The organism is Spirosoma aureum (assembly GCF_011604685.1).
Lineage (GTDB): Bacteria > Bacteroidota > Bacteroidia > Cytophagales > Spirosomataceae > Spirosoma > Spirosoma aureum.
Genome location: NZ_CP050063.1, coordinates 3,180,049 through 3,410,734, shown reverse-complemented (window position 1 = coordinate 3,410,734; position 230,686 = coordinate 3,180,049). Strand labels below are relative to the sequence as shown.

The 230,686-nt window shown below is 48.5% G+C and carries 162 protein-coding genes, 3 tRNA genes and 1 pseudogene (2 of these 166 running past the window's edge); 78 read left to right on the top strand and 88 right to left on the bottom strand.

Features of this window, described 5'->3' with window-relative positions; all coding sequences use genetic code 11:
* On the bottom strand, window positions 1-465 hold the beginning of the coding sequence (zwf, locus tag G8759_RS13400; protein ID WP_167208737.1) for a glucose-6-phosphate dehydrogenase. The gene continues 1,029 nt to the left of window position 1, outside the view; 465 of the gene's 1,494 nt are visible here — the first part of the coding sequence; it begins with the start codon at window positions 463-465; the stop codon falls past the left edge of the window.
* A gap of 142 nt (window positions 466-607) precedes the next feature.
* Here zwf and rpiB point away from each other — a divergent pair, with 142 nt between their 5' ends.
* The 4 genes from rpiB (at window position 608) to G8759_RS13380 (ending at window position 7,229) form a co-directional block, all read left to right on the top strand.
* Window positions 608-1,039 carry a ribose 5-phosphate isomerase B gene (gene rpiB, locus G8759_RS13395; RefSeq protein WP_167208734.1) on the top strand — a complete coding sequence of 144 codons (432 nt, stop codon included), beginning with the start codon at window positions 608-610 and terminating at the stop codon, window positions 1,037-1,039.
* A gap of 11 nt (window positions 1,040-1,050) precedes the next feature.
* Window positions 1,051-2,811 (top strand): ABC transporter ATP-binding protein, encoded by a 1,761-nt coding sequence (locus tag G8759_RS13390; RefSeq protein WP_167208732.1) that lies wholly within the window; start codon window positions 1,051-1,053, stop codon window positions 2,809-2,811.
* Window positions 2,812-2,839: 28 nt separating this feature from the next.
* Complete coding sequence (locus G8759_RS13385; RefSeq protein ID WP_167208730.1) at window positions 2,840-4,978, top strand: FUSC family protein; 2,139 nt, start codon at window positions 2,840-2,842, stop codon at window positions 4,976-4,978.
* Window positions 4,979-5,255: 277 nt separating this feature from the next.
* Complete coding sequence (locus G8759_RS13380) at window positions 5,256-7,229, top strand: S9 family peptidase (protein ID WP_167208728.1); 1,974 nt, start codon at window positions 5,256-5,258, stop codon at window positions 7,227-7,229.
* Window positions 7,230-7,291: 62 nt separating this feature from the next.
* On the opposite strand, the gene G8759_RS13375 is transcribed toward G8759_RS13380, so the two are convergent.
* The gene (locus G8759_RS13375) at window positions 7,292-8,134 is read right to left on the bottom strand and encodes a CvfB family protein (RefSeq protein WP_167208726.1); all 843 of its coding nucleotides are present in this window, start codon (window positions 8,132-8,134) and stop codon (window positions 7,292-7,294) included.
* A 271-nt stretch (window positions 8,135-8,405) separates the two neighbouring features.
* Between G8759_RS13375 and G8759_RS13370 the strand changes: the two genes are divergently transcribed.
* The gene (locus tag G8759_RS13370; protein ID WP_167208724.1) at window positions 8,406-9,023 is read left to right on the top strand and encodes a 3'-5' exonuclease; all 618 of its coding nucleotides are present in this window, start codon (window positions 8,406-8,408) and stop codon (window positions 9,021-9,023) included.
* Here G8759_RS13370 and G8759_RS13365 read toward each other — a convergent pair.
* The 7 genes from G8759_RS13365 to corA form a co-directional block, all read right to left on the bottom strand.
* Window positions 8,989-11,784 (bottom strand): CHAT domain-containing protein, encoded by a 2,796-nt coding sequence (locus G8759_RS13365; RefSeq protein WP_167208722.1) that lies wholly within the window; start codon window positions 11,782-11,784, stop codon window positions 8,989-8,991. The two genes, G8759_RS13370 and G8759_RS13365, sit on opposite strands and share 35 nt — an antisense overlap.
* Before the next feature lie 86 nt (window positions 11,785-11,870).
* On the bottom strand, window positions 11,871-13,658 hold the full coding sequence (locus tag G8759_RS13360) for a S8 family serine peptidase (RefSeq protein WP_167208720.1): 1,788 nt from the start codon (window positions 13,656-13,658) through the stop codon (window positions 11,871-11,873).
* A gap of 21 nt (window positions 13,659-13,679) precedes the next feature.
* Complete coding sequence (locus G8759_RS13355; protein ID WP_167208717.1) at window positions 13,680-14,423, bottom strand: tetratricopeptide repeat protein; 744 nt, start codon at window positions 14,421-14,423, stop codon at window positions 13,680-13,682.
* Entirely contained in the window at window positions 14,420-15,010 is a 591-nt protein-coding gene (locus tag G8759_RS13350; protein WP_167208715.1) for an RNA polymerase sigma factor, read from the bottom strand. The genes G8759_RS13355 and G8759_RS13350 overlap by 4 nt, the downstream gene beginning before the upstream one ends.
* A 160-nt stretch (window positions 15,011-15,170) precedes the next feature.
* Window positions 15,171-15,749 (bottom strand): pseudouridine synthase, encoded by a 579-nt coding sequence (locus G8759_RS13345; RefSeq protein WP_167208713.1) that lies wholly within the window; start codon window positions 15,747-15,749, stop codon window positions 15,171-15,173.
* A 31-nt stretch (window positions 15,750-15,780) separates the two neighbouring features.
* Window positions 15,781-18,264: a bifunctional UDP-N-acetylmuramoyl-tripeptide:D-alanyl-D-alanine ligase/alanine racemase gene (locus G8759_RS13340; RefSeq protein WP_167208711.1), complete on the bottom strand. Its 2,484-nt coding sequence runs from the start codon at window positions 18,262-18,264 to the stop codon at window positions 15,781-15,783.
* 97 nt (window positions 18,265-18,361) lie between these two features.
* Entirely contained in the window at window positions 18,362-19,444 is a 1,083-nt protein-coding gene (gene corA / locus G8759_RS13335; protein WP_167208709.1) for a magnesium/cobalt transporter CorA, read from the bottom strand.
* A gap of 198 nt (window positions 19,445-19,642) precedes the next feature.
* Between corA and G8759_RS13330 the strand changes: the two genes are divergently transcribed.
* Window positions 19,643-20,809, top strand: a complete 1,167-nt coding sequence (locus tag G8759_RS13330) for a hypothetical protein (protein ID WP_167208707.1) — start codon at window positions 19,643-19,645, stop codon at window positions 20,807-20,809.
* 388 nt (window positions 20,810-21,197) lie between these two features.
* Window positions 21,198-22,292 carry a GntR family transcriptional regulator gene (locus G8759_RS13325; protein WP_167208705.1) on the top strand — a complete coding sequence of 365 codons (1,095 nt, stop codon included), beginning with the start codon at window positions 21,198-21,200 and terminating at the stop codon, window positions 22,290-22,292.
* Between the two features lie 7 nt (window positions 22,293-22,299).
* Here the strand turns inward: G8759_RS13325 and G8759_RS13320 are convergent, their stop codons facing one another.
* From G8759_RS13320 to G8759_RS13310, 3 genes are all read right to left on the bottom strand, one after another.
* A complete protein-coding gene (locus G8759_RS13320) occupies window positions 22,300-23,703 on the bottom strand; it encodes a glycoside hydrolase family 28 protein (protein ID WP_167208703.1) in 1,404 nt (467 codons plus the stop codon).
* Between the two features lie 92 nt (window positions 23,704-23,795).
* On the bottom strand, window positions 23,796-25,295 hold the full coding sequence (locus G8759_RS13315) for a RagB/SusD family nutrient uptake outer membrane protein (protein WP_167208701.1): 1,500 nt from the start codon (window positions 25,293-25,295) through the stop codon (window positions 23,796-23,798).
* 14 nt (window positions 25,296-25,309) lie between these two features.
* Window positions 25,310-28,495, bottom strand: a complete 3,186-nt coding sequence (locus G8759_RS13310) for a SusC/RagA family TonB-linked outer membrane protein (protein ID WP_167208699.1) — start codon at window positions 28,493-28,495, stop codon at window positions 25,310-25,312.
* Window positions 28,496-28,909: 414 nt separating this feature from the next.
* Between G8759_RS13310 and G8759_RS13305 the strand changes: the two genes are divergently transcribed.
* A complete protein-coding gene (locus G8759_RS13305) occupies window positions 28,910-29,053 on the top strand; it encodes a hypothetical protein (protein ID WP_167204105.1) in 144 nt (47 codons plus the stop codon).
* 53 nt (window positions 29,054-29,106) lie between these two features.
* Here G8759_RS13305 and G8759_RS13300 read toward each other — a convergent pair whose 3' ends face one another.
* The 9 genes from G8759_RS13300 to G8759_RS13260 all read right to left on the bottom strand — a co-directional run bounded on the left by G8759_RS13300 (window position 29,107) and on the right by G8759_RS13260 (window position 54,255).
* Window positions 29,107-31,320, bottom strand: a complete 2,214-nt coding sequence (locus tag G8759_RS13300) for a glycoside hydrolase family 31 protein (RefSeq protein WP_167208696.1) — start codon at window positions 31,318-31,320, stop codon at window positions 29,107-29,109.
* A 45-nt stretch (window positions 31,321-31,365) separates the two neighbouring features.
* Window positions 31,366-33,831, bottom strand: coding sequence for a glycosyl hydrolase (locus tag G8759_RS13295; RefSeq protein WP_232074306.1), 2,466 nt, complete (start codon window positions 33,829-33,831; stop codon window positions 31,366-31,368).
* A gap of 171 nt (window positions 33,832-34,002) precedes the next feature.
* Complete coding sequence (locus G8759_RS13290; protein ID WP_197933126.1) at window positions 34,003-35,313, bottom strand: oligogalacturonate lyase family protein; 1,311 nt, start codon at window positions 35,311-35,313, stop codon at window positions 34,003-34,005.
* Between the two features lie 149 nt (window positions 35,314-35,462).
* Window positions 35,463-37,217, bottom strand: a complete 1,755-nt coding sequence (locus G8759_RS13285) for a hypothetical protein (protein WP_167208692.1) — start codon at window positions 37,215-37,217, stop codon at window positions 35,463-35,465.
* A 13-nt stretch (window positions 37,218-37,230) separates the two neighbouring features.
* The gene (locus G8759_RS13280; RefSeq protein ID WP_167208690.1) at window positions 37,231-42,021 is read right to left on the bottom strand and encodes a hypothetical protein; all 4,791 of its coding nucleotides are present in this window, start codon (window positions 42,019-42,021) and stop codon (window positions 37,231-37,233) included.
* Between the two features lie 11 nt (window positions 42,022-42,032).
* On the bottom strand, window positions 42,033-44,939 hold the full coding sequence (locus G8759_RS13275) for a hypothetical protein (protein WP_167208688.1): 2,907 nt from the start codon (window positions 44,937-44,939) through the stop codon (window positions 42,033-42,035).
* A gap of 14 nt (window positions 44,940-44,953) precedes the next feature.
* Window positions 44,954-48,376, bottom strand: a complete 3,423-nt coding sequence (locus tag G8759_RS13270) for a DUF6603 domain-containing protein (protein ID WP_167208686.1) — start codon at window positions 48,374-48,376, stop codon at window positions 44,954-44,956.
* A gap of 7 nt (window positions 48,377-48,383) precedes the next feature.
* Window positions 48,384-51,263 (bottom strand): zinc metalloprotease, encoded by a 2,880-nt coding sequence (locus G8759_RS13265; protein ID WP_167208684.1) that lies wholly within the window; start codon window positions 51,261-51,263, stop codon window positions 48,384-48,386.
* 82 nt (window positions 51,264-51,345) lie between these two features.
* Window positions 51,346-54,255 carry a M64 family metallopeptidase gene (locus G8759_RS13260; RefSeq protein WP_167208682.1) on the bottom strand — a complete coding sequence of 970 codons (2,910 nt, stop codon included), beginning with the start codon at window positions 54,253-54,255 and terminating at the stop codon, window positions 51,346-51,348.
* Between the two features lie 326 nt (window positions 54,256-54,581).
* Here G8759_RS13260 and G8759_RS13255 point away from each other — a divergent pair, with 326 nt between their 5' ends.
* The 4 genes and pseudogenes from G8759_RS13255 to G8759_RS13245 all read left to right on the top strand — a co-directional run bounded on the left by G8759_RS13255 (window position 54,582) and on the right by G8759_RS13245 (window position 61,038).
* Window positions 54,582-55,091 (top strand): hypothetical protein, encoded by a 510-nt coding sequence (locus G8759_RS13255; RefSeq protein ID WP_167208680.1) that lies wholly within the window; start codon window positions 54,582-54,584, stop codon window positions 55,089-55,091.
* A 63-nt stretch (window positions 55,092-55,154) separates the two neighbouring features.
* Window positions 55,155-56,225: a 3-oxoacyl-ACP synthase III family protein gene (locus tag G8759_RS13250; protein WP_167208663.1), complete on the top strand. Its 1,071-nt coding sequence runs from the start codon at window positions 55,155-55,157 to the stop codon at window positions 56,223-56,225.
* A 602-nt stretch (window positions 56,226-56,827) separates the two neighbouring features.
* Window positions 56,828-57,259 (top strand): annotated as a pseudogene (locus G8759_RS36290) (carbohydrate-binding protein); the annotation flags it as partial.
* Between the two features lie 191 nt (window positions 57,260-57,450).
* Window positions 57,451-61,038, top strand: coding sequence for a carbohydrate-binding protein (locus G8759_RS13245; RefSeq protein ID WP_232074242.1), 3,588 nt, complete (start codon window positions 57,451-57,453; stop codon window positions 61,036-61,038).
* 78 nt (window positions 61,039-61,116) lie between these two features.
* Here the strand turns inward: G8759_RS13245 and G8759_RS13240 are convergent, their stop codons facing one another.
* From G8759_RS13240 to G8759_RS13160, 17 genes are all read right to left on the bottom strand, one after another.
* Window positions 61,117-61,896, bottom strand: a complete 780-nt coding sequence (locus G8759_RS13240) for a glycosyltransferase family 2 protein (RefSeq protein ID WP_167208661.1) — start codon at window positions 61,894-61,896, stop codon at window positions 61,117-61,119.
* Between the two features lie 288 nt (window positions 61,897-62,184).
* Complete coding sequence (locus G8759_RS13235; protein WP_167208659.1) at window positions 62,185-63,684, bottom strand: T9SS type B sorting domain-containing protein; 1,500 nt, start codon at window positions 63,682-63,684, stop codon at window positions 62,185-62,187.
* 26 nt (window positions 63,685-63,710) lie between these two features.
* Entirely contained in the window at window positions 63,711-65,681 is a 1,971-nt protein-coding gene (locus tag G8759_RS35875; RefSeq protein WP_232074241.1) for a glycosyltransferase, read from the bottom strand.
* Window positions 65,678-66,805, bottom strand: a complete 1,128-nt coding sequence (locus G8759_RS13220) for a glycosyltransferase family 4 protein (protein ID WP_167208657.1) — start codon at window positions 66,803-66,805, stop codon at window positions 65,678-65,680. The genes G8759_RS35875 and G8759_RS13220 overlap by 4 nt, the downstream gene beginning before the upstream one ends.
* A 38-nt stretch (window positions 66,806-66,843) precedes the next feature.
* On the bottom strand, window positions 66,844-67,719 hold the full coding sequence (locus tag G8759_RS13215; protein WP_167208655.1) for an alpha-1,2-fucosyltransferase: 876 nt from the start codon (window positions 67,717-67,719) through the stop codon (window positions 66,844-66,846).
* Between the two features lie 147 nt (window positions 67,720-67,866).
* The gene (locus G8759_RS13210; protein WP_167208653.1) at window positions 67,867-68,823 is read right to left on the bottom strand and encodes a hypothetical protein; all 957 of its coding nucleotides are present in this window, start codon (window positions 68,821-68,823) and stop codon (window positions 67,867-67,869) included.
* A gap of 12 nt (window positions 68,824-68,835) precedes the next feature.
* Window positions 68,836-70,272: an MOP flippase family protein gene (locus G8759_RS13205; protein ID WP_167208651.1), complete on the bottom strand. Its 1,437-nt coding sequence runs from the start codon at window positions 70,270-70,272 to the stop codon at window positions 68,836-68,838.
* 5 nt (window positions 70,273-70,277) lie between these two features.
* On the bottom strand, window positions 70,278-71,603 hold the full coding sequence (locus tag G8759_RS35695; protein WP_197933125.1) for a GumC domain-containing protein: 1,326 nt from the start codon (window positions 71,601-71,603) through the stop codon (window positions 70,278-70,280).
* On the bottom strand, window positions 71,591-72,502 hold the full coding sequence (locus G8759_RS35690) for a GumC domain-containing protein (RefSeq protein WP_197933124.1): 912 nt from the start codon (window positions 72,500-72,502) through the stop codon (window positions 71,591-71,593). The genes G8759_RS35695 and G8759_RS35690 overlap by 13 nt, the downstream gene beginning before the upstream one ends.
* Window positions 72,503-72,507: 5 nt before the next feature.
* On the bottom strand, window positions 72,508-73,335 hold the full coding sequence (locus tag G8759_RS13195; RefSeq protein WP_232074240.1) for a TolC family protein: 828 nt from the start codon (window positions 73,333-73,335) through the stop codon (window positions 72,508-72,510).
* 95 nt (window positions 73,336-73,430) lie between these two features.
* Window positions 73,431-74,657, bottom strand: a complete 1,227-nt coding sequence (locus G8759_RS13190; RefSeq protein WP_167208649.1) for a glycosyltransferase — start codon at window positions 74,655-74,657, stop codon at window positions 73,431-73,433.
* Window positions 74,644-76,140: an O-antigen ligase family protein gene (locus tag G8759_RS13185; protein ID WP_167208647.1), complete on the bottom strand. Its 1,497-nt coding sequence runs from the start codon at window positions 76,138-76,140 to the stop codon at window positions 74,644-74,646. Before G8759_RS13185 ends, G8759_RS13190 begins: the two co-directional genes overlap by 14 nt.
* A 21-nt stretch (window positions 76,141-76,161) precedes the next feature.
* The gene (locus tag G8759_RS13180; RefSeq protein ID WP_167208645.1) at window positions 76,162-77,352 is read right to left on the bottom strand and encodes a glycosyltransferase family 2 protein; all 1,191 of its coding nucleotides are present in this window, start codon (window positions 77,350-77,352) and stop codon (window positions 76,162-76,164) included.
* Window positions 77,353-77,376: 24 nt separating this feature from the next.
* Window positions 77,377-78,327 carry a glycosyltransferase family 2 protein gene (locus G8759_RS13175; protein WP_167208643.1) on the bottom strand — a complete coding sequence of 317 codons (951 nt, stop codon included), beginning with the start codon at window positions 78,325-78,327 and terminating at the stop codon, window positions 77,377-77,379.
* A complete protein-coding gene (locus tag G8759_RS13170; RefSeq protein ID WP_167208641.1) occupies window positions 78,306-79,475 on the bottom strand; it encodes a sugar transferase in 1,170 nt (389 codons plus the stop codon). Before G8759_RS13170 ends, G8759_RS13175 begins: the two co-directional genes overlap by 22 nt.
* A gap of 41 nt (window positions 79,476-79,516) precedes the next feature.
* On the bottom strand, window positions 79,517-79,918 hold the full coding sequence (locus G8759_RS13165) for a response regulator (protein ID WP_167208639.1): 402 nt from the start codon (window positions 79,916-79,918) through the stop codon (window positions 79,517-79,519).
* A gap of 450 nt (window positions 79,919-80,368) precedes the next feature.
* Complete coding sequence (locus tag G8759_RS13160) at window positions 80,369-81,157, bottom strand: rhamnogalacturonan acetylesterase (RefSeq protein WP_167208637.1); 789 nt, start codon at window positions 81,155-81,157, stop codon at window positions 80,369-80,371.
* Between the two features lie 361 nt (window positions 81,158-81,518).
* Between G8759_RS13160 and G8759_RS13155 the strand changes: the two genes are divergently transcribed.
* From G8759_RS13155 to G8759_RS13130, 6 genes are all read left to right on the top strand, one after another.
* Window positions 81,519-83,813 carry an efflux RND transporter permease subunit gene (locus G8759_RS13155; RefSeq protein WP_167208635.1) on the top strand — a complete coding sequence of 765 codons (2,295 nt, stop codon included), beginning with the start codon at window positions 81,519-81,521 and terminating at the stop codon, window positions 83,811-83,813.
* A 72-nt stretch (window positions 83,814-83,885) separates the two neighbouring features.
* Window positions 83,886-84,584, top strand: coding sequence for a response regulator transcription factor (locus G8759_RS13150; protein ID WP_167208633.1), 699 nt, complete (start codon window positions 83,886-83,888; stop codon window positions 84,582-84,584).
* A gap of 47 nt (window positions 84,585-84,631) precedes the next feature.
* Window positions 84,632-85,999, top strand: a complete 1,368-nt coding sequence (locus G8759_RS13145; protein ID WP_167208631.1) for a sensor histidine kinase — start codon at window positions 84,632-84,634, stop codon at window positions 85,997-85,999.
* 104 nt (window positions 86,000-86,103) lie between these two features.
* Window positions 86,104-87,390, top strand: a complete 1,287-nt coding sequence (locus tag G8759_RS13140; RefSeq protein ID WP_167208629.1) for a TolC family protein — start codon at window positions 86,104-86,106, stop codon at window positions 87,388-87,390.
* Between the two features lies 1 nt (window position 87,391).
* Window positions 87,392-88,480, top strand: a complete 1,089-nt coding sequence (locus G8759_RS13135; RefSeq protein ID WP_167208627.1) for an efflux RND transporter periplasmic adaptor subunit — start codon at window positions 87,392-87,394, stop codon at window positions 88,478-88,480.
* Between the two features lie 74 nt (window positions 88,481-88,554).
* Window positions 88,555-91,707 carry an efflux RND transporter permease subunit gene (locus tag G8759_RS13130; RefSeq protein WP_167208625.1) on the top strand — a complete coding sequence of 1,051 codons (3,153 nt, stop codon included), beginning with the start codon at window positions 88,555-88,557 and terminating at the stop codon, window positions 91,705-91,707.
* A 93-nt stretch (window positions 91,708-91,800) separates the two neighbouring features.
* On the opposite strand, the gene G8759_RS13125 is transcribed toward G8759_RS13130, so the two are convergent.
* Both G8759_RS13125 and G8759_RS13120 read right to left on the bottom strand, forming a co-directional pair.
* Window positions 91,801-93,423: a RagB/SusD family nutrient uptake outer membrane protein gene (locus tag G8759_RS13125; protein WP_167208623.1), complete on the bottom strand. Its 1,623-nt coding sequence runs from the start codon at window positions 93,421-93,423 to the stop codon at window positions 91,801-91,803.
* Between the two features lie 36 nt (window positions 93,424-93,459).
* Entirely contained in the window at window positions 93,460-96,588 is a 3,129-nt protein-coding gene (locus tag G8759_RS13120; RefSeq protein WP_167208621.1) for a SusC/RagA family TonB-linked outer membrane protein, read from the bottom strand.
* Between the two features lie 663 nt (window positions 96,589-97,251).
* Here G8759_RS13120 and G8759_RS13115 point away from each other — a divergent pair.
* Window positions 97,252-97,479, top strand: coding sequence for a hypothetical protein (locus G8759_RS13115; protein ID WP_167208619.1), 228 nt, complete (start codon window positions 97,252-97,254; stop codon window positions 97,477-97,479).
* 283 nt (window positions 97,480-97,762) lie between these two features.
* On the opposite strand, the gene G8759_RS13110 is transcribed toward G8759_RS13115, so the two are convergent.
* Both G8759_RS13110 and G8759_RS13105 read right to left on the bottom strand, forming a co-directional pair.
* Window positions 97,763-98,404 carry an IS630 family transposase gene (locus tag G8759_RS13110; RefSeq protein WP_232073998.1) on the bottom strand — a complete coding sequence of 214 codons (642 nt, stop codon included), beginning with the start codon at window positions 98,402-98,404 and terminating at the stop codon, window positions 97,763-97,765.
* A 20-nt stretch (window positions 98,405-98,424) separates the two neighbouring features.
* Window positions 98,425-98,904 (bottom strand): helix-turn-helix domain-containing protein, encoded by a 480-nt coding sequence (locus G8759_RS13105; protein WP_167207802.1) that lies wholly within the window; start codon window positions 98,902-98,904, stop codon window positions 98,425-98,427.
* 239 nt (window positions 98,905-99,143) lie between these two features.
* Between G8759_RS13105 and G8759_RS13100 the strand changes: the two genes are divergently transcribed.
* The 3 genes from G8759_RS13100 (at window position 99,144) to G8759_RS13090 (ending at window position 106,803) form a co-directional block, all read left to right on the top strand.
* Window positions 99,144-103,196, top strand: coding sequence for a hybrid sensor histidine kinase/response regulator transcription factor (locus tag G8759_RS13100; RefSeq protein WP_232074239.1), 4,053 nt, complete (start codon window positions 99,144-99,146; stop codon window positions 103,194-103,196).
* A 158-nt stretch (window positions 103,197-103,354) separates the two neighbouring features.
* Window positions 103,355-106,345, top strand: a complete 2,991-nt coding sequence (locus G8759_RS35870) for a hypothetical protein (protein ID WP_232074238.1) — start codon at window positions 103,355-103,357, stop codon at window positions 106,343-106,345.
* A 254-nt stretch (window positions 106,346-106,599) separates the two neighbouring features.
* Window positions 106,600-106,803: a hypothetical protein gene (locus tag G8759_RS13090; RefSeq protein WP_167208615.1), complete on the top strand. Its 204-nt coding sequence runs from the start codon at window positions 106,600-106,602 to the stop codon at window positions 106,801-106,803.
* A gap of 101 nt (window positions 106,804-106,904) precedes the next feature.
* Here G8759_RS13090 and G8759_RS13085 read toward each other — a convergent pair whose 3' ends face one another.
* From G8759_RS13085 to G8759_RS13065, 5 genes are all read right to left on the bottom strand, one after another.
* On the bottom strand, window positions 106,905-107,777 hold the full coding sequence (locus G8759_RS13085) for a PE-PGRS family protein (protein WP_167208613.1): 873 nt from the start codon (window positions 107,775-107,777) through the stop codon (window positions 106,905-106,907).
* Window positions 107,778-108,838: 1,061 nt separating this feature from the next.
* Entirely contained in the window at window positions 108,839-111,322 is a 2,484-nt protein-coding gene (locus G8759_RS13080; protein WP_167208611.1) for an alpha/beta hydrolase family protein, read from the bottom strand.
* A gap of 75 nt (window positions 111,323-111,397) precedes the next feature.
* Window positions 111,398-111,880 carry a DUF4843 domain-containing protein gene (locus G8759_RS13075; protein WP_162385486.1) on the bottom strand — a complete coding sequence of 161 codons (483 nt, stop codon included), beginning with the start codon at window positions 111,878-111,880 and terminating at the stop codon, window positions 111,398-111,400.
* Between the two features lie 40 nt (window positions 111,881-111,920).
* The gene (locus G8759_RS13070; protein ID WP_167208609.1) at window positions 111,921-113,372 is read right to left on the bottom strand and encodes a RagB/SusD family nutrient uptake outer membrane protein; all 1,452 of its coding nucleotides are present in this window, start codon (window positions 113,370-113,372) and stop codon (window positions 111,921-111,923) included.
* A gap of 25 nt (window positions 113,373-113,397) precedes the next feature.
* Window positions 113,398-116,517, bottom strand: coding sequence for a SusC/RagA family TonB-linked outer membrane protein (locus G8759_RS13065; protein ID WP_167208607.1), 3,120 nt, complete (start codon window positions 116,515-116,517; stop codon window positions 113,398-113,400).
* Window positions 116,518-117,024: 507 nt separating this feature from the next.
* Between G8759_RS13065 and G8759_RS13060 the strand changes: the two genes are divergently transcribed.
* A complete protein-coding gene (locus tag G8759_RS13060) occupies window positions 117,025-117,216 on the top strand; it encodes a hypothetical protein (RefSeq protein ID WP_167208605.1) in 192 nt (63 codons plus the stop codon).
* 261 nt (window positions 117,217-117,477) lie between these two features.
* Here G8759_RS13060 and G8759_RS13055 read toward each other — a convergent pair whose 3' ends face one another.
* The 3 genes from G8759_RS13055 to G8759_RS35680 form a co-directional block, all read right to left on the bottom strand.
* Window positions 117,478-117,900, bottom strand: a complete 423-nt coding sequence (locus G8759_RS13055) for a DUF1801 domain-containing protein (protein ID WP_167208603.1) — start codon at window positions 117,898-117,900, stop codon at window positions 117,478-117,480.
* Window positions 117,901-118,021: 121 nt separating this feature from the next.
* Window positions 118,022-118,261: a YdeI/OmpD-associated family protein gene (locus G8759_RS36375; RefSeq protein ID WP_394353311.1), complete on the bottom strand. Its 240-nt coding sequence runs from the start codon at window positions 118,259-118,261 to the stop codon at window positions 118,022-118,024.
* Window positions 118,180-118,467, bottom strand: coding sequence for a DUF1905 domain-containing protein (locus tag G8759_RS35680; RefSeq protein ID WP_197933122.1), 288 nt, complete (start codon window positions 118,465-118,467; stop codon window positions 118,180-118,182). Before G8759_RS35680 ends, G8759_RS36375 begins: the two co-directional genes overlap by 82 nt.
* 364 nt (window positions 118,468-118,831) lie before the next feature.
* Here G8759_RS35680 and G8759_RS13045 point away from each other — a divergent pair, with 364 nt between their 5' ends.
* The 11 genes from G8759_RS13045 to G8759_RS12995 all read left to right on the top strand — a co-directional run bounded on the left by G8759_RS13045 (window position 118,832) and on the right by G8759_RS12995 (window position 133,889).
* Window positions 118,832-119,251 carry a response regulator gene (locus G8759_RS13045; RefSeq protein WP_167208601.1) on the top strand — a complete coding sequence of 140 codons (420 nt, stop codon included), beginning with the start codon at window positions 118,832-118,834 and terminating at the stop codon, window positions 119,249-119,251.
* Between the two features lie 120 nt (window positions 119,252-119,371).
* On the top strand, window positions 119,372-119,554 hold the full coding sequence (locus G8759_RS13040) for a hypothetical protein (RefSeq protein ID WP_167208599.1): 183 nt from the start codon (window positions 119,372-119,374) through the stop codon (window positions 119,552-119,554).
* Window positions 119,555-119,947: 393 nt separating this feature from the next.
* Window positions 119,948-120,580, top strand: a complete 633-nt coding sequence (locus tag G8759_RS13035) for an ABC transporter ATP-binding protein (RefSeq protein WP_167208597.1) — start codon at window positions 119,948-119,950, stop codon at window positions 120,578-120,580.
* On the top strand, window positions 120,580-121,710 hold the full coding sequence (locus G8759_RS13030) for a hypothetical protein (protein WP_167208595.1): 1,131 nt from the start codon (window positions 120,580-120,582) through the stop codon (window positions 121,708-121,710). The genes G8759_RS13035 and G8759_RS13030 overlap by 1 nt, the downstream gene beginning before the upstream one ends.
* Before the next feature lie 196 nt (window positions 121,711-121,906).
* Window positions 121,907-122,200 carry a hypothetical protein gene (locus tag G8759_RS13025; RefSeq protein ID WP_167208593.1) on the top strand — a complete coding sequence of 98 codons (294 nt, stop codon included), beginning with the start codon at window positions 121,907-121,909 and terminating at the stop codon, window positions 122,198-122,200.
* 217 nt (window positions 122,201-122,417) lie between these two features.
* Window positions 122,418-125,762, top strand: a complete 3,345-nt coding sequence (locus tag G8759_RS13020) for a SusC/RagA family TonB-linked outer membrane protein (protein WP_232074236.1) — start codon at window positions 122,418-122,420, stop codon at window positions 125,760-125,762.
* A gap of 19 nt (window positions 125,763-125,781) precedes the next feature.
* Entirely contained in the window at window positions 125,782-127,230 is a 1,449-nt protein-coding gene (locus G8759_RS13015; protein ID WP_167208591.1) for a SusD/RagB family nutrient-binding outer membrane lipoprotein, read from the top strand.
* A 222-nt stretch (window positions 127,231-127,452) separates the two neighbouring features.
* On the top strand, window positions 127,453-129,657 hold the full coding sequence (locus G8759_RS13010) for a penicillin acylase family protein (RefSeq protein ID WP_167208589.1): 2,205 nt from the start codon (window positions 127,453-127,455) through the stop codon (window positions 129,655-129,657).
* Between the two features lie 33 nt (window positions 129,658-129,690).
* The gene (locus G8759_RS13005) at window positions 129,691-131,334 is read left to right on the top strand and encodes a TldD/PmbA family protein (protein ID WP_167208587.1); all 1,644 of its coding nucleotides are present in this window, start codon (window positions 129,691-129,693) and stop codon (window positions 131,332-131,334) included.
* 111 nt (window positions 131,335-131,445) lie between these two features.
* The gene (locus G8759_RS13000; protein ID WP_167208585.1) at window positions 131,446-132,762 is read left to right on the top strand and encodes a TldD/PmbA family protein; all 1,317 of its coding nucleotides are present in this window, start codon (window positions 131,446-131,448) and stop codon (window positions 132,760-132,762) included.
* Between the two features lie 35 nt (window positions 132,763-132,797).
* Window positions 132,798-133,889 carry an alpha/beta hydrolase family protein gene (locus G8759_RS12995; protein ID WP_167208583.1) on the top strand — a complete coding sequence of 364 codons (1,092 nt, stop codon included), beginning with the start codon at window positions 132,798-132,800 and terminating at the stop codon, window positions 133,887-133,889.
* A gap of 98 nt (window positions 133,890-133,987) precedes the next feature.
* On the opposite strand, the gene G8759_RS12990 is transcribed toward G8759_RS12995, so the two are convergent.
* Window positions 133,988-134,596, bottom strand: a complete 609-nt coding sequence (locus G8759_RS12990) for an RNA polymerase sigma factor (RefSeq protein ID WP_167208581.1) — start codon at window positions 134,594-134,596, stop codon at window positions 133,988-133,990.
* Between the two features lie 790 nt (window positions 134,597-135,386).
* Between G8759_RS12990 and G8759_RS12985 the strand changes: the two genes are divergently transcribed.
* The 3 genes from G8759_RS12985 to G8759_RS12975 all read left to right on the top strand — a co-directional run bounded on the left by G8759_RS12985 (window position 135,387) and on the right by G8759_RS12975 (window position 136,495).
* Window positions 135,387-135,460, top strand: a tRNA-Cys gene (locus tag G8759_RS12985).
* 90 nt (window positions 135,461-135,550) lie between these two features.
* Window positions 135,551-135,625 (top strand) — tRNA-Gln (locus G8759_RS12980).
* Between the two features lie 387 nt (window positions 135,626-136,012).
* Window positions 136,013-136,495 carry a response regulator gene (locus G8759_RS12975; protein WP_167208579.1) on the top strand — a complete coding sequence of 161 codons (483 nt, stop codon included), beginning with the start codon at window positions 136,013-136,015 and terminating at the stop codon, window positions 136,493-136,495.
* A 219-nt stretch (window positions 136,496-136,714) separates the two neighbouring features.
* On the opposite strand, the gene G8759_RS12970 is transcribed toward G8759_RS12975, so the two are convergent.
* A tRNA-Thr gene (locus G8759_RS12970) sits at window positions 136,715-136,798 on the bottom strand.
* A gap of 136 nt (window positions 136,799-136,934) precedes the next feature.
* Complete coding sequence (locus tag G8759_RS12965) at window positions 136,935-139,310, bottom strand: DUF349 domain-containing protein (RefSeq protein ID WP_167208577.1); 2,376 nt, start codon at window positions 139,308-139,310, stop codon at window positions 136,935-136,937.
* Window positions 139,311-139,405: 95 nt separating this feature from the next.
* Here G8759_RS12965 and pdxH point away from each other — a divergent pair, with 95 nt between their 5' ends.
* From pdxH to acs, 4 genes are all read left to right on the top strand, one after another.
* The gene (gene pdxH, locus G8759_RS12960; protein WP_167208575.1) at window positions 139,406-140,047 is read left to right on the top strand and encodes a pyridoxamine 5'-phosphate oxidase; all 642 of its coding nucleotides are present in this window, start codon (window positions 139,406-139,408) and stop codon (window positions 140,045-140,047) included.
* A 153-nt stretch (window positions 140,048-140,200) separates the two neighbouring features.
* Window positions 140,201-141,772: an MFS transporter gene (locus G8759_RS12955; protein WP_167208573.1), complete on the top strand. Its 1,572-nt coding sequence runs from the start codon at window positions 140,201-140,203 to the stop codon at window positions 141,770-141,772.
* Between the two features lie 95 nt (window positions 141,773-141,867).
* Window positions 141,868-142,083 carry a DUF6814 family protein gene (locus G8759_RS12950; protein ID WP_162385507.1) on the top strand — a complete coding sequence of 72 codons (216 nt, stop codon included), beginning with the start codon at window positions 141,868-141,870 and terminating at the stop codon, window positions 142,081-142,083.
* Between the two features lie 375 nt (window positions 142,084-142,458).
* Window positions 142,459-144,369, top strand: a complete 1,911-nt coding sequence (acs, locus tag G8759_RS12945) for an acetate--CoA ligase (RefSeq protein ID WP_167208570.1) — start codon at window positions 142,459-142,461, stop codon at window positions 144,367-144,369.
* A 119-nt stretch (window positions 144,370-144,488) separates the two neighbouring features.
* On the opposite strand, the gene G8759_RS12940 is transcribed toward acs, so the two are convergent.
* On the bottom strand, window positions 144,489-146,468 hold the full coding sequence (locus G8759_RS12940) for a sialate O-acetylesterase (RefSeq protein ID WP_167208568.1): 1,980 nt from the start codon (window positions 146,466-146,468) through the stop codon (window positions 144,489-144,491).
* A gap of 244 nt (window positions 146,469-146,712) precedes the next feature.
* Between G8759_RS12940 and G8759_RS12935 the strand changes: the two genes are divergently transcribed.
* From G8759_RS12935 to G8759_RS12910, 6 genes are all read left to right on the top strand, one after another.
* Window positions 146,713-147,606 (top strand): SDR family oxidoreductase, encoded by an 894-nt coding sequence (locus G8759_RS12935; protein WP_167208566.1) that lies wholly within the window; start codon window positions 146,713-146,715, stop codon window positions 147,604-147,606.
* 246 nt (window positions 147,607-147,852) lie between these two features.
* Window positions 147,853-149,505: a carboxylesterase/lipase family protein gene (locus tag G8759_RS12930; protein WP_167208564.1), complete on the top strand. Its 1,653-nt coding sequence runs from the start codon at window positions 147,853-147,855 to the stop codon at window positions 149,503-149,505.
* A 95-nt stretch (window positions 149,506-149,600) separates the two neighbouring features.
* Window positions 149,601-150,722: a sensor histidine kinase gene (locus G8759_RS12925; protein WP_167208562.1), complete on the top strand. Its 1,122-nt coding sequence runs from the start codon at window positions 149,601-149,603 to the stop codon at window positions 150,720-150,722.
* Window positions 150,719-151,489: a LytR/AlgR family response regulator transcription factor gene (locus G8759_RS12920; protein ID WP_167208560.1), complete on the top strand. Its 771-nt coding sequence runs from the start codon at window positions 150,719-150,721 to the stop codon at window positions 151,487-151,489. Before G8759_RS12925 ends, G8759_RS12920 begins: the two co-directional genes overlap by 4 nt.
* A gap of 65 nt (window positions 151,490-151,554) precedes the next feature.
* A complete protein-coding gene (locus G8759_RS12915) occupies window positions 151,555-152,541 on the top strand; it encodes an amidohydrolase family protein (RefSeq protein WP_167208558.1) in 987 nt (328 codons plus the stop codon).
* Between the two features lie 189 nt (window positions 152,542-152,730).
* Complete coding sequence (locus tag G8759_RS12910) at window positions 152,731-153,888, top strand: esterase (protein WP_167208555.1); 1,158 nt, start codon at window positions 152,731-152,733, stop codon at window positions 153,886-153,888.
* 131 nt (window positions 153,889-154,019) lie between these two features.
* Here G8759_RS12910 and G8759_RS12905 read toward each other — a convergent pair whose 3' ends face one another.
* From G8759_RS12905 to G8759_RS12850, 12 genes are all read right to left on the bottom strand, one after another.
* Complete coding sequence (locus tag G8759_RS12905) at window positions 154,020-154,838, bottom strand: phytanoyl-CoA dioxygenase family protein (RefSeq protein WP_167208553.1); 819 nt, start codon at window positions 154,836-154,838, stop codon at window positions 154,020-154,022.
* 165 nt (window positions 154,839-155,003) lie between these two features.
* The gene (locus tag G8759_RS12900; RefSeq protein ID WP_167208551.1) at window positions 155,004-156,473 is read right to left on the bottom strand and encodes a phytoene desaturase family protein; all 1,470 of its coding nucleotides are present in this window, start codon (window positions 156,471-156,473) and stop codon (window positions 155,004-155,006) included.
* Between the two features lie 69 nt (window positions 156,474-156,542).
* A complete protein-coding gene (locus G8759_RS12895; RefSeq protein ID WP_167208549.1) occupies window positions 156,543-157,829 on the bottom strand; it encodes an O-acetylhomoserine aminocarboxypropyltransferase/cysteine synthase family protein in 1,287 nt (428 codons plus the stop codon).
* An 82-nt stretch (window positions 157,830-157,911) separates the two neighbouring features.
* On the bottom strand, window positions 157,912-158,799 hold the full coding sequence (locus G8759_RS12890; RefSeq protein ID WP_167208546.1) for a cyanophycinase: 888 nt from the start codon (window positions 158,797-158,799) through the stop codon (window positions 157,912-157,914).
* A gap of 210 nt (window positions 158,800-159,009) precedes the next feature.
* Window positions 159,010-159,282: a hypothetical protein gene (locus tag G8759_RS12885; RefSeq protein WP_167208544.1), complete on the bottom strand. Its 273-nt coding sequence runs from the start codon at window positions 159,280-159,282 to the stop codon at window positions 159,010-159,012.
* A 78-nt stretch (window positions 159,283-159,360) separates the two neighbouring features.
* The gene (locus G8759_RS12880) at window positions 159,361-160,626 is read right to left on the bottom strand and encodes a peroxiredoxin family protein (RefSeq protein ID WP_167208542.1); all 1,266 of its coding nucleotides are present in this window, start codon (window positions 160,624-160,626) and stop codon (window positions 159,361-159,363) included.
* An 11-nt stretch (window positions 160,627-160,637) separates the two neighbouring features.
* Window positions 160,638-161,366 carry a redoxin domain-containing protein gene (locus tag G8759_RS12875; protein WP_167208540.1) on the bottom strand — a complete coding sequence of 243 codons (729 nt, stop codon included), beginning with the start codon at window positions 161,364-161,366 and terminating at the stop codon, window positions 160,638-160,640.
* A gap of 480 nt (window positions 161,367-161,846) precedes the next feature.
* Window positions 161,847-162,755: a hypothetical protein gene (locus G8759_RS12870; RefSeq protein ID WP_167208538.1), complete on the bottom strand. Its 909-nt coding sequence runs from the start codon at window positions 162,753-162,755 to the stop codon at window positions 161,847-161,849.
* A gap of 261 nt (window positions 162,756-163,016) precedes the next feature.
* Window positions 163,017-163,550: a DUF2911 domain-containing protein gene (locus tag G8759_RS12865; protein WP_167208536.1), complete on the bottom strand. Its 534-nt coding sequence runs from the start codon at window positions 163,548-163,550 to the stop codon at window positions 163,017-163,019.
* Between the two features lie 522 nt (window positions 163,551-164,072).
* Window positions 164,073-165,266, bottom strand: a complete 1,194-nt coding sequence (locus G8759_RS12860; RefSeq protein WP_167208534.1) for a DUF2911 domain-containing protein — start codon at window positions 165,264-165,266, stop codon at window positions 164,073-164,075.
* A gap of 155 nt (window positions 165,267-165,421) precedes the next feature.
* Window positions 165,422-166,012 (bottom strand): DinB family protein, encoded by a 591-nt coding sequence (locus G8759_RS12855; protein WP_167208532.1) that lies wholly within the window; start codon window positions 166,010-166,012, stop codon window positions 165,422-165,424.
* 399 nt (window positions 166,013-166,411) lie between these two features.
* The gene (locus tag G8759_RS12850; protein WP_167208530.1) at window positions 166,412-166,789 is read right to left on the bottom strand and encodes a DUF5618 family protein; all 378 of its coding nucleotides are present in this window, start codon (window positions 166,787-166,789) and stop codon (window positions 166,412-166,414) included.
* Window positions 166,790-167,386: 597 nt separating this feature from the next.
* Here G8759_RS12850 and G8759_RS12845 point away from each other — a divergent pair.
* The 6 genes from G8759_RS12845 (at window position 167,387) to G8759_RS12820 (ending at window position 176,751) form a co-directional block, all read left to right on the top strand.
* Complete coding sequence (locus G8759_RS12845; RefSeq protein WP_167208528.1) at window positions 167,387-169,198, top strand: acyl-CoA dehydrogenase; 1,812 nt, start codon at window positions 167,387-167,389, stop codon at window positions 169,196-169,198.
* Between the two features lie 252 nt (window positions 169,199-169,450).
* Window positions 169,451-171,583, top strand: coding sequence for a T9SS type A sorting domain-containing protein (locus tag G8759_RS12840; RefSeq protein WP_167208526.1), 2,133 nt, complete (start codon window positions 169,451-169,453; stop codon window positions 171,581-171,583).
* Between the two features lie 59 nt (window positions 171,584-171,642).
* Window positions 171,643-172,692: a YheT family hydrolase gene (locus G8759_RS12835; RefSeq protein ID WP_167208525.1), complete on the top strand. Its 1,050-nt coding sequence runs from the start codon at window positions 171,643-171,645 to the stop codon at window positions 172,690-172,692.
* Window positions 172,693-172,731: 39 nt separating this feature from the next.
* On the top strand, window positions 172,732-174,636 hold the full coding sequence (serA, locus tag G8759_RS12830; protein WP_167208523.1) for a phosphoglycerate dehydrogenase: 1,905 nt from the start codon (window positions 172,732-172,734) through the stop codon (window positions 174,634-174,636).
* 92 nt (window positions 174,637-174,728) lie between these two features.
* A complete protein-coding gene (locus G8759_RS12825; protein ID WP_167208521.1) occupies window positions 174,729-175,805 on the top strand; it encodes an aminotransferase class V-fold PLP-dependent enzyme in 1,077 nt (358 codons plus the stop codon).
* Between the two features lie 250 nt (window positions 175,806-176,055).
* Window positions 176,056-176,751 carry a hypothetical protein gene (locus G8759_RS12820; protein WP_167208519.1) on the top strand — a complete coding sequence of 232 codons (696 nt, stop codon included), beginning with the start codon at window positions 176,056-176,058 and terminating at the stop codon, window positions 176,749-176,751.
* A 5-nt stretch (window positions 176,752-176,756) separates the two neighbouring features.
* Here G8759_RS12820 and G8759_RS12815 read toward each other — a convergent pair whose 3' ends face one another.
* Together G8759_RS12815 and G8759_RS12810 are read right to left on the bottom strand one after the other, a co-directional pair.
* Window positions 176,757-177,293 (bottom strand): DinB family protein, encoded by a 537-nt coding sequence (locus G8759_RS12815; RefSeq protein WP_232074235.1) that lies wholly within the window; start codon window positions 177,291-177,293, stop codon window positions 176,757-176,759.
* A gap of 238 nt (window positions 177,294-177,531) precedes the next feature.
* Window positions 177,532-179,412: a beta-N-acetylhexosaminidase gene (locus tag G8759_RS12810; RefSeq protein ID WP_167208517.1), complete on the bottom strand. Its 1,881-nt coding sequence runs from the start codon at window positions 179,410-179,412 to the stop codon at window positions 177,532-177,534.
* Window positions 179,413-179,988: 576 nt separating this feature from the next.
* Here G8759_RS12810 and G8759_RS12805 point away from each other — a divergent pair.
* From G8759_RS12805 to G8759_RS12795, 3 genes are all read left to right on the top strand, one after another.
* Window positions 179,989-183,276, top strand: a complete 3,288-nt coding sequence (locus G8759_RS12805) for a SusC/RagA family TonB-linked outer membrane protein (RefSeq protein WP_167208515.1) — start codon at window positions 179,989-179,991, stop codon at window positions 183,274-183,276.
* Window positions 183,277-183,308: 32 nt separating this feature from the next.
* On the top strand, window positions 183,309-184,787 hold the full coding sequence (locus tag G8759_RS12800; RefSeq protein ID WP_232074234.1) for a SusD/RagB family nutrient-binding outer membrane lipoprotein: 1,479 nt from the start codon (window positions 183,309-183,311) through the stop codon (window positions 184,785-184,787).
* Window positions 184,788-184,893: 106 nt separating this feature from the next.
* A complete protein-coding gene (locus G8759_RS12795; RefSeq protein ID WP_167208513.1) occupies window positions 184,894-187,413 on the top strand; it encodes a PIG-L family deacetylase in 2,520 nt (839 codons plus the stop codon).
* A gap of 102 nt (window positions 187,414-187,515) precedes the next feature.
* Here the strand turns inward: G8759_RS12795 and G8759_RS12790 are convergent, their stop codons facing one another.
* Entirely contained in the window at window positions 187,516-187,881 is a 366-nt protein-coding gene (locus G8759_RS12790) for a DUF4406 domain-containing protein (RefSeq protein ID WP_167208511.1), read from the bottom strand.
* Complete coding sequence (gene nudK, locus G8759_RS12785) at window positions 187,878-188,483, bottom strand: GDP-mannose pyrophosphatase NudK (protein ID WP_167208509.1); 606 nt, start codon at window positions 188,481-188,483, stop codon at window positions 187,878-187,880. The genes G8759_RS12790 and nudK overlap by 4 nt, the downstream gene beginning before the upstream one ends.
* 55 nt (window positions 188,484-188,538) lie before the next feature.
* Between nudK and G8759_RS12780 the strand changes: the two genes are divergently transcribed.
* The 4 genes from G8759_RS12780 (at window position 188,539) to G8759_RS12765 (ending at window position 194,931) form a co-directional block, all read left to right on the top strand.
* Window positions 188,539-189,291 carry a DeoR/GlpR family DNA-binding transcription regulator gene (locus G8759_RS12780; protein ID WP_167208507.1) on the top strand — a complete coding sequence of 251 codons (753 nt, stop codon included), beginning with the start codon at window positions 188,539-188,541 and terminating at the stop codon, window positions 189,289-189,291.
* Window positions 189,292-189,294: 3 nt separating this feature from the next.
* Window positions 189,295-193,167, top strand: a complete 3,873-nt coding sequence (locus tag G8759_RS12775) for a hydantoinase B/oxoprolinase family protein (protein WP_167208505.1) — start codon at window positions 189,295-189,297, stop codon at window positions 193,165-193,167.
* Between the two features lie 102 nt (window positions 193,168-193,269).
* Window positions 193,270-194,502: a PQQ-dependent sugar dehydrogenase gene (locus G8759_RS12770; protein ID WP_167208503.1), complete on the top strand. Its 1,233-nt coding sequence runs from the start codon at window positions 193,270-193,272 to the stop codon at window positions 194,500-194,502.
* A gap of 180 nt (window positions 194,503-194,682) precedes the next feature.
* Complete coding sequence (locus G8759_RS12765) at window positions 194,683-194,931, top strand: hypothetical protein (RefSeq protein WP_232074233.1); 249 nt, start codon at window positions 194,683-194,685, stop codon at window positions 194,929-194,931.
* A 31-nt stretch (window positions 194,932-194,962) separates the two neighbouring features.
* Here G8759_RS12765 and G8759_RS12760 read toward each other — a convergent pair whose 3' ends face one another.
* A complete protein-coding gene (locus G8759_RS12760) occupies window positions 194,963-195,571 on the bottom strand; it encodes a Crp/Fnr family transcriptional regulator (protein ID WP_232074232.1) in 609 nt (202 codons plus the stop codon).
* 167 nt (window positions 195,572-195,738) lie between these two features.
* On the opposite strand from G8759_RS12760, the gene G8759_RS12755 reads away from it, so the two are divergent.
* Window positions 195,739-196,155 carry an OsmC family protein gene (locus G8759_RS12755; RefSeq protein WP_162386130.1) on the top strand — a complete coding sequence of 139 codons (417 nt, stop codon included), beginning with the start codon at window positions 195,739-195,741 and terminating at the stop codon, window positions 196,153-196,155.
* 148 nt (window positions 196,156-196,303) lie between these two features.
* Here the strand turns inward: G8759_RS12755 and G8759_RS12750 are convergent, their stop codons facing one another.
* Window positions 196,304-197,341, bottom strand: a complete 1,038-nt coding sequence (locus G8759_RS12750) for an amidohydrolase family protein (protein ID WP_232074231.1) — start codon at window positions 197,339-197,341, stop codon at window positions 196,304-196,306.
* Between the two features lie 319 nt (window positions 197,342-197,660).
* Here G8759_RS12750 and G8759_RS12745 point away from each other — a divergent pair, with 319 nt between their 5' ends.
* The 5 genes from G8759_RS12745 to G8759_RS12725 all read left to right on the top strand — a co-directional run bounded on the left by G8759_RS12745 (window position 197,661) and on the right by G8759_RS12725 (window position 202,188).
* Entirely contained in the window at window positions 197,661-197,816 is a 156-nt protein-coding gene (locus G8759_RS12745; protein WP_167208499.1) for a hypothetical protein, read from the top strand.
* A gap of 73 nt (window positions 197,817-197,889) precedes the next feature.
* Complete coding sequence (locus tag G8759_RS12740) at window positions 197,890-199,113, top strand: dipeptidase (RefSeq protein WP_167208497.1); 1,224 nt, start codon at window positions 197,890-197,892, stop codon at window positions 199,111-199,113.
* Between the two features lie 292 nt (window positions 199,114-199,405).
* Window positions 199,406-200,344: a sugar phosphate isomerase/epimerase family protein gene (locus G8759_RS12735; protein ID WP_167208495.1), complete on the top strand. Its 939-nt coding sequence runs from the start codon at window positions 199,406-199,408 to the stop codon at window positions 200,342-200,344.
* Window positions 200,345-200,437: 93 nt separating this feature from the next.
* Entirely contained in the window at window positions 200,438-200,911 is a 474-nt protein-coding gene (locus G8759_RS12730; protein WP_167208493.1) for a Dps family protein, read from the top strand.
* Between the two features lie 86 nt (window positions 200,912-200,997).
* Entirely contained in the window at window positions 200,998-202,188 is a 1,191-nt protein-coding gene (locus tag G8759_RS12725) for an NRAMP family divalent metal transporter (protein WP_167208491.1), read from the top strand.
* An 84-nt stretch (window positions 202,189-202,272) separates the two neighbouring features.
* Here G8759_RS12725 and G8759_RS12720 read toward each other — a convergent pair whose 3' ends face one another.
* The 6 genes from G8759_RS12720 to G8759_RS12695 all read right to left on the bottom strand — a co-directional run bounded on the left by G8759_RS12720 (window position 202,273) and on the right by G8759_RS12695 (window position 208,047).
* A complete protein-coding gene (locus tag G8759_RS12720; protein WP_167208488.1) occupies window positions 202,273-202,713 on the bottom strand; it encodes a nuclear transport factor 2 family protein in 441 nt (146 codons plus the stop codon).
* A 21-nt stretch (window positions 202,714-202,734) separates the two neighbouring features.
* A complete protein-coding gene (locus G8759_RS12715) occupies window positions 202,735-203,361 on the bottom strand; it encodes a DinB family protein (RefSeq protein ID WP_167208486.1) in 627 nt (208 codons plus the stop codon).
* A gap of 4 nt (window positions 203,362-203,365) precedes the next feature.
* A complete protein-coding gene (locus tag G8759_RS12710; RefSeq protein WP_167208483.1) occupies window positions 203,366-204,184 on the bottom strand; it encodes a hypothetical protein in 819 nt (272 codons plus the stop codon).
* A gap of 782 nt (window positions 204,185-204,966) precedes the next feature.
* Window positions 204,967-205,782 carry a helix-turn-helix domain-containing protein gene (locus G8759_RS12705; RefSeq protein WP_167208481.1) on the bottom strand — a complete coding sequence of 272 codons (816 nt, stop codon included), beginning with the start codon at window positions 205,780-205,782 and terminating at the stop codon, window positions 204,967-204,969.
* Between the two features lie 173 nt (window positions 205,783-205,955).
* Window positions 205,956-206,975 carry a SlyX family protein gene (locus tag G8759_RS12700; protein WP_167208479.1) on the bottom strand — a complete coding sequence of 340 codons (1,020 nt, stop codon included), beginning with the start codon at window positions 206,973-206,975 and terminating at the stop codon, window positions 205,956-205,958.
* A gap of 247 nt (window positions 206,976-207,222) precedes the next feature.
* Window positions 207,223-208,047, bottom strand: coding sequence for a hypothetical protein (locus G8759_RS12695; RefSeq protein ID WP_167208477.1), 825 nt, complete (start codon window positions 208,045-208,047; stop codon window positions 207,223-207,225).
* A gap of 223 nt (window positions 208,048-208,270) precedes the next feature.
* On the opposite strand from G8759_RS12695, the gene G8759_RS12690 reads away from it, so the two are divergent.
* Window positions 208,271-209,074 carry a hypothetical protein gene (locus G8759_RS12690; RefSeq protein WP_167208475.1) on the top strand — a complete coding sequence of 268 codons (804 nt, stop codon included), beginning with the start codon at window positions 208,271-208,273 and terminating at the stop codon, window positions 209,072-209,074.
* Window positions 209,075-209,137: 63 nt separating this feature from the next.
* Here the strand turns inward: G8759_RS12690 and G8759_RS12685 are convergent, their stop codons facing one another.
* Window positions 209,138-209,467 (bottom strand): tetratricopeptide repeat protein, encoded by a 330-nt coding sequence (locus tag G8759_RS12685; RefSeq protein ID WP_167208474.1) that lies wholly within the window; start codon window positions 209,465-209,467, stop codon window positions 209,138-209,140.
* A gap of 201 nt (window positions 209,468-209,668) precedes the next feature.
* On the opposite strand from G8759_RS12685, the gene G8759_RS12680 reads away from it, so the two are divergent.
* From G8759_RS12680 to G8759_RS12670, 3 genes are all read left to right on the top strand, one after another.
* Window positions 209,669-210,406: an electron transfer flavoprotein subunit beta/FixA family protein gene (locus tag G8759_RS12680; protein WP_167208472.1), complete on the top strand. Its 738-nt coding sequence runs from the start codon at window positions 209,669-209,671 to the stop codon at window positions 210,404-210,406.
* Window positions 210,407-210,481: 75 nt separating this feature from the next.
* Complete coding sequence (locus G8759_RS12675; protein ID WP_167208470.1) at window positions 210,482-211,444, top strand: electron transfer flavoprotein subunit alpha/FixB family protein; 963 nt, start codon at window positions 210,482-210,484, stop codon at window positions 211,442-211,444.
* A 93-nt stretch (window positions 211,445-211,537) separates the two neighbouring features.
* Complete coding sequence (locus G8759_RS12670; protein ID WP_167208468.1) at window positions 211,538-212,134, top strand: bifunctional nuclease family protein; 597 nt, start codon at window positions 211,538-211,540, stop codon at window positions 212,132-212,134.
* Between the two features lie 98 nt (window positions 212,135-212,232).
* Here G8759_RS12670 and G8759_RS12665 read toward each other — a convergent pair whose 3' ends face one another.
* The 3 genes from G8759_RS12665 to G8759_RS12655 form a co-directional block, all read right to left on the bottom strand.
* A complete protein-coding gene (locus G8759_RS12665; protein WP_167208466.1) occupies window positions 212,233-212,991 on the bottom strand; it encodes a response regulator in 759 nt (252 codons plus the stop codon).
* A gap of 41 nt (window positions 212,992-213,032) precedes the next feature.
* A complete protein-coding gene (locus G8759_RS12660) occupies window positions 213,033-214,799 on the bottom strand; it encodes a histidine kinase dimerization/phosphoacceptor domain -containing protein (RefSeq protein WP_167208464.1) in 1,767 nt (588 codons plus the stop codon).
* Window positions 214,800-215,424: 625 nt separating this feature from the next.
* Window positions 215,425-215,892, bottom strand: coding sequence for a PPC domain-containing DNA-binding protein (locus tag G8759_RS12655; protein WP_232074230.1), 468 nt, complete (start codon window positions 215,890-215,892; stop codon window positions 215,425-215,427).
* Window positions 215,893-215,964: 72 nt separating this feature from the next.
* Between G8759_RS12655 and G8759_RS12650 the strand changes: the two genes are divergently transcribed.
* The 3 genes from G8759_RS12650 to G8759_RS12640 all read left to right on the top strand — a co-directional run bounded on the left by G8759_RS12650 (window position 215,965) and on the right by G8759_RS12640 (window position 218,456).
* Window positions 215,965-216,984 (top strand): transglutaminase domain-containing protein, encoded by a 1,020-nt coding sequence (locus G8759_RS12650; RefSeq protein WP_167208461.1) that lies wholly within the window; start codon window positions 215,965-215,967, stop codon window positions 216,982-216,984.
* Window positions 216,985-217,129: 145 nt separating this feature from the next.
* Complete coding sequence (locus G8759_RS12645; protein ID WP_167208458.1) at window positions 217,130-217,465, top strand: hypothetical protein; 336 nt, start codon at window positions 217,130-217,132, stop codon at window positions 217,463-217,465.
* Between the two features lie 145 nt (window positions 217,466-217,610).
* Entirely contained in the window at window positions 217,611-218,456 is an 846-nt protein-coding gene (locus G8759_RS12640; RefSeq protein ID WP_167208456.1) for a M23 family metallopeptidase, read from the top strand.
* 113 nt (window positions 218,457-218,569) lie between these two features.
* On the opposite strand, the gene G8759_RS12635 is transcribed toward G8759_RS12640, so the two are convergent.
* Window positions 218,570-219,139, bottom strand: coding sequence for a TlpA family protein disulfide reductase (locus G8759_RS12635; protein WP_167208455.1), 570 nt, complete (start codon window positions 219,137-219,139; stop codon window positions 218,570-218,572).
* A 585-nt stretch (window positions 219,140-219,724) separates the two neighbouring features.
* On the opposite strand from G8759_RS12635, the gene G8759_RS12630 reads away from it, so the two are divergent.
* Window positions 219,725-220,174, top strand: coding sequence for a TonB family protein (locus G8759_RS12630; RefSeq protein ID WP_167208453.1), 450 nt, complete (start codon window positions 219,725-219,727; stop codon window positions 220,172-220,174).
* A 46-nt stretch (window positions 220,175-220,220) separates the two neighbouring features.
* Here the strand turns inward: G8759_RS12630 and mnmE are convergent, their stop codons facing one another.
* The 4 genes from mnmE to G8759_RS12610 all read right to left on the bottom strand — a co-directional run bounded on the left by mnmE (window position 220,221) and on the right by G8759_RS12610 (window position 224,050).
* Window positions 220,221-221,597, bottom strand: coding sequence for a tRNA uridine-5-carboxymethylaminomethyl(34) synthesis GTPase MnmE (gene mnmE, locus G8759_RS12625; protein WP_167208451.1), 1,377 nt, complete (start codon window positions 221,595-221,597; stop codon window positions 220,221-220,223).
* Between the two features lie 74 nt (window positions 221,598-221,671).
* The gene (locus G8759_RS12620) at window positions 221,672-222,703 is read right to left on the bottom strand and encodes an oxygenase MpaB family protein (RefSeq protein ID WP_167208449.1); all 1,032 of its coding nucleotides are present in this window, start codon (window positions 222,701-222,703) and stop codon (window positions 221,672-221,674) included.
* Between the two features lie 96 nt (window positions 222,704-222,799).
* On the bottom strand, window positions 222,800-223,561 hold the full coding sequence (locus G8759_RS12615) for an MBL fold metallo-hydrolase (RefSeq protein WP_167208447.1): 762 nt from the start codon (window positions 223,559-223,561) through the stop codon (window positions 222,800-222,802).
* Window positions 223,562-223,669: 108 nt separating this feature from the next.
* Window positions 223,670-224,050, bottom strand: coding sequence for a response regulator (locus tag G8759_RS12610; RefSeq protein ID WP_162386172.1), 381 nt, complete (start codon window positions 224,048-224,050; stop codon window positions 223,670-223,672).
* A 350-nt stretch (window positions 224,051-224,400) separates the two neighbouring features.
* On the opposite strand from G8759_RS12610, the gene G8759_RS12605 reads away from it, so the two are divergent.
* Window positions 224,401-224,838: a WapI family immunity protein gene (locus G8759_RS12605; protein ID WP_167208445.1), complete on the top strand. Its 438-nt coding sequence runs from the start codon at window positions 224,401-224,403 to the stop codon at window positions 224,836-224,838.
* A gap of 73 nt (window positions 224,839-224,911) precedes the next feature.
* On the opposite strand, the gene G8759_RS12600 is transcribed toward G8759_RS12605, so the two are convergent.
* Window positions 224,912-228,607, bottom strand: coding sequence for a PAS domain S-box protein (locus G8759_RS12600; protein WP_167208443.1), 3,696 nt, complete (start codon window positions 228,605-228,607; stop codon window positions 224,912-224,914).
* Window positions 228,608-228,810: 203 nt separating this feature from the next.
* Between G8759_RS12600 and G8759_RS12595 the strand changes: the two genes are divergently transcribed.
* The 3 genes in view from G8759_RS12595 to G8759_RS35860 are tightly spaced (at most 35 nt apart) and all read left to right on the top strand, a layout consistent with a single transcriptional unit that may run on beyond the window.
* Window positions 228,811-229,146 carry a PKD domain-containing protein gene (locus G8759_RS12595; RefSeq protein WP_167208441.1) on the top strand — a complete coding sequence of 112 codons (336 nt, stop codon included), beginning with the start codon at window positions 228,811-228,813 and terminating at the stop codon, window positions 229,144-229,146.
* Window positions 229,147-229,181: 35 nt separating this feature from the next.
* Window positions 229,182-230,126: a hypothetical protein gene (locus G8759_RS12590; protein ID WP_232074229.1), complete on the top strand. Its 945-nt coding sequence runs from the start codon at window positions 229,182-229,184 to the stop codon at window positions 230,124-230,126.
* Between the two features lie 12 nt (window positions 230,127-230,138).
* Window positions 230,139-230,686 carry the 5' end (the start) of a hypothetical protein gene (locus G8759_RS35860; RefSeq protein WP_232074228.1) on the top strand. 1,165 nt of this gene lie beyond the right edge of the window, so only the first 548 of its 1,713 coding nucleotides appear in the window; its start codon is at window positions 230,139-230,141; its stop codon lies off the right edge, out of view.

Genomic DNA, 230,686 nt, shown 5'->3' with positions numbered 1-230,686 from the left:
TTTTTCAACGACAATTCGAACGTGGGATTTATCACCGCAGAGTTCAAGCTTTGCCAGGTTTGTAGCAATGCCTGGTACTAATTGAGGAGCTACGGCCAAATAGAACAAGACGTTTGGCGATTCGCCCCACTCCTGTTTTTTGGCCTCGACAAAATCCGAAATAGCCGAGTAAGCGGCTGCATCTCCCCCATCCATTTGCAGGTATGAAATACTGGGTGCAAATTCATTCCAGGGTCCGTCTTTACGCCGGGAGAATTCATTTACGCCTTCAAGCAATCGTTCCCGAAAGCTTTCGTCGGTATACTTGCTTCGCCCGATACCAACCACCGAGAAATGTTCAGGCAGGTATTTATCGATAAACAAATTGTAAAGCGCGGGAGTTAGTTTGCGCAAATTGAGGTCTCCACTGCCGCCAAAAATAAAAAGTACGGTAGCAGCGGGCCGCTGGTTAGTAGCTGGGATCATTGGTAAACAGGTTGTTGTCAAACCGAAAGTCGGTGCAAGATACCGGCGTCCGTTCTGTTGAACAAGTTTCGTTCATTAAGGATTCAAGATAGTCTACGATTCTGCTACTTTTGGGCGTTGTTTCTCATTTATACTATACGCTATGAAAATTGCCATTGGCTCCGACCACGCCGGTTTCCGTTATAAAGAAGCCATCAAAACATTTCTAACCGGCCTCGGCCACGAAGTAATTGACAAAGGTACCTATGCCGAGACACCATCCGTCGATTATCCCCGGTTTATTCGGCCTGTTGCCGAGGCTGTTGCAGCGGGGGAGGTCGATCGGGGCGTTGTTTTGGGTGGATCTGGAAACGGAGAAGCCATCACGGCCAACCGAATCAAAGGCGTTCGGTGCGCCCTGTGCTGGAATGAAGAATCCGCACGGCTGGGGCGTCAGCACAACGACGCTAATGTTATCTCCCTCGGCGAACGAATGATGTCGGAAGAAACAGCGCTAAAACTCGTTCAGATCTGGCTCGATACACCGTTTGAAGGCGGGCGGCACCTGGCCCGGATTCAGGAACTGGACGAGTAACCACTGCGCCTATGCCTATTCTCTGGAAATACCTCAAGCCATACCGCTGGCTGGCTGTGCTTGCATTGCTGTTAGCGGGAGTTGCGCAGATTCTCGCACTGGTCGACCCGATTATTTTCGGTAAACTCATCGACGAATACGCCACCAATCCTGGCGCGAAAACCGATTCCGAAAAAATTTCGGGGGTGTTACAACTCCTGGCCCTGGCTGTTGGTGTTGCCATACTGTCCAACATAACCAAGGCATTTCAGGAGTACATGACCCGCCTTGTTGTTCAGAAGTTCGGTACCGATATTTTCAATGACGGGCTTAAACAAACGCTGCGGTTGTCGTATCAGGAATTTGGCGATCAGAGCAGTGGCGCAACACTGTCTATTCTGCAAAAGGTGCGTACCGACACCGAGAAGTTTATCAACTCCTTCGTGAACGTCCTGTTTTCGTCCATTGTGGGTATAGGTTTTCTGATCTGGTATGCCGTAACGAAACATTGGGCGCTTGTGCCTGTGTTTTTGATTGGCGTACTTTTGCTAGGTGGCCTGACGGGTCTGCTAAGCAAGCAGATCAAAACGACGCAGCGATCGATCAACCGTGAAACAGCGCTGCTATCGGGTGTTATTACCGAATCGCTTCGAAATATCGAACTGATCAAAAGTCTGGGCCTGACGTTTCCGGAAATTCGCCGACTGAAAGAGCAAACCAGCCGAATTTTCGAGTTAGAAATGTTTAAAGTAAAGCGGGTTCGACTGTTATCGTTCTGGCAAAGCACAACGCTCAATGTGCTGAAACAGTCGGTGTTATTTACGCTACTCTGGTTGATATTCCGAAATGTGCTCAGCACCGGGGAACTGATCTCCATGCAGTTTATTTCGGTCTCGATATTCAACCCATTGCAGGATCTGGGCAATATCATCCTGGCCTATCGGGAAGCAGAAGCCGGTTTGAACAGTTTCGATCAATTGATGCAGAAACCGATCGAACGAAATCCGGAATCGCCCGTAGAAGTAGGGCCAATCGAACGGTTGCGCTTTGCGGATGTGATCTTTCGACACAAAGGTGCCAATCAAAATGCGATCGATGGTGTTTCGTTTGAGGCCACGCTGGGCGATACCATCGCTTTTGTTGGGCCATCGGGGTCCGGAAAATCGACGATGGTTAAACTGCTGGTAGGGCTTTATCGACCTGTGGGTGGCGAAATTTATTACAACGATATATCGACCAAAGACATACGGTTCAATCCGATGCGTCGCCAGATCGGTTTCGTCACGCAGGATACGCACCTGTTTTCAGGGACAATTCGCGAAAATCTATTATTTGTCAAACCCGATGCCACAGAAGCCGAGTTACTCGACGCGCTGGACAAAGCAGCCTGTGATCATTTACTGGCTCGCTCCGAAAAAGGGCTCGATACCCAGATTGGCGAAGGCGGCCTTAAGATGTCTGGTGGTGAAAAACAACGTCTATCCATTGCCCGGGCGTTGGTTCGCCATCCCCGGTTGTTGATTTTCGATGAAGCAACGTCTGCGCTGGACTCACTGACCGAGGAAGAAATTACGGATACTGTGCGAAGTGTATCGGCCTTAAATGAGCAGATCACCATTTTGATTGCTCACCGACTTTCGACCATTTTGCACGCCAATACGATTTTTGTGCTCGAAAAGGGCAAGATTGTTGAAACAGGAAGCCACGATGAACTCGTTGCCCAGAAGGGCCTTTATTACGCCATGTGGCGGCAACAAATCGGCGAACGAAAAACGGGAAACGTTAGTGCATAATTATTGCGTGAGTTACTAAAGACGTTTCATGAACAGGCGCACCCGACAAGTCAATTACTTTCTGTCTGGCCAGTATTTTTCGAATGGTCTGAGAACGACCCTGTCTATTCTCCTGCCATCGCTGCTGTTGGCGCAGGTCGGGCAGCTTTCGGTAGGCATGGCCATGTCGATGGGTGCCCTGAGTGTGAGCCTGAGCGATGCACCCGGTCCGATTCAGCACCGGCGTAATGGTATGGTTGCTACAGTCCTATCAGGGTTTACAGTCGCACTGGTAACGGGATTTGCCCGGATGAACGACTATACGCTGGGACTGGAAATTCTCCTCTTCGGGTTCCTTTTTTCCATGCTCGCCGTCTATGGTAATCGCGCAACATCTGTCGGAACAGCGGCTCTGCTGATCATGATTCTCACCCTCGACCGGCCACTCGATGCGGTTGGTGTTTTGCGGGAAGGAGGACTAATTCTGGCCGGAGGTATCTGGTATACAACCATAAGCCTGCTCGCGTTACAGCTTCAGCCCTATCGATCATCGCAGCAGGCATTGGGGTTGTGCATTCATGAAATTGCCAAATTCATGGCCCTCAAGGCCGATTTTTACAATACAGAAACCGATTTAGATACTGATTATCGCCGGTTGGTTGCCCAGCAGGTAACCGTTAGTGAAAAGCAGGATGAAGTCCGGGATTTGCTCTTCAAAAATCGGCAGTTTGTAGCCGAATCGACCAATACCAGCCGATTGCTGGTGCTGACATTTGTGGATATTGTGGACCTCTATGAGCAGATCTTATCCATGTACTACGACTATGCAGCCATCCGCGAACGGTTTGGGCAAACGGGTGTTCTCAACACGATTGCCCGGCTTATTCGCCTGTTATCGACCGAACTCGACCATATGGGTTTAGCCGTTCAATCCATTGTACCATCCCGGAAACCGATTGACTTTACGCATGCGCTGAACAAGTTAAAACGTGAAATCGATGAGCTCGGCGACCGCGAAGGCAGCACCCTGGTCCTTAAAAAAATTCTGGTCAGTCTACGAAATATCAGCCAGCGGTTGGCCACGATGCAGGCTCATCTGGCGACGCCCGATACGAGTCCGACTTCGCTGGATGGGCTCGAATACGGTCGCTTTGTATCTCATCAGGAAATTGATCTGAAATCGCTTCTGGATAACCTCAGTCTCGATTCGTCCGTATTCCGGCATTCGGTACGCGTAGCACTGGCCATGCTGGTGGGTTTTGTTGTCACGAAAACACTCGACTACGGCCACCATAGCTACTGGGTGTTGCTGACTATTTCGGTCATTCTGAAACCAGCTTTCAGTTTGACTAAACAACGTAATATTGAACGGATCATCGGTACGTTTGCCGGTGGACTGATCGGGCTGGCCATTCTCATGTTCATTCCAAACAAAACAGTTCATTTTGTGCTGATGGTGTTGTTCATGATTGGTACGTATAGCGCCCAGCGAGTCAACTATATTGTCATGGTCATCTGCCTGACGCCCTTCATACTGATTCTCTTTAACTTTCTGGGTATTAGTTATTTCGGGGCGGCCGAAGAGCGTTTGCTGGATACGATACTTGGCGGAGTTATTGCTTTTGTTGCCAGTTACCTGATTTTTCCCCGATGGGAGTCGGAACAGTTGAGCAAACCCTTACGCGATATTCTGAGCGCGAATGTCCGGTATGTGCAGTTTCTGCTCACCATTCTGTCGGGGAAACCAATCAATGTGGTTGAGTACAAGCTGGCCCGGAAAGACGTTTATGTAACATCAGCCAATCTCGCAGCCGCCTTCGAGCGGATGGTCTCTGAGCCAAAGCATACGCAACGCAATGAGCGGCTCATCTATAAATTCGTGGTACTGAATCACATCCTGTCGTCTAACGTTGCCACGATCATTTCATCCCTGCTCACCAATGAACCCAAAACGCATACATCCTCGATAACCCGACCGGTTAAACGCGCTCTTTTCGCCTTAACCGATAGCCTTCGCCGATTGGACAATACCTCGGCAGCTCTCCCATCCGAAACACTCTCTCCCAGCCTCTCGACTGCTGATGCGCCCGCTACGACTCCCGACGATCGATTATTCATCGAGCAACTGAATTTTATTCAGCAGGTTAGTAGCGACATCAGCAAATTGGTCGAACGGCTCAACGGGTAGTTAAGTTTCGGCAGGAATCAGGGAATTCCTCTCTATGGGGGTTTATTCCCTTGAAAGCTAACTCACTGATAAGTTAGCTCAGGACTTTTGCCTGGGGCCGTACCACCGCAACCGCGGACGGTGGTTACCGATACTGCTCCTGATAACCACCGTCCGCGGTTGCGGTGGCACGGCTCCAGGCAAAAGTCCTGTATCTATTCCCCTGAAAAAAGAAGCTGGCAGTTCTGCCCAAATGGCTTTATATTAGAGAGTTTCTTTCAACCATTCACTTCTCACAATGAAATTAGTGTACTTTCTTCAGGTGCTGGCCTTTCTGGTTAACCTCGATTTTGTATGGGCTCAGGCACCAAGCATTACGCAGTCCATCGACATGAAAAGCGTATCGAACCCACAGCTGTCGCCCGATGGCAAATGGGTCGCTTACACGCTTACAAAAACCAATTGGGACGATAATACCTACGATACTGACATCTGGCTCGCCAGTACGATTACGCCCGAACGGTTTCAACTCACCAATTCCAAAAAATCGAATAGTAGTCCGGCCTGGTCGCCGGATGGAAAATGGCTGGCTTTTCTGTCAACGCGCGACGATAAATCGCAGCTGTACCTGATAAGCCCAACCGGTGGAGAAGCACGACCATTGACCAAATTCGAGACGGGTGTGACGGCTTTTAAATGGTCGCCTACCGGAAAGCAGCTTATCTTTTCGGCTACTGTGCCCGATGGCAAACTCGATAAGGAGCGTAAAGAAAAGTACAGCGATTATGAGGTTGTCCGTGATGATTACAAGATGGTTCATCTCTATCTGCTCGACAGTCTCGCTAATGAAAAGCCCGCGAAGCCTAAAGCGCTGACCAAAGGAGAAGGGTTCTCGGTAGGCAGTTTTGTCGTTTCACCCGATGGCCAGAAAATTGCGTTCGACGCGTCGAAAAACCCCGACCTGATCAATAGCCATACGTCGGATTTATACGTACTGACTCTCGGCGACACCGTAACCCGTAAAATCGTATCGCTTAAAGGTCCCGATCAAAACCCGGTCTGGTCGCCCGATGGGCAGCAGATTGCCTTCACAACGGCGAATGAAAATGAATTTTATTTTTATACCAACCGTCTGATTGCCACTGTCCCGGTGTCCGGAGGTACACCTAAAATGCTGACGAATACTTTCGACGAAAACGCGAATCTTCTGGAATGGACAGCCGATGGTATTTTGTTCAGCGGTTATCAGAAAACGGCAGCACACCTCTTTCGGCTTGACCCCGCCACGCTAAAAACCGAATGTCTGACGAAACCAGATAACCTGATTGCAACCCAATTCACGTTCAGCAAAGATGGTCGACAAATGGCCTTTGTGGGAGCGATGCCGAACCAATATGCCGAAATCCAAACGTCGGGTGTGCGCGAGTTTGTGTCAAAAACGCTCACCGACATGAGTGCCCAGTTAAAGCCTTTTAAGACGGCTACGCGTGAGGTTGTCAGTTGGAAATCGGTCGATGGTAACGTGATCGAAGGCATTTTGATTAAGCCCGCCAATTTCGATCCAGCGCGTAAATACCCGCTTCTGGTCGTTATTCACGGGGGTCCAACGGGTATCGATCTTCCATCGGTTGCCGCCGACCGATACTACCCGGTTGAGCAATTTATAAACAAGGGGGCACTGGTGTTGCGGCCCAACTACCGGGGGTCGGCAGGTTACGGAAGCAAATTCCGCTCATTGAATGTCAAAAATCTGGGTCTGGGCGATTACGACGATGTAATTTCAGGTGTCGATTATCTGATCGGAAAAGGAATGGTCGACAAAGACAAAGTTGGTGCAATGGGCTGGAGCCAGGGAGGATACATATCCGCGTTTATCACGACCTACAGCGATCGGTTCAAGGCAACGTCGGTTGGGGCGGGTATTTCGAACTGGGCAACTTATTATCAGAACACCGATATTACGCCTTTTACGAGGCAATACCTGCAGGGTACGCCCTGGGACAATGCCGACATTTACCAGAAAACGTCGCCGATCAGCTACATCAATCGGGCTAAAACACCGACGCTTATTCAGCATGGCGAATTAGACAAACGCGTACCGATCGCCAATGCATACGAGCTACGGCTGGCTCTGGAAGACAAGGGTGTGCCGGTCAGAATGGTCGTCTACAAGGGCTTTGGTCATGGCATTACGAAGCCTAAACCGATGCGGCAGGTCATGGAAGAGAACTACCGGTGGTTTAGCAAGTACATCTGGGGAGAAAGCCTATAGATATTCGCACTAGCGTATAAATTATATGGGGTGTCAGCTACCTGAAAACTGACACCCCATTTTTATACCAACAAAATACCATCGGTCTGAATCACGATTTTTCGTTCTTTGTAGAGCACGCCAATGGCTTTTTTAAAGGTCTTCTTGCTCATTTCCAACGCCTGATGTATGGCCTGTGGATCGCTATGATCGTTTAAAGGCAGAAAACCCTTATTGGCCTTCAGTTCGTCCAGAATACGCTGGGCATTGGGTTCTATGTTCTGAAAGCCCTCCTGCTGCAAACTAACATCAACCAGCTTATCATCGCGAATATGCTTAATAAAGCCAGGCATCCGATCGCCGGTTTGTATGGGCCGAAAGATTCCGCTATGGTAGAGTAAACCCTGATAGCGGTCGTTGATTATAACGTTATAACCGAGATCCGTTCGTTCGTAAGCCAGCAGATCGACCTCATCGCCTTTGCACAGATCTGACACATCCTCGTCCAGAAACCGGCTCACTTTGCTGGAAGCGACCAGTCGACCGGTATCTTCATCGAGGTACATGTACACCACATACCACTGCCCTGCTACCATCGGATGGCTTTGTTCCCGATAAGGAACGAGCAGATCTTTCTCCAGACCCCAATTCAAAAACGCACCCACATTCGTAACGGATACTACGGGTAAGGGCGCGAATTCGTCGCGCATGATGTGCGGGGTCAATGTAGTCGCAATGGGCCGATCTTCGGAATCGGTATAGATAAATACCTCGATTTCGTCGCCAACCGCCAGCGATGTCGGTACGTATTTATTGGGCAGCAATACATCATCCTGCGGGTTTTCAGAGCCTGGTTCACCCAGGAAAAACCCAACACTGGTTTCGCGCAGGGCGGTAAGCGTATTCATGCGACCGATGTCAATCATAACTTCAGTTTACTGGTATCGTCGGGGCAAAAGTAGCGATAAATCATGGTGCTTTGGCGGATCAATTTTATAGACTTGTTACCAGATTTCGACCAAATCACCCTAACCAGGCAAACAATAGCAAGAATGAACTGTTCGTTATACTTACGGATATTGCACTTCCCAAACGAGCCAAAACGGGTATTTCCTGAAAAACTGGCTTATAATTTTCCACTCTATTTTTCAAAAATAAATCCGTTAACTTTTCGGCGAAATCGTTAACGAATTACGTATGCCTTTTTTAGTACTTGACCTCGAAATGACCGGTCCAGAGCCGGATTACAATGAAATTATTCAGATTGGTGCCGTCCTTTTCGATGACAATTGGGTCGAAAAGGGTCAGTATCTTACCAATGTGTATCCTGAAAATAAAGACGCCTTTTCATCATCTTCTGAAAAGATCCATAATCTGTCATTGGCCGATCTGGAAGACGCGCCGATGATCTATGATGTTTTGCCCGAACTGGAAGAGTGGATTTGTCAGCAGTTGGGCATTCGCGTCCCCAAGGGTCAATTAGACCGGACGCCCTTTCTTCGCGACGTGATTATCTGCGGCCAGAGCGTTATCAATGACATCAATTTTCTGAAGGAAGCCTATCGTTACGAGAAGCTTAAATGGCCGTATTCGCGGGTCTTGCTGGATCTGCATACGCTGGCCTATTTCACCTTCCGAATCCTGAAAGCGAACGGACGCAAAGTGCCGGACCGGCTTAGTTTGACGGCCATTGCCAATTACTTTGGCTTCTCTCGCGAAGATGGCTTTCATAATGCACTGGAAGACTCAGTGCTCACTGCCAGGTGTATGAAGGAAGTGTTTAAGCTGAGCGAGGGAATGAAACTAACGGCCTGACCTGGCGTTTTCGCCAGAACCACCAGGCTGCAAACCCACCCAGTAAAACTAATAATCCGCCCGCAATCCATAACCAGTAATTCGTTCGCGACAACGGTTCTGTATCGCCGATAACGATCAGGCCAGCCCAATAATTAGGCAACTGATTAACACCTTCTGCATTGGTAAGCCATTCCTGTTTGGCTCGTTGAAGCGCAATATCCTTTGACAAGCCCTCATCCAGGTATTTATAAAAGAGACTGGTCAGTTGATAGGTAGCCTCGTTTTGAACGCTCCACAGTGTCGTTAACACGCTTGGTACACCCAGTGCCGAAAAACCCCGTGCCAGACTGAACACGCCTTCGCCCTGCTGATTAGCCCCAATGCCGGTTTTACAAGCTGCCAGCACCACTAGCTGCGCATTGGGCAGGGCTCCATCGCCAAGTTCGGAGAGCCGTAGCGTAGAGTCGGCAAAATAGAGCATCGGCTCCTGACTGCTACTATCAGCTGCAGCATGGGTAAAGAGAAGCACGACAGGATAGGCCGAGACTTGCCGCTGGAATGCTGCTCGTGTAGCTGCTTTGTGGGTTAGTAACATGGGCGAATCGAATCGGCTGGCGATAGCACTCAGGGCGATATCAGATCCTGACAGCATGACCTGACTCAATCGGGGGGCAAAATCGACCGGCGCAACCCCCAGAAAGCCAGCCTTCTGGAAGCTCGGTGCTGTTTTTTGCATAATGCCGTTTTTGAGCAGTAAACTGGCCGAATACGCATAACTGAATGCGTATTCATTGACAGCATAATCGGGGCGGTCAGTTGATCGGCTCAAAGCATCGAATGGAATAAAAAAACCATCCGGCGAAACGATTACCCGCCCTTTAGGTAGCTTCAAGGGAGCCAATAACTGTCGGTACAGGCTATTGCCCAGTGTCAGAAACCGGCTGACATTGGCCTGTTTGTTCATAGCTTCGGAGCTATTCAGTAGTGGGGCAAACTGGCTAAGTGTCTGGTTATAGATTCCGGCAGATTGCTGCTTAAACATAACCGAATCGCCGGTTACACCCATGACGTAAAGTGCACTATCGCCCACAAAATACGTAACAAGCGAACCCGACTGTTTTTTGAGGTAACGCTGCAGTTCAGCGAGAGCTGACGTTGTGTTGTCGTATTTATAACGGAAGTAAGCCGGATTCGTCGCTTCCAGTTGTTTCAGAAACGCTTCTAAGCTATCTTGTTTAACCAGGAGAGCGTCGCGAACAGATGCATAGCTGGCACTATCGGGCGATAATCCGGCAAGTTTATTCTGCTGCTCCCCAACAGTCTGCCTTAACCGTTGTTCATCATCTGCCTGTTGCTTAGAGAGTTGCTGTTGTGCGCCGAGTTCATTCAGTTTGTCGGCTAGCATCACGGCCCGGCTTTTCTCTAAAAAGCGAAATGCCTGCTCAGTATCGCCCAGTAAATAGCATGTTTCGATCGCTCGCTGGTAGATCCCTCGCGTTTTCTGCCGCCAGTAGAGTTTTGACTGCTGACCAGTCTGCTCCCAGCGCATGAAGTCGATAATCTGGTCGGCAACATTGTAGGTATCGAGTGCGAATTGAAGCCGTTGGCGGTTATTATCTGTAGCTTTGGCGAAATCGAGCCAGGTATCCGCTTTGTCCTGAATGATCGTTAGCAGATATTGTTTACGGGCCGCCCGCCGAATAATTTCCAGAGAAGGCGACTTCTCGATTCGCGAATCGGTAAACCCAATTGGCATCGTTCGAAGACCAGTTTGGTAATAACGTAAAGCAGGTATAAACTGCTTCTGTTTCCAATACACGGCCCCAAGGTTATCTAACGACTGCGCTTTGTTGTACGGACTGGTATTGTGGTCAATGCTATATCTAAAATAGGGCGCAGCCTGCTCATACTTCTGCTGTTTGTAATAATGCATTCCCAATGTCACGGCATAATTGGGCGCATAGGGGTCCTTACTATCCCGCGACACCTCAAAAGCCCGGCGTTCGTATTGCAATGCCTCGGCAATTTGCCCCTGCCCTTCGGCAATGCTGCCAAGCAATCGATACCCGGTAGCAACAGCAGCCTGAAGTGACTTATCATTCTGAACCAGATTAATTGATAGTTCAGCCGCTTTACGGGCGGCTACATAATTGGCTAATCGAGTCAGCGCTTTTGCTTTCTCCTGTACTAATTTTGCCAATAGTAGCTTATCGTGTGTCCTCTGAGCGACAATTTCGGCCCGTTCAGCCGTACTTACTGCCTGTTGATAGTCACCGGCCGCATTATAGCCAAAGGCTAAATATAAATACGCATTCCCAACCCATTTGGCAGCTGTTGGTACTTTACTACCCTCTCGGACAGATTGATTCAGCGCTTCCTGAGCTTCTTTAGGCTTCCCCTGAAAGCTTAATATCAATCCTAATCGATAAAGCCCTTTTGCCAATTGATCAGCCGACATGACCGACTGATGGCTTTTGCATAACTGAATGGCCTTTTCGGTATTCTGAATGGCGGTAGCCAATTCATTCTGGTTAAACTGCGCCAGGCCCAATTCTAACAAACCGTTTACATAGGTCGAATCAACAGGATAGCCACAGTGCTCCCACTGTTCTTTCCATTTCTGGAAGGAACTAACCTGCCCGGCCAAATCAGTTTGCGCTGAAATAGTCTGGATTGACTGATAAAATTGGTTTTTCGATGGACATTGTCCGTAAACCGTGTTTGTCAGGCTAATACATAACCCAACACTGACTAGTACGTATAGTCTGAAACAGCTCATAGAACGGTAGTAGCTTACCTATTCCATAAAGTTGAGCATATCTGGTCAATATAAGTAAGAAAACGAATCTTTTATGCTTAACGGAGTTAAGGAAGGAGATAGCGTCCATCATTAACGCCCTCGCTCTTAAGCATTGTATCACGGCTCGTAAGTGCTGCAATCAGTTGCGCCCTGGTAGAGGCCGAATGAGTACGGAGTTCCTCGGCCACTGCAGCCGATACATAGCCACAGGCAAATGAGCTACCATTGAGCAGTCCGCCACCCAATACGGGACTCTTGAAATACCCTTGCACATCGCCAACAACTCCTATATTAACAAAAGTAGTCGAGAAATTTTCAACAGCGATCAGGCCCTCAAAACGAAACCGAATGGCTGGATCATCGATTCCAAACTGTTTCAGGATAGTCCGCCGTTGCCGCTCTTCGTTCAATCCCTGTTCAAGTGGATCATTCGAAGTAGGTGCTTTTGTCCGACTTCCCACAGTCTGGGTCCGATACGTTCGGGCGGCTGTTGTAACTGTAATCACATTGGGGCAAACGGTACTGTAGCAGGCCGGATATAAGGGTACATTATTTAAATTGGGATCGATCGATTGCCCAATGTTACCAGCAGCCGCCACCAGAAACACATCAGCACTCATCAGTTGCTGGACCTTTTGCAATAACAGGGGCTCATCTCTACCCGTAATCCAGCTTGCATTCACCACTCGAATGTTATCGGCTTGTTGCCGATGCAGGATATAGTTAAACGCATTCAGCATATCAAACAGTGTACCGAACCCCTGATTATCAAATGCTTTTACGGGCAAAATACGAACCTCAGCTTTTTGCTGAATAATGGCTGCAATCGATGTACCATGTCGCCCATCCAGCAGTTTACCCGTATTATCCAGAATACGATGATCATCGAACGGGCTGTTACAAATATCTTTTGTCTGGCATGGCAATCCAGCACTAATTTGGTTTGCCGTTGCCTGTAGCAGAAAATCCGATTGTTTATATCGGCAAACCGCGCAATAACCGATATGATTACCAGGCAGGTTGCGGCAGGTCGAGTCCGGTTCTTCCTGAAACGCCACAACAAAATGCCGTGGTTCGCCAGTTTTTGCGTCCCGGTAATAATAGGGTCCATCCAGAGGTTCGACTCCTCCTTTATTTCTAAAATTAAATTTCAACCCTGTATCTAAGACGGCTACAGTTGGCCCGGTATAATCATTAGCCCATCGGCGGTAGTGGTCAATATCTTCAGGAGTCAAGGTCTTGTAATCCGACTCGCCTAGTACCGTGTTTACAGTAGATGCACAGGCATGGGGAGGTACAGGCGGATCTAGTGTATCATCGGGGCTGATAATAAATGAATTATCGCTCTGTGAGTTGGCATCGACAATAATTCTTCCTCTATCATTGAAGAAGCGAAGCTCCGGCGAAATACTCCCATTGACGAAGCCAGTATTTTCTTCCCATTCAAGCAATACGGTATGGATATTCTCCCCTTTGACCAAAGCAGGACAGTCACTAACTGTGTACCGAATCGTTAATGGTTTTGAACTGATTTCTCTTCCTCGTTTACGAACGACCTGCTCAACAGCTAATTTTTCTGATCTGAATTCCTTTAACTGAGCATCAGTCAACAAAACAATTTTCTGATTTTTTACGGCCAGATACCTGACTTTCCGATCCTTAGCGTCTCGTAACTGAACAACGACTGACTTATCTAAATTTTGTAATCGGCTGTATGTTCGTCGATTCCGTAGTTCTGGCTTTATGATCAGGCCAGGCCGTTTACCAGAAACTGGCTCGACAACTACCTGAGCTTTTCCTAATTCAGGAATGGTGATTGTAAATCGGCGGGGTTTAGGGAGATCATAACTCATAGGAGGTGTGTATAATTTAGATTAAAGATTCTCAATCAACTTCTCAGCCTCGCCTTTGCCTTCCAAGTTCTTCTTAATGACTTCCTCAAGCAATTTTTTGGCCCTGCTTTTATCCATCGGTTGTCCGCGCTTGAGCAATGTCAGACTTTCGTAGAATAAACCGGGGTTTGCAAAGAGATCGGTGCGTTCGCTCAGGCGGTGAAACTGGTCGATGGCTTGGTCGTAATTCCCTTGCCGAAGGGCAACAATACCGGCATATTTTAGAGCGGTATCCGTATCAGGATGGCGTGTCAGCACGTCCTGAAAAACTGTAGCTGCCTCGGCCAATTGTCCTCTATTGAATCGATCAATGCCGATTTTCATGCTATCCGTACTGCCATCCATTGTGGTTGGCAGCTGCATAAAGTGGGTTGAAACGTAGCTATCGACCTGTTGGCTGGCAATAAGCGTCGAATCCATTGAAGGCCAGAAAAAATACCAGCCTAAACTTAGTACCAATACAATGCTAGCGGCAGCGGCTACATAGGTTATCCAATTGCTCATCGACCGCTGACCTATACGGGGTTGCTGACGACGTAATTCATCGAATTCGGCAAGACGCTGCTCTCGGGCCTGTACCTTTGCAGCTTGCTTCGACAGGACATAAAAGGCCAAAGCATCGGCCACAGCCGGGTCTGTTTTTAGAGCCGATTCAAACTGCGATCGCTCGTCGGCAGGCAGCTGGCCCGTTAAATAATTTTCAATTGTTTCCAGATCAGTGTTCATAAAATGTCGCGAAAACGTTCACGGAGTTTTTCCAGGCAACGCAATCGGCTGGTTTTGGCCACCGCGGCCGAATTATAGCCAAGTGTCTGCGCAATTTCATCGTCAGAATATCCTTCCCCCCACGACAGAATCATGGCACGGCACTTATCGCCCAACGCCTGCAAGTGTCGATGAAGACGCTCTACATCACTCTGAGCAATAAGATTCTGTACCGCAGACCGGGCCGCGTCGGGCAGTTGGAGCAGCGAGTCATCGAGCGAAAGCGCATCGTGGACGCTACTTCGATTAGTCGTCTTTTTTCGAATTGCGTCAACACATTTGTTCGTAAATATTTGATATAGATACGTTGCTAACTCCGAACGACCCTCAAAACGACCACTGGCAACGTTTTCGATTACAGTCAGTATGGCATCGGAATAGGCGCTGGCACACTCATCTTCACTTAACCGGTGCTTTCGGGTAGCATCAGCAATACGGTAAGCATATTTTTCATACAACTTGTTTTCATAGAGCCGACGTTGCGTTCCACCTGCCTGGATACCGGCCATGATTTCAGCATCAGAAAGTTGTCGGGGAAAAAGCGGCATAGCATGGGAGATAGAACCTGATGTAAGGTACTAAAAATTGGTAAGTAGGGAATTGGGTAATGAGGTAATTACTATCCAGTTACCCCTATTTACCAATATTAATGCCCTTTAATTACCGCTTTGCCAATTCGTTAAACAGTTGTGGGTTGCCTGTCTTCATTTATAAATGCAGTCCGCGCAGAACCTCAGAGCGACTCAGTTCCTTAACCTGACCGGGCATCATGCCGTCGGCCGTCAGATCGACGATAGCCCAGCGCACAAGCCGAAGCGTTGGAAAACCCACAGCAGCTGTCATTCGGCGTACCTGCCGGTTCTTACCCTCGTGAAGTGCTATCGAAAGCCAGGAAGTTGGAATAGTAGCCCGGTAGCGAATGGGCGGTGTTCGTTCGGGCAGATTAGGTTCAGCCAGTGACCGGGCCTCGGCAGGGAGCGTCTGATACGGTTTACCATCGACTGAAATGGTAATCCCTTCCGACAACTGACGACTGGCTTCATTGGTCAGCACACCCTCAACCTGTACATAATAGGTTCGGTTATGGCGGAATTTCGGGTTCAGTAATCGGTGGTTGAGTTGTTTGTCGCTTGTCAGTAACAGCAATCCCTCGCTATCGGCATCGAGTCTTCCCACCGGATAAACATCTTTTGGAAAATCGTAGTCCAGATCAGCCAGCGTGGGTTTACCCCCTTCCTGGCTAAACTGGGAAAGCATCAGGTAGGGTTTATAGATGAGAAAGTACATAGCTAGTCAATAGGGCGACGGGCCCGTAAGGTCAGTTTCCTTCCTTGAAAAATACCCGTTTCACGCGTTCGCTCACGCCCGTAAGAATTTCGTAAGGAATTGTTCCCATCTGCTGGGCTAGTTCAGTGATCCGGATTTCGTTTCCGAAGATGATCACATCATCGCCTTCAGCGGCTGATGCTTTCGTCACATCGATCATGGTCATGTCCATACAGATGCTACCAACCGTTGGACAGCGGGTTCCGTTGACCCACACATGCCCGACCCCATTACCAAGTCGGCGATCGTACCCGTCGGCATACCCGATAGCGAGGGTAGCAATCCGGGCATCGTGATCCAATACACCTCGGCGACTATATCCAACTGACTCACCCGCCGGTACTGTTTTGATCTGACTGATAACCGTGTGCAACGTACCAACTGGCCGAACGGCATCTTTTTCGATCTGGCTTGACTCGACGCCATACAACCCAATGCCCAACCGAACCATATCGAGTCGGTATTCAGAGAATCGCACAATGCCCGCCGAATTCAGAAGATGACGCATTGGTCGATACCCCAGTCCGGCTTCAAGTTCGGCTGTGGCCCGCAAAAATGTTTCGTATTGGTGCTGCGAAAACGAGTTGAACTGCGCTTCATCGGCCCCAACCAGATGGCTAAACACGGTCGCTATCTGCAAATGGGGATAGTTTTTCAGATAGTCGACAACGATTGGTATTTCGCTTTCCAAAAAACCCAGCCGGTGCATACCCGTGTCGATTTTAAGGTGAAAAAGACTGGGTGCAGAGACAGGAGTCTCCGGCTGTGCGCTCCGTGTGACAAAATCGGCCCACTCCCGAAGCATCCGAATACTATAAATCTCCGGCTCCAGGTTATATTCGAGCAGTGTGGTGAAGGTTTCGGGAGCAGGATTCATGACCATAATCGGTAATTCGATTCCATTCTGGCGAAGCGACACGCCTTCATCGGCATAGGCTACCGCCAGGTAATCGACCCGGTGAAACTGCAACAGTTGAGCTACTTCGGCACTGCCACTGCCATAAGCAAATGCCTTCACCATCACCATGATTTTCGTATCGGACCCAACCTTTTCCCGGTAGTAGTTCAGATTATGCGTCAACGCATCGAGGTTGATTTCGAGCAGCGTTCCGTGCACTTTGCGTTGCAGTCGGTTTACAATCCGCTCAAAAGAGAAAGGCCGGGCACCTTTTACCAGAATATCGCTATCCCGTAAGTTATTGACCGGAAATGTCGTCAGGAATTGATCAGTTGTGTCGAAGAAAACACTGTTATCAGCAAAAAAACGACGATTTCGGCTAACTACCGGACCAATTCCGATAAATTGATCGACGCTGTTAGCTCCGATCAAACTGGCAACCTGTTCGTAGAGATCATCTTCCTGTTGACCCGACTGAAGCACATCAGACAGAATTACGGCCCGGTGCTTGCGGGTACTTTGCTGATGGAGAAAGCTGAGCGCGAGTTGCAGACCAGCTACATCGTTGTTATACGAATCGTCGATCAGCACGCAGTTATTAATCCCCTCTTTCAGTTCCAGCCGCATCGAAACGGGCCGTAGCCGATTTAATCGACTTTGCAACGAATCAGCATCCAAAACCCGCAACGTCAGCATGGTCACGATGCAGTGGATCAAATCTTCGACTGAGGCCGGATCAGTAAAAGGCAGTTTCAAGGTAAAGTTGCCTGATGGACCACTGATTGAAAGCTGATCCTGCTGCAAAGTGGCTTGGTAAACAGCACTTTTACCCGTCAATGACCAGGTAATGAACCGCATATGGGCATTAACCGCCTTAAGAAGCATGTTAACCTCTTCATCGATCTGGGTATAATCAGCGCAATAGACCAGCGTACCGGAATGAATGAAAAGTCGAAGTTTCTCGGCAATTTTCTGCTTATGCGTTCGAAATCCTTCGTCATGAGCAGTGCCAATATTGGTAAAAATGCCGATCGTAGGTCGTATGATTGCTTCCAGTGCCTGCATCTCGTGCGATTTCGAGATACCGGCCTCAAAGATTCCCAGCGTATGGCTTTCGTTCAGCTGATGAACCGATAACGGAACGCCTAATTGTGAGTTATAACTTTTAGGGCTTTTGGCAACCACAAAGTCGTCGGCCAGTAACTGCGCCAGCCACTCTTTTACAATCGTTTTTCCATTGCTGCCCGTAATCCCGATAATTGGAATGCGAAATTGCCGCCGATGTTCCGATGCCAGCATCTGCAACATTTGTAGGCTGCTATCGGTCTCAATAAACTGAGCATCAGGATACGCCATGAATTCGACCCGTCGATCGGGTGTCAGAGCCGCTCGTTCGACAACAAAATGCCTGCTTCCTTTCTGATACAATTCACCAATGAAGTCGTGTGCATCGTGGTGTTCACCCTGAATGGCAAAAAAAACGGTATTACCCAACTGAGCCGCAGAAGCCTGTTCGCCAACCTGCCGGGAATCGGTAATCCACTGAAGATTATCTAATTGAAGTTCCTGAGTTGTCATAAATCCTCCCTGTAGACCTTAGCCGTTCCACAAGTGAACAGCCATGAATTAGCGAATAGCCAATGTCTATAGTTGAATGGTTAATTAAATTCGGCCGTTACATCCAGCCACGTCGCCTGAAATAAATTACTTCGGCTATAGCTAAAGCTCCCATACTAAAAAGAACCCAAAAGTAGCCGGTTTTGGTGCGAAGTTCGGGCATATTCTCGAAGTTCATGCCATAAATTCCGGCAATGAATGTGAGGGGAATAAAAATGGCCGACACGATTGTCAGCGTTTTCATGACTGAGTTCATTCGGTTGCTGACAATGGAATAATATACATCCATGAGCCCCGAAATAAGCTCGCGATAGGAATCGAGGGATTCGACAATCTGGTTGACATGGTCGGCCAGATCGCGCAAGTAAGGCAGCGTACTATGCTGAATCAGAGGTGATTCTTCGCGCAGCAGTACACCGATCATATCGCGAAGTGGGTAAACCGTCCGGCGAATAAAGGTTAGCTCGCGTTTCAGGGTATACAGCACTGCCAGTGTCTGCTGATTGGCACGTTCCTTCACAATTTCCTCCTCCAGTTCATCCATTTTTTCGCCAATTCGTTCCGTGATCAGTAAGTAATGGTCTACGATCACATCCATCAGCGCATAGAGCAAATAATCGGCACCGTTGCGCCGGGTCTTCCCCGACGAAGCCTTAATGCGGTCGATCACCGGCTCAAAAACGTCGTTTGTTCGTTCTTCCTGAAACGAAATCAGGTAGTTTTTGCCCAGTATAAGGCTTATGTGCTCAACATCGATCTCCTGCCGCTGGCGGCTGTGATGCAGCATCTTAAGCGTTACGTACACCACCGTATCGTCATAGAGGTCAATTTTTGGTTTCTGCTCGGTGTTCATTACATCCTCGAGCAGTAAGGGGTGCAGATGATAGGACTGGCCAATAGTAGAAACGACCTTCTGCTCGTGAATACCATCGACGTTGAGCCAGTTGACGTAGGGTGATTGAGGATCGGGTAATCGGCATTCGCTTAGTTTTTTGCCATCATTCAGGTGATATTCGGTTGCATTATATTCGATCCGTTTGATTTTGGTTGCGTGTTCGATTTCTGCACCTACATAGGTGAGCGTACCGGGAGAAGTGCCAAGTGTTTTCTCGGCCGAGCGATAGCGTCGGTGTCTCGACATAGATGATCGGTTGAACCTGGTTTATAATGTACGGATAAGATCCACGCAAGCCACCGTTAGCGCCACTATTTGCACTGTCACGAGCCGGATACGGTAAACCGAAAACCGACCTTCTAAACCAGCAGCTTATTTTTTGGGTCAAAGATAAACCAACTACTGCGTGCATTGTCGAATGTTCAGAAAATCGTATTTTAGTTTATGTTTCGCCTTCTTCTACTCTTCGTTACAATAATTACAGTCCTAACCGCCTGTAGCAGTGGCCAAACAGCCTTTAGGCACGGCCATTTCGATCTGGCCGTCAAACAAGCCTCTCAACGGCTCAACGGATGGCGTGGATTAACCAAACGGGGCTATCGTATTGCACCACAGGTGCTGAAACAGGCTTTTGTCCGGGCCTACGATGAACACCAAACGGCCATCCGGAAATTGTCGTCTCCAGCCAACACCGATGCATTCCGTTGGGAAGTTGTTCACACAGAATATGAAAAGCTGCAAACTCTGACCGACAACGCCCGAACCTGCACTGCCTGTACCGACTGGTTGGCGGCTTACCCGGTTTCGTATGCCGATCGTCAACAGGAAATCCGTCAACTGGCTGCTGGCGACCGCTACGAGGTGGCCGAACAGGCTTTTGCCTACCGGGAAGACAATCGACAGGCCGCAAAGGATGCCTATGTCAACTATCAGAAGGCCTTGTCGTGGGTATCGGGCTTTCGGCAGGCCCACGCCAAAGCCGAAGACGCCCTCCCCTTCGCCATTCTGCGCGTTGTTGTTGAGCCTTTATCACCTACTTCTGAAATCAGTTCAGGAGATAATCAGGAATTACAAAATCTGATTTTTCGCCAGATTAACCCGAACGATGCACCGTCCAAATTTGTGCGGCTCTATCACCCTGACGAATCGGCTGGGGATGGTTTTCCGATTCATCAGGCGGTACAGATGCAGGTTTCGAATTATCAACCCTATAGCGATAACACATCATCGTCGTCGACAACGGTATACAGCACTCAAACTTACAAGGTGGGTGAAAAGAAAATCAATGACTCGACAAAGGTCGACATCATGGAAAAAGTGAGCGGCACCCTGACAACCTACCAACGAACAATCAGGGCCGAGCTATCACTTCGCATGCGAGCCATTGACACACAAACCGGACAAACACGCTGGGAAGATACCATCTGGGAAACCCGCGACTGGAAAACGGAGTGGCAAACGTTCAGTGGCGACGACCGTGCCCTGAATGGCCACTCGCTGACCAGTGCCAGTCTATTCGCTCCCTCCCGCTGGTCGCTCTACGATAGTATGCGTGATGAACTGGCCGACGATGTTGTTCGACGATTACGTCAGAAGTACGCCAGCGATTAAGCGAATGCATTACCCGTGGGGGCTAGATAAGGTTAATTATTAGAGAAAATCTTCGACAAAACTGCATTAAAAACGCCTGCTTTACAGGCGTTTTTGAGTTTATACCAATGGACCAATTAGTAGATAAATACAATTTTTGGCTACATTTTTTGCGAAATAAATAGCAGGTCAGATCACGGCTAAATGTAACTACACCTATTTTTTTTACAACAATTTCTACCAGTTATCCTTTTCTGGCAACGTTCCCGGCAACGATTGCATAAAAAAAGTCCGTAATTTCTTTCGTTTTGTCCAGTATTCTTTGGAAGCTTATAGCTGCCTACTGTTTATAGATTATATAGAATAGGCATAATTCATCTTAGAATAATTCACTAAAACCTCAAGGATTATGCTAGCTAAGTTTCCTACTGATACGTACAGTCGGCGTCAGGCTTATGGTTTTATTGATGTTTACGCCAACTCAGCCTCTCCGCTCTATAAGCTTCAGTTTAACCCGAAAGACAAAACACCCAAGTATAAACAGATTGTCCAATCGATTATCACCGATATTGAACGGGGTGTGTTGAAAAATAAGGAGCAACTCCCATCCATCAGCGAACTAAGTGCCGAGTATTACCTGGCTCGGGATACGGTCGAGAAAGCCTATCGGGAGCTACGGGAACAGGGCTACATTACCTCTGTGCAGGGAAAAGGCTACTATGTACAAACGAACACGACTGCCAAGCTGAAAATTCTGCTCATTTTCAACAAGTTAAGTTCGTATAAAAAGATTATTTATTACGCTTTTCTCAAAGCACTCGGCGATAAAGCAACCGTTGACCTTCAGATTCACCATTATAGCGCCTACCACTTTCAGGAAATCATCGAGAAGAACCTGGGCAAATACAATTATTATGTTGTGATGCCGCATTTTACGCAGGATCTCGACAAGGCAGATTACATGCAGGTCCTCGAAACGATTCCTTCTCATGAATTAGTGCTGCTCGATAAGGATGTACTTGAGTTGTCGGGAACTCCGCTGAGTGTCTATCAGAATTTCGATAAGGACATTTGTGGAGCCTTGGAGAATGCCCAGGATCTGCTGCATAAATATAAACGCATGGTGCTTATTCTGCCAAGCGATGGTAACTATCCCGTTGAAATTGCACACGGATTTCGCTCGTTCTGCATCAATTTCAACAAAGAATTCAGCATCAAAGAACACGCTACTGACGAGCACCTTGAAGCGGGTACAGCTTACGTAGTCATTGAAGAAACAGATCTCTCGGAGCTGGTCAAAAAGGTCAGGCGAACCAATTACTCGCTGGGTCGCGAAATCGGTGTTATATCCTTCAATGAAACAACACTGAAAGAATTGCTGAATATTACAGTCGTTACAACCGATTTTGAAGCAATGGGCTTCACCGCGGCCTCCCTACTCCTTGATAACAAACACATTAAAGTTAAAAACCCATTCTACATGATCCGGCGCGGATCGCTCTGAAATACAGTTACAGGCTAACGCCCGAGCTGTTTTTGATGCCCACAGGGCTGCTGTCTTTGACCGTGATGTGCACATTATCGAGCTTCCAGCTTTGAGCATAATTGATTTCACCGGCCGTTGTCGCCGAAATCGACACGTTTCGCAGTGAGAAATTTTCCAGCAATGATTCGGCAAGTCCTGCGGCCATAATGCCTCGTTTCGCATCGGTTACGGTCAGATCAGAAATATTAATTCTCCGAAAGTGGGGTATCCCTTTGCTGGCTGGCTCTACTTTGTGGAGCATCGCTTTCCAGTGAGGAGGTAACGTTGCTTCGGTATAGCCTTCGGGCAGCGTCGAATAACTATAGCTCGGGTTCCAGTTCATCGTTACCTCAACCGGTACGCCTACCCCATCCATCGACATACGTTCCAGATAAATATCCTCTACCGTTCCACCACGGGTCATAGCCGACTTCAGCCGAATGCCTACGCCCGTTCCTTTTGCCTTCAAATTCCGGGCAAGCACATGTCGTATACTACCCGACGTTTCGCTCCCGAACGTAATGAGCCCACCGCCGGCTCCGGATACGCAGTCGCGAATGACCACGTATTCTGTTGGCCGATTGACGCGAAGACCATCCCAGTCGCGGCCTGCTTTGAGGCAAAAATTGTCGTCGTTGCAGTCAATATCGCAGTTTTGAACCAGAATGTAGGTTGATGAGTCGATATCGACGCCATCCGTACTGGGTCCATGACCACCTATGTTGTTGCGAATGACCAGACCATCGGCCGTTACGTGACTGGAGTACAAAATATGCACTGTCCAGAAACCCGCCTGCTGCAACGTAATGCCCTTGAGGGTGATGTTCGATGAGTTTGAAACGAGCACGGTGCGGGGTCGTTTGCAGTCATAGTCAACAATCCAGCGCAACCCTTTTTTCTCGTACTCTTTTCGCATGGCCCAGTAACTATCCCAGAAAACACGCCCCTGCGCATTGACCGTCCCCTCTCCGACAATGGCTACGTTTGTCTGGTCGATAACATTGATCAATGCGGCAGGCCATCGCATTTCAATACCAGCCACACGGGTATCAATTTCCGGATAATCGGCCAGAGACTGGCTTCCCAGTAATTCCACACCCTTATCAAGCCGTAACGTAACATTCTTTTTGAGGAACAGCGAGCCCGTAACATACTGCCCTGATTTAAAGGCGACTACTCCTCCCCCTTTGGCCGCACAGGCATCGATGGTGGCCTGAATTGCTTTCGTTTCGAGCGTTTTCCCATCGCCTGCAACGCCATAGTCTTCGGTTTTAAACACCGTCTTTGGGGTAGGCATCGTTTGCGCTCCAACCTGCTTCACCCAGGGCAATGGTTCCGGTGCAGTCAGCTTGTTCAACAGCAAAATTAATAGCGAAAAGAAGAGCGTCATGAGTCGTAGTTGGTCATTTAACAAATGAAAAATTGGTGACCGGGGAAATATGTCTACTGATGTAGACCTTTACCCAATCACCAACTTCACGCTTAATAGCCCGCGTTCTGCGTATATAAACCTGGTTTTGTGTCCAGCTCAGCCTGTGGGACCGGATAGATGATGTAGTTTTTCTGGAATGGCTGCATCTGTTTCTGGGTATCTTCGGCCGCAATCCAGGCGGTCATGATTGTTTCAATCTGGCCACTTCTGACCAAATCATGCCAGCGAGACCCTTCGCCAACAAACTCCTTCCGACGCTCCTGCAACAGTTGCGACAAGGTCACATTGGTGATGGCAGGCAAACCCGCCCGAACCCGTACCTGATTGACAATGGCATCCACATCGGCCTGTGTGCCGCCCGTCGCTCCCCGTAAAATACACTCGGCCTTTAGCATCAGTATGTCCGTATAACGATAGACAATGAAGTTGATCGGCCAGTCGAGTCGGTTATTGGTCGGCACTTTGGTCAGATCAACGTATTTCTTGACAAACGACCGGGTTTCAGCCACGCCATTGTAGGTATAACCCGATTGAATGGTAAACGCTTTCCGTGTATCGGCAGTCGCGTATGCATTCAGCAAATCGACCGATACCGGGCGGATCGTTAGTCCGCCCTGAGTCGCTTTTCCATTCGACTGAAACCAGGTATCGGGCACCAGAACCCAGGGAAACGTTCCCCCTACTACCGGTGTAAGTCCATTGGCATACTGTACGTCAAAAATAACCTCAGCGTTATTTTCATTCGTGAACGAGAAAATGTTGGTGAAAGACGTAAGGAATGAATATTTCCCACTCGCAATGATTTCATTTAGCACCGTCAACGCCTGTGACCATTCGTTCAGCCCCAGGCCAGGCCCTTCAATATCGTAGGTAGGTCCCGAACGGGTCATATACACCAGTGCCAGAGCCGCTTTGGCGGCATACCTTGTTGCCCGGCCTTTGTCGGCAGCGGCATAGGTCTCGGGCAGATTTGTTGCCGCAAAAGTCAGGTCCGACAGAATTAGCGTGTATACATCTTTTACGGGACTCCGTGGAATTGATAGGGCTTCGTTGGCCGTAACGGGATGGTCGATGATGGGTACCTTACCGAAAAAACGTACCAGATCGAAGTAGAAAAACGCCCGTAAGAATTTAGCTTCGGCCTCCAGTCGGGTTTTCAGGCTAACATCCGTAATCAGCTTTCCATTTTTCTGCAATTGATCCAGCAGTACATTCGCCCGGTAGATTCCATTGAAATTGGTCGACCAGGCTTCGGAGACGTAAACATTACCCGCAATACTTTTCTGAAAGCTATTGATACCTTCCCAATCGCGAACTCCCCCATCCGAAACAGCGTATAAGTTGTCGGAGCGGGTTTCGGAGAGATTCAGTTGCCGATCCGGATAACCTCTCAGATCGCTGTAGATGGCATTACTGGCCTGCAAAAAATCGTTAGGCTGTGAATAAAACGTCGACGTTGTTGCCGATGAGATGGGCACCTGATTCAAATCGCCGGTACAGGAGGCCAGCACGGCCAGAAGCGCTACTATATAAAATGCTGTATTTTTCATGGTTTTAAGGCTGGTTAGAACGTTACATTCAATCCGAAAACAAGGGAGCGAGGAAGCGGCAAACCACCGTAATCGCCCGCTTCAGGGAACGACGAACTTCCGCTCAAATCGGTGTTGCTCGCTTCCGGATTAAAGCCGCCTTTGTATTTATCGAACCCAAAAAAGTTTTCGGCCGTCACGTAGATGCGGGCGCCCTGAAGCTGGGGTAATTTCACGATCGTTTTCAGATCGTAACCCAGTGTGATGTTGCGAACCCGCACATAGTCAGACGAATACAGCCAGTCGGTATTTTTAATCCGGCCAAATGTCGAATAGGCTTTACTAACAATACCCGCTCCTGGATTTTCGGCCGAGCGCCACCGGTCGCGGTAGGTACCAAGCGCGTTGTCGGTAAAACCCTGGCCGGTGCGACCTAATGCCCGACCCAGCAATGAATAGATAGAACCTCCATTCTGGCCCTGTACCAGTACCGTCAGATCGAAGCCTTTGTAACGGAAATTATTCGTAATTCCCCAGACGTAATTGGGATTGGGATGACCCACTATAACCCGGTCATTCGCATCAATTACACCATCGCCATTAGCATCGAAGTATTTCGGATCGCCCGCCGTTTCTGAACCAAACACGGCAGCTTTGCCATCAATGTCCTGCTGCGACAGAATGCCGATCTGTCTCACCACGTAGATGCTATAAAGCGGTTCACCAACGCGCAACAGCGAATGCGACACATCGAACGACGATGGAATCAGAATCTGCTCCTGCCCTCCTGCCAGTGCTTCCACTTTGTTGGCATTATGACTCAGGTTCAACGACGTATTCCATTTAAATTCACCGGTCGTGTTGCGGCTGTTCAGTTCAAATTCCCAGCCCTGATTACGAACGCTACCGGCATTGCTTAAATAGGACGAGAAACCCGTTGCGCCCGGAATCGGGACATTCAGCAATAATCCCTTGTTCAGCTTATTATAGATGTCGAACGAAAAGCTCAGGCGGCTGTTGAGCACCGTCGCATCGAGTCCAAAGTCAACTGTTTCGGAGGTTTCCCAGGTTAAATCGGGGTTTGTCACTCCGCTGGGGGCCTGACCAATGGCATTCGCGCCGTTAAAGGTATAGTTGGCCGTAGCCAGGGTTGGTAATGTGCTGTAATCGCCAATGTTGTAATTACCCGCCGTTCCGAAACTGGCCCGTAACTTCAGGTCGTTGATCGGCGTGATCCCTTTCATGAACGATTCTTCCGAAATCCGCCAGCCCAACGATGCCGATGGGAAAAGACCCCAGCGCGTATTCGATCCGAACCGGGACGATCCATCGCGCCGAATACTGGCGGAGAGCAGATATTTCTCGGAGTAATTGTATTGTACACGGCCAAAATACGATATCAGGACATTTCGTGATTCATTCGTATTGCCTGTTACCCCATTGGCCGCATTGAGCGTGGTAATGACATTGCTGCTGAATCCACCGTTCGAACTGAGCGACACCGATTCCAGTTTGCCGGAGTTGTAGGAGAAACCACCCAGCAGGGAAAGGTTATGCCGATTCTGGAATGTAGTAGCATACGAAAGCGTATTCTCGTTGACAAACGTTCGTTTCCGGTAGCTGCTATATGATCCACTGGTTAACGTCGTGAGTTGAGCCAGTCTGGTAGCCAGTGTACTCGCAATTAAATACGGATTATACGATTTCGAACTGTTGTCGGTATTGTCCAGATTCACCGATGTCCGGAACGACAAGCCTTTAAGAATCTGGTAGTCAGCAAATACTGAACCCAGTGTCCGGAAGCGTTTGGTTTCACCGATCACATTCTGAAGTTTGCCAATTGGGCTATTTGTCGATACGCTCCAGCGGTATTGTCCATTGTTGCCTACGTTGGGATAAATGCCCATCGTATCTTCCTGCACGGGTGTCATACTGACCAACTGGTGTAGAATGTTGTCTTTACCCTCCACTCCAGGATCATTGTTGATCGAATACGTTGGCGACAGATTAAGACCCAGCTTGAGTTTACTGGTGGCATTCACCTCCACATTAGCCCGCGCCGAATAAGCAGTATAGTTGGTGTTGATAATCATGCCCTGCTGATTGGCGTAGTTGCCCGAAACATAATACCGCACCTTGTCGGTACCACCGCTAGCCGAAATCTGGTGATTTTGCACAAATCCTTTCCGGAAAGCCTGATCCTGCCAGTCAATGTAGTTGAGGCCGGGATGTCCTGGTTGTGCCCAGCGATCATCCGTCATGTAGCTGGTATTTACCTGACCCACTGGCAGGCCCAGAATGACCCGACGCTGTTCGTTGGTCTGTGTCGCCGTTCGACCTGTTCCCGACGCAACCCACTGGGCATTAATCATTTCGGTCGACCGGTCGACCCATTCGTCGGCGCTGAGCATGTCTAGTTTGCGGGTCCGCTCCATAAAACCCGCGTAGGTATTGATCGTAATGCTTGCCTTGCCCTGTTTCCCGCGTTTGGTGGTGATCAGCACCACGCCATTAGCCGCTCTTGAGCCATAAATAGCGGCAGAGGCTGCATCTTTCAGCACCTGAATCGACTCAATATCATTGGGATTGATGTTATCCAGCGGGTTTCCGGAACTAAAGTTACCAGCCGAGTTAGGGGCTGCGGTTGCCAGTGGAAAGCCGTCGATCACATAGAGAGGTTCATTGCCCGCCGTAATCGACCCGCTACCACGCACCTGTATACTAAAGCCTTTGCCCAGGCCACCACTCGTTTGCTTGACCTGCACACCCGCCATCTGCCCAACGAGTGCCTGATCGACCCGCAGGATGGGCCGTTGCTCAATGGTTTTCGTATCGAATGAAGCGACAGCACCCGTAACGTCCGCTTTTCGGGCTGTACCGTAACCAATCACAACGACTTCGTTAAGCGATCGGTTATCGGGCTCCAGCTTTACCGATATTACGCCCTGATTGCCCACAACCACCTCCTGGGTGATGTAGCCAATGAACGAAAAAGTCAATGTCGTTGAACCAGCGCTGGATAACCGTAGCGAATATTCTCCTTTGGCATTGGTGACGGCTCCGCTACTCGCCCCTTTCTGTACCACGTTGACACCCGGAATTCCTTCATTTCTGTCGGAAGAGGTAACAACTCCAGTGATAACCTGGGCCATGACGCCCCCGCTCATCAGTAATGTAACGGTTAGCAACAGTAGCCTGGCTAACTGAGTAAATTTCAGCATGAGGTCAGTATTAATTTAGTTAGTGTATCAGTTAGGTTATATGGCTATAGTACTAAGAACTACTCCAATACAAAGTTGCTTGACACTAACCGCCTGACACTCCCGCACCCTCCTGCTTAAACTATTTTTATTTTATATTGTAATTATTGACAGATCTGTTGCCTTTTGCTTCATTTTACCTCTATTCACAGCCGCTGGGTAGGCCCACTTTTATTGAGGCTACCTATTGATCGGCTCTGCGTATTACTCCCCAAAACACGAACCGGAGTCGTAGTGAATTATAACTAATTTTATCACTTACATTTTCTATAGAATTATCCAAATTGCTTTAATAAGGTTAACAATATGATAATATAGCCCAATAAATCAATCCTATACCTTTGTGAGATTTCAATTTTAAGCCTCTTTTCTGCCTTGCGTCACTGGATACTCGAACTGATGAACCTGTTGGCAGGGAATAGTCGTTATGTCAGCTATTCTTCCCGTCAACAGGCTGTATTTGCCCTCATCCTGCTATTCGTTCTGCTGGCACCCGCCCTGTTGTACTGGTTGCTCTGATTCGCAGTCAGTTTTCTTTCGCAACCACAAGCAATCCGCCAGACATTGGCCCCTTATCGGCTGGTCATAAACCGCCAGGTTACCTTACCGATCGTATCAGGCTTTCCTTTTTCCGGTTTCGATACCGAGCCTTTCCACTGCCCATTTTTCTGCCGCTCTACGGTAATTGTTCGCCAGGCATACTGCCCTTTCTCGTAATTAAACGTCTCACCATCGTCGTCGTAAAGCCGTGACTGGGCCGGTTTTTCGCCATAATGCCGAATCTCCAGATCAACCTTTTGGGCTGGCTTTGGCGCATGCAACAGCGGTGGCATCATCGGAATAATACCGCCATCTTTCACATAAACCGGAATCTTGTCCAGTCCTGGCGTAACAGTGATTACTTCGCCATCACCAGCGAAATGGCCCGTATAGAAATCATACCATTTCCCTTTCGGAAGGATAACTTTACGCGATGTCTGCCCAGTAAACAGCGGGGCAACCAGCAGGTATTCACCCGCCATGTACTGATCCTTAATTTCTTTACCGACGGCTTCTGCATAGGGATTTTCTTCCAGACTAGCCGTCAGAACCTCTTTTTTTGCCGCTGCCTGAAAACCGTCTTCCAGATTCATTGCCCGGAACGGCGGGGTGCCTTCGAAATGGTATTTCGCGAATTCGGTATACCAGTATGGCATCATCTTCATCCGCAATTGCGCGATCTCTTTGATCTGTTCTGCCACCTCGGGAAACGACCAGGGTTTGGTACTACTGGCCCAGGCATTGATCATGGCCATCGGCGAAAAACAAACGGTCTGAAATCGGCGCAGCCATTCTTCGCTCGTCTTGGAAGCCCGTACTTCCGGCGTCCAGAGAACACCTGCAAACCCGCTGTTAATCAGAGCTGTAATGAAATCTTCGTGACTATAATAGTCGTTGTAAATTACGTAGGGTAGCGATGAACCACCGGCATTGGATGCCCGAACCAGCCCATAGGTTCGCTGGTTTCGCTGGTGAAACAGATCGGCGCTTTGTTTTTGTACTAGTAGGCCATAGGTCTGCCGCATCTGTTCAGCACTCAATCCCGACGGAAACGTAGCCACATCGGGCCAGAGATAAAAATCATACCCATCGATTTCATCAATCTTGTAGCCACTCACACCAATGTCGACATGGTCGCTGGCAAACTTACCCCAGAAAATTTCCCGTGCCTGTGGCATGGTCAAGTCGGGTACGGCACCTACCCAAACCGTGTGTGAACCCGTGTATGGAGCGATTTTCGGGTAAATGGATGCTTCGGGCGATACATACGGATTTGTCCATAGGTTGATTCGGATGCCCTTATCCAGCATGGTTTTGACAAACAGACCGGGCTGTGGAAAACGGCCTTTGTCCCACTCGAATGTGCAGGGATACGATTTACTCTGCCAACCCGGTTCCAGGCCGATAAAATCAAGCGGATATTGTTTGTCTTCAAACTCCTGAGCTTCCTTCTGCACATCGTCGGCCGAGTAGAGTCGATTTACCCGCTGCGTAAAACCCAGCCCCCAGCGTGGCGGCAAACAGCCTCCTCCATTGAACAGGTTGAACCGACGAACGGCGTCCAGGGGTGTCGGGCCGCCAAATACGTACAGATCCACTCCTTCGGCAGGCACCAGCATCTCAACGGCATCGGAATACGGTCGGGCTTCCCACGTTTTATCCGTATTTCGATCCTGCACTTTCGGCGGGTTTTTGCTATCCTGACGAACGGCGGTACCGGCATAGACGTTGATGTATCGGGCAGAATTCACAAACACGCCGTATCCTTTCGACGACACATAAAACGGAACCGGCGCATGCGTACGACCATTGTCTTTGCTGCCGTAATGGTCCATGTGCAATTGCAGAATTTTGCCCCGCTGGTGAACGGTCTGAAAATTCAGTCCAAAACCAAAAATCTGCTCTCCCCGGTCAAGCGGTAAACGTAGGTAGGTTTTACCACCTTCTACCCGCACCGAAATAGCGTTTTTAGCAATTGGAAAGCCCGTTTTACCCAATTTAGTCAATGCTTCTACATTGGGTTTTGATTCGGCAGCGGTCAGTAAATTATACGCTTCAGGTTTACCAACCGAGAATTTCCAGATGCCGGGAGCCGTCTCAACCCAGTTCTGTGACTGCGCCAAACCGGAGAAACTCCCTGTGAGACACAAAATAACGATATGCAATCGTACTCTGTTCTCGTTGGTATACCATCGGCCAAAGGCGAAAAGAGCACGCGAAAACTTAATCCAGAAAAAAAGATTCATCGGGTTCTGACGGGTTCTGAATCAGAATCCGTCTTGCCTTGAAATCTACTGTCCTGATGCAGCACTGACGGGTGTCAGCGTCACAGGCCCAAGCAGGCCGGAAGGCAACGCGTCCCAGCGGGTAGCGTCGAACGGTTTGTAGCGAATATCCACAATGTTGATGTCATAAAACTTTTTCCAGCCCGGATTCTGGCGGTCATAGAGCCGCATGTAGTTGGCCGACAGGTTTGTAACATCAACTTCCAGTTGATTACCGGTGGGTTTCAGTCGATTGGCTGGTATTGACAGTCGGAACGGAATACACCAGGCGGTTCCGAGCGGCTGACCATTGAGTCGCACTTCAGCTACTTCCCGCACATCGCCCAAATCGAGATGATACGATTGAGAACCCGATTTATCGGCAGGCAAATCGAAGGTCGTGCTGTAGCGGGCTGTACCCGAAAAATAACCGGCTGAATCAGCCAGTGTTGTCCAGGATGCAGGGCTCGGTATCGTTTTCGAGGCTGTCAAAGCCGGACGGCCGCGCAAAAACTGAACCCGCCAGGGGTTTTGCAAGGCAATGGGTTTTCCAGTCGAGCGGTCGGCCACTGTCTTTTGGCTGGTAGCATCAGGTGCCTTACCCGGACTCACATTGACAAAGTACGATTGTCCCGGCTCCAGTTGCAGGAATACCTCATTTTTCCCGCTCTGACCCTTCCTGATGGGCAGCCAATCCGTCTGATTGGTTAACGGGTTATATCGACTCACTCGACCCGATGCCGACAGCGTGATCCAGTTCTGGCGGAAACGATTGTTCAGATTCGTGATAAAATACTGGGTCGTATCGGTCTGCCGCTTCCGGATAAACGCAAGCCCTTCTGCCGCCCAGGGCTCAACGCGAACGCCCAGTTGATTGAGTGTTCCAAACACGTCGGGGCTGACCGTTACAGACTTCAGTTGCCGGACTGTATTTCCAAGCCGTTTTACCTCGGCAGATCGTGCGGTATGATCCTGGAAACCGGGTGCCTGTTCTGGCAATTTCCCATCAAACACAATACGTGCCCCTTGTCGGGCCAGACGCTCCAGTTCCCGAAGTGACTGCTCGGGCAGATACGTGCTTCGAGGCACAAGAATTACTGGGTAGGTTGCCCCGCTGGTACTCCGAATGCTCTGTTTGTTGACAGTCAGACTTTTAAGCAGATTATCCGAGACATAATCGAACGAATAGCCGCGCTGAAGCAGTTGCTCACACAATTGTCCGAACGGTTGCGGCAACAACCACTGCTCCACATGGTGCACTTCCAACTGATGAATACCTCCCGCCGATTTAGCCCGCGTAGCCCACAAATCATGAATGGGAAAATAAACCAGCACGTCATTGTCGGGTTTACTGGCCTGCAACCGTGTCTGACAGCGTTCAATATAGCGGTTCAGCAACGGCAGGTGCGGCCAGAAATGCGACGTAGGGCCATAGTTGGTCGAGGCATAAAACAGCCAGCCGGGCCAGGTTTCGGCAGGTGGCGAATACGGGATACCGTGGTAAAAAACGTGATTGATCCCGGCCGTAAACAACTCATCGACCTGCGGCTTTACCTGCGACAGCGATACCTGAAAATGATTCGCCAGCCACGTTCCCGTTTCTGAACTAACCAAGGGTTTACCGGCCAGATTAGCCGCCGACGACGCAAACTTCATGGCCAGTGGATTCGGTGTGCCGAATCGGTCGACTTCGTAGTTTTCATCGACGCGAAGGCCGGGAATCGGGAACCGGCTGGAGCCAAACGATTCCGTTTCGGGAATATCGGCTTTGGTATAAAGATCGATCAGGTTGCCGGGCGAACCATGCGCCTGATTGCGAACCTGATAACGATGGGTATGTGCCCAATCAGCCCACCCCTTCGTGAATCCATCGTGTAATAATTCAGACAGCGTTTGGTGGTAATCCTGATGAACAAGGATGCTGTTCTCGGTTTGGTTGGTATCCAGAAAGGCCGTTAACTGACTATTGAGATCGTAGCCACGCCGGTTCTTAAATTCTGTCAGAAAGTTAGCTGTCCAGTTCGCGCCGAAGACTTCATACGAATCGTTGTAGACCGCACGCGGTTTCTCGTTTAGATGAGCCAGCGTCGAATCGAACCGCTTTACGTATTGCTCAATGGCCGATTTGCTGAAATAATCGATCACAAGCCCCTGTCCTCCGGGCGCAGGTCGCTTAACCTGCTGTTTGGTCAATACCGTTGTCAGTTTGCCATTGTCAACCTTCCACGCCTTTGCTGCCGTTTCGGTCGAAACCCCTGGCCCACCAAACGGCCAGCCCGTACCCGTGGTCAGGTCAACGCCCATGCCTAATCGCTTTCCTTCCCGAACGGTATGCGCGAAAACAGCCAGCCAGCGTTCACTCAGAAACGGGATAAACTCTTTTTCAGAGCCTTTAACGCCATAGATCGGGATAATATGCACCCCTCCAAGCCCTGCTTTCGAAAACTGTTCGAGCAGCTGGGTTATGTCTTTTTCATTGACGGCATTGCCCATCCACCACCAGTATGTCCAGGGTCTGGCCTGCTGGCGGTTAACCGACAACGTAGGTTGTGCCTGGCTAATCGAGACTCCACCCAATAGAGTCACTATTGCCAGAACGTTTAGTATGTATTTTTTCATTTTCAAGAAATCACCCGTCCTATCACCCTGATCATTCATGTACACTTAAGAATTTGTTCTGGCGATTTCTACCGCATATACCTGACTTTCGCCTTCAAAATTGGCCCGAAAAATAACCCACTTGCCATCCGGCGAAAAATGGACATTGGGTTCCAGCTTGTAGTTGTGGTGTTTCATATTGACCAGTCGCTCGGCCCGGAACCTGTCGCCTTCAGGCCTGAACAGGTAAATCCACGTCCCATCGGTTGCTTTCGCGACCTGCCCCGGATCGCCCCCATCGCCAGCAAACAGCGTCTGATCAGGCGATATATTGAAGTGAATCGACCACTCGTTTCGGGTCATTTCGTATTGCTTCTCCTGGCCTGTATTCAGGTCCATTCCAGCCAGATAAAATGTTACGCTACGGGGTTTCTGCAAGTCGAACCAAATGGTTTTCCCATCACGGCTGAAGAATTCGTGGCCCGCAATCTCGCCCTCCACGGTACGTTTGTGCCTTAATTTGACCGCACCTGTTTTCACATTGATGGTCCAGATGCGGTCTACCAGATGCCACGGGCCTTCGTGACAAAACATCAGTAAATCCGGCTCTGTGGGCGAGAACTGCACGTGACCCAGCCAGGTTTTTTCTTCGTGGATCGTGGTCAGTTTACCAGTTTGTGTGTTTATCGTAAAAAGCGAATGCGGAACCTTAGCTTCGAAGATACGGGGGAAAAAATCTTTCTTTTCGGGGTATTTGCGAAGTATTTCACGAGCTTCCTCACCACTACGGCTCCCGGCCAGCATGGTCTCATCAGCATTGAGGGTGCTGATTGTCGCTTTCATATCGGCCGGAAATACAAAAACCAACCGTGTTTTTTTTGTGTCAATATGGGTAGCAAAAACACTGTCGCGGCTCTGATAGAACACCTCTCGCCGTTTGGGCGCAACGATCTCTCCACCTTTCTGCATGAGCGACTTTGTTAACGGTTCAGCCTGGCCCGTTTTCAGGTTAACCGTATACAATTGGCGGCCACTGGCATCGGCATGGTAAAACACCATTTTGTCGCCTTCGCCTGCTAACTCACGCACAAAAGGGTTATTGTGGAAATAAAAGCTTTCGTTGTTTCCGTCGATTGTGGTCAGCCGCCTGAGTTTATGCCCTGTGTCTTTATCGATCCACATAGCAGGCATTGGAGTCTGACCTCCCGTTTCCAGTTTCGGCTGGGCATGTCCACGCTGGGCGAACAGAAAGGCTGTCAGCAAAACTAACCTGACTATCAGCACAACCCATTTGCCAGGAATTGGTCGGCTTACGACAGGAGGCCAACCCTTAACCATCGAATGGCTAAAGGCCAGCAGGTGCGAAAAACGTTGCATGGCTAAGGTCAGGGAAATTTGCTCACAAAAGAACAACTTAACCCTGGTGAACCTTCCTGTACTCTTCCGTATGCACTGATCCCGATCTTCTCGAAAACCGTATATGGTTTCAGGTGAAGACTTGGTAACTCACAAAGTCACCTTATGATTCAACCCTCCAGATCCATCAATTGGTCGAAGCCCAAGCCGCTGCTTCCCTCTCCTCTGCCAACAGTCACTTTGCGGCCAACCCACAGCGCTACATTTCCCGCTGGTGTTCGGGTTCGCTGGTAGGTCCGGGTAATGAGCTTGCCCGAGCGGGGAACTTCTTCTTCGTGGATGAAATAGGGCGCGGTTTCATCAAGAATTTCGCCTTTAAACAAAGCCGCCGAATCGGGCATGCGAGCCCGCTGGAGTTGAATGTCCCGGTTATTGTTGGGCACCTGAACGGGGATGAACGGGATCCAGTTGTAGGGCACACTGGTCCCGAGTATATACCGGATTTTTGCTGCCGTCGGCAGCAACGTAATGGGTGGCGGCAGGGTGGCATTTTGCGCAGCCAGCGCTGATTCGTAGCCATTTACTCCTCGCCCCAACGGCGACGGAATCACCGACTCAATGGCCCACACCATGTTCGACATCTCATCGCGGATAAAGTTAACTTTTTCAACAGGCTGACTTTCTGCGGGTTTACCCAGAGCGGGGAGCAATAACGACAGATCAACCGATGCATCAGCCTTTGCGTGTTGTCTGAAGAAGCTCCAGCGTGTCCATTCATGATCGATCGTAGACCCGGCGGATCTAATGTTCGTCCGTTGCCCGAACACATCGGTAACCACTAATCCCCGAATGTTACACAGCGACCCTATTTTACGCTCATACGGAAAAACACACCAGTCATTGCTGTAGAGCAGCATGAACTCGGTCATAATCAGCTTAATAACATCGGTGGTATTCACGTCCATCTGCGCAAACTCAATCCGTTCGCTTTCCATTTGCCAGAAACGCGGGTTGGGCATTCCCTGAAACGACACGGGAGCCGGAATAAACGACAGGCACTCATCCAGCGATTTTATCGGTTCAATTGTGCTCCCTTCAGGTGCCTCAAGCTTATTGTCGATATCCACATCAAACGAATACCAATCCAGTTGACCGTTTTCATACTGCTCTGCTTGCAACACAACCTGAGATCCATTGGTATCATCATCGGCGGCACAGGCAAACTGATATTCCAGGTTCGAAGCCGCCCAGGCATTGTCGGCATCTGAAAGTGGTTGCGAACTAAATTGGCCCAGCCAGACCATCAGTTCGTTAGCTGCGTCTTTCTGTTTCGTCCGATAGTCGGTTGAGGGCGTAGTCAAATCCACCCAGTTAGCATATGAGCCATCGCGAATGGCCTTGACCAATAACCCGCCATTGATGATTTTACCGGCTACGGCTTCGCGGGTTTGATCAGTGTCTTTGTCATAAGTTGTGTTGGGCTCATCGGCTCGAATAGAATACTGCGTCAGGTGGGCATTTTTAGTAGAAAACACGCCTTGTTTCCGAAGCAGTTTTTCAAAATATCGTCCAGTACGTACCTGACTGCCCAGATCATCGGGCCAGGCTTCGCGCTCAACGCGGGTTTCGAGCGGAATGTCGATGGGTAGTGGTTGAGCTGGCCCTCCTTTGACGGCATACCGATTCAGGTACGTCTGGTGGGTGAGCATTCGGGCGTCGACGGGCGAACCGGCATCTTCGCCGATAAACTCGCCAAATTGCCACTGCCGCGTAAGCATCCAGAGCGGGTCGCGTACTTCGGCCCGCAGACTACGCTCAAAGTCAGCCTGACGCGGCCGGCCTTCCAGCCGATTCCAGCCTTTTATGGCAGGGCGAAACGGAGGCAACTGAAAAAATAAAGGACGTAAATTATCGATATCGGCCATGGCAATAACGCAGTTAGTTTTTCAGCAACGTACTCCCTTTCGTAAAAATCGTGGACAGGCCACCCGTAGAAAAATCATTCAGCACAGCCGGAAGTATCTGAAAATAGCCGGTGGTCGTCAGCATATCGGGTTCAACCGCCCGGCGTTTGGCCCGTTCGAGCGTATCGTACAGAATGCCAACCAGTTCGTCCCATGTCCATTTACCAGTCAGTACGGGCGGCACCGCCAGTAAAATGGCCTGTGGTGGCGAGGCATTGGGGCGATTGTAATGGAAAGCAATACCGGTCGTTTCCTGGTCCGTCGGGATCAACTCTGTCCATTCGTCCAGTAACCAACCCGCCTGCGGCAGAGTCATGTCGGCCGGGGCCTGGTGTACTACAATCGATATTCGCTCCTGATTTCGTTGGGCTTCGGCGAAGGTTTCGCCGACCCATTTCTCACCCGATACCCAGGGCAATTGCCAGGGAGTAAGCTCGAACGGCAGATCCTGATACAAGTCATGGTGCAGGGCCAGCGTTTCCACATTTTCCATCTCGGGCCGGACACGCGCCACGCTCTGTAGCCAGTTTTCTATAACCAGTTCCGGCTCACCGCTCAGCATCTCTTTACTGTGCTCAAGCGCATCGTCTAGCTGGCTCTGATTCCGGAACTGAAACCGGGGAATCCAGCTGAACGATTGTCCGTATACCCGACGCGCCACATCCCGACAACGATCCAATTGCTGATCCGGATTAAGTGCCTCAAAACCAGCAAAATCAACAGTTGCCAATTGCTTCTGAATAACGCTGACCATGCCTTGTGCCTGAGCGAGTAAGTCGTCGGCAATGGGCAGGGACGTAGCATCGACCGAAATGGGCAAGGCATCGCTCCAACCGTAATCAGCAATTGCCAGCAAAGCCTTCCGAACCGCATGAAGCGTTCCCGAAGCTACACTGGTCAATTGATTCGTCCGGGCCGCTGTTATCTCCGCTTTAAGCTGATCAGCAGCCGTTTTCAGATTCAACGCGCGCGTATTCAGTTCCGCAGTAGCCGCTTCCAGGTCCGTTTTACAGGTAGCTAAATCCTGATAGCCGGATGGATTCGCTACACCTTCGAGATAGGATTGGGTTTGTGGAAAAAAGTCGAGGGCATGAAGCGGACGGGCTTCTGTTATAATCTTTTTCAGGGAACGTAACAGTGGCAACAGAGCCGCAAATGATACACCGTTTGATTCGGCTTTATGAAAATCAAACGTAATGGATTGCCCATCCGAAATGTTGAAATTCTGCCGAATCTGATACGTCAGCCACCGCTCGATTTCCGATGAAAGCGCACCCAGCTCAGACCCAGTCATCAGGACCAGATCAAGCGGTTGCAACGTAAATTGGGCTAATGACAGTATGTCATCTACCGCCCCAGCCTGATACTGAAACTGGATAGACGCGGCCTGGGGAAGCCGCTCCCCAAGCCAATAGTTGACGAACGGATTCACTTTGCTGCGAGGTGAAGCTGGTCCGCTCCAGGCCGGATGCTGATCACCTACCCCATCGGTTTGCAGACAAACCGCTACCCGATGCGTAATGGATGTGCCACTGCGGGGCGTGTCGACAATTTCGGGGGTCGCGGGCATTTTCCCTTCCGAAATGGCCTGCATCATGCCTCCTGCCCGATCGTAGTTGCCATGAACCGCCTGAAACACACTTTCCGACAACGATAGATCAGCGATGGCGTCGAGCGTATCGGTGAGCCGGTTCAATTCGTCCAGAATGGCCTGCTTTTCAGTCGTTCCGTCGGCTGGCAGACTGGCTATTCCCTGAAGAGTCGGATGAGCGCGGGCGTAGTCCAGCAAGTCGTAGCCATTTATGACGTTACGGGCCTCTACTACTTCCTGCGGAGCATTGTCAGGAACAGGCGTTAACTGTTTTGCCGCCAACGGAAACCGATCACGCAGTACGTAAATATATTGGTTCAGCAGCAAGCCCCGATCGTGCAGACCACGCTCAAACTGATACCCCAGCAGAGCCGCCAGTTCCTGCCCATTCCGAATACCATCCAGATAACTCAGAGCCAGCCGAACCCGCTCCGACGACAGATTGACGGCAAACTGTGCGTTATCATCACCGTGGGAGAGATACGCGTTACGAAGCAGGGCAGCCGTTGTCGCATGACGCAACGAGGGGGTCTGGATATGCCCTCCATTGGCGGCATCTTCGTAAATCGTTTTGTTTTTGGAGTCCTGCAGAGGGGCAGGGTATTGATCTTGTGGAAAGCCCGTTTTGGTGGTGTTGGGTCTAAGGTTTTCAACCCATCCGTATGCACCCAGATACGTACCTTTTCGCAGGTATTCGTTCTTTTCGGTGTGCTGAAGATTATAGAGCCGACGCGCAAAAAGTCCGGTTTGCCAGGCATCCAGGCGGTAACTGCACAAATCAAGGTGTTCGGCAAACAGCCGTTCCAGCCGGGCAGTAGGCAACCCGCGAAGCGTGCGTAACGCGTCGATCACGCCCATCAAGGGCAGCATCTCGGTGGGACCGTTGTAGGGCTCGCCCGGTTTGGGAATTAACGCACGGATAAACTCGCCAACGGGCATGGCCGTTTGGGAAAGTCGGAGCTTGGCCGCATCGAGTTGAAAATAATCAGCTTTCGTGATATCCTGCTGACCGTCCATATTCTGTAACTGGCCTTCAACAGGCAGATCCTGAAGGAATCGCTGATCAACGAGCCAGTCAGCAATCCGTTGCCCGAATTCTTCCAGATAGGCTCGGTGAAGAAGTTGATACAAAAGTGCTTTTGGTGGGGCAACGGGCTGGTTATTCGCATCCAGAAACTGACCATTTCTGATCGTCTGCAAATCGCTTTTCAGCAGCCAGTCAATGTAATTATCGGTCCCATTGAATGGCTGAATCAATGCCGTTTCCGACAGTGGGGTTCGCGGATCAGCATCGATAACCGGGCCATTCAACTCATCGGTGGCTGTCTGGAAAATCAACTTTTCGAGTAGAAAGTCTGTAGCCGCATTGAATCCTAAGGCTGTAAACTGCTGTTCTTTAGCCCGTTGTAATCTACCCCAAAGCCCTACGGTCTGGGGTGTTAAGGCCCGGAAGTTAAGGTAATTCCAGACATAGCTATCTGTCACGGCCTTACGGGAATGAAAGACCACCGACGAAGCCTGTAAGCCCAGCATGTTCATCAGGTTTTCGGGATTACTTCCCTCCTTCCCGGCAAAGGCGACCTGCGGACGAAGCGTTTCCCACTGGCTTTGTAACTGCTGTAGAATGGCCAGCAATTTTACCCAGAAATCTTTATCGGTGCCCAGCTCGGCGTCGGTAAACTGCCAACTGTTAAAGTCACTTGTCACCAGCAATCCGTACGGCTGATTACCTACCCGAATGGCAGGCAACCCGCCCCTGCCCGTTACAAATTCGGTAAAAAACTGACGGACCAGGGTCTGGCGCGACCGACTAACCAACGGTTTCAGCAGGTCGTTCAGGAACAGTCCCCAGGTGGCAGGCCAGAGTGCATTATTCATGGCCAATGCCTCCCGAACATCGTTCCAGCCTGCATTGGGCACAAAAGAAACCGACTCATTACTGACACCTAACGCTTCGGCAAACCGCTGACCATCTGACTGCTGGTAGAAGTCGTCAACTGGCGAAAAATAGGGAGTATTTTCTTCTACCTCCTGCTGGCGATTGATTGATGCTGAAGGTCCTGCCGTCGCTTTTTCGGTGTTGTTGGTGGGCGTGCCCTGTGGCAGAATACTGATTCCTTCAGCTGAATAATTGTGGTTCTGAACAAGTTCTTCCAGGAGTTGCTGATTCTGTACAGCATCGGTACTGAACCGGACACCCAGCACCACCAGCCGATCAAATCCTCTTTGAAACCAGGGACTCGGCAATGTCATTTTAATCGCCATCCCAACGGCCAGGGCCTCGTCGAAATCGAACAGCCAGGCCATTTCCTTACTGTATACCAGTTTATTATCGGCATCGCGCCCGAACGATGATTCCATCTGAAGGGGATCAGGTCCCATCACCAGATAGTCGGGAATGGGACTCCCAACCGTTTCCAGCACTTTCCGTACACCCGAAAATGCCATAACGACAAACTGATTCGGCATCAGCCGCGTGTGCGGTGCCTGCGTCCAGGGCTGGGGTTTGGGTGTATTCTGCGGTTTCAGAATCAATTCGGGCAGGGTTCGCCACTGCGCCGACCAGTTAGTCGGCTGCGTTTGCCGGGCTACCCAAGCCGCCCGGTTCTCGCCAAATCGGTTAGCTAACCCATTCCAAAGGGTTGTCCGCAGCTGTTTACCCGCTTCGTCGGTTTCGGTTCGGGTTGCCCAAACCTGTCGCCAGTAGGTTTCGCCCGACTCGATTTCATCCGCCGTAAGGTCTTTTTCGTGCGTAAACGTCGTGATCTCATCCGGATAAACCCGAACCCAAAGCTCATGCGTATCGCCCACCGAATGGAAATGGGTTTCTATTCGAACCGGGAAGAGTACAAACGGCAAGCTGTCGGGCAACTGTTCGATCAGTTTCTGTGGCGTCGCATCAAACATTGCCTGATAATCAGCCAGCTCCCGCACCCGGCCTTCAAGAACGCCCTTCTTCATTTCCACCAGATTCCGTTGGGCGCTGTCGATTTCGGCTAAACGCTGTTTCAGTATCACGGTATCGCTATCCGACAGTTTTCCACGGGCTTTCAACTGCGCCACTTCCTTTTCGAGTGCATTCAGTATGGTAAATTGCTCCACGACCTGCCCATACGCCTTATCCCGCTCAGCGGCCAATTGGGAGGCTTTCTGTTGGATATCTATCAGATTCATAGCGTTAAGGATTAAGGCGCAACAAGGTTTTTCAGCATTTCGCGGGCATGAACGGCCACCATGACAGGTTTCTGGAAAAGAATGTAAGCCAGATCAGCAGACTGCGTATTCCAGTCAACGGCATCCGGGTTCTGGCCCGTCAGCGACTGCACAAAGGGCTTGCTCATGTCAATCACTCCCTGCGTATTACCGAGGGTATTCCAGGAAAGATTGTCCCATTTCTGCGGGCTTGGGTTTGTAACAGCCTCGTCGTCAAGACCAAACCGGGGTTCGCCGGGAACCTGCTGAATCACAAAAAACCAGCCTAAGTTGTTGTTACCCAGCCGTTGCTTTTCGGCCGCCGTTTCTTCTTTCACATCACCTTTGGCCTGCGGAATTGATAAGTCGAAGCCGATAAAATGAAGGTCGGGGTCGATTTGCGCCTTATAAATCGGATTTTTGATATGAACGCCATCAGCCACAGCCTGACCGGTCGTGTCAACCAGTACTAACCGATTGAGGCTGTCAGGCTCTGTACCCCATTGTGCCTGCTGCGCATAAATAACCGTATTCGGGTAGCGTTTGAGCAAATCACCCCGAATGACCAATACCAGTAACCCATCTTCGACCTCCGTCAGCCGATGGTTATGGTCGCCCAAGTGTATTTTCTCCGGTGCATTGAGCAGCCATTCGTTAATGGGTGGAATATCTTTCTGTTTTTCTGCCTGCACTTTCGGGGGTAAAGCTGCGGTTTGGGTATCCCCAATTGGTTTCCAGAATTGTCGAAACGGTGTTCCGCGCTGATCGGTGGGGTATTCGCGCCAGAGTAGTTCCCGCATAAATTCGTGATTGAGCCCCACCATGTATGCTTCAATGAACGGCTGATTCGTTACCATCAGCGACAATGTATTGGGCAGAATCAGGTTCAGATTCGGCACAAAGAATTCTTTATTGATGGCCACCAGCGGCTCATACATGGCATCTCTGATGTCGGGGTATGCCATCACCCGATCCAGTTTCGGGACGATTCCAGTGCCCTGGATAATGCCAGGCAATACCCGAACCGGGAACGTATTGAGCGGATTGAGCGCATTCATCAGCGTTTGGCTAATCACGTTAATGCCTGCAGGCTGCCTCACGGGTGGGGGCATAACCTGTTCGACCATCACTTCGTGCAAATTGGTAAGGGCGGTTCTGAACACTTTGGCTACGGCATTATCCCGGTTGATTCGTCGGATGATCGGGGCCTGGGTCTGTCCGGGAAGAAGAATTTTAAAGTTACCCCGTGCCCCAATGTTTTTGACGGCATCGGCACTGTAATCCAACTGCTTGCCTATTTCTGCTGGCAGCGTCTGCGCTTCGGGCGGAACAACTTTGGCAGGAGCCGCCGTGAGTTTTCCCGTGTTCATTCCCTGAATCAGACTTGTAAAACTCCGGACGGGCGTACTCATCTCCAGACGTTTCGCCATCAGTCCCCGTGGTCGAACGAGTTTGCGAAAAGCACCACTTACGCTGGCCACAGGCAACAAACTCTGCTGTACCTGAAAATGCACCGTTGTGGCTCCATTACGTACTTTTTTATGAAGTTGTCCCGTCAGAGCAAGCCGAAGCGTATCATCCAGACTAGCCAGATGCTTCTGATGAAGCTGTATGCTGGTCAGCATGGCTAACTGCGAGAATCGAATTTTTTGATTAGCCGACAGAACATCCCCGATCTGTTGCCAGGCTTTGCGCATGTAATCTTCCTGATTTTTCTGCACCACAAGGGTTCCCATACCCGCCGGGACGCGGTAACGCGGGTCCTGATTCAGTTCATGGACCCAGTTCTGTTCGTCAGACTCAAGGCTCAATCGGCTGATCAGGGCATGCCATTTGCCATACAGAGGGGGCGTAATGACCGGATCGGTGCTGCCATTGGCCTCACGAACATCTTCCGACAGATTGATGATCGGCTTTACTTTTTCAGGAAAATCACTGACCGAATCGAAGGGATAGTTCGGTTTCCGCTCGGTAGTGGGTGCCAGTAAGGCCCCTTCTAACCCAACCGTGTTATCGGGCTGAACCGAAATGGCGCCAATGCCAAAACCGGGAGCCTGCATGTCCATATCCCGAATACCGACCCGCTTGTCCATGTCGCGTGGCTGTAGCAACCGCACCAGCGATTCAAAATCACCACCAACGCCCGTTCGGAAAAACCAGCGATAGTATACCGGATACTCTTTCTCCCCGGTTTCGTCTTTCGCCCACGACATGGTAAGAGCCGGGTCCGAATCGTTGACGGATTCTCCCAAACCCGCTTTTCGCCCAATCTCGAAAGCGGGTACAAGAAAAGCATGGTAAGCTGTGTTCGGCTCCAGATGCCGGGGGCACATTAGCCGCGAAATGCCCCGATCGGGCGAGTTACGTAGCAGATTATCCAATTGCGTTAGATTGGGCTGATTACCCGGATGATCGATGGGTTCGTTCAGGTGCACATGCGCCCAGGCCCATGTATCGGCAGGTGGCGGCAAAACATCGTTTCTGGCAGCCTTTATAGAAATAGCGGGCAAAGGCCGATTGCCCGTGTTCACATCCGTAAATTCCGTTTCTTTCAGCACGACCAGCGCAATCCACGGGCTAAGCCGGTGGTTGTTCTGAACTCGATCGGGGGTGTATCGCCAGGGAAAATCTTCATCGTAAAACTCAACAAAAGCCAGGTAGTTCGGCTCGAAATCCGTTATCAGATTACGCGGCTCCGTACGCACAATCATCTGCTGATTGATACCCACCACATCGCCCGGCCCAATCAGACTAACGGTTTTGGTGATCGGATGAGCTGTGTCGCCATTAACCGTCAGGCTAACGTCCAGTTGTGCCCGCGACGTAGTAGCTCCCTGAGTGAGTTGATTCGCAATGCCCCGGCGCAGCCATGGCAGGAAGGTATATCGGGCTAAACTCATGATCGGTTATGGTATCAGTTAAGTTGGTAGGAAGGAATTACCTGCAATTCGTCGGCTAATCCAGCATCCTGTCGAACAAGGTTATGCAACGCTTGCCGCGCTTCCGTTTCTGTGTTGAACATAAGTTGCTGATGCAGTTGCAGCGTATCTGATGTAGCAACGGCAAATGTTTCGGGACGTACCCGAACCGGTTCTGTTCCCAGCACCGATGGTTTACGCTGCCCTTCGGCCAATGAGGAGCGGGCGATTGCGTTGGTTGACAGATAGAGCCCAAACAAGCCACGATCAAAAGTCAGGCGTTTCGGTTTTTGTTTTTCCGGAACATAAATCAGCTCGTAGGCCACATCAAGACCAACCGCATAATCACTCTGTGGCTGCGTCGAGCCTCCCACTTGCACACCCGCATCAAAAGCCTCAAACGAGGGTCTGGAGAGCTTTTCAGCATCCGACATCTCAATGAATTGAGCCGGGGCAAACTGTTCTTTTTCGTAGTCCTCATCGGTAGGCGTCGACTGGGTATTGCCCACTTTCACGCCTGAAATAGCGAACCGTCGCGGGCCATCGGGCTGCTGATAACCAAAGCGGGCAATGTCCAGACGTAGGGGTACAATTTTCTGCGTTACGTTCAGCGTTCCGAACGGATGCAGGATCAGCGACTGGCCATTCTGCGGCAACTCCCGCAACGAAACATACTGATTACCAATGGGTAAATTAACCCTCCAGTTACCCGATTGGTTGAGCGCTTCAATCAGTTTATCGATTACCCGAACCGGAGGGAGCGTATCATTACGTCGTTCGCCAAACGTTTTGTCGAAATGAACAGTAATGGTAACCGTAAATATGAAGCCAATTTCAAACGACGCTTCCCCATGCGCGTGCCAGGGCGTTGGTCCTTCGAGCGTTAGTTTGAGTTTGACGCTAAACAATGTATGCGATCCCGACCGAACGGCCAGCATAGCGGCTACCTCAGCGATGAAATACAGGGGCGAAAACTGAACCAGTACATCGAGAGACAGAAATCCATACACGTTGAAAACGCTGGCGTCGGCGCTCAACTCAATTTTGGAACCGAACTGAACGGTATTGGATGTAATGGCAAAATAGGATTCGGCCTTAAGGCTCGGATTCCCTGAGAAAATGACCAGACTCAGCCGCTTCATGGCAGGAAGCGACATGGGCGGGGGCGTATAGGATGGATGGAACCCGCCGATCGAAACCAGGAAGTTGGCGTTTTCTTTCCAGTACAACCGTAGCACCATATCACCCGTGAGCGTGAATGTCAGAATCCGGGAATTGATCAGCGACGCATCGAACGAAATCTGTCCTTTATCGAAATCGACGTAGCCCAGGAAGTTGACCTGAATTTTCACAATGGGCGCCTGTTCGTCGGGTAAATTCATCCGAAGTACACCCAACAGGGCAAAACCCGGCCGTGGAATTTCGAGCAGCAAACCCAGCTCAAGACTGATCAGTGTAGGTGTTCCCCAACCGATCTTAGCCATCGGCCCGATCAGAAAATGCCCTTGCTGCGGGGGAAAAATCCGTTTGAGATTACTAACGATAGTGGTGGCATTGGCGACAATGTTTTGCGGAAACAGAATCGAATTGAGCGAGCCGTCATTAACACCTTTACGCAGTTCCTCAATCAGATACGTTCGGTTGAGGCCAAGTAGCCCACCTACCCCGTTGAGTGTAAATCCATACCCCAGTTGAATGGGGGTAAACTCGGCTGTAATGATAATCAGCAACGAAAAACCGTCGGTGCCATCGGGCATCCGGGTAGTCAGAATCCCGATTGCCTTGAGGGAAATGGTATTCGAAAACGTAAGTTCTAGCCCACCCGCATATTCTTTTTTAGCGTCGTCGAAAAATAGAAATCCTCCGCCCGTAAAGCCTCCGCCATTAATTGAAAGGCCCACGCCCGTTGGAGGTTTGAAGCCTAGAGCAATGTCGAACGGTCCGGCATTTCCCCGATCGAAGGTCGTGACCAGGGCCAGGCCGATGTTCTGCACTACCAGCGTTAGCGGCCCCAACTGTCCTTTAATACCCGCCCCAATTTCCAGAATAGCGGCTGGTTTAGGGTCAGTTTCTCCGCGTAGCCGGATGAGTAGTTCCTCAATGGATATCGGTCCCAACACCAGATGTGGATGTACGGCCACTTCAAAACCGCCCCCACCCGTAAACTTAATACCGTTCTTGTTTGACCATTCAAATCCAAGCGTAAACGGAATTTTCGTTTGGCCACTGCCAATAAGTTTTCGAATAAAACTGTCGGCGTCGGCGGGGTTAAGGATCAGCGCAAAATCGGTCAGTTTACCGCCGATTTTCAGTTCAGGATCAGTACCATTGAACAGGAAACTGAACTCCAGTGAACCTCCTTTCAGTTCCAGGCGGGTTCCGTTCTCGCTCCCCACCACGGTTTGCGTCTGAACCGGTGCATACTCAACACCCGCCCCGAAGCCAGCCGAAGGAAGCTGACCGTCCTGAAATGGGTATTTTACCGAGATCTCACCGGGTCGGATCAAAATGCCGAACAGGGACGCAATGTTGGTACCAGCCCTGATAATCAAATTCACATCTTCACGAACCCGCAACGTCGGCAACGTAATCTCCGAGGGTAAGGCAGGCTGAATAATGATGCCCGGCAGCTTTGCACCGACAGCTGGCAGGTCCAAAACCGCCAGACCCAGGTCCCTGTCCTGTCCGGCAATGTTGAGGTACGCAAAAGCGATGCGGATAAACTGATCGACACGTGGACTGGCAGGATCATCAGGATCGGAATCGACGTAACGATAACCGGTGTCGGGATCTATGGGTGATAGCGAGACTGGAATCCGCAGCGCATACAGTAGTTCGAGCAGATGTTCAGCAAACAGTTCGAAATTGAAATTAGGAGTGCCCCATCCGTAAATCAGTTCAGGAAGTTGATCAGGATGAGTCAGTATCTGCGGAATCTTATCCCAATTCAGTTTCTGTCGGATAAACGACGGACGGCTACGATCGGCGGTACCGGGCACGGCTAGTTGCTCGATGACACCCGTCATTTTGAAGAAATTGAGCAGAAATGGCCAAGCTACGGTGAGATAATCGACAACCAGCAATTCGAAAATCCGCTCCTGAATCTCAGCCAGAAACGTAACCGCATCGTTTACTCCCGGCGGAGTTTCACTAATTGATTCCAGCGCTTCGTATACCGCTTTCACTTTGCCCAACACTTTCAGCGCCTTTTCCGGATCAGGATTGGCCAGCAGCGCATCCAGTTCGGCCAGGGCTTCATCGACCCTGACGGTCAGGGCCATAAAAGACGGGGGTATGTCGGTGGGTTTCCAGCCCAGTTGGTAGATAAATTGCCGAAAATGAGCCGCGTCGCTCACCGCGTCTTTCAACGGACGAACGGCCAGAGCCAGATGTTTCCCGATCTCTTCTAAAGTACCCATGTCTTCGTCAGGATAAATTGTCAGGATAAATTTTCCGCGTTAAATAATCGGCATCGAAGTCCCCGAATTTAGTTGGGTCAATCAGGTTGATGAGCGTGTACCGGCAAACGGCACAGAGTTCGATCAACTGTTCTTTTTTGTCTTTCGTATCGCTCGGGCTGAGGTAGTAGCCATGCATCATGCATTGAGCCGACGGATGATACACTCCCCCAAAGTAGCGCATTCCGCCACTATACAAGCCAATGATTTCTTTCTTCCGACGGGAACAGCAGGGAATGTACTTTGGGGGAAGTGTCGAATTTTGAATGTCATCCGTATCGATAATTTCTTCGTGCGTGGTATTCGCATTCAGCGGAAACGGATTGTCATTCAGATATTCCAGAATCGGTTTGGCTATCAACTCAGCATATTTATATTGATTGGTTCCCTGATTATCGCGAACGGGAACGGCCGCGTACAAGAGCATTTCTTCATTAGGGTTGAGCGTGGAAAGCCCAGTAGGAAATGTTGCTGTACCGACCGGCTGCGCCGTAACCTGATTGCCAGCTACCGATTTTATGATCAGTTCAGGTGACAGCAAAAAGGTCTGCGTGTCCGGCTGACCGGCGGTGGTGGCGGGGTTTCGCAGGATGGTAAAAATGGGATCAGTCACCCGTTTTTCCCGAATATCCAACCGCTGTCCTACACTAAAGAAACTGGTTTGACCAGGCATCAGCTCGATCGTCGTCTGATTCGTGCCGAAATCGCTTTTGATCGTCAACTTGTTATTGGCAGCATCGATCGATTTTACCTTTACGTAGTACTTTGTGAAAGCTGTCGGCAGGGTAGCCGGATTAACAATGTCGGCTACAACCCGCATATCTTTATCGAAGACCCGTAGCTGATAGCGATTGACTCGTCGTTTTCGAAAAAACACCGATTCGCCCACCTTAAAACCAGCCTTCGGGTTCTTTACGGTCAGCAGTACCTCATTGCCGGACGTAGTGACAGCCGTTACCAGCGAACACTTCTGAATACGGTGATACCGCCATTTGATTTTATAGGCATCGAGTTCAGTTCCCGTTCCACCGCCTGTTTTGGGCCGTTCAAAATCCTTTCTGGGCTGAACGTTGCTGTATTCATCGGCATAATAAGCCGGGTCGTTGTAAGCAGTAAAGGGCCAGTTAACTACCAGTGGATCGGTAATGATTTTACCCTTATACGCATCATCGTCCGGCTCTTCACCATATTCATCCCCCAGGCCAAATGAGTGAAGCAACTCATGCGTAATGGTCCCTTTTTTTCGCAACGGAATCGTAGCCGGAACACTGATCGCTACTTCCGATACCTGGTCATCGGCCAAGGTTCCCATCAGTGTAATGGTACTGTCGGAGTTGACCGATGAGAACATATAACCCGTTTCGTTCTGCGCCCGACCACGTCCATCGACCAGCAGGAAGATAATATTATCGAAATCTTTTCCCCGATTCCCGGCCGGGGTATCCATCACAAAAACAGGCCCGATCAGGTTGTTGTCCGTGTCTTTTAAACTCCCCAGAAAACCATCCAGAAAATCGCGCTGCACCCGACGCTTATCAAAATTGATCAGGTTATACTGACCATCCTGTTCAACCGCCGTGTAATCATTGACGCTAATCCCAAAGGCCGTATCTTTCGCGTCGGGTAGTCGGCATTCGGCATCGGAACGCCAGCTTGCCACCAACCCATTCGTCGGGCCAAACAGCTCGTCCAGCTGCGCTGCCGTTAGTTTGGTCGTATTTTCCCAGCGTAGCCGAAGCGCAGTGTTACCAACGGTTGCGTCGTTCCTGACCGGAACGCCAACGAAATACAGCAGATTTTCGGCAGTCCACGTACTGGCGTCAGCGCTGGCAGGCTTTGTGGCTACTTTAGCCCGTAATCCTAACATCCGGTTTGGCTCTGTTTCCAGCACTTCCAGCACCGACCGATAGGTTAAGCCGTCTTCGCGGGAGGGTACAAATACTTTCCAGTAATTGATGGAGCCTTTCAGCAGATTGAACGGCGACGATATTTTTTTGCTGACCAGATCCGATACGTAATTATCCAGTAGTTGCCCGAATGCCGTTGAATTCGTGAAGCCCTCCGCCAGAAAAAGAATATTGGGAACCTCGTTCAGTTTATCGAAACCGGGGCAGTTGCCCGACGTGATCAACTCTGCTTTAATCGTCGTCTGACTGGCTGATAGCGCGTCTGACAGCTGAACCGTGCCCGTAGCATTCAGTGTTTGTGAACCGTATTTTACAGTAATGCTGAGAACATGGTTGCCAGAACGGTTACCCGGCGTTATACGTCCGCTATCGTTGATCAACGCGGGTGTGGCCGTACATTTCCATTTAATCTGTACCTTATTGGTAATCGTGTACTTAACAATTTCTTCGTTGTCGCCTACATAAATATCACCGATTTCGGCCACAACTTTATCGTCGAAAAGGGCGTAAACAGCCGCTCGTGCTCCGGCCATACCCTGATACACCGTGATCGGGTCGGGCGTCATCCAGACTTTCTGAATGGTTTTGTGCACGTGAATTCGAATGGCGGCCTGGCTCGTGGAATTGTCGGACGTATCGGTTACAATCGCATACACCAGAAAGCTTGTTATCTGGAATTTGGCATCGGCGGGGGCAGCCGCATCCAGTTTAAGCAGGTAGGTAGGTTTTCGGCTGGTCGGGTTGCCGAGCGTCCCCGTTATCTTCAGATTATTCGACGCATTAAAACTCGTCTGAAAACTGTATTTAATCGAGGCATGCGCGTCCGTGTATTCCGGTGCATCGGTCCCATCAATCTCCAGCAAGTTCGACAGTTCGATGGATTGCCCACGAAGCAGGTGAATATCGTAGGGGGGGTTGAAGGCACAACGCGGAGCGGACATACAATAAAGTTGAGTTTAGGAAAAGAAAAGGTAATGCATTCGCTTATAGCGCTTTAGAGCTATTTAGCCAACGGTATTCATTTTAATCCGGATAAATTTTCCGTTTCATATAATCAGCGTCGAAATCGCCATGTTTTGTTGGATCGATCTGGTTGATCAGTGTATAGCGGCATACAGCACACAACTCCGTATAATGATCATCGTCAACCTGTTGACGCATCATGCACTTGGCCGCAGGATGGTATACACCACCATGATGCTGATCGCCCCCGCTGTAGAGACCGATGATTTCCTTATCCCTCTTCGAGCAACAAGGCACTAAATGGCCAGGGATATTCGTGTTATCCGGCGTTCGATCAATTACTTCACGGTGTTGATCATCCGTATTGAACGCAAATGGATTAACCAGTAAGTGATTAAGTACTTTCTGGGCTATAATTTCGGCATAGGGATAATCGGCCGACCGCTGCCCTTCAGGCATGGCAATCGGCTCATACACAATGATGGCTTCATTTACATCCAGGGTTCTCATGTAGTCGGGCAGCGTAGCGTTTGCCGGACTGGTCAGCGTGAGTCTATTGTTGGCAGGATCAGTGCTCACTACGGTCAGTTCAGCAGAAATTGCCTTTGTAATGATATCCGGCCCATTGGGTACGGCACCTGCTGTTCGAAATAAGGTCAGCACAGGACCATACCTATTTTCGGACCGAATCGTAAATCCCGTCCCTGTTTGTAACAAAGCCGCCTGTCCACGGTCTACCTGAACGATTAACGTAGCTGTACCACGACGAAGCGTAACCCGATCGTTAGCGACATCAATGGCGGTTATGTCAACAGCGTTTACAAATCCAGCAGGAAGTGGGTTAGGTGTGATAACGGAAGCGATTAATCGATCCTGACCGGTAGCGCGGGAATGAATAAAATATACGGTCGTATTCCGCCGTCGTTTCCGTAGAAAAACAGGTTTATTGGCGGTAAACTGAGCCGCCTGGCCATTCTGCAGCGTTAGCTCGATTTGATTACTAGTTACGGTGATGTTGGTAACGACTCCACACTTCTGAATGCGATGATAGCGCCATTTGATTCGATAGGGCTGAATTTGAGTACCTCCACTCGAAACCGGTACTTCCAGGTCAGCTCTGACCTGAACATTGCTGGACCAATCGACTGAAGAAGCGGCTTTTGTATACGTTGCAAACGACCAGCCTGAAACCATCGGATCATTGACCGGTTTATTTTTATAGCTTTCCAGAGGAGGATTCTCTCCGTATTCATCGTCTAACCCAAACGAATGGCACAGTTCATGGGTAGTGGTATTTTTCGACTTTAACGGGAGTTTGTCGGGCAGATCAGTTGGCGCAATCGGAACACGCAGGGTGGCTAAATCGCCAATTAATATTTCTTTGGCATCCGAATACGATGCCTTTTCAACGACGGAGAACATATATCCTGTACTATTTACAGCCCGCCCCCGACGAATAGCCGATAAGACGACAATATTATCCCAATCCTTTCCCTGTGGCTGAGTCGGACTCGCCTGCTGAACGAAGGTGGGACCGATCAGGTTGTTATCATCATCCCTCAATGTACTGAAAAAAGTGTCCAGATCCCCGCGCTGGATGCGCTTGGGGTCCAGACCAATATCACTAAAATCGTTCTCCCTTCTGGCGGCTGTTGTATCCTGAATTGTAACGCCCAAAGCGGTATCTTTTACAGGAGACAACCGCCTTTCGCCAAGTCGCTGCCAGCTCTTTATCAGCGATTTTTTCGTCTTTAGTTTCTCAATTTCTTCGTCTGTCAGGTGGGTCGTGGCTTCCCACTTGGTAAACAAGTTATCAATTACGGTCTGGTCGTTGGTGTCGCGTTCGGCTCTCACGGGCAACCCGACCCAATACAGGAGGTGCTCAATGTCCCAGTCGTCGACCGGCTTATTCTGATCTCTTTCAATAAATGGAATCGGACGACCTGTTAATTTGGGTAGAATTGGTTCGTTCGGTTTCTGGCGTACAGCCAAATCGCCCAGGTATGTCGCCCCGCTTTCGCGTGAAGGAATAAAAATCATCCAGAAATTGATCGAGCCTCGTAGCAGATTGAATGGTGCGGTAATTTTATTGCTCATCAAATCCTTGACATAATCCGCAACCAGAATTTTAAAGTTGAATTCCTGTTCGAGCGTAAAGCCTTCGGATAAAAAGAGAATATTAGGTACTTCATTCAATCGGGGAAAGCCTGGGCACCCTCCCGTTGCCACTAATTCGGCCTGTACGGGTGAATTGGCGGCCAAATTTCCCGATACCATGATCAGACTGGCTGCCGTTTGCGTGACCCCATCGTAAGCAACTGATACATTCAGATCGTGAATACCGGTTATAGTCTGGGCCCTGATCGAGCCGTTGGCCGGATCTACTAAAGTAGGGGTAGGTGAATTCCAGCTTATAGCAAGCTGGGGGTCAATATTAAACCGAGCATTCTGATAACGCTGATTACCGATTTCAGCGATAACATCGTCGTCAAAACGACCATGCAGACGAGTCTGATGCGTAACACCAGGCGTAATGGTTAAACCCGCAGGCGTAATCCACACCTCTTCGATTCTCGTGTGAATATGAATTCGCAATGCTGTCCAGTTGCTGGAATTATCAGCCGCATTCTCGACTTCGGCGTATAAGTAAAAGTTGCGAATACGGTTTTGTGCGGCAGCGGGCTCATTCGCGTCCAGCGTGATTAGCCAGTCAGGTTTCCGATCAAACGCATGATCATGCTCGACCGGATTCTCGACGGTTATTCCAAAATCATTGGCCTTATCCTCGTCGAAGCTGGTCCAGAATGTATAGCTTATATCTGGGTGATTATCGACATAATTATACGCGAAATCTCCCCCAATTCGTAGTAAGGTTGCAAAGGCATTTGTCGCATTGACGATTTGGAACGATTGCCCCCGAAGCAGATGAATGTCGTAGGGTGGTTCGAAATAGATAGCTGGAGCCGGCATAATCAGAACCGTTTAATAGATAACGGAAGGTAATCAGTCCGGCAATTGAATCGTCAATATTTTGAGCGAACGTACTGCCTGAATAGCATTTGACAGAGTGCTTCTGATGGGATCAGCACTCTTTCGGCCTACTCGCCAATGACCCGGCTATATGATTGTCCATCCGGTTTCGTTACCTTTATGAGTCCGAACGTAATCGATCGGGTTGATTCATGGCAGACAGTGTCCAAATGAATCGCCCCATTGTAAAGCGATTCCCGGTCGAATCCGTTATACTATTACACTCCTGCTGCCCGCTTGTCTAAACGTAGTAAGGTTTGTCTCTAATGACAGTATACCCAAGTAAAGAGTGGAATAAGGCGCAGCTTAAACAGCACCTGATCGTAATTGACCATCATCTCCATGAGGCTGCATTCAATCGTAATGCGCCATACACCAATGTAACCCAGTCTCTTTTTATTGAGCTGTTGAGTCTGGAAGGTGATCTGCTCCAGCAGGCCGAACAGGCCGGCAAACGAATTGACTTTCTGGATGAAGTAGGGAGCAATGGCAAGATTCAGGATATTACAAGCCTGATTTATTCCATGCGCCAGTCGGTTTATAATTTCAATGCCAACCGGCATACCCACGAGAACATTACTGTTCTTGTTCCAGACCTGAATCACTTCTATGGTGCAGGCAATGGTTATTTTCCGAATGGCCTGTTTTTTGTCTGCGACCACGAAGACGAACTGGCCTTTTTTGTCGGTCAGGATCGTATTTATTTCTACCGGCATCTGGTTAGAGCTTTCAACGAAGCCAGGACTTATTTACTAGCGACACTAAACGAACAGTAGAAATTCTAAAACCCGCGACTTATTGCCCGAAAAAAGAAGCTGTCTGACGGCTTTTCCGTAACTATGACCAGATCTGTTTTTACCGCAACAGGAAGCTACATTCCTGATGTTACTATCACTAACCAGTCCTTCCTGACTTCCCAATTTTATACGAAAGAAGGAGTTGCCATCCCACAAAACCAGGGTCACGTTCTTGAGAAGTTTAAGGAAATTACGGGTATCTGCGAACGCCGTTACGCCCGACCCGACCAAATAGCGTCGGAATTAGGGTTTCTGGCAGCAAACGACGCATTATCAAGTTCAGGCATCGATCCCGAAACGCTCGATTATATTATTGTTGCCCATAACTTTGGCGATGTTACGTATGGCAGCAACCGGGTCGATATGGTTCCCTCCCTGGCCTCGCGCATTAAAGCCCTCCTGCACATCAATAATCCAGACACGATTGCCTATGACCTCGCGTTTGGTTGCCCTGGCTGGTTAGAAGGACTCATTCAGGCTAATTATTACATCCGTTCGGGCGACGCCAAACGGTGTCTGGTTATTGGTACCGAAACGCTTTCCAGGGTTATTGATCCACACGACCGCGACTCCATGTTATTCAGCGACGGAAGCGGTGCTGTCATTCTGGAAGCCTCGGATAACAGCCAGACAGGCATTTTAGCGCACCATACGCAAACTCATGCCTGTGAGTACACCACGCTCCTGAGCATGAGCAAATCATATGCCCCCTTACTGGAAGACAGCCCGGACATTTTCATGAAAATGAACGGCCGTAAGCTCTATGAATTTGCGTTAAATCAAGTGCCATTAGTTATCAAAAAAGCGCTGGATAAAGCGGATATCCATCTTTCTCAAATCAGCAAAGTCCTTATTCATCAGGCCAATGAGAAAATGGATGTCGCCATTCTGCAACGGCTCTATAAATTATACAATCTGGACAGCCCTGCGTTGTCATTGATGCCCATGACCATATCATGGCTGGGGAATAGTTCGGTGGCAACTATTCCTACGTTACTGGATCTGATTCAGAAAGGAAAATTTGAAAACCAGCACATAGAGCCGGGCGATAAAGTAGTGATTGCTTCCGTAGGAGCCGGTATGAATATCAATGCCGTTATTTACCAGTTTTAAAACGGAACGCCTGGACACAATCACGTAGGTATTGCTCATAGATTTTAGGCTCTATCTATCCAGCGACAACCCAGCTATACAACTATATCTTCCAGATGACGACTGTTTTACGAGGTCAGTGAATTCCTCCATAAAACAGTCGAAGTGATGCTATGATGTCGGTTTTAAGAAACCGACACAGTGAGGACAGTCCGTCGATGCGACGGTTCGCCACATGATTCTCCTTACCCGTTGTTAAACAGATGCGGTTTCCCAACCCGCAGAGGTGAGCTTTAAGAACCAGACCTCACGCCAATACCTCTAGACCAGTATCAGTCAGGGCAGTCATCTAAGCAATTATACGGAGTAAATCACCGACCAATGAGTAGTCCTATGCCTAAACAGGCAGTAGACATATCGACTATCGATGAACTTTTCCAGCCTAAAAATGTCACCAAAATTAATTTATTAGTTTTTAAATGGATAAAAATTATAACCAGAGCTTATATATTTCCATGAAAAAATAACGCTATAAATTAAAGTTCTTTAATAAGATTTTTCAAAACTAATTTTTATTTATTTTTATGAGTTTTTTAGTAACATAAAAATTCATAAAACACGAAATGCAAAAACATTTACTCCACACTAGTATTTGCGCTACTATAATTAGTAGCGTGTTATTTATCGGAACAAGAGAAATACCCATAAATAATAGCCAGAACCAATCTTCCTACCAGACTGCAGTTACGCTACCTGGTCATATCGAGGCCGAAAGCTACGATGCCATGCAGGGTGGCCAATTGGAATCAACATCGGATGACAACGGAGGCCAGAATCTGAGCCTGATCACCGATGATGGCTGGATGGATTATTCAGTCAATGTACCCACCGCAGCGGTCTACACCTTCCGCTTTCGAGTCGCCAATGGCTATAGCGATGGCGCCAAATTCCAGCTCAAACTCGCCGACGGTACCCTGCTGACGACCGTCGATGTGCCCCGAACCGGGGGTGCCCAGAACTGGCAGTCCATTGGCGCTACCGCTCACCTGCCCGCCGGCAATCAGACCCTGCGGATTCAGATCATCAAGGGCAGTTGGAACCTCAACTGGTTCGAGGCTGCTGCCAGCCGATCCCTACCCGCCCGCATCGAGGCTGAGACCTTCGATGTAGCCACCGATGTTCGCCCTGAGCAGACCGAGGACAGTGGGGTGGGTCGGATGTGGGTTATATCGATGATGGGGACTGGATGGACTACAATGTCAATGTGGCTTCGGCGGGCCTGCACACCTTTCAGTTTCGGGTGGCCAACAGTTATGGAAACGGCCATATCGAGATTCGTTCGGAGAGTGGTTCGGTGTTGGGCAGTGTGGATGTGCCTCGGACGTATGGCTGGCAAACCTGGACGACGGTCAGCGCCACGGCTACCTTACCGGCTGGCAGCCAGGTCTTGCGCTTATATGCCGTACGGGGCACCTTCAATCTGAACTGGTTCGATGTTTCCAGGGGTGGTATTGCCAACTTACCCGGCCACATTGAAGTAGAAGATTTTAAGGCCATGCAGGGGGCCCAGCTGGAAACGACATCGGATGAGAACGGGGGCCAGAATCTGAGCCTGATCACCGATGATGGCTGGATGGACTATTCGGTCAATGTGCCCACCGAAGCGGTCTACACTTTCCGCTTTCGGGTCGCCAATGGCTATAGCGATGGCGCCAAATTCCAGCTCAAACTCGCCGACGGTACCCTGCTGACGACCGTCGATGTGCCCCGAACCGGGGGTGCCCAGAACTGGCAGTCCATTGGCGCTACCGCTCACCTGCCCGCCGGCAATCAGACCCTGCGGATTCAGATCATCAAGGGCAGTTGGAACCTCAACTGGTTCGAGGCTGCTGCCAGCCGATCCCTACCCGCCCGCATCGAGGCTGAGACCTTCGATGTAGCCACCGATGTTCGCCCTGAGCAGACCGAGGACAGTGGGGGTGGGTCGGATGTGGGTTATATCGATGATGGGGACTGGATGGACTACAATGTCAATGTGGCTTCGGCGGGCCTGCACACCTTTCAGTTTCGGGTGGCCAACAGTTATGGAAACGGCCATATCGAGATTCGTTCGGAGAGTGGTTCGGTGTTGGGCAGTGTGGATGTGCCTCGGACGTATGGCTGGCAAACCTGGACGACGGTCAGCACCACGGCTACCTTACCGGCTGGCAGCCAGGTCTTGCGCTTGTATGCCGTACGCGGTGCTTTCAACATGAACTGGTTCGATGTTAGTCAGGGCGGCACAGTCATGACTCCGGCAGTGATCACGTTTGCCGATCTCCCCGCCAAGACTACCGACGATGGCGAGTTCAGTCTGTCGGCAACCAGTACGAACACGGAAACGCCGATTACGTTTAGCTCATCGAATCAGGCTGTCGTTACCGTTTCTAATGGATCAGGTTCATGGAAAGCGACAATAGTATCGGCTGGAACGGCAACCATTACGGCATCGCAGGCGGGTTCTTCCTCGTTTCTGGCTGCTTCGGATGTTACCCGGACGCAGGTTGTTCAGGCCACATCGAACACTCCGCTTAGCGCCAAAATTCCGATCGACCCCAAACGTTGGTATCAGCTCAATAACGTAAGTAATGGCCTGGATGGCCTGTTCGATGGCATTACGGATGTAAACGTCGAAACGGGCTATGGTAAAGTATTGCCTAATTACGATGCCTATTATCCCTTACTGGATGGCGAATCGATGACGCTGGAGAGTATTCGGTTTTACGATTTTACGGGGATCTATACCGATAATCCGATGACATTGTCGGTCATTACCGATCAGTGGCAACGGATTCCGATTGCAACCTTTACGGGTCAGGAATACGCAACCTGGGTGGGACCTTACCCAAACCGAACGACGTCTGGAAATGCTAAATTCAAGTTGGATCAGCCTATTAGTAATGCCCGTTATCTGGTTATCAATTCCTGGAGTGTTTACCCGACGGAAATTGAATTATATGGTTCCTACACACCAACCAGTCAACCGCCAACGCCAGCGCCCGCCAAGTCGGTGAAACTAAAGGATATGTTCGGGGTAAATGCCTACGAATGGAACTTTGAAGATGGCAATACACCCTGGCAGATCAATGAATCGAAAATGAACGTCGTGAAAAGTTTTTCCGGTGTCCGGCATTATATGGACTGGAATAAACTGGAAGGGAACGAAGGCAGCTATTCCTACAATCCGACCATTAGTGGCGGCTGGAATTACGATGCGATTTATGAACGCTGCAAGGCCGAAGGAATTGAAGTACTGGCCTGCCTGAAGACAATTCCTGAATGGATGGTCAATACATATCCGGACGACCAGCGCGACGGCGAAAATGTTCCCTTACGCTACGGAAAAGATTTCCTGGACCCGAACTCCTATCTGGAACAGGCGAAGGCAGGCTTTCAGTACATGGCCCGCTACGGCAGTAATCCGAACATCAATCCGGCCTTACTCAGTGTAAACTCAACGCCACGCTGGACGGGCGATACACCTAATTCGATCAAGATTGGTCTGGGGCTGATCAAGTACATCGAATGTGATAACGAGCGCGATAAGTGGTGGAAAGGCAGAAAAGCATACCAGACAGCCCGCGAATATGCAGCCAATCTGTCGGCGTTTTACGACGGTCACAAGAACACGATGGGTGCCGGTGTTGGCGTTAAAAATGCCGACCCAAGCGTGAAAGTGGTCATTGGCGGGTTGGCGTCGGCTTCCAGTGGTTCCGATTATATCAAAGGGATGATCGACTGGTGTAAGCAATATCGGGGCTACAAACCCGATGGCACCGTGAATCTGTGCTGGGATATTATCAATTACCACATGTATTCCGACAATACCTCCTCGTCGCAGAGTGGAACCTCAACGCGCGGAGCCGCTCCCGAAGTGACGCCTATCAACCGCATTGCCGAGGATTTCCGTAAAACAGCCCATCAGCAGTCATATGACATGCCCGTCTGGATTACGGAAGCGGGGTATGATGTAAACCAGGGCAGTCCCCTGCGTGCTATTCCAATCGGCAATAAGTCGGCCCTGGAGACCCAGGGCGACTGGATTCTGCGGACGTCGTTGTTTTATGCTCGTCAGGGTATCGATAAAGTGTTCTTCTATCAGCTCTATGACGATAACAATTCGGGAGGAATGTTCGGCACCTCAGGGCTGGCTAACGGCGACAATACAACCCGTCGGCCTGCCGCTGATTACCTGTATCAGACCGGTAAACTCTTTGGAGAGTATTCCTACAAAGAAACCCTCAATCAGAACCCGATTGTTGACCGGTACGAATTCAATGGTAAGTCAGCCTATATGTTGGTTGTGCCCGACGAAGTTGGCCGAACGGCTTCGTATACCCTGGACCTAGGTAGTGCGGCCCAGGCGCAGGTTTACCGACCCAAAGCAGGAAGCGAAAATATGGATATGGAAGTGGTCAATACCAGCCAAGGTAAACTGCAACTTACTGTAACCGAGACACCCATGTTTGTTGTGGCGGGTACTGCTGCACCCAATGCACGTGTAGCCGCTAAGATGACTGCTGAAGAAAAAAGCCTGGAGGATGTTGTGCGTATTTATCCAAACCCTACTGCCGATTTCGTCACGATTCAGGCCGAGCGTTCGAGTAATACGCCCCTTAAAATCAATCTGTTTGATGCTGGCACGGGCAGAATTCATCGGCAGGTAAAGGTTCAGAAAACCGGCGATCAATTCTCATCAAAAATCGACATGTCGCAGCTTCCAACCGGCACTTACATACTGGAAATCAAGCAGGATGGCGAGCGTGTAATGCGTAAAGTACTGAAAGTAAACTAGTGCTACGAACTCATTAACCGTCAAACAAAAACACCGAGCACATTCAGGCTCGGTGTTTTTGTTTGACGGTTTAAAAAATTACGGCTTTTTGATGTAAATATCGTAGTTGTATTTAAGTTGTCTATACACATACCGTACCGCCACCAGAACCTGATTTTTGCTCACTCCCCACTTTTTCAGACTATAGGTACTGGGCTCTGTCTGGGTATTTTTCTGATCAAAAAGCTGTTTGAATTCGTTGAAAAACAACCCCCTACCCTTGTGTTGAATAAAGGAAACACACATCCAGTACTCTGTTTTGTCGGGAGCTAGCCCTTCTACATAGCGACCAAATTTTTCCAGAAATGAGCTACGGCGTAAGTGCGGGTGATCACTGTAATAGTAAATTTTGGTGTAATTCGTATCCCATATCGATGGAATAACCATCTCTGAGAACTGATTATCATAAGGCTTTAAGTACGCGTAGGGATAATAGGCATAAAACCGAATAATATCGAATTCTGGATGTTCATTAATGATCCCCAGTGATTCTACCAGCCGATCTGGAAAGGCAGGTTTAGGCTCAAAATCTTCCTGAATATAGAGCGTATACGGCGTCTGAACAGCCTCCTGGCCTTTGTTGATATTATTCCCTAAGCCTTTGTTTTTGGGCGTCGAAATCAACCGAAAGGAAAACTCTTCCTGTAGCTTTTTCAGATAATTACGGTGTTCTTCTTTGCTACCGTCGTCTGACACAACGATTTCGCCAAACTGACAATTTAACTTCCGGAAGCTAGTCAGCAGATTCTCCAGCGACTGTGACCGATTATAGTGCGTTACCAGCAGCGTAACATCAGGAAAATAATAATTCTGTTGCATTAATATGATTTTGTGGACAGGATAGACGCATGAAGCTGCTTTTCCCTAAATTATCTGGACTAGGTAAATGATGAGTGGTCACGTTTACGAATTGACTTTATGAGGACTTCCGCACAGAAGCGTGCCACGGTTATTAGAGCATCATGATCAACCGTGGCACGCTTCTGTGCGGAAGTCTTATTTCCATCCATTAACGCAACTTATCAAAAAAACCCTGGACTTCCAACGGCAAGTCAATCAGACTTCCCCTCTAATCAGCTGATACAGAGAAAGACAGGCACTATTTTATTAACGAACCAAGATCACCCGCCCGCTTCGGGTGTAATGACGCTCCTGATTCTGGGTATTCAAAACACTATAATCAAGAGTCCAGGCATAGATCCCTTCCGGGCAGGGTCGATTTTGAAACATACCATCCCAGGTCAGATCGGCCTGCTTACTCACAAAAATGACACTCCCCCAGCGATCATAAACGCGAAAGGAATAGGCCGTAAAGGTACCCGCATGAATGACAATCAGGTTATCGTTAACCGCATCATTATTGGGCGAGAACGCATCAGGTATATAAACATCTTCCAGGTGGCAGTTCTGGGTCGACACGTTTACCGTGTCTCGATACGTACACCCGCCCAGGTTTGTTTCCAGCCAATAAGCCCCCGCTGAATTGACGATTAGCTCCTGGTTTGAGCTCAGATCAGACCAGACAAACGAAGTACCAGCGGGCAGTGGGTCAGGCGCCTGAAGCACCTGTGATGTACCTGCGCAAACGGCCAGATCATTACCCAGACTGAAGGGTGCATCAGGACGCCCATTGACAATAAGCACATTAGACTCGGCCGAACATTGGGAGCGACCAATGGCATTGGCGTTGATTGGCTGGGCATTTCGGAGCCGATAATACGTGCGGCCAACCCGCACCGGATTAATCTTATAGGTTGCCTGACCGGTTCCGGGAACAGGTGTCCAGTTAATATTATCCTGACTCTGTTGCCACGAATAAACCGGATTCGGATACCCTACAGCGGCCCCAATACTGAGTGTCAGGCGGGTATCAGCGCAGGCTGTTATTTCAGAAGCCGACGAATTGGCGAATTGAATAGTCAGGTTAGGGTGAACCGGACGGAAGCCAATATCGTCAATAGCCAGGTCGTTACCGCAACCGCCAAGTCCTTTATTGATCAGTTTGACAACAATGTCGTTGGTGTTGGTCTGGATAACGAACTGCATCGAAAGCTGCACCCAGACAGGGGTTACTGAACGAGAAACAGCAGGCTGTATTACCTCTTTGATCAATGTCCCATCCGCCTGCTCTACCCGCATCGCTATGATCGGATCGCGAAGGCTAAATTCATCACAGGGTCCCGGTTGCAATACCTTGTTTATATTCAGTACCCACAATGAAAATTCGTATGTAACACCAGGACACAACCCCATTGCTTTCTGGCTAAAAAACTCGCTGGGCTGGTAGAATGCGTTGACAACAAACATATTACCCTTTACATCACCGGGCGTGTGATCTTCCCGCACCCGGTGCCAGGCATCACCGTGGCAACTATTGGCGACAGTATCCATCAAGGTATATTCTCCATCATTAGGGCATGGATTGGTGGTATAAGCAAATGTCGTTTGCCCTTGTGGTAACGCTCCGCGCGGACCAGAACCAAATGTTTCGCAAATGATTGCTCCCTGACTACACTGCGCCCGACTATCCACACGGGCAGTCAGAATCAGCAGAAATAGTGGGACGATCCAGCTCAGGAAAGCCGACTTGCATTGACAGACGAGCATAGCCAATGATGTTGAACGACAATTCCCTAATTATTCAATGATGTTTTGGTATCGTGAGGAGGTTGCTCAACGAACATACTGCTAAACCGCCGGAGCTCATTGGCAATACGCACAAAGAGCGTTCGTGAGAAGCTACCATCCTTTTCTAGCGTTCGCGTACCCGTCCAGGCGCGGGCTTTGGCCGATTTCACCTGCTTAACGCTTCCATAGTTCATCAGGTCAAAACACATCCGACCGTCTTCGCCCCGAATTTTATGCATCACATAACCAACTTTCAGGCCATATTCTCTAATGTAACCGATGCTTATACCGTAGGCGTTCAGGTGCGGCCGTTTCATGTGCCGAACCTCGGCAATACCATCTTTCAGCGTTTCGAGGATCGATAGTTTCCAGCGCGAAAACCCTTTTTCGGGAGTCGGAATAAACGAATAACGCCCATATACACAAACAACGCCCGGCTGCTGCAATACGGCCATCATTTCACTAACCCAATCGGGTGGGTAGAGGCCGTCGGCATCGGCTGTCAGAATATATTTACCCCGTGCGTTCTCCAAACCCATCTGGCGAGCGGGTCCCCATCCCTGAATAGGCTGAAATACGCTGCGAACATGCAGATTGTCCAGCGTTTTCTGCATCTGATCGGTCGAGTTGTTATTAACGACCACAATTTCAAAGGGTATGTCCGTTTTCATCTTCGCCAGCGAAGCAACGCTGCGAAGTATGTTCACCTCTTCGTTCCAGCCCGGAATGACAACACTAACCAGCGGATCAGGGCTTTGGACAGCATCGAGATCACGATTTATGCTATCAAAAACCGATTTTGGAACCTCGTCGAATGTAGCGTATGGATAGTTGAATTCACTAATCCAGGCAGGCGCTTTGAGAATATTCATACTCCAATTGTGTTTAGGATTGGGACTGGCTATGGTCATGTTAGCAGACGACCTTTGGGGTCGCTTCGGTGTGGGCGACTGGAGAATCAATTCAATGTGGCGATAGGTGAAAACAGACAGCAGATGCACAAAGCCCAGACAACTGAGCACATAGAATAACTCACCGATTGTGGTATGGTGTACCTTGATAATCTTGAACAGGAGCAGGTCCATTACAGCGAGCACAATCGTATGATTCAGGTAATACGAATACGATAGCTTGCCCAGAAACTCCAGTCGATCGATCGCCAGAAATTTGGAAATAGCCCCTGTTTCGCGCGAAAAGGCAATAATCACGATGGCAAACAAAAGCGGCATCATCCAGCTTTCGGAATGGGTAAATGCCCGGACTGAAAAAATGGTCAGCCCCAGTATAACGCCCTCTGTGGCCGTACTCTGCCAGTAACCGAAACCTGATGATAGCTGACGGCTAATCCGATACGAAACCATGCCAATCAGGAAGCTGTACAGGCACCGGATGAAGCCGTAATCGTAATTAAAAATAATGCTGCCATGATGCTGCACAATGAACCAGGCCAATAGGCTGAAACCAATGATGCAGATAAGCAATACGTTTTTTCGAAACAGCACCAGGCACAGCGCCCAGACAATGTAGGTGTAGAATTCAACACTAATACTCCAGCTGGGACCATTCCAGGTCACCCGATCAAATAGGCCAAGCGATTGAGTAAGTGTCAGGTTTGCCAGAAACGAAATCAGGGTTTTGTCGTTGGCAAATACAGGATTGGATAAATGAACGACGTATCGGTCAATGCCGAAGCGTGCGACTTCAAAGAGCAAAACCAGTAACAGCGTGAAAAGATGAAGCGGGTAAAGTCGTTTAAATCGTTTACTGACAAACGGCTTTATGCTTCTCAGATCGGTAATCTTATTGAAGTTACTGTGGGTCATTACAAACCCTGACAGCACAAAAAAGAAATCAACAAAAATGTCACTCTTTGCGATAAAAACATTCTCTGACAATAGATTAAGATGCTGCATATGGAATAAAATAACCATAATGGCAGCTATTCCCCGAAAAGAATCTACCGCTCGAAATCTCATACAGTAACGCGTTTAATCGCTTGTGGACTGACTAGTGACCTGTATACGTCCAACGTTTGATCAATGGATTTTTGAAGCGGGAAATCGGCGAGCCGCTTCGTACCTTTTTCGACCAATTGGGCTTTCAGGCTTGAATTGGTTAATGTGGCTTCCAGCTTGTCGATCAGATCGTCGACAGCCGTGGGTTCGAAATACACCGCAGCATCAACGGCTACCTCCCGAAAACACTCGGTATCACTGAGAAGTATCGGGCATCGAGCTTTAAATGCTTCCAGAATAGGCAACCCAAACCCCTCATAAAGCGAAGGATAGACGAATAATTGCGCGTTCTGATACAGAAAATTGAGTTGTTCGTCAGTGGCGTTAATGTGTCGTACCCGATCGGTAAGGCCCAGCCGATCAAGAAATTCGCGATCCGCAATTTCCAGCCTTCCTCCTCCGGTCAGCACAACGTGCAGATCCGGAAAACGATGGGCCAAATGCTGGAAGGCCTTCATAAACAGATAAAAGTTCTTGTATCCACTGCGATCGCCTACAAACAACAGGTACTGTTCGGGCAAATTTTCTACCGGCTGAACCAGCAGTGGTGACTCAATATCAATGCCGTGATAGATAACCGATACTTTCGCCGGATCGACCCTGAACATATCGAGCAAGTCTTTTCGGGTCGTATTCGAGATGGTTATAATCGAATCGGCCCGCTCAATATTCAAGCGCTTGTTATGGGTAAGTGGGTCCTGTGCCCAGAAATATTCAGGCAGGGCCTCATGGGTCATGTCATGAACGGTTATGACCAGCGGCTTTTTTAACTGCTTAAAAAAATAAGGGTGGTAATAGGTGGGATGAAACACATCGAACTCCGACTTTTCGAGCAGCCACTTGCAATAAAGCTGATTCAGTTGCACGTCGTATCGCTCGTTGCGGCTCAAAATACGATCAGGCAGACGCCCTTTCAGTGACAGGGGTTCGTCCTGGATATAGTGATTTTTAGCGTGCAGAACACCTAACAGGTAAGTCATATCTTCAGTACGCTTAATGCCCTGAATGATATTCGCGAAATAGCGACTAATGCCGCCGTACTTCTGTGTACTGAATTTCTGGTGATCAATGAAAACGTTTAGCATAACGAATCAGCGGTTGAAGAAGTAGGCACAAGTCGTAGTTAAAGGGCAAGCCAGGTCGATGGAACCAGGTCTTTTGTATTCCAGGTTGGCTGTTTCCGGTACCACCGCTTGGGTGTAATGACCAGCTTGTCTGGATTCGGATTAAGCCAGGCCCCCCACCAGCTGAATGAACTATTGGCAATGATATGATGCCGACATCGGCTCATTAGCACCAGATCTGCCACATCGCCATCCGGGCCGCTGTTTCGAACAAAAACGGTATTGTCGGGTAATGGTAGATTTTCCTGCACCCAGGCCTGATCATCACTGAAGACGTAGAAACGAGGATTTTTCACTTGCCCTAGTATTTGATCAAGCGCCTGCTGGTAGTAGTCAACTCCTACGAAGCCAAACGTCTGGCTAAACTCCGGATGATTCACATAATCGCCACGCCGGATGTGAACAGAAACCGGCATGGAAGCCATGCTGATTGACTCCTGGTAGCTATTAAATTCGGGGCTGGGAGTTGAGGTCAATGTCAGTTCGCGCCGAATAACGTCGGCACTTTCCCGAAAGTATTCTTCTGACTGCCAGAATCCATCCAGTGTAATAAAGCTGGCTCTGGCCTGCACAATGTGTTTATCGAAGTGAAAGTGTTTTTCTTTCAGAAACAGAAAAAACGGTCGTAAACTACGATTTGGTAACACCTTTGTCGCCTTTGATACATACTGGATGAGAGGAGAATCCTGAAGTATATGAAACGGAGCCGCAAAGTGCCCAAGCTTAAAAGCCCGTGGTGTATCAGTATCGTAGGTATAGTCATAGTAGCTCAGATCCAGGTATAAAGTAGTTTTGTTTTTCAGTGACAGGTGCCGAGCGGCCGCGTACTGAAAAAGCTGGTTTCCTAAGCCGCTGGTTATTCTACTGATAATCATCTTGGCATCATGACACTGTTTCAACCATTAACTGTGCGTAATAGTAACCTATCAACATATACTAACCCGCATTAGTCAATTTTATCATGTTTAAAAATACTACATATATCTATATCTAAAAAATGATAAATTAAATATCATTCGAAATTAATAGTTGTCACTTAAATGTTTTAATACCTCTGCCCGGTCGCGGGCGTGCAAAATGGTAGCACCTGACAGTTTTGGAAACAAATTCTGGTATTCATTAAAATGATGCTCCATTCCCCAATTCGGATTCGACAGAATAATATTGGTTCCTCCGAAGCAACTTGCCAGGGCTGCTGTTCCGCCATGCATCGAAATAAAGTGATCGGAATTGGCATATACCATCAGTTGCAGGTGATTGTAATTATTGACCACTGATGGATGATAACGGGTGTACAAATCATCCATCAGGATCACATCCGGATGAGTTTCCCGTAGCCAGGCATGTTCATTCAATTGCATCGTTTCGCTGTTATCCTGTACGATCTGGGTTGGTAGTGGTCGATTGTAAACGATCTGATATTTAGAACCATAATTGCGAATGATCTGATCGAGGGTCGGAATATCCAGGAAATTAATGGGTGGCTGATCCCATTCAATATTATACTTATTGGCAATAACCAGCAGGGGTTTATCATAAACGAAAATATCGTTCCGATACTGGGCTTTGTAAGGAACCTGAGCCCAGTTCCGGAAACTGTAGGAGTTACTATGCGTCATGTTTGGCACATCATAATGCGCATACGACTCTGTCCAGATTCGCTTGTCAAACCGCTCTTCGTGATTGGGGCTAAAAAAATAGAATTCTTTCGTTTGCTTAGCTCCGATCGTTTTACTTAATGTACCATTTAAGTAATGCCAGTAAGCAAACGGTAACACATAACGCAACTCCTGATCGAACTCTCCGTGATAGCTAATCACTTTATACTGTTTCCTGAGCACATAATCGTGTATCACATAGCGCCCCTGAACCAGTTTACAGTAGTAGTTATCGCGTACGAAATAGCTCAGGTCCTTTCGGAGCCGGGGATATTTCAGGCGGGCCACTACATACAAAGATTTCAGAATGAGCTGTTGCATACTAAGCATAGATTAACTGGCTTTCCCGAACGTTTTCAGTTCGGCAAGTGGGTACTTAAATCGGATTGTCAGGGTTATATAAATCAATGCCCCGATTGCTATCTGTGCAATGGTATTAAACACATTGATCGAGTCTGCGTAGAATTTATAAAGCTCAATGGCTCCCACCATAAGCAGGCAGAAGAGAACCGGCTTGGCTATATTCTGCGCAAACTCACGCATGAAGGGGCCAATAAGGGAATGAACAATGCGGAAGTTAATGAGCAAATTAGCTAAAGTGGCCAGTAAAAAAGCCGAAGCAATGCCAACCACGCCCCAATACTGAGCCAGCACATACACGAGCGGTATCTTGATAAACAGCGTAATCACGTTCAGGTAAAAGAGTAGTTTCGGTTTTCCTTTCGAAAAAGCCAGCGTGAAAAGCGGATTGCTCAGCGAAGAGAAAATGCTCACGAAAACAAAAATCCGGATAAGCAGGATCGTTGGTTCCCAACCAGGTCCATAAAATAACGGCACTACGCTATCGGCCGTGATAAACAAGCCTGCCAGCAACGGCAGATTGATATAACTAAGCAAATCCAGAATGGTCAGGTACGATTTTTTAAGTTCATCCGCATCGCCTTTAAGACGGGCTAAAATGGGATAGGCCACTTGCAGAATAATCGGACTGAGCCGCGTAATGGGAAAAACAGCCAGTTGAGAAGCCAGTGTATAATAACCTAAGGGCTTCACTCCAAGCATTCCGCCCACCAGAATATTGTCAGAATTGGCCTGAATGAAGCCAACAATACCATCGCCTACATTATAGAGCCCAAATCGCAGGTGGTCTTTGATCAAGTTCAAATCAAATTTCAGTATCGGCGAAAACAGCTTCAGTCCATACACCATCTGAAGGGCCGACTTAGCCGCCTGCTGTGCCAGTTGCCCATAAATCAGCGACAGTTCGGCGAAGCCCGTGTAGGCCAGCACGATGGTAACGGCTGTTCCGGCAACAGTGCCTGTAATATCGATACTGGCTACCGCCTTGAATCGTAACTCTTTCTGGAGTAGAAACAGGTAAATCTGCCCAACGTAGACAATGATGAAGTACAGCGACGATAGCTTGATGACCTTTTCCAGCCGCGGCTCCTTGTAGTACGCAACAACCAGTGGCCAGCTAAAGAATACCACGACACCAATGAACAGACCAAGCCCCAGATTCAACAGATAGATTGTCGACAATACTTCCCGGTCTTCTTCCTGCTTATATATGATGGAATTGGAGAATCCGAGATTGGCAAAAATGCCAAAAAAAGCGATCATAAGCGTGCTGACGCTAACGATTCCAAAGACCGACGGCTCCAGCAACCGGGCCAGAATGGCTACCTGACCAAACTGAAACACGGTGGAAATAGCCGTCGATGTACTCATCCACTTACCGCCACTAATCGCCTGTTGCTTATGACTCATTTGGGTTACCGATCAAGAACTTTTTCGTTTGCTGATGTGCCAGCGATTACTTCATTCGGCTCTGCATATCGTTTGGTCCGAACAATTCCCTGCTGAATGTCACCGACAGTTGGCGCATCTATGTCGCCCCCTTCTACTTTATTTAGAGCGATCAGCACCGGGTGCTTGGCAGCTTTGGCATATAGGCCAAATAATTGCTTGTCCCGTCGGCCCCAGAGTGTATGAACCGCCAGCACCATCAGTGAAACAGCGCTCCGATTGACCAAATGTAGTGGAATCGGGCTACCAACGAGCGCAGGCAACTCCAGAATTACCTTGTTGAATGAGTTGATTGACAGGGCAGGCTCACCCGCCAGTAAATCTTCGGGCTCCCTTATATTCATGAAATTGGGATGCAGATCGTATGGAAAAAAGGCAATGTTATCCTGTTCAAACTTCTTATCGTTATCGGTCAGACGCGGATAGAAATAGGCTACATGTTCGCCCGATTCGGCATAAAGCCGGGCCAGACCATGCGCAAACCAGGTTTTCCCCTGCTTCGACCGCATGCTGAACAAGGTAATCAACGGTGGCTGTGCCGAAACGCGCCGGTGTTCTATTTCAATGTTGATGGCATTGCCCAACTGTTCGAACATGCTAACGGCAGCACGGCTCGCCTTTGAATTGACGGCAAACTTTTTCACGGTTGGGAATACGGCCGTAACCGGGCTACCGATCCGCTGTTCGGCCTGTTCCAGAGTATTGATACGCTTATCGGCCCAGAAGCGCAGGGCAGCCAGCAGCAGGGCAATCACAAAACCAGCCCCAGCACCGATCAGGACGAAAAGCAAACGTTTGGCCGGTTTTGGCGAAAAGGGGAATCCGGGCGGGTCCAGCACCGATAATGATCCGTCAATGGCAATGTCCTGTCGATGCGTTGTGGCCTGATTAAGTGATTGAACCAAGCTAAGGTATTCTTTTTCTGCAACCGTCATGTCGCGGGTAAGTTGCCGTTGTTCAGACTCCAGCGGAGTAAACGTTGTTGATTCTTTCTGATAATCGTCCAGCCGTTTTTTTACCACATCCATCCGGGCTCCAGATTCCTCAAACTCCAGCACTTTAGCCAGCCACTCATTCACCAGTTTTAGTTTTGGAACCGACTCGGAGGTATTATCGGCGGCAAAATAGTTCTGGGCAATCTGTTTCAAATCAGCCGACGCCTGATCAATCTTCGCCTGATACCGGTCCAGTACGGCCTGCGGCTGGTTGTTGGTCCGGGCATTGATCAACTGCGCTTCGGCCTCGGTCAGTTCAGCCTGCTTATCGGTTAGCGCGGTATTTATCTTGAGCAAACTCCCCCCTGCGTCATCCGCTGACTCAGGGCATCCATGGCGGCTTTAGCTGCCCGATTTCGCATCACTTCGTCATTATATTCCGTAACTAAAGCCTCACGGGTTACGGACCGGGTCTTCAGTTCATCTTCAAAGTTCAGTACGTTATGCTGAACGTTAAACGCCCGAAGTTTCGATTCGGCATTATCAAGCAGTTTTTTGGCCTGCTTTGCCTTTTCGTCGTAATACTTGACCACCGGATTGGTTTCGCCACTTTTCAGCGATGTGTAACGCTGGTTCAGTTCCGTAATGGCCAGCGTCAATGTTTGCTGCGCAACCGCCGGATCTTCGGCTTCGTATTCAAGGTCAAGCATATCACTGCCATTTCGGCGGTTTGCTTTCAGTTTTTTGCTGATATGCTCGGGTGAATAATCCGAATCTGATTCCAGAATCAGCTTTCTGATCGGATTATCGGTCTGGCTCTGAGCGAGACTATCGATCCGCATGCGTGTATACTCAGGATCGCCCGCCCGCACTAACGACTGGCGCAAACTGGCGGGTATGGCTCGCTGCAACTCCTGAAAACTGGCCGCCGACAGTTGCTTTTCGGTTGGCTTTGTAAGCTGTAGATGCTGACTCAACAGATTAACGCCCACGTGATAGAGGGTCTGATTCGAGTTGAGCGTTGTCAGAATATTGTCAAAAGCATTGCTGACAGCGGCATAATCAGCCTGAAAACCTTCCTGTGCAGAGCGCAGTGAATAGCCTGATGTAAAGCCGGTATAGAGCGTTGCTTTGGTTTCATAAATCCGGGTTTCATTCCGCATGAAATAGTAGACCGCTCCTGCCGCCAGGCATGGGAACAGAATAAACCAGATGAGATGCTGCTTCAGAAGCCGCCCGAGTCCTTGGAGTGTCATATGGCTTAGTTGCGTTTCAGTTGTTGAATAGGTACTCCAACGAATAATTCAAGTGCATACATGCTCTTGATGAACTGGGTTTTAGCCTGTTCAACGGTTGTGCGGGTTTCGGCGTAGCGGTTGCTATTGAACGCGTGGGTTTCGGGTGTGATCTTTCCTTTCTGCAATTCTACTTCTGCAATTCGGTAGGCAGCCAGCGATGCCTGATCGTCGCGCAACCGGATTTGCAGAACGCGCTGAGACAGAATCAGATCCTGATACATATTGAATAAATCGCGTTTTAGCTGAATTTCGGCGGTTCGCTTTCGTTCCTGCGTAGCTTCATAATTAGCCCTGGCCAGTCGAATCTGCTGGGGACGCCCAAATAAATCATGAATACTGATCGATACGTTAACCCCAGCCCGGTAACCATTGGAAATCTGCCCTAACTGGTCGGTCACATTGGTCCCCGTTGACAGAATCGCCTGATTGCCTGTCGAATAATTGGCAAACCCGTTCAGATTCTGTAAGATCTGAAGTTTGGCGAGTTGGTAGGCCGCTAATTGCGAATTGGAGACAGCACTCTCAAATTTCACGGATGGCGCATAGGTTAATGCCAGTTTATACATCTCCTCAAACGGGATTAACTGCTGGGCAATATCCTTGTGAAAATCAAAAGGCATGCTATCAACAGGGACACCATCGGCGGGCGTTGCCAATGGTTTTACCGGGGTCGTTTGTGCAGGAACCGTTCCCTGACTATAACTTATCGTATACGCCGTGGCCAACAAAACCAGCCCCAGCATACACTGTCGGCCAAAGTGGGTAAGTCGGTCTATCTTAAACTTCTTCATGTTGTTCGCTGTCGAAAAAAAAACTATTCTTTTTAGTCTTCAGTGGACGGCAGGCCATTTGCAATATCAACTGAATGCTGCCTGGTCCAGACTGTCTACTGCCTGCTGTCAACAGACGGCTGCCCACTGAAAACGGCTTTTGGCATCTGCTGAATAACAGCCTCAAATTCGTAAGCACGTCGCTCCCAGGAGTTCGCCTGAGCCGTTTCGACCCGTTGCTGTACTCGTTGGGGGTCTGTGTCGGCAAGTGCCCGCCGAATGGCTTCCGCAAAAGCATGGGGCGTATCGGCTAATTCGATAATACCAGCAAAATCGTCGAGTATCGAAAAGGGTGTTGACACCACCGACAGGCTAGCCGCCAGGTACTCGTTAATTTTCAGTGGATAAATCGTATACGTATGTTTGTTACAGACAAACGGAATGAGGCCTACCCGCCACTTGGCCAGCAACGGCGGCAGTTCGTCAGGCTGATGGGGTGGAATGAAGGTGACATTCGGAAAAATCCGCAATCGTTCAGGTAATTGAGGTTCGTGGACTTCGCCGATAAACTGGAACTCGACATCAGGCATGGTTCGGGCACAATACTCCATAATGTCAATGTTGACCCGATTATCCGCCGATCCAAGATAGCCTACAACCGACTTTTCGGGTGGGTGTTGCTGAGCCAGCAGCCGGGTCTGATTGAATAGTTCAAAATTGGCCCCGTTCTTGACACAGAATGTGTTCGGCTGTTGTGCTGATTTATCCTGACGCAAGGTTTCTGAGGTGGCAATGACCGCATCGACCCGCCGGAGATACGCTTCTTCGTACCGATACCCGTGCCGACTCATCCAGTCACCAGCGGTTGTAATCTCATCGAAACAGTAATAGATTGTTGCACACTCATTCAGTTTCCCCAAAAGTGGCAAACCAATAACCGGATTAAACGCATTGATAACCAGCGGCCGATGCATATTTAGCCGACGCATCACATCACGCACACCACTAGCCAGCCGGTCGGTATTCCAGTGAAGCATCTGATCGTGTGGGCGAGCCGCCAGCCAGTTGAGTGGAAGCATGACGGGAGGTGTCCAGACATAGAGCTCCCCTCCATGTTCGGTCGGTATTTTGGCCAACGGGTTATTCAAATGCATGATTTTCCGAACCGGAATATCCTGTCGGCCAGTCATTCCCTGCGCCAGATCCTTAACCGTATACAGATAATCGACAAACAATACCCGATGGCGAGCCGAAAGCTCTGTCATAAGTTGCACGACAGCCTTCTGAAAATCGCCTTTCCAGGATGTTTGCGCAATGCAGATGATACTATCAAATTGCTTCATAGTGGAGGGGTGCGGGTAAAGGTTGATCTATTTCTGAATCGGATGTTTCGGGTTTTGTGTCCCACCGGTAACTGGTGGCAATAAGAATGGTACTGATAAAGACGACACTATTGGTTGGAAACTGGCCCAGCACCGGATTGGAATAGCCCATTACAGCAATACCGAAAAATTCGGCCAGAAAACCGTACATCACTTTAATCATCCACGGATCCTTGAGCCGCCACACCTGATAGACCCCAACACCAGCCAGGCCAGTCAGCATCAGGATATAGAGCGCTACCCCAACCCGCCCGGTCTCGATCCAGAGTTCGACATACCAGCTGTCCGGGGGAATTTGCGCGGCCCAGTGCCAGGGCGAAAACCGGGCGCCCATATCGGTGGATGTACCAATACCAGCTCCAAATGGCAGATCCTGCAGGTACGTACGCAGCTTTGCCTGATTTTGAAGCCGTAGTATAAATGAAGGATCGTTCATGGGCGTCAACGCTGAGCGCATTCGCTGAACCTGATAGTTGGAACTGCCTACGCTGGTGTACATCAGGAGCAAAAACAAGGGTACGGCAAAGGCAACGCCAATGATTAACTTCGTAAAATCCCGTTTCAGAATCAGATAGAAAGGAAATCCGGCGAGCAGGACAAACAAGGCGCTACGTGTTCCCGAAACAGCATAGCCCCAGAAGAAAACCAGCGTTAACAGGGCGTAGGCTACTTTATAGTGTACTTTTTTCTCTTCAAAAACGCGAATGAGCGCGACCAGTGTAGCCCCGGCCATTTCGGCCCCAAATTGAGCTGCATCGGAGTAAAACGAAAAAGCGCGAAGTTGCCCGAAAAGCAGGTGCGTTTTGGCATTATTCCCGGAATATAACCAGGCCAATTCGTCGGGCGACAGGCCAATGTATTGCTGCTTGAAGGACCAGAGCGCAGCCAGAAACGACCAGATCAGCCAGGAATTTACAAAAATACGAACATCTTTCCGGGTGATAGGGGCTACCAGAACCATACAGGCCACCAGAAACCAGTGTAGCGAAAAAGCCCGAACATGAAAAAACCAGGCTGGACGGTACGGGGCTTCCGGGTTAAACAATTCAATGACGGTATACAGAAACCAGATGGCCACCAGCAAGAAAGCCGGACTTCGTAACCGACTCCACTCCATGCGCTGTCCATTCAGAAACAGGCTAAATAAGGTCAGTGCCAGTACCCCATCGACCAGTAAACCAGCCGGAACGGAAACATGCACGAAACGCGCAAAACCGACAATAAAGCAAAGCTGAAGGTATAGAAACAAGCCAAAACGGGGTTCCAGAAACACCAGGATCAGCAGCCCCAGCAACAGGGGCGCCAGAATAGCCAGCACAGCCCCTGCCCCACCAAGCTTACTGATCAGGTAACCAGCCCCAACCGTGTAAAGCCCACCAGCGAGGCTATACAACCAAAATTGGTTCGATGATCGATTGCTCAGTGAAAAAATGGATTGTGCCATGCCCTGTACACTCAAAAGCGATTAAATAAGCGCGTCCACTGCGTTGGCCCGACGAACTTTCTCCCACGTTCCTGATTGGTTACCACGCAAATAGCGGGCCAAACCGGCCAGTGCACATACATTCATAAACGTGAAATAGAACGGCACAAAAACGATTTTCCAGCGCAGTTGACGTTTTTCCAGGATGTATCCCAGCCAGGCGGCCCCGTAGAACAGAACCTGTGCCGCCAGCAACACGCCCCAACCCGATGCCCAGCCATCACGAATGACCAATCCGATGTTGAGCAATAAAATCAGTGGCAGGCAGATGGGGGTAACGGCCCAGCGCATCACCCGGTGCGAAACATATTCGAACGTGAGCAGTCCATGACGGAACGGATTCAGCAGGTTTTTCAACCAGACCATCGATTGGAAGCCGCCTGCCGCAATTCTGATTTTCCGCTTTTGCTCATCGATGATGGAAAACGAAGGCCGTTCGAGCGCATAAGCCTCTGGCTCATAGGCGACCCGATAACCCCGTTCTGCAATCAGAAGCGAAATCATAAAATCATCCAGAATCGTATCCGGTGATACGGGTTCATACAACTCGGTACGAACAGCAAACAATTCTCCGGCAGCGCCAACGATGGTGTGCAGCTCGGCATCCCATTTTTTCAGTTGAGACTCATACTTCCAGTAAAGACCCTCTCCCGAACCAGCCGCCGATTCGCTGTCGGCGGTCTGAATTCGCTTTTCTCCGGCAACGGCTCCAACCTTAGGATCACGGAAGTGACGCACAATATTTTTGACGGCGTCCAGATTGAGCTGCGTATTGGCATCTGTGAAAATGACGATGGGCGTTTGAATCTGCTGCATCGCCCGATTCATAGCCGCCACTTTGCCGCGCCGTTCGCTACCGCCCAGAATCTCGACGGCATTGCCATACGTAGTGCGCAGGTAGGCGTCTGAATTGTCCGTTGACCCTTCGGTCACAAATAGGAAACGAATGTGTTCACGGGGGTATACCTGGCCTAACGAGTTCGCTACCTTGGCGGGCAGGCAGTCTAATTCGTTATAGGCGGGTACGATAAGCGTAACATCTGGCGTAAAATCCGGCGAATCAGCCACGGGCTGACGTTTAGGCCGCAACTTAATGAGCACCCAAACCACTACGCCATAACCCAGATAGGTGTAGAGTACAAGTCCGATACAAATCAGTAGCAGTAGTTCCATTTGATTGTCGTTCGTAAAGCCAGGTCAGGCCGTCACCGCTAGGGGTGGCGATGCTGACCTGGCTTGCTTGTTTGTGTGTTTCAGGTTCCAGATAATGGCATCTTTAATGGCCTTGAGGTAAGCCGGTTGCCAGCGAATCAGGTATTGGATGAGCGCCTTCGGAATGGCCAGGCCGAAGTAATACAGGTAAAAAACCAGCAACGGAAATCCCGTCACATTACGACGCATGAACCACAGTCGGTTTCGTGTATGATAATACACTTTCATCGGATTCATTTTCCCCACGCTCATCGATTCGCGGTGGTAAATCAGGGCTTCAGCCTGGTAATAAATCTGAAAGCCAGCCCGCCGAATCCGTGCCGACCAGTCAAGCTCTTCGTAATAAAGAAAATAGCTATCATCCAGTGAACCAACCTGTTCCAGTACGGGCTGACTAACCATCATAGCAGCACCATGCGCGAAATAAGTAGGACCCGATTGATCGTGCTGGCCTTTATCGGGTTCCATTAGTCCGATTGCCCAGGTGCGGCCCGTGTAGGAATTCAGCGGATGGTATCCTGCATACTGGATAACGTTCGGCTGGTCATAATAGCGAATCTTGGGGCAAGTAACGCCAATGGTTGAATCCCGGCGAAACGGCTCCAGCAATGTCTCCAACAGATCGGGCGTAACGATGGTATCGTTATTCAGGAAAAAGTAAAAGTCGCCTTTCGCATGCTTGAGCCCCAGGTTATTGCCACCCGAAAAGCCCAGATTATCCGGACTAACGATTACCGTCACATTCGGATAATTGCCCTGCCGAATTCGCTCAGTCGGGTTTTCCAGAGAACCATTGTCAACGACGATAATTTCAAAATTCGGATACGTCAGTTGTCGGGTAGACTCCAGCATGTCACAGGTCACCACCGCCTGATTGTAGTTGATGGTAATCAGCGAAATAAGAGGGGCCGAATCTATACGTTCTCCTTCTGCCATACTGCCTTGAGCGTTTTCAGAAGAATAAGCATATCGGTCCGAAACGAATAGCGTTTTGCATAAAGCACATCGAGCTGAATCCGCTCCAGATCCGACACCTTTGATTTGCCGCGCTTCGTAACCTGCCAGAGTCCCGTTAAGCCAGCCGGAGCAGCAAAACGGCGGGCGTAACCAATGGTGGTGAGTTTTTCGGCCTCGTAGAGTGGCAGGGGCCGATTGCCGACAAAAGACATGTCGCCCCGCAAAATATTGAATAACTGAGGGAGTTCGTCGATACTGGTGTTTCGAAGTACTTTACCCAGGCGGGTTACACGTGGATCTTCTTTAAACTTCGAGAACATCGCTTTTGCCTTCTGTTCGCGTTGATACAGTGTTTCGCAGATTTGTTTCTGGTCCATAAACAGAGGACGCTGGCACTCCGTACCGGCCAGCTGGCACTCTTCACACCGTTCGTCGGCTGGCTTTTCGGCGGCTGGTGCATTGTACATGTTCTGCGATGCCATTCCGGCCAGAAGTTGATCGGCACCGGTCTTCATCGTTCGAAATTTGTACATATCAAAAATCCGGAATCCTGTTCCGACCCGTTTAGAGCTATAGAAAACCGGCCCCTTGGAGTCAAGTTTAACCAGTATGGCTACTACCAGTAAAATAGGCGATATCAGTGTCAGGATAAACAGTGAAACACCAATGTCGAAGAGTCGCTTTCCAAGTGGAATACGAATCGACGACGACTTTGGATTGACGTAGCCACTTTGCCCGTATGCTTTTTTCTGGATCAGGTACGACAGTCGAATACGCAGCGCATCCTCCGAATAATCATGCGGAAATGCATCAATGACATGCCCATGAAAAGGGTCTACAGTCAGATCAATATTCGTTCGATCCGTCAATAGTACTACTGGCAGCTGACTGGTTGTATGCCTGGCAACCAATCCGTTCAGAAAACTGATGCTATCCAGATCATCATTATAAAGTACAAGATCGATCGGTTCGCGCCCATCTACATGTGCTAAGGCCGTCCGCCCATCGGGTACACTAATGACGTCAATCTGGGCCTGGAATGCCTCCTGAAACGACTTGACCAGTCGCTCGTCTTTTTCCACATAAAGCACCCGAAACGGCTTGACGTTTTCTTTTACTTCCTGCATGTTCGTCGGAAATTAAGGTTCGTCGTTATGTAAGGGCGAATTCAGGACAGGTCACCGGTTTGTGTTTCAATCCGACGCAACAAGCTCCTGATCTTGGTTTTAACCTCTATTGGATTGAATGGCTTCACGATATAATCGTCAGCGCCCAGTTTCAGGAATTTAATCCGTGTATCGCTATCAGAAAATGTCGACAGAATAATAATAGGTAGTTTCTGAAAGAGCGGACTAGCCCGTAACGTACGGATCAGGTCTTTACCATCCATGTGCGGCATCTGAATGTCAGACAAAATAATATCAACGGGATTTCCCTCCTCCAGCCAGCTCACGGCTTCGATCCCGTTTTCTTTTGTGGTTACTTCGAATTCATCTTTTAGCGTTTGTCGCAGCACTTTGCGAATAAACGGATCATCTTCTGCAACCAAAACGTGGTAAAGTGATTTCATTTTATAGTACGGCTAAGCTTCTGGGAGCAAACCTCCAACAAGTTATCTACTCTTATCTTTATATCGGTAAAGATAATTAAATGTTAACCGTTTTTAACATATAAAAAAATAAATATCTAACTTATCATATAACCAATTTTTCTTTTTATGCACACAAAACAATGAATAACAAATTTAAAAACTCAATTAATCTAATATTTTAACAATCCATACATATACGTAAGTTACTATTTTTTTTTATCGATAACTTAATTCGACTTTTTTTAGCACAAAATCATTTAGAAGCCAGGCAACTAATTCTTGGCAAAGCATTTATTGAGTGTTTTTACTTATGTATCCCCAAAAAGGCAATTACGCAGACAGAGATTATTTGTAAAAAAAGGTCTACTGGATGCCATAAATCAATTAGAGGCATTCAATAGACCAATGATCAACCTATTTTTACTTTTTCTATCTACTCACTACGTATTTAATCAATGGACACCCTTTAAGTTGCTGCAATCCGTCGATTACTGAGGCTGCATTGACCTTAGCTCCGGCTTCGTTTGTGTGCGTATGGTCTTTCATAAAGTAGGTGCTCTGTAAGGTCGTTGAGTCACCAACGGCATCGTATTTTTTCGCAACAAGCCCGTTCAGATCAATAAAATAGGCTCCTTCTGCTTTTGCTACATCGGCAGCCCATCTTCCATAATCGCCGGTAGATCGTACTACTTTGCCATTTTTCCAGACATTACGCGGCACTAACGACAGCACGATTGGCGTTGCCCCTTTCGCTTTGGCTTCCCGCACATAGTTCCGCATATACCAGCCGTAACTATGCACGATCTCGTGTTTTTTCGTTAGTAAATTATCGATTTCCTGAGTTTCGTCACCCGTTCCTCTGATCGTTCCACGGGCACGACTCGTATCGTTGATTGCTCCGGCATCGTTATGGCCGAACTGCATCATCACAAAATCACCGGGCTTCAGGTTAGCCATGATTTTAGTCCAGCGTCCTTCTGTCAGGAAGGTACGACTACTGCGGCCGCCAATGGCATGATTTTCAATATGTAGACGAGTTGTATCAAAAAACTCGTTTATATAGTGACCCCATCCCCACATACCTCCATCGCCTTTGTCGCCACCGTTTTTAACGGTTGAATCGCCGATGAGGTAAAGCGTTGGGCGCTGAGGTGGTACAGCCGCTAACCAGCAAAAAGCAGCCAGTACAATCAGAATAGAAAATTGTTTCCTGCGCATGAATAGGAATATAAGAAAAGTAACCGAAAGTTCCTGTCTGGGGCGCATGATTCTCTCCTGCACCCTCCTGTATTATTGGGCGAATTAGTAGGGTTCTGTACCACCGAAGCGGGTAATCATTTGTAATGTTTGATGAATCACTGAATCTTTGCACTACCGAACATAAAACCTGAGTTATCATATCAAGAGAGTTTGTCAAAATGCTCCCAAAAGGTATTTGTTCGTAAAAAAGGCCGTATTTTCTACGTGATCGGGTATCAATCCAACACTGTTGCCCGGCTTTTCGAATCAGGTACAGGCTTAGATTAACAGAAAAGACTCAGTAGTCTGGCCTGTTACCATTCTATAACATTACTCGCTTATGTGGATTTCAATTGCCCGCGGGATTTTAAAACTGCGGTTATTCTGGCTCAGCGTTCTCATTCTCGTAACAATTGCAATGGGTTATCTGGGCACTCGTCTGCAACTTTCCTACCAGATTGCCCGCGTACTGCCGTTATCAGACAGCACCCAGCAACATTATGAAGATTTCAAACGGCGCTTCGGTATCGATGGGTCGGTGATGGTAGTCGGCTGGCAGGATAAACGCTGGTTTGATTTACCCGTCTATCAGGCCTGGTACGACATGACCGAGCAGGTTCGAAAGCTGTCGGGCGTAAAAGATGCCCTGTCGACAACCCGTCTCTACACCATTGCCAAAAAAGATACGACCTGGGGCATCAATCAGGTTGTCCTGCAACGACCCCAGTCGCAACAGGAGGTCGACAGTTTGGAGAAAAAAATCCTTTCCCTGCCATTCTATGATGGATTACTCGTTAATCCTGAAGCAAAATCGACCTTGATGGCGGTATCGCTCGATGAAAAAAAACTCAACACAAAAGATCGGCTTTCCATTGTTGCCACAATCCGGAAATACGGTGATGCATTCGCCAAAAAGACCGGCGTTACCATACATTATTCAGGGTTGCCATCCATCCGAACCGAAGTTACCAAACGGGTAGCGGGTGAGATGAAACTGTTTATGGCTCTGGCGGCCGCTGTAACCGGCCTGCTGGTCTGGCTGCTGTTTCGTTCCTGGAAAGTGGTAGTTATCTCGCTCACGGTGGTATTGATGGGCGTCTGTTTTGCGCTGGGCACACTGGTTCTTTTCGGCTATGACATTACGCTGTTAACGGGTCTAATTCCTCCGCTTCTCATCGTCATTGGCGTTCCCAACTGTGTTTTTCTGATTAACAAGTACCACGCTGAATTGGCCGAACATGGTCAGAAACAACTCGCTCTGGAAAATGCCATTCGTGAAATTGGGCTGGCCTCTTTCCTGGCAAATGTAACAACCGCCATTGGGTTTGGCGTATTCTACTTCACCAACAGCCGATTACTGGTTGAATTCGGGCTGGTAGCCGCCATTTGTGTTTTAGCGGTTTACGTGATTTGCCTGTTAATGGTGCCGATTATCTTGAGCTATTTGCCCGTCCCTAAAATCCCGCAACAGGAGTCGTCGCAGATTACGGTCTGGCAAAGCATTTTAACACGCATCGACGGCTGGGTTCATCACAAGCGCCCTTTAGTCTACAGTCTGATTGCGACTATTACACTCATCAGTGCCCTGGGGCTTCCCCTGATTCGGGTGGAGGGATTCGTAGTCGATGATCTACCGAAAAACGATCCGGTATACAACGACATGCGTTTTTTTGAAGCGCAGTTTAAAGGCGCTTTGCCTTTTGAGGTAATGATCGATACCCGTAAGCCGAATGGAATTATGGCCGGAACGGGCGAAGCTCTGTATAAAATCAGGGCTATGGAACGAATCATTGGGCAATACCCTGAGTTTTCAAAGCCTCGTTCGCTGGTCGATGCCATCCGGTTTGCCTATCAGTCTTACCGTGGAGGAGCACCAAAATACTATGTACTGCCCCCTGCTATGGCCCTGCGCGACATGGTAGCGGAAGCCCCTATTGGTGCCAGATCATCATCACTGACCCGAGCCTACCTGGACAGCACAAAGCAGGTTGCCAGGGTGAGTTATCAGATGGCCGACATCGGCTCCATTCGACTGAAAGAAGTGTTGGGCAACTTACAGCCACGACTTGATTCGCTCTTCCGCGACACGAGTTATCAGGTAAGCCTGACCGGCCATAGCCTGGTATTTCTTAAAAGTAACGATTACCTGCTGGGGAATCTGTACGAAAGTCTGGGCATAGCCATTCTGCTGATTGCCCTGGTCGGTATGGTACTCTTCCGGTCAGTTCCGATCATTCTGTTGTCGAAACTTCCCTGTCTGATTCCGCTATTGGTAACGGCAGGTATCATGGGCTATGCCGACATTGCCTTCAAACCATCGACAATACTGATCTTCAGTATTGCGTTTGGGCTTTCGTCCGATGGAACGGTTTATTTCCTGACCAGCTACCGGCAGCAACTACAGCGTGGATTAGCCCCGGCTGCGGCTATTTCGGCCGCTATTCACGAAACGGGTGTTAGTCTGATTTATACGGCACTGATCCTGGCTGGCGGCTTTTCGGTCTTTGCGGCCTCTGGCTTTGGCGGCACAGCGGCTCTGGGAGTTCTGGTAGCAACCACTGTACTGATGGCTTGCCTGACAAACCTGATTCTATTACCCGCTCTGTTATTGAGCCTGAAACGGTATCGAGTGTAACTGGTTGATCATGGATAATAAATTCCGGGATTTTTATCCATCATCCAGCGTCTTTAGTCCACAATCATACTTATGTCAGCCAAAAAAATACTGATCGTTGAAGATGACCGGCGTATTGCCCAGAATATAAGCCGGGGACTTCAGGATGAAGGCTACACGACTGAGGTCGTTTATGAAGGGCTCAATGGGCGGCAGGCGGCTCTGCAACCGGGCATCGATCTACTGATTTTAGACCTGAACTTACCGGGATTAAACGGGTTTGAGGTATGTCGTTCCGTTCGGGCCGAGCGACCGACGCTACCCATCATTATCCTCTCGGCCCTTGGCGAAATCGAAGATAAAGTGGAGGGCCTGGCCCTTGGCGCTGATGATTACCTCGTAAAGCCATTCGATTTCCGGGAGCTCATTGCCCGCGTGGCCACCTGTTTCCGGCGCTTGGCCATCAGCAGTAGTATCGAGAATGAAGAAATCTGGCAGGTAGCCAATCTGACCGTAAATACTACAACCAAAGAGGTTCGTCGGGGCGACACGATCATTGATTTGACAGCCCGTGAGTTTGCGCTCCTGGAATTCATGATTCGCAACCGGGGTCGGGTATTGCCCAAAGCCGATATTGCGGAAACAGTCTGGAGCCTTAATTTTGATCCGGGTACAAACGTAGTGGAAGTGTACATCAACTACCTCCGCCGGAAAATCGACCGGGATTTCGAACCTAAACTCATCCATACCCGACCCGGTATGGGCTATGTTTTAAAGGAAGAACGAGAGTAAACAGCCTATCTCCTGTTCTCTTTCTGCCACGTACTCCTGTTGCACTTATGACGATCCGCAACCGAATCGCGCTCCAGTTTTCGTTGATTGTCGCGTCCATTCTGATCGCGTTTTCGGTGTTGATTTACTTTGTATCGGACACCTACCGCCGGGAGGAATTCTATGAACGGCTAAAAAACAAAGGACGCACAACCGTTCGATTTCTTGTCGAAGTGAACGAAGTCGACCAGAAATTGCTCAAAATCATTGACCGCAATACGCTAACGGCCCTGTTCAACGAAAAAGTGCTGGTTTTCGACGCCCGCAACCGATTGATCTATAGCAGCGTAGATGATCAGGTAATTCATTACAACGTTCACTTGCTGGACGAGGTCCGACAGCAGAAAGAAGTCGAAACATACAGTGGTGATAACGAACTGATTGGCTTACTGTATCAGCAGAATGGTCGCGATCTGGTGGTGCTGGCATCGGCTTATGATCAGTTTGGGCGAAGCAAGATGGAGAATCTTCGACTCACACTGGGCTGGGGACTCCTAGGCGGCCTGAGCATTACGATCGGTCTGGGTATTTTCTTCGCCGGTCAATCGTTGCGGCCTATCAGCCGGATTAATGAACAGGTATCGGCCATCACGGCCCGGAATCTTCGGCAACGACTCGACGAGGGTAACCGACAGGATGAAATTGCCCGACTGGCGATCAACTTCAACGATGTACTGCAACGGCTGGAACAAGCTTTTGAGCAACAGCGAAATTTTGTTTCACACGCTTCACATGAGCTTCGGACACCACTGGCTGCCTTAAAATCGGAAATTCAGCTTGGCCTGCGCCGTCCGCTCACGGTGCCGGAGCACGAAGAAGTTCTGGTTAATCTCCTGTCGGATACAGACCGGCTCATTAGCCTCACCAATAGCCTGTTGTTTCTGGCCCGTACGCTGGAGTCGATTCAGAGCGTTCCGTTCCAGCCCGTACGCACCGACGATGTCGTTTTTCTGGCTAAAGACGAACTCCTGAGCGCCAAACCAGCGTACCGGATTGAGATCGATTACGAGAATATTCCACAGGGAGAAACGGAAACGCTGGTGAATGGCAACGAAGGGTTACTCAAGCAGGTGATGCTGAATCTGTTCGACAATGCCTGCAAATACTCGCCTGATCACACGGCTCAGGTACGCATCAGTACCGACAGCCAGGTTTGCCGAATTGCGGTACATGATCATGGAATAGGCATTTCCGCCGAAGATCGTCAGCATATTTTCGAATCGTTCTATCGAGCAACCAATGCCATGAACTACGATGGTTTTGGCATTGGTTTGTCGATCTGCGCCCGAATTGTTGACCTGCACCAGGGCACACTTTCGGTCGAAAGTCAACCGAATATCGGTAGTACATTTACCGTTTCACTGCCGCATATATGAGTCTCTAATTAATTTCTAATGTATTTCTAACCCTCCCCTAAGTTATCTCTAAGTGCCCTGTAATTGGGCGGACTGACCTTTGCAAGCGTATTTAATCCAGTCAAATGCGGTTGCTGCTTTCGTTCTTCAGTTTCTTTCTTTTTGCCCAGTTAGCCCAGGGACGCCCACTGGCGTCGCAACCCTCTGCGCCAGAGGATTCATTATTTTTAACGCTCCGGCAAGCTGACAGTTTGTTCCTAAAAAACAACCTGCAACTGCTGGCTGAGCGATTCCGGATCGATGCCAGTCAGGCACAGGTCATTCAGGCAGGTCTCTACGACAACCCAACCATTACTGTTGAGCTTAGCACCTATAATAACGAGACCAGACGCCTGCTGGATGTTGGTCGTCAGGGGCAGAAAACGGTTGCCATTGAGCAGTTGCTATACACCGCAGGAAAACGCAACAAGCGTATTGGACTAGCCACAGAAGCAGCCCGCCTGACGGGTCTGGAAATGCTGGATCTGTTGCGGGGGCTTCGTTTCGATTTGCGAACCCGGTTTTATTCGATCTATTTTCAACGGCAAACACTGGCCCGGTTCGATCAGCAGCTGGCCACCCTTCAAACTACGGTAACAGCCTACGAAAAGCAGTACGAACGCAGTAATGTATCGCTCCGCGAGCTGCTCCGGCTTAAGGCGTTACTGTTTCAGCTCAGTAATGACCGAACCAGTATTGTGTTTCAACTGGCCGACGACGAGCGGGCCCTGCGGACGCTGCTGTCGGTTGATGTTTCGATTAATCCAGTGGTGGCCGAAGAAAGCCTGACTCGCTACCGTATACCGATCCAACCCGATGATTCACTCCGGCAGATGGCCCTGCGCAACCGCCCTGACCTGTTAGCAACGGCTTCACTGACGCGCCAGGCCGAATTGAATTACAATTTACAGCGGGCACTGGCGGTACCCGATGTGCGAATCGGAGGGGCTTATGATCAGGCCGGAAGTTATATTAACAATTACGTCGGCCTGTCGCTTTCGGCCGACATTCCATTTTTCAACCGCAATCAGGGCGCCATTCGGGCGGCTCGTAGCCAGATCGGTTACCAGAGCCAACTCCATCGACAACGCGCCATTCAGGTTAGTAATGAAGTTGCTACATCACTCCAGAAGGTTCGGGAAGTTGAACGACGGGTGCAGGGGCTCGAACGGCAGTTTAGTGAACAGTTCGATCAATTGAACCGGGGCGTCATTACCAACTTCCAGAAAGGCAACATCTCCCTGCTCGAATTTGTCGACATGATCGAAGCCTATAACGACAGTGTTCAACAGCTCAACCGACTGAAAGCCGACCGCGTCGGGGCCTACGAAGAACTGAATTACCTCATTGGCGAAGACTTATTTAAGGAATAAAATGAAACTTGATCGACTCCCGATTCCATTGTTCGCGCTGAGCGTATTGCTGCTTATATCGTGTGAACCCAAACCAGTCCATGAAGAAGAAAAAGCATTCAGACTGTCGGACACAATGATGAGCCGAATCAGGCTCGATAGCGTCGTGACCCAGCCCGTGCGCAATGAGTTAACCCTGGTCGGAAAGGTTGTTGCCGACGAAAATCGGGTTATCAAAGTATTTCCGCTGGTTGGCGGCAATGTCGAAGAAGTGAAAGTAGAGCTGGGCGATTATGTGCATAAGGGTCAAACGCTGGCTTCTATCCGGTCGGGCGAGGTCGCCGATCTGGAACGGCAAACAATTCAGGCGCGGTCAGATCTGCTGCTGGCCGAGAAAAACCTACGGGTCGCTCAGGATTTATTCGAAACAAAACTCACCTCCCAGCGTGAGGTCGTGTCGGCCCAGAAAGAACTGGAGCAGGCACAGGCCGAAGTGAATCGCATCACCGAAGTTTCCCGGATTTATGGTATTGGCAAATCGTCGATTTACACGGTCAAAGCACCGATTGAGGGCTACGTCATTGAAAAGAACGTCAACCGCGATATGCAACTCCGCTCCGATAATGCCGATAACCTCTTTACGATCGGGCAAATCAGCGAAGTATGGGTGCTGGCCAATGTTAACGAAAGCGACATTGGTAAAGTACGGCAGGGCATGGAAGCCTCCATTCAAACGCTCAGTTATCCGGACGAGGAATTTCGGGGGCAAGTCGATAAAATCTATACCGTTCTCGACCCGAACACGAAAGCCATGACGGTGCGTATCCGACTTAACAACAAAGCAATGAAGTTAAAGCCCGAAATGCACGCTACCGTCACGTTGCGGTATGCAGCAGGCGGGCAATTGGCAACCGTACCGGCCAGTTCCATCATTTTCGACCGGTCGAAACGTTACGTTCTGGTTTATCGGGGACGCGCCGACATCGAAACCCGTGAAGTCAATGTCCTCAAATCGCTGGGTAGCATTGCCTACATTAATCAGGGCGTAAAACCGGGCGAAAAAGTCATTTCCAAAGATCAGTTATTGGTTTACAACGCGCTAAATAACTGAGCAGAAGGCCAGGGATAGAAGAAAAAAAGACTCCCGCAGTTTTCTCTATTCCCTGGCCCTCTGCCCCACTCTCTATGAACAGACTCATCAATAACATAGTCGGTTTTTCCCTCAAAAACCGTTTTTTCATCTTCTTCATGACGGCGTCACTGGTCATTGCCGGTGTATTCAGCTACTTAAAAACCCCGCTCGAAGCCTTCCCCGACGTAACGAATACGCAGATTATCGTTGTAACAGAATGGAATGGTCGCTCGGCCGAAGAGGTCGAACGATTCGTGACCGTACCGATTGAAGTCGCCATGAATTCCGTCCAGCGTAAATCCAATGTACGCTCGACCACTATGTTCGGTCTATCGGTGCTGAAAGTGATTTTCGATGATGATGTCGACGATTTTTTTGCCCGTCAGCAGGTCAACAACCTACTTCGCAACGTATCGCTCCCCGATGGTGTCGAACCCGAAATTCAGCCGCCTTACGGGCCAACGGGTGAAATTTTTCGGTATACCCTCGAAAGCAAAGACCGCGATAGCCGCGAGTTGCTGACGCTCCAGAACTGGGTGATCGACCGACAGCTCCGCAGTGTACCGGGCGTGGCCGACGTGGTAGCCTTTGGTGGTCGCGACAAGATGTATGAGCTACGGGTAAACCCCACCCAACTGACCAAATACGACATTACTCCACTTGAAGTCTACCAGGCCGTTACGCGCAGCAACATCAACGTTGGGGGCGATGTGATCGAGCGTAACGGCCAGGCTTATGTTGTACGCGGAGTCGGCCTGCTGACATCCATTCAGGACATTGAGAACATCATTATCGAAGAGATGGGTGGCAACCCTGTTCTGGTCAAAAACGTGGCCGACGTGGCCGAATCGAATTTGCCCCGCGTTGGCCAGGTTGGACTGGATGCCAGCGACGACGTGGTAGAAGGCATCGTGGTTATGCGAAAAGGCGAGAATCCCAGTGATGTACTCGGTCGGGTGAAAGCCAAAATTGAGGATCTAAACACGCGCATTTTACCGTCCGATGTCAAGATGGTCACCTTCTACGACCGCGACAATCTGATCGAATTCTGCACGCATACGGTGTTGCACAATCTTACCGAAGGCATTGTGCTGGTAACGGTTATCGTGTTTTTATTCATGGCCGACTGGCGAACCACGCTGATCGTCTCCATCATTATTCCGCTGGCCCTACTATTTGCCTTTATCTGTCTCCGATTGCGGGGGATGTCGGCGAACCTGCTGTCGATGGGCGCGATCGATTTCGGTATCATTATCGACGGAGCGGTCGTGATGGTCGAGGGGGTATTTGTGTCGCTGGATCACCTGGCCCACCGGGTCGGCATGACTCGCTACAACCGAATGGCCAAACTCGGTCTGATTCGCAAAACGGGTGGCGAGTTAGGCAAGGCAGTTTTTTTTTCCAAGCTCATTATTATTACGGCGCTGCTACCCATTTTCTCCTTCCAGAAAGTAGAAGGCAAAATGTTTTCACCCCTCGCCTGGACACTTGGCTTCGCCTTGCTGGGAGCTTTGTTGTTTACCCTGACACTGGTGCCGGTGCTCTGTTCCATCCTGCTGAAGAAAAATGTACGGGAGAAGAACAATCCTATTGTCAACTTCTTCGAACGAATTGTGATGGGCGCGTTTGGCTGGTGTTATCGTCACCGCCGGATGAGCCTGATTGGGTCTATCTGCTTTATGATAGCCACATTTTTCTCGTCAACAATGCTTGGCACCGAGTTCCTGCCCCAGCTAAACGAGGGCGCGCTTTGGGTGACTGCCGAATTGCCCATGAGCATGTCACTTCCTGAAAGTGTAGCCATGGCCAAAACCATCCGACAAGATCTAAAGTCGTTTCCCGAAGTTAAGCAGGTGCTCTCACAGGTGGGTCGTTCCAACGACGGTACAGACCCGAACGGCTTCTACTTCTGCCAGTTTCAGGTCGATTTACGGCCAAAAGATGAATGGACCGAACGGCTTGCCGGACATAGGCTTACCACCGAGCAGCTCACCGACGAAATGGATTCGAAACTACGCCGTTACGCCGGGGTGCTCTATAACTACTCACAGCCCATCATCGATAACGTAGCCGAAGCAGTGGCCGGTTATAAGGCCAGTAACGGCATAAAGATTTTCGGGCCGGATGTATATGAACTGGAGAAATACGCCAATCAGGCGTTGGCTGCCGTCAAAGACGTTGAGGGCATCAAAGATCTGGGTATTATCCGCAACGTCGGTCAGCCTGAAATGAGTATTCAGTTCCATGATCACAAGATGGCGCTCTATGGTGTATCGACAGCTGATGCTCAGGCAGTGATCGAGATGGCAATCGGTGGAAAAACAGCATCGATTCTGTACGAGGGCGAACGAAAATTCGATATACGGGTGCGGTTTCAGCCCGAATACCGCCAGAGCGACGACGACATTATGCGGCTGATGGTGCCGACAATGAGCGGGGGTAAAATTCCGCTGAAAGAAATTGCCACCATCCGACAGGTAACCGGCCCCGCCTTTATTTACCGTGACCTCAACCAGCGGTTTATTGGTGTAAAATTTTCGGTCCGGGGCCGCGATCTGGGAAGCACCATCGCTGAAGCGCAACAACGTGTTCGCGAAAAACTCCAGCCCGAAAAAGGCTATTCGGTCGAGTGGGTTGGTGAATTCGAGAATCAGGTACGGGCCACCGATCAGTTAACGAAAGTCGTACCGATCAGCATTGCAGCCATTTTCGTGATTCTGTTCATTACGTTCGGCAACGCTAAAGATGCAGGATTGGTCTTACTCAACGTTCCCTTTGCCCTGATCGGTGGTATCCTGGCCTTACATGTAACCAGCATGAATTTCGGCATTTCGGCCGGGGTGGGCTTCATTGCTTTATTCGGCATTTGTGTACAGAATGGTGTCATTCTGATTTCGGTCTTCAACAAAAACCGACAGGCGCGAATGCCGCTCGATCGAGCCATTCGCGAGGGAGTTCAGTCACGTATTCGTCCGGTAGTCATGACCGCACTCATGGCTGCTATTGGCCTTTTCCCGGCCGCTATTTCTACCGGCATCGGCTCTGAAACCCAGAAACCACTGGCCATTGTCGTCATTGGCGGATTAATGACGGCAACGGTGTTGACACTTTTGGTTTTCCCGATTATATACCGATTGTTCTACCGAAATAAAATGGCCGTATCTGCCGATAGCGGCAATAATGTGGAACTGGCAGAAGCCGTATGATGAACGAATTAAACCCGTCCCAGGGCAGGAACGGGTTTAAAGAGGGAGGTTGATAAAAGTGCACCCCGCCTTCAGTTGAGGGCGGGGTTTGCCTTACCAGCCCTTATTCTGCTTTAACGCCGGATTCAGCGCAATCTCATTAATCGGCAAAGGCCAGAGATAATCCTTGTTCGGATCGAACTTACGGAAACTGGCCTCCTGTACGAGTATGTAGTTATCGGACGTTAACTTTACCGACGTCACCGTACCGAACTCAGCCTTAAAGAAGTAGTTACCCAGAACAGGTTTTGGCAATTCGGTTTCAGCAGTCTTCCAGCGCAACAGATCCCAATACCGGAAACCTTCCTGCGCTAATTCGACCCGCCGTTCCCGACGTATCTCATCCCGTATATTCAGGCCGTTGGTCGTAGCAAAAGCGTTGGTCAGTTTTGCTACTCCACCCCGTTGGCGCAAGCGGTTAACCGTCAAGTCGAGATCAGCATCACTGATAGAGCCATTCAATTCATACAATGCTTCAGCATAAGTTACCAATACTTCAGCATAGCGGAGTATTGGCCGGTCAATCGTTGAGGCCTGCGTATTCCAGTCATCAACATTTGCCGTTTTACGGAACATGAATCCCGTTTTGTTGAATACCAGGGGAGCAATATCGAAGATTGGCTTTGTGGTCATCATTGGATCACCCTTCTTCATAAATGTATCGCTCATGCGTGTATCGCGATCCACAAACACATCCGTTGATACCACAGGGGCTTTATAGAGGGGCGACTTGGTAATTGGCAGTCCATCTTTCATTAGGTATGAATCAGCTAAACTTTTGGTCGGATTCATATTACCATTCTCCAGTGAGCCCCGATAATAACTGTGTGTTACAACCCGCTCGGTAAGCGATACGCCATACTGTTTAACGATGACATTTTCGCGATTTTGCCGCCCCTCGCCAGGCATCTGAAACAGATCGAAGTAAGCGCCCGTAAACAGGTCATGCTGTTTGCTGTCAATCACGGCTTTGGCGGCATCAGCAGCTGCTTTGAGGTGCTTGGCGGGCTCACCGTAATTATGGTATTTCGAACGGGTTCCTTCAAACAACGCCACTCGGGCTTTGAAGGCCAGCGCTGCGGTGTTGCTGATACGTCCAAAATCGGCAGTACCTAACACAGTATGCGTGGGTAATTTCTGCGCGGCAAAATCCAGATCCTGATAAATCTGCTCAAAAATGGCTGCTCTTGGACTGGCTGGAGCTGATAATTCTGGTGCGGTTTCATCGAGCGTTTTCAAGATCAATGGTACGTCACCAAAGCGCTGAACCAGATTATAATACCCCCAGGCGCGGAAAAACCGGGCCTCGGCCGTATACCGATCAATGATTGCCTTATCGGTACTGGCAGCAGCCCGTGGTGCTTTCTCAACAATATTGTTGGCTGCCCGAATTAAGTTATAGTTGGTATTATAGTTTCCATCAGTTGCCGGGGCCAGCCTTGACCCATCGCTAATGTTGTTGGAAGCCAGACCAATTGCATCATCCGACCAAACGTCCTCAGTCGACCAGGCCGGTAAAAAGGTGTAGAGGTAATTAGCGGCAGATTTCAGATCGCCTTCCGATCGCCAGTAGGTCTGATCGCTGATGGATGTTTCGGGTAGTCGCTCTACCTCACAGGCTGGTAAACCCGCAAGCATCGTAACGGTAATACCGATGTATTTGATGATCGTTTTCATTGAGATTCTTTGGTTCGTTCTACGAATGACAACCCATTAAAATGAGATATTCAGGCCTAATGAAGCCGTTGCGAAAAACGGATAATCGTTTTCCACGTTATCGCGAGTTTCAGGGTCATAGTAGCCCTGGAAGGCTTTCAAGCCAGATATCGTAAACAGATCCTGACCCGAGAAGAAAAACCGTGCCTGAGCAATGCGGACCTTCTCCGTTAAGGTGCTTGGCAGCGTATAACCAAATTGCAAGTTCTTCATGCGAACGTAGCTAGCGTTTAGTGTCCATTTATCCGATGCCAGGTAGTTGTGCGTAGCGCCAACATAGGGACGAGGGTAAAGCGCGTTCGGATTTTCAGGGGTCCAGTAATCGCTGTGTATGGCCAGAGCCTGCTTCCACGTAACCAGCAATGGTGCGATAGACTCTGTTACTGGACGGTAGTTTCGTTTGCCGACACCTTGCATGAAAATCGTCAGATCGAATCCTTTCCACTGAGCACTCAGCGTAAACCCATATTGATACCGCGGGGTAGTTGTACCCAGTAAAGTCAGATCTCCGTAATCGGCGGCAGAACCTTTCCCAACTGTAATGCGTCCATCGCCATTCTGGTCAATGTATTTTACATCTCCTGCTCCGGAACGGTTATCCTGGAACGCCCAGTTCTTCACTTCATCTGCCGTTTGGAAGTAACCCGCTGTCTGATAACCCCAAATGGTATTGATAGGATAGCCTTCAATCAGGTTGTTGGTACCAGCACCAATAACCGTACGACCCGAATAGCTTAATAGTTTGTTCTGGTTATCAGATAAGTTAGCTGCTACCGAGTACGTAAAATCTTTTCCGATCTGGCCGCGATAACGAATCTCCGTTTCCCAACCCCATGATTTCAGTTCACCATTGTTCTGCCTTGGCGTACCGATGCCTATTGTACCAGGCAACTGCATGGGAGTCAACATATTGCGATTATATTTCACGTAATAATCGCCCGTAAACTGAAGCTTATTCTGGAAAAATCCGAGGTCGATACCAATGTCGCTGGTTTCGATGGTTTCCCAGGACAAGGCCGCCGACGGAATCGACCCCTGGAAGATATACGACGTCCGCGAATCGCCCAGCACTAAGCCAGAACCGCGGCTCAGTTGACTCAGGTAATCGTAGTATCCAATGTTATCGCCCAACGCTCCTCCCAGACGACCCCATGAACCACGGAGCTTGAACTCGGTAAACAGCGGTAGTGCCCGTGCAAACCATTCTTCACGCTGCATATTCCAGCCAGCCGATACCGACGGAAATATTTTTGTACGCAATCCGGTTGCCAGCTTCGAACTTTCATCCTGCCGAATGGTAGCCTCGAACAGGTATTTACCATCGTAGTTATAGTTGACCCGACCGAACAAAGATTGAAAGGCCCTCGCCCCTACGTATTCACTATTGCTCTTGGTTCGATCATCACCGAGGTTAAGCGTCGGCAAATCATTGCTTACCAGATTGCTCGATGTTGTGGATACGCCCTCTTCCCGATAATCCTCCCACTGATAACCGCCCAATACCGTGAAGTTATGCTTATCGCCCAACTTCAGTTCATAGGTTGCCAGGAATTGTAAATTGGTGTTCCGAACCAACTCATTCGTAACCTGGTAAGAGTTTGGATTATTCGCATAACTCAGAATTCGGGATCTTCCCCAAAGTGGTACAGTCCGGTTGAAAATTTCGCGATTTGCAGGTCGGTACTGCACGCCAGCAATGCCCCGTAGTGTCAGGCCTTTTACGAAGTTAGCCGCCTGAAGGGTAGCAACGCCATCGAACTGCCGCTTGTTCTGATCATTATAACCACCCGATTCCAGTAATCCATAAGCGGTAGCGGCTGACCCTGCACCATTATAGCGCCCTTCGGGAGTAAAGAAAGGCGTTCGTGTTCGCAAACGATATACTTGATAAAGTAGCCCTTGCCCATCTACCCCAACCGACGACTGTTGAATGCGTTCCAGCGTATAGGAAAGCCGCGTGTCGAGTGAGATATGTTTGGTTAACTGTGCTCCTAAATTGAGCCGTAAATTATACCTTTTCGCATTATCAGGCCCAACTTTAAATACTCCCTGTTTCTCGTAATAACCCGCCGATAGCAGGAAATTGACCTTATCAGAACCGCCCCGTGCCGTGAAATTATGGGTTTTCATGGCCGTATATTTACGCAACAATTGGTCCGTCAGCGACTGCTGGTTGTAGTACAGATACGTACCCGTGTCTGCCGGATTGACTACATAGGGTATGCCATCACGAATGCGTTGCAGTTCTTCGTCCGTATACTCCGGGGCACTTCCTGAATTTTTGCGAGCCAGATTCGAGAATAGGGCTTCATCCATCAAACTCATTCGGCCGGGAACGTTGATTGCCCAATCCGTACCGTACTGAGCCAAGTAATCGAACGTTACTTTACCGGCCTTGCCTTTTTTCGTAGTGATTAATACGACGCCACCGGCTGCCTGCGCGCCATAAATAGCGGCCGCGGCCGCATCTTTCAAGACACTGATACTTTCGATGTCGTTTGGATTGAGCGTTGTCATCGTTGCGATAGGAACGCTTACCCCATCGAGCATAACCAGTGGATCAACGTTACCGTTGGCCGACGTCACACCCCGTATCTGAAGTCGAATACCCTGGCTACCCGGCTGACCACTTTGGCGGGTAATGGTTAACCCAGGCGTAACGCCCTGTAATGCATTGGCTAACGTTGCAGTCGGTCGGTACTGGAGCGCTTTCGAATCAACCGTCGAAACGGCACCAGTCAGATTTACTTTCTTCTGGGTACCATAACCCACAACGATAACTTCATCCAATGCCTTATCGTCGCTTTGCAACTGAACATCAATAGAAGTACGATTGCCGACGGTAATTTCCTGCCGTAGGTATCCAACAAAACTGACAATTAGGACTGATTTTTCATTGGATACGGTTAGTTTAAATTGCCCACTGCCATCGCTTGTGGTTCCGCGTGTTGTTCCTTTCAGAACGATACTGACACCAGGCAGGGGGTCACCTTTTTCGTCGGTGATTTTACCCGAAACGGGTATGTCGGCAGTTCCCGCAAATGCGTTGAATCCGACAACGAGTTGAAACAAAAATAGCCAAGCTATACTTGTCCTAAATTTCAAATAGAATAATCGTTTTTTCATTGGATTCATAAAAGTTAAATGGTAAAAATTCCGGAAAAGAAAGTAGCGAGAGGACTGGTTATCCCCTTTTTGCGGATTGAATATTAGTTCTGGTCCATTGAGCCATTACCCTGTATTCGAAAGAATTTACAAAGTACTGTTTATAGAAAAAATACAAAATGAGAAATAATACGGATGGTTTCTAAGTATTAAAACGTGAGAGATCAGGGGAGTTTACTCATGTGTTTTCCCCATGCAGGCCTATAAATACTATGTTTTATTTTATATTTTATAGAAATAGTATAATTATAATTTATGCAAACGTTTGCGGGAACGTTTGCATAAATTATAATTCCATTAAATAGTTTATCTTTTTTTTGATATATCAATAAAAAATGCCTCACGACTGAGCTAAATCAGACTCAACTATAGCATGTAACCAGTAATCCATGATCTCAGAAAATTTATATTCTGGTCAACTTACCATGAACGTGTCAAAAGAGGAAAGCTACTGTTTAACCTATTCAGGAATTATATAATTCTTACCAATTCGCTCGTTAAAAAAACAACTGCCTTCAGTACGGCGTTTATTCTTCACGCCCTATTAACACAAAGAGTATCAATCGGTTGGTAGAAACCGGTTTCTGGACGCGCCGTTGCTACTAACTAATGAACCAGCTAATTATGAGACGTATACAACTAATTCTGCTCGCCACTATTGGGTTGATGGCATGCGAAGGGGGAGTTTTCAAAAAGAAAAACTGTAAAACCTGTGAAACCCTGACGTATAGTGCCCAGACTACACAGCCTAGCCGTATCGAAAAAAGCGTCTGCGGAGACGATGTAGAGCCTTATATTATTTCCAATACTATTACGAGCAGCAGCCTGACCGTTGTCACAACCTGTAAATAAAGAGCCAGGATACGACCAACAGACGTTATCCGGGTCAGTAACTACAACAAAAACGCTCGGCGCAAAATGTCCGGGCGTTTTTTGGTTACATTCCAACCTTATTACATACTTATAAAGTCAAAACATAAACCAATTTACTACATCTGTATCATAAAAATTACTTACCCCAAATACATGCTAATTAGCTGCTTCACAGGGGATGAATATCCGACCCGATCAATTTGCTCAGCACATTTTTACGTCTGTCAATTTACCCTAGTACTCATCCAATTTAATCCTTACATCAATCTACCTTATTAGCTGGATTGACTTGCTCATACCACCGATTGAGTTTATCCTCAGCCGTAGCTGGGGTAAAACTCCAATGCACCTTAACGGCACGTTGATTGCGCTCACTGACCCAAAAGCTGACCTGCCGCTCCAATTCCTCCAGACTGCCAATGCGCCGATTCAAGCACTGGCGGGCCAATGCCGAAAATTCGATCTCCGCTGCGTTCAGCCAAGAGCCATGCTTAGGGGTATAATGAAACACCAATTTGCGACTCAATAATCGGGCTTGGGCTAGCGGTAAATGCTCATAAAAGGAACCATATTTATGGGTATTCAAATTGTCCTGCACCAAATCAATGTATTCAACATCAGCATAGTAAGTTGTCACTATCTGATGCATGAACTCTGCATAATCGGCCTTTGTGCGCTGCTTGCGCACTTGAGTGTAGCGTTGACCTGTGTCCGTATCATAAGCTAATAATACCACACACGTTCCTTTTCTGACATACTCATTATCCTCTTTAGCGGATTTTCCCGGCTGAATGGGTCGGGCTGCTATCACCTCATCCAATAATTGACACGGTCGTTCATCAAAGCATAACCGCGCTCGGCCTGGTGGAGTTAGCTGGTTATAAACGGCCAAAACGTTCTCCATTTTGGCCAAGTATTCACCATCTACTTGCCCGATGCACCGCCCGGCGGCCCGGCATTGCTTTTTGAGCCATGGCTTGAGCTTACTTTTTTTAGGGCTAAACGTACCGACTCGTCATCAATGTGGATCTCGAGTTTGACTAAGCGTTCATTAATCAGACTTGCTGTCCAGCGAGTACGCCCATCAGGAGCCTCACTACAGGCGATTTGAGTGATATGAGCCTCCACTTGGGGGGTCACTTTGCGGGGTTGGCCGGGTCGGGCTTTCTCACCAATGGCTCTTTGCAAACCCTCTTGCTGAAAGCGTTTACGCAAGTTGAAGACCGTGGCCAGACTGATACCCAACGATTGGCTAATCTGTAGTGGGTGTTGCCCCTGATGGGAAAACTGCAAGGCTCTGGCTCGGGTCAACTTACGGGCAGCGTCTTTCCCTTTACGAACGAGTTGGTCAAGCGTTGTGAGATCGGCTTCCGACAGCACAAACGGTTTAGCGATTTGGCCCATGTCGGAAAGGTAGCTATTTTTATCTAACCATTAAATTGGAAGAGTACTAGCCATTAACAACAATAAAGGCCCTATTACACAAAAATCATTGCAGCAGTTAAGTAATTTCCTTTACTTAGGCAGCGCTTTCAGCTTGTCGATTGCCATTTGCGGCAAATAAGAAAGTTTTTCTGTGCATAGTTTAGTGTCTTTATTCTGTTGCCAATTCTATGGGGCGCCTATACTTGCTTTTGATCCTGATGATTCCCGTACTTCCGGAATTCGCTCAGACAACCCGTTCTGGAAAGATCAGTACAACGCAGGTGAATGAACAATCAATAAACAAGCACTTCGAACATTTATCCATAAAAGACGGGCTTTCCAATAATTCAGTCAACTGCATTCTTCAGGATCGCGAAGGATTCATGTGGTTTGGCACAAACGACGGACTAAACAAATATGATGGTTACACTTTCACCAGTTTACAACCCAACCCGAATGACCGCGCCCATAGCTTTCAAAACAACTTTATTTCGGGGTTGTGTGAAGACCATACCAACCGGTTATGGGCAGTAACTGAAGGTGGCTTACATGAGATAAATAAGCAGACAGGGCGCGTTACTCCGCACCCGATTCAGGCCAGCAATGCCAACCGATGGAATTACCAGCATTCTGTTTATGAAGACTCCCGGCATAAGCTATGGTTAAGCACCTTAGGTGGATTAGCCCGCTACGAACCTGACATTCATCGTTTCACGCTGTATCCCCTGCCCCATCCCCAGGCAACGATTAAAACCGTATTTGAAGATCCTCAGCACCGATTCTGGGTGGCAACCTGGCGGGGTTTGTATCTATTTGACCGGGCAACAGGGCATTATACACTCATACCCGCCCACCTCCCTCCCGGCGAGCAGGAACCCACATTTATTGCCTTTTATCTCGACTCGCAACAGGTGCTTTGGCTCGGTACGGCAACAGCTGGCTATGGATTGTTTCGGCTTGATCTGCGTCAGCAACCTCTTCGGCCAGAGCCCTACAATCCAGATGGGCAAATCAACCCATTCATGTATTTGAACTCAATTCATGGCGATGAGAAGGGGCATATCTGGGTGGGCACAACAAACGGTTTACATCGGGTTGATCCGGCCCGACAGCAGGTTTTTACATACCGGCCCGACCCCAACGATTCGAAGGGTATCAGTAGCAATAGTGCTCAGTCACTTTACCATGATCGGGCCGGTACGCTCTGGGTAGGAACCGATAATGGCATCGATCGACAGGCTATTGTCAATAAGCCATTTATAACCTATCAGGTAAGGCCAAATAAGGGTACGGCAAACTTACCGGAAAACAAAGTCGTTGCGTTGTTGCCCGATCATAACGGACATCTCTGGATCAGCAATGGGTATAGTGTTTATCGGACTGAACCACCCACAAATCGTCCACAGATAATCCCCCCTCAGCAACTGGCGTCCAGTATTACTAGCCAGAAGAAGAATTATATACAGGCCCTTCAACCCGACGGTACGGAGGGCGTCTGGCTCGGAACCTGGGAGGGGTTGTTTTATTTTGATCAGGCTTCGGGCACCTATACCGGCTATCCGTCTGAAATACCAGCTGTTTTTATCAGTCGTGCACCAACGGGAGATCTCTGGATCGGGGGCGACGTCGAGCCAACGTCCGGAATCGCTTCCTTTAATCCCCGTACCCATCGGTATCGTTATTATAAATACAAACCCAATGATCCGAATGGATTGCCCGACAAGTATATATATGGCCTGCTGGCCAGCCGGACAGGTGATATATGGGTTCTGGCAAGGCGGCAGGGTATCTGTCGGATGGACCCACGAACGGGTCGATTCACACGCTATACAGCAGGCCCTAAAGGTCACCTGAACAGCAATGATGTGCAGACCATTTACGAAGATAAACAAGGAATTATCTGGGTCGGAACGCAGTTGGGTGGCTTGAATCGATTTGATCCACGAACTAAATTATTCTCCGCCATCACAACTAATGATGGTCTGCCCAGTAACAATGTGGTGGGTATTACCAACGATAATGCCGGTAACATATGGCTAAGCACCGATAAGGGGCTTTGTCGATACTCGCCCCGCACCAGAGCGGTTCGTAACTACGGTACGGATAACGGCCTGCCCAGCAATGATTTTTTGCGCAATGCGATCTTTCGTGATAGGAACCAACTTTATTTCGGAAGTCTGAACGGCGTTGTTCATTTCAATCCCGATAGCATCCGCGATGATACCAGACCCTTTCCGGTCTACATTACGGCCCTTAACGTAATGGATCAGCCCCGGCCTCTCACCAGCAATCTGATCACCCTAAACCACGATGAAAACTTCCTGTCCTTCGGCTTTGCGGCATTGACCTACACGCAGCCTGAACATAATCAGTATGCTTATGAGCTCATAGGCGTAGACAAAAACTGGGTCCAGAATGGTAATCGTCATTTTGCAAACTACACAAATCTATCGCCGGGCACCTATACCTTCCGAGTCAAGGCGGCTAATAGCGATGGAATCTGGAACGAGAAAGGAGCCTCTATCCGTCTCATTATTCATCCACCCTGGTGGGCAACCTGGTGGGCATACAGCTTTTATGCGTTGCTGACCATTGGAGCCATTTGGGGATATATCCGGTTTTATACCAATCGGATCAGGCAACAACAGCTCATGGAACTCAATCGCCGGGAAGCCGAACAGCTTAAGGCCGTCGATGAGCTAAAAACCCGCTTCTTTTCCAACATAACCCATGAATTCCGGACGCCATTATCATTGATTATGTCGCCGGTTGAAAAACTCCTGCAGGAAAGCCGGTTCGACGGCCCAACCCGTCAGACGTTAGGGTTAGTTAAACGCAATGCCGATCAGCTCCTTCGCCTGATCAACCAGTTACTGGATCTCTCTAAACTGGAAGCACACCATATGGCGATTTCACTGATGCGGGGCGAGATAACCGAATTTGTCCATAACCTGGTTGAGTCGTTCCAACAATTGGCAGAGCAGAAAGGAATAACGCTGACGTATACTGCCGATGGTTTCACGCAGGAACACTTGTTCGACGCCGACAAGTGGGAAAAAATTCTGACAAATCTCTTATCGAATGCGATGAAATTTACGGGTAAGGGTGGGCATGTAACGGTTACGCTCAAACCAAACCTTGCTGCTGTAGAAGACGACATTTCGAGTATAAGTATTCGCATCGCGGATTCGGGCATTGGGGTTTCCCCCGAAAATCTTCCCCATATTTTTGATCGGTTCTACCAGGTCGATAACTCACAAACACGCGCGTATGAAGGTACGGGTATCGGGCTGGCTCTTGTCAAGGAACTTGTCGATCTGATAGGGGGAACAATCAGCGCAGACAGTCAGCCAGGCGCTGGTACTACGTTTATGCTGACCTTGCCGGTTCAGCCTGCCGCGGCCACTGCCGAAGTGCCAATGGTTGTTTTACCCGTCAAAGAACCTATTGCAATGGATCAGCTTCCGGTGGCCGTCGACTTGCCCGGTAATCTGCCGGTTGATGATCAAACACCGCTGCTACTGATTGTGGAAGACAATGCCGAGTTAAGTGAGTTTCTGGCTAGTGAACTGGCGGCTACTTACCGAATTCTGCGGGCCTTCGATGGTGAAGAGGGTTGGCAACTGACGCAGGCTGAACTGCCGGACATCGTTATTTCAGACGTGATGATGCCCCGAAAAGATGGCTATGAGCTAACCCATCTCATCAAAAACCACCCCGATACTGACCATATTGCCGTCGTTATCCTGTCGGCCAAAGCAGCTCACAGCAGCCGCATCGAGGGTTTACAGGAAGGGGCCGACGACTACCTGTCGAAGCCATTTCATTTTGACGAATTGCACCTACGCCTGCGTAATCTGATTTCCCGTCAGCAGAAACTACGTGATCAGTATCGGCAACAGTTTTCTCAGCCCGACACGCCCAGTCCCATCAACATAGTGGAAGATGCCTTTCTGCGCCGGGTCTATGAACTCCTCGAAAACCACCTCAGCGATCCTTTGCTGAATGTCGATTGGCTGGCCGATCAGTTAGCCATGAGCCGCAAAACGCTCTATCGAAAAATCCATAGTCTCGTCCAATTGAATCCTCACGAATTGATTCGTCAGTATCGATTGCGCAAAGCGGCCGATCTGTTACGCGCTGGTCACAATGCTTCGCAGACGGCTTATCTGGCGGGTTTCAAAACACCATCCTATTTCACGATGGTGTTTAAAGAATTTTATCAGAAAACCCCCACAGAATTTGTAGCAAACGGCCTTAGCAAAGCCTAGTCGATGATTTTCTATAAACTCTGAGACTTTTACTATCAATTGGGGGACAATATATTCTTCGGTCAATTATCTGTTATACGAACGTTATACATTCGAAGCCTGGCCAGATTAGCCGGGCTTTTTTTACGTACAACAAACACCCTTAATTTTTTACAGACATGAAAAAAATTTATACTCTTTTGGTCACAGGCGTTTTGCTGACCCTGCTCAGTTTGGGGCTGGTTAGCAGTCCCGTGGCCTGGGCGCAATCGATTCCTGATGCCCAATGGGCACGTCTCGGATTAACGCTGTCAGTAACAACAGACGGCAATATTGTAACGTCGGATGCTACTCCCCATGTCGTAAAATACGATTTGCAGGGCAACAAAATCTTTGAAACGGGCTGGCTGGCTGGCACCTCCTTTTTGGCAGGCAAATTACCGATTAACTGCCCTTGCGTTGGTGGCTATGCTTACATTGCTGGTATTGGACTGACAGCTCCCACTACAGACGGGGGTATAGTACTGGAGGGGTCAGAGTATGGTTCGTCCTTCCCTATATTTACCAGTGTCGATGCTAGTGGCCAGCAGGGCGGAAGAAACAACAATCCGGCAAACGACGATCTGATTGGTACGCCAGACGGCGGAGCATTACTACTCAATAACAGTCAAAATCTGGACGGTACGAAGGTGTTGACTGTTCAAAAAGTGGGAGCCTGGACAAAACAGCTTGCTTACCCAGACCCTAATCTTCCTACCCCCAATAATAGCCTGACTAAAGGAGAAGCCGTCATCAATACACCCGATGGAGGTTTTCTGGTCGTTGGCTATTATAGCAGTGTGGGCACCGATAGGGATTTTAATAACCTTTCCTCGATAGGTACATATGGCTGGGTTGCCAAACTTGATGGGAACGGGAATGTAGCCTGGCAAAAGTTACTGGATCATTTGCCCATGGCAGGTGGCTACAACGGCATCGCTCCGGGATCACTGCTCGAGCTTCTTGTGGTCACTGACGTAACGTTTGCCGCCGATGGTAACGGGTATGCACTGGCCGGCATCGGCATCCCCCCTAGCTCACCGGTAGCAGGCCCCTCCCAATCAGCCATCCTTGAACTGGACTGGAACGGCAATTTTAAACGAGCCAGATCGCTCGGTCTACCCCCGTCAAAAACGTTTATTACTCCCTATACCGACCCAGATGGTACGAAATACTACGCAGTGGGCAACACATCGAAGGAAAACGGAGCCGACCCCCGAATTCTAAAAGTTAGTACAGCTGCCCTTCCCCTGAACGATCCTAACTTATTGAAAGTTGTTGCCCAACGAACGTTCGATGGGCCATCTGATGGCTTTTTGACAGATATCGGAACGGCAGGCGATGGCAGTATTGTTTTCGTTACTACCGCCATTCAATTAGTTAAACTTAATGCAGAAACCGCCCCTCCCCAACCGATTAGTAACTTTACCTTGCTTGCCCCTACCTACAACTGCCAAACAGGGGCTATAACTTTTAACACGAGTGGAGGAAACGGCACACCCATTATCTATTCGGCGCCGGGTATCACCCGCGCATCGGCTACCGATAATTTTGGCGTCGTTGAGCAGGGCTTGCGAAACGACCCCAAAGTAATTCAGATAACAGCTACTCAGAGTGGAGTGAGTGTAGTTTATAATTTTGATCTGAAAGCGGCCTGTAGCAATCCCAATCCCTCAACCCCACAGCCGCCCATACTGAACCAGCCTATTCCCGACCAGTTTCTGACGATAGGGCAATCTGTTCCGGGATCGGGCTTTCCAGTCGGTTCGTACTTCACCGACCCAACGGTCAATGTACCAAACTACATGTCTAACTGGGCCTTCAACATCACGGGTTTACCAGACGGGCTTTATGCCTTCTACCGCCCGAATGATCTGCAATTCACACCGGCCATCGTTATTTTAGGAGCCCCAACTACTATTGGTGTTTTTACGGTGACGGTTACGGCCAGTACCGGTGCCTTTCGGAGCAACCCAGTAACCACTACATTTAAGATAACTGTTTCGAATACATCGCAGCCCGGTGGCGGTACCTTAACGCTGCTTAAACCGACCTACAACTGCCAGACAGGAGCCATTCACTTCAATACGAGCGGTGGTGACAGCTCTCCGATTGAGTTTCAGGCACCAGGAATTACTTCCTGGACGACCAATCCCGACCATATTCTGGATCAGTGTGCTCGCTCCTGTGCCGATACGCCACCATTTATGATCTCAGCCCGTCAAAATGGTCAGGTCGTTACCTACTCATGGTCAAGACAAGACCACTGCGCTAACCCGTCTAATCCCGTCTCGGTGCGCACCATACCCGACCAAACGGTGGCTGTTGGGCAGGGCGTTTATTTCCCGATCGGCACTTATTTCTCCTCATCCCTGACCACAAGCTGGGGTGTTAATGCATCAGGTTTGCCGCCAGGAGTGTCTACTTTTTTCAGACAGGAGGGTAGCGGAAGCACGATTCCTACCTGGGTTCTGGTCGGTACAGCCACTACGGCGGGTGTTTACATTGTAACGGCTTCAGCCAGTGCTAATGGTGGATCAGCGTCGACTACCTTTAAATTCACTGTTACAGGTGATAATAATCCGCCTAACCCACCTACAGGCCCGCTCACCTTACTGGCCCCTACCTATGATTGCGGAACGGGAGCTTTCCATTTCAACACAAGTGGTGGTGATAGCTCTCCGATTGAGTTTCAGGCAATTGGTATAACGGGCTGGACAACCAATCCGGATCAATTTGTGGACAAGGATAGTCGTACCGCCAATGATGTTCAGCCGTTTACGCTGATGGCTCGTCAGAATGGCCAGGTGGTAACTTATGTGTGGAACCTGAAAGCAGCCTGTGGTCGGGCACGCTTAAGTGCAGAAGAGCCGACGGCAGCATTGCAGGTACGGGCACTTGGTAATCCAATAGAAGGCAAATCGGCAGAAATTGAAATTAGTGGTGCATCTGGCCAGGCAGTTCAGTTAGATTTGATTGACATTCAGGGCCATATGCTCCATCAACACCACATCGATCAGGCAGGTCTACTTGAACGGGTCAGCGTACCGATAGGCAATGGCAAAGGATTGCTGTTGCTGAATGTAAGTACATCGTCACAGCGTCAGCAAGTGAAGTTGCTAAAACCCTAGTTGATTATATCCACACCTATAGAGTACACAAACACGCCCGAACCTGACTGGCTTGGGCGTATTTGTGTACGAAAGAAATTCTTAATTCTTTAGAAAATGCTGATGATATGAACAACAAACCAGCAAAACCAAATCTGTCCTCGAAGAATAATGATGGCTTTATTAATGTATAATTAATTGACTTAGCGGGTTACTTTCCATGTATGTCTGAATTAATGTCGACAATCTGATTCGCCATTCAAATACGGATTACCATGAAAAAACAACTTAAGTCAGCCCTCTTTTTTGCAGCAGTTATTACCATGACCACAGCCTGCCAGTCGAAGAAAACCGAAACAGATCAGGCTCAGTCGGATACGACCACCGTGATCGAAAACGATACATTGATTAGCGATGATACCACATTGGTGGTAAGCGACACAACCAAGCTTGTTGAACCCGATTCAACCAGGAAATAACAAGCCATTTCATTTTTTATACAGCAAGCGGTCGACTCAGGTAGAGTCGACCGCTTGCTGTATATGCCTTCGAAACTTCCCGCAGCAATTAACTTTCTGATTTACAGCTTTTTGTAATAATATAAATTTACGGATGCGGCTGAGGTTTTCTGGCTAAGGGAAAAATAGCCTTTCCCATCTTTATCAAAGCAGATCGCTTCACCTTTAGGCTCCGATGACAAAGGCGCTGGCCGACTAATGGTGTTTTGTAAAACGTCGGCAACACTCTGATTGGGTTTGCGCTTCCAGTAGTAAACCTGAGTATAGGTTCGTACCAGGATCTCGCTCCCATCAGGCGATATGGTAGCTCCTGTCACGGGGGAAACGATCGGTAACTCGCCAAACGCTTCGGCCACAGTTATTGCATTGATATTTTGCGGGTATGGTAATCGATATAAATGGACGTTGGGATTGCGATTGGCAACGATGTAAATATCTTTGGTCAGGGGATCAACAAACATTGCTCTGGCATCCTGTAGCCGATCGGGGTACTGGAAATTAATACGCTCAATCTGCGTGATGGCTGTTCTTAACGTTGGCGGCTCAGGTAATCGGTAAATCTGAGAGATACTGTTCTGTACGTTTATATCGCCGATATCGCCAATATACAGATAATTCGTTCCTTCAGTCGGCCCAGGCCCAATGGCTAAATCCTCCCAATCCCGATTCGTAAATCTTGGCACACTGATACTCCCTTTTATAGTGCCATCCTGTCCCAACATTGTCAGTACCAGCGGAGTACCTCCTTCCTGAATAGCCCAAAGGTTACCGGGCTGACTACGACTATCGGCCAACCCAGTCACTTTATCAATTAATCCACTCGGTACCGAAGCCGCCGTTGGTTCTGGAGTGAATTGCGTTTTATCCGTATCAGGAATTTCAAGTTTGCAGGAAGCTGTTACAAGTAAAATACTTAGTATAATAACGAGACGCATAGACTTAGTTAACTGATTTCATCATCTACTTTCTTAGCTGTAGCCGATAAAACAATTTAGTAATTGACTACAATCTTAGCCAAGATTGGCCAGATAGCACGTATATTACCAATAAATCCTATTAGTCGGACCAGTAATGCTACAAACTGAATGTCGATTTTTAGTATTGAATCAGGACCATTAAAGCCTGAACAAAAGTAAGACTGATACATTGTGTATCTAATTCCGAACACAAAAAAAAGCATACATAGAGTTATGTATGCTTTCCGTTTTCTTAACCTAGAATTTAGTCAACCCTCAAACACTCCATTGAATCAGGTCACGCCAATGATCTGATTCAACTTAAAAGCGCGAGTGTGGCTATTTGCAAAAGACCAACTTTCATACCAAATCATCAAACAACTGATAATTAGAAAGTTGCAAATTTAGGACACAAGCTCACCGTACGATTCTGGACAACTGGTGTCCGTTTTGGTACAATTGTAGAGTTGTTGCCTGTATTTCCCGAAGTCTTTGCATAAGCCAGTTGCCTACGGATAGCTTTCCTTATCTGTAGACGGCTGGTACCTACATTTTTCGATTAAGATTCTAGACTTTCCTAGTCTGTCTGCATAAGGTCTGCAGATTTGTAACTCTGGCCAATTCAATATCTGTCCTGTTTGGTCTACTTCGGTCGACGGGTGATTCGTTAGGAATACAGTCTCGTTGGCCGTTAAATTGGGAGCAGTAATGATCATCATCTCTTCCTGTTCGCTCAGCCGTCCTTACAACAAACAATATTGCTCACTAACCTGTCTGGTAAACTGAATCTTTTGATCAGAGGTAAAAAAAACGCCCGTAATAGAGCAACATCAGTAGGTATTTATTATCGCAGATAAGTACTTGACAATTCACCGTCAACAGCCTTAAGTAATGCCCACAGTTGGCGATGAAATCACGAAACAGGAAGTTATTTGTAAAAACAGGCAAGCTGATAACCCATAAAATAGCCAAAGAGCCGAGTAGTCAATAACTTTTTAGTTACTGACTTCCTCGACTCTTTGGCTACTTCAACTAACTAGTTACTTTCCTCCGCCCACCTTACCAGCTTTGTTGGCCTGCCCGGCAGCGGCTGGATTCTTGACGTATTTATCCAACCAGCCGTTCATCTCCCATAGCATGTGGAGCAGCGATTCTTTAGCATCGTAGTGATGGCTCTCGTAAGGCAGGAAAACCAGGCGAGTTGTTGCACCGAAGCCTTTTAGGGCGTTATAGTACCGCTCCGACTGGATCGGGAATGTACCCGTATTGTTGTCTGCTTCACCATGAACCAACAGAAGGGGCGTCTTCATCTTATCGGCATTCATGAACGGCGACATCTTGTTGTATACCTCCGGAGCCTGCCAGTAGCTGCGTTGCTCGTTCTGGAAACCGAATGGTGTCAATGTGCGGTTATAGGCACCACTGCGGGCAATACCACCTTTAAACAGTTTACTGTGAGTCAACAGGTTAGCCGTCATGAACGCACCATACGAGTGACCGCCCACGCCTACCCGGCTCGAATCGACAACACCCAGCCGAACACCTTCGTCAATAGCCGCTTTGGCGCTCGATACTAACTGTTCGATATACGTATCATTCGGTTCTTTATCGCCCTCACCTATAATAGGAATGCTGGCATTATCCAGAATAGCATAGCCCATTGTTACAAACGCAGCCGCACCCCAGAAACTGATCCGGTTGAACTGATAAGGTGAACCCGATACCTGACTGGCCGCTTCTTTGCTCTTGAATTCAGCAGGATAGGCCCACAGGAACGTTGGCAGCGGACCCTGTTCTTTCTTATAACCGACTGGTAAATACAGTGTGGCAGTCAGTTCGACCCCATCCGTCCGTTTGTAGCGCAGTTGCTGTTTCTGAATCCCTTTCAGTTGCGGATAGGGATGAGGGAAGAACGTCGCCTGAACGGGAGCAACACGGGCTTTGAGATTGCGGACAAAATAATTGGGGCTCTCATCAGGCGTTTCCTGAGTGGTCAGGATGATCTGTTTAGCCGCATCCAGTACAGCAATTGGCCGTTCGAAATAGGGAGCTGCTGAGCGCCAGAGTTCCTTAGTCTGCTTGGTTTTCAGGTTGAGCAGGCTCACAAATGGCCGGTCGCCCTGGGGTGATGCACCCTGAATGTTGAGCATCAAAATTTCGTCGTTGGGCAGCAGGTTCAGCACCTCACGACCATATTTGTTCTGTTTGGTATCGGGCTGGCCAGGATTGGTGTAACGATCTTCGTACGAACGATCAAACAGAACAGCGGTTTGCCAGTTGCCCGGATTGACCGTTTTCGTGATTGTTTTGCGATTCTGCCACCAGCGTTCGGTCGCCAGAGCCATCGTCTCATTACCCCAATCGAAACTTTCGAACCGGAACTGAGCCGCATAAATCTCTTTGGGTTGTGCCGAGAAAGGAGCATCCAGCAGAAAAACTTTATCCCGAATGTCTGCCTTTACTTTAGGATCGCCATTGTCCTGAGCCACCGTGTAGTAAACCGAAGCGGGTGTATCGGAACGCCAGTTGTAATCTCGTGGACCGGTAGGAACACCGTCCCGGCTGTAGGCTACACTTTCCTGCAAAGGACCATCGTTCAGGGTTTTCACCAACGAGCCTGCAATCGCATATACTTCCGTTTTCAGCGGAAAACGGCGAACAGGCACCAAGTACGAAAACGGTGTATGTACCATCTCGATCATCACATACTGGCCGTCTGGCGACGGTTCTGCAGAGAGAATAATTCCTGGCTGACCAATGTTTGTGGCGACCCCATCCAGGCTCATTCGAACGACCTGAGCATTCGTGTAATATGCAAACTGCCGCTCGTCAGACGGATTTTTGAGCAAGTCCTGATAGGTAGGGGCCTGTCCACGTTTGCCGCCAACGTTTTCCTGAGTAGTTGGGCTGCTTGGCACACGGCTAACTTCGGGAGCAGTGCCTCTTGTCGGCGAAATCGTCTTGACGATCAGGCTTTTACTGTCCGACACCCAACGATATGGAATACCCAACGTGGCGTTGAGAGCCAGTGAGCCAACTTTTTTTGCGGTAGCCGTGGATACATCCGCAATATAAAAGTCGATCTGAGTATCGGTCGAATTGGCGAATGCAATCTTGGTTTCGTCGGGCGACCACTGTACATAGCTAATCTGAGGTGTAGACGGTAGGCCGGTAATGACTTTTTCGTCTTTATCCGTCAGTTTTTTCAGCTTCAGACCCGTTATATAGGGCATTCGGCTAGGTCCACTGTTTGCAGGATTCAGGCGTAAACCTGCCAGTTTGAGTTCGGGTTGCGACAATTCGGCAATCGTAGGAACTGACGCCTGTTCGAAGATAAGCATCATGTCGCCCTTCGCCGACATTCTCACTGTTGGCGTAGGCGGTACGGTTACCAGATCGGCCAGCACTTTGGGCGGAGTCTGGTAAGTGGGAGCATCCTGCGCACGGCTAACGAGCGAAAAGGTAGACCCTAAAATCAGCCAAAGCCACAGACTTTGGCGTGCCATACTTAGGTTATAACGCATATAGAAATCGATTGTGTTAGGTTAATTGAGTTAAAATGAATTACGATTAGCGGTTAAAAACTGCGGGCTACTTCCTTAAAATGAAATTCGGTAGCCTACTTTCTTATAATTTTCGTTCGGGCTAATGTCCGACCCATTTCCTTCCAGAGTCAGAACCAGATCAACGGTTTTGGTAGTCGTTGACGTTGGTGGTGTGCCGTTCAAAACCTCGACAACACAATTCCCCAAACTAGAATTTGCAGGAATGGTAAAGGTCCCTCCTTTCAGGTTATAATGTACCCCTTCAACAGCAGTCGTATTGTCTTTATCGACCGAAAATTTAATAACTTCCTCTTTACTACGTTGTGGCCCCACCAGATTCACCTGTGTGGTCTGATTGCCAGCCCCATTCTTAATGGGTAACAGCGGGTACGTTTTCCCAACGGCCAGTGAGGTAACAACCGTAGCCTGAAATTCAACAACCGTTTTTTTATTCCACAGGAAATCACTTTCCTCAAAGCAGGAGGTCTGTGTAAATAGGATAAACCCTATCAGCATGAAACGCAGGAGTGTTTTCATAGCAAAGTAGTAATAGTGTTAAGAACACTGAGTCAGTGGCTCAGTAGTTATAATTTTGTTTTAGCTTGGGATTGTTGTTGATTTCGGCAATCGGAATCCGGGCCAGAATGCGATAATCCGTGAACGGAACCGTTGTGGGCAGTTTGACAATGTCGCGGCCCAGTCGTTTCAAATCCCAGAAGCGATGTCCTTCAAAAGCAAATTCGAGTCGACGCTGTTTAATGATTTCGTCCAGTAAAGCTGCACCTGTCAGGGTGGTTTTTTCGGCTAAACCCGACCGCGTCCGGATCGTATTCAAATCTTTAATGGCGTCAGCTTCTTTTCCTAAGCGATAATACGCTTCGGCCCGGTTGAGGTACATTTCCGAAATACGGATCACCGGAACATTGTCGAGGTTGATGGTACCATTCTTACCCAGAAACTTCGTCGTTTCGGTGTTTACAGCACCCCGTCCGCTTGTTCCCAACTCATAGAGCTGCCGACGAATGTCCAGTACAGCGCCCGACGCATCTTTTTCTGACTCTAAGTCGGCCAGGAGTGCCACGGTCGGTACCAGATCGCCAAAACCACCCGTCGTTGTGCGGTTTCCAACGGCCGTTAATGTCGTAAAGGTTGTTTGTAGCGACGTGTTAACGCCGATATTTTCACTCGTTTGAAAGTTAATTTCAAACATCGATTCGGGGTTAATAGCCGTTCGCCAGCCAGCAATGTAATTGGCCTTCGGCTGAAATGTACCGATCCCGGAAGCTAAGGCTTTGGTTGCAAAATCAGCGGCCTCCTGGTATTTCCCGGCATAGAGTGCTACCCGTGAATAAAGTGCCTGAGCAGCCCCCTGTGTAGCGTAGATCGGCCCTCTTGTTTTAGCCGTAGCGCTTAGTTTTTCGATAGCAGCCGTCAGGTCGGCCAGGATCTGGGTATATACAGCATCCGTAGTTGCCCGCTCCGGATAGGTTACCTGAGGCAAGGTTAATACCCCTGACAAAATCAATGGAACACCACCCCGATTATAATCACTGATGGTGGCTGTTGGCATGTACGCATAGGCTTTAACCAGGTCGAAATACATCAAAGCCCTGAGGAACAGGCACTGTCCCTCATACGAATTGCGTAAGGCATCGGTCAGCTTAACTTTAGTCAGTGCGTCGAGAACCAGATTAGCCTGGTTAATTCCGTAATAGTCCTGAGTCCAGTTAATCATGTGCGCACCCGACTGATTCTGGTACTCTGGCACAAGCCGGCTTGAGTTGTTGGTAGCCCGCCCGTTGTCGGAAAGAGCCTCAGGAAGCGCAATCAGATCACGGCCATACAGATCCGTACTTTGCAACGCATCATAAACCGCGTTGACAGCCGCATTGATGGCTTCCTGTGAAGTAAGAGCCGTTCCGGAATCGATCGATGTCCTTGGTTTCACCTCAATTAAACTACTGCAGGCAGCAAGTCCGCACGTCATAATAGCCGTGGCCAGCACCTGTTTAAACGTGTATAGTTTCATAATCGGAATGTCAAAAGATAAAGAATTAGAAACCTACCTCAATCCCAAATGTGTACGTCTTTGACTGGGGAATAGCACCCGTATTACCTGATCCGAAGTTCAGGAATTCGGGGTCGTAGCCGGTCCATTTCGTCCAGGTAACCAGGTTGGTGGCCACAGCGTAAAGGCGGATATTCTGAATCACCTTTGTACGGGTAAGGATCGCTTTCGGTACAGTATAGGCTAGCTGCACCTGCTTTAAGCGGATGTAGGAAGCATCTTCAATGGTACGGCTCGTACTGGAAACATACGATGAACCCAATACTTCGGCTCCTCCATTATACGGCCGGGGAACATCAGTGATCTGGCCGGGTGCGAGCCAGCGATTCTCGTACGTCGATACCAGCGTGTTTACATTTCGGGTTCCATCATCGATCAGAGAAAGTCCTTGAGAGTTGTTTGCCCGGCGACCAAACTCATACTGAAAGAACGCGGTCAGTTCAAGTCCTTTATACGAGATCTGGTTTCGAAATCCACCGTAGATGTTCGCAAAATCGGATCCGGCGTATTTCGAATCGCGTGGAGTCTGGTAGGTATAAACGATGTTGCCATTCTGGTCATACCACATAGCGCGACCTGTTGCAGGGTTTACACCCGCATACAACGGCACATAGTTCGCGTAAACAGGCTTGCCGACGATGAAATTCCGGGTAGTCGTCGTGTTACCTGCCTGAACGGCAGCAGCTAACAAAATAAGGCTGTCTTTATTGGCCTGGGGCGATATACCATCATACAGTTTGGTAACCTTATTGTCGATAACCGAGAAGTTGAAACTAGTCTCCCAGCGAAGGGCTGAGTTTCTAAGCACATCAACGGTAATCTCTGTTTCAAAACCCCGGTTTTTCAACTGACCTGCATTGAAGGTAATTGTGGTGAAGCCACTGGTATTGGGAACCTGACGCTGTAACAATAAATCGTTGCTGGTACGATCGTATACGTCAAACTGACCACGAATCCGGTTATTCCATAATCCGTATTCCAGTCCGGCAGCCAGTTCGGTGTTGCGTTCCCATTTCAGATTGGGATTGGCAAGACTATTGGCATAAATACCACTACCACCGTTATAGTTCGCTCCACCCGTATACAAACCTCTTGAGTCGAAGTTGCCAATCTGGTCGTTCCCTGTCGATCCAAAACTGGCTCTCACTTTCAATTCGGTCAACACATTATTCCCTTTCAGGAAACTCTCATCAGAAACCAGCCAGCTCGCCGAAACAGAGGGGAAGAAACCAAAAAGATTGTTAGCGCCAAAGCGGGAAGACCCATCGTAGCGGCCAATAAGCGACAAGAAATACCGGCTACTGTAGTTGTAATCAACCTTCCCAAACACGGATGCCCGACGATAACCCGTCCAGGAGCTCGACATGGCGGTATAGTTGGCAGCTGCCGAAATATACTGGAAGTCGGATGTTGGGAATCCAGTAGCCGATCCACTCGTTGTATTTCGGGTATCGCTCCGGTACTCGACCCCCGCCAGTGCATTAAAGGAGTGGCTACCAAACTGATGCCCGTAAGTCAGGGTAGCATTGGTGAGAAAGTTTACGTTCTCGTCATTTTGAAACTGGGAGCGTCCCTGCACACTATACGCATCCTGAATACGAGGATCTGCGTAATAACTACCTTTTATGAGACGATAATCCAGATTGACCGTCGGCCGGAATATTAATTGAGGAGTTATTTTATACGTGAGGGCCATTGTGCCAATCAGCTGATTGGTGACAGCGGCAATTTTGGCCAGATTAGCTGACAGAATAAAATTATGACTAAGTACCCCAACGGCATTGCCAGTAGCGGGTGTATTGGCATACGTTCCATCGGCATTGTAAATGGCATTGGAAGGCACCATCAGCGGTCCCCCAAAAGCGGCCGAGCCCAGAAAGCCCCCTCCATTGGGTGATGCATACTGTCCGCCCTGTGTTGTTGTGCTTAGGTTAAGTGACTCCTCAAAGTGTAATTTTTCCGATAGTTTCTGACCCAGCCGCAGGCTAGAGGTAAAACGCTTGAAATTGACCGCGATGACGTTGGCATCCTGCGTATTATAAGATGACGACCAATGGAATGTATTGCGATCGCTACCACCCGACAGCGAAACTTCATAATTCTCAACCCGACCGCTCCGCATAGCGGCTCGCTGCCAGTCATAGGTCTTCAGCGTATCGACAATACCCTGTAACTGACCTTCACCCAGATTGGCTGTGTTATAGCGCAGAATACCCAGCACCTGTTGCAGGGCCCAAGTCCGATTTTGCGTTGGGTTTGCATTCATAAATGCCTCTGTCCGCATGTTTACCCAATCCTGAGAGTTAAGTACGTCGAAGTACTTGATCGGCTCAACAACACCCTGATAATGGTTAAACTTGATCTGCGTCCGACCGGCTTTCCCTTTCTTGGTCGAGATGATAACGACCCCATTGGCAGCCTGTGAACCATAGATAGACGCAGCCGCAGCATCCTTTAATACCTCGATGGATTCAACATCATTCGGATTAAGAAAATTAAGTGGATTGGAACTGGCGAAGCTGTTTGTGTTTTGGGTGTTAAGCTGTACACCATCGACGATATAGAGCGGTTCATTACCCGCCGTAATCGACCCTACTCCCCGAATACGCACCTGCATGGCACCACCAGGAGCGCCATTGGCCGATGAAATCTGTACACCGGCTATACGCCCTTGCATGGCCCGGTCAACACTTTGCGAGGGTACGTTCTGAATTTCGCCCCCTTTGATTTTAGAGACAGCCCCGGTTACTTCCCGTTTGCTTAGCACACCCCCATACCCCGTAACGATTACTTCTTCGAGTTCACTATCGGAACTCTGCAATTGCACCGCAATGCTGCTGCGGCTTCCCACTTCAACTTCCATCCGGGCAAAGCCAATCGATGAAACCACCAGCGTGGGTTTGCCCGATACCGCTAAACTAAAATTACCACTGGCATCAGCTGTGGTACCCCGTGTTGTTCCTTTAACCGTTATACTGGCCCCTGGTAATGGGCCGCCGTCATCGCTGGATGTTACGCGTCCTGTAATGACGCGCTCCTGAGCATACGCTATGCTCATTATATTCAGCAGTATCAGTAAGAGGTTGATGAGTAGTTTTTTAATCATTTCACAGGTCTGGCTAAATTCTTCTACTAAAAATAAGCCATACCTTTTTTATAATTAGAATTTTATACCAACAATATATCATAATGCCAATTTTTGTATTGCAAATGATAATTTTTGCAAAAACAAAAATCAGGTTTATACTTTATACCTACTAATTCAGGAAGTGATGTAAACAGACTTGAAATTTTACTTTATTTCAGTACCTAGGTATTTCCTGATACGATTTAGTTCCTCTTAATCAAGGCTGTGCATAAACCAAGCTCGACTGGCGGGTTGAGTAACTCCGACCTCTGCACTGAAACAAGTCCGACACTTATCTTTTAGGCCATCACAATCTATCGACCCGACTTTACGCCTGTCGACTTTATGAAGAATCTGTTTCTTCTGGATAAAAATCGACGTAGTCAACAACCGGCTGCGCCTGACCACGAAAAGTATATGAATTCGTTTGTTTCCCCAGCCTCCTGTTCGGACGACTAATAGTTTATAACGTTAAAAGAACACGCCATGAAACCTCAATTAATCAGATTTGCATCGAATTACGTCTTTCTTCAGGTGTTCGGCTGGATCATAGCCAAGGATGGCCCTGTACCTGGTATTGATCCGTACGGACCTATTACCATAGCCGCTCAAGCAGTGGGTCTAACTATTTTCCAGTCCCTTACGGAACGACGTGAGACAACCATCGTACAGGAATGAAAAACGTTCTTCTGTATCATAAGCCTGGTTAGTTGACCAGGCTTTTTTGTGTTTTACTGAGCAGGCAACCCTAAAATACTACAAATCAATAAATTACACCTACCACGTCAATATCTTTCACGTTTCCGTTGTTGGCTGGACATTCTTAACCTTTAGAAATAGCTATGCAATTGGTTAGGCTCGGGTGGAGGTAGAGCTGAGAACAGAGCGTCTTTTCAACTCTATCTGACGGGATGGCCTGAACTACGTTCAGACAACGAATCAACTGTTGTTAAACTGATTTCTGATGTGATCAATAGAGTCGAGGATCAACTGGCTCACTATATCCATGTCAATATCGTCCAGTTTCTGAATGTAAATACACCCTTTCCCTGCTTTGTGTTTGCCTAATTGTTGTAGTAATTCCTGTTTTCGGTCGAAACTGGTAGCCAGGTATAAGGTTATTCCAGTTGATCTGGAAGCCAGCCCGGTTAGCGGGGCATCGCCTTCGTGCCCGCTTTCGTAGCTATAATGATAGCTGCCGAAGCCGACTATTCCGGTACCCCACATTTTAGGAGTAAGTCCTGTTCGTGTCGTAATTTGCTTAATAAGCTCAGAACAGTCTTTGCGTTTTTTCTCCTCAGGAATAGCGTTCAGATAATCCTCTACGCTATTCTCATTTTCGGTCGTTTTGTTTTTTGCCATGGGCTTAGTCTCTTTTATACTTAAGAGGTAGCAATTAAATCGCAAGCCTGTTTAACCAATTGTAAATCCTGCTGAACGATCGGTAAGCGCGTCATTTTGCCGTATTATACGTGACTGTATGCTAGGCTTTTCCCTCTTGCAGCATGGCTACCGATGCTACGATCCGGCGTTGTCGGGTTTCAATGCTCTTTGCTTGCTCAATCAGGAGCACGTGACGACATTGATTACTAAAGGAGAGTTGCTCAAAAAATACCTTGGCCTGCGCATTTTCAGTTAAAGCTACAGCAAAATCGGAGGTAAGAATAACCTCCCGCGACTCAGTATCCACTTCGATGCTGATGTCGACTTCATCCCCAGCCATAACGCCAGCCCCCTTCCGATTTCGGCACTAACGCCTATCATGAATTTTCCTGCCATTACAGCGATACTACTTCGGTAGGTATAGCCATTGATGGTAACCAGCACTGGCGGGCGTTTACCAGCGCCCAGACTGATCACGACTTCATCTGGCACCTGAATGCCCGTAGCCGTTTTACCATGAGACTGAACTGTAGCACGGAATCGCATCAGTTCTTGTTCAATAATAGTTGATCATCAAAGCCAGGTTTCGCCACCGAGGCAAAGATAGGCTTTTGCCAGAATTAGCCTTTCAGTTACTCATAAGGCTCAACCACAGGTAACGGATAAAGTGGTCGCTTCACCACCTACAATTAGCAGAATGATTTTAATGGAACCGTATGGCTGGATGGCATTACGGCTATAAATCGCCCGTTGGTAGAGCGCAGTCCATATGACCGTTTTTCTGGATCGTAATTAATTCAGATCCAACCAAAATCAATTTGTAACTTTAGCTGACACACTTTTCAACAGTTGGACTATCACTGCAGTTGTATCGACTAGAGACTTACAGATTCGCTAAATTCATTAAGCCATGAGCTTTAATCCAACTAAGGGAGGCTTACTGGTTGTCGAAGACAATCTGGAGCTGTGGTTGCTACTGAAAGACGCTTTATCCCTGTCCTTACCGGAGATAGAGGTTGTTCATGCCTCTACAGCCCAGGTCACCTTGCGGTATTTATACTGTATTGGTGATGAAGAATATTTACCCCAGCTGATTTTACAAGACTTATACCTGCCGAAGAGGAGTGATGGCATAGGCTTACTAAATCAGCTCAAGCAACTCGATTCACCCTACTGGCAGATTCCGGTTGCAATTATGAGTGCATTTAGCGATCCGGATGATATTGTCGATGTGTACCATTTAGGGGCCGATACGTATCTGGTTAAGCCCACGAGTATGGATGAGTGGATAGCCTGCCTACGCGGCCTGCGTAGTTATTGGAACGTATAGAGTTGATACCTAAACGCAATGAATCGCGTTATCTACGGACCATATACACAATAAAACACAAAGCCAGGCCATTATTAACCGAGATTTACGTTATCTGTAGTGTATCCCAAAATAGCAGGTATGAGCGCTGACAAGAAAGAAGTTCAAAAAGGTGAGATTGATTTGACTATCGTACTGGCAACTGGCGTTGGGGCTGGAATGCTTGGTAGCTGCGCTGGCATTCTGGGCGGCACCATTGGTATGATACTTGGAGCAATTATTGGCTATTGGGCACAGACTTGTGTAAGAAAACCTCAGTGCTGATCAGCTACTAAAAATAACCATCAATAAACCCAGGTCAGAAATGGTCTGGGTTTATTGATTAAAGAAAGCCAGGTTAAATCAGGCAGTAGTTAAAAGCGTCTTTTTCTCCCATAGAACACCTCTCTGCTGGCCTGTCCTCTTAACCAACCTTGGAGCCGTTTATGTAATTATATAAACGATGTGGCCAGCCACGCTTGACATTTGCTCAAAAGGAATAACGCTCAGCAACCGTGGCACCCCTGAGTGATAGGTCTATTTAAGCTATCATCACTTAAAATTTGTAGCAATTTGTGGTTACCACGGTCAATGACTGGGTATCCCTAAGCTCGTATTTCCTTAACTAAGTGAAGCTTTGTTACTATGATTTCAAGATGAGCCTATTCTACTAAATCAATGCTGACAATCAACGGTTTTAAAAAATCCTATAATGCAACTACTGTCCTTCACATCGATCAGTTGGAGATTGATGCCGGGATTTATTGGATTAGAGGTGAAAACGGGTCGGGAAAAAGTACATTCTTAAAAGCACTTGCCGGAGCTATCGCCTTCGAGGGCGATGTGCTACTTCATCCTCAGATCAGCCTTAAAAAGCAGGCTGTAGCGTACCGAAAACGAGTGAATTTCGCGGAGGCCGAACCTATTTTCCCTGACTTCTTAACGGGCCTGGAACTCATCCAGTTGTTTAGCTCAGCAAAAGGAGGTTCAAAAAAACAGCAGAATGAGTACATAGAACGTATGAATATTGAGTTGTTTGTCAATGATCCGCTACGAACCTATTCGAGTGGTATGCTCAAGAAGCTTTCCCTGGTCATGTCTTTTATAGGCAATCCTACCCTCATTTTATTGGATGAACCGCTAATTACCCTGGATACAGATGCTTTATCGACCCTTTATTCCTGGATCGGCGAAATAAATCGTCAACAGGGGGTCAATTTCCTTCTATCGTCTCACCAAACACTGGAAAGCGAGCAGTTGCCTGTTCTCAAAGAAATGCTCGTGGAGCAGCAAACAATCAAATACGCCTGATGCGTTACCCGTTAACCAGAGTTTTACTGAAAATGGTGGTGGTAGGCTTCTACAGAGTCCATACCGGCCTTATCCTTACCCTGTTCTTGTTTTTTTTTATTAATTTCTTTTACACAAGTGTTCTCAATCAAACGCATCTCACCAAAGACCAGATTACACTTAATGCACTAAAGCTAGTACTTACTTCGGTTAGCGACCCAGTTGGAATGCTGCTTCTTTTTGTGATCTGGCTTTTTTACACGCTTAAAAGCAGTAAGTATGTTGCCAGTCAATTGAAACTTGCCTCCTACCAGTTTTTATTTTATAGTAGCAATGCCTTATCTCGTAGTAAGCTAGTACAAACCTGGTTCATCGTCCAGCTTATTATATCAATCCCAATTATTACGTTGGGCTTGTTTGCCGTTACGATTGGGGTGATTTTCGATCATTACCTCATTCCGTTTCTTATTCCGTTTTATTTGTTGGCGCTCATTTTCGGTAATGCGCTCTACTTCACCCATTTAGTCAATAACCTGGCCAACGAGGATCAAAAAGCGAATGTACCCCAATTTATAAGACATTGGCCGAAGCCCTTTTTTAGCCTGTTTCTGTATGAAATTATAGATAGCCGGAAACTTACGTACGGGGTCACCAAGCTCATTTCAGGCCTGATTATCAGCCTTATTTATGTTTTATTTCTGGATTTGCAGCCAGACATCCGCATTCCGGAACTACTTATTTTAAGTGTGATCCTGACGCATATGGTACTGATTTATCAGGCGAATGAGTTTGATCTCACGTATCTACGTTTTGCCCGTAACTTTCCCTATAGCCCCAGTCGTTTATATTGTCAGTTCATCCTATTTTTTCTTCTGTTACTAGTACCTGAATTCGTTTGGGTTTTTCTTGTCTACGATCCTATTACCAGCACAACGATTTTACTGTTGGGGTTAAGCACTGCCTTATTATTTCGAACCCTCCTCTACGGGTTAGCCACAGGAATGAGTAACTATCTACGGTTCATCTTTTGTTTATTCCTAGTCTTATCACTAGCCATACTGTTTGGCGGCCTATGGGTGTTGATCGTTACGAATCTGATTAGTTCGTTCTGTCTGCTCTATTTTCATCGTTCAAAGTCGCTGGATAGTTAGTAGGGCAATTCCCATACCTTAAAACCAGCAGCCCAAAAGTGGAAATCTCACTCGCTGCAAACCTCCGCCCCCACCAGGATTAGAAAGCAGCCTGATCGATCCCTACCTGTTTCCGGCACTCAAGCGTAAAAAAAAAGCCTCTGGGGGTACCCTTGCTATCGGCACGATTGTCCTATGGATACTAATCGAAAGTCCTATGGAAGAAAGCCAATTCATGGAAAACCTGGTTGAACGTTACCTCACCAATCGGGCAACAGAGAGTGAACTGGAGGTATTTATGGATTTACTTAAGCAAGGGAAACTGGATGAGATCATCAAATCCTACATGGACCGGGAAGATGAGTCTTTTGAGAAACCTATCTCAGAATCATCGTTCTCGAGCGTCTCAAAAATCTGGCAGCAATGGCTGCAACTAGCAGCTACTGTATCCCTGGTCTTTTGTAGCTTTTCCGGGTTCAGCGTCATCGAATGCCCTGTGGAACTGACTTAGTCGGTACAGCCTACTGGGCATTTTTGCCGTCGAAAAACGCGAGGTAACCGACGTGATTGCTCGCTGCCGGGATATAAAAGCTGGCCAGTTAATAGACCGATAAAGAGCTGACTGTTCGACCAATACTTTTATTTCATTACGATGATCCGTGCTCTTTCCCCAAGAGCATTGGAAAGATTTTTCCTCAATACAACCACTAACTAACTGATTAAGAGCAATGAGATTATCGCTACACAGGAGACTGCGGATCTTGGTTTGTCTGGCGGTCCTGGCGTCGATGGTAACGACAGCCGAGGCACGGAACCGATTCGTTGACAAAGACGGCCACAGGTATATCGGCCCGCAAACTGATTCCGATAAAACACCCCGACGAACACAACCCTCTGAAACCACCAGGGTACGGGCAGCCATTACGATCAAAGGGAAAGTAATTGCTCAGGAGGATCGGATTTCGTTGCCAGGCGTCAATATTTCGGTGAAAGGTACTACAACCGGAACCACCACCGATGCCGATGGAAATTATACGATCAACGTTCCTTCTCAGGAAAGCACGCTGATTTTTTCGTTTCTGGGCTACATCCCTCAGGAAATTCCGGTCGGTAATCAAACGACCATCAACGTGACGCTGGCCGTAGATTCTAAAGTGCTGAACGAAGTGGTCGTTACCGCTTTAGGGTTTAAAGAAGAAAAAGATCGGCTGGGCTCTACCCTATCGACCGTCAAAGCCGAAGACATCAAACGCTCCGGCGAAACGGGGGTTATCAACGGGTTGGCGGGTAAAGCTGCGGGTGTATTGATTTCCCGTTCGACGGGCGATCCAGGTGCCGGTTCGTATATCCAGATCCGGGGCCAAAATACGATTACGGGCTCGAACCAACCGCTGATTATTATTGATGGCATACCGATCAGCAACAGTACCAGTGGTGATTCGCGCTCGGGTGTAGCGCAACAGTCGCGCCTGAATGACATCAATCCGGAAGATATTGCCACCATGCAGGTGCTAAAAGGTGCTTCGGCAGCGGGCTTGTGGGGCTCCCGTGCTGCCAATGGCGTTATTGTCATTACGACAAAACGGGGGGCAACGGACAATAAACTGAATGTCAATTTTAGCTCCACGGTTTCCTTCGACAAAGTCAACGTGTTGCATCCGCTGCAGGAAGCTTATGGTCAGGGCTCCGGTGGAGTTTACAATGCGACCACCCAATATTCCTGGGGCGACAAAATCGCCAATCGTACGGGTGGTGAAGACGTTGTGAACATGAACGGTGCCCGTTTTGAGTCGTATCAGGGAAAAACGTTTTACCCGATCATCACAAAAAACTCCAAAGAGATATACAACGATGCGCGCCGGGATGCCATTTTCCGAACTGGTACTTATTACGACAACAACATCAGCCTGAGTGGCGGGAATGATAAGGGCAACTTTTACCTAAGTCTGGGCAATCTGAATCAGAAAGGAATTTTTGCGGGGCAAAGCGATTACAAGCGAAATTCGGTTCGATTCAATTCCACCCGCCAGTTCAATAACATCGTTCGGGCGTCAACGAACGCCAACTTTATCCGCACAACGTCTAACCGGATTCAGAAAGGCGATAACACAAGTGGTCTTTATATTGGTATGCTGCGGTCGTCCCCCGATTTCGACAGCCGCTACTGGAAAGGAAGCTACTTCGCATCGCCTACCGCAGCCGCCATTCGGAATCGCCAGCGGTCGTATCGGAATTATCTGGGCGCTTCAGCGAATCCAAGCTATAACGATCCGCTCTGGACCATCAATGAGTTGACTAACTTGTCTGAAGTCGATCGGTTGATCATGAATTCGGAATTAGTAATCACGCCGAAAGATTGGTTCAGTATTACGGCTCGGGGTGGTCTGGATACGTATAACGACCGCCGGGTAACCACCAACCCCGTGTCTTCGGTCGTCAACTCGGGAGCGGGTCAGTATGAGCAGCAAATCATCAAGGAAACCGAGCTGAATCTGGATGTGATTGGTCGCGCCAGCAAAGATTTTGGCGAAAATCTGACAAGCACGCTGATCGTTGGGTTCAATGTCAATGATCGCAAGTACAACAGCTTAGGGGGCTTGATGAACAACTTTATTCTGGAAGAAGCTCCCGCCAACTTTGCCAACTCCACCGCAGCCAACAATTATCCGTACAATACAGAATCGCACCGCCGGACGGCTCGACTGTATTCTACCCTGAATCTGGGATTATTTAACCAGCTGTACGTCAACGGGTCTCTTGCCAGCGAGTCAGGATCAACATTCGGAAGTGCTTCTAAATCGACGTTCTATTATCCATCCACCGACGTGGCCTGGCAGTTCAGTCAATTACCTATTTTCCGGGGCAGTCCGCTGTCGTTTGGTAAACTGCGGGCTTCATACGGCATTGTAGGTATCCAGCCTGAGCCGTACCGAAATACGACACCCTACATAACTGCGTCCTTCACCAGTTGGGCAACTACGCTGACCGGTTCAGGCTATGGTGGCGCTTACGTAGAAAGCGCTACCCAGGGCGATCCGAACCTGTTGCCTGAGCGCAAAACTGAGTGGGAAATCGGCGCTGATTTCCGGCTATTCAAAAATAAGCTCTCCATTGGCTACACCTATTACCAAAACCACATTCGGGATTTGCTGCTTCAGGTATCGTCGGCTGGCTCGACTGGATACAGCCAGAAATACACCAACGCTGGTAGTATGGAAAACAAGGGAATGGAGGTCGACTTCAACCTGAACCTATTGCAGAAAGAGGATTTCCAGTGGAATGTTTTTGCGAACTGGAGTCGTAACCGCAACCGGGTGACTGATTTAGGAGGTACCGACATTATCACCTTTACGGGTGGAGCCCTGAGTACGGTTGCGCACGTAGGCGACGCGCTTTCGGCTTTTTATGGTGGGGTATACCAGCGCAAAGCCAATGGCACGATGGATCTGACAGAAACCGGTTTTCCAAAGTTAGGCACAACGCTGGGCATTGTGGGCGATCCGAACCCCGATTGGCGCGGTGGCTTCGGTACGAACCTCTCCTACAAAAAACTGTCGCTGAATGTCCTGTTTGAAACTTTTCAGGGTGGCGATTTTTACGAGGGAACGCGCGGGGTATTGGTCAATTTTGGCACTTACGCTGATGTTGGCAATGAAGTGACACTGGCGCAGGATATGTACAACTACGCCGGAACCCTGTTCAAGGCAGGAACGACGCTGCGCGGCAACGTTGCCAATTACGGCGGAGGACCGGTTCTGCTCGATCAGTCGTTTTATACATCACTGGGAGGCCACTCGGGTCAGCTAACCGAACAGTTCGTTCGAGATGGCAGCTGGACACGGATTCGTGAAATCACTCTTGGCTATCAGTTAAGCACACCGGGTTTCCGCAAGAAAACGAAGCTGGAATCCGTCAATTTTTCCCTTACTGCCCGGAACCCTGTTCTCTGGACTAAAGTGGTGGGTATTGACCCCGAAACCAACGTATCGGGAGTTGGGAATGCTCGTGGGGTGGATTACTTCAATAATCCCAGTACAAAATCCCTGGTCTTCAGCCTGCGAATCAACTACTAATTTAATCAACAGCAATCCAATGAAACTACGCTATAAAGCCATTTTTGCTGTACTAATCGGTCTGGCTTCGTCATCCTGCGAGTCGCTGGTGTCCGACATGAACCAGGACCCAAACAATCCAACCGACGCGTCAGCCGACTATCTATTTACGGGCACTGAGATAGCGCACATTGCGGCTCAGGAAGGCATGGCCAGCCGACTCACCATTGTCTGGACGGGCTACGGATTCGGTAGTTTCCAGCAGTTCGGCACCTGGGGACAGTACCAGATCACAGCTGCTAATTTTGACGACGACTGGAACCTCTTCTATACCGGCGTCAACAAAAATGCGGTACGAACCCTCGACAAAGCGAATCAGCTGGGCAACCGCGTTATGGCGGGGATCACCAAAATCATTCAGGCGCACAGCGCCGGTACAGTCACTGAGCTTTGGGGTGATGCACCCTTTACCGAAACGGCGAATACGATCACCTACAAAAATCCCCATTTCGAGACACAGGCGGAGATGATTCCGAAGCTCATTGCGCAGCTCAATGATGGCATTGCGGATCTGGAATCGGGAATTGGAACCGTCGGCACCAAAGACATCTTCTTTAGTGGTGATATCACGAAGTGGAAGCAGGTTGCCAATACGCTGAAAGCCCGTCTTTACCTCGATTTAAAACAGTACAATGAGGCTTACACGGCGGCTACGGCGGGCGTCAGTACGTACGCAAACTCCATGTATGCCACACATGGCACAACGGCCAGCGTGAATGAAAATCAGAATTACAGTTTCCTGACCAACATTCGGGCGGGCAGTATAACCGCCGAAGGTGCTTATAATGCGGAACTGCTGAACCCAGCCAAAGCGGCTACCTATCGCGGAAATGCCAAAACGAACGAAACGGCCCGCTTCAAATTTTACTACCTTGAAAATGGGGTCAATGCACCGGGTGTAATTGAACCAAATACGCTGACAACGACCGCTAACCGTGGTTTTTTTGCACGGGATGCCAGTTTTCCGCTCGTAACTTATCAGGAGAACATTCTGACCCTGGCTGAAATGGCCCTGCGTTCGGGAAAGGGAGTTGACGTGGCTCTCGCTCACCTGAATGCGTATCGGAGCTTCCTCAATGGGGGCGGATACCTGCACGCGACCTATAAAGTGGCGGGCACCTACAAATATGACCCCTACGTTGCCGCTGATTTTGCTGCTGGCGGTATCGAAAACAAAGATGGCCTCCCGGCTGATAAGGCTCTGCTGCGGGAAATTCTGGAAGAGCGGTATGTCACCTTCTACGGTCAGCACATTGGCTGGGACGATGAGCGTCGCGCCCGCGCCGAGGGATTAGGCGTTAAGCTTAAACCCAATAACGGCAGTCAGCTTCCGGGCCGTTTCATTTACTCCCAGAATGAACTGAATTCAAACCCCAATAGCCCCCGTTCAGCACCAAGTTTGTTTGATGCGGTATCCATCTATAAGTAGATGTGATGTACTGAATATGCTAACCGGCATTACCGGATGAGCAGGACTTTTGAATCCTGCTCATCCGGTAAAGCCGGTCAGAAAGAGAGCTTCGTTTAACCGACGCCAACGATGTGATCTCCCAGTTTATGAGAACGTCTGGGAGATATCGGCAAATTGTTATCAAGCCACCGTTTTAGCTATATTCCTGCATGGATCTGCTGAAATTAATACCGGAAAGAAATGCATTATAAAGTCTATTCTCTGTTTATCTTCTTTGGCCTATGGGTCAGCTCAGCCGTTGCTCAGTCAACCTTTTCTACCCAGGAAGTCAAGTCGCTGCAAAAGCAGGCAAAGGGTATTGAAATCGTTAAAGATACCTATGGCGTTCCCCACGTATATGCCAAAACGGATGCTGATGCTGTATTCGGGGAGATGTACATCCAATGCGACGAGTTTTTCGATAAGGTAGAGAACTCATTGATTACCCGCCTGGGTCGGCTGTCGGAAACCGAAGGAGAAGGGTCTATTTACAAAGACCTCTGGACGCGCATGTTCATTGATTCGACCCAGGCCGTTCAGTTGTACCATAAAACCCCCGACTGGCTCAAAAAACTCTGCGATGCCTACGCTGGCGGTATCAACTACTATTTGATTACGCATCCGGCCGTCAAGCCCAAGCTGCTTACCCGCGTAGAACCCTGGATGATTCTGATGAACAACGTTCCCGCTATGGGAGGAAGCAACGTCAGCGAAGCCGATTTTAAAGCATTTTATCTGAAAGAAGCCGCCCAGCTCAGTACGGGTAGCCGGAGTTTCACGGCCGAGCCACCCAAAAATGATGGGTCCAATGGTTTTGCATTAGCACCTTCCCGCACCCAGAGTAAAAAAGCGATGCTTTTCATTAACCCCCATGCCGAATACTACGGGCGGATCGAAATTCATCTGGTCAGCGACGAGGGATTGAATTCATACGGTGCTCCTTTTCTGGGGCAATTCAATATTTTTCAGGGCTTCAACGAGTTCTGCGGCTGGATGCACCCCGTTTCCCTTTCCGATGCAAAAGACTTATACGCTGAAAACGTCGAATGGAAAAAAGGGAAGCTAGTGTATCGCTACAATGGCATCTGGAAACCGGTCGATAGCACGACGCATGAGCTTCGCTATAAAAAAGGCGATACATGGGCAACCAAGAGATTCGTAACGTATCGCACACACCACGGCCCGGTTGTCTATGCAACGGCTACCCGCTGGATTGCGCTGAAAACCTACGAACCCAATATCGAGCTACTGGGCATGAACTGGCTGAAAATGAAGGCCAGGAACATGAAGGAGTTTAGCAGTGCCATCAACGCACGGGCCATGGTGGGCAGTAATATCGTGTACGCCGATAAAGATGGTAACATTGCTTACTGGCATGGCAACTTCGTTCCGAAGAAAAACCCACTGCTCGACTGGCGACGCCCTGTCGATGGCACGACGTCGGCTACCGAATGGCAGGGAACGCATGATTTAAAAGAAATTCCCCAGTACATCAATCCCGCAAACGGCTGGATACAGAACTGTAACTCAACACCTTTATATGCCACGGGCGTATTGGATACAGTGATGCTGAAATTGCCCACCTACATGCTGCCCGATGGGCATACCCCACGCGCGGTTCACGCGGTTCGGGTACTGACACCGTTGAAAAACGCGACAATGGACGATGTCATTAAAGCCTCGTACGATGGCTATCTGCCGAGTGGCGAACGGTTTATTCCGGGTCTGATCGCATCGTACAATTCAACCGCGAACGACTCGCTGAAAGCGAAACTGGCTCAACCCATTGAAACGCTGAAAAAATGGGATTTTAAAACCGATACGAATTCGGTAGCGACCACACTGACTGTACACTGGCTGGAAAAAATCATTCAACTGGATATGGCCCGATTGGCGAAACCTGCCACCACGGAGGAACAATACTCGCTTACCAACGGAGCTGCGGTCACGACCGAATTCATTTCACCCCTGGAGCAGCTCACGGCGCTGGCCCAGGTCGTCGCTGAACTTGAAAAGGAGTTTGGCACCTGGCAGGTTGGCTGGGGAATGGACAATCGTTTTCAACGAACGACGGACAAAGAGCCGAGTGATGACAAACTTAGCTGGGGCGTTCCCGCTACTCCCGGCTTTATGGGTTCACTAAACGCCTATGTCAGTAAAAAATCACCCAAAACGCATAAACGCTACGGCATTACGGGCAACACCTTCGTGGCTGCGGTAGAGTTTGGCGATAAGCTCCGGGCCAAAACCATTCTGACCGGTGGGGCCAGTTCTGATCCGGCGTCGCCACACTACATCGATCAGGTGAAAGGATACATCGATGGCACTTACAAGGAGATCTATTTCTATAAAGACGACGTGTACAAACACGCCGAAAAAATCTACCATCCCGGCGATATACAGTAACCAAACCTCAACCTTACCAGTCCCTTGTTCTCTATGAAAAGACGTGATTTTGTGAAATTATCCGGTTTAGGCATGGGCGCTTCGCTACTGCCTGCCGGACTGGTCGCTGGTCACCGGATATCGGCCGAAGATCTGCTGAATTCGGGGCCAGACACGGCAGTCAAGAAGCGCATGGCCGACGTGGCGCTCAATGCGGCCAAAAGCAAAGGCGCTACGTATGCCGATGTACGCATTGGCCGGTATCTCCGCCAGTATCTGTTTACCCGTGAAAACAAGGTACAAAACATTGTCAATTCCGAGTCGTATGGCATCGGAATCAGGGTGATTGCCAACGGCACCTGGGGATTTGCGTCAACAAACGAGATGAAACCCGAAAGCATTGCCCGGTGCGCCGAAGAAGCGGTCGAGATGGCAAAAGCCAATGCTGAGATTCAACTGGAACCGGTTGTACTGGCTCCGCAGAAAGGTGTAGGCGAGCAAGTCTGGAAAACACCCATCAAGAAAAATGCCTTTGAAATCCCGGTCAAAGAGAAGATCGATCTGCTGATGGAAGTGAACGGAGCCGCTCTGAAAAATGGTGCTTCATTCGTTAACTCCAACCTCTTCTTTGTCAATGAGCAGAAATATTTTGCCTCTACCGATGGCTCGTATATTGATCAGGACGTACACCGGATGTGGCCTACGTTTACGGTTTCGGCCATCAACAAACAAACTGGCCGCTTCAAATCCCGCGACGCGCTGAGTGCACCCATCGGCATGGGTTACGAATACCTCTCGGACAATCCGGCCGAGAAAATTATCGTCCCCAACGGCCCAACGGTCTACCGGTATGCGTATAACATGATCGAAGACGCCACTGCAGCGGCCTTGCAGGCAAAGGAAAAGCTTACGGCCAAATCGGTGCCCGCCGGGAAATACGACATGATTCTGGACCCCTCTAACCTGGGTTTGACCATTCACGAATCCGTCGGGCATCCGCTGGAGCTTGACCGCGTACTCGGCTACGAAGCCAATCTGGCCGGGACAAGCTTTGCCACGATGGAAAAGCTTCAATCAAAAAGCTTCCAGTATGGCAGCAAAATCGTGAATCTGAAAGCGGATAAAATTCAGCCGAATACGATGGGGCTGGTTGGCTACGACGACGAAGGTGTTCCCTGCAAACAGTGGGATCTGGTCAAAAATGGCGTTCTGGTCAATTTTCAGGCTACACGCGATCAGGTTCATCTGTTGGGCGAAAAAGAATCGCAGGGATGCAGTTTTGCCGAAAGCTGGGATAGTGTGCAGTTTCAGCGGATGCCAAATGTTTCACTCCAGCCACACCCGGAAAAATATAGCATCCACGACATGATCAAGGATACCGAGAAAGGTATTTACATTCTGGGGCGTGGGTCTTCGTCCATCGATCAGCAACGTTACAATTTCCAGTTCAGCGGTCAGCTTTTCTATGAAATCAAGGATGGTGCTATTGTGGGTATGCTCGATGATGTAGCCTACCAGTCGAACACCCAGGAATTCTGGAACTCCTGCGCCCGCATCTGCGACAAAGACGATTATCGGTTATTCGGCACCTTCTTCGACGGAAAGGGACAACCGGGTCAGGTCAGCGCTGTTTCGCACGGATGCCCCACTACACGATTTAATGGCGTGAACGTAATCAATACCGGACGGAAGATTTAAACCAGTTCACGGTTTTCAACGAGCCTATTTTCAGCATACAAAATGGTTTCCGACAAGTATTGAAAACGCCCTCGCAGAAAACGTATAAACCCACAAACTGAAAACTAGCACATGGCTATTTTATCGCAGGAAGAAGCCAGGAAAATCATTGACAAGGTTTTGAGTTATTCCAAAGCCGACGAAATGAAAGTTGAATTAACCGGAGGACGGTCGGGCAATATTCGCTTTGCCCGTAACTCGGTGTCCACCGCTGGCGCAACCAATAACCTCTCATTGTCCGTAACGGTGGTGTTAGGCAAACGAATCGGTACGTCTGACATCAATGAATTTGACGATGCCTCGCTGGAAAAAGCGGTCCGTCGAGCTGAGGAAATGGCCCGGCTGGCACCCGAAAACCCGGAATACATGCCCATGCCGGGGCCGCAAACCTACGCAAAACCCCAGGCTTTTGTGGAGACGACAGCCAACATGAAAGCACCGGATCGCGCTAAGCTGGCCGGTGCCAGTATCAAATCCATCATGGCCAGCCAGTTGAGCGGTGCCGGATTTCTGGAAGATTCGTCCAGTTTTAATGCCATCGGGAATAGCAAAGGGCTATTCGGCTATCATAAAAATACCAGTGTCAATTTTTCCCTGACCATCCGAACGCCCGATGGAACCGGATCTGGCTATGCGGCTGGTGATTACAACGATGTAACGAAACTGAATACAGGCTCGTTGACAGACATTGCCATTCAAAAAGCAAAAGCATCGCAAAAGGCTGCCGCTCTGGAGCCAGGAAAATATACGGTCATTCTGGAACCGTTGGCTGCTGGCGAGTTGATCCAATTTATGATCCGTGCGATGGATGCCCGCACAGCTGATGAAGGCCGCAGCTTTCTGAGTAAAAAGGGGGGTGGAACCCGGCTCGGCGAAAAGCTGCTCGATGAGCGGGTAACCATTTATTCCGACCCTACAGATGTGCAGATACCCAGCTCTCCATTTTCGGCCGAAGGCTATCCCCACGAACGAGTGACGTGGTTTGATAAAGGAGTCGTAAAAAATATGTCGTATTCAGCCTTCTGGGCGAAGCAAAAAGGGGCTAAACCGCTACCGGAGCCGTCGGGATTTGTCATGTCAGGCGGTACACAATCCTTAGCCGAATTGATTAAAGGAACGGAAAAAGGCATTCTGGTCACCCGCTTCTGGTACACCCGCTGGCTGGACCCGCAAACGTTGCTGTATACCGGCCTGACCCGCGATGGAACCTTTTACATCGACAAAGGCCAGATCAAACATCCCGTTAAAAACTTCCGATTCAACGAAAGTCCGGTTATCATGCTCAACAACCTGGAAGCACTTGGCATTCCGGAACGTACGCGGGGTAATATGGTTCCTCCCATGCGAATCCGTGACTTTACGTTCAGCAGCCTTTCCGACGCGGTTTAACTCAATCTTTATCAATCCTTCTCTTTTTATTACCAATGAAAAAAATTACCGGACTAGTCCTGTCGTTGTTTGCAGGAACAATGCTTTATGGCCAGACGAGGGCCCAAAACCCGGAAGCGTCTCAGATTACTGCGTTGCAACGGCAAATCGCTGGCATGCAGCATCAATTCGATGCGCTCGATAAAACGATCGACGATCTTACCTGGAGCCAACGTCTGGGCGACGCCGTTCTGGTCGACAAAGTCATTATTACTGGTCCACCACCAGCTGTCATCAAAAATCCGACTGGCCAGGGAGCCAAGAATCCAGTTCGTTTTTCGGCCTATGTGTTCATTCCTTCCAGGATTGACCCGTCGAAAAAATATCCGTTACTGGTGCTACCGCATGGCGGAGTACATAGTAATTTCAATACGGCCTATGCACACATCATCAAAGAACTCACCGCTCAGGAATATGTAGTCATTGCGCCCGATTACCGGGGTAGTACAGGTTACGGCCAGGGATTCTACCAGCTCATCGATTACGGCGGACTGGAAGTCGAAGACACTAAAAGCTGTAGAGATTACATGCTGCAAAACTACGATTTCATCGACAAGAAACGGGTTGGTATACTAGGCTGGAGCCACGGCGGTATGATCACGCTTCTCAATCTGTTCAATTACCCTTCCGATTACGCAGTTGGCTATGCGGGTGTGCCCGTAAGTGATCTCATTGCCAGAATGGGCTATAAAAGCCAGAGCTATCGCGATGCGTATTCGGCGGATTACCACCTCGGCAAGTCGGCCGATCAGAACGTCGAAGAATACCGAAAACGCTCTCCGGCCTGGAATGCCCAGAAACTCCAGACACCACTGCTCATTCATACCAACACGAATGATGAGGATGTAAACGTGCTGGAAGTCGAACATTTGATCAAATCGCTCAAAGCCGAAGGAAAAAAGTTTGACTATGAGATCTACAAAGAAGCGCCGGGCGGCCACACTTTTAACCGGATCGATTCGTACGGAGCCAAGGAAAGCCGGATGAAAATCTATGATTTCCTGGCACAATACCTCAAGCCCAACAAGAAATTCAAAGACGTTAAAGAACTGATCGAAGCCAGCTACTTCCCGAAGCAGGGGAAGTAATCAGCTAAATAAAACACGGTTTCGTATGATATGGTAGTTTACTGGTTTGTAGCCATCCCAATCGTACGATACCGTGTTTTACTCTATTTCCTAGTCTATCACACGACCAGTAACAGATCGCCGGATTGTACTACTAGTTCCATAAACACACTGAAAGCAATGCCCATGTCCTTCTCTACGGCGAATTTGATCACCTTCATCGATCGGACCATGTGTTTCTTGATCGCGTTACTGGATACGCCCAAAATCTGAGCTGCTTCATCATAACTCTTGTCCTGCTGTCGGCACAGTTTAAATACGGCCCGGCTTTGTGGAGGCAATGAATCCAGAATGGTCTGTAGAAATTGCTGGTACTCTTTTACCTGTAATATTTCCTCCGTATCATTTTTCGACACGCAATAATTCCGAAGCACCTCTCCTTTGATGCGGTCTTCCACGGCCGCACGTTTAAGCACATTAAAGGTGTGATTTTTGGTAATCGTAAACAGGTACGACTTAAACGAATTGATTTCCTGTATTGCCCATCGCTCTTCCCAGATTTTCATGAATACCTCCTGGCAGATGTCATTCGTAAGCTCACTCGATTTTATGAACTTGTAGATGAACCGATAAATACCCGGTCGATAAAAGTCGTACAGTTTATTAAATGCTTTTTCGTCGCCAACAGAAATCTGATTTAGCAAAATACTTTCGTTTGAAAAAGTCATCCCATGAAATGAGTTAAGTTGTTAGAGGTAACGGTTCTTACGATTTAAGTTGAATAGATAGGCGAACGATACATGGTAGGACAATCAACCTGAGCAATCTCTTGCGATTATCCTAAAAAACCACATTTACTTAAAATTTAATTTTACATTACTATCAAATATAAAAATATTATTCGCAAAATATATAGACTTCGAAATATAAAACACAGGCTTAAATGGAAAACTGGGTTGCTTAGGCTATCAAATTATCGGTATACCCGTAAAGTGCAGGGAGGGAAACTATCAATCCTTTTGTTGGGTGAGATCAGGCTTAATTTCGAACGTATCGATTAGTAAGGCCAACTAATCGGCGTCTTAGGTCAGTCTGTCTATTTGTAGTTATCTGAATAGAAAATAAGTGCAAATTCGGGTCTCTAATGAATGAGATTAGATCGAAACCAGAAAGCGAACTTACTTTGTCGGTTCGCTTTTTTTACAGAACCTCTTGTAAGTATTAAAGCCATTGCGTTACCTTTGCACTATGACTTTAACTAATCAACACCTATCCTGTTGTTTATTCTGCCAATGGCAGGACAGGCTATGTATTGACTAACGGATAGATCAATAACATAAAAGCCCCTGCCATCCGTGGTGGGGGCTTTTGCATACAGAAATATAGTCTCGCTTGGGGAGTAAGATGCGATGAGTTCGGTGCTCGCTATCCCCACATTTAGAGCAGACTGAAAATCCGTTATATTAGGCTGAGTGGAGGTTGGCGGTTGCCGTTCTAACTATACTTAGCTCATTCAATGGTTCGTTGGCCAAGTGGTAAGGCAGAGCTCTGCAAAAGCTCCATCCCCGGTTCGAATCCGGGACGAACCTCCACAAGTAATATATTGTTATTCCATTGGCTAGACGCCGGAAAGATCTCAGACGGCCAGCCATTGACAGTCAACCCCGACAGGGCATTTATTTTGCCGGATCGTACAGCGGTTAGTACAGCTGACTCTGACTCAGCAGACCTTGGTTCGATTCCAGGTCCGGCAACCAGGACGCAAGCCCCCCAATAAAATTATTATTTAAAGCTTCTTTTGTGGATTAGACTGCCCTCGTTGCAATCCGGCCCTGATGTGATTCATTCATCAAAGTATAAAGAGTAGTGAATCCAATATGTAAATCGTGTTACACGACCAAAATTACCAGGCATGAAGACTTATAGGCCAGGCTTTTTTATATCAGTATACTATTCGTAAAGCTGGCATGTATGTTAGACTGGGATTATGCCTTCCCGTAGTTACTTAATATGGAGAATGTAGAATAGATTGTTTATTAAGAAAAATATAAATAAACTATCCCCTATCCGTAGCCTCACTTTAAAGTAAAAAGAGAGAATTATAGAACAATTTTACTATTTCATTGTACTGGTAGTTGATTCGAATGATCAACAATCTAGTCATGAAAATGCTGCCATTACGGGTTTTATTAGTCGATGATGATGACGAGGATCGCCAACTGATTCGCGAAGCTTTAACTACGGCTATTGATCATATCCTGATTGAGGAAATGGCCACTGGAGAGGAGCTAATAAAATGGCTGGCACATCGGAGAAGTCTGCCTTCAACGGAGATGCGCAAGGAGAGTGCTTTAGTAACTATCATTCTTCTGGATATGCATATGCCTAAGCTAACAGGTCTGGAGACGTTGCAATCCTTGGGCGACACGAGGGATCTGGCTTACATGCCTGTGGTCCTGTTAACTTCGTCAATAAGCGAACCGCTCAAGCAGCAAGCCTATGAACATGGCATTCATTTATACATGGTAAAACCCGCAGGGGCCAGCGGCTTTTACCGGGTTGTAGAAGCCGTTAAGCTGTGTTATCGGGATACACTACGAATGCGGGATCAAAATGCCTTTAGTTAATTTAAGGAATGTACCGGGCTAGCTTTCAATGGCTCTGTTTGTGTTCATTAGGCCAGGGCTAAGGTGCTGCGGTATCGATCCGGATAGCATGCAGATTAAATTAGTTACCCTTCACTCCGACTGATCGGATGGGATCCCTGCTCGTTTTTAGGCAAATACACATACAAACGAAAAGCCGCCAACATGACTGAAGGCGGCTTAATCAATTGATCTTTTATGAGCCAGTGGAGGGATTCGAACCCCCGACGCGCTTGCGCATCCTGATTACAAATCAGGCGGAATCGACCGCTATCCGACACTGGCAATCCTCTTAAATTCGGCGGCCAGATGGCCTATCCCCGAATTGTGATGCAAAAGTAGTGCTTTCGAATGTAAACTACAAGCTTCTGCCTTAAATTTAGTGTTCCAATGAAAAAAACATTGGAACACTAAATGACACTTAAGCCTGCGCTACGCGTAACTGATGGCGTAAATCGTCTAATTGCTTCTCCGCATCAGCAATTTTACGGTCGATTTCAGCCCGAAGTTTGTCGGCATTCTTCGAACGGGCAAAAAACTCAATATTGTTCCGATAGGTAGCAATGTCGTTTTCAATGGATGTAATGCGCCGACGAATATCGTTCTCACGCTTGTTACCTCCGCTATCGCGATCACCACCCCGGTTGAAATCCCGGTCGCGACCACCCGAACGCGTCACTTCAGCTTCGTTCTGGAGCATAACCCGCTCTTTGTCTTTAGCCGGAATCTTACCTGTCGACCCAACCAGTGCATTGACGGCATTGATGTAGCGTTTCTGGGTAGACTGCATGTCTTTCTTCGGCACGAATCCGATAGCATTCCACTCTTTTTTGAACTCGTTTAGTTCAGAGAGGTCAGCATTTTCATTGGCAGCGGCTTCAATACGTTCGATCAGCGTTATTTTCTTCGCCAGGTTTGCTTCAAACTCGCGTTCCGTTTCCTGATTTTTCGAGCGTTTTTTATTGAAGAAAGCATCACAGGCAGCCTTGAACCGATCAAAGATCGAGTTCTTTTGCTTTTCAGGCACCTGACCGATGTTTTTCCACTGGCGTTGCAGTTCGATTACTGTCTGCGTGATTTCGGGCGACTCTTCACCCGAAGCCAGAATTGCTTCAACCTGTTCGCAAAGTTCCGTTTTCGCCCGGAGGTTTTCTTCCCGCTTGCTCTCCAGTTGCTTAAAAAACTCCCCTTTGTTATGGAAGAACGTTTTCAGCGCAGCCCAGAATTTTTTGCTCAGTTCCTTGCCCTCATCACGGGGCATTGGTCCTTTTATGGCATTCCAGCGATCCTGAAGTGCCATGACGGCCTTCGTCTTATCGTTCCAGTCGTTAATGCTGTTCGAGGTGAACGACGTAAGAGGGATTAGTTCTTCGTAAATCGCCGATTTTTCTTCGTAGAGTTGAGCGGATTCTTTCCGTTGCTCATTTGTCTGATCCCGACGCTTGTCGTACAGCACATCAAGGGCAACTTTCATCCGGCCCCACAGCACTTCCTGTTCAGCTTTTGGAGCCGGACCGATGTGCTTGTATTCTTCGAATAGGGCGTTGGCTTCGTCGATGGTCTGCCGCGTTACCGGCGTTTCCTCAGCAGCTTTTGCCATTGCCTCAACTTTCTCGATCACCTCCGCTTTTAGCGTAGCGTTGCGCTTACGGTCCAGTTCTTTTAGCTCAAAGTAGATATTCCGGTTGCTGTAGTACCGATCGACAAGCGCGTGATACGTAGCCCAGAGGGTGGCATTATGCGGGGAATTCATATTCCCGGCGGCTTTCCACTCGTCCTGAATTTTTTTGAACTCGTTCCAGCTTACTTTTGGATCACCGGCATTGTTCTCGTCGGTTTCAACCAGTTCACGCAAGCGGGTCAGCAGGTCCGTTTTCGCAGCAAAATTGGTATCTTTTGCCTTATCTAAATTCTGGAAATAAGTGTTTTTCTGGCTCTTGATCAACTTATACAGCTCATCAAATCGCAGAATGGTCTCGTCATATTTATATTCGAAACCCTCATCAGCACCCGTTTCAGCAACATATGCCTGCAAAGCAGCCTCGCGTTCAGCCCGTTTCATCTGGTCGAACAACGGCTTAACTTCTTTAAGTACCTGATCGGCCTTCTTAAAGTCGCCGGGGGTAACAGCCGCCACACTGATCGTTGCCAGTTGAGTTTCCAGCAGATTGACGAAATCCTGTTTCGAGAATTGGCTATAATCAACCGATGAATGAATCGAGGCATCATCGTCCGCATCGGTGATGTCGGCATATTGAGCCGTCACTTCATCTGTGACAGGAGCCTCCGAAGCCACTACATCCGACTCTACAGCTGTTTCTTCGGATGCTGGAGCCGCATCATCTGTCGTCGACTCCTGAGCTAGTTCAGCTACAGGCGCTTCAGCAGGAACCTCAGCAACAGCCGGCTCTATCTCAGCTTCAGCGATTGGCTCTTCCGTCTTCTCGACGGAGGCTTCCGGCTCATCCTGCGATTCGGCAGCCGACGTATCGGTAACGTCGGCAGGATCAGCTGGGGTTGGCACTTCTGACGTGTCGATAGCCTCAACTGGAGCAACCTCGGGAACTGTATTGACAGCGGGGATGTCGGTAGATGTTACATTGGTGTCGTCGGCACCAGCGGGTTCGGGCTGTGTTTCAGCCATTGAAACTTCCGCCGATTCGGACGTAGTTTCCGTACCCTCGACTTCCGGTGTGGATTGTGTCGTGGTATCTTCGGGAGTATTAACTGCCAGCTCGCCGGTAGCCTGATTCTTGGTGTCTGGCTGCTGGTTAATTTCCTGTTCTTGGTTTGCCATGTTGGGAACGTACCGATTACTTTTGCAAAAGTACGACAATATGCGGATTTTCCTGTATTCCAGCCATTGAAAAGCCGTTAAACCACCCTAAGTGTATGCCATCAGCAATCAGTGACTTACGTAAAGAATATTCGCTAAACGGTTTGGATACAACTGATGTTTTATCTGACCCGATCGCTCAGTTTCAAGTCTGGTTTAATGACGCCCTGAACGCCAAGGTTCCTGAGCCAAACGCGATGTACGTCAGTACTGTTACAGCAGATGGCCGACCCGACGGACGGATAGTTTTGCTCAAAGGTATATCGGAGGCTGGCTTTGTCTTCTTTACGAACTATGAAAGCCGTAAAGGTCAGGAACTTGCCAGCCACCCGTTTGCCACGCTTACGTTCTTTTATCAGGAACTCGAACGCCAGATTCGCATTGAAGGTCAGGTTGAAAAAGTGAGTTCAGATGAATCAGACGCCTATTTCAGCAGTCGCCCGCGCGGGAGTCAGATCGGCGCCTGGGTATCGAACCAGAGTTTGGTGATCGAGAGCCGCGAGGTGCTCGAAAATCGCCAGCATGAGCTCGAAACACAGTTTGCCGATGGACCCGTGCCGCGTCCATCCTATTGGGGTGGCTATCGGGTCATTCCCGATGCGATTGAATTCTGGCAGGGGCGGCCAAGCCGACTTCACGACCGAATTCGCTATCGGAAGCAAGCCGAAAACTGGCTCATCGAGCGGCTTGCCCCCTGAAGAATGGTACACGTGGGCTATTGGCTACCGGACTTTGACGACCCGATTATTTTTAAGCCGATCATCAACCATCCCGCATTTACAGGCCAGATACGGTAAAATTTGACAGTTGGTTGCTTTCTTGGGCAAGATTCCCCCTTTCTACTCTTCTCTATGACCGGCAAAAAAGCCAAAGTCCAGCAGGCAGTTTCGAAGCGAACTCTATTTAGTGTCATTTCGGCCTCATCGGTCGGTACGCTCATCGAATGGTACGATTTTTACATTTTCGGCAGCCTGGCCGCTATTCTGTCGTCACAGTTTTTTCCGAAAGATAATCCGACAGCGGCTCTGCTATCGACACTGGCAACCTTTGCGGCCGGATTCGTTGTGCGGCCATTCGGTGCACTTGTTTTCGGGCGATTAGGTGATCTGGTCGGTCGGAAATATACGTTCCTGGTAACACTCGTCCTGATGGGTGGCTCCACGTTCGCCATCGGGCTCATTCCTGGCTACGCAACGATTGGCTTCTGGGCTCCCCTTCTGGTGCTATTGCTCCGGCTGATTCAGGGACTGGCGCTGGGGGGTGAATATGGTGGTGCCGCTACATATGTGGCCGAATATGCACCCGAAAATCAACGGGGTTATTATACGAGTTTTATCCAGACAACTGCTACGCTGGGCCTTTTCGTGTCGCTGGGGGTTATTCTGATCACCCGCGAATCACTGGGTGTCGAAGCGTTTGCCGACTGGGGCTGGCGGGTGCCTTTTATCTTGTCTATTCTGTTAGTCGGCGTTTCGATTATCATTCGAATGCGCATGGCCGAATCGCCCTTGTTTTCGAAATTAAAGACAGAAGGCAAAATCTCGAAAAATCCGCTGGCCGAAAGCTTCGGTAAGAAACAAAACCTCAAAATGGTACTGCTTGCGCTATTTGGGGCAACGGCAGGTCAGGGTGTAATCTGGTATACGGGGCAGTTCTACGCCCTGTCATTTATCCAGAAAGCCTGTAACGTTGAGTTTGTTCAGTCCAATGTTATTGTCGCTGTAGCCTTGCTGGGCGCAACGCCATTTTTCGTTATTTTCGGAGGATTGTCGGATCGGATCGGACGCAAGAACATCATGCTGGCGGGTATGTTACTAGGGGTCCTCACCTATCGCCCGATCTACGATAAAATGTACAGTCTGACGGATCTAACCACCAGACAGGAATTGTCAGACGCACAGACCATCAGCCGTAAACTGGCGAAACAACCAAATGGTGATCTGCTTACGACCTCAACAAAGTCCCATTTCTATTCGGATGGACTGATTGCGAAAGATATTGAGAAAACAATTGCGACCAGCAAGGCGCCCAATTCGCCGTCCAAACCAGAGCTGACGAAAGCCGTAGTTCTGCCCTCTCGCAGCTTTTGGCTGATGATATTCCTGGTATTCATCCAGGTGCTCTACGTAACCATGGTCTACGGACCGATTGCGGCTTTTCTGGTCGAATTGTTTCCAACCCGGATTCGCTATACATCGATGTCGTTGCCTTACCACATCGGCAATGGCATTTTTGGCGGACTTACCCCTTTTATTGCAACGGCCCTTGTGGCAACGGCAACGAAAGCGAACGAAGTGGCACCAGGATCGGTCGATAAGCCCTATCTGGAAGGGCTCTGGTATCCAATTCTGGTGGCAGGCGTTTGTTTTGTGATTGGGCTATTATACCTGAATAATAAACGGTACACGACTGCGGACGATTGATGTTCGGATTGAACACAGGCTCCTCAATAACGAATCATTTTATCAGGCACTAGCCTTATTCCTATTCATCCTGTATTTTCCATTTTCACATTCCTATGGATGCAATCAAAAAATACCTGGGTATAGTCTGGATTCTTCTTGGCGTGTATGCAGGCTACGACCGAATCACCGACAGTCTGACAAAAATCGCCAGCGACAAACTTGAAGACCGGGTTTTCGGCTGGGTGGTACTCTGTGTGCTCGTACCCATTGTCGTTGGCGGGCTAATTCTATTTGGCACGTATGCCTGGCAAGAGGAATACGACGAATAAGTCGGTTGTCAGACTTCCGTCGCTCTCTTTATTCATTCACCTACGACTGTCTGCAAAGCTTTACCAGAAGCCTTAAGGACAGTCGTAGGTGTTTTAGTATGATTGTTTCGTTTGTTCTGATCACCCGAAAACCAAACGAAGCACCTAACAGGAAAAACGGCAGGAATTGAGTACAAAAAAATACTTAATTACATTTTTAAAATATTTTAATATATAAAAATCTAATTTTACCGGCATTGTGTGGGTTCAACTGGCCAGAAAGCACTTCCAAACATCGCGATTCGTTAAGCTTGATAGTTTTGTTGAATTGCCATTGCCTATATAAACTTTACTTTTACGGCGCTATTCGTTCTTTCACTATTTTACTATTTGATTATGCGTATCCGAACCTTTGACGAATACAAAACTGCATACCAAAAAAGTGTCGAAGATCCCGAGGCCTTCTGGGCTGAGGTTGCTCAGAATTTTCAATGGCGCAAACCCTGGACCAAAACGCTGCAATGGAACTTCACCGAACCAAACGTCAAGTGGTTTATTGGCGGAAAACTCAACATTACGGAAAACTGTCTTGACCGACACCTTGCTGAACGGGGCGACCAGCCAGCTATCATCTGGGAACCTAATGATCCAAATGAGGCTGGGGTAACGCTAACGTACCGGATGCTTCATGATCAGGTTTGTCGGTTTGCCAATGTGTTGAAACGGAATGGCGTCGTTAAAGGCGATCGTGTCTGTATTTACATGCCCATGGTGCCCGAACTGGCCATTTCTGTATTGGCCTGTGCTCGTATTGGTGCCATTCATTCGGTCGTTTTCGGAGGGTTCTCAGCCCAGAGTATTGCCGATCGGATCAATGACGCCCAATGCAAAGTGGTTATCACAGCCGACGGTGCGTATCGTGGCAACAAGGAAATTCCACTGAAAAGTACCGTCGACGATGCGCTGATCGGTTGCCCAAGCGTTGAGAAAGTAATTGTGCTGACTCGTACCCGCACACCGGTTTCGATGCTGAAAGGCCGCGATGTATGGTGGGAACAGGAGCTCAAACAGGTCACTGCCGACTGCCCGGCCGAAGAAATGGATGCCGAAGACATGCTGTTCATTCTCTACACGTCCGGCTCTACGGGTAAACCGAAAGGCGTTGTTCACACCTGTGGAGGATACATGGTCTATGCAGCCTATACGTTCCAGAATGTATTTCAGTATGAAGGAGCCGGGGACACGGCTGCCCAGGTATTTTTCTGTACGGCTGACATCGGCTGGATTACCGGGCATAGTTATATCGTCTATGGTCCGCTAGCTTCCGGAGCAACCTCGCTCATTTTTGAAGGTGTACCCACCTACCCTGATTGCGGTCGATTCTGGGACATTACGGACAAGCACAAAGTCAATATTCTCTATACGGCTCCTACGGCGATTCGCTCACTGATGGGATTTGGTCTGGAAAAAGTCGAAAATCATGACCTGAGCAGTTTGCAGGTATTGGGTTCCGTAGGTGAGCCCATTAACGAAGAAGCCTGGCACTGGTACGATGACAATATTGGCAAGAATCGCTGCCCGATTGTCGATACGTGGTGGCAAACCGAAACCGGTGGCATTCTGATTTCGCCACTGGCTGGTATAACCAAAACCAAACCAACCTTTGCGACACTACCATTGCCAGGTATTCAGCCGATTCTGGTGGACGAGAACGGTAAGGAAATCGAGGGCAATGGCGTAAGCGGAAATCTGTGCATGAAGTTTCCCTGGCCGGGTATTCTGCGAACCACGTATGGTGATCACGAACGATGCCGTCAAACGTACTTTGCGACCTATCCGGGTCTGTATTTTACTGGCGATGGTTGCCTTCGCGACGAAGACGGCTATTATCGCATTACGGGTCGGGTTGATGATGTACTGAATGTATCGGGGCATCGCATCGGTACGGCAGAGGTCGAGAACGCAATCAACATGCACACAGGCGTGGTAGAGAGCGCAGTGGTCGGTTACCCGCACGATATCAAAGGTCAGGGAATTTACGCCTATGTGATCACCGATCAAATGCCAGCCGACCATGACGCCGACCTGACCAAACGAGACATTCTGGCAACCGTAAGCCGGGTTATTGGTCCCATTGCTAAACCCGATAAAATTCAGTTCGTTGCGGGCCTACCCAAAACACGTTCCGGCAAGATCATGCGCCGGATTCTGCGCAAAATCGCCGAAGGCGATACTGGCAACCTGGGCGATACATCGACGCTCCTCGACCCGGCTGTGGTTGATGAGATCAGGGCGGGAGCAGTCTAAAACATATCCTGCCAACGCAGGAAACATAGTAAAACAGCCGGGCCAATTGGTCCGGCTGTTTTGGTATCATGAGCCTAAGAAAATCCAACCATAAGCAGGAAAGAGCTTTACAATTCAGGTCATTGATCACCAAATTTAGTCGCTTCGGTAATGCCTTTCCAGGAATCGGTACGGAACGGTACGGCCGGAAAAGACTCTTTGTTATAGAGATTCACGTCGCCGTTATCGTCGGCCCAACCATACCGGACAGCAACGGGATTGCTAACTGAATCAGCGTGAACGACCACCGTATTGGCTTGTATTTCGGCTTTCGCGTAATAAAACTTCTGATCGGCTCCGGCAACTTCAAATCCTTTCAGATAGCCATATCGGTCCTTCACCATCAGTCCAGTACCGACATTCTGGAAGGTCACAATGGCACGATTTCCATCAACGCGCATACTACCAAACATAGGTCCGCGCGAAGCATCACCCAAAGCGGTCTCTCCTTTAGCCGTTCCGGCATAGGCCACCCGCATGGCTTCGGCGGCAAGACGATTCCCAACGTCCAGTTTGTTTTTAGGGTGAATATCCTTTGACTCACCAATGTCCGACGTTACAGCCATACCCGTATTGGGGAGCTGAAGGGTCAGGGTCTGTGCTTCACGAAGTTCAGCCCAGCTACTGCCATGCTTACTATCACCATTAGCCGAATTAAAGCTGGCTAATTGAACAAACAGGAATGGAAAATCTCTACCCCAGCGTTTCCGCCAGTCCTGAATCATGAGCGGAAATGCTTTGCGGTATTGGTAAGCCCGGCCCGCGTTCGATTCACCCTGATACCAGATTGCCCCTTCAATAGCATACGGAATTAGTGGATTCAGCATGGCATTGAACAACTGCGTCGCATACGTATTCGGGCCCGGATTGAACGACGATGGAAACACCGTGGCTACCCGATACTTCCATTGGCCAGCGAGCGGAATATCCAGATTCTCGCCCGAAAGTTTCACGTCTTCCGGTTTCCCCGCTAAGCCCCCTGCTCCCGCTTCGTCCACAACCCGAACGGCAATAATATTACGGCCCGGCTTTAGCAAACCATCGGGAATGGCATACGCACGGGGAAGTAATCCTTTCGAACTTCCTACTAATTGACCGTTGACAAAAGTTGAATCTTTATCGTCGACCGACCCGAAGCGAAGCGTCATTTTTTTGAGCGTAGCATCATCCGGGATCACCACCTCACGCCGGAACCAGACGACCCCATCCAGCGTAGGCAATCCGCCCCACTCCCAGTCACCGGGCATTCCCATTGATTTCCAATGATCGGTGTTCAGCGCCGGATCTGACCAGGTACGTTCTTCAGCCGCCGTTGGTAAACCTCCCTGCTGTTTCTCCATTAACAGCCGGGTGCGCTCTTTCCCTGCCTGGATTACTTCTTCATAGCTGGCAGGTAGCTTACTGGCCACCGTTCGAAATTCATCCGTTTGACTGAGCGCATCGCGACTGGTCCACGTTTCGGAGTGAGTTCCTCCCCAGGTGGTGTTGATCAGGCCAATGGGTACGTTCAGTTGTTTTTGCAGTTGGCGGGCGAAGTAGTAGCCAACTGCCGTGTAAATCGAAGCCGTTTGTGGGCTACAGACAGTCCAGGTACCTTCGATGTCATCCTTCGGGGTAAGGCTGATTGCTTTTTTTACCATCAAATGACGGATGTTTGGATAATTGGCAGCCTTCACTTCCTCTTTTCCATTGACAGCCGATTGAAGCTGCCACTCCATATTCGACTGACCAGAACAAACCCAGACTTCGCCAAGTAACACATCGTCGAACGAGACTGAATTCTTTTTACCGGCCACAGTCATCTGATACGGGCCGCCAGCTTCCATGGGATCGAGTGAAATAGTCCATTTCCCGTCTTTACCCGCCTTTATTGCTTTCGTCTGACTATTGAACGAGACGGTCACTTTCTCGCCTGGATCAGCCCACCCCCAGACCGGAACAGGCTTCCGGCGTTGCAGTACCATGTGCGAACCGAATACGTTCGACACCCGGACATCGGCCAAAGCCGTCTGAATCGCCATCAGACTTAGTAATAAAGCGCTCCATTTAAAACCTTTCATTCGTATTCAGGATTTAGTTGATTAAACGTGGCTGTTGAGCATTCGATTTTAAGCAATGGATACTTAAGTCAGGCTTTGGATTCAGGCTGTAGATAACAGACGTGTGTTACCAAAGTTTATCTGCTAATTAATGAAGGTCTTTCGCAAAACCATGAATTAACCATCGCCAATCGAATTCTTAGTACATATAAAAGACTCAACGTATCATTTTTCCTTATTTATCCAGTTTTTTTTCTCACTGAATGTGACAGGCGAACGAATTCTGATTACCGGCGCGACGGGAAATGTGGGAGCAGAAACACTTCGTGAGCTCATCCATCATTCCGAAAAATCTCATTTCGAGGTTATTGCCGGTGTGCGTGACCCAGCTAAATCAAGGCCGCTTCTAAAGGTTCAGCCGGATAGGTTTGTGAAGCTGGATTTTGCCGACACCCGGACATTTGCCACTGCCCTGACTGGTGTTAGCCGGATGCTGTTGGTGCGGCCACCCGAACTGGCCAATGTGGACAACTATTTTAAACCGTTCATCGAGGCCACGAAGCAGGCTGGTGTTCGGAAGGTAACCTTTCTGTCGATGCAGGGCGTAGAAAATAATCCTGTAACTCCGCATCATAAGATCGAGAAGCTCATTGTTGAGGCTGACCTTGAGTTTACATTTCTTCGGCCCAGTTTTTTCATGCAGAACCTGTGCACCACGCATCGGGATGAAATCCGGCTGCGAAACGAATTATTTATCCCAGCGGGAAATAGTCGTACTAGTTTTATCGATGCACGCGACGTAGCAGCCATAGCCGCACTGGCCCTTACCAGCCAAAGCAGTGAACACTTCAACCGAGGGTATGAATTGACAGGCTCCGAAGCGCTGACCTACCACGAGATCGCTCAAATACTGACCGATTCATTAGGCCACCCAATCGTTTATCGAAAACCGTCAGTGCTGCAATTCATCTGGCGAAAATGGCGTAAGGAAAAGCTGCCTCTGAATTACGTCTTGATCATGACATCCATGTATACTATTGCCCGAACAGAAAAAGCAGCCGGAATCATGACCGAAACCGAGCAATTGCTGGGCCGTCCTCCGATCACATTCAGGCAGTTTGCCACCGATAATCGTTCAGTTTGGATGCGTGATCAATAGCTCGCTCCCCAGTTTGGCCAATCGGCCAGCATCCGTTTTCCCGATCATTTTCATTAAAAGGATTATAAATTGGATTTAACCCGAAAAATCCTAACTCCAACCTCGCAAACACGTCATTGATCATCTTTTTTTTTCGTTGCCAATGACTGTTCATCAACTTCGCTTTAACGTTTCTGCCAGCTAGAATAACATGTATAGCACTTTGAACAAAGCAAACACCTGACTTCTAAACAGATACCTAAACCCATGAACCTAAACCCTACCCGTTTTCTGGCCCTTTTACTGGTCGGTTCATTACCAGTCACCGCTCAAAAAACGGCTCCGGCCGGGCTGCCTTTGGTTACGGGCAGCAAGACGGCCGTTGTCACAACCGAGTCCGGCTCTGTCAGAGGCTTCATTCACAATGGCATTTACACCTATAAAGGCATTCCGTACGCCAAAGCCAAACGGTTTATGGCACCGACGAAACCTGACTCCTGGACAGGTGTACGCTCGTCGATGGCATACGGCCCCGTGTGTCCAATAATGACACCGACCAGTCAGGTCAACGACGAGAGCGAATTTGTCTATCACCACGACTGGGGCTATGCCAATGAAGATTGCCTGCGATTAAATGTCTGGTCGCCCCAAGTGGCCACTTCAGGGAGTGCCGTTGCGCGCAAACGTCCGGTTATGGTCTGGTTGCACGGAGGTGGCTATTCTGCGGGTTCGTCTCAGGAATTACCGTCCTATGACGGAGAGAATTTGAGCCGTACGGGCGATGTAGTATTGGTGTCGGTCAACCATCGGCTCAATGTGCTGGGATTTCTGGACCTGTCCGATTATGGCGCTACCTATAAAGCATCAGCCAACGTGGGCATGATGGATCTGGTAGCGGCTCTGCAATGGGTTCATGCCAATATCGATCAGTTCGGGGGTGATCCATCCAACGTTACCATATTCGGTCAATCGGGTGGAGGTGGCAAAGTATCGACGCTCATGTACACGCCTTCGGCTAAAGGATTGATTCATAAAGCCATTGCCGAAAGTGGTACTGCTCCACAATTTCAGGAACGCGATATAACGCACCGGGTGGGTGCGGCCGTTCTGGCGGAACTTGGCCTGACTGCCAGCCAGATTGATTCGATTCAGACCGTCCCGTACGAAAAACTGGCCGCAGCCGGCAATCGTGCCGTACAGAAGGTTCGACAACAACTGGCTGCTGAAGGTAAATCGGTCATGGGACTGGGCTGGGGACCTTCCCGAGATGGTACGTTTTTACCCTATCAACCCACTCAGCCCGAAGCGCTGGCACTTTCCAGTGACGTACCACTTCTGGTTGGCTCGACCAAGAACGAATTCATGCCTTCGCTCAGTGGCAACCTGCGGGACGCCACACCTGAGCAGGCGAAAGCGCAACTGCAAAAACGCTTTGGCGATAAAACAGACGCTTACATTACCGCGGTTAAACAGGCTTATCCCAAAGACTCCAAAGCCAGTGATCTGATGGATATCGATGATCGATTCCGAAGTAATACGCTCAAGCTGGCTAATTTAAAATCGGCTCATACCACTGCGCCGGTTTACGTGTATCTGTTCACCTGGCAATCTCCGGTGATGGACGGAGCTTATAAAGCCGTTCACTGCATGGAGATTCCGTTTGTGTTCAACAACATTGCCCGCTGCGAAGAAATGACGGGGGGTGGTAAGGAGGCTTACGACCTGGCCCGTAAAATGAGTCAATCGTGGGTTAGTTTCGCCCGTACCGGTAATCCAAACTACAAAGAATTACCCAACTGGCAACCCTATACAGAAGCAACCGGCACGACGATGTTATTCGACAATCAGTGCGTGATCAAAAACCATCCCGACAAAGAGATTCAGGCCCTGGCAACCAGTTCCTCTTCCCGCCTGCCTTAAGTAAACAAGTGTCACATAGCGTTCTTTATACCAATCGGTCAAAATGATTATTTTCGGCCGGTTGGTAGTTATCAGCCATAAACAGTTCATCAACAATGGCAGAAATCGCGGGGAGCTACCTAACGAATCGGCAACGGTGGCAACTGGCAACGACCGTTTTTGCTATTTACTGGCCCATTCGACTGTACGTAGCCATCAATCAGTTCTCGCTGACGCTTTTCAGAAAGGTATGGCCTTTCTGGATCATGGAAATTATCGTTACGATTCTTTTCTTTTACCTCTGGATCACTGTAACCGATTGGTTTCATCAACGGATTTTCAGGCTATTCAATAAAGGTTTTCTCATTGAATTCAATTTACCGGCCCAACTGGCTACGTTACTGATTGCGGTTGGACTAGCGGTTTTGTTTAACATGGGGTTCTATCGCTTGTGGTTAGTTATGGCCCGGCTGGAGCCCATCCAGCAGTCAACATCGATTCAGTCGCCAGCGAACCTACGCCGGGCGAATCGATTTGCGGACGGTGGTCAGCATCAAAAAGTTGATAATGGATTGACTATCATGGCCATGTTAGCAGCCTTTTACTTAGCAGCTAACCGCAGAGGTTACAAGCAGTTAGAAGACATCCGCGTGAAAGCGGAGCAAATGAAACAGGAGGCCGCACAAGCTCAGTTTGTAGCCCTGAAGAATCAGGTCAATCCGCATTTCCTGTTCAATAGCTTCAGTATTCTTTCTTCGCTCATTGCGGTAAACCCGAAGCTCTCTATTCAGTTTGTGGGGCAATTGGCCAAATCGTACCGCTATGTTTTAGAGCAACATGATGCCCAATGTGTTAAACTCCGGGATGAACTAGACTTCGTGAAAGCGTATACGTTTTTGCTACACATTCGCTTCAGCGACAAGTTTCGGGTCATTACGAATATTCCGCAGGAGAAAGCGGATCAATATAGCATCGCTCCACTGACCCTACAGTTATTGATTGAGAATGCAGTCAAACACAATCAAATGTCGAGTGAAGTGCCCTTACTGGTCACGATCGATATGGAGCAGGAATATTTACTGGTCACCAATTTGATTCGACTTCGGCCCAAAACCGAAGTATCGACGGGGCTGGGTTTAAAAAACATCATCAAACGCTATCAACTGCTGACGGATCGGCCCGTATTAATTGAGGATCAGGCGAATGTGTTTCTGATAAAAATCCCCTTGCTCGAATGAATGTATTAATTATTGAAGATGAGCCCCTGACAGCCCAGAATCTGGAACTACTCCTGTATGAGTATGATCCTCAGATTCGTGTACTCGCTCAGCTCCCATCGGTCAGCAAATCGGTTCAATGGTTTAGAGCTCCGCAGCCTCTTCAGCCGGACTTGATTTTTCTGGATATTCACCTGGAAGATGACCTGGGCTTCAGTTTAATCAAAGAACTGAATCTAACGATTCCAATCATATTTACGACGGCATTTGATCAGTATGCCCTGCAGGCTTTCAAGGCCAACAGTATCGATTATTTACTTAAACCGATTGAGGCTGAAGAGCTGGCTGCTGCCATTGACAAGTTTAAACTGGTTCGGCAAAACCCGTCAACGACCTTGCTGGATACAACGGCTTTGAATCAGTTGATGAAAAAACTGGACCCGCCTGCTTACCGCGATCGGTTCCTGGTGAGTATCGGACCTCGGCTTCGAACGATTCGAACCGACGAAATCGCTTATTTCTTTTTCGAGGATAAAGCAACGTTTGTAACACCCCATTCGGGCATTCCCGTATCGATCGATTATAGTCTGGATCGATTGGGGCAACTCGTCGATCCGGATCACTTCTATCGCGTCAATCGATCGTTTCTGGTCAGCGCGTCGGCGATCAAATCTGTTTATGCTTACACCGGTAGCAAACTCAAAGTAGAACTTGTTCCTCAACCCCGTCAGGAGGTATTTGTCAGCGTTGATCGGGTGACCAGTTTCAAAGAATGGATGGGAAAATAAGTCATTCATACGCGCTGACTCCACTTCATGTTTTTTGAATCCTACATTTCCTTACTCCTTTATTGATGAAAACACGATTAGTACTCCTGATCTTTTTACTGGTAGCCGCTCGCTCAAACGCGCAAACGACACCCCCCGGCCGACCACTACCCATCATCGACGTGCATGTTCACGCCATGAAAGTTAATACCAGCTTTGCCGTTGAGATGTGTCCCTGGTTTCTGAGAGATATGCCGGGGGGCGACCCCAATCAACAGATGAGGGCTTTCCTCAATGCCCAATGTGTTGATCCCCTGCAACCGGCCAAATCCGATGCGGAAATGCAGGCCTCCGTGCTGGAAACCATGAAGCGACTCAACATGACCATTGTTGCGTATGGTGATCCCCAGATTTTACGACAATGGAAAAAAGCGGCCCCAGACCGGGTAATTGCAGGAATTGGCGTTAGCTCGCCCAATCAGATGACCGTACAGGCGTTTACGGATTCGATGTCTTCGGGTTTTTATCAGGTAATGGGCGAAGTGGCTCCCCAGTATCAGGGCCTTTCGCCCAGCGATATGTCGCTCGATGCTTATTTTGCGGTAGCCGAAAAACAAAATGTTCCGGTGGGTATTCACATGGGTACGGGCGGCAATGGCATGGCCAATCTTACGCAGGCTTCGTACCGGGCCTCGCTCGGCCGACCGTTTCTACTTGAAGATTTATTGGCTCGCCATCCCAAACTGAAAATATGGGTTATGCATGCCGGTTATCCCATGATCGATGAAATGATTGCGCTAATGGGCGCGAATGCCTATGTGTATGTAGATCTGGCCGGTTTTATCTGGAGCTATCCACAGGCCGAAATTCATGCTTACCTCAAACGGCTGGTACAGGCTGGATTTGGCAAGCGGATTATGTATGGTACGGATTTTATGATCTGGCCAAAATTATTTGAAACGTCACTCAGCGTCATTGAGAATGCGGATTATTTGTCATTCGATCAGAAACGCGACATTTTATTCAATAATGCCGTTCGCTTTTTTCGGTTGGATGCCAGCAAATTTAAGTAACCTTTACATGTAAGACTTTGGCTTCGAGCCGTTCCACGGTTACTAGTGATTAACAAACAAACCACCGTCCGCGGCTGCGGTGGCACGGCTCGAAGCTAAAGCCCTAACATGGTAATTCCGAAGGGTCGAGTACTTTTCTCTACCCTTTCTCATTCGTCAGTCATTCCTTTTAAACCCGTTCCTAAACAGATGAAAACGTTGATCAATGCCCGCAGTTTTCTGCTACTATGTGCTACCCTAATTTCGATGAGAGCCATGGCTCAAATGCCCCAGCGAACAACAACACCCAACGACACTCTCAATTCGCCTAAGGTATTGGGCGATAAGCGGGTGATCATTCAGATCTATGCGCCCAAAGCGAGTGAGGTAACAGTGGGCGGGGACTTCCTGTCCGGACAGAAACCCCTTAGCCTGACCAAAAACGAACAGGGCGTCTGGTCGGTAGCGATTGGTCCATTGAAACCCGATTATTACTCGTATACCTTAACCGTGGATGGCGTACGAACAATGGACCCCAAGAACCCGGTTGTCAAGCAGGGGATCAGTAGCTTAGAAAACATGATGGCAGTGCCGGGTCCCGAAACGGCTTTCGAAGATAATCGGGCGGTGCCCCATGGCGAGGTGCGGGCCGTCTGGTATTCGTCGAACACATTGGGCATGATGCGCCGGATGCACGTTTATACGCCACCCGGTTACGAAAAAGGCGCGGGTAAATATCCTGTCTTTTATTTGCTGCATGGCGGAGGTGATGATGATTCCGGCTGGAATACCATCGGTCGGTCGGGCTTCATTCTCGATAATCTGATAGCGGCAGGAAAGGCAAAACCCATGATTGTCGTGATGCCCAATGGCAGTATGCCGCTGCCCCCTCAAACAGGTACGCCCGATGCGCAAACAATGAACCGGTTGCGGGATTTGTTTGCCGGCGAACTCTTGAAAGAGATCATGCCTACCGTCGAGAAAAATTACCGCACCTTGGCTACCCCTGACAACCGGGCCATTGCGGGTCTGTCGATGGGTGGCTTTCAAACATTGGACGTGACCCTCACCCATCCTGAATTATTTAATTACGTTGGTGTATTTAGTTCAGGTTTCTTTGGCGCTACCGCCGATGAGGCCGACACAAAATATGCGAAGGTTTTGAACGATCCATCCTTCAACAAGGGGAAAAAACTTTTCTGGGTGAGCATTGGTAAAGATGATTTTGTGATGGAAGCCAACAAAAAAACGCTGGCCCTACTCGACAAACACAACATTAAATACCAATATAAAGAGAGTTCCGGTGGCCACACCTGGATTAACTGGCGGCAATACCTTAATGAATACACACCCATGTTATTCAGATAACGAACCGCAGTAGACAGGCAAAATAGACGCCTTTCGCCCCGTAACTTCTTGCGTTGACAGGACGAAAGGCGTCTATATTTAAAGCGAGCTCAATTAGCCAACTGTTCATTCAGCCTGCGAATTATCCGCTTTTACCCAATAACTTTACTGGCCAACCGGTGGTAAAATGGAGTCTTACTAGCTGCCGTTTTCCGCTGATATTCGCCTGTAACAAGCGGAATATACATTACCCGGCGACGGCTCAACGCGCCGACGTGGGGCGACTGCTGCACCCGATGCCATAAACTACCATTATGAATCGTGAGATCGCCTGCTTCAATATCAAATCCAACTTCACGCGGATCAGGTCGGTGGTCGACAAACTGCCGCTTGCGGAACAGGGTCAATAAAGTGCTCTGTTTGTGGGTACCGGGCAAAACGCGCAGACCACCGTTTGTCATCGGGCAGTCGTCTAGGTGCAGGCCTACGTTGAGCATTGGCCGAATACGTTGTCCCAGAAACAGATCGCGCGGGCTATCGGTATGCCAGCCCATGCGGGAGAAATTACTCTCCGGCGTTCGTACATAATGATTGATCACCAGACCGTCCTTTTCTTCTTCACCGATACGTCCTTCGTAGGGTTGTAACAGATGCGTCAGATTCAGAAAGCGGCTATCCTGTAGAAATTCATGCAGAACCGGGCTAAACAACGACGAAAAGGCGAAACGCTGTACGATACGCCGACCAGTTTCGTCGTTCCCATATTTGATGGGGGTTCCATTTATTTTATCCACGTTTTCGGCAATGAAATGGGCTTCGATACGCTTCATTTCGGCCAGAAAAAGCTGCACATCCTGGCGACTAACGAAACCCTTGATGTGTAGATAGCCGCTTTTGTTGAAAAACGAAATCTGCTGCTCCGTGAGAAAATCGCTTGTGGTTATTTCCGAAACTTTATTTGCTGTCAACATAATACAAACGAGTAGGCTTGAACAAATGAAAAGTGCGTTTAACGGGTATGGTCTGTGAATTTTTCAGAAAACCCAAAAACTAATAAGTTCTATAGATTTAATAGTTTATAAATCACCAGGCTAAGAAAAATAGACTACAGTCTTCTGCATGGTTAGAATTTCACTTTAACCTGTGGCAAGTGACACCGTTACGGGCAGAGCAAATCCTTCGCGTAGGGCAACCCGGGCCGCATGATACCCGCACATGCCATGTACCCCGCCACCGGGTGGCGTAGACGATGAGCAGATGTATATGCCGGGAGCCGATGTCCGGTAAGGCGACAGGGTAACAACGGGCCGGGTATACAACTGACGGATGTCAATGATGCCGCCGTTGATGTCGCCCCCTACGTAATTTGGGTTATACATCTCCAACTGGGCCGTGTTCATGGTATGTCGCGCCAGAATTTGGTCCCGAAAACCGGGCGCGTACCGCTCGATCTGACGTTCAATAGCGTCTGTTCGGTCGACCGTCGAGCCATTTGGGACGTGGCAGTATGCCCAGGCTGTATGTTTCCCTTCCGGTGCACGTGTCGAGTCAAATAGACTTTGCTGCGCTAGCAACACATAGGGTCGATCCGGGTGCTGCCCCTGCGACGTAAGCCGTTCTGCTTCAGCGATTTCTTCGAATGTACTGCCCAGGTGAACTGTTCCAGCCTGTCGGCATTCCGGAGCCGTAAACGGAATTGGCCCATCCAGCGCCCAATCGACTTTAAACACGCCCATGCCGTATCGATAGTTCTCTAATTGCCAGCGATACAGCCGGTTTGCGGTTCCGGAAGCGAATCGATCACCCGCTATACCAAGCAATTGTTTTGGTGTTACATCAAACACGGCGACCTTCGCCGACGGTAACTGACTCATTGACTGAACCGGCGTATTCGTCTCAATTTTGCCGCCAATCGACCGAAAATACGACGCCAACGCATTGGCAATAGCCCGTGAACCACCCTTAGGAACTGGCCAGCCCCGCAGGTGCCCCGCCGTCATCAGGACCAGTGCAATGGCCGACGTTGTCAGATTCGATAACGGCTGAATGGCATGGGCCGCCATTCCGGCAAACAAACCACGGGCTTCTTTTGTCTTGAACCGTTTAACCAATTGCACTGCCGATGGCAACGCATCCAAACCAAATTGAGCCATGTCGAATGGATGCTTTGGAAAGCGTAACGGCCCCAGCACATCCGCAGCCATTGTTGGCCAATGGCGCACCAGTGGTTCCAGCAAATCCAGATAGGCCCGCTCATCGATACCCAGTGTACGAGCTGTTTCGCTAACCGACGGTCGTAGTGAGGCAGCGGTTCCGTCGTCGAAGGGGTGCGCAGCTGACAAAGGCGGGTAAATAAACTCCAGCCCATGTTCAGCCAACGGAAGGCTCTGAAAAAACGGGGAACCTGCCGCCAATGGATGAACTGCCGAGCAAATATCATGCATAAAGCCAGGCAATGTCAGTTCTGCCGAACGCAATCCGCCCCCAATTTCGGCTTTGGCTTCCAGCACCAGTACCGATAGACCGGCTTGTTGCAACGTAATCGCAGCACTCAGGCCATTCGGTCCAGAGCCAACCACAACGGCATCATAATCTGGCTTACTCAAAATTGAACTTTGTTTTTGGTTTACGGGAGCCTGACTCTAGTATTCTGGCTCCCGTAAACCGTATTCTGGTTATAGCTGGGCAATTGCCTGTTCGATGTCTTCTTTGATATCGTCAATGTGTTCGATACCGAGTGAAACCCGCAGGCCCGTAGGCGCAACACCGGCTCCCGATTGCTCTTCTTCGTTCAATTGAGAGTGCGTAGTTGAAGCGGGGTGAATGATCAGGGTTTTCGAATCGCCGACATTGGCCAGGTGGCTTATCAGTTTCAGGCTGTTTACAAATTTTTCAGCACGGGCTTTATCCCCTTTCAGTTCAAAGGAAAGGACACCACCGAAACCTCGTTGCAGGTATTTTTTGGCTAATTCGTGATAGGGACTACTTTCCAAGCCCAGGTAATTAACGGACGCTACCTCTGGATGCCGCTCAAGCCACTGAGCCAGTGCCAGCGCATTTTCGGATGTCCGTTCAATACGCAGCGTGAGTGTTTCCAGGCCCTGCAACAGCAAAAACGAATTAAACGGCCCTTGCGATGGACCCCAATCCCGTAAGCCTTCCACTCTGGCCCGGATAATGAACTGGATATTGCCGAATGGGCCGCCTACACCGAACACATCGTTCAAGACAAGACCATGATAACTCGGCGATGGCTGCGTGAATTGCGGGTATTTACCGTTCCCCCAATTGTACTTACCTGAATCGACAATAACACCCCCAATGGTCGTCCCATGTCCGCCAATCCACTTCGTAGCCGATTCGACAATAATATGAGCACCGTAGTCGAAGGGTTTACAAATTGCACCGGCTGCTCCGAAGGTATTGTCAACGATCAAAGGGAGGTCATACTTTTCGGCCAGCTGCGCAAAGGCGTCAAAGTCGGGAACGTTGAAGCCAGGGTTTCCGATGGTTTCCAGATACAGGAACTTGGTCCGTTCATCAATCAGTCGTTCAAAGCTTTCGACCTTGTCGCCGTCGGCAAAGCGGGCTTCAACGCCAATGTTTTTGAAGGAATTCTTGAACTGGTTATACGATCCGCCGTACAGATACGTCGTGGTTACGAAATTGTCGCCAACCGTCGTAATGTTGTTGATGGCAATAAACTGAGCCGCATGACCCGACGCAACGGCCAGAGCTGCGACGCCCCCTTCCAGAGCTGCTATGCGCTTCTCAAAGACATCGCCTGTCGGGTTCATGATGCGCGTATAGATGTTGCCAAACTCTTTCAGCGCAAACAGATTAGCGCCGTGTTCGGTGCTGTTAAAGGCATAGGAAGTCGTTTGATAAATGGGGACCGCACGGGCATTGGTTGCCGGGTCGATCTGTTGACCGGCGTGCAGTTGAAGTGTTTCAAATTTCATCTTGCGTTATTGGTTTGTTAAGGGGTTGATAGGTAAATGTAAGTGTTGAGTAAATCAGAAGCGATGCATTCAATAAATCGACTTATTTAGCGGGTTCGTTCGGTCGCGGGGGCTGCTGGTTCAGTACCTTACGCGTCTGCAAATCGAACTTCTGTCCTTTACCCAGGAAAAAAAACGGACCACCTGTGCTGTTCTGACCCGATGGGTATTTGGCATTATTGGCAATCTGGTCGGCGGTGTAGACAGCAACATACGATGCGCCCATCACCTCAAACGTATTTTTCTGAACGACAATAGCGGTCCCTTCGTCAATGCCGACACCTAACAGTTCGGGCCGCGCTTTAATGACATCAATGAGGTCAAACTGGCGATTCCGGCGCAGAACATGCTGATCGATAGTCACATTATGAATGAAATCGAGACCCTCTGTGTGATCACCGATCATGATTGAGTTCCCTTTTGTGTCACCCCGCACCATGAATGATCCCTGAATGGTCGCCCCGGCCGATGTACCACCAATGACACCACCCCGGCTCAGTACAGCATTGAATTCCTTATGCGCCAACGTGTTCAGATAGGAATCGGTTAACCGCCAGTGACGACCACCTACGAACCAGACCCCCGTTGCTTTTTTCAAAGGAGCAACGAACGATTCCTGATTGGCAACCTTCGGATCACGGGTATGCAGAATGGTTATGTTTTTCACGCCCAGGCTCTGGAGTCTTTCAGTTTCTCGGGGCGCTTTGGTAGCTGAAGAATCTTCGCCTGCCGTAGGCACGATAACGATGTTGGCATTGGCGGGTCCACCCGCTAATTCAACGAAACGGCTCCAGAGTTCGGGAGCCATGCTGCCGCCCCCTACAATGACGAGTGCACCTTTTTCGGGGCCAACGGTTTTGGGTTGAGTCTGTGCGTTGCTCAACAGGGAACTTAGGGTAAAAAAGAGGAGAATGCTGAATTGCTTTTTCATGCGTTTTTTAGGTTGTTAAATCAGTTCGTCAGAACGTTGTGTTTTCGACAATTCAGGACTAATAAATGCCCTCAAACACACAGCCTAACGGGATTTAAAGATAAGGCGAATAACCCTGATTCTATACCCACAGCATCTCAGTATCTAGATTTATACGCCATAGCGTTTTTTAGCTAATCCTTCAGTCACGATAGGCCAACTGCCAGGTATTCAACACATACTGTTCTGAACTGGCAATCCAAGATTTACGTAAGGCAGTAAATCGTCGGTATCCGTTATTGGGCGGAACAGTGTAACTATGAATCGACGTCGACAAACCCACATTTCAACAAAAAAATGGTCGACGGCGTATAAGTGTAGCCGAAAATCGGGTAAATGCCGGGTAGCAACCGGTTGGCCTTTCTGCCAGATAATTGCTGCCTGCTCGGCAAACGGTAGTCCATCGAATTCGGATACCGTCTTTCTTACTTTACTGTTAATCATGATTTTTACTAGCATTTCCTTTCGTCAAAAAATGGGCAGGCGACACAATCTGAAAAAAGGTCAATTCACGAAACTGGATTACTTGACCGTTTGCCGGGATGCTTGAGGAGCAGGGGTGTCGCCAAGCAACTGGTTGATGTGACTATTGAACTCCTGCACATATTCATCGTAATAGGCACCTGTAGCCGGACCCGTATAACCCGTATGAATCTGGCTAACATTACCTTTTTTATCAATGATAATGGTGGTTGGGAAAGCGAGTACTTTATTCAGCGCCGGGAGCGATTCGGAGGCCACTTTCTTATCCGCTATTCCAGCAAACAAAATATCGTACTGAACATCGTACCGCTTAAGCAGTCGGCTTAAGGCTGTTTTGGCAAACGTCAGATCATTTTTTCGCTCGAAGGCCAGACCGATTATTTCAACTCCCCGCTTTCGGTTGGCTTTGTACCAGGGCGCCAGAAAAGCGGTTTCATCAATACAGTTTGGACACCAGCTACCTAAAATTGTTACGATCACGACTTTATCTTTGTACTTCGGATCATTGAGCGAAACAGATTTACCATTCAGGTCAGGAAAGGTAAAATCAAGTTTGGAGTAACCCGGCTTAAGATTCGTCAAAGAATATAGATCCGGCAAAGCGGCTTTTTCGTTTTTTACTCCTGTTGCCGTAAAACCTCCCCGCACGTAACGGAATTCGCCGGTGAATTTACCCTCGTCAGTAAATTTCCCCCGAAAAACGGACGGCGACGAGCCACTAAACGAAGACAGTACAAACTCGTTTCCCGAGACCTGACCGTCCAGATATCTATAATCGCCCGTTACGGTTAGAATAGTACCCGTAACGCGGCTACCATTCTGTTCGAATATACCAACCGTTTTATTGACATCACCGGGTGCCCGCTCAATATTGACATCCCATTTCCCCGACAATTTAACGGTAGGAGTCACACCCGGTTCAAACCGGTAGGTTTTGCCATATTCAGCCGCTAGCGGAAGGTCACGGCCACTTGAGTTACTACGGTATACCCCCGTCAGTTTATCCGCTCCTTCTCGTTTAAAACGGAGTGTAGCGTCATACAGCGGGATCGGAACGAAAACCGAGTCTCCCTGTTGCGTCAGGTCGGTCAATTCTTCACGCTCACGGGCATTAAGCAGATAAAGCTTGGTTGTCGCCACCGAATTCCCGGCTTTCACCTCAAAATTGAACGGAATGGTTTCCTGACCAGCCTGAAAAACACCCCGCCATACGCCTTCACGTAATGGAGCTGGTGTTTGAGCGAAAAGGCTGGTGCTGGTGAGTGCTGTGAGGAATACCGTTTTGGCGACCTGATTGCGTTTCATAAAACGTGTTTTTAGGGATTGATGAATTGTGAACCGGCAGCAGCCAGAAAGCCCAGCAGCCAAAGCGCGAAAAATCCCTGCGCATACACATTCTGCCGGCCAACCGGCTTATCGATAAAGTCAGCATCAACCGGGCTCAGTGCCCATACATGCGAAACAATCGTATCGATGTCGATTGGTGTATCGAAGTTTTCATCCAGGAAATGGTATTCGATCTGCCGATCTGGACCGACCACATACACGGCCGGAATAAAGGCTTCATCGGAAATGCCCGATACCCGATCCCAAACCGGGCTGTCTTCGTTGTACACCCCGAATTGACGCGACACTTGTTGATCAGCATCATGAGCAAACAGGAAATCCAGATTTTTACCCTGCTTGGCGAGCACTTTTGGCGATTCGATGGAGAGAACCACTAATTCAGCGCCAACTTGCTGAAGGGCATCGTTCAGGCGAATCAGCGAATCCAGATAGGGGCCAGCATAACGCCCCCAGCATGGGCAATAAAAGCTTATGACTACCGGCTTTTCAGCCACTAAATCCAAAAGCGATACTGATTGACCGGATCCTGATTTCGGATAATTGAAGATGGAGGCCCGCCAATCGCCCGAACCGCCCGCCAGACTGAAAAATGGAGCTGTATCACCTGTCTTTAACGGTTGAATATCAACATTCTTTTGGCGAGGCTTTGTGGTGAATGTGCGGAAATCGCCGAGTTCATTTTGAAATTCAAGTGTCATGAGTAGTTGCGTTTATGTCGTATTTAATCGAAGTGATTGTTCTTTATAATATTTATCCTATATATTAAATAGGATAATAATGTAAATGAATTACTTGTTTTTTTGTAACGAGTCACGACAAATCAGTGAGTCGATTACATCCCTTAGTCAGAATAGACAGCGGGTAAGCATTTAATGGGTTAGTTGTTTGCCGTTCGCTAACGGCATTTGCAAAAGAAGAAGAACTTAACCTCAACAACAGCAACCCATCGTCGGCATCGACATGGTGCGCATTCGGAACCGGGAAACAGGTGTTTCAAGGGAGAGAGCCGGTTGGGATGCTTGCTTATTCATGAGTGTAAATAACTGCCTGACGGATCAGTCGACTAAGTTCATAGGCAAAGGTGGAAAGTATTTTTTTATTTCGCAAATTTTTTTGCGCAAAAAATTTCATTATTTCCAACAGTAACCACCTGAAGATCAACCCCTAATCCCGATAGACTAATACTTAATCTGTTCTTTAAACGGTGTTATTTTACTCCTTCCTGACGGCCTCTTGCCCTGAATATCAAGAACATTCGACAATGTCTGCCGGAGCGCAAAGGTATAACGCAGGGTTAACCCATAGGTCATACCGCTGCCCGTTCCATCGAATTGCGCATGGTGCGCTTCCCGTCCGTTAATGTTGTACGTAACGTCCGTTTTAATTGAGCTTCCTAAACCCCAGAGCTTACGCACCGAAAAGCCCATATCGAATTGATTGTTCAGTCGAATGTTGTATTCTACGCCGAGTTCGGCCATGGCTGTTGGAACCGCGCTCGTCACTGTCTGACCACTTAATCGGAGCGTATCTAACTTCTCTCTTCGCCAATCTCGATAGCCATACCCCGAAAGCGCAAACTTACCCTTATCCTGATTGCTGTTCGGAGTTACCCATAACCCGCCCGTCAGCCAGAATCCTGATCTGTTCCAGGGCCCACTGGTTGACAGGATCATCCGTTTACCCCGTAGTACAAGCCCCTGTTTGTCATTGGAAAATCGGAAGGTATACGGATATACACCACTATTAACAAGCACTTCGGTATGAGTAGGCGAACTAACATAACCCGCTTCTACAGCCCACCGCTCCCGATACGCCCAGCCAATGAGCGCACTCCATCCCAATTTTGTTACCCGATTGCTTCCGATCAGGTCATTAAATGAGTTGTCGAGTTTAGCACGGTCTGTGCGGACAAAACCGTTCAGGGAAACATACCAGCGATCGCGGGTATATGCACCACCATAGCGCGCCAGCAACCGGTCATATTGATGACGCTGGTCTGGAATTTGGTAGTAGTCGGCCAATTCCTGCCCCAAAGCAGGCATGTTGGCCAATACTACAAGCAAAAAAACAAAGTAGCGTTTCATCATTCAATATAGCTGGTTTTATTACCCCAAATAACGCACTTAATCTATTGTCTGTTAACTTTTTACGCAAATTTTAATGCGTTTGTTGCAAGATAGACCCGATACACGCTAAAAAAGGTGGAATTTACCCATTAATTACTCAAAAAAAGTTAGCCCGCCCCCTTAAATCGGAGGTCGGGCTAATCAGGGATTCAAGGTAAACTAAGCAAGCCGGGAATTCCTTATCTGGAAAATTACCAGCTTGCTGATTTACTACTGTCAAACTTACGAGCCGTGTTTCATTACTGGCACCGAAATTGTCATGTTATCCCAGGCAATGGCAATGCTGCTGTTAGAGGGCGTAATGGTCAGTTTTTCGATGGGTGATTTAGCCATCGATACGGGTACCTTTATCATTGCCACATCATTACCTTTGATTTTTTCGTAGTCGTAAGCACCCCACTGTCCCAGCGTGCTATTCAACAGAACGCTCCACTCTTTTTCACCGGGAATGGTAAATAGCGTGTAGGTACCTGCCTTCACCATTTTGTCACCGAACATTACATCGCTTTTAAATGTAATTTCCGTAGCTTCGTTGGCACCAGTGCGCCAAACTTTACCAAATTTCTCCAGACTAGCCGATCCTTCTGGCCCGAAAATAACCCGGCCTTTTTTAGAAGGCTGGCCATAAACAATTTTGATATTCTTATCAGGGCTTTCTACAGTTACCTTCGGACTTACTGGCGGCTTTTTGTCCTGTGCCTGCGCCAGTGATACCATGGCAAACAGGAGACTAAAGACTGCAATCAGATTTTTCATGATGGTGAAATTGATTTGGTTGTTTGTTTGTGTCATATACGCTACAAAGTAAACGATAGTTTTTGGCGAATAATGTAAAGAATAAGGAGAGAACTGTATTTTTCCTACATCCATTTCTGAAAGCTATACGACTCCCTTCCCTGCTTCTACATACGGCTAATAGCATCTAAACTACTGACTATTAGTACCTTTTATTTGCTTGCTGTTTTTCAAAAAAATTTACGCTAAAAAAAACTTATACGTAATCTTATTAATTGGCTCTAATAAAGCATTCATGAAAATAGTCGATTTTCTCAAAAGGCTATCGCTCAATCTTATTACGGAGAGCTCCTCGTCTGACAAACTGGAACGGCAAATTGTTCTTTTCAACGGTATTTTAAAGCAATAGCTTCAAACCGTACAATGATAAACGCCCGTTTATTGGTCCTGGGTAGGGGTTTACTGCCCCATAAACAGCAAGCCCGTCCATTGCTGAACGGGCTTGCTGTTTATGGGGCTTGATCTTCCAGTGACAGGTAAACGCTAATTCCTGATTATTTTAAAGTCAGTATAAGCCTCTTTGTCATCCCATTGAAACTTAAGCGTTCCACCTGTTTTGGTTTCCTGGATCTCAATTGTAAACTGATCTTTGGGCGTGTCCAGACTTTTCACTAACAGAGCAACCTGGGCGAAATCCTTGCTCCTATCAGGGTCAGTAGGCCATTTAGTTGTGTTTGTATTGAAGATTAACTGCCACGACTGAGGACCAGGTATGGTGTAAAGACTATATTTTCCGGCGGGGAGTACTGTTTTTCCAATCTGAATGGGATGTTGTAGGCTTAAAACAGTGGCATTACTTGCCCCCGTACGCCATACCGAATCATACGGCACCACACCGCCAAAGATTTTTCGTCCTCGCCTGGATGGCCTGCTGTAGTCAATACTTATGGTACTTTTCTGAATGCTTGCTGCCACGGTATCTCTGGGCGAAGGATCTCCAATGCCAATCGTTCTGACCATTCGTTTAGCTAATTGGTCAATATCAATAGGTGCATGCTTCGTCACCAGAAAATTATAGGCAGTACCTGTACCATCTGTGTTTATAATTCTACCGGTTGCGTCTACCTTGATTTTTGTATATTCAATAAATGGCCCTCCAAAAACCATGGCGTTCTCTCCGGTATAACGAACGCTAATGGTACTTACTGCACTGGTATTGGTCATAGTAAGCGGTCCGAGTACTTGTTTGCCGGATTTAGCCAGCCGCATGCAATTCCATTCAATCAGGGAGAATAGCGGATTGGTGCCACCATAAAAATCCATGCTGCTGGTAGCTTGCTTAACAACGACTTCCTGTGGGCTATCTCGTCTGGAAACTAAAATCGTACAGGTGTCATCGGCGCAAATCATCGTACGGTTGTAGGGGAATCTCCAGGCTACTTTAGCTTCATAAGGTAATGAACTATTGATAGGGTCCATCGCCATCATGTTAAATTCCCGGATGGTACCGTCCGGATAAAAATGCACGTTGAACACACCAACGTGGTTTTCAAACATCCGGAATAGTACTTTACCGTAAAGGTGGTTGTTGATGATATTGTAGGTTTCCACAAAAACTGTATCGGGTCCCATGGTTCCGATAAACGAAGCCGTATAAGGTTTGACCTGCCCCCAACTGTGTCCGGCGAAGATTAAAGTGAGAAACAAAGCACCAACGCATTTAACGAGATCTTTCATAGAATACCTCCTCTTTTAACTAATCACCTGGTGTCGAAATCCGCCTGTTTTACAGAGCGTTTGCTTTGTCGGTAGGAAACTAACGGACGAGCCCAAAGCACGCTGCCTTCGGAATGTGTAATCTGTCGCCGTGACACGGCACGAGTCCAAAAGGCTCACCAGGGATCGAAATCAGCTTTATTGGTGATGTGGAAAACCCGGCTATACGTTCCGCGAATATACCGAACCTGATACCGGTGTCCAGCTGTATGCGAAACAAGGGACTGAATCAAATTAAAAATAGGTACCTCAACACGACCAACGAAAATAACTTTCCGAGTCCACGTCTCCGCAGTCAAGCCTTCGATCAGCCGTGTTGAGCGGGCTTTGGCCGCATCAAACCGCGCTTTCATCGCTTCCATAGTCGGCTCTACAATTGACACAGGCTTTTTATCAGTCAGGTAACGGCCTTTGTTTTCTATGGCATCGGCCACCCATTCTTCAAACCAGCACAGATGTCCCACTACCCACCGCACAGAATTTGATTCAGGATTGGGCTTCCAGTCGGCTTCCTTTTCTGTAATTCCTTTCAAATTTCCCCAAAGCGATTTATACTCCCAGCCACTCATACCTTGAAGTAAGTGGACCTCTTTGAGTGAAAATTCATCATCCAGAGCAGACGATGGTAGTTCTGCGACCACAAAGGGCGAAAGGGCGCAGGTGGTGGCGCCTTGTTTTAGGAACGAACGTCGTGAAGGTAGTTTCATAAAAAGAAGAATAAGAGTATACACTTTAACTAACTGAATCCTGACGAATCAGAGCGTTCGCCTGCCGGAAACTGCCCAACGATACCAAACCGCCCTGTCGCAATCTATCGCCGAGACGCTGATAAACACGCGTCTTTTTCTACTTGAACATTCTACCAAACATCGTTTTGTACGCAATCACTTGCAACGATAAAGCTCAATTTATCAGCTATTTATAGGCCGATAATTTGCTTGGCTAACTTTTTTATAAGTTGTAAAGTACTAGGGAGTTTAAGATCTTCCTAAAACCGGTTAGCGAAATAACTAAACGGTAGCATTTTGACAGTAATTGTCTGGTAAACAAATCAATAAGCCCGTCCATTGCTGAACGGGCTTGTTGATTTAGCAAACATTGATTGCTTAACTCAACCGATTCGCGACCCAATCGATAATCGTTTCGGCTTCCCGCAGACCACTTTCGGCAACACTGACGTCAGTGGCTCCGTCGTAGCCCATAAACATATGCAGGTTCTCATACGCCACATTGAAGGAGCGTAAGAGCTTCTTGTCCATTTTGGTTATTTCAGCCCGGTAAAATTCTTCCGTCTTACGGCCTTTCTTTGGTTTGGGCGTAACGGCATCCAACGCCAGCAACACACCCGTATAAGCCTGGTGCCCGGCGGTCTTGACATACTTCTTGTCAGAATAGTAACGGCCATCTTTTTGAGCCGATCGACTTAAGGTTTGCCGGGCATTCTCAATATAGCGCCGGGCTTCCTGAACGGGATTGTCAAACATAGGTGTCTAGTGTCAAGTCTGGTGGTAAATCATGGGCAAAGTCTATCCAAAAGTCTGACGAAAATACAGTCTTTTTCAGACTCTATCATTAAAACGGTAAATCATCCGCGCCGGTTTCCGCTATAGCTTCTAACACAGGTTGAGACGATAAATCCAGTAATAGTTTCGCTGTTGGAGCTGGTATATTTTCGGACACATCGGCACTCACTAATTCGATGCCGCGCACCTTGTGCGCCAAAGTGTATTTGAGTGTTACCCTCCCGGTTTTTGTACTGACTCACGTTGGGCTTGCCTTCCACAAATACACCGTGTACCTAAAGCGGTTCTGACGGGTTAACCGGCTTTTGGTATCGGTGGGTAAATCGGTCATGAAGGAGCTGAAACCGGGAGAAATCTCCGAAAGATGTTTCTAAATTTATCGAGTGAATGGCTGACAGGAGCTAACGCTTACTATTTTTTAGCGTTTTGCTTACTGTTTCACTTGCTGAGAGCCAAAAATGACCTTTCCAGTTTATAGAGATGTATCTAGTAAACCTGTATTTTTACTGACTGGCCGTATGCAAGCATACCAAAATTTGTACCCAGACTATTCCTGACATGGCAACAACATATTTCAGCAAACGCAATCTCCAGTTCCTGCTCCACGACGTATTTAAAGCTGAAGAACTTACTCAATACGACTATTTCAGCGCTCACGACCGCGAAACATTCAATCTGGTGCTCGATTCGGCCACCTACATTGCCGACACGCTGATGCACCCCTATCTGAAGGAAATCGACAAAAACCAGCCAGAACTCAAAAACGGACGGGTAACTGTTCATCCCAAAATTAAAGAGTTCCTGAAAGCGATGGGCGATGCAGGTCTGATTGGGGCTGGTTTCTCATTCGACCACGGCGGTCAGCAGCTTCCCGAAATGGTTAATTCACTGGTTGGTTTCATTCTGATGGCGGCCAATAACGGGATGATGTATGCTGGCCTTTCCTCGGGTGCAGCTCACCTGATTACCTCCTTTGGAAACCCCGAGCTGAATGCGTTTTACGTACCGAACATGCTGGGCGGCACCTGGCAGGGAACGATGGCCCTGACTGAACCACAGGCAGGTTCATCGCTATCGGATGTAACGACTTCGGCGACTCCCCTACCCGACGGCACCTATAAGATTAAGGGCCAGAAAGTATTCATCTCGGCTGGCGACCACGACGCAGCCGACAACATTGTTCATCTTATGCTGGCCCGTATTGACGGCGCTCCCAAAGGCACGAAAGGCATTTCGTTGTTCGTCGTACCAAAGTATAGGCCCGCCAGCGATTCGCCCAGTGGTTTTGTAGATAATGATGTCGTATCGACGGGTGTTTACCATAAAATGGGCCAGAAGGGCGTTCCGGCAATGCACCTGACGATGGGGTCTAACGATAACACGATAGGCTATCTTGTCGGTGAACCACATCACGGCTTGCCTTATATGTTCCAGATGATGAATGAGGCCCGGATTGGGGTTGGCATGACAGCCGCAGCTATTGCGACAGCAGCCTATTACGAGGCTTTGCAATATGCCAAAGAACGACCACAAAGTCGTCGACTGAACGAGAAAAATCTATTAGACGCGCCCCAGACACCAATTATTAATCACCCGGACGTTCGTCGGATGCTCCTGTTTCAGAAGGCGGTTACTGAAGGGGCACTTGCTTTACTGGTCCAGGTGGCTAAACTATACGACCTAAGTCATGTACTTGAGGGCGAAGAGAAAGAAAACGCCTTTCTGTTACTCGATCTGCTGATGCCGGTAGCTAAAAGCTATCCGTCTGAAATGGGGGTTCAGTCGGTAAGCCAGAGTTTACAAACGTTTGGTGGTTACGGTTTCACAGAAGATTTCCCGGTCGAACAGCTCTACCGTGATATCCGGATTACGCCGATTTACGAAGGAACAACCGGCATTCAGGCGCAGGATTTACTGGGTCGTAAAATGACAACAAAAGGCGGCAAGGCTCCGCAATTGCTCTTTGCCGAAATGAGCAGGACCATTGCCGAAGCCAGCGCCTACGACGATCTCAAGCCTTATGCCGATCAGCTCAGCGCTGAACTTAAGCGGACACAGGACGTAGTCATGAGCCTGATGCCTTACGCCATAAAGGGCGATACTGAACGGTATCTGTCCGATGCAACCCTTTTCCTTGAATTATTTGGTATCATTGTTGTGGCCTGGCAATGGCTAAAACAAGCGATCGTAGCGAGGCAAGCCTTATTAACTCAGAATCCACAGGGAGATGATCTGGCCTTTTTTGAAGGGAAGATTCACACCATGAAATTCTTCTTTCATTATGAGGTTCCGAAGACTCTCGGATTAGCGACGAGGCTTAAAGATCCTGAAGTTCTGACGATTGTGACCGAGAAAGAACTAGCCCTATAAAGTTTATATTTAAAAATGGCCACTCAGTAAGTGGCCATTTTTAGTTTCCGTCTATCCTTTTCGTTACCAGCTTATTAATTTGGCACGGAGTTAGCGGCTATTTTACTGATTAATAGACGAGTATACGTTTATTGTCGCATAAACACCGTTTACGAAATAAGTCAGGAGAAAGCTGAGCCCATAGCTCTTTTTATGTTCTTTCATTAATTTGGATCTTCACCCCAGGTTTCTATAAAATGGCAGGGGCTTATTATGACAAAACCGCTACGAATTTTAATCGGGTTACTTCTTGCCATTCGGATGATCGGTTACGGCCAGGCTCCCCCTCCGAGTTGCTTCAATGACCTCGGTATGCTCGTACAGAAAAGCCAGAAACCAACCGCTACCGATGCCATTCGATATGCGTTTACGCCATCGGTAGTCAGGCAGAACAGCACGCAAAATGTGTTGATTGAAGTTGTCATTACGGGCACCCCCTCAGCTGTAAACCTTTATCTGGACGCAACGCAGGCTACCCAACCCCTTAACGATAAAGGCACTAACGGCGATAAACTAGCGAATGACGGTATCTATTCGGCCGTTATCGCACCCCCTAAAGGCAGTTGGACCGATCCGTTTGTCGGCTATACGCGGGTATTGGAAAGCGGTAAACAGGTCGTTCAGGTCACCACATCGATCAACCTCCTGACAACAGCGATGCCGCTAATACAACCCAAAAAGATTGATAATACGACGCAATACACCGACTACATCTTCAATGTAGTTGTTCCTTCTACCATCCAGGCACCAACCGACAACCAGAAATTAAGCGCCAATCAGACATTTTATAAATACCACGCCGATGAGTTCGACTTTATAAACTATGTTCTGGTTCCGGGTTATGCAGGCAATCGTTTTCACAACAATATTACCAGTACTGTTCAGGGTATTGGCCTGACGCTTTTCAATAATACATCTCAGTTTGGCAGTAAAGGCCGTTTGCTGGGCTATAATGTCTTTCCGGTACCCAGTCTGTTTGATGGAGCCAGCAATGGCTACGTGCATGAAATGGGCCATCAGTGGATTAATTATTTATCGAATACGTTCCTGAAAGAGGGCGTTCCACACTGGCCGGTATCCAATCTGGCCGCCGGTGTCATGGGGCTCAGCATCCCCGGATCGAGTGAAGGTAGCCTGTTTCCGTATACGTTTACCGAAGTACCTACTGGCTATCGGATCGACCGAAATCCTACGGCTGGCGGCCTGGACTTCAATCAGTGGGAGCTGTACCTGATGGGTTTGATACCAGCTACCGACGTGAAAACGCCAGCCCTGATTTTCAAAGATCAGACCATTAACACGACCATTACCAGTGGCACGATCTTCCCAAAATTGGCCTTCAACAGCTACCAGATTTCTGACTTACTGGCCATAACAGGTGTCCGTACACCTACCGCGGCCCAAAGCCAGAAACAGTTTAAATCGGCCACAATTCTGATGTCGGAACAGGTCCTGACAGCGGAAGAAATGTCCTACTTCGACTACATGGCAAGACGGGCAGAGGGGCAAACGGCGGTGAGTGTCCGCGAAGGGGCTGCAACCTATATGGGCAAGCCTTTTGCTCTGGCAACTGGTAGCAGAGCCACTGTACTGGCCCAGCTTAAGACAAATGTTAACTGTACCACACTGCCTCCGAAACCAACGATTACGGCCAGTGGTAGCCTGACCATCTGCCCAGGTTCGTCGCTCACGCTGACGGCCCCGGCTGGCAACAGCCTCTACTTCTGGTATCAGAATGGGATTCCTCTAGCGCAGTCAACAGCCAGTATCAGTACGACACTGGCGGGCCAATACACCGTATCGGTGCGAAATGCCAGCGGCTGCAACAGTGTCTTATCCGCTGACGTTACTGTCGCTACCGGTAGCACTCCCCCCAAACCGACCATTACACTCGGCCCCAATGGTCTTACGTCGAGCAGTGCAACCGGCAACCAATGGCTTTTGAAAGGGGCACTGATTCCGAATGCTACGACCCAAAGCATAAAACCTGGAGCTGGTAGCTACTCCGTACGTGTTACGATCGGTGGTTGTTCGAACGTATCGGACCCGTTTGTGATTACGGCTACGGAAGATCTGGCCCCAGCTATACCGTTCGACCTCAGTCATGCTCCTAATCCGGTTAGCCAGTCAGCACAGATTACCTTCAGCTTGCCCAAATCAGCAGCAGCAGCGCTACGCTTATTTAATCTAAGCGGCCAACCGATTAAAATGCTTGCTGAAGGCACTTTTCAGGCCGGTCAACATACCATTACGGCTTCGATGCAGGATATTCCTCCTGGACTTTACGTATACCGCCTTGAAACCGATTACGGTATGCTAGCCCGAAAAATGATAGTTTCAAAATAAAAGGCATTACGCGTCATCGTTTTCCTTACCTTTGCGGCTTCAATCACCCGCGTGTTGTAATGCCGCTGATTGCGCCGTCGAGTTACCAGCCACCTGCCCGTTTATGGAACGGACACCTGCAAACTATTATCCCCTCGCTATTTCGCAAGGTTACGGTTTCTTACGACCGCGAACGGATCGAAACGCCGGATGATGATTTTCTGGATATGGACTGGGCCTTTTCAGTCAACAGCCAGCAGGCAGCCGCCGGCAGCGAGTCTACCCAGTCAGCTACTGGAGTCTCCTCACGGCAACCTGCAAACTGTCTGGTTATTCTGTCCCATGGCTTGGAAGGTAACTCAACGAGTCAGTACTTAGCCGGAATGGTACGCCATCTGACTCAGCATGGTTTCGATTGTCTGGCCTGGCATTACCGCTCGTGCAGTGGCGAATTGAACCGCCAACAGCGTTTTTACCACATCGGAGAAACGGGAGATCTTCACTTCATCATACAATACGCCCTCTCGAAAGGCTATCAGACAATTTGTTTGATGGGTTTCAGCGCAGGAGGAAACGTTACCTTAAAATATCTCGGTGAACAAGGCGCAACGATACATCCGGCCATCCGGAAAGCTGTTGTGTTTTCGGTTCCTGTCGATCTGATGGGTTCGGCCCGCAGGCTCGAACAATGGGATAGTCTGGTTTATAATTATCGGTTTAATCGAACGCTAAAACGAAAAGTGTTACAAAAAGCTGCGGTCATGCCGGGTGTTTTTTCAACGGACGTTATCAGCAAAGTCCGAACGATTCGGGAGTTCGACAACCTGTTTACGGCTCCACAGAATGGTTTTCGGGACGTAACCGATTATTATACCCGAAGCAGTTCGCTCCAGTTTATACCGAACATTGCGATTCCAACGCTGATTGTCAATGCAAAAAATGACCCATTTTTATCACCCGAATGTTTTCCGGAAGAGCTGGCGCGGGAACTCCCCGCCGTATGGATGGAGTTTCCTGAACAGGGCGGTCATTGTGGATTTCCATCGCTCGCGAATGGCATCAACGGCACCTACTGGTCGGAAGAACGGGCGGTTAAATTTTTAACAGAAACGAATACGATACAACCATAAGCAGATCAACGAGTCGCTCCGATAGCGACTTTCTCACCCATGCTCACCAAACCAATCGAACAGACGTATTACATTATTGATTTCGACAGCACCTTTACGAAAGTTGAAGCCCTGGACGTGCTGGGCGAGATTTCGCTCATTGGCCGCCCTGACCGCGACGATGTTCTGGATCAGATCAAAGCCATTACCGATCGGGGTATGTCGGGTGAAATTTCATTCACCGAATCGCTGGAACTCCGACTGAACCTGCTGAAAGCACACCGCGACCATCTTCCTGCCCTGATTGAAACGCTGATGGGCAAAATTTCTGATTCGTTTCAGCGCAACAAACAGTTTCTTAGCGAAAACGCCGAAACTATTTATGTTGTGTCAAATGGGTTCAGGGAGTTTATCGTTCCTATTGTTACGTCATTGGGCGTGCTGCCAGATAATGTATTTGCCAATACATTCGTGTTCGATGAAACGGGCAGTATCGTTGGTTTTGACCGCGCCAATCCACTGTCGGCCAATGGAGGAAAATCGCAGGTGATCCGGAATCTAAACCTCGACGGTGAAGTTTACGTTATTGGCGATGGGTATACCGATTATGAAATCCGGGCAGCCGGGCTGGCCAATCGATTCTACGCCTTCACGGAAAATGTGTTGCGGCCGAGCGTGGTCGCGAAAGCCGATCACATTGCGCCTTCTCTCGACGAATTTCTCTACCATAATCACTTGAGTCGTAGCCAGTCATACCCAAAAAGCCGGATTAAGGTTCTGCTGCTTGAAAATGTGCATCCAGTGGCGGTGAAGCTGTTCGAACAGGAAGGCTTTAACGTCGAAATCCGAAAAGGGGCTCTTGATGAAGATGAGTTGATCGAGGCCATTCGCGATGTATCGATTCTGGGGATTCGCTCCAAAACTATGGTGACGCAGCGCGTGCTGGAAAATGCGAATAAACTCATGACGATTGGTGCGTTCTGTATCGGCACCAACCAGATTGACCTGACCGCCTGCACCGACCGCGGTATCGCCGTTTTCAATGCTCCTTACAGCAACACCCGCTCCGTCGTTGAACTGGCTATCGGTGAGATCATTATGCTCATCCGAAACATCGTACCCAAGAGCAATTCGATGCATAAGGGTGTATGGGACAAATCAGCCAAGAACAGCTTTGAAGTACGGGGTAAAAAACTGGGACTTGTTGGTTACGGCAACATCGGCACCCAGCTTTCTGTGGTGGCCGAAGCGCTGGGCATGGAAGTGTACTTCTACGATGTCGTCGACAAACTTGCCCTTGGTAATGCCCGCAAGTGCAAATCACTGGATGAATTGCTGGCTATTGCCGACATTATTTCGCTGCATACCGACGGCCGGAAAGAGAACAAAAATCTGATTAGCTACCGCGAATTCGGGTTAATGAAAAACGGGGTTATCTTCCTGAATCTGTCACGTGGGCATATCGTCGATATTCCGGCGCTGGTCGATGCCATCGAACGGGGAAAAGTTGCTGGTGTTGGAGTCGATGTGTTCCCGCATGAGCCGAAAACCAATAACGAAGAGTTTATCAATGCGTTGCGTAACCAGCCCAATGTCATTCTGACTCCCCACATTGGCGGCAGTACCGAAGAAGCACAGGAGAATATTGGCAACTTCGTTCCGGGTAAGTTGCTCGAATACATCAATAATGGCAGCACCTACGGCAGCGTCAACTTCCCAGAGCTTCAACTGCCTCTACTGAAGGGTTCGCACCGGCTCCTGCACATTCATGCCAACGTACCCGGCATTCTGGCCCAAATGAACAACATTTTTGCCAAGTACCACATCAATATTCATGGTCAATACCTCAAAACTAATGAGCTGATCGGCTATGTAATTACCGATGTTGCCAAAGAATACGCTGACGAAGTGGTCGAAGAATTGAAGCAAATCGACCAGACCATTAAATTCCGGCTGCTCTATTAAAGAGCGAATGAGTGAATGAGTGAATGAGCGGGTTAACGTCGGTTGCCCATTTATTTACTCGTTCACTCGTTTGCTCATTCACTCTGTTGAGAATGAAACAAACGTACTTTACTCCCGGTCCGGCCGAGTTATACCCAACGCTTTATCAGCATTTGCAAACCGCAATGGATGAGCAGATTGGATCGATTTCGCACCGAAGCCAAAAATTTCGGGACATCTATAAGTTCACCGACCAACAGTTGCGCACGCTGTTGACTATTCCTGACACGCACGGTATTTTCTTTACCGGATCGGCCTCCGAAGTTTGGGAACGCGTTTTGTTTAACTGCGTTGAACACGAGAGCTTTCACCTCGTCAATGGTTCGTTTTCCCGGAAATTTTACGATTACGCAAATTCGCTGCATAAGTTCGCTCATTTGCACGAAAAGCCATTTGGCGAAGGATTTGATTATGCCGATGTTGAGGTGCCTGAATACGCCGAACTGATTTGTCTGACGCATAACGAAACATCGTCGGGGGTACAGATGCGCACCGGAGATATTCATAAACTGAAGCGCAAGTATTCGAAGAAATTGGTGGTTGTCGATATGGTTTCGTCGGCTCCGTATCCTGATCTGGACTTCAGTGTGATCGACTCTGCCTTTTTCTCGGTACAAAAAGCGTTCGGTATGCCTGCTGGTCTGGGTGTGTGGATCGCCAGCCAGGCCTGCCTGGACAAAGCAGAACGTCTCCAGAAATATGAGAATCTCACGGTTGGTGCGCACAACACGCTGCCAACACTCTGGAGCCATTATAAAACATTTGAAACACCCGCGACACCGAATGTACTGTTCATCTATTTGCTGGGGAAAATAGCCGAAGATTTCAATAAAATCGGCATCGATACCATCCGCAAACAAACCGAAGAAAAGGCCCGAATGCTCTATAAATTTCTGGATGCTTCGGATGCTTATTCACCGTTTGTTAAACAGGACCGGCATCGGTCGCAAACGGTTATTGTAGCCACAACCCAGAAGCCATCTGCCGATGTCATTTCAAATGTAAAACAGGCTGGCATGGTCGTCGGAACGGGATATGGGAAATTCAAAGAGTCACAAATTCGGATAGCCAATTTCCCGGCTGTGTCGATTGAGCAGGTAGATACGCTCATTAATCAGTTGCAGAAATAAATTTCTGTTTTTGTCTCTTTCCCAGAAAAAGCTCCCTTGTTTACGCAAGGGAGCTTTTTTTATTGTATATACCCAAGAAATACTTTTGCCTAGAGCCGTGTCATGGTTTGTTTGCGCATCAGTAGTAACCGTGGCACGGCTCTAGGCAAAAGCCCTACCAGGAAAGCGCCTTAAATCAAACAAACCTTATTTCCTGTTTACAGTTTACTAAGTCAACGTTCTATAAACAACGTGTATTAACTCAACGACGATGAAAAATTTACTAACAACCGCAGCGTTGCTAACTTGCCTGTCGTTAGCTGCCCATGCTCAGAATAATGCCGATTCGACAGGCCGTTCGAAGCCGCTTATTGATGAAAAAACCCGGCAGGATGCCCGGCAAAAAGCCAGTCAGGTAGAAGATAAGCTAGACGAAGAAATTGAAAAATCCCGCAATTACATGCAAAACAATCAACTGAGCTGGTTCCAGCCGGGAAATGTTTTTGTAGGCGGTGGGGTCGGCTTTGGTGCCACTAGCGGTAAGGTCTACACCGATATCAACGCTCGTTTAGGGTACTTCTTTCAGCCGGGTTTTGTGGGTGGTTTGCGCTATGACTATGACCGGCTCGTTGGCAATAAATACCATGCTCGTCAGGCAGGTCTGTTTGTCCGATATTACCCCTTTCGAACCCGGATAAGCAGTTTTATTGGAGCCAGTTTGAATGGTGGACGCGAATTTTCGGAAAATATTCCGGCTGGAACGAAAGCTACCTATACCAGCGTCGGCCTTGAGCTAGGCGTTATGTTCTGGATTCTGCACCGGTTAGGGGCCGAGGTCAGTTATGAAGGAAACTATTATAACAAGTTCGACCCTACTGTTGGGCGTGGTAAGGGCGGCCGACTAAAATTTGGCGTCAATTATTATTTTGGTCAGGTCGGTAATCGTGGACTCCGGCTGGCCCGGTAAGATCCTTACAGCTTCGGTAATAATCGTAGATGGTGTTGCGTATGGGTGCTGGTGAAGAACAGCATCTCCCGAACAGTCAGGTAACCAAGTAATGGGTGCGGTATCAGCAACAAATCGAGATCATCGTCTGACCAGCCATTGGTGGCTTCAGTCAATGCCTGATAAATGCCAGAAAATCGATCGATGATTACAGATTTCTCAACCTGCATATCTTCGGGCCGGGGAGACATGGACGGGGGTGCCTGTCGCCGTAGTGTTAGCGCTTTCTGATAGATAGCGGCAATTGTTTCGTACGATCTGGATGGCATTTCTGCCTGCCCCCATTGGCTGAATACTTCCCGTGGTCCGGTCATTAATCGAGCTACTGGCCGGGCCGATAAATACAAATGCTGCATTACCTCTGCCACCGACCATTTACCATCGACCTGCCACTTAAACTGGTCTTCTGAAAGCTTATCCGTGACCTCAAGGAATTCCTGACAATCAGCCAGCAGTCGGCTTTGTATATCGATTTGTGTGCTTTCCATCGCTGTATTTTTCACAAGTTTACAAAATTATTTGGCTTTGTACTACCATATTTAGCCAATAGAAAATAGCCAAAATATCACATAATCAACTGATTATCAGGCATTATTTTACTTCACTGGATCAATTACATTAATTTTCAGGAATACCCGAAACGATTTCCGGATGCTCACATACAGCAATAGGCGTACTGAGCTTCACCAATAAGCGGTGAGCCAACGTGCTTATACATACGTTGGCTCACGATGCATCGATTTAACGCCCAGCTCGCTTCTGCAAGGCATCCCGCGAAAGGATAATCAAATGTCCGATTGGCTTTCCTGCCCGATAAGTGATCACTCGAAGCGTGATAGGGCCATCGGGTAGCTCGACGGGCTGGCTATATTTCGTTGAAAACGCATCCGGCATGGTATCGTCGATGCTGTAAAAAATATCGAGGTTGGGTACTTCGCTATCCAGTTCCAGCACCAGTTTACCGTTCTTCAGGCTTGTCTTAATGATGGCGTCATAAACGGCACGCGAATAATTGATCTGTGCTACATCGGCCCGATCAAAATGCGTTTCCATCCGGGGCACAAATGTCTCCCAGTTTTTTATCTCTTTTGGCGACCAGTATACATCGGCCAGCGCCCAGCTACGCGGGTAGCTCATATACTCGGCATAGCGAAGATTAGGAACCTGCTCAGTCCATAGGTTTGCCTGACCACCCAGAATGTGTTTCGCATCTACACCATCCGGAACCGGCTCGAAACTATAGCTTTTCTTTGTTCGCAGGCTAGCGTAGATCGGTGGATCAATATCACTCTGCTGGTAGTCGATATACGCAAACGTGGTTGGTGTCATCACAACATCGTGGCCCATGTGCGCGGCTTCGATGCCCCCTTTAACACCCCGCCAGCTCATGACCGTTGCTTCCGGCGAAATACCACCCTCCAGGATTTCGTCCCAACCAAGCAATTTTTTACCCTTTGCCTTTAGAATTTTCTCGACACGGTTCATAAAATAGCCCTGTAAATCCTCGACATGCCGAATATTCAACTGCTTCATTAAAGCCTGACAGCCAGGGTCCTGCGCCCAATATCCTTTGTAGCACTCATCACCACCAACGTGAATGTATGGATTCGGGAAAAGCGCGGCAACTTCGGTAAAAACCTTGTCGAGAAATTCATAGACTTTCTCATCCGATGGGTTCAGTGTGTTCTCGACCAGCATCTTGAATGTGCCGTTGCCGTACCACTCCGAAAAGGCGGTTCCAGGGTTTACGCTGACAGTCGCTTTGGTGCAACTCAATTCCGGATAAGCGGCCAAAGCGGCCATGCTATGGCCGGGAACATCGATTTCGGGAACTATCGTAACGTTACGGTCCTGTGCAAATTTGATAATTTCTTTGATATCCTCTTGTGTGTAAAATCCGCCATAAGATGCCGTTTCACCAGGTTTTGGATCGAGTCGATTCCCAAAATGACCTGCCCGTTGTACCCGCCAGGCACCCACTTCGGTAAGTTTTGGCAACGATTTTATCTCGATTCGCCAGCCGTTATCATCGGTCAGGTGCCAGTGAAACGTATTGTATTTCAGCCTGGCCAATTGATCGATGTACTTTTTGACGTCTTCCTTTGAAAAGAAGTGACGGCTCACATCCAGCATAATTCCCCGCCAGGCAAATCGTGGATAATCGGTGATACGAACAGCCGGTATGGTCCAGGTTGCAGTGGTTGCGGTCTTGCTTTCAATCTCTTTGGGCAATAACTGGAGAAGTGACTGCATACCATAAAACAGCCCGGCTGGCTCATTGGCCGTTATGATAATTCCTTTCGAAGATGCATCGAGTGTATACCCTTCTTTACCGAGCTTCGAATCTGGGGTGTCATTCAAATCGAACCGAATAGCCCCTTTTTTGCCCGCTTGTGCTCTTATTCCAAATCCTGTCGGCATATTCAGTTTTTGTGCCGTCATGTCGGCAACAGCCTGAGCCTGAGGTTTATTATAACTTATAGAAGCCGATTTTGTAATGGAAAAACTGCCCCGTTGTACCTGTATATCAACAGGTTGTGGAATAAGATGAATGGGTTGCTGGGCATTCGCGAATGTAATTGATAGGAATAAAAACAGAAGACCAGCTGTACGTATTTTCATGCTATTGATGGTTAATGAACACAATCCAAAGCAAGTTACTGTACTATTTTAATATAGGACTCCTGCCTGTTCATTACATCACCACATCGACCGCTTTTCAGGCTAATAGACAAATCTAACTATTCTCCTGAATCCTGTAAGAGCAATCGGTCAAATCGAATCTGAGGATTTTACTGCAAAAAATACTTATAAATTTATTTTTCTATCGGCATGAAGTGGGGCTAATAAACTCCGGATACATCATCACTGAATGGCATTATTTTCATAGAAACCAACTTAGTATTCTGTTTTATAAATCAATTAACACCCGCATGCAGAAGAAATATTAGTAAGGAAATTACCTACCTATTACTCAGAGTAGCATACCTGATACAGAAAAAGGATTACTTCCTAGGTATAATAGACGTTATAAAAGCGTCATTAAAATAAAATTAAAATATAATTTATTTCCTATAATCTTGCATACGTAGAATAATATTTTTAATTCAGATTAAAATAAGGAACAATATTTTGAGATAAGCGAATAAAATCTACTTTTGCACAGTAAACATTGCGTTTTCTTAACCATAGAACTTCATGAAAAAACTACTACTGCTGAGCTTGCTCATGGCATGCTCTAGTTGTGCTTATGTATGGGCACAGGGCCGAAAAATAAGCGGCACTGTTGTTGTCGATGAAGGGAGCATTCCGTTTGCGGGCGCCACGATTGTCGTCAAAGGAACAACAATCGGTACAGTCACGGATGCTAAAGGTGAATACAGCATAAATGTTCCAACTTCGGGCAATGCGTTAATCTTTTCGGCAGTGGGTATGGAAACTGTCGAGGAACCCATCGGCACACGAACGGCTATTGATGTTAAACTCAAAAGCGACACCAAACAATTAGGCGAGGTAATCGTAACGGCGCTCGGCATAAAGGAAGAACGCGACAAATTTGCCTCATCCGTATCGACCGTTGATGGCAAGAACATTTCTAAATCAGGTGAAACCAGCTTACTGACAGGCCTTAGCGGCAAAGCATCCGGCGTTGTGATCACGCGTAATGGCGGTGATCCGGGAGCAGGCGCATACATCCAGATTCGCGGTCAAAACACGATCAACGGTAATGCCCAGCCACTGTTTATTGTCGATGGCATTCCGGTCAGCAACTCCAGCGATAACAACGGCACAGCTGCTGGCAATGGCATCGTCCAGCAATCCCGGATCAACGATATTAATCCCGAAGATATTGAGAGCATGGAAGTTCTGAAGGGAGCTTCTGCTGCGGCTTTGTGGGGAACACGGGCCGCCAATGGGGTTATCGTTATTACAACCAAAAAAGGAAAGGATACGAAGGGCAAGGTGAATATCACCTTCAAATCAACCGTTTCCTTCGATGAGGTCAACAAAAACCACAAGCTACAAACAACATACGGACAGGGATCAGACGGTATTTTTCAGCAAGGAAGCCGAAATACATTCGGCGACCTGATTGCCGACCGGAAAGGCGGTGACGATGCGTTTATCACGGACCCAAATGCGGCAGGCTACCAGGGCTTCGTAACGTTTCCCGATGGTACGAAACGGTACGCCATTGCCGCTGGAACAGCTGCCAGTCCGCACGGCGGCAAGAACTCCAGACAAACCTACGATCACACGAAAGACGTTTTTCAGACGGGTCATTTCACCGACAACAGCATTAATTTTAGCGGTGGCAACGCCCGGTCTAATTTCCTGCTGAGTTACTCCAATCTAAATCAGGATGGCGTCGTACAAAAATTCAGCACCTACCAGCGCAACACCGCCCGCATCAATGTAGCCAGTCAGTTTACCGAATGGCTACGGGCATCGGCCAATGTTGGCTATACGAAAAGCTATTCAACGCGGGTTCAGCAGGGCGATAACCTCGACGGTATCATCCTGGGTGGTTTCCGGACTCCCGGCGATTTCGACAACAGTTATTTTACCGGCATTTACACCAACAAGGCCGGGCAGACATTCAATAATGCACACGTTTCATACCGGAACCCATTGGGTGTCGATCAAAACACCATTTACGCCAACCCCGTCTGGAACATCAACAATAACCGGAATACGACCGATGTTGACCGCATTACCGGGACAGCTGAACTTGGCATTACGCCAACATCATGGCTGAGCATTACCGGGCGCACAGGTATCGATAACTTTATCGATAAACGGCTGGAGCGATTTGCCCGGAACTCAGGCTCATACGGAACGGGCCTGTTATCGAAAAACTGGATCACCGAAAAGCAGTTCAACACCGATGTATTTGCCAATGCAACCAAAACGTTCAATGAAAATTTTGGTGGGTCGCTGCTGGTTGGTGTTAACTACAACAGCCGACTGAAAGAATACGTCAGCGATCAGATCACTAACTTTATTGTTCCAAACGCACCCGACATTTTGACCAATGCGCTCAACTCGAATAGCGCCATCAGCAATTATACGTCCTTGATTCGGACGTATGCCTACTACGCCCAAGCCGAAGTTCAGGCGTATAACATGCTCTTTTTGACCCTGACTGGTCGCAACGAAAGTGCTTCGACATTTGGTTCTAAAACCAACAGCACATTCTTCTTCCCATCGGCAGCACTGGCCTGGCAATTCACAAAATTAAAAGCGCTGGAAACCAGCTCGCTGCTTAGTTTTGGTAAACTGCGCGTAACCTGGGGTCAGGTAGGCATTCAGCCACAGCCCTACCAGAACTTCACCACGTTCTCGCCCGCAGCCTATACCGATGCTTTTGCGGGTGGTCTGAAATCGGCTAGTGCGCTGTATGGTGGCGGCTACGTTCGGAGTACCACCGCTGGCAATGATTTTCTGCGGCCAGAGCGTAAAACAGAAACAGAAATTGGGGTTGATCTCCGATTCCTCAACAATCGCATCAATTTCTCGGCGACAGCTTATGACAATTCTACCGACGACGTAATTCTGTCGCTGAACGTACCCAATGAAACGGGGTATACGGTTCGGAATGTCAATGCCGCCAAGCTGTCGAACAAAGGGCTTGAGTTTGAGGCAGGGGCTGACCTGATCACGCTGGGCGATTTCAAATGGAATCTGTCAGCAAACTTTTCGCTGAACCGTAACAAAGTCATTTCGCTGGCGGGTGCTGCTGCCCAGACATTGCCCGACAGTTACCAGCAAAACGCATCATTGATTGAAGGGCAGCCTTTCGGTGTGTTTTATTCGACCGATTTCCTGAAAGACGAATCAGGCAAGTACAAGCTGGATGCGAACGGTTTCCCACAGGGCGGAACCGGCAACGAGATCATTGGCGATCCGAACCCAAAATGGCGGGGCGGATTAGGAAGCACATTTTCCTACAAAGGCTTATCACTGTCGGTCCTCTTCGACCGAGTTGCGGGGAATGACTTCTATAACGGTACGCGGGGAGCGCTCTACAGCTTCGGTGTTCACGCTGATCAGGGCGGCACGGCTGTTGCACCCGCAGGTGGTATCAAAGATGTGAACGGAAAAGTAATTGCAGCCGGTACGTCATTCCAGGGTCAGATAAAAGACTTTGGCGCAGGACCGGTTGCCCTGAACCAGGCCTGGTATCAGGGACGGGGAACTTCATTCAACTCGGCTTCCTACAAGCAGTTTATTGAAGATGGTAGTTCAACCCGCCTGCGCGAAATAACGATGACCTATAGTTTGCGTAGTGAAGGATTCCGCCGGTTCACGCACTTATCGAATGTTGATTTTAGCCTGACCGGTCGCAATCTTCTCTTGTGGACGAATTATACAGGTACCGACCCGGAAGTAAACATCACGGGTGCAGGTCTTTCGCGTGGGCAGGACTGGTTTACGAATCCCAATACACGCTCTTTGCTGTTCTCGCTCAAAATCACGTACTAAACCCGTTTTCGATGGATCATTTACGGTTAGCTATGGCAACCATAAACATCAAACAGAAAAGCGAAAACTCATTTCAAGCCATGAATAAAGCGCTTATCCATAAATTGTTTGCTTCGTTGCTGACGGTATCGCTGCTGAGCGGTTGCAGTCAGGTCTTCGACGAACCCAATATCCAGAGTAACCCGAATGCGGTTACTGATGTCGATATTGCCACCCTGTTGTCAGGCACCCTGGTTGGGGTTACTATTCTCCACGAAGATACCGATGTGCGAATTGCCGCCATCTGGGCAGGTCAGCTCAATGGGCTAAGCCGACAGCACCAGGGGTACGCCGATTATATCGTATCAGCACAAAACTTCTCCTGGAATCCGCTTTACCCAGCCGCCAGTCAAACGCGACTGATTCAGACCAAAGCGGATGCCGTAGGTGACAAATGGACGAAAGGAGTTGGGCAGGTACTGGAAGCATTACTGATCGCCAAAGCAACAGCCCTGTATGGCGATGTACCCTATAGCCAGGCATTCGACGATGTTAAATACCCAACACCGGTGTTCGACAAACAGGCGGATGTCTACACGGCGCTTCAAACAACGCTCGACAATGCTATCCAGAATCTGTCGGCAACGAGCGGACTGGCCTTCGCCAATCAGGATTTTATCTACAAGGGCGACGTAACAAAATGGAAGGCAGCTGCCTATACACTCAAAGCCCGGCTTTTTCTGCATGTAGGTAATTACGCCAAAGCCGTTGAGAGTGCTGCTTCAGGAATCAGCAGTACAGCGGGCGACGCGCTGGCTCCTCACGGTACAAGCCAGGGCATCGATTACAACCAGAACTATGATTTCTTCCGGGTTAACCGGCCGGGCGATACAGGTTTCGATGGTGCTTATTTGCCCATACTGATGCAATCGCGGATTAAATCAGCGAATACCAAAACAGACGAAACCGCCCTTTACAATCACTATTTTAAAGTTGGTGTCATTGGTACAGGTACATTAGACCCTAATGTTGTTGATGGAGCCTTTACGTCAAACGCGCCCCATCCGATTCTTACTTACTACGAAAACCAACTAATTCTGGCCGAAGCGCAGGCTCGTCTGGGCGATACCGCCAAAGCCCTGGCAGCCCTCAACGCGGTCAGAAGCGGGCTGGCAGGCGGAACCATCAATGGCAAGACGCTCTCTACAACGGGTCGTAAGTATGATGCCTATGTGCTGGATGACTTCGGCCCTGCCGGGTTAGCCAATCCTACGAAAGCCACGACAGTACAGACCGCTTTACTCTATGAGATTGTAGCGCAGCGCTATATCTTCTTTCTGATGCAATACGAAGCCTTCAATGATGTACGCCGAATGGCCAAAGCGACACCGGTCGTTCAGCTGACGATTCCGCTGTATGTAGGCTCACAAAAACCCGCTCGATTCATATATCCTCAGGGAGAAATCAATACGAACCCAAATGTTCCGAAACCCATTGCTGATCAATTCCAAAAAATCCCTATTTTTCAGTAAACTCCTTAGTTGTTAGGTAATGTGTTAAAAGGCTACCATGTTTTTAGGTAGCCTTTTCTTATGTTTATCGTAAATTTGCTGTTACCCAATAATCTGCTTCCTTCCCGTGTCTGTACGCAAACGTCTGCTTTCTTTCTTCCTTGGTTGTTCCCTCACATCAACCCTATTCGCTCAGGTTCCTTATGGCTCCATCAAACCCACACCACCGGGCGAAATTCTCTCAAACCTGAAAAAGTTGAACGTTCTCGGTTCGGTGTTGTACATAGCCGCTCACCCCGACGATGAAAATACATTGATGCTAGCCTACCTGGCCAAGGAACGGCTTGTCCGCACAGGCTATCTATCACTGACTCGGGGCGACGGTGGCCAGAATCTGATTGGTCCTGAACAGGGAGAGAATATTGGGGTAATCCGAACGCAGGAATTGCTGGCAGCCCGGCGTGTCGACGGTCCTGACCAGTTTTTCAGCCGGGCCTACGACTTTGGTTTTTCTAAATCGACCGACGAGGCTGTCCGTACCTGGGGGCAGGAAAAAGTTCTGGCCGATGTCGTCTGGATGATTCGAAAATACCAGCCGGATGCGATCATTACGCGTTTCCCACCCGATTCGCGCGCGGGTCATGGCCACCATAGCGCATCCGGTTTTCTGGCAGAAGAAGCCTTCAAAATTTCGAACGATCCAAAAAAATTCCCGGAGCAACTGGCTTATGTAAAGCCCTGGCAGGCAAAACGTATTCTTTGGAATGTATTTATTCCGGGTGCGTTTTTGAGCAACAAAAAGCCTGACGAAGCGGGTAATCTAATCGGTATCGAAACGGGCCTGTATAACGCATTACTGGGCAAATCATACGGTGAGATTGCCGCTGAAAGCCGTAGTCAGCATAAAAGTCAGGGCTTTGGTGTACCGGCCAGCAGGGGTGCGCGTGTCGACTATCTTTTGCTAAAAGGCGGTGATCCGGCAGAGAAAGATCCACTCGACGGAATCGACATTAGCTGGAAACGTATTTCGGGAAGTGATGCGGTGCAGACACAGGTTCACCAGCTTATTGCTACGTTCAAACCCGACCAGCCTGCTGCCTCGGTGCCCGCACTGACTCAGCTATATGGCGCCCTGAACAAGCTCGACACAACCAGCATTTATGTGAAAGCCAAACGTCAGGAAGTCGAGCAGTTGATCCGGCAATGTTTGGGCTTGTGGTTTGAAACGAACCCAACCGATTATGCAGCTACACCCGGCGAAACCATTAAACTCACGACCAACATAGTCAGTCGGGCCGATTCGCCGGTCAAATTAGTAGGCATTCGGTATTCGGCAGGCAAAGACACGACCCTGGATCTGACGCTAAAGCCTAATGATGTTATGCTCTTGCCAACGCTGGTTACAATTCCGAAAACCCAGAAAATCTCGCAGCCGTACTGGCTCGAAAAGCCCATCGTAAAAGGTTTATTTCAGGTCGATAATCAGCAGCTAATCGGTCTACCCGAAAACCCGGCTGCACTAACTGCCAGTTATACCTTCGAGATTGGTGGTCAACGATTTACTTTTAATCGCCCGGTGGTCTACAAATCAACGGACCCGGTCGATGGCGAGATTTACAGGCCGTTTATCCTTCAGCCTGATGTGACAGCTAACCTCACTGAGCGTGTGTATGCCTTTTCTGACGCAGCTCCTAAAACGGCTGAACTTGTGCTGAAAGCTGGTCGGGCCAATATAGCCGGAACGATAAAACTGGACGCCCCCTCGGGCTGGAGGGTTGAACCGGTCTCCCTCCCATTTTCATTGGCGGGCAAGGGCAGTGAGCAACGGGTAACGTTCAAAATAACGCCAACTACTCAGGCACAAAACGGCAAATTACAGGCGATGATGACCACCAGCGATGGTACCTTCACGACCGGTTTGCGCATAATAGCCTACAAGCACATTCCAACGCAAACGTTGTTTCCGCCCGCTGAAGCCAAACTTGTAAAACTGGACGTTAAAGTAACCGCGAAGAACATCGGCTACATCGTCGGTGCTGGCGATGAAGTACCTGCCGCGCTCCAACAGATGGGTTGTCGCGTTACGATTCTCGGCCCCGCTGAACTAAGCCGTAGTCTGTCGGCCTATGACGCCATCGTTGTTGGTGTTCGTGCCTACAATATCAATGATTATTTAGCCAACTATCAGGCCAACCTGATGGACTATGTAAAAAATGGCGGTACAATGATCGTACAATATGTTACACCGGGCGGTTCAGGATTTATTCAGAATGGGCTTAAAGTCAGTCAGATGGGTCCTTATCCGTTCAAGGTTGTCAACGAACGCGTGACCGAAGAAGATGCACCCATGACGTTCATCAATCCGCAACACCCATTGCTCAATTACCCGAATAAAATTACAGAAGCCGACTTTTCGGGCTGGATTCAGGAACGCGGTATCTATTTCGCTCAGGACTGGGACAAAGCCTATGAGCCCATTTTTTCATCTCATGACCAGAACGAAGCGGCCAAGCAGGGCAGTCTGATTTACGCCAAATACGGCAAGGGGAACTTCATGTATACAGGTCTGGTGTTCTTTCGGGAGTTACCGGCTGGCGTTCCGGGTGCTTATCGGCTTTTTGCCAATATGATTTCAGTGGGCAAATAATGACACAAAATTGATACCATTGCATTTATTGGTTTTGAGAAATTGACACAACAAGTAAGCAAAACCTGAACAGTATCGGATGTATAAATCTGATACTGTTTTTTATGCACATCCAGGCACATCTTCCAGTCTATAGTAAACTGCCAAGCCAAGTTCAGTAGCCAGTCGAACATCCTCATCAGCTCCTTTGGATTCACCCGGCAGACGTAAAACGGCATCACAACGGGTGATCAGCCGTTTAGCGACCGGATAAAGAATCTCTTGCCAGGCCTCATCACCAGGTCGTTTGCCACCAGCCAGGCGGAGTAATGGTAATGCCACCCATTCACCAATCATTGGTATATGCCCTGCCCGAAACAAAGTCAGTGTTACGGATTCAAGACGATGAAGGTTTTCTTCCATCCGAATGGGGTCGTCATTCGTGCCGGATCGATAGGGACCAGCCACTAAAATCAGTAGGCTTTTCATGAGTTCGATGCGTTAGTCAGTTGTTGAAGCCGCAGGTATTGCAGCAACATAATCGTTTTCCCGTCCATGATTTCTCCACTTTCCATCATGGCCAGGGCCTGTTGAAAAGGCAATTCCATAATTTCAATTTCTTCCTCATCGATACCGCCACCGGCATTTCGTTCGGTATCGGCAGTATAGTGAGCGATGTAGAAAAATAACTTTTCGGTTACCGAACCCGGACTCATATACGCTTCCATTACCTTTTGTACCGACTGAATCCGGTAACCCGTTTCTTCTTCCGTTTCGCGTCGGATAGCAGTTTCGGGATCGTCGTTATCGAGCAGACCCGCACAGGTTTCGATCAGCATTCCCGAATACGGGCCATCGGTTCGGTTACCATTGACGAAGGTTGGCAACCGAAACTGACGAGTCAGAATCACCCGGTCGGTTTGCGGATTGTAGAGTAAAATGGTGGCTCCGTTTCCCCGATCATAGGCTTCACGTTGCTGGGTTGTCCATTGCCCGTTCCTGCCGAGGTAATTAAAGGTGAACCGTTTCAGGATGTACCAGTTGTCAGACAATAATTTCTCTTCCGTTATTTGCACGCGTTCAGCAAGCATATTGTTTAAAATTGTTTGAATTTGTTTATTTTTGAACAAAACAACACAATCAAGCATGAATTTCCAAAACCGGAAGCAGCTAATTGTACGAACGGTCGAAGAACGTGGTTCGGCCGATGTGAGCGAATTGGCAGAATTATTACAAACATCCGAGATGACTGTCCGACGCGATCTGGTTCAACTGGCCGCTTCAGGCCTGATCTATCGTACGCGTGGTGGAGCCATGAAAGTGAGCCTGGCTACCGATAAGCACACTTTTGCGAATAAAACGGCCGTTCATGCTGAACGCAAAGATTACATCTGCCAGCTAGCCGCTCAGGATATTCAGGAGGGCGATGTCATTTTCATGGATTGCGGCAGTACGGTGTTCAGGCTTTGCCAATTCATCCGAAACAAACGAATTACAGTTGTCACAAACTCGCTTCCCATCGTCGCGGAACTGATGACATCAGATGTATCGGTCAATTTGGTGGGTGGCGAAGTTGATAAAGAACGGCAGGCTGTGCATGGATTGATGGCCGAAGAGCACATGGCTCGCTACCGGGCCAATCGGGCATTTATTGGCGTCGATGGCCTATCACTGGAACATGGACTGAGCGCTAACAGCGAGAAAGAAGCCAGTACGGCTATTGCGATGGCCCGCCAAACCGAAAAAGTTTACCTCCTCTGCGATTCATCGAAATTAGAAACCAACAAATACCTCTATTTTGCGCCTTTAAGCCTGTTTGACGTATTGATCACCGACAAGGAAGCGAATCCTGACGTTATCGCGACTTATCGACAGGCAGGCATTACGCTGATTAATTAACTCATGTGGCAAATCTGGATTGATACGGGCGGCACCTTTACTGACGGCCTCGCCCAGGACCCCAATGGAACAATACACCGCACCAAAGTCCTGAGCAGTAGCCGTCTACGCGGGCAGCTAATCGATGGTAAACTCGTTGCACCCTGGCTGACTGCCTCTATTTTTGACGGTTATCAATTGCGCATCGTCGATACGGGAGATTGCTACGAAGTTCTTACCCTACAAACCGATGGAACGCTCGCTCTGGATCATCCACTTCATCCTATTCCTCAACCCGCTACGGTCGAACTTCTGACCGGCGAAGAAGCCCCGGTTTTAGCGACTCGCTTGTTAACGCAGACACCTTTAAGCCAGCCGTTTCCAGCCCTCGAAATGCGACTGGGAACAACAAAAGGCACGAACGCACTGCTCGAACGAAAAGGAGGACGTGTGGCGCTGCTGGTCACAAAAGGCTTTAACGATCTGCTTACGATCGGAACCCAGCAACGCCCGGATCTCTTTCAACTGGCCATACCGCCCGCCGAAGTACTCTATGATACGGTACTCGAAGTAGATGAACGCATCGCTGCCGACGGGCAGGTTCTGGTGCCCCTAGCTGATCAGACTATTGTCGATTTGGTCGGTCAGCTTCAGAAAACGAAACCCGATTCTGTAGCCATATCACTGCTGAATGCCTACCGGAACTCTGTTCATGAACGTCAACTCCGCGATGCACTGACCACTGCCGGTTTTGCCTACGTAACACGTTCGACCGACGTTTCTGTGGCTCCTCAGTATGTGTCCCGTACGCAAACAGCTGTTGTCGACGCCTACCTTACACCAGTCATGCGCTCCTATCTGGACAATGTGCAACAGCAGCTTGGTGGCTCGTCGGTGCGGATTATGACGAGTTCAGGCGGGTTAGTTCGTGCCGATCTGTTCCAGCCGAAAGACAGTCTGTTAAGTGGTCCGGCAGGTGGGGTGATTGGTGCCTATGCAACCAGTAACGACCAGCCCGTACTTACTCTCGATATGGGTGGCACTAGTACCGACGTAGCCCGCGTGCAACGGGGTCTGGATTATCGATTTTCTACCAAAATTGGCCCATTCGATTTGCAGCTGCCTTCACTGGCCATTGAAACCGTAGCCGCTGGTGGTGGCTCGGTGTGCTGGTTCGAGGGGCACGGTGCCACCTCTGGGCAGCTACGGATTGGCCCCCAAAGTGCGGGGGCCAATCCGGGCCCGGCCTGTTATGGGGCCACAGCACCAGGGCAGCCGCTTCTGCTCACAATTACCGATGTCAATCTATTACTGGGCAAACTTCACCCAAAGCAATTTGGCATTCCGGTCTTCCCCGAAAAGGCGCAGGCCGCTTTGCAAGAAATTTGTGATCAAATAGCCGCCAAAACCGGCAATCGGCCCGATCCGCTGGAATTACTACGAGGCTTCGAGCATATTGCCAATGAAACGATGGCCGGAGCGATCCGTAAAATATCCGTTGCGCGCGGGTTCGACCCAGCTGCCTATAGTCTGCTGGTTTTTGGCGGAGCGGGTGGCTTACATGGTTGTGCCATTGCCCGATTGCTGAACATGGAGCAGTTGATTCTCCCGTTCGACGGTGGTTTGTTAAGCGCTTATGGTATTGGGAAAGCGCAAATCGAGCGGATAGTCTCCCGGTCGATTTTGCAGCCACTGTCAACCATTTCCGACAAATTACCTGCTTTATTTAACGAATTGAGTCACCAGGCTACCGATGCGTTACGGTCAGATGTTGGTTCCGATACGCAAATCAGGCTTTCATCGGCGCTGATTTATGTACGCCTGCAGGGGCAGGAATCATCCATCGAGCTCTCTTATCCGTTCTTATCGACGTCTGAAAAAAATCAGTCAGGGCTTGAGATTCGTTCCGAATTGGAGACCGCTTTCCAGCGTAAATACCAACAACTCTACGGTCACTTCCCTTCAGATACCAACGGTCAACCACGTCCTGTCGAAGTGGAAAGTATTCGGGTCATTGCCAGTACGGTTCGCGACGAAAATCCCGTGGGTGGCCCGCCCGTAAGCCATCGCCACGCCGTGCCGTCGTTCACAACAGATTCGTTTCCAGCTTATGACTGGACCCAGTTGCAGGAAGGCGACACGTTTCGCGGTCCAGCTTTGCTTCTCAACACAACCTCATCGGCCTTTATCGAATCGGGTTGGCGCGTTGTTGTGCAGGCCGAAAAAAATGTCGTCGTTGATTACATCGCTGATGTTGACGATGATCTTCCTTCTCTAAACAAGACGAGTGAAGTTCACAATGAGGTTGTCCAACTGGAGCTTTTCACGCAGCGATTCCGCGCAATTGCCGAAGAAATGGGCGCTCAGTTACAACGAACCGCGTTCTCGGTTAATGTGAAGGAGCGGCTCGATTTCTCCTGCGCGTTGCTCGATGCCAATGCTGAGCTTGTCGCCAATGCACCCCATATTCCGGTGCATCTGGGCAGTCTGGGTATTTGCACACGGCTGGTACTTGCCAACATTCAGCTCGAACCGGGCGACGTTGTGATCACGAACCATCCCAAATATGGTGGCTCGCACCTGCCCGACGTAACGCTACTCAGTGGCGTCTTCACGGATGAGGGCCATACTGATAAACCGGAATTGATCGGCTACATCATCAACCGCGCCCATCATGCTGAAATCGGCGGAAAAGTACCGGGTTCGATGCCGCCCGATGCCACTACGCTAGTGGAAGAAGGTGTTGTGCTGGAGCCCCAGTACGTCGTAAAAAAAGGCATCTTCCAGTGGGATAGTCGTAGTGAAGAGGTTACCGACGGACTTGAGTCCCGGTTTAGGGATGCGCCCTATCCTACTCGGGCACTGGCCGAAAACCGGGCCGATATCGAAGCCGCCCTCGCTTCATTAAAAGCGGGAGAAAGCGCACTTCAGCATCTGGTCAGGCAACACGGTTTATCGACCGTACATCACTACATGACCCGATTGAAACAATCGGCAACAGACGCGATCTCGACTATTCTGGAGCCGTTGCAGGGGCAAATTTTCCAGGCGGAGGAAGCCCTCGACGATGGACATGGTATTCGGGTTAGCATTGTGGTAAACAACGGCCGGGTTACTTTCGATTTTACAGGGACATCCGGTGTACACCCCCACAACCTCAATGCCAACATATCGATTCTGTACAGCGCCGTTTTGTATGTGCTTCGGCTCTGGTGCAAGTCGGATACGACCCCGGAAAGCATTCCGTTGAACGAAGGCTTAATGACACCCGTTGATTTTATTCTGCCCGAATCGTCGTTTCTGAATCCAGTCTTTCCCGATAATCCAGTTGACTGCCCGGCGGTGGTAGGCGGCAATACGGAGGTCAGCCAGCGATTGGTCGATACCCTGCTTAAAGCGTTAGGATTGGCTGCGTGTAGCCAGGGAACGATGAACAACTTTTTGTTTGGGAATAAAAACTTTGGGTATTATGAAACCATCGGTGGTGGTTCGGGGGCTACTATGGGTGCCAATGGTCGCTCGGCAGTGCATCAGCACATGACAAACACCAAACTAACTGACCCTGAAGAACTTGAACGGCGGTATCCCGTTCGTTTGCATGAGTTCAGCATTCGCAAGGGGTCGGGGGGAACGGGGCAGTGGAAGGGTGGTGATGGCATCATCCGCGAAATCGAGTTTCTGGAACCTGTACAGGCAACCCTCTTGAGTCAGCACCGCGTAGTAGCCCCTTACGGCCTTCATGGTGGTGAATCAGGCGCAACCGGCCGCCAAACGTTAATGCATACGGATGGACTGGAGGAAACTTTACCGGGCATTTTCACACGGGCCATGCAGGCCGGTGAACGCATACGGGTGGAAACACCGGGCGGTGGTGGGGTTGGGACGACTACAAGGTGAGTAAAGTCCTGAAAGGAGCTACTTATACTTTTCATGCTTCTGTCCTACAATTCCAGGAACTCAAACTTAACATAACCCCGATATGATTGAGTATCCAATTAGATGAAAAAAACGGTTTTACAGGCTCTCCTTTTGCCAAAAAACTTGCAAAAAACAACCGTTATTCTGGTTTCTTTTGTGATTTCTTGCGGCTTAGCCTCTCTAATTGCGGATATCAAACTTCCGGTCCCGACGCAAAAACCGCTGCAAGGACAGCCTGCGGTCTGGAAATTAGAAAATGCGTTTCCGAACCTGACCTTCCGTCGCCCGGTTGAATTTACTTGCCCACGGGACGGCAGCAACCGGATCTTTGTGTTGGAACAGGAAGGCATAATCCGGGTATTCGAGAACAAACCCACCGTTCAGGTCGCTTCGGTTTACCTGGATGTTACAAAGAAGGTATCGCACGAAGGTGAAATGGGGCTCCTCGGACTGGCTTTTCATCCCGACTTTAGCCGGAACGGCTATTTTTACATTTACTATACGAAGCGAAATCCATTGGAATCAGTCATCGCTCGTTATCAGGCAACAACCCCTGATTTGAAAATAATAAATCCAGCCACTGAGACCGTTATTCTGCGATTTGCTCAGCCTTATGACAACCACAACGGCGGAAAAATTGCCTTCGGCCCCGATGGTTACCTCTATATTGCAACCGGTGACGGCGGAGCCTGGGGCGATCCACATCAAAACGCTCAGAACCGGGCTTCCTGGTTGGGCAAAATCCTTCGCATTGACGTCGACAAGACGACTAAAGGAGCTTATGGCATCCCGGCCGACAATCCATTTGTCAATAACCGGGAAGGCTATCGGGAAGAAATTTATGCATATGGGCTTCGTAACCCCTGGCGATTCAGTTTTGATCGGCAAACCGGTCGGATCTGGGCCGGGGACGTGGGACAGAATCAGTTCGAGGAGATTGATATTATAACAAAAGGTGGCAATTACGGCTGGCGTTTAAAAGAAGCGATCCGGTGTTATAACCCCCGCAACGATTGTGACCCCGGCGACCTGATTGATCCGATTCACCATTATGGGCGTGATGAAGGAACTTCAATTACGGGAGGTGTGGTCTATAGGGGTTCTCGTCATGCGGCTTTACAAGGTAAATACCTGTATGCCGATTACGCCAGTGGTAAAGTCTGGGCATTGACCTTCGAAAACGACAAAAAGACCAGTAATCAACTGCTAGCGGAGCATTCAGGCACGATCTCGGCTTTTGGGGAGGATGCCGCCGGGGAAGTCTACCTCCTCGACCATCAGGGAACTATCAAGCGGTTCAGCATGAGCAATTGACTCATAGGAGTCGGGTCGTTTTATGATTCGCCGTAGTTTAGTTGTTAGAAATTACCAACCAAAAATGGGCATTGAACGTTAATTAACGAGACAAAACATTTTATTCAGATGACCTTAGAATTGTATCTAGTCTCCTCCTCTGATTCACCGGCAGAAGTTACGTCCCCAATATCTAACACGATGGGCGAATTACCTGATCAGGAACCAACGCTTGATCTGGGCGATCTGCTGGGTAGTTTCGATTCAAAGGAAGAAGTGCTGACCTTTGTTCAGACGCAGCTTTCTATCCAGAATCAACAGGTAATCGACAGTCATATTAGTCCCTTTAACGCCTATACACACGTTGAATGGCTCACCGTTACCATTCAAAACGAAGACCAGTCGACCTTTCATAAAAATTACTACCTCGTTTCCGATGAAGGCTATTAGCCACGCAGATGAGCAGCACGCGTATGGAAGCTTATTTACGCGCCACCTGCGACCGGATTCGGCTGAGAGAAGGACCTTTGATGCCTAAATAGGATGAAATATGGCCCAGCGATACTCGATTCAGGATGTTGGGGTAATTTTCCACTAGATCACGGTAGCGATCTTCGGCGGTTTGGGTCAATAAACTCTCTGACCGGGTCTGGTTGAATAAGAAATATTGCTCGGCCAGCAGCCGGCCGAAGCGCTCCCAGCCGTGTGATTGACTATAGAGTTGCTGTAACCGGTCATAATCAATGACAAGCAATTCAGCATCTTCAAGGGCTTCGATCAGATAAGGACAGGTCGTTTTTGTTAGTAAACCTTTCAGGGAAGTTAAAAATGTATTTTCCGTAATAAAGTAGAGATTATGCTCCAACTCCGTTTTAGGGTCTATGTAGTAAACCCGAAAAATGCCTTTCTGGATAAAACCCACTTGTCGACAGACCGAATTCTGAAAATTGAAGAAATCATGTTTGGCAATGGCTCTAAAATACCAGAGGTCATCGGCCAGCTCAATATCGGCATCAGAAAGCTCAGCAAATTGCTGTAAGTGTTCATGTAAAATAGTCTGTTTACGCGCTACCATTCTGTTGGGAGTCATTATCAAAAAATAGTTTATCGGGTATTCTTGGCCTTATTTTTCGTTGAGCCACCATTTTTTAGGTTATTGCGAACACTTTTTAACATAGGTGAAAAATGTGAAGAAAGCTGTCGTTTACTTTTGATCCATCAAAAAACAAATCAAAAACAAATCTAGATCATACACACATGAAAATTGTCCGTAATGCATCCGCGCACTGGGCTGGGACCGGTAAAGATGGTAAAGGAACACTATCAACTGCCAGTACAGTTCTGAATCAGACACAGTATTCGTATAATACGCGGTTTGCCGATGGTGTAGGCACCAATCCTGAAGAGTTAGTAGCGGCTGCTCATGCAGGCTGTTTCACCATGCAATTGGCGTTTAACATTCAACTGGCAGGTTTTGTCGCCGATTCGATCGACGTTTCGTGTGCCATTACTCTCGAAGACAGCGGTATTACCAGCTCTAAGTTAACCCTTACGGCTAGTGTACCGGGCTTAGATAAAGCCAAGTTTGATGAACTGGTCGATCATGCTGAACACAACTGTCCCATTTCAAAACTATTTAATACCACGATCAGCGTGGATGCTACTTTAGCGTAACGAGTCAGAGAAACCAATAAAATGGGCCAATACTAAGGCTTTGGTTTCGAGGTGTGCCACGTTTTTTTGTGCATCATTAGTAACCGTGGCACACCTCGAAACCAAAGCCTTATTTACAAAAGCCAAACCTGAAGAGGTCGCAGAATGGCTATCCGGGCTGTGAAGGGTCGCGCTTCAGCCAGTGATAAGCAGCGGCCGAATTCTTCCAGAAGTACTTTTCAGCTACGGTTCGACCTTTTGCGTTGAAATATTCGCTCACCAGATTCAACCCAGCCTCAACAGGCAACCACTGATCGCTATTTGGCCAATCGCTGCCATAGAGTAGGCGATCTTCACCGAAGATGCCGAATAATTCATCCAGTCGTCCACGGTAGAAACTGAGCGCCTGCGGAATTTTTCCGTCAACCCGGCGCAGAACCTCCGAAATCTTCACATAAACCTGGGGCCGCTTACCCAGTTCCTGCAGATGGGTCTCATAGTCCTTCCGTACCGCTGCTTCTACCGGAGTTGTCATTTGGGGAAGATGATCGATGATTACCCGCAACTCAGGTACTTGCTCCGTGACGCGCACGATGGCAGCCAGCAAGACGGGATTCGGGTTCGCCGTATCCAGGACGAGTCCCGTCTGGGCGAAAAATTTAAGGTCTGATACAACCTTAGGATTCGACAGTTGACGGGACAAATCACGATCCCAGAGGTTTCCGTAACGAATACCGCGAAACAGTGGATTGCGATGGAAACGTTCGAGCTGTTGGCGGAAGCCCGGCTTGCCCGGTTCAAGATTGCCTACAGTTCCGACAATGATTTTGTCCCTTGCAGCGACATCGAGGACCCACTGGTTGTCTTCAAGCCACGGACTGGCCTCCACGACAATCGCACCCACAATTCCGAGAGGCACCGCAATCCTGCGATAACGGTCTGGAAGTGCTGGCTGGTAAAGAATCTCATCTTTAGGAGTCGGCCACGGCACACCCTGAGCGCGAGTTGTGTCGAACAAGTGTATGTGGGTGTCGATAATGGGGATGGTGGTATCATCCGGCCAGCTCAACGAGGGTAGCCCAGCGGAAGCGCTGGCGGCCAGGGCAAGAAAATCTCTTCGGTTCATTGGCAGGAAACTAGCAATTTCAGAAAAATCTGGGTAGTCTGTAAAAGAACAGAGCCAGCGACGGCGTTGTCCGATTTCCATGTATTGAACAAAGATGAAGAAAAATAAAAGTTATTGGTGTATAGGAATTTGGCAGCGAAGCGTGTCAACGCTGAGCCGTGGGTGGTGGTTTCTAATCGCGTGCTTCTGGCAACCAACGTCCGCGGCTTCTGTGGCACGGCTTTAAGCGAAAGTCCTATATGGATATGAATCAATCAATGTCAGCTACTTTTAAAACATAACCAGGTTGTTTACCTGGTTGATGGTTACTTTTAGCGCCGATAGGCTTATTGTAAAATAGGGCTTAAACTTCTCTTTACGCAACTAAAAGCCGTCCGGACTATTTATTCGTTTACCCCCAATGGCTTTCGGGACTATCGTTATTCATAAAATTGATGCAAGTTATTCCGCTCTTCCTGACACGCTGTACGGTATCCGCTATTTTGGCACAGCCAGGTTCTCGTATTACTTTTTCGATCAGTCAGCCACGGCCTGTTACAGCCTGATGACCGCATAACCTTCCGGCTCAAAGATCCCGGCACGAAACAGGTCTTCCTGAATTTTTCCGTCCATTTGCTTACTTGAAAACTATGAATAGCTCAAAACAGGAATACTCACGGCGGAAATTTATTACCACCATAACCGGGGCGGGGGCAGCGATGATGCTGAATCCTGTGCTGGCATGGGCGCTCGATGAGGTCGACCCACGGGTAGCTGCAATCGTAGCCAAAACGATTGGAATCGACACTCATAATCATATCGACGTACCCATTAACGCAGTTGAGCTACCCGGCCCCAAACTCGATCTGGTTGGCGAAATGAAAAAGTCGGGCTTATCAGCCATCTGCATGACCTTCGCCGTAGACTATCAACAAATTCGCCAACCCGCAGAGGGCTACGACCGGTTCATAAGCGGATTAAATGCCATGGACAAGGTTTTAGGAAGCAACAACATGAAGCGGGCGCTGAACCTGACCGACATTCAAACCGCTCACCAAAGGCGTCAGCCGATCGTTATTCAATCGGTTGAGGGCGGTCACTTCCTGGAAGGGCGTCTGGAGAGGCTTGGAGAGGCTTACAACCGGGGTTTACGCCAGCTCGGGCTGCTCCACGACAACGATGCGTCGGTACCCCTGGGCGATATTTACACAAAGCCTCCCCAGTGGGGCGGGCTAACTGCGTTTGGTACCGACGTCATCAGGGAGTGCAACCGAATGGGCATTCTGGTCGACCTGACCCACGCCAGCAATGAAACCATAAACGCGGCCCTTAACGTAGCAACCAAACCTGTTGTCATTTCGCACACTGGCCTCGACTCTAAGTTAGGCGCTAACCCGTTCATGGCCAAAATGATGCGACCCCGACTCATCAGCAAGGAGCAGGCAAAAATCGTTGCCGATGCCGGTGGCGTGATTGGTGTATGGACCCATCTGGCCGATACTCCGCTTGAATATGCCCAGAACGTCCGGGCTCTGGTTGAAGTCACCGGAATCGACCATGTCTGCATTGGCACCGATACCAAAATGACACCGTCTTACAGATCTGCTGGCGGTCCTAAACCTGGTAGCACTCCCGTCAATCAGCCCGGCGGACCTCCACGTGATCCTAAGTCTCCGAATGGTCCGGATGGTGATCAAAATCGCGGCCGAATCGGCGAACGCACGAATGAAGCCTGGCAGGATCAGCAGGTTGGGTTCTATTATGCCGTTGTCAATGCCCTGTTGAAAGAAGGCTTCACCGAAGAAGAAATCGGCAAAGTAGGCGGTGGCAACTTCTGCCGTGTGTTCGATGCGGCCACGGCAGGTCACCATTAAGGCTGGCATATTGACTGGTCAATCGTTCAAATTCATTTCCCGCGCAGAGGTAGTCAAGAGCAAGCGATAAATGGCAGGTTTATCGAAGCTTCTTATCGGACTGGGTTTACGTAGCAGTGGCCAAAAACACGCATGGCCTGACTCACAGGAATAGAAGAAGGCGATGTTTGTGCTGGCTCTGTTAAAACACGGAATCAAATAGCTCCTCCACAGGCCGAACACTTTGTTCGCCGTTGAAAACGGTAGAAACTAGCGTTCGGCCTGCTTATAGGATCGCTAGTTTGATTTACTCATGTCCTCAACCCGTCGCCACTTTCTGACATCATTGGCCGCATTAAGCGGAGCTGTTATGTTGCCTGATCAGGCACTAATTCAGGCTAAACCCGCAGCCAAATCGTTTCCCATTGCCTGTAATTCCTATACCTGGCTGACATTTTACAACCGGCAGGGCAAAACCTGGATGGCCGATCCCGATGCATCGCTGGCCGAACTGACCCAGTCGGGGCTGACTGCCTATGAACCGGCCGTAAATTCGGCCGAGGAGGTCACGAAACTCCTGCCATTGCTCAAAAAGTACAAGTTGTCGATGCACTCGCTGTACGTCAACAGCACCCTCCATAAAGCCGACGAAGCACAGAAATCCATTGATTCAGTGCTGGCCATCGCCGATGCCGCGAAACCCGCCGGAACCTCTATTTTCGTAACGAATCCAAGTCCCATCAAATGGGGAAGCGACGCCGACAAATCCGACGCCGAACTAACCGAGCAGGCCAAAAACCTCGACCGGCTGGGTGCTGAACTTCGGAAGCGTGGCATTACTCTAGCCTACCATACCCACGCCCCCGAACATCGTCAGGCGGCCCGCGAATTTCACCATATGCTGCTGGCTTCTGACCCCAGAAATGTATCGTTGTGTCTGGATGCCCATTGGGTCTATCGTGGATCGGGGAATTCGCAGATCGCGTTGTTTGATGTCGTGAAGTTATACGGCAAACGGATTAGTGAAGTACACATCCGACAGTCGAAAGACGGTATCTGGCAGGAGACATTCGGCGATGGCGATATTGATTATCGGCGGCTGGCCGCTGAATTAAAAGCAACAGGCGTTCGCCCGAATCTGGTTCTGGAGCAATGTCTGGAAAAAGGCTCACCCAATGCAATGGGGCCAATAGACGCCCATAAACAGGATTTGGTATATGCAAAAACCGTATTTGCCGGGTTGATAGAATAACAAAACAAACGGTTTGATTGGTTGTTGTTCAGAAGAGTGGAATGCACGAAGCACTCCTCAAACGAATTAACAGTTTACCAAACTCACGTTATTATGCAACCCAATATTGGCCTTGAAGCAGATGTCCTCAAACAGGACAATACCCTACTGAATGATTTCCTGTCCGATCTGCATGTATTGTATATCAAAACCCGCAAGTATCACTGGAACGTGGCTGGGCCGAATTTCATGGAATACCACAAATTCTTTGAAAAGCAGTATAAAGCAATTGAAGAAGAAATTGATGCCGTAGCCGAGCGTATTCGTCAATTAGGCGGCAAGCCGCTGGCAACCATGGCCGAATTTCTGCATAACACCAGTCTGAAAGAAGATTCGGGTACACCCAAGGGAACGCCGGACATGTTCAAGAATCTACTTGCTGATCACGAGCAGATCGTCCGTGAATTACGCGAAGATGTCGATAAATGTGATGAAGAATTGAATGACGCAGGCACGGCCGACTTTTTGACTGGTTTGATGGAAGCCCATGAAGCAATGGCCTGGATGTTGAGAAAATATCTGTCATAATGATGAATGATGAGTGATAAATGATGAATTGTAAAGAGTTTTTTTTACATTCATCATTTATCACTCATCATTCATAACTCCCTCAAGTGCCCAAGTCTCTCTCCCTGCGTGCCGGTCTCGGCAGTGTACTATTCTGGTCGGTTATTTCGGCTGCTTTTATTGGTCCGGGTTCAGTTACAGCCTGTGCAATTGCAGGATCAACCTACAGATTACAACTCCTCTGGGTTTTAACGTTTGCCACATTTGGTACGGTCTGGTTGCAGGAAGCTGCTGCTCGTATCACCATCGCTACGGGCAGCGATTTAGGGCAGGTCATTACTCAGACATATGCAGGAAAGAGTGGGCGCCGGATCGCATGGGCGTTGTTTCTGGCTATTTTCCTGGGTTGCGCGGCCTATCAGGCTGGCAATATTCTCGGAGCCGTATCGGGTCTGGCTTTGCTTACCAAATTACCCGTCCCGGCGTTGACTGTAGTAGTCGGTTTAGTTTGTGTGGCCCTGCTCTGGATTGGGTCGACGCAAGGATTGGCCAACTTCCTGGGTCTGATTGTCTTTGCGATGGGCGGTGCTTTTGTCTATGTGGCCTTCGGTACGCCTGTTACTCCCACCGAATTAACCAAAGCCCTGATTGTACCCGCCATTCCTAATGGGTCGTTGCTACTCATTAACGGCCTGATTGGCACGACCATCGTACCCTATAATCTGTTTTTCGGTTCCAGTATCGTTCCGGGTCAGTCGTTGAGCGAAATGCGGCTTGGTATCTGGGTCGCGGTCATCTTAGGCGGGATTATTTCAGTCGTATTGTTACTGGCTGGACTGCTCATTCCCAGCGATTTCTCGTATGGACACATGGCGCAGGTACTGACCGACCGGCTTGGCACCTGGGCAGGATCGTTATTTGCCTTTGGTTTATTTGCCGCTGGATTTGCCTCCTCACTGACGGCCCCACTGGCTGCTTCCATTACAGCACAAAGCCTGCTTGGCATTCCCAAAAACTCACCCGCTTATCGGGGTATCTGGCTTACCGTGATGGCCACTGGTCTGACATTTGGTCTACTCAATGTGACGCCTATTCCCGTTATCATAGCCGTGCAGGCCATTAACGGTATACTGCTTCCGTTTGTAACTATCTTCCTGTTTGCCGCTGTCAATAATCGAACACTCCTGGGCGATACCTACCGCAACTCACTGACACAGAATCTGGCCATGGGGCTCGTAGTGATCGTTACGGCTATCCTCGGAATCTGGAACATCTGGCTGGCAATCCAGGCAGGATAATGACTAGCTTATCAACACGTAACTGATAAGCTAGCCAAAACATCAATACCTTTAAAATCAGCAGCTTAACTTTAACTTGCGCACCTATGCTCCCAACTGCTTACTAAATCCGGCATGGTCCCAGCTAATGTCGAGATGAGTAATGCGGTCGTCATCATTGAAGCGAAAAACAAAGACATGGTCGCTGTTAAAACGCAGTCCTTTATTTGTGATACCCAGAAAATCCTGCGCCTGTGTGCCAAAAATTGCGACATTAGCAACAACGGTATCGTCCTGCGTAGTCAGGCTATCGACGGTGTTATCTAAATCGGGGAAGCAGTCAATGAGAAGTTGCCAGACACCTTTGCCAAATTCCCAGAATGAACCCTTTCCATCATCGCCCATCGGTACGAAATGTACGGTAGCATCGGGGGTAGCCAGTTGAATCATACGTGCCGTATCCATGTCCTGATAGGCCGAGAAAAAAGCCAGACATGCGCCCTTGCGGGTCTGTTCGGTAAGGGAAGTTTTGCTAACAGTTTCCATAGTCTTTTAAAATCACGTACTCTATTTAGTTGATACAGTCTCTTTTGGGTAATTCTGATGCGCTTTGACCTTACGAATCTGGCGCAGATGGCGATCGACATGACCCCATTGATAAATGTATACTTGATGCAGATTGCGCGGATCTTTTGTTGCCGTCAACTCGAAACAGGCCCGCATATCGGCATCTGTTTTTTCGGCAAAGGCAATGTTCTGATCGCGCAGCCGCGTAAAGAATGTTAGATTATCTTTCCCCCTGATAAATCCCGTGGGTCGTGAAAAGGCAGGGGAAATATGCGACTTTTCTTCCATAATAAAGTCATGATAATAGCTATCGGGATGGCTCGTTTTAATCAATTCAGGCTGGGGTGTATTGCGACTGCTAATACCAATTTCCCGCGCCCAGATGATCTCCCAAAGGGCCAGATGCTCTACCACCTCAGCAATTGACCAGCGGTCGGGCGATTCGTGAAAGTGCCATTGGGCATCGGTGAGATTTTCGGTCTCCCGAATCAATGTATCACGCGTACGTTTGAGGTTATCGAGTGTATATGTCCGGTCGGCCTCGGTCCATAGTTTTTGGGCACTGGCCCCGCTGCTTATTCCCAACAAAGTAATTAGTAATACACTGATAATGATTGACTTTTTCATAAAATTAGTTTGCCTTAGTAAATACTTCCTTTAGTTTTCCATCCCATCCCTGCTGAACATACCGGCCATTATCGAGCGAAATTTTAAACGTCTCAGCATTGCCTTTACGCTTACCATCGGCTTGCCACGACCAGAATTCATTCGTTTCGGTCAGCGTCTTACCATCGAACTGATACATAGCCCCGCCTGCTCCATCAAACCGCCGGGTTATAGGATTATAATAGGCATAGACAACCATCGGGTAACTGAAAATTTTGACTACCTGCATGTTTTTATACTTGCCTTCGCCCAACCGATCTGCTCCACCCCACTGCCCTTCTTTCATAAACCAGACGCCCTCCAGACCTGCATTTTTTAATGGCTCTGTGCTTTTGATACGTTCTGCCACTTCATTGATAGGGTAGTTTGGGTACTTCTCAGAATTCATGACGCCAAACTGTTCATAATGCTGATCGCTGATTTTATAATCGAATGAAAAGACATTGCCAACGGCGGTAGAATCCCAGGAGTAGAATCCAATCTTTTCGATATACTTGCCGTTTTTCAGCTCGTACGTACCGCCACAAGCCCCATCAAATGGCTTAATTCCAGCCGTTTTTTCATCGTAGCGATCCCGTCGTTTGTCGTCATAGAATGCACCAAACCAGTAGCCGTCCCGAAAAACTTTGATAACCGTAACCGAGTCGCGGGTTTTCCACTCGGTCATGGAACCATACTTGTTTTTTGTCTGGCGAAAGGCTCCATTCAGCTTGTTCACCGGCTCGTCAGACTCGAACGCCAGCATGGTCAGCAGCGAGGTCAGACTTAAAATGTACTTTATCATCTTGTTGTTTACGTAGATTTGATGACAAAGCTACCGGCAGAAGAGAGCCTGTGATTGTAAAAATGCGACATTCTCTTTTCCCTAACTTTACTGATACGGAGAATGCAAAATGCTCCGGTTATTACTGAAAATAACCGGAGCATTAGCCTTTGATCGAGACCGACAAATCAATTTATACCCTCAGATTTACCTGGTTTCGTATACTTCTCCAGCATTGGCGTAATGAGCTTTTCAGAAAAACCAGCTAGAAACCCACAAAACATCTCAACAAACGATAACATTTGACAGGCTGGACAATCTCCTATCTGTTTGCATTCCACACATCCATTTTCGACAAAATTGATGAGTTCAGGATTAAATAAATTGGTTTGGAGGATCAACTAAATGACTAGTCCAATCAATAGGGATTGTGAGCGTCCTGATTGCAAAGGTATAAAAGTGGGATTGACATAGTGGACTTATACGGACGGCTAGCCAGCCTGACCATTGCTTTGAGTAACCCCAGAAACTCAACAAATACCGTGTAGGCATAGGACGTCAGTAGCGTATAGACACTAGAAAATCCAATCGCCAAACCGCCAAAGCCTTATAGAATGTAAATTTCGGTGAAAGTGCCCTGGTCGGTAATGTTGATCGTTAGTCGCCTTCAGGACGATTATTAGTAGGCTTGATCGTCAACAAGCAGCAGAAATTCTTGTATTTGTACTCATCCCGGCGAGGTCTTATAAACAAACATAGTTGGCCAACAGCCCTTTACTTGTAGAAATGCGACATTTATAGTATCAGGATAAAAAGTTCGTTAGTTCAAGGTTGCCTTTAATATATTGAGATGGGCGTTTCCCGGTAAACTGAGTAAATTCCCGAATAAAGTGCGATTGGTCGTAATAACCACATTGGTAGATCAGGTCGTGCCAGTCGGATACCTTCCAGCGTTGGCTGGCCAATTGAGCACACAGGTATCCAATCCGCCGGATACGAGCATAATATTTCGGGCTGACGCCTACTTTGTGCAAAAATTGACGTTCAAATTGTCGGCGGCACACATACAGATCGTCCATCATTTCGCTGATATTAGCGATGCCCTTTCGCTCAACGATCAGATTAGCGACATAATCGGTTCGATCAAACGTGTTGCTTTTTTTAAGCAGTTGTTGATTTACAAACTGTTCGAGGAGACGAATTCGCTCAATCGGATTATTGGCTTCAGCAATTTGCTCATGCAATGACTTCACCCTACGCCCCAGAATATCAACCAGATTGATTCGTTCATTAGTAAATTCATACATCGGCAAGCCCAACAACGACGACACACCGGCTGGCTTGAATACAATACCGACCATACCAACCCGGCCACTTAATTCTAACTTATAGCTTTGGGTAGCCTGCCCTGTCAGAAAAATGGAAGGAGCCAGCACGGAAGTCTGTTTACCCGTTTCAACCCGGTAGGTGTCCCCATAGTTAAATACCATCGAGGCAAATCCCGTTGGAGGAGATTCGATACATAAGGGCTGGGTCAGACTATTTTGTTTCTCCCAAACGAAATAGCACTCGATTAATGTTGATAAATGGCTGGCTGGCAAGAACTTACGATAAAGCATGGTCGGGTAGATAGAATTTCTACCTCAATTTATCGCATTAAACAGAAACCCTATCACTACCTTTTATTCTGCGGTAGTATTGGCCTGGTTTCAAACAGTAAGCGGGTCAACCAGACTACTAATCCCTGTAGTCTGTTTAACCCGCTTACTGTTTGAAACCTATAAACGAACGTTTACTTCTTCTTTTTGCTTAATTGGCGATTCTGCTGCTCCAACCGCTCAATTCGTTTCTGTTGCTCGATCAGGTGCAGAGTGAGTTCTTCATTTTTCTGTACCAGCGTGGCCAGCAATGTTGTCAGATCTACGCCCTGTTTCACCATCTCACCAGCGCTTGGAATACCCGGCAAATGTTTGTTTTGCTGAATATACTGTTCGACCTCTGCCAACGGTTGAAGCTTATAGCTCGGCGCAAAGACATAGTCGGCCCAATGATTCTCAGATACCGGCTGAACCTGCATAGCAAGCGCCGATAAACGACTACCCAGCGTAACATCACCTTTATCATTGACTGTCAGAAACTTACCAGCCGTAACCGTAGAGGCCGGGGAGTTAGCCGTCATGTTTGTCAGGCGAAGGCCACTGCTTCCGTCCACTCCAGCAGTCAATTCAAGCCGGCTGTTAGGCGTTGACGTTCCAATACCAACATTAACATTATTTCCCAGCACGAGTGCATTGCTGCTTAGCACACGAGCATTCGCGCCAATGGCCGTTGCATTCGAAAGCCCCACACCTACTCCAACCGCGTTTGCGCCCAGAAATGTGTTGCTTTCACCATCAACAGCATCAAACCCCGCGTTAGGTCCAATAATCAGGTTATTACGACCACGCCGATTGTTCAGACCAGCGTTATAGCCAATGAATACATTGTCATCACCGTCGGTATTTAATTTACCTGCTTCATAGCCGATAAAGGTATTATGACTACCGATAGTATTCGGAAAACCGGCTTTGTAGCCAAAATACGTATTATAGGAGCCTGTCGTATTACTCTGACCGGCCTGACTTCCCATAAATGTATTATACGTTCCGCCAACGACGGCGCTGGTGCTCTGCCCGATGAAGAGGTTATTTGTACCATTGACCGATTGAAAACTGACAACCTGATTATCAGGAGTAACAATCTGGCTCTGGGCAAACGTCCTCACAGTCAAACCAATAGTGGCGACTATCAAACTAATAGTAAATATTTTCATACGCTAAAACGGTTTTGGATATGGCGACTAAAGATACTATTTTTTAATGCTAAATCTATAAATTTTCTTTTTTCGGGTAGTTCCATTTTTTCAAACAGTAAGGTGTATTGGTACTACTATAAAAAAGTTAGACATAAATGAGTGACGTATTTTAGTCTAACAGAGACAATAATGCACTGGTATTGAGTTATTTTTATTTAAAAGAAACTGCCAGCCCAGGTTAATCAAGACTTTTTGACTAGCTGTTTCAGTTCACTTTATAATAAAGCGTCTTCTTACCGGATTTCAGATCAGTAATCAGCATTTTTCCATTTTCAACATAGTATTTCGACGCCGGAACATCCTGAGTCTGATTATTTACCTGTAATCGAATATAAACCAGATTACCTTTTGTAAACCACTTTGCTCCTGCCGCTGCCAGTTGCGCAAATAAGTTTGCATTGCCTCCCCCCGACGACTCCACCGATACGCCAGATCCGCTTGCATACCCTGTTGAGCCGCCATCACCCAGGGTTCCATCGGCATTCAACATTAATGTGGTGGAAGTGCTCCCATAGAAACCACCATCCGTAATTCCTCCTCCGTAATTGCTCGACGTTCGCCAGGCACCAATCAAGGCAGGATCACGATTGAGACCATCAGTTTTGGAAGCTATGCTGGATGTTGCTGGTTTGCGTGCACCAGAAGTGCCAGCTACATCACGGGTAAAGATTCCTGATCGTATGGCCGTCCCATTTAAACCAATTGCAAACAGAAGCTGACCACTCTGTAAAGCAGCTTCGAACTGAAACACGGTTCCATCGGCAGGATACGTTGCTGTTCCCTGAGACTGTTGCCCATTGGTTGTCCCCTGTAGCGTGTATTCGTCCTGTTTATTTCCCGACTGAACCCGAACCGTTCCGTTTAGTTTTTCTGCGGAAACACGAAGAAAAACCGTACTTCCTAAAGCGGTTGCCGAATTATCGGCTGATACCAGGGAGCCTGTCCAGGTGCCTCCAAATCCCTGACCAAAGAGTTGATAAGGACCAATTACGGAAAACAAGGCGATTAGTCTAATAAAAAAGTGCTTCATAGACTACTGGGAACGAGACAATTAATAAAATTATACTACACCTGACCTCATACAAAAGCAACTTACGATATAAAGGCACATGCTTTACATTATGGTTCGTAAGCGGTTTTACAGCGCCCATAACCAAATAGTAAAAACTAACTTGCTTTTAACGCTACAGAATCAACGTAATGTGTAACTTTACGTTGATAAAACCGAATCGGTAGCTTTACTACATGCGCCTATGAAGCCTTTTTCCTTTCTGACTAATATGATGGCCGCTGGCCTTCTGGCGGGTGCATTAAGTAGTTGTGCACCAACGGTTACGACCTCCTACCTCCTTGAACCTGTTTCGGGCGATGTAGCAATGATTGAGGGGCGCCCTGTTACCAAAGCGGAGCAAAATGGGGTTGGTGTCGTTGCTTCCTTTGAGCGAGAAGATATGGAATTCGTAACGTTCGATATTGAAGTAAAAAACCGTACTGACCATCCGATTGAAGTCAATCCGGCTGATTTCCACTTCGTTGCGCTTGGTGCTTCACAAGATACCCTCTCCGACCCTGCCAAGGCTGGCTTTGCGCTTCAACGTGAAGCAGCCGACCCGAGCTATGAGACTGGGCGCGTGAAACTGAAGCGAAAGCAGGAAGAAAAGCGACTGAAACGGGCTAAGATTTTCAACACGGTTCTGATGGTAGCGGCCATTGCGTCGGATGTTTCTTCGTCGAGTAACAGTCGTTCATACCGGGAATTCGCCAATAACCGAGCTGCACACTATCTTGCCTATCAAGGAATTGCGGTTAAACGGGCTATTGATCATAGTACATTTGCGGATCGGATGCAACGCTATGATTACGAAGAATATCGCTGGCGTGAGCTGGCACTCAAAGCAAATACACTCGCACCAGGCGAATCGGTGCGGGGTTTCGTTTACGTGCCAAAACTAGCCAGCGCGAAATACCTGGCCATGACCTATAGTGTATCCGAGCAGGCCACGGTGCCCGTACTCTTCAAACAGGAATTTGTCCAGCAGAAAAAGCAACGCCGGTAACTATAGCAGTGCAAACTCAAACGAAAAGGCCATCATTTCGTCAATGGTGGCCTTTTCGTTTACTTACCATTCATCTTCATCATCCTCAAACGCCTGCTGCGCCCGCTGCAACTCCTGAAGTGCCTTCTGATTGTTCTGTACACGGGCCAGTTCAATTCCTTTTTCATACAGTTCGGCCGCCTTGTCACGTTCATCGAGATCGGTATACAAAGCCGCTGCGTGATAATACGTCGGTAAATAGTCCGGGTGTTCAACAAGGAGCTGATCGAAATAGTCCTTTGCTTGTTTGGGCTGACCGTTCAGGTACTCCATCGCCAATGCATAAACATTGAATGGCTCGCCGGGTTCTTCCTGTACAAATCGAATTAATTGTTGGATACGGTCGTTATTCATTCATCAAGAAAAAATAGTATGCTTGCATACTTTTATTTAAGACAGTTCGTAATTTAGCCGCCAAATTAAGGATTTGATCCTGGGTAATGAGAGGTCTGGGGAAATAAGTTCATGTTCAGGACTAATTGATCTGTAACCAAATTCTCAAAAATCGAATGATCCCTGATTATCCAAATTACCTTCAACAAAACCCCAATTAGCATGAAAATTTTAGTGTGCGTGACGAGTGTGCCCGACACCACCACCAAAATTGCCTTTACGGACAATAACACCAAATTAAATAAGGCAGGGGTGACATTCATTACCGGTCCCTACGATGACTATGCACTTGCCAGAGCTGTCGAGCTTAAAGAAAAGACAGGAGCATCTATAACAGTCATCAATGTGGGCGAAGCTGATTCGGAGCCGGTTATCCGCAAATGTCTGGCCATTGGTGCCGATGACGCTATCCGGGTAAATGCAGAACCGACCGATGCTTATTTCGTAGCCGAGCAAATTGCCGCTATCGCCAAAGAAAACAGCTATGATCTGATTCTGATGGGTCGCGAATCCATCGATTATAACGGAGGTCAGGTACATGGAATCGTTGGTGAAATGCTTGGCTTTCCGTCCATATCGCCCGTTATGCAATTGGATATTGATGGCGATACGGCAAAAATTACGCGGGAAATTGAAGGCGGTAAAGAGCAACTGGAGGCTAAACTGCCTTTAGTTCTGGGTTGCCAGGAACCAATTGCCGAATGGAAAATTCCGAATATGCGTGGTATCATGACCGCCCGGACAAAGCCCCTCAAAATTGTTGAGCCAACTGGCACCGACAAACTCACGACCGTTGCCAACTACGAACTCCCGGCTCCACGGAGTGCCGTAAAAATGATCAAAGCTGATGAGGCAGAAACCCTCATTCAACTCCTCCGCACCGAAGCAAAAGTTATTTAATACGTTTACGGCAGGTGCGGCATACAACCTCATGTCAGCACTAAAAACGGGAAACTCTAAACTGAAAACTGAATTATGTCTGTTCTCATATTTGCCGAATTAGACGAGGGCAAAATCAAGAAATCGTCTCAGGAAGCCCTATTCTACGGCGCCAAAGTTGCCGAACAAACAGGAACATCCGCTACGGCCATTATTATTGGTCAGGCCGATGACAGCGAACTGGCTTCGGCTGGTCGTTTTGGCGTTACTAAAGTGCTTCATGCATCGAATGCTCAGTTAAACGAACCGAATGGCATGGCCTATGCTACTGTTGTAGCAGCAGCCGTTCAGCAGGAAGGTTCTAAGGTGATTGTACTGGCCAAATCATCGCTGGCCGATGCCATGACTGCCCGGCTTGCCGGTAAACTGAAAGCGGGTCTGGCCGCCAATGTGGTTGAGTTGCCCGATTTGTCGAACGGTTTCCGGGTGAAAAGTAGTATTTACACAGGCAAAGCATTTGCTTACAACGATCTCAAAGCAGATATAAAAATTCTGGCGATCAAGAAAAATACGATCACACCCGAAGAAACCGATTCAACGGCCTCCGTTGACTCCTTTAGCCCTACCCTAAACGACGCCGATTTTGTCATTTCAGTCAAAAGTTCTGAAAAAGCCTCCGGAGATGTGCTTCTGCCTGAAGCCGATCTGGTCGTATCGGCAGGTCGTGGGTTGAAAGGTCCCGAAAATTGGGGAATTGTGGAGGATTTAGCACATGCTCTCCATGCAGCTACGGCTTGTTCGAAGCCTGTATCTGATCTGGATTGGCGGCCTCACTCAGAACACGTTGGGCAAACAGGTTTGAAAATTAGCCCAAATCTGTATATTGCCTGTGGAATTTCGGGGGCCATACAACATTTAGCCGGAGTAAACTCCTCTAAGGTAATTGTTGTTATCAATAAGGACTCTGAAGCACCGTTTTTCAAATCGGCAGATTATGGAATCGTCGGCGATGTGTTCGATGTACTGCCGCGCCTGACAAAAGCGGTGAAAGCTTTATAGTCAAGAGTCGTTTGTGAAGAGTTTTAAAGAAACTTACAATTACTGACGGCTTTTGACAGACGACAGACGACTAAAAATTGCTAAATTCGCGCCGTGGATAAGATTAAGCTGGAAATATTAGGACTTTCACCTAGCCAGTCGCAATCGGGCTCGTTTGCGCTGGTCTTAGGTGAAGAATACGGGAACCGTCGGTTGCCGATTATTATTGGCATGTTTGAAGCACAAGCCATTGCCATCGAAATCGAGAAGATTGTGCCAAACCGGCCGATGACGCATGATTTATTCAAGCAATTTGCCGAACAATTTAAGTTTACGGTACGAGAGATCGTGATTTCTGATTTACGCGAGGGTATTTTCTTCGCCAAAATCGTTTGCTTCGATGGCGTACGTGAATCCGTGATCGATGCTCGTCCATCCGATGCCATTGCCATTGGTATTCGATTCGATGTACCGATCTATACGAATGAGTCTATCTTATCCGAAGCTGGCATCACAGCCAGTTCGAACGATGAAGAAGAAGAACAGGAAGAACTAGTTCGTTCCTCAAATCGTCCCTCAACCCGATCGTTTGGCGATCAGTTGAAAAATGCCTCTTCTGAAGAGCTTCAGAAAATGCTTGAGGAGGCTCTTGGAAACGAGGAATACGAGCGGGCAGCCAAGATTCGTGATGAAATGAGTAAACGAAACTAGCTATACAACGCTCATTAGTTAAACATAGACTAAGGGGTGCAGATAAATTCAGGGATCTGCACCCCTTCGTTTATTGATCCAATCCGACATATGGCGCACTAGCGTGTTCGAACAACCTGTATTCGATCAATCAGTGGTTTTCGGGCTCCATCGGGAATGGTAATTTCGTGCGAACCAATATACAATTGGTTCGATTCGATACGGTCGAGATAATCGAGATTGATAACTAATGAGCGCGATAACTGGTAAAAACCAGGCGACAGATAAGGAACGAGCTTTCCCAGATTCAGTGAAATATTAATAGCCTGATACGGTTTGGCCGGATAAATTCGATGAAAGCCTGATTTAGTCAGAAAAAGCTCACTGTTACCACGGTCGGCTTTAACAAACTGTATTTCGGATTTAACCACCCGAATGTACCCACTACCCGTTGGCAGGAACGTGTGATCCGGCAATCCGGGAGCTCCTGAAATATTACCGGCATAAAAATTGTGCATCGCCAGATCAATCTGAGCTGCCAGCTCCCGCACCCGAAACGGCTTGTGTAAAAAAGCGGCCGGAAAAGTGCTTTTGGCCCGATTAAAGGTTTCTTCTTCCGAATTGCCGGTCAAATAGATTATAGGCACCCATTTAATGCGCATCAACTCTTTTACAGTAGCAATGCCATCGGGCAGTCCATCCAGGACAATATCAACCAAAACGAGGTCGGGCTGGCTTTGCTTCATACTTTTTATGGCTGCTTCGTAACTATGGGCCTTTCCACAGATTTCGTAGCCAGATCTGACCAGATTTTCTTCTATATCTGTGGCCATAAACAGGTCATCTTCAACGATAAGAATACGTAGCGGGGCATCCATATGAGTACTTATCTTTAAGAGGCAAGCATAATAAACCTGGGCTAGTGCACGAACTCCATAGCTTTTGCATCAAATGATAGCGTAAACCGACATCCATTTTCTGTGCTAAAATGGCCCTTCCCTTTCAGCTTTTGGGTTATCATGTCAATTAGTTTCATTCCAAACGAATTTCCTTTTGTGGAAAGAGTAAAACCGGGTCCATTATCCTCGTACCAAAATTGTATCCGCCCATTTTCTTCCTGGCAACCTACTGTCAACATAGGATTAGGATGAAGCGGCAGTGCATATTTACACGAGTTAGTGGCCAGCTCATTTAGAAGCAAACCCACATTGATGGCAACATCGGCATTGAGCCAGATTGGACTAAGCACATATATTGGCTGAATATGGCCAAAGCTGTAACTACGCAAAACCCCATTGACCAGTTCCGGAATAAACTGCATCAGATCGACCTCAATTAATCGGTCGCCGTCATATAAACGCTGGTGTACCAGGGCCATCGCTTCCACCCGTAACAAACTTTCTTCCACGGCTTTACGAGCTACAGGGTCCGTTAACCGATTAAACTGTAAGCCTAGTAAATTCGTAATAGACTGAAGGTTGTTTTTGACCCGGTGGTTTTGTTCTTTGACTAGTTTGGCATTATGCTCACTGATACGCCGATACTTTCTAAATAACCAGTAAAATACCAGGCAGGCAAGACCAGCAAGCATAAATAACACTGTTGTCATGAGCGCCAGCCTTTTCTGTGTATCCAGGTTCTGCTGACGAAGTTCCAGTTCATTCTGCTGCGCTTTTAGTCTTGCTTCTTTTTTTTCGCTTTCATACAGCATTCCTGCCCTGGCAATAGCCCCTTCCCGATCGGCGGTTAACGCATCGACCTGAAAGGAATAGTATTTTCGCTGGTGCAGAAACGCCTGCTTCCAATTACCCATGCGTTGGTAAACTTTGGCATAGGATTCTTCCAGTTGGCCATTTTGCCAGTAATCGCCATGTCTGGCGGTATCACCGATAAACTTTGCCTCATCCAGCCATTTTTTGGCAACCAATGGCTGTCCGAGAGCCAGATAACAATTCGCTAGCCCCTGCGAGCTATTAATGATGCCATATGGAGACTTCTCCTGTCTATTAATTGTGTAGGCTTTCTTTAGATAAGGAAGTGCCAGATTCCCGTCTTTCTGCATCAACGCATTGCCCATGCATGTATACACATTGGCAATGTCGGATGGTTTTTTCAGCGAGATGGCTAACTGTTCTGCCTGCTTAAAATAATACAGGGAACTATCCAGTGAAGAAACAGGCGCTGAACCTGGTTTTTCGCGATTCATTCGCCAACCCAATTCGTGTACACCAGCCATAAGAATATCAGCGCCCATCATGCCATGTTGGGAATGAATATGCCGAAAATTAGCCGTAGCCTGACTTACAAGGCGTTTGGCTTGATTATACTGTTTTTGCCGAATCTGGTTCTCTGCCATTCGAAGGTAGGTCTTCCCAATATTTTCAGAAGGACCTAATGGCTCCCGTATTCGTAATGACCGGATGTACCAAGCCTGTGCGGTTACATAATCGCCTAAAGCATTGTACCGTTTCCCTAGTAGATAACACACTTCAGCCACTTGCAGCGAATCTCCGGTAGCCATCGCTTCCTGGAATTCCTGCTGTGTTTTTGCCAATTTCTCGTACAGAACTTTGCCAACCACTGGTATTTGAGCGGGAGCCAGAAATGGCAGTAACATACCTCCAGCAATACATGTCAGCCGGACTAGTAATCGGATAAATGGATTACGGAGGTAGATTAATTGCATGTAAAAATAGAATTTATAGGACTAGTCGATCATGAAAAGAAATAGCGCTGTTACTTGTAATAATACGACAAAAAGCCAACTACTCTATACCAGTAACCTAAGCGCTTACATTTGTCTTCAATACTTGTTGATTAATTTCTCCAAGAAACCAGAGCTCTTCGTTTGGAAAAAACAGGCATTCGTCAGTAATATTTTGGCATTGGGAAGTTTACTAAATCGAATTATTGAAAAAAGATCATCTTCGTGGTGATTGTAGAATTTTCAATTCAACTACTTCTACCAATGGCCCAAATTCCAAACCCACCACAAGTTTCCGACGCTAGACAGGGGACTTATGCGGTAAAGGTCAAGGGTAGCAGTAAACACCACCTGACGAAACTCGAGTAAGACCTTTTTTATTTCTATCCACACCTCTTTTGTAAACAGTACGTGCTCTATTAATCGATTTGCTTTCCGTTTCTATCCTCACTAAACTATGAAAATCTATTTGTTCGTCCGTCTACTATTTCCCGCATCGCCACAGACCGAAAAATCGTCTATATCGATCAATAGTCCTCCGTGGTAAGGATAGGTTAGTGGTTAAAGCAGCGCCCACTGTGCAAAGTCGCAGGCCAGCATTCCAGTTCTATTTCTTCTTTCTCTTTTTGACCACCAACTCTTGATACCCAAAGGTTGGATCGGGTTCGCGAACGTAATCCAGATCGGGCATGACCCCGATCACTAATTCGGCTGTTGTGTAGATTTTGCAGCCGTCCAGCAAATGCCCGCCGATCGTATGTCCGGTTGAATCCGATACGGATAAATGCAAATGACTACCCTTCATGGAGAGCGTACCAACCAGCGAAACGATCTCAAAATGACCTTTCCATACTGTAGACCCTTCCTGATTGGCCAGACGTAGTGTTACATCCGTCAAACTACCTACACAGGTCAACATAGCCCCTGCTCCTATCCGACGCTTTTGTACCAAAGCATCGAGTTCTTTCTTTAAATCCTGTCCCGGCCGCAATCGAATCGAGTACGTAAACATCGTTGCATCAACGGCCTCTGGCGTTGAGTGATCAGGCTGTGATTGCGCATCAGAAGTTGTCATAAAGCAATAGAAAGCGATTAGCAATAAAAAAGTCCGCATTTGTGTTATCAACTTGTGAGACAGAATCGAGGAATGCGAAACTACAAAATCCGGCCCTTACTGGCCTTTTTTCTTCTATTTTTTAGCACAGCGCTGACTTTCCCGACCAGCATAGGGCCAGGCATCCCACGTCCGTCGAAGTATGTATCAATCGATTATACGACGATTGACAACTTCGCCCGAAATGCGCCTGAATCAGCAGCTAAAAACCTGAATACACTCAGCGACTATTTAACGTCACCAGCCCGGACGGATCTGGCAAAAGCCCGATCTGTATACGCCTGGATCACTTCACACGTTCGTTATGACGAGTCAGCGTTTAGCGGTCAGCGGTATTCATCGGAGATAGATTATGCCAATCGGGTATTACGCAGTCGAAAAGCGGTTTGCACTGGCTTTTCCCTTCTGTTCAAGCATTTGTTAGGCAGAACAGGCATTCCGGTCGTTACGATTAAAGGTTATTCCCGTACCAATGATAGTGAAGCCGGGCAACCGATTCAGCGCGTAGATCATGAGTGGAATGCGGTCAGCCTTGATGGCGACTGGTATTTACTTGATATTGCCTGGGCGCAGACGACAGCCAAACCTGATCCCAATGGTGATTTACGCCCGAATGATTTCTTTTTCCTGACCGAACCGCTCGCGTTTGCGGCCAATCACTTCCCAACCGATCCTCGCTGGCAACTGTTAAATCCGACGGTCAGCAAAACGCAATTTGATCAGTTTCCAAAGGTTTACGATGCTTATTTCCGGTTGGGATTTGATCCCGAATTCCCTAAAACTGGATTACTTCGGACTGGAGATGCCTTGACTTTATCGCTCCAAAACGAAAAGGATATCGAATTCATGTGCTCCATTGGCCAACAGGGAGGTTCGACTGCCACCCATCTGCCTGTTACCATCCGACGATCGGGCAATACCTATCAATTAACGGTGCCGATTTCGCAACGGGGTAATTCTACGCTTTACATTTTTGCCAAATCGAAGGGCCCCCGTACAGAACGCGTAAAATCGTACGAAGGGATAGCATCTTTTACTGTCGTCAAAAGCTGACGAATTGAGGTGACCGTTTGAGCTTATGAGCGAAGAGGTTCCAAAAACTAACTTATCTGATCGGTGACTGGAAGCCGTGGCTTTTAAAACGAAAAACTATATACGGCATTTTCCGTTTACTAGTTGAATCACTACTCAATACGTTATGTTAAATTTAGGCCGCTTCTCAATAATTTATATTGCCCAAAACCAGTATTGCCAAATCAGCTGCGCTTCTTCCTTCGATGTCAAGGCTCGCCAACAGGAGCTAGTTATTGATGAACATATAGAGTTTTTGGGCGTATACGATGCCAAAACGGAGCTGTTTCAATGGGAACCCATTCGACAGCACTTTTATGATCAACTCAGTATAGAAGAACAAGGGCATTTAGGGAGTCAGCTAATCGAGATTGCCAAGCGCTTACGCCAACAGCAACAACAACGCACTATTCCTGGTCTGGCTCAATCACCTCTTTATTCAGGCTTTATCAATAGCCTCTGAGTCATCCCATACCTATTCAATCTGTTGTATGGAGCGTTATTGACATAAAAACGACCCTGCACCTGAATGATTCTGGTTAAACTAAGTTTTTAAAACTACCAGACGGTTCCCTTAATTGAGATACATCAACGTAAAGCTCAGAAGCATGAATAGACTGCCCTTCTCTGTCAGTATGGCACTGGCGATGACTTTGTCAATGGGGCTACGGCCCATCGCTCCTGCACTAATGGTTAGCGCGGCCCAGGGTGAGGTTGCTCGCTGGGCGGGTAATTGTTTACGTTGTAGCCTGGAAAAACGCGCGTGGGCAGCCGTTAATGGTACCTGTTATTATCCCGTTGATATGGATATGAAGCCCGGACACTATTCCATTTCTCGACGTACGACCGGAGGAAAACTGGAAAGCGCTCAGCTCATTGTCACTGAAAAGCGTTGCGTTGACGAGAATCTGGATAACTTTCCTAAAAAAGAATATGTAAATGTATCCGCTCAAAATCAGGCTCGTGCAGCTCAGGAAGCCAGCCGGGTTAATCCCCTGATTGCTTACCAGGCAAAGCCTCGCCCCGCCGTCTTCGATCTGCCTATTGGGAAGCCAGCCAGTCCACTGCCGAAAGGAGTCGGTAATTTTGGGGCCTGCCGCACTTTAAATGGACAACCCCGTGATCGTCACACCGGTCAGGATTATCCGGTATCGGCTGGCAAGCCGGTGTTGAGTGCCGCTAATGGTCGGGTAGTATTGGCTGCCAATCTGTTCTACAGCGGCAATTCGGTTTTTATTGATCATGGCAATGGCTTGGTCACCGAATATTTTCATCTAAAAAGCTTCACGGTTAAAGACAATCAGACGGTTACCAAAGGGGAACGTATCGGTTTGGTTGGGGAAACCGGTCGGGTGACGGGTCCTCATCTGCATTTTGGCGTACGCTGGCAGGGTGCCTGTATCAACCCAGGTTTTCTGCTAGTTGACCCTTCGGATCTAGCAGCTGTAAATTAAAACTCACTGTACGTCAGTATTTTAATTTAGTACTAAGAATTTGTAAAGGGGGAAATTATATGGCAGAATCAACCGGTTCAATCATACTTCCTGCATAACGTACAACTCTCAATTCATTTATTCGCCGTTGTCAATAGGTCGTCGATGGCCGATTTGGCTTTATGATAGGGAGCTAAGCTATCCATTCCGTTGCCCACAAACCCAATCCAGGCCTGGTGAATAATTCCTCGCTGATCCACAATATAAGTCGTCGGAAAGCTATTGGTATGGAAGGGAATAATGATATTTCTGGCGTCAGCAATGATTTTGAAATCGAAGGGATGATTCTCAAAAAAGGCGGGCTTCAAGGCTGCTGCTTTATCACTTGAAAAACCAAGAAATAGGACATTTTTGCCCTTATACTCCTTCACCAGCTTATTCAAAGCGGGCATTTCAGCTACGCAGGGGGCGCAGCTCATGTACCAAAAATTTACCACCAGAACCTTACCCGATAAAGTTGCTATATCATAGGATTCCCCATCAATCGTCTGGAAAGCGGATAAAGGAGCTTTTTGACCTTTTACACATTCTGACCAGTTATCGTAATTCTGTTGATGCTTCTGGTAAGTAGGGTCAAGAACAGGAAAAAGCGGCTGCTGATTGGGCGATCTACTCTCGCTTATGGCTTTTCTGGTTCTATGCATTGTTTCAAGACAGTGTTCCAGCGTATTGCTTTGCGCGTACGAGATCGAACTGACCAGGTGAAGCAGGCAAAACAATATAGCTACTACTGATAAAAGAATGAAGCGCAGAGGTCGCATAGAACAGGAATTTTATGTAAACATCTACACCACTAACGAAGCCCAAATGCGATTCTTTTATACAAGCTAATTATAGAAACTACCTATTTAGTTAATGGTTAAAACATCTCCGAACTTACTAAATAGCTTTGTGTACAGTGGCTGTTGCAAAATCATCAAGCTCGGTAATTGCACCTCTTACGGCTAAATGTTGCTCTGGACATAGAGGCTGAATAGGAGGATTTAAATCAGTGCCAGCTTTTTCAACAGCAGTTCAGATTATGATACATAGTACTGAAAGATGCCAAAATGGCTTCCAGGTTCTCATGACGGGCGGATACTCCGATCTTACACACTAGTTCCAATCCGTTTCATCAGCCATAGAAAATTATAGTCACGTATACGACAGACTAGTAGGCACTTATGGATTCTGTTAGATCTATGCATCTCAATTAGATAGAAACCTTTAACGTCAAAATCCAATAGTCTATGAAAACTTTTGTTGCTTATTTAGGTATCCTCCTGCTCTGCCCTTATTTGTCGCAGGGACAATCGATTGATCGTTCACTAAATAACGATCCTGCTTTTCGTCAAGCATTTTCGCAACTGATACGCTACCCGGCAGCTGCTCAACGAGCAGAAAAAGTAGCCAAAGCGTATGTCGAATTTAAAGTAGATCGCCAAGGGAAGGTGACCGATGTCCAGGTATTGAACCAAGGCAACGTGGATGCTTCATTTAAAGAAGAAGTTAATCGTCTGATGAGCCAGCTTCCTGCTCAAAAACAAACGTATTCGGGTACTTATGTTCTTCCTATTGTCTTTGAGTTAGAAGGCAGTGGCCGGGTGATTAAGCCACATGAAGAAGAACCTTCCTTTTTCGAATCGCTACCGAAAGGGTTGCTTTTAGAGGGTGCCTTTGTGGTCGCCTATCTAAAATAGATACATGTACTTTAGCCGCGTTATGCCATTTACCTGCTAAGTGCGGTTACTTTCCGATACAGAACTTACTAAAAATGGAGTCCAGTAAATCATCTGTCGTTATTTCTCCTGTCAGCTCACCCAGATGACGCAAAGCAACCCGCAAGTCCATGGCCAGCCAGTCTGGGGTTACTCCGGCATCCAGCCCTGTTAGAGCACGAACCAGTGCGTCGTCGGTGCCCGTCAGGTGTTCATAATGTCGGGCATTGGTCACGACAGCGCTACCCGTCTGCACGGCCGAATCAGTCCGAACGCGGGCCGATAACGCAGCTTTCAGGTCATCGAGGTAGGTTTGCTGCGACGCAGAAATCCAGACAATGGGTTCGGCAGCAATGCTTTCCAGTAGCTGTTTCTTTTCATCGGTCAGTGCATCCAGTTTGTTACCAACCAGTAAATACGGCTTGCCCGATAAACGTATGTCGGCGACTGACGTCTGGAGTTCTTCAGGCGAGATATTCTTTCCGTCGAACAGATAAACGACCAAGGCAGAGTCCCGCATTTTTTGTTGAGTGCGCTCAATACCAATTGCTTCAATCTGATCGGTAGCTTCCCGTAAACCTGCGGTATCAATTAAACGAAACCGGATGCCATCAATGAACAGTTCATCTTCGATGACATCACGCGTTGTCCCCGGAATATCGGAAACGATAGCCTTCTCCTCATTTAACAAGGCGTTCAGCAGCGTCGATTTCCCCGCATTCGGTTTGCCAATGATCACGGTAGGTACCCCATTTTTAATCGCGTTACCTGTCGAGAATGAGTCAATCAACGGATGCAATACGCGCCGGATATCGAGCATGAGTTGCCGGAGTTGGTCGCGATGCGCAAATTCGACGTCTTCTTCGCCAAAATCCAGTTCCAGCTCTACCAACGCGACAAAATCAATTAATTGCTGACGTAATAATTTCAGCTGTTTTGAGAAACCTCCCCGCAACTGCGACAATGCTGCACGGTGACTGGCCTCCGAATCAGACGAAATCAGGTCAGCTACGGCCTCGGCCTGAACCAGATCAAACTGGCCATTTAAAAAGGCTCGCTGGGTAAATTCGCCGGGACGGGCCAGTCGGGCTCCTTCCTGCGTCAGTCGACGTAAAATCTGCTGAATAATAAACTCGGATCCATGACAGGAGATTTCGACAACGTCTTCTTTTGTAAATGACTTCGGCGCTCGAAAAACCGTTACCAGGACTTCATCAATAATATGACCATCAACAGTGCGCAATGTGCCAAAATGGGCCGTATGCGAATCCTGCTTTGTGAGGTCTTTCCCTCTGAAAATACGGTTGGTTATGTCAATGGAACCTTCGCCCGATACCCGAAGGACAGCAATGGCACCAATGCCTGGCGCAGTAGCCAAAGCAGCAATAGGTTCTAACTGAAACAAGTGTTGTGTTTGATTTGTAGTTTGCAGTCGATGCTGTAGCGATAACTATGAACTCCGAACGGCAAACGTCGAACTTATAAATTCGGTAACTGACCTGAGAAAATTGGCAGACGGTTAACCAGTCCAGCCATCCGTTTTTCGACGGAAGCTTTAGGAATACCGAGCCAATCGGCATACTGATCGCCCAGAAAGAAACGCATTTCACCCGCTGCGAGGTTCCGGATTGCTTCGGGTCGATCATCAACTGACCGCTTTGCCGTCTTTCTTACCTGCTCAGTAATACCCGTAAGGAGCGAATGCGTAAGCCCGCGGCCCGCTTCCGATGAAACAAACTGTCGACGGGCGATGGAACGATCCAGTACATAGGCTTCGCGAAGATTTTCAGGCAGCAGCTCTTCGGCGACGCCGTTCAGATAACCAATGACATTGATATGATGAAGGTAGTTTTCTTCCTCCTGTTCGGTCGCCTGTATCCCCGCTTTTCGCAAGCCTCGCAGCACTATATAGGAGAAGGCCAGGTTCGTACCCGCCATATCTTCCTGATTGACTGGATACCCCCAATCGTTATTCCAACGCCCAGAATGAATGGTAAACCAACGCGCACCTGCGTGAATTAATCGTATTTTGAGCGTTCTGATTATGGCCTTCCCTGTTACCCATTCCTTTGCATTGTTCACGCCAAACACCCACTCTCCAGTCTCCTGTAACCGGCGAATGGTATCGTTTTTAATTCGTTCTGTAAGCCAGAGCACCTGCGCTCCATTGGCTCCCAGATAACAATACGGCAGCGAAAAACACCCCAGAATCAAGCCAATTTGGCTGGCGTATTTTTTAAAAAATTCCATGCCGCTTTCCATTCGTCTGGAGTCTGCCCAGGCTGGCAGTCGGGCATAACTGGTAAAGAATTCGCGAACAGGAGTCAGTTGCCCGTTAAGGGTAAAGTCCTGATTATCGGACAGCCAGTTCATTAGTAAACGAAGTTCGTTTTTTCCTCCGGCTTCAATAACAGCGGTAATGACCGCATCGGCGGGCGGATCGCCCTTCTGGCGGTATTGTTGTAGCAGGTTATCGGAAAACGTTCGGGATGTCTTTATGAGCGTTTGCATCGCTTCAGAAACTGGTCTGAAGGGGTAACGCCCTGTGACGAAAATTGGTTTGTAGAACAATCTGCCGAAGGTTGGCGACAAACCAGCATGGCAACGCTACAAATTGATTTGTAAGCCATCATACCCTAATCGAATATGAGAAGGTAGTTCTTTTTCAACTTCCCGGTGCAGGCCAAGTTTGTGGCTGATGTGCGTAAAATAGGTTCTACTCGCCCCTATTCGATTGGCCAGTTCGATGGCCTCATCGAGGGTGAAGTGAGAAAGATGAGGTAAACGCTGGAGCGCGTCAAGCACCAGAACTTTGGTCCCATACACTTTTTCCAGTTCTTCCTCAGAAATGTAATTGAGATCGGTTAGGTATGTGAACTCCCCAACACGAAAACCAAAAACCGGGAGTTTATGGTGCAGAACATCAATTGGTGTGACTCGTACGCCCAATACATCGAAAGTCTCATTATGAATTTCGTGGGCTCTGATTCGCGGAATTCCGGGGTATTTATGCTCGGCGAAGATATACGAGAATTCCCGCTCTAGCTGAGTTAGAACAGGTAAACGGGCATAGATGGGCATATCCTGGCCCGATCGGAAATTAAATGCGCGAACTTCATCAAGACCAGCCGTATGATCTTTATGTTCATGCGTAAACAGGACTGCATCGAGCTGTTTTAGATCAAGCCGTAGCATCTGCTGCCGAAAATCGGGACCTGTATCGACAACAAAACTGCACCCGTCAATAGCAATATGAATGGATGAGCGTAATCGTTTATCGCGAAAATCAACCGATCGACACACATCGCACTCACACCCAATTAACGGCACTCCCGATGACGTTCCTGTACCCAGCAGCGTGATAATCATAATGAGCGAAAGAATGTAAAGAGTGATTGAGTAAACGAATGAAAGAGTGGCTAACGCGTTTTCGCACTTTCATACTTTCACTCAGTCACTCTTTTGTGCTTTCACTCTTTATTTATCGGTCAATTGATTAACCACTTCAACTAATCGATCGAAGTTGAGCGGTTTAACCAGAACATCGTTAAAGCCGGCCGTTTTAAATTCTTCTTCCGTATAGTTCTTAGCGTTACCGGTGATCGCTACGATGGGAACCGCAGCTTTCTCTTTTTCGGGTAATGCACGAACACGCCGGACACACTCCATGCCATCCATTACAGGCATATTAATATCTAACAGCAGGATACTGAAATCTTCTTTCTCCAGAATCTGCAAAACTTGTTCACCATTTTTAACTGCTGTGATGTCGTAGTTCTGAAATTCAAGAATTTTGCGGGCCAGATTCTGGATAACGGAGCTATCTTCGGCAATCAGGACGCGTTTGGAAGCTGACATAGGGCTTTGGGAATCGTGTTACATTTAGCGTGGTGAAATTAGCATTTTATCCGCAAACGCAAAAAAGGGCTTTGTTACTCATTAATCGAAATTACTTTGATTCTTAAGGATCTACGTATGCTTTTTTTATTACCAGGACTATTATTCTAAAAAAATTACACGCAATTAATACAACAATCCAACTTTCTTTCTAATTTTATTCCTCTAATTCACTACGTCAATAGAGTTACTGCTCTCCGCTCCGTCATACAACTGTTTTACAGTTAGTTAACGGTTTCTGTTTCCTTTCCACACCGCGTCGTTATAGCAGACAATCGTTGTTAGGCCTTCTTTTTTATCTAATCTAACCCATGAAACTGACCGGACCCGAAGGCTCTTTTGAGCTGAACATTCTGGATTATGAGTGTAGTGACTCACCCTACTTTATGGATCGTAACTGGCTGATTGTGAGCCTAAAAACTCGATATCAGGAACACGACTACGTTCGTACCGCGTCTATTCTATCAACCTGGGAGATGGAGCTACTCCTGAAATGGATGCGCTCAATAGCCGATGGCGATGAATTAAGTGCTAAGCTTACATTTATTGACCCGGCACTGGGTTTCAGTAATGTTTCGATTGGCCGCGGTGACTACCGTTTTCGCATTAAGCTCAGTTCTGATGCCCTTCCAAATTGGAAGCGAGACAGAACACCTTTTTATTTACCGGTTTCGCCCGATAAGCGTGAATTACAGGGAGCTATTTTTGATCTGGAACGGCAACTGAGCCAATTTCCAGTTAGAGACTAGGGAAATGAGTTTTTAGCAGGCAGTAGGCAGCTAACCATTACCAACGGAAAACTGCTTACTGCCTGCTGAAAACTCATTTTTTCCATTCCTTTAAAAACAAGGCGAACTCTTGCTCGAGGGCTTTCAGTGCATCCGCTAAACCGCTCGTATCATTCACTTTAAGTTTACCTTCCGCAGTACGGGCAATATCGGCAACACGCGCAACTCCAATCGTTCCGGCGCTGCCTTTTAACGTATGCAGGTGGCTCTTAACCGTTGGAATGTCACCGAGCGTGTAGGCTTTAACAGCACCGCTAACCAGTTCGTCGGCCTCTGTCACAAACTCCTCCATAATACTATCGACTAACTCCTGTCCGCCAATGTCGCGCAATTGGCCAACAATCTCGTCGTCAATAATCGGCAACACGGGTTCAGAAGCTACAAGAACGGGTTTCGGTTGTTGAACGGGGGCTGATATCTGTTTAGCCCGATTGGCATCCGTTATTTCTTTAACCTTGGCAATCAGGCTTTGAGCACGAATCGGCTTGGCAATGTAATCATCAAGACCCTGACTGATAAACCGTTCGCGATCTTCACGCATGGAATAGGCCGTCATGGCCACAACCGTTGGAAGCTGCTTCCCAAATTTCTCACGCAGGTTCCGGGTTGTTTCCACTCCGTCCATGTCGGGCATCTGGATATCCATAAAGATGACATCGAAGCCGTTAAACTCGCCTTTTTCTTTACTTTTTTGCCCTTTCTCCGCTTCCAGGATTGCCGCTGGTCCACTGTCGGCAGTAACCACGACACAACCTGCTTTACGCAAAATCTCGCTGGCAACCTTACGGTTCACTGCATTATCATCAACGAGCAACACATTCGGGTGGTAATCACTGAAAAAGTTGGCCAGCGCGATTTCGGCAACTTCCGTTGTCTGTTGCGTCGGGCTGATGGCGGTTTCTTTAAGCTCAATGGTAAACCAGAACGTACTGCCCATGCCTACTATCGACTCTACGCCTACTTCACCTTTCATCAAGTGAGCCAGTTCTTTGGAGATAGATAGCCCTAATCCGGTTCCCCCAAACGATTTACGCGATGAGGTGTCAACCTGACTGAATGAGTTAAACAGCAGATTGATATTTTCGGGAGAGATACCTATCCCTGAATCTTTCACATCTACCCGGATTCGATTAAACTTGCCACGCTTACTGATCAGCGACGCTTCGACACGTACCGTCCCGTTTTCGGTGAATTTTATGGCATTTGAGGTCAGGTTCGACAGAATCTGCAAAAGCCGTGTCTGATCGGCAATCACAAACGTCGGCAAATCGGCGCTTATATGATAAGTCAACTCATTGTTTTTAGAACTCGCCTGCTGTCCGAAGAGCGCGATAAGTTTCTCAAAAATTTCCTTAAAAGCCACCGGCGACTCATGGAGTGCCATTTTTCCAGCCTCAATTTTAGAGAGGTCCAGAATATCGTTCAGGATGTTAAGCAGCGTTTCCGACGACCGTTTGATGGTTTTGACATAGCTGCGCTGCTCTTCATCGAGCTGGGTATCGTTGAGCAGGTCGATCATACCGATAACACCATTCATCGGCGTCCGAATTTCGTGGCTCATGTTGGCCAGGAATCGCTCTTTGACCTTTAGCGACCGTTCTGCCTCTTCCTTGGCTTTGACTAACTCGGCCGATTGACGCTTGAGTTCGCTAATATCACGCGCCAGTACGGCCACCACCGAATAGATGCCCTGCTCATCCTTTAGCAGCAACATGTTGAACATAAACTGCCTTTCGGTGCCGTCTTTCCGGCGCATACTCACCTCAAAATTGCGTAAACTATGATTTCGGCCCAGCTTGATCATAGCCCGTCGAATAACGGTTTTATCGACAAAAAACTGCGTAGCATCCTGCCCGAGAACCTCTTCGGGTGTGTAGCCCATACGTTTGAAAACTGAAGGACTAATCATTGTGATCCGGCCTTTCCGATCTACACGAGCATAGATATCCTGGAGGTTTTCAAAGATTCCACGGAATTTTTCTTCGCTTTGTCGGGTGGCAATTTCAGCCCGTTTCCGATTCGTAATATCACGGGCAATCCCCGACACCTCTTCAATCACTCCGCCAGCCAGCAGAATTGGATTCAGGTGAAATTCAAGGTATGTCTCGCCCCGTATCGTTTCAAAAAACAATTCAAAGTTTTGTGGAAATCCCCGAAACGTTTGCCGATACTTTTCTTCCAGCATCCGGCGGTTTTCCTCCCCAATCATCCGCCAGCCTAGTTTTGGAGCACTGGCATGCAGCGTGGGCAGTTCATCGAGCTGGTATTCAATAAGCCGGGTGTAATTTTTATTGAATGAGGTCAGTTGCAACGCCTTATTGACCGACCAGATCAGATACGTGCTACTATCAAAAATGGCATTGAGTCGTGCATTCTGCTTGTCGAGCACAGCCTCCGATTGCTTACGGGCGATTGCCAGCGCCACCTGACCCGAAATAAATTCCAGCAGTTCCAGATCCCTGGGGCCATAGGTTAGCGGATTATCGTACGATTTGACTCCGATAATACCGGTAATTTCGTCGCCAATTCGAAGGGGAGCCGTTAGCATTACCTGCGGCTGAAGCTGCCCGTATAAATCGATCTGGTGTTTTTCGGCCAGTTGCCGGATGTCTTTTTCGTACAGAAATAGCGGTTTATTCGCTCTGATGGTGTATTCCGTAAGGCCATTTCCCAATTTGCGTTTGGTGAATCGCATATTGCCTCCAAAATACTCATCGACATAATAAGGAAACGAGAGGTACGTTTTGCTGGAGTCATAAAGCGCAATGAAGAAGTTACGGGCATCAATAATGTTGCCTAGCTCTTCATGAATTTTATGATATAGCTCATCCAGGTTGGGCGTATTGATCGTCCAGTTGGCAATGCTATAGTACAGTTTCTGCGATTTTTCGGCCCGAATTTTTCCGGTCGTATCGTGTAGAATACAGCGAAACGCCGTTGGGCGTCCATTATCGAAACGACAGTTTACACTTCCCGACAGAAAAAGCGTTTTGCCCGATTTGCTTCGAAAAACGGTTTCAAAATAGGGTAACTTATCACCGTCCTGAATCCGCTTGAGCAATGCCAGCGTACTGTCTGCATAATCGGGATGGAGCACGTCACGCAGATTCAGGGCGGCAATTTCGTCGGAGCCGTAGCCCAGCACTTCGCGCCAGGCCTTATTCACAAAAATAAATTTGCCATCGAGTGTAAGTAGTTGAATCAGGTCAGACGTATTATCGACCAAATCCTGCAATTGTGCATTGGTATTAGACAATGCCGAGGCTACCCGTCGTTTGTTGGTAATATCTTCGCCTATCAATGTAAACGACGCGGCCTTTTGGTCGTCTGACGGATTAATGACAAACGAATTCAACTGCACATTCCGGACAGCTCCGCTACGCGCCAGCAAACTGATTTCTTTTTGTTCAGGAACGCTTCGCTTCGTCAGCGCTTCCTCAAATTCCATTTCAAGACGTGCCCGATCAGCCGCTGGAATAAAAATATCGAAGAAACTTTTCCCAACAATATCATCTGGTTGCCAGGCAGTTACACGATATGTATAAGGATTGGCATAAATCAGGGTTCCCTGGTGATCAACTGTCACTCCAATCAGATTGAGTTGATCCAGAGTCTGACGAACATCGGTATAGGGCGGAGCTGTATCCGCCAGCATTACCCCATCGCGTTCGTGGTGAAGCCGTTGAATTTCAGCGACCAATTCATCTTTCGTTTTGGCAGACCAGCGCATAGTTAACAGTCAGTGAGTGGGTAATTATACAAGTAGTGTATCAGTGAGTTACTACAAATCTGCGAATAACTCACTGATTAAATTTAAATAAAATATTGGTATTTGACAAGGTGTCTGAAGTAGCCTTTGGGTACCAATTTATTAGACGAACGGCAATCTGTTGGTATAATATTGCTTAATTTGCTGTGAATGATTCCACGACTATGCTAAGACGGTCTATTTTCTGGTTACTCGTACTCACCTTGATGGGTTGTGAACCTTTTGATTTAGAGCGAAAAAATTTTCCTGTCTGTGCCAAACCATCGGCAACTATTGGCTATATAATCGATGAATTGGATGTGACCTTTTTCCTTGAAAATGCGCAGGGAGATATTGGCATTGTTGGCTGGGATCCCGGCGATGGCAAAGGTGTCAATCGAATCGGAACGCGGGTAACCTATAATTACCAAAAAGCCGGAACCTACACCGTATCAATCGCCATCGGCAATACCTGCGATGATACATACACGACTACCCGCCAAATCACCGTCAGTAACTGAATATGATGCGTCTGTTGTTTATCACTCTATTTAGTGTGTTAGCCATCTCTGCCAGTCTGGCTCAGGAGCGCATACGCAACATCAGGATGCGCGTTGTCGACTCATCGCAACTGGAAATTCGCTACGATCTGATTACAGCCCGCCCTGGCGACTCCGTTTATTTTGATATCCGGAGCCGACTGCGGGGGACGTTACATATCCTGCCTCAGTTCGTTCGGGGAGATATTGGCATGCGTATCACCGCTGGCACCGACCGGCGAATCGTCTGGAATGCGCTGGCCAATGGCTACTCGCTGAATGAAGAAATCCAGGCAATTATCCGGGTTAAAACCGGAATAATTCCAGATGCATCCCAACTAGCCACAAATCCGGCTTCAATGACACCAAAGCCGGAAGTTATTCCGGAGAAACCAGCCCGGACGAATCCTGTCGTTACAGCCGACCCACCCAGGGCCGAGCGACCAACCTCTACACCTGAACCCCAATCGACAGCAAAACCCTCTGGTATGCTTAACGAGCCCATATCCCAACCTGATACGGCACGCTTCCGAAAAGAACGATATGCTGGTCCTGCCTGGGCTTTGCTGTCGGCAGTGGCCCCTGGCATTGGCAATATTTTTGTTCAATGGCCCAAACCTAAAATTGGGCTGCGACCGTTACTAACCATTGGATGTTATGGGTTAGTAGCTTATGGGATCTTAGAGCGGGAGAAGTCCATGGATGATTTTGCCATCTATGAGCAACAGAAAAATACAGCAGCCGCCGAACCGTATTATGCTACTGCCAACGATCATCACCATCGCTATTTTCTGGCAACGCGGGGAGCCCTTGTTGTGGCGGCCGCCGATGTTGTTCTGACATTTTTGAAAGGATTACGGAACAACCAGTTGAACAAAGAAGCGCGTCGAATTCAATCCTTTACGGTTTATCCTGGACTACAGGCGGGCCAGCCAACGGCCGTTGTCCGGTATTCATTCTAAGCAAACACGATCATGAGACTGTTTTCGTTCCTTACCGCTCTTGTTTTGCTAAGCACAGCCAGCTTTGGGCAAGCACCCCGACGTTCGAAACCGTTCATTTATTCGGCAACCAGCGACTGGCAGAAGATTACCTTTAAGTCTACTTCCCGCACTTCCCCATCGGTAGCAAACCAGCCTGTTAATACACCGGTTACGATGTCCCAGCCAGCAGCTACTACACCGGTTGATCGGCCTGCACCTACCCAACCGAGCCGAACGCAGCCTGATATTGCTCAGCCAAACGTAGTTCGTACCGATGCACCCCGGCCTGAGGTGTCGACACCAAGCCGCGTTGACCCACCGGTTACGCAGCCAACTACGGTTCAAGCTGAGCAGGCATCAGTTCCGGACATACCGGTGTCAAGACCGAACCGAACGGCCCCTTCAACTACTACGTCTCCCGATTTCCGGCCCGCTTTCACCGGCGATTTTGCCACGAACCGAAATGGCTGGAAAGCGGGCATTAAAGGTGATTATCATTACCAGATCGGGATGGGCCGCTACAGTATCCGCAAACGGAA

Bases quoted from the DNA above. Each gene is read 5' to 3' on its own strand.
- rpiB (WP_167208734.1), top strand. From the start codon at position 608: ATGAAAATTGCCATTGGCTCCGACCACGCCGGTTTCCGTTATAAAGAA.
- G8759_RS13390 (WP_167208732.1), top strand. From the start codon at position 1,051: ATGCCTATTCTCTGGAAATACCTCAAGCCATACCGCTGGCTGGCTGTG.
- G8759_RS13385 (WP_167208730.1), top strand. From the start codon at position 2,840: ATGAACAGGCGCACCCGACAAGTCAATTACTTTCTGTCTGGCCAGTAT.
- G8759_RS13380 (WP_167208728.1), top strand. From the start codon at position 5,256: ATGAAATTAGTGTACTTTCTTCAGGTGCTGGCCTTTCTGGTTAACCTC.
- G8759_RS13375 (WP_167208726.1), bottom strand. From the start codon at position 8,134: ATGATTGACATCGGTCGCATGAATACGCTTACCGCCCTGCGCGAAACC.
- G8759_RS13370 (WP_167208724.1), top strand. From the start codon at position 8,406: ATGCCTTTTTTAGTACTTGACCTCGAAATGACCGGTCCAGAGCCGGAT.
- G8759_RS13365 (WP_167208722.1), bottom strand. From the start codon at position 11,784: ATGAGCTGTTTCAGACTATACGTACTAGTCAGTGTTGGGTTATGTATT.
- G8759_RS13360 (WP_167208720.1), bottom strand. From the start codon at position 13,658: ATGAGTTATGATCTCCCTAAACCCCGCCGATTTACAATCACCATTCCT.
- G8759_RS13355 (WP_167208717.1), bottom strand. From the start codon at position 14,423: ATGAACACTGATCTGGAAACAATTGAAAATTATTTAACGGGCCAGCTG.
- G8759_RS13350 (WP_167208715.1), bottom strand. From the start codon at position 15,010: ATGCCGCTTTTTCCCCGACAACTTTCTGATGCTGAAATCATGGCCGGT.
- G8759_RS13345 (WP_167208713.1), bottom strand. From the start codon at position 15,749: ATGTACTTTCTCATCTATAAACCCTACCTGATGCTTTCCCAGTTTAGC.
- G8759_RS13340 (WP_167208711.1), bottom strand. From the start codon at position 18,264: ATGACAACTCAGGAACTTCAATTAGATAATCTTCAGTGGATTACCGAT.
- corA (WP_167208709.1), bottom strand. From the start codon at position 19,444: ATGTCGAGACACCGACGCTATCGCTCGGCCGAGAAAACACTTGGCACT.
- G8759_RS13330 (WP_167208707.1), top strand. From the start codon at position 19,643: ATGTTTCGCCTTCTTCTACTCTTCGTTACAATAATTACAGTCCTAACC.
- G8759_RS13325 (WP_167208705.1), top strand. From the start codon at position 21,198: ATGCTAGCTAAGTTTCCTACTGATACGTACAGTCGGCGTCAGGCTTAT.
- G8759_RS13320 (WP_167208703.1), bottom strand. From the start codon at position 23,703: ATGACGCTCTTCTTTTCGCTATTAATTTTGCTGTTGAACAAGCTGACT.
- G8759_RS13315 (WP_167208701.1), bottom strand. From the start codon at position 25,295: ATGAAAAATACAGCATTTTATATAGTAGCGCTTCTGGCCGTGCTGGCC.
- G8759_RS13310 (WP_167208699.1), bottom strand. From the start codon at position 28,495: ATGCTGAAATTTACTCAGTTAGCCAGGCTACTGTTGCTAACCGTTACA.
- G8759_RS13300 (WP_167208696.1), bottom strand. From the start codon at position 31,320: ATGAATCTTTTTTTCTGGATTAAGTTTTCGCGTGCTCTTTTCGCCTTT.
- G8759_RS13295 (WP_232074306.1), bottom strand. From the start codon at position 33,831: ATGGGCAATGCCGTCAATGAAAAAGACATAACCCAGCTGCTCGAACAG.
- G8759_RS13290 (WP_197933126.1), bottom strand. From the start codon at position 35,313: ATGCAACGTTTTTCGCACCTGCTGGCCTTTAGCCATTCGATGGTTAAG.
- G8759_RS13285 (WP_167208692.1), bottom strand. From the start codon at position 37,217: ATGGCCGATATCGATAATTTACGTCCTTTATTTTTTCAGTTGCCTCCG.
- G8759_RS13280 (WP_167208690.1), bottom strand. From the start codon at position 42,021: ATGAATCTGATAGATATCCAACAGAAAGCCTCCCAATTGGCCGCTGAG.
- G8759_RS13275 (WP_167208688.1), bottom strand. From the start codon at position 44,939: ATGAGTTTAGCCCGATATACCTTCCTGCCATGGCTGCGCCGGGGCATT.
- G8759_RS13270 (WP_167208686.1), bottom strand. From the start codon at position 48,376: ATGGGTACTTTAGAAGAGATCGGGAAACATCTGGCTCTGGCCGTTCGT.
- G8759_RS13265 (WP_167208684.1), bottom strand. From the start codon at position 51,263: ATGTCCGCTCCGCGTTGTGCCTTCAACCCCCCCTACGATATTCACCTG.
- G8759_RS13260 (WP_167208682.1), bottom strand. From the start codon at position 54,255: ATGCCGGCTCCAGCTATCTATTTCGAACCACCCTACGACATTCATCTG.
- G8759_RS13255 (WP_167208680.1), top strand. From the start codon at position 54,582: ATGACAGTATACCCAAGTAAAGAGTGGAATAAGGCGCAGCTTAAACAG.
- G8759_RS13250 (WP_167208663.1), top strand. From the start codon at position 55,155: ATGACCAGATCTGTTTTTACCGCAACAGGAAGCTACATTCCTGATGTT.
- G8759_RS13245 (WP_232074242.1), top strand. From the start codon at position 57,451: ATGGACTACAATGTCAATGTGGCTTCGGCGGGCCTGCACACCTTTCAG.
- G8759_RS13240 (WP_167208661.1), bottom strand. From the start codon at position 61,896: ATGCAACAGAATTATTATTTTCCTGATGTTACGCTGCTGGTAACGCAC.
- G8759_RS13235 (WP_167208659.1), bottom strand. From the start codon at position 63,684: ATGCTCGTCTGTCAATGCAAGTCGGCTTTCCTGAGCTGGATCGTCCCA.
- G8759_RS35875 (WP_232074241.1), bottom strand. From the start codon at position 65,681: ATGAGATTTCGAGCGGTAGATTCTTTTCGGGGAATAGCTGCCATTATG.
- G8759_RS13220 (WP_167208657.1), bottom strand. From the start codon at position 66,805: ATGCTAAACGTTTTCATTGATCACCAGAAATTCAGTACACAGAAGTAC.
- G8759_RS13215 (WP_167208655.1), bottom strand. From the start codon at position 67,719: ATGATTATCAGTAGAATAACCAGCGGCTTAGGAAACCAGCTTTTTCAG.
- G8759_RS13210 (WP_167208653.1), bottom strand. From the start codon at position 68,823: ATGCAACAGCTCATTCTGAAATCTTTGTATGTAGTGGCCCGCCTGAAA.
- G8759_RS13205 (WP_167208651.1), bottom strand. From the start codon at position 70,272: ATGAGTCATAAGCAACAGGCGATTAGTGGCGGTAAGTGGATGAGTACA.
- G8759_RS35690 (WP_197933124.1), bottom strand. From the start codon at position 72,502: ATGACACTCCAAGGACTCGGGCGGCTTCTGAAGCAGCATCTCATCTGG.
- G8759_RS13195 (WP_232074240.1), bottom strand. From the start codon at position 73,335: ATGAAGAAGTTTAAGATAGACCGACTTACCCACTTTGGCCGACAGTGT.
- G8759_RS13190 (WP_167208649.1), bottom strand. From the start codon at position 74,657: ATGAAGCAATTTGATAGTATCATCTGCATTGCGCAAACATCCTGGAAA.
- G8759_RS13185 (WP_167208647.1), bottom strand. From the start codon at position 76,140: ATGGCACAATCCATTTTTTCACTGAGCAATCGATCATCGAACCAATTT.
- G8759_RS13180 (WP_167208645.1), bottom strand. From the start codon at position 77,352: ATGGAACTACTGCTACTGATTTGTATCGGACTTGTACTCTACACCTAT.
- G8759_RS13175 (WP_167208643.1), bottom strand. From the start codon at position 78,327: ATGGCAGAAGGAGAACGTATAGATTCGGCCCCTCTTATTTCGCTGATT.
- G8759_RS13170 (WP_167208641.1), bottom strand. From the start codon at position 79,475: ATGCAGGAAGTAAAAGAAAACGTCAAGCCGTTTCGGGTGCTTTATGTG.
- G8759_RS13165 (WP_167208639.1), bottom strand. From the start codon at position 79,918: ATGAAATCACTTTACCACGTTTTGGTTGCAGAAGATGATCCGTTTATT.
- G8759_RS13160 (WP_167208637.1), bottom strand. From the start codon at position 81,157: ATGCGCAGGAAACAATTTTCTATTCTGATTGTACTGGCTGCTTTTTGC.
- G8759_RS13155 (WP_167208635.1), top strand. From the start codon at position 81,519: ATGTGGATTTCAATTGCCCGCGGGATTTTAAAACTGCGGTTATTCTGG.
- G8759_RS13150 (WP_167208633.1), top strand. From the start codon at position 83,886: ATGTCAGCCAAAAAAATACTGATCGTTGAAGATGACCGGCGTATTGCC.
- G8759_RS13145 (WP_167208631.1), top strand. From the start codon at position 84,632: ATGACGATCCGCAACCGAATCGCGCTCCAGTTTTCGTTGATTGTCGCG.
- G8759_RS13140 (WP_167208629.1), top strand. From the start codon at position 86,104: ATGCGGTTGCTGCTTTCGTTCTTCAGTTTCTTTCTTTTTGCCCAGTTA.
- G8759_RS13135 (WP_167208627.1), top strand. From the start codon at position 87,392: ATGAAACTTGATCGACTCCCGATTCCATTGTTCGCGCTGAGCGTATTG.
- G8759_RS13130 (WP_167208625.1), top strand. From the start codon at position 88,555: ATGAACAGACTCATCAATAACATAGTCGGTTTTTCCCTCAAAAACCGT.
- G8759_RS13125 (WP_167208623.1), bottom strand. From the start codon at position 93,423: ATGAAAACGATCATCAAATACATCGGTATTACCGTTACGATGCTTGCG.
- G8759_RS13120 (WP_167208621.1), bottom strand. From the start codon at position 96,588: ATGAAAAAACGATTATTCTATTTGAAATTTAGGACAAGTATAGCTTGG.
- G8759_RS13115 (WP_167208619.1), top strand. From the start codon at position 97,252: ATGAGACGTATACAACTAATTCTGCTCGCCACTATTGGGTTGATGGCA.
- G8759_RS13110 (WP_232073998.1), bottom strand. From the start codon at position 98,404: ATGGAGAACGTTTTGGCCGTTTATAACCAGCTAACTCCACCAGGCCGA.
- G8759_RS13105 (WP_167207802.1), bottom strand. From the start codon at position 98,904: ATGGGCCAAATCGCTAAACCGTTTGTGCTGTCGGAAGCCGATCTCACA.
- G8759_RS13100 (WP_232074239.1), top strand. From the start codon at position 99,144: ATGATTCCCGTACTTCCGGAATTCGCTCAGACAACCCGTTCTGGAAAG.
- G8759_RS35870 (WP_232074238.1), top strand. From the start codon at position 103,355: ATGAAAAAAATTTATACTCTTTTGGTCACAGGCGTTTTGCTGACCCTG.
- G8759_RS13090 (WP_167208615.1), top strand. From the start codon at position 106,600: ATGAAAAAACAACTTAAGTCAGCCCTCTTTTTTGCAGCAGTTATTACC.
- G8759_RS13085 (WP_167208613.1), bottom strand. From the start codon at position 107,777: ATGCGTCTCGTTATTATACTAAGTATTTTACTTGTAACAGCTTCCTGC.
- G8759_RS13080 (WP_167208611.1), bottom strand. From the start codon at position 111,322: ATGCGTTATAACCTAAGTATGGCACGCCAAAGTCTGTGGCTTTGGCTG.
- G8759_RS13075 (WP_162385486.1), bottom strand. From the start codon at position 111,880: ATGAAAACACTCCTGCGTTTCATGCTGATAGGGTTTATCCTATTTACA.
- G8759_RS13070 (WP_167208609.1), bottom strand. From the start codon at position 113,372: ATGAAACTATACACGTTTAAACAGGTGCTGGCCACGGCTATTATGACG.
- G8759_RS13065 (WP_167208607.1), bottom strand. From the start codon at position 116,517: ATGATTAAAAAACTACTCATCAACCTCTTACTGATACTGCTGAATATA.
- G8759_RS13060 (WP_167208605.1), top strand. From the start codon at position 117,025: ATGAAACCTCAATTAATCAGATTTGCATCGAATTACGTCTTTCTTCAG.
- G8759_RS13055 (WP_167208603.1), bottom strand. From the start codon at position 117,900: ATGGCAAAAAACAAAACGACCGAAAATGAGAATAGCGTAGAGGATTAT.
- G8759_RS36375 (WP_394353311.1), bottom strand. From the start codon at position 118,261: ATGGCTGGGGATGAAGTCGACATCAGCATCGAAGTGGATACTGAGTCG.
- G8759_RS35680 (WP_197933122.1), bottom strand. From the start codon at position 118,467: ATGCGATTCCGTGCTACAGTTCAGTCTCATGGTAAAACGGCTACGGGC.
- G8759_RS13045 (WP_167208601.1), top strand. From the start codon at position 118,832: ATGAGCTTTAATCCAACTAAGGGAGGCTTACTGGTTGTCGAAGACAAT.
- G8759_RS13040 (WP_167208599.1), top strand. From the start codon at position 119,372: ATGAGCGCTGACAAGAAAGAAGTTCAAAAAGGTGAGATTGATTTGACT.
- G8759_RS13035 (WP_167208597.1), top strand. From the start codon at position 119,948: ATGCTGACAATCAACGGTTTTAAAAAATCCTATAATGCAACTACTGTC.
- G8759_RS13030 (WP_167208595.1), top strand. From the start codon at position 120,580: ATGCGTTACCCGTTAACCAGAGTTTTACTGAAAATGGTGGTGGTAGGC.
- G8759_RS13025 (WP_167208593.1), top strand. From the start codon at position 121,907: ATGGAAGAAAGCCAATTCATGGAAAACCTGGTTGAACGTTACCTCACC.
- G8759_RS13020 (WP_232074236.1), top strand. From the start codon at position 122,418: ATGAGATTATCGCTACACAGGAGACTGCGGATCTTGGTTTGTCTGGCG.
- G8759_RS13015 (WP_167208591.1), top strand. From the start codon at position 125,782: ATGAAACTACGCTATAAAGCCATTTTTGCTGTACTAATCGGTCTGGCT.
- G8759_RS13010 (WP_167208589.1), top strand. From the start codon at position 127,453: ATGCATTATAAAGTCTATTCTCTGTTTATCTTCTTTGGCCTATGGGTC.
- G8759_RS13005 (WP_167208587.1), top strand. From the start codon at position 129,691: ATGAAAAGACGTGATTTTGTGAAATTATCCGGTTTAGGCATGGGCGCT.
- G8759_RS13000 (WP_167208585.1), top strand. From the start codon at position 131,446: ATGGCTATTTTATCGCAGGAAGAAGCCAGGAAAATCATTGACAAGGTT.
- G8759_RS12995 (WP_167208583.1), top strand. From the start codon at position 132,798: ATGAAAAAAATTACCGGACTAGTCCTGTCGTTGTTTGCAGGAACAATG.
- G8759_RS12990 (WP_167208581.1), bottom strand. From the start codon at position 134,596: ATGACTTTTTCAAACGAAAGTATTTTGCTAAATCAGATTTCTGTTGGC.
- G8759_RS12975 (WP_167208579.1), top strand. From the start codon at position 136,013: ATGATCAACAATCTAGTCATGAAAATGCTGCCATTACGGGTTTTATTA.
- G8759_RS12965 (WP_167208577.1), bottom strand. From the start codon at position 139,310: ATGGCAAACCAAGAACAGGAAATTAACCAGCAGCCAGACACCAAGAAT.
- pdxH (WP_167208575.1), top strand. From the start codon at position 139,406: ATGCCATCAGCAATCAGTGACTTACGTAAAGAATATTCGCTAAACGGT.
- G8759_RS12955 (WP_167208573.1), top strand. From the start codon at position 140,201: ATGACCGGCAAAAAAGCCAAAGTCCAGCAGGCAGTTTCGAAGCGAACT.
- G8759_RS12950 (WP_162385507.1), top strand. From the start codon at position 141,868: ATGGATGCAATCAAAAAATACCTGGGTATAGTCTGGATTCTTCTTGGC.
- acs (WP_167208570.1), top strand. From the start codon at position 142,459: ATGCGTATCCGAACCTTTGACGAATACAAAACTGCATACCAAAAAAGT.
- G8759_RS12940 (WP_167208568.1), bottom strand. From the start codon at position 146,468: ATGAAAGGTTTTAAATGGAGCGCTTTATTACTAAGTCTGATGGCGATT.
- G8759_RS12930 (WP_167208564.1), top strand. From the start codon at position 147,853: ATGAACCTAAACCCTACCCGTTTTCTGGCCCTTTTACTGGTCGGTTCA.
- G8759_RS12925 (WP_167208562.1), top strand. From the start codon at position 149,601: ATGGCAGAAATCGCGGGGAGCTACCTAACGAATCGGCAACGGTGGCAA.
- G8759_RS12920 (WP_167208560.1), top strand. From the start codon at position 150,719: ATGAATGTATTAATTATTGAAGATGAGCCCCTGACAGCCCAGAATCTG.
- G8759_RS12915 (WP_167208558.1), top strand. From the start codon at position 151,555: ATGAAAACACGATTAGTACTCCTGATCTTTTTACTGGTAGCCGCTCGC.
- G8759_RS12910 (WP_167208555.1), top strand. From the start codon at position 152,731: ATGAAAACGTTGATCAATGCCCGCAGTTTTCTGCTACTATGTGCTACC.
- G8759_RS12905 (WP_167208553.1), bottom strand. From the start codon at position 154,838: ATGTTGACAGCAAATAAAGTTTCGGAAATAACCACAAGCGATTTTCTC.
- G8759_RS12895 (WP_167208549.1), bottom strand. From the start codon at position 157,829: ATGAAATTTGAAACACTTCAACTGCACGCCGGTCAACAGATCGACCCG.
- G8759_RS12890 (WP_167208546.1), bottom strand. From the start codon at position 158,799: ATGAAAAAGCAATTCAGCATTCTCCTCTTTTTTACCCTAAGTTCCCTG.
- G8759_RS12885 (WP_167208544.1), bottom strand. From the start codon at position 159,282: ATGATTAACAGTAAAGTAAGAAAGACGGTATCCGAATTCGATGGACTA.
- G8759_RS12880 (WP_167208542.1), bottom strand. From the start codon at position 160,626: ATGAAACGCAATCAGGTCGCCAAAACGGTATTCCTCACAGCACTCACC.
- G8759_RS12875 (WP_167208540.1), bottom strand. From the start codon at position 161,366: ATGACACTTGAATTTCAAAATGAACTCGGCGATTTCCGCACATTCACC.
- G8759_RS12870 (WP_167208538.1), bottom strand. From the start codon at position 162,755: ATGATGAAACGCTACTTTGTTTTTTTGCTTGTAGTATTGGCCAACATG.
- G8759_RS12865 (WP_167208536.1), bottom strand. From the start codon at position 163,550: ATGAAAAATCTGATTGCAGTCTTTAGTCTCCTGTTTGCCATGGTATCA.
- G8759_RS12860 (WP_167208534.1), bottom strand. From the start codon at position 165,266: ATGAAAGATCTCGTTAAATGCGTTGGTGCTTTGTTTCTCACTTTAATC.
- G8759_RS12855 (WP_167208532.1), bottom strand. From the start codon at position 166,012: ATGAAACTACCTTCACGACGTTCGTTCCTAAAACAAGGCGCCACCACC.
- G8759_RS12850 (WP_167208530.1), bottom strand. From the start codon at position 166,789: ATGTTTGACAATCCCGTTCAGGAAGCCCGGCGCTATATTGAGAATGCC.
- G8759_RS12845 (WP_167208528.1), top strand. From the start codon at position 167,387: ATGGCAACAACATATTTCAGCAAACGCAATCTCCAGTTCCTGCTCCAC.
- G8759_RS12840 (WP_167208526.1), top strand. From the start codon at position 169,451: ATGACAAAACCGCTACGAATTTTAATCGGGTTACTTCTTGCCATTCGG.
- G8759_RS12835 (WP_167208525.1), top strand. From the start codon at position 171,643: ATGCCGCTGATTGCGCCGTCGAGTTACCAGCCACCTGCCCGTTTATGG.
- serA (WP_167208523.1), top strand. From the start codon at position 172,732: ATGCTCACCAAACCAATCGAACAGACGTATTACATTATTGATTTCGAC.
- G8759_RS12825 (WP_167208521.1), top strand. From the start codon at position 174,729: ATGAAACAAACGTACTTTACTCCCGGTCCGGCCGAGTTATACCCAACG.
- G8759_RS12820 (WP_167208519.1), top strand. From the start codon at position 176,056: ATGAAAAATTTACTAACAACCGCAGCGTTGCTAACTTGCCTGTCGTTA.
- G8759_RS12810 (WP_167208517.1), bottom strand. From the start codon at position 179,412: ATGAAAATACGTACAGCTGGTCTTCTGTTTTTATTCCTATCAATTACA.
- G8759_RS12805 (WP_167208515.1), top strand. From the start codon at position 179,989: ATGAAAAAACTACTACTGCTGAGCTTGCTCATGGCATGCTCTAGTTGT.
- G8759_RS12800 (WP_232074234.1), top strand. From the start codon at position 183,309: ATGGCAACCATAAACATCAAACAGAAAAGCGAAAACTCATTTCAAGCC.
- G8759_RS12790 (WP_167208511.1), bottom strand. From the start codon at position 187,881: ATGAAAAGCCTACTGATTTTAGTGGCTGGTCCCTATCGATCCGGCACG.
- nudK (WP_167208509.1), bottom strand. From the start codon at position 188,483: ATGCTTGCTGAACGCGTGCAAATAACGGAAGAGAAATTATTGTCTGAC.
- G8759_RS12780 (WP_167208507.1), top strand. From the start codon at position 188,539: ATGAATTTCCAAAACCGGAAGCAGCTAATTGTACGAACGGTCGAAGAA.
- G8759_RS12775 (WP_167208505.1), top strand. From the start codon at position 189,295: ATGTGGCAAATCTGGATTGATACGGGCGGCACCTTTACTGACGGCCTC.
- G8759_RS12770 (WP_167208503.1), top strand. From the start codon at position 193,270: ATGAAAAAAACGGTTTTACAGGCTCTCCTTTTGCCAAAAAACTTGCAA.
- G8759_RS12765 (WP_232074233.1), top strand. From the start codon at position 194,683: ATGGGCGAATTACCTGATCAGGAACCAACGCTTGATCTGGGCGATCTG.
- G8759_RS12760 (WP_232074232.1), bottom strand. From the start codon at position 195,571: ATGACTCCCAACAGAATGGTAGCGCGTAAACAGACTATTTTACATGAA.
- G8759_RS12755 (WP_162386130.1), top strand. From the start codon at position 195,739: ATGAAAATTGTCCGTAATGCATCCGCGCACTGGGCTGGGACCGGTAAA.
- G8759_RS12750 (WP_232074231.1), bottom strand. From the start codon at position 197,341: ATGGAAATCGGACAACGCCGTCGCTGGCTCTGTTCTTTTACAGACTAC.
- G8759_RS12745 (WP_167208499.1), top strand. From the start codon at position 197,661: ATGGCTTTCGGGACTATCGTTATTCATAAAATTGATGCAAGTTATTCC.
- G8759_RS12740 (WP_167208497.1), top strand. From the start codon at position 197,890: ATGAATAGCTCAAAACAGGAATACTCACGGCGGAAATTTATTACCACC.
- G8759_RS12735 (WP_167208495.1), top strand. From the start codon at position 199,406: ATGTCCTCAACCCGTCGCCACTTTCTGACATCATTGGCCGCATTAAGC.
- G8759_RS12730 (WP_167208493.1), top strand. From the start codon at position 200,438: ATGCAACCCAATATTGGCCTTGAAGCAGATGTCCTCAAACAGGACAAT.
- G8759_RS12720 (WP_167208488.1), bottom strand. From the start codon at position 202,713: ATGGAAACTGTTAGCAAAACTTCCCTTACCGAACAGACCCGCAAGGGC.
- G8759_RS12715 (WP_167208486.1), bottom strand. From the start codon at position 203,361: ATGAAAAAGTCAATCATTATCAGTGTATTACTAATTACTTTGTTGGGA.
- G8759_RS12710 (WP_167208483.1), bottom strand. From the start codon at position 204,184: ATGATAAAGTACATTTTAAGTCTGACCTCGCTGCTGACCATGCTGGCG.
- G8759_RS12705 (WP_167208481.1), bottom strand. From the start codon at position 205,782: ATGCTTTATCGTAAGTTCTTGCCAGCCAGCCATTTATCAACATTAATC.
- G8759_RS12700 (WP_167208479.1), bottom strand. From the start codon at position 206,975: ATGAAAATATTTACTATTAGTTTGATAGTCGCCACTATTGGTTTGACT.
- G8759_RS12695 (WP_167208477.1), bottom strand. From the start codon at position 208,047: ATGAAGCACTTTTTTATTAGACTAATCGCCTTGTTTTCCGTAATTGGT.
- G8759_RS12690 (WP_167208475.1), top strand. From the start codon at position 208,271: ATGAAGCCTTTTTCCTTTCTGACTAATATGATGGCCGCTGGCCTTCTG.
- G8759_RS12685 (WP_167208474.1), bottom strand. From the start codon at position 209,467: ATGAATAACGACCGTATCCAACAATTAATTCGATTTGTACAGGAAGAA.
- G8759_RS12680 (WP_167208472.1), top strand. From the start codon at position 209,669: ATGAAAATTTTAGTGTGCGTGACGAGTGTGCCCGACACCACCACCAAA.
- G8759_RS12675 (WP_167208470.1), top strand. From the start codon at position 210,482: ATGTCTGTTCTCATATTTGCCGAATTAGACGAGGGCAAAATCAAGAAA.
- G8759_RS12665 (WP_167208466.1), bottom strand. From the start codon at position 212,991: ATGGATGCCCCGCTACGTATTCTTATCGTTGAAGATGACCTGTTTATG.
- G8759_RS12660 (WP_167208464.1), bottom strand. From the start codon at position 214,799: ATGCAATTAATCTACCTCCGTAATCCATTTATCCGATTACTAGTCCGG.
- G8759_RS12655 (WP_232074230.1), bottom strand. From the start codon at position 215,892: ATGACAACTTCTGATGCGCAATCACAGCCTGATCACTCAACGCCAGAG.
- G8759_RS12650 (WP_167208461.1), top strand. From the start codon at position 215,965: ATGCGAAACTACAAAATCCGGCCCTTACTGGCCTTTTTTCTTCTATTT.
- G8759_RS12645 (WP_167208458.1), top strand. From the start codon at position 217,130: ATGTTAAATTTAGGCCGCTTCTCAATAATTTATATTGCCCAAAACCAG.
- G8759_RS12640 (WP_167208456.1), top strand. From the start codon at position 217,611: ATGAATAGACTGCCCTTCTCTGTCAGTATGGCACTGGCGATGACTTTG.
- G8759_RS12635 (WP_167208455.1), bottom strand. From the start codon at position 219,139: ATGCATAGAACCAGAAAAGCCATAAGCGAGAGTAGATCGCCCAATCAG.
- G8759_RS12630 (WP_167208453.1), top strand. From the start codon at position 219,725: ATGAAAACTTTTGTTGCTTATTTAGGTATCCTCCTGCTCTGCCCTTAT.
- G8759_RS12620 (WP_167208449.1), bottom strand. From the start codon at position 222,703: ATGCAAACGCTCATAAAGACATCCCGAACGTTTTCCGATAACCTGCTA.
- G8759_RS12615 (WP_167208447.1), bottom strand. From the start codon at position 223,561: ATGATTATCACGCTGCTGGGTACAGGAACGTCATCGGGAGTGCCGTTA.
- G8759_RS12610 (WP_162386172.1), bottom strand. From the start codon at position 224,050: ATGTCAGCTTCCAAACGCGTCCTGATTGCCGAAGATAGCTCCGTTATC.
- G8759_RS12605 (WP_167208445.1), top strand. From the start codon at position 224,401: ATGAAACTGACCGGACCCGAAGGCTCTTTTGAGCTGAACATTCTGGAT.
- G8759_RS12600 (WP_167208443.1), bottom strand. From the start codon at position 228,607: ATGCGCTGGTCTGCCAAAACGAAAGATGAATTGGTCGCTGAAATTCAA.
- G8759_RS12595 (WP_167208441.1), top strand. From the start codon at position 228,811: ATGCTAAGACGGTCTATTTTCTGGTTACTCGTACTCACCTTGATGGGT.